175 protein-coding genes, 14 tRNA genes, 2 rRNA genes, 1 other RNA gene and 3 pseudogenes (2 of these 195 running past the window's edge) are annotated in these 230,686 nt (G+C 29.5%); 104 read left to right on the plus strand and 91 right to left on the minus strand.

The window, feature by feature from the left end:
• The 9 genes from secG to rplU all read right to left on the minus strand — a co-directional run.
• Positions 1–180 carry the 5' portion of a preprotein translocase subunit SecG gene (secG, locus tag M9396_RS01945; RefSeq protein WP_250241877.1) on the minus strand. It extends 102 nt beyond the left edge of the window, so 180 of the gene's 282 nt are visible here — the first part of the coding sequence; it begins with the start codon at positions 178–180; the stop codon falls past the left edge of the window.
• A 148-nt stretch (positions 181–328) separates the two neighbouring features.
• The gene (gene glmM, locus M9396_RS01950; protein ID WP_250256527.1) at positions 329–1,687 is read right to left on the minus strand and encodes a phosphoglucosamine mutase; all 1,359 of its coding nucleotides are present in this window, start codon (positions 1,685–1,687) and stop codon (positions 329–331) included.
• A gap of 14 nt (positions 1,688–1,701) precedes the next feature.
• A complete protein-coding gene (folP, locus tag M9396_RS01955) occupies positions 1,702–2,541 on the minus strand; it encodes a dihydropteroate synthase (RefSeq protein ID WP_250256528.1) in 840 nt (279 codons plus the stop codon).
• Between the two features lie 131 nt (positions 2,542–2,672).
• Entirely contained in the window at positions 2,673–4,601 is a 1,929-nt protein-coding gene (gene ftsH / locus M9396_RS01960) for an ATP-dependent zinc metalloprotease FtsH (protein ID WP_250256529.1), read from the minus strand.
• 72 nt (positions 4,602–4,673) lie between these two features.
• Positions 4,674–5,300: a 23S rRNA (uridine(2552)-2'-O)-methyltransferase RlmE gene (gene rlmE, locus M9396_RS01965; RefSeq protein WP_250256530.1), complete on the minus strand. Its 627-nt coding sequence runs from the start codon at positions 5,298–5,300 to the stop codon at positions 4,674–4,676.
• Between the two features lie 378 nt (positions 5,301–5,678).
• Entirely contained in the window at positions 5,679–6,155 is a 477-nt protein-coding gene (greA, locus tag M9396_RS01970) for a transcription elongation factor GreA (RefSeq protein WP_250256531.1), read from the minus strand.
• A 295-nt stretch (positions 6,156–6,450) separates the two neighbouring features.
• On the minus strand, positions 6,451–7,506 hold the full coding sequence (gene obgE, locus M9396_RS01975) for a GTPase ObgE (RefSeq protein ID WP_250256532.1): 1,056 nt from the start codon (positions 7,504–7,506) through the stop codon (positions 6,451–6,453).
• A 352-nt stretch (positions 7,507–7,858) separates the two neighbouring features.
• Positions 7,859–8,119, minus strand: a complete 261-nt coding sequence (gene rpmA / locus M9396_RS01980; protein ID WP_250241859.1) for a 50S ribosomal protein L27 — start codon at positions 8,117–8,119, stop codon at positions 7,859–7,861.
• A gap of 16 nt (positions 8,120–8,135) precedes the next feature.
• Complete coding sequence (rplU, locus tag M9396_RS01985) at positions 8,136–8,468, minus strand: 50S ribosomal protein L21 (protein WP_250241857.1); 333 nt, start codon at positions 8,466–8,468, stop codon at positions 8,136–8,138.
• 194 nt (positions 8,469–8,662) lie between these two features.
• Between rplU and ispB the strand changes: the two genes are divergently transcribed.
• Positions 8,663–9,634: an octaprenyl diphosphate synthase gene (gene ispB / locus M9396_RS01990; protein ID WP_250256533.1), complete on the plus strand. Its 972-nt coding sequence runs from the start codon at positions 8,663–8,665 to the stop codon at positions 9,632–9,634.
• A 200-nt stretch (positions 9,635–9,834) separates the two neighbouring features.
• Positions 9,835–10,368, plus strand: a complete 534-nt coding sequence (gene ppa, locus M9396_RS01995; protein ID WP_250241853.1) for an inorganic diphosphatase — start codon at positions 9,835–9,837, stop codon at positions 10,366–10,368.
• A gap of 70 nt (positions 10,369–10,438) precedes the next feature.
• On the opposite strand, the gene tamB is transcribed toward ppa, so the two are convergent.
• From tamB to orn, 18 genes and pseudogenes are all read right to left on the minus strand, one after another.
• On the minus strand, positions 10,439–14,287 hold the full coding sequence (gene tamB, locus M9396_RS02000; RefSeq protein WP_250256534.1) for an autotransporter assembly complex protein TamB: 3,849 nt from the start codon (positions 14,285–14,287) through the stop codon (positions 10,439–10,441).
• On the minus strand, positions 14,284–15,798 hold the full coding sequence (locus M9396_RS02005) for an autotransporter assembly complex protein TamA (protein WP_250256535.1): 1,515 nt from the start codon (positions 15,796–15,798) through the stop codon (positions 14,284–14,286). Before M9396_RS02005 ends, tamB begins: the two co-directional genes overlap by 4 nt.
• A 50-nt stretch (positions 15,799–15,848) precedes the next feature.
• On the minus strand, positions 15,849–16,046 hold the full coding sequence (locus M9396_RS02010; RefSeq protein WP_250241846.1) for a hypothetical protein: 198 nt from the start codon (positions 16,044–16,046) through the stop codon (positions 15,849–15,851).
• Positions 16,047–16,300: 254 nt separating this feature from the next.
• The gene (cysQ, locus tag M9396_RS02015) at positions 16,301–17,056 is read right to left on the minus strand and encodes a 3'(2'),5'-bisphosphate nucleotidase CysQ (protein ID WP_250242403.1); all 756 of its coding nucleotides are present in this window, start codon (positions 17,054–17,056) and stop codon (positions 16,301–16,303) included.
• A gap of 282 nt (positions 17,057–17,338) precedes the next feature.
• The gene (rplI, locus tag M9396_RS02020; protein ID WP_250241845.1) at positions 17,339–17,809 is read right to left on the minus strand and encodes a 50S ribosomal protein L9; all 471 of its coding nucleotides are present in this window, start codon (positions 17,807–17,809) and stop codon (positions 17,339–17,341) included.
• Between the two features lie 54 nt (positions 17,810–17,863).
• Entirely contained in the window at positions 17,864–18,091 is a 228-nt protein-coding gene (gene rpsR / locus M9396_RS02025) for a 30S ribosomal protein S18 (RefSeq protein ID WP_015344384.1), read from the minus strand.
• A gap of 246 nt (positions 18,092–18,337) precedes the next feature.
• Positions 18,338–18,685: a 30S ribosomal protein S6 gene (rpsF, locus tag M9396_RS02030; RefSeq protein ID WP_250256536.1), complete on the minus strand. Its 348-nt coding sequence runs from the start codon at positions 18,683–18,685 to the stop codon at positions 18,338–18,340.
• Positions 18,686–18,857: 172 nt separating this feature from the next.
• Positions 18,858–19,601: a 23S rRNA (guanosine(2251)-2'-O)-methyltransferase RlmB gene (gene rlmB / locus M9396_RS02035; protein ID WP_250256537.1), complete on the minus strand. Its 744-nt coding sequence runs from the start codon at positions 19,599–19,601 to the stop codon at positions 18,858–18,860.
• A gap of 229 nt (positions 19,602–19,830) precedes the next feature.
• Positions 19,831–21,129, minus strand: coding sequence for an adenylosuccinate synthase (locus tag M9396_RS02040; RefSeq protein WP_250256538.1), 1,299 nt, complete (start codon positions 21,127–21,129; stop codon positions 19,831–19,833).
• Positions 21,130–21,282: 153 nt separating this feature from the next.
• Entirely contained in the window at positions 21,283–22,311 is a 1,029-nt protein-coding gene (hflC, locus tag M9396_RS02045; RefSeq protein WP_250256539.1) for a protease modulator HflC, read from the minus strand.
• Entirely contained in the window at positions 22,312–23,607 is a 1,296-nt protein-coding gene (gene hflK, locus M9396_RS02050; RefSeq protein WP_250256540.1) for an FtsH protease activity modulator HflK, read from the minus strand.
• A 56-nt stretch (positions 23,608–23,663) separates the two neighbouring features.
• Entirely contained in the window at positions 23,664–24,950 is a 1,287-nt protein-coding gene (hflX, locus tag M9396_RS02055) for a ribosome rescue GTPase HflX (protein WP_250256541.1), read from the minus strand.
• Positions 24,951–25,109: 159 nt separating this feature from the next.
• Positions 25,110–25,349 (minus strand): annotated as a pseudogene (gene hfq, locus M9396_RS02060) (RNA chaperone Hfq); the annotation flags it as partial.
• An 84-nt stretch (positions 25,350–25,433) separates the two neighbouring features.
• The gene (miaA, locus tag M9396_RS02065) at positions 25,434–26,354 is read right to left on the minus strand and encodes a tRNA (adenosine(37)-N6)-dimethylallyltransferase MiaA (protein WP_250256542.1); all 921 of its coding nucleotides are present in this window, start codon (positions 26,352–26,354) and stop codon (positions 25,434–25,436) included.
• A gap of 260 nt (positions 26,355–26,614) precedes the next feature.
• Positions 26,615–27,883: an N-acetylmuramoyl-L-alanine amidase gene (locus M9396_RS02070; RefSeq protein ID WP_250256543.1), complete on the minus strand. Its 1,269-nt coding sequence runs from the start codon at positions 27,881–27,883 to the stop codon at positions 26,615–26,617.
• Positions 27,880–28,368: a tRNA (adenosine(37)-N6)-threonylcarbamoyltransferase complex ATPase subunit type 1 TsaE gene (gene tsaE / locus M9396_RS02075; protein WP_250256544.1), complete on the minus strand. Its 489-nt coding sequence runs from the start codon at positions 28,366–28,368 to the stop codon at positions 27,880–27,882. Before tsaE ends, M9396_RS02070 begins: the two co-directional genes overlap by 4 nt.
• Before the next feature lie 582 nt (positions 28,369–28,950).
• Positions 28,951–29,026 (minus strand) — tRNA-Gly (locus M9396_RS02080).
• 159 nt (positions 29,027–29,185) lie between these two features.
• Positions 29,186–29,725, minus strand: a complete 540-nt coding sequence (orn, locus tag M9396_RS02085) for an oligoribonuclease (protein ID WP_250256545.1) — start codon at positions 29,723–29,725, stop codon at positions 29,186–29,188.
• 713 nt (positions 29,726–30,438) lie between these two features.
• Between orn and asd (M9396_RS02090) the strand changes: the two genes are divergently transcribed.
• Positions 30,439–31,320, plus strand: coding sequence for an archaetidylserine decarboxylase (gene asd, locus M9396_RS02090; protein WP_250256546.1), 882 nt, complete (start codon positions 30,439–30,441; stop codon positions 31,318–31,320).
• A 56-nt stretch (positions 31,321–31,376) separates the two neighbouring features.
• On the plus strand, positions 31,377–34,763 hold the full coding sequence (gene mscM, locus M9396_RS02095) for a miniconductance mechanosensitive channel MscM (protein WP_250256547.1): 3,387 nt from the start codon (positions 31,377–31,379) through the stop codon (positions 34,761–34,763).
• Positions 34,764–34,776: 13 nt separating this feature from the next.
• On the opposite strand, the gene efp is transcribed toward mscM, so the two are convergent.
• From efp to M9396_RS02110, 3 genes are all read right to left on the minus strand, one after another.
• Entirely contained in the window at positions 34,777–35,343 is a 567-nt protein-coding gene (efp, locus tag M9396_RS02100; RefSeq protein WP_250241815.1) for an elongation factor P, read from the minus strand.
• Between the two features lie 126 nt (positions 35,344–35,469).
• Positions 35,470–37,107, minus strand: coding sequence for a chaperonin GroEL (gene groL, locus M9396_RS02105; RefSeq protein ID WP_011282623.1), 1,638 nt, complete (start codon positions 37,105–37,107; stop codon positions 35,470–35,472).
• A gap of 49 nt (positions 37,108–37,156) precedes the next feature.
• Positions 37,157–37,450: a co-chaperone GroES gene (locus tag M9396_RS02110; protein WP_011282622.1), complete on the minus strand. Its 294-nt coding sequence runs from the start codon at positions 37,448–37,450 to the stop codon at positions 37,157–37,159.
• A gap of 412 nt (positions 37,451–37,862) precedes the next feature.
• Here M9396_RS02110 and cutA point away from each other — a divergent pair, with 412 nt between their 5' ends.
• From cutA to metC, 3 genes are all read left to right on the plus strand, one after another.
• Entirely contained in the window at positions 37,863–38,180 is a 318-nt protein-coding gene (cutA, locus tag M9396_RS02115; RefSeq protein WP_250256548.1) for a divalent-cation tolerance protein CutA, read from the plus strand.
• 361 nt (positions 38,181–38,541) lie between these two features.
• Positions 38,542–38,614, plus strand: a tRNA-Phe gene (locus tag M9396_RS02120).
• Positions 38,615–40,165: 1,551 nt separating this feature from the next.
• Positions 40,166–41,353: a cystathionine beta-lyase gene (metC, locus tag M9396_RS02125; RefSeq protein ID WP_250241808.1), complete on the plus strand. Its 1,188-nt coding sequence runs from the start codon at positions 40,166–40,168 to the stop codon at positions 41,351–41,353.
• Positions 41,354–41,524: 171 nt separating this feature from the next.
• Here the strand turns inward: metC and M9396_RS02130 are convergent, their stop codons facing one another.
• The 3 genes from M9396_RS02130 to hldE all read right to left on the minus strand — a co-directional run bounded on the left by M9396_RS02130 (position 41,525) and on the right by hldE (position 45,545).
• On the minus strand, positions 41,525–42,283 hold the full coding sequence (locus tag M9396_RS02130; protein ID WP_250256549.1) for a 1-acylglycerol-3-phosphate O-acyltransferase: 759 nt from the start codon (positions 42,281–42,283) through the stop codon (positions 41,525–41,527).
• Positions 42,284–42,617: 334 nt separating this feature from the next.
• Positions 42,618–43,262 (minus strand): 3,4-dihydroxy-2-butanone-4-phosphate synthase, encoded by a 645-nt coding sequence (ribB, locus tag M9396_RS02135; RefSeq protein WP_250242400.1) that lies wholly within the window; start codon positions 43,260–43,262, stop codon positions 42,618–42,620.
• Positions 43,263–44,111: 849 nt separating this feature from the next.
• Positions 44,112–45,545: a bifunctional D-glycero-beta-D-manno-heptose-7-phosphate kinase/D-glycero-beta-D-manno-heptose 1-phosphate adenylyltransferase HldE gene (hldE, locus tag M9396_RS02140; RefSeq protein WP_250256550.1), complete on the minus strand. Its 1,434-nt coding sequence runs from the start codon at positions 45,543–45,545 to the stop codon at positions 44,112–44,114.
• A 448-nt stretch (positions 45,546–45,993) separates the two neighbouring features.
• Between hldE and M9396_RS02145 the strand changes: the two genes are divergently transcribed.
• Positions 45,994–47,220 (plus strand): tRNA CCA-pyrophosphorylase, encoded by a 1,227-nt coding sequence (locus M9396_RS02145; RefSeq protein WP_250256551.1) that lies wholly within the window; start codon positions 45,994–45,996, stop codon positions 47,218–47,220.
• A gap of 266 nt (positions 47,221–47,486) precedes the next feature.
• Here the strand turns inward: M9396_RS02145 and M9396_RS02150 are convergent, their stop codons facing one another.
• Together M9396_RS02150 and folB are read right to left on the minus strand one after the other, a co-directional pair.
• Positions 47,487–48,377: an undecaprenyl-diphosphate phosphatase gene (locus M9396_RS02150; protein ID WP_250256552.1), complete on the minus strand. Its 891-nt coding sequence runs from the start codon at positions 48,375–48,377 to the stop codon at positions 47,487–47,489.
• 88 nt (positions 48,378–48,465) lie between these two features.
• Positions 48,466–48,858 (minus strand): dihydroneopterin aldolase, encoded by a 393-nt coding sequence (gene folB, locus M9396_RS02155; protein ID WP_250256553.1) that lies wholly within the window; start codon positions 48,856–48,858, stop codon positions 48,466–48,468.
• Positions 48,859–48,980: 122 nt separating this feature from the next.
• Between folB and plsY the strand changes: the two genes are divergently transcribed.
• Entirely contained in the window at positions 48,981–49,568 is a 588-nt protein-coding gene (gene plsY, locus M9396_RS02160) for a glycerol-3-phosphate 1-O-acyltransferase PlsY (RefSeq protein WP_250241796.1), read from the plus strand.
• Between the two features lie 25 nt (positions 49,569–49,593).
• On the opposite strand, the gene tsaD is transcribed toward plsY, so the two are convergent.
• Entirely contained in the window at positions 49,594–50,619 is a 1,026-nt protein-coding gene (tsaD, locus tag M9396_RS02165; protein WP_250256554.1) for a tRNA (adenosine(37)-N6)-threonylcarbamoyltransferase complex transferase subunit TsaD, read from the minus strand.
• 163 nt (positions 50,620–50,782) lie between these two features.
• On the opposite strand from tsaD, the gene rpsU reads away from it, so the two are divergent.
• From rpsU to M9396_RS02185, 4 genes are all read left to right on the plus strand, one after another.
• Positions 50,783–50,998, plus strand: a complete 216-nt coding sequence (gene rpsU, locus M9396_RS02170; RefSeq protein WP_011282611.1) for a 30S ribosomal protein S21 — start codon at positions 50,783–50,785, stop codon at positions 50,996–50,998.
• A 160-nt stretch (positions 50,999–51,158) separates the two neighbouring features.
• Positions 51,159–52,904: a DNA primase gene (gene dnaG, locus M9396_RS02175; RefSeq protein WP_250242397.1), complete on the plus strand. Its 1,746-nt coding sequence runs from the start codon at positions 51,159–51,161 to the stop codon at positions 52,902–52,904.
• 174 nt (positions 52,905–53,078) lie between these two features.
• A complete protein-coding gene (rpoD, locus tag M9396_RS02180; RefSeq protein WP_250256555.1) occupies positions 53,079–54,914 on the plus strand; it encodes an RNA polymerase sigma factor RpoD in 1,836 nt (611 codons plus the stop codon).
• Between the two features lie 318 nt (positions 54,915–55,232).
• Positions 55,233–55,307, plus strand: a tRNA-Ile gene (locus M9396_RS02185).
• A 167-nt stretch (positions 55,308–55,474) separates the two neighbouring features.
• On the opposite strand, the gene M9396_RS02190 is transcribed toward M9396_RS02185, so the two are convergent.
• The 3 genes from M9396_RS02190 to rsmI form a co-directional block, all read right to left on the minus strand.
• Positions 55,475–56,047 (minus strand): DedA family protein, encoded by a 573-nt coding sequence (locus tag M9396_RS02190; RefSeq protein ID WP_250241788.1) that lies wholly within the window; start codon positions 56,045–56,047, stop codon positions 55,475–55,477.
• 614 nt (positions 56,048–56,661) lie between these two features.
• An RNA gene (gene rnpB, locus M9396_RS02195) (RNase P RNA component class A) lies at positions 56,662–57,070 on the minus strand.
• A 25-nt stretch (positions 57,071–57,095) separates the two neighbouring features.
• The gene (gene rsmI, locus M9396_RS02200; RefSeq protein ID WP_250242505.1) at positions 57,096–57,992 is read right to left on the minus strand and encodes a 16S rRNA (cytidine(1402)-2'-O)-methyltransferase; all 897 of its coding nucleotides are present in this window, start codon (positions 57,990–57,992) and stop codon (positions 57,096–57,098) included.
• A 583-nt stretch (positions 57,993–58,575) separates the two neighbouring features.
• Here rsmI and dolP point away from each other — a divergent pair.
• Complete coding sequence (gene dolP, locus M9396_RS02205; protein ID WP_250256556.1) at positions 58,576–59,172, plus strand: division/outer membrane stress-associated lipid-binding lipoprotein; 597 nt, start codon at positions 58,576–58,578, stop codon at positions 59,170–59,172.
• A gap of 1,455 nt (positions 59,173–60,627) precedes the next feature.
• Here the strand turns inward: dolP and rpsI are convergent.
• Both rpsI and rplM read right to left on the minus strand, forming a co-directional pair.
• Positions 60,628–61,026: a 30S ribosomal protein S9 gene (gene rpsI, locus M9396_RS02210; RefSeq protein ID WP_250241782.1), complete on the minus strand. Its 399-nt coding sequence runs from the start codon at positions 61,024–61,026 to the stop codon at positions 60,628–60,630.
• A gap of 27 nt (positions 61,027–61,053) precedes the next feature.
• Positions 61,054–61,482: a 50S ribosomal protein L13 gene (gene rplM, locus M9396_RS02215; RefSeq protein ID WP_250256557.1), complete on the minus strand. Its 429-nt coding sequence runs from the start codon at positions 61,480–61,482 to the stop codon at positions 61,054–61,056.
• Between the two features lie 528 nt (positions 61,483–62,010).
• On the opposite strand from rplM, the gene M9396_RS02220 reads away from it, so the two are divergent.
• On the plus strand, positions 62,011–62,409 hold the full coding sequence (locus M9396_RS02220) for a Z-ring associated ZapG family protein (RefSeq protein ID WP_250256558.1): 399 nt from the start codon (positions 62,011–62,013) through the stop codon (positions 62,407–62,409).
• Between the two features lie 230 nt (positions 62,410–62,639).
• Positions 62,640–64,013 (plus strand): Do family serine endopeptidase, encoded by a 1,374-nt coding sequence (locus M9396_RS02225; protein ID WP_250256559.1) that lies wholly within the window; start codon positions 62,640–62,642, stop codon positions 64,011–64,013.
• Between the two features lie 284 nt (positions 64,014–64,297).
• Here the strand turns inward: M9396_RS02225 and murA are convergent, their stop codons facing one another.
• Positions 64,298–65,563 (minus strand): UDP-N-acetylglucosamine 1-carboxyvinyltransferase, encoded by a 1,266-nt coding sequence (gene murA, locus M9396_RS02230; RefSeq protein WP_420022209.1) that lies wholly within the window; start codon positions 65,561–65,563, stop codon positions 64,298–64,300.
• Between the two features lie 48 nt (positions 65,564–65,611).
• A complete protein-coding gene (locus M9396_RS02235; RefSeq protein WP_250241771.1) occupies positions 65,612–65,869 on the minus strand; it encodes a BolA family protein in 258 nt (85 codons plus the stop codon).
• A gap of 2,534 nt (positions 65,870–68,403) precedes the next feature.
• On the opposite strand from M9396_RS02235, the gene lptC reads away from it, so the two are divergent.
• The 3 genes from lptC to lptB are packed head-to-tail and all read left to right on the plus strand — an operon-like array spanning position 68,404 to position 70,263.
• Positions 68,404–69,006, plus strand: coding sequence for an LPS export ABC transporter periplasmic protein LptC (gene lptC, locus M9396_RS02240; RefSeq protein ID WP_250241769.1), 603 nt, complete (start codon positions 68,404–68,406; stop codon positions 69,004–69,006).
• Positions 68,984–69,493 carry a lipopolysaccharide transport periplasmic protein LptA gene (lptA, locus tag M9396_RS02245; protein ID WP_284308513.1) on the plus strand — a complete coding sequence of 170 codons (510 nt, stop codon included), beginning with the start codon at positions 68,984–68,986 and terminating at the stop codon, positions 69,491–69,493. Before lptC ends, lptA begins: the two co-directional genes overlap by 23 nt.
• 44 nt (positions 69,494–69,537) lie before the next feature.
• A complete protein-coding gene (gene lptB / locus M9396_RS02250; protein WP_250256561.1) occupies positions 69,538–70,263 on the plus strand; it encodes an LPS export ABC transporter ATP-binding protein in 726 nt (241 codons plus the stop codon).
• A gap of 716 nt (positions 70,264–70,979) precedes the next feature.
• Here the strand turns inward: lptB and M9396_RS02255 are convergent.
• The 3 genes from M9396_RS02255 to M9396_RS02265 form a co-directional block, all read right to left on the minus strand.
• Positions 70,980–71,840 (minus strand): metal ABC transporter permease, encoded by an 861-nt coding sequence (locus tag M9396_RS02255; protein WP_250241760.1) that lies wholly within the window; start codon positions 71,838–71,840, stop codon positions 70,980–70,982.
• 91 nt (positions 71,841–71,931) lie between these two features.
• Positions 71,932–72,576, minus strand: a complete 645-nt coding sequence (locus M9396_RS02260) for a metal ABC transporter ATP-binding protein (protein ID WP_250256562.1) — start codon at positions 72,574–72,576, stop codon at positions 71,932–71,934.
• Positions 72,577–73,059: 483 nt separating this feature from the next.
• Positions 73,060–73,142: transfer RNA gene (locus M9396_RS02265), tRNA-Leu, on the minus strand.
• Positions 73,143–73,610: 468 nt separating this feature from the next.
• On the opposite strand from M9396_RS02265, the gene M9396_RS02270 reads away from it, so the two are divergent.
• The gene (locus M9396_RS02270) at positions 73,611–74,510 is read left to right on the plus strand and encodes a LysR family transcriptional regulator (RefSeq protein WP_250256563.1); all 900 of its coding nucleotides are present in this window, start codon (positions 73,611–73,613) and stop codon (positions 74,508–74,510) included.
• 32 nt (positions 74,511–74,542) lie between these two features.
• Here the strand turns inward: M9396_RS02270 and lptG are convergent, their stop codons facing one another.
• Both lptG and M9396_RS02280 read right to left on the minus strand, forming a co-directional pair.
• On the minus strand, positions 74,543–75,616 hold the full coding sequence (gene lptG, locus M9396_RS02275) for an LPS export ABC transporter permease LptG (protein ID WP_250256564.1): 1,074 nt from the start codon (positions 75,614–75,616) through the stop codon (positions 74,543–74,545).
• 5 nt (positions 75,617–75,621) lie between these two features.
• Positions 75,622–76,743, minus strand: a complete 1,122-nt coding sequence (locus M9396_RS02280) for an LptF/LptG family permease (protein WP_250256565.1) — start codon at positions 76,741–76,743, stop codon at positions 75,622–75,624.
• Positions 76,744–76,992: 249 nt separating this feature from the next.
• On the opposite strand from M9396_RS02280, the gene M9396_RS02285 reads away from it, so the two are divergent.
• The 5 genes from M9396_RS02285 to M9396_RS02305 all read left to right on the plus strand — a co-directional run bounded on the left by M9396_RS02285 (position 76,993) and on the right by M9396_RS02305 (position 83,721).
• The gene (locus tag M9396_RS02285; protein WP_250256882.1) at positions 76,993–78,498 is read left to right on the plus strand and encodes a leucyl aminopeptidase; all 1,506 of its coding nucleotides are present in this window, start codon (positions 76,993–76,995) and stop codon (positions 78,496–78,498) included.
• A gap of 116 nt (positions 78,499–78,614) precedes the next feature.
• On the plus strand, positions 78,615–79,067 hold the full coding sequence (locus M9396_RS02290) for a DNA polymerase III subunit chi (RefSeq protein WP_250256566.1): 453 nt from the start codon (positions 78,615–78,617) through the stop codon (positions 79,065–79,067).
• A gap of 11 nt (positions 79,068–79,078) precedes the next feature.
• On the plus strand, positions 79,079–81,931 hold the full coding sequence (locus M9396_RS02295; RefSeq protein WP_250256567.1) for a valine--tRNA ligase: 2,853 nt from the start codon (positions 79,079–79,081) through the stop codon (positions 81,929–81,931).
• Positions 81,932–82,199: 268 nt separating this feature from the next.
• Positions 82,200–83,228, plus strand: coding sequence for an ornithine carbamoyltransferase (gene argF, locus M9396_RS02300; protein WP_250256568.1), 1,029 nt, complete (start codon positions 82,200–82,202; stop codon positions 83,226–83,228).
• 91 nt (positions 83,229–83,319) lie between these two features.
• On the plus strand, positions 83,320–83,721 hold the full coding sequence (locus M9396_RS02305) for a Rid family detoxifying hydrolase (protein ID WP_250256569.1): 402 nt from the start codon (positions 83,320–83,322) through the stop codon (positions 83,719–83,721).
• Positions 83,722–84,039: 318 nt separating this feature from the next.
• On the opposite strand, the gene gltP is transcribed toward M9396_RS02305, so the two are convergent.
• The 4 genes from gltP to dnaB form a co-directional block, all read right to left on the minus strand.
• Complete coding sequence (gltP, locus tag M9396_RS02310; RefSeq protein WP_420022185.1) at positions 84,040–85,332, minus strand: glutamate/aspartate:proton symporter GltP; 1,293 nt, start codon at positions 85,330–85,332, stop codon at positions 84,040–84,042.
• A 696-nt stretch (positions 85,333–86,028) separates the two neighbouring features.
• Positions 86,029–87,672: a Na+/H+ antiporter gene (locus M9396_RS02315; protein ID WP_250241735.1), complete on the minus strand. Its 1,644-nt coding sequence runs from the start codon at positions 87,670–87,672 to the stop codon at positions 86,029–86,031.
• 563 nt (positions 87,673–88,235) lie between these two features.
• Positions 88,236–88,709, minus strand: a complete 474-nt coding sequence (gene ssb, locus M9396_RS02320; RefSeq protein ID WP_250256570.1) for a single-stranded DNA-binding protein — start codon at positions 88,707–88,709, stop codon at positions 88,236–88,238.
• A 461-nt stretch (positions 88,710–89,170) separates the two neighbouring features.
• Positions 89,171–90,544 (minus strand): replicative DNA helicase, encoded by a 1,374-nt coding sequence (gene dnaB, locus M9396_RS02325; RefSeq protein ID WP_250256571.1) that lies wholly within the window; start codon positions 90,542–90,544, stop codon positions 89,171–89,173.
• Positions 90,545–91,088: 544 nt separating this feature from the next.
• On the opposite strand from dnaB, the gene zur reads away from it, so the two are divergent.
• Positions 91,089–91,541: a zinc uptake transcriptional repressor Zur gene (gene zur / locus M9396_RS02330; RefSeq protein ID WP_250241727.1), complete on the plus strand. Its 453-nt coding sequence runs from the start codon at positions 91,089–91,091 to the stop codon at positions 91,539–91,541.
• A gap of 302 nt (positions 91,542–91,843) precedes the next feature.
• Here the strand turns inward: zur and ubiA are convergent, their stop codons facing one another.
• On the minus strand, positions 91,844–92,716 hold the full coding sequence (gene ubiA, locus M9396_RS02335) for a 4-hydroxybenzoate octaprenyltransferase (protein ID WP_250241723.1): 873 nt from the start codon (positions 92,714–92,716) through the stop codon (positions 91,844–91,846).
• A gap of 352 nt (positions 92,717–93,068) precedes the next feature.
• On the opposite strand from ubiA, the gene M9396_RS02340 reads away from it, so the two are divergent.
• Positions 93,069–94,691, plus strand: a complete 1,623-nt coding sequence (locus M9396_RS02340) for an inorganic phosphate transporter (protein WP_250241721.1) — start codon at positions 93,069–93,071, stop codon at positions 94,689–94,691.
• 431 nt (positions 94,692–95,122) lie between these two features.
• Here M9396_RS02340 and M9396_RS02345 read toward each other — a convergent pair whose 3' ends face one another.
• Both M9396_RS02345 and M9396_RS02350 read right to left on the minus strand, forming a co-directional pair.
• The gene (locus M9396_RS02345) at positions 95,123–97,195 is read right to left on the minus strand and encodes a M3 family metallopeptidase (protein ID WP_250256572.1); all 2,073 of its coding nucleotides are present in this window, start codon (positions 97,193–97,195) and stop codon (positions 95,123–95,125) included.
• Between the two features lie 185 nt (positions 97,196–97,380).
• Positions 97,381–97,454 (minus strand) — tRNA-Pro (locus M9396_RS02350).
• 338 nt (positions 97,455–97,792) lie between these two features.
• Here M9396_RS02350 and M9396_RS02355 point away from each other — a divergent pair.
• Positions 97,793–98,410 carry a Fe-Mn family superoxide dismutase gene (locus tag M9396_RS02355; protein ID WP_250256573.1) on the plus strand — a complete coding sequence of 206 codons (618 nt, stop codon included), beginning with the start codon at positions 97,793–97,795 and terminating at the stop codon, positions 98,408–98,410.
• A 180-nt stretch (positions 98,411–98,590) separates the two neighbouring features.
• Here the strand turns inward: M9396_RS02355 and glyS are convergent, their stop codons facing one another.
• Positions 98,591–100,678 carry a glycine--tRNA ligase subunit beta gene (gene glyS, locus M9396_RS02360; RefSeq protein ID WP_250256574.1) on the minus strand — a complete coding sequence of 696 codons (2,088 nt, stop codon included), beginning with the start codon at positions 100,676–100,678 and terminating at the stop codon, positions 98,591–98,593.
• A gap of 23 nt (positions 100,679–100,701) precedes the next feature.
• Positions 100,702–101,616, minus strand: coding sequence for a glycine--tRNA ligase subunit alpha (gene glyQ / locus M9396_RS02365; protein WP_250256575.1), 915 nt, complete (start codon positions 101,614–101,616; stop codon positions 100,702–100,704).
• A 442-nt stretch (positions 101,617–102,058) separates the two neighbouring features.
• Here glyQ and M9396_RS02370 point away from each other — a divergent pair, with 442 nt between their 5' ends.
• Positions 102,059–103,069, plus strand: coding sequence for an AI-2E family transporter (locus M9396_RS02370; RefSeq protein WP_250256576.1), 1,011 nt, complete (start codon positions 102,059–102,061; stop codon positions 103,067–103,069).
• Positions 103,070–103,226: 157 nt separating this feature from the next.
• Here the strand turns inward: M9396_RS02370 and M9396_RS02375 are convergent, their stop codons facing one another.
• The 3 genes from M9396_RS02375 to dnaN all read right to left on the minus strand — a co-directional run bounded on the left by M9396_RS02375 (position 103,227) and on the right by dnaN (position 107,678).
• Entirely contained in the window at positions 103,227–103,637 is a 411-nt protein-coding gene (locus M9396_RS02375) for an Hsp20 family protein (protein ID WP_011282573.1), read from the minus strand.
• A 210-nt stretch (positions 103,638–103,847) separates the two neighbouring features.
• Positions 103,848–106,262 (minus strand): DNA topoisomerase (ATP-hydrolyzing) subunit B, encoded by a 2,415-nt coding sequence (gyrB, locus tag M9396_RS02380; protein ID WP_250241709.1) that lies wholly within the window; start codon positions 106,260–106,262, stop codon positions 103,848–103,850.
• Positions 106,263–106,574: 312 nt separating this feature from the next.
• Positions 106,575–107,678: a DNA polymerase III subunit beta gene (dnaN, locus tag M9396_RS02385; protein WP_250256577.1), complete on the minus strand. Its 1,104-nt coding sequence runs from the start codon at positions 107,676–107,678 to the stop codon at positions 106,575–106,577.
• A gap of 341 nt (positions 107,679–108,019) precedes the next feature.
• Here dnaN and rpmH point away from each other — a divergent pair, with 341 nt between their 5' ends.
• From rpmH to mnmE, 4 genes are all read left to right on the plus strand, one after another.
• On the plus strand, positions 108,020–108,172 hold the full coding sequence (gene rpmH / locus M9396_RS02390; protein ID WP_250256578.1) for a 50S ribosomal protein L34: 153 nt from the start codon (positions 108,020–108,022) through the stop codon (positions 108,170–108,172).
• A gap of 20 nt (positions 108,173–108,192) precedes the next feature.
• Positions 108,193–108,540, plus strand: a complete 348-nt coding sequence (gene rnpA / locus M9396_RS02395; protein WP_250241701.1) for a ribonuclease P protein component — start codon at positions 108,193–108,195, stop codon at positions 108,538–108,540.
• Positions 108,519–110,438 (plus strand): membrane protein insertase YidC, encoded by a 1,920-nt coding sequence (yidC, locus tag M9396_RS02400; protein ID WP_250256579.1) that lies wholly within the window; start codon positions 108,519–108,521, stop codon positions 110,436–110,438. The genes rnpA and yidC overlap by 22 nt, the downstream gene beginning before the upstream one ends.
• A 75-nt stretch (positions 110,439–110,513) precedes the next feature.
• A complete protein-coding gene (mnmE, locus tag M9396_RS02405; RefSeq protein ID WP_250256580.1) occupies positions 110,514–111,926 on the plus strand; it encodes a tRNA uridine-5-carboxymethylaminomethyl(34) synthesis GTPase MnmE in 1,413 nt (470 codons plus the stop codon).
• Positions 111,927–112,169: 243 nt separating this feature from the next.
• Here mnmE and glmU read toward each other — a convergent pair whose 3' ends face one another.
• The 10 genes from glmU to mnmG form a co-directional block, all read right to left on the minus strand.
• Positions 112,170–113,558: a bifunctional UDP-N-acetylglucosamine diphosphorylase/glucosamine-1-phosphate N-acetyltransferase GlmU gene (gene glmU / locus M9396_RS02410; RefSeq protein WP_250256581.1), complete on the minus strand. Its 1,389-nt coding sequence runs from the start codon at positions 113,556–113,558 to the stop codon at positions 112,170–112,172.
• Between the two features lie 125 nt (positions 113,559–113,683).
• Positions 113,684–114,118 carry a F0F1 ATP synthase subunit epsilon gene (locus tag M9396_RS02415; protein ID WP_250241690.1) on the minus strand — a complete coding sequence of 145 codons (435 nt, stop codon included), beginning with the start codon at positions 114,116–114,118 and terminating at the stop codon, positions 113,684–113,686.
• A gap of 38 nt (positions 114,119–114,156) precedes the next feature.
• Positions 114,157–115,545: a F0F1 ATP synthase subunit beta gene (gene atpD, locus M9396_RS02420; protein ID WP_250241687.1), complete on the minus strand. Its 1,389-nt coding sequence runs from the start codon at positions 115,543–115,545 to the stop codon at positions 114,157–114,159.
• Between the two features lie 30 nt (positions 115,546–115,575).
• Complete coding sequence (atpG, locus tag M9396_RS02425; RefSeq protein ID WP_250256582.1) at positions 115,576–116,442, minus strand: F0F1 ATP synthase subunit gamma; 867 nt, start codon at positions 116,440–116,442, stop codon at positions 115,576–115,578.
• 32 nt (positions 116,443–116,474) lie between these two features.
• A complete protein-coding gene (gene atpA, locus M9396_RS02430; RefSeq protein ID WP_250241681.1) occupies positions 116,475–118,016 on the minus strand; it encodes a F0F1 ATP synthase subunit alpha in 1,542 nt (513 codons plus the stop codon).
• Positions 118,017–118,051: 35 nt separating this feature from the next.
• Entirely contained in the window at positions 118,052–118,597 is a 546-nt protein-coding gene (locus M9396_RS02435) for a F0F1 ATP synthase subunit delta (protein WP_250256583.1), read from the minus strand.
• Positions 118,598–119,080, minus strand: a complete 483-nt coding sequence (gene atpF, locus M9396_RS02440; RefSeq protein ID WP_250241675.1) for a F0F1 ATP synthase subunit B — start codon at positions 119,078–119,080, stop codon at positions 118,598–118,600.
• Positions 119,081–119,139: 59 nt separating this feature from the next.
• Positions 119,140–119,379, minus strand: coding sequence for a F0F1 ATP synthase subunit C (gene atpE, locus M9396_RS02445; RefSeq protein ID WP_011282559.1), 240 nt, complete (start codon positions 119,377–119,379; stop codon positions 119,140–119,142).
• Between the two features lie 41 nt (positions 119,380–119,420).
• Positions 119,421–120,233 (minus strand): F0F1 ATP synthase subunit A, encoded by an 813-nt coding sequence (gene atpB / locus M9396_RS02450; protein ID WP_250256584.1) that lies wholly within the window; start codon positions 120,231–120,233, stop codon positions 119,421–119,423.
• A gap of 669 nt (positions 120,234–120,902) precedes the next feature.
• Positions 120,903–122,801, minus strand: coding sequence for a tRNA uridine-5-carboxymethylaminomethyl(34) synthesis enzyme MnmG (mnmG, locus tag M9396_RS02455; protein ID WP_250256585.1), 1,899 nt, complete (start codon positions 122,799–122,801; stop codon positions 120,903–120,905).
• Between the two features lie 623 nt (positions 122,802–123,424).
• On the opposite strand from mnmG, the gene M9396_RS02460 reads away from it, so the two are divergent.
• From M9396_RS02460 to pgi, 3 genes are all read left to right on the plus strand, one after another.
• Positions 123,425–123,498 (plus strand) — tRNA-Ile (locus M9396_RS02460).
• A 336-nt stretch (positions 123,499–123,834) separates the two neighbouring features.
• Positions 123,835–124,728, plus strand: coding sequence for a homoserine O-succinyltransferase (locus M9396_RS02465; RefSeq protein WP_250241663.1), 894 nt, complete (start codon positions 123,835–123,837; stop codon positions 124,726–124,728).
• A 494-nt stretch (positions 124,729–125,222) separates the two neighbouring features.
• Positions 125,223–126,878, plus strand: coding sequence for a glucose-6-phosphate isomerase (gene pgi, locus M9396_RS02470; RefSeq protein WP_250256586.1), 1,656 nt, complete (start codon positions 125,223–125,225; stop codon positions 126,876–126,878).
• A 91-nt stretch (positions 126,879–126,969) separates the two neighbouring features.
• On the opposite strand, the gene rsmD is transcribed toward pgi, so the two are convergent.
• Positions 126,970–127,557, minus strand: coding sequence for a 16S rRNA (guanine(966)-N(2))-methyltransferase RsmD (rsmD, locus tag M9396_RS02475; RefSeq protein ID WP_250256587.1), 588 nt, complete (start codon positions 127,555–127,557; stop codon positions 126,970–126,972).
• A gap of 395 nt (positions 127,558–127,952) precedes the next feature.
• Between rsmD and ftsY the strand changes: the two genes are divergently transcribed.
• The 10 genes from ftsY (at position 127,953) to polA (ending at position 144,803) form a co-directional block, all read left to right on the plus strand.
• Positions 127,953–128,879 carry a signal recognition particle-docking protein FtsY gene (gene ftsY / locus M9396_RS02480; protein WP_250241654.1) on the plus strand — a complete coding sequence of 309 codons (927 nt, stop codon included), beginning with the start codon at positions 127,953–127,955 and terminating at the stop codon, positions 128,877–128,879.
• 610 nt (positions 128,880–129,489) lie between these two features.
• The gene (gene rpoH, locus M9396_RS02485; protein ID WP_250256588.1) at positions 129,490–130,335 is read left to right on the plus strand and encodes an RNA polymerase sigma factor RpoH; all 846 of its coding nucleotides are present in this window, start codon (positions 129,490–129,492) and stop codon (positions 130,333–130,335) included.
• A gap of 300 nt (positions 130,336–130,635) precedes the next feature.
• Entirely contained in the window at positions 130,636–132,930 is a 2,295-nt protein-coding gene (gene metE / locus M9396_RS02490) for a 5-methyltetrahydropteroyltriglutamate--homocysteine S-methyltransferase (protein WP_250256589.1), read from the plus strand.
• Between the two features lie 233 nt (positions 132,931–133,163).
• Positions 133,164–133,958, plus strand: a complete 795-nt coding sequence (udp, locus tag M9396_RS02495; RefSeq protein ID WP_250256590.1) for a uridine phosphorylase — start codon at positions 133,164–133,166, stop codon at positions 133,956–133,958.
• Between the two features lie 273 nt (positions 133,959–134,231).
• Positions 134,232–135,773 carry a DNA recombination protein RmuC gene (gene rmuC / locus M9396_RS02500; protein ID WP_250241645.1) on the plus strand — a complete coding sequence of 514 codons (1,542 nt, stop codon included), beginning with the start codon at positions 134,232–134,234 and terminating at the stop codon, positions 135,771–135,773.
• A gap of 104 nt (positions 135,774–135,877) precedes the next feature.
• Complete coding sequence (ubiE, locus tag M9396_RS02505; RefSeq protein ID WP_250256885.1) at positions 135,878–136,642, plus strand: bifunctional demethylmenaquinone methyltransferase/2-methoxy-6-polyprenyl-1,4-benzoquinol methylase UbiE; 765 nt, start codon at positions 135,878–135,880, stop codon at positions 136,640–136,642.
• Between the two features lie 584 nt (positions 136,643–137,226).
• Positions 137,227–138,867, plus strand: a complete 1,641-nt coding sequence (gene ubiB / locus M9396_RS02510; protein WP_250256591.1) for a ubiquinone biosynthesis regulatory protein kinase UbiB — start codon at positions 137,227–137,229, stop codon at positions 138,865–138,867.
• Between the two features lie 208 nt (positions 138,868–139,075).
• Complete coding sequence (gene ubiD / locus M9396_RS02515) at positions 139,076–140,539, plus strand: 4-hydroxy-3-polyprenylbenzoate decarboxylase (protein ID WP_250256592.1); 1,464 nt, start codon at positions 139,076–139,078, stop codon at positions 140,537–140,539.
• A gap of 629 nt (positions 140,540–141,168) precedes the next feature.
• Positions 141,169–141,798 (plus strand): thiol:disulfide interchange protein DsbA, encoded by a 630-nt coding sequence (gene dsbA / locus M9396_RS02520; protein ID WP_250256193.1) that lies wholly within the window; start codon positions 141,169–141,171, stop codon positions 141,796–141,798.
• A gap of 194 nt (positions 141,799–141,992) precedes the next feature.
• Complete coding sequence (polA, locus tag M9396_RS02525; RefSeq protein WP_250256593.1) at positions 141,993–144,803, plus strand: DNA polymerase I; 2,811 nt, start codon at positions 141,993–141,995, stop codon at positions 144,801–144,803.
• Positions 144,804–144,941: 138 nt separating this feature from the next.
• Here the strand turns inward: polA and yihA are convergent, their stop codons facing one another.
• The 8 genes and pseudogenes from yihA to coaBC form a co-directional block, all read right to left on the minus strand.
• A complete protein-coding gene (gene yihA / locus M9396_RS02530) occupies positions 144,942–145,541 on the minus strand; it encodes a ribosome biogenesis GTP-binding protein YihA/YsxC (RefSeq protein ID WP_250256594.1) in 600 nt (199 codons plus the stop codon).
• Between the two features lie 191 nt (positions 145,542–145,732).
• Positions 145,733–147,160 carry a type I glutamate--ammonia ligase gene (gene glnA / locus M9396_RS02535; RefSeq protein WP_250241630.1) on the minus strand — a complete coding sequence of 476 codons (1,428 nt, stop codon included), beginning with the start codon at positions 147,158–147,160 and terminating at the stop codon, positions 145,733–145,735.
• A gap of 750 nt (positions 147,161–147,910) precedes the next feature.
• Positions 147,911–148,099: pseudogene (gene rpoZ / locus M9396_RS02540) on the minus strand (DNA-directed RNA polymerase subunit omega); the annotation flags it as partial.
• A 101-nt stretch (positions 148,100–148,200) separates the two neighbouring features.
• Entirely contained in the window at positions 148,201–148,842 is a 642-nt protein-coding gene (gene gmk / locus M9396_RS02545) for a guanylate kinase (RefSeq protein WP_250256595.1), read from the minus strand.
• A 269-nt stretch (positions 148,843–149,111) separates the two neighbouring features.
• Complete coding sequence (locus M9396_RS02550; RefSeq protein ID WP_250241624.1) at positions 149,112–149,552, minus strand: MarR family winged helix-turn-helix transcriptional regulator; 441 nt, start codon at positions 149,550–149,552, stop codon at positions 149,112–149,114.
• Positions 149,553–150,550: 998 nt separating this feature from the next.
• A complete protein-coding gene (locus M9396_RS02555) occupies positions 150,551–151,432 on the minus strand; it encodes a YicC/YloC family endoribonuclease (RefSeq protein ID WP_250256596.1) in 882 nt (293 codons plus the stop codon).
• Positions 151,433–152,174: 742 nt separating this feature from the next.
• Entirely contained in the window at positions 152,175–152,627 is a 453-nt protein-coding gene (gene dut / locus M9396_RS02560; protein ID WP_250242491.1) for a dUTP diphosphatase, read from the minus strand.
• On the minus strand, positions 152,611–153,819 hold the full coding sequence (gene coaBC / locus M9396_RS02565; protein WP_250256597.1) for a bifunctional phosphopantothenoylcysteine decarboxylase/phosphopantothenate--cysteine ligase CoaBC: 1,209 nt from the start codon (positions 153,817–153,819) through the stop codon (positions 152,611–152,613). The genes dut and coaBC overlap by 17 nt, the downstream gene beginning before the upstream one ends.
• Before the next feature lie 474 nt (positions 153,820–154,293).
• Here coaBC and rpmB point away from each other — a divergent pair, with 474 nt between their 5' ends.
• Positions 154,294–154,524, plus strand: coding sequence for a 50S ribosomal protein L28 (gene rpmB, locus M9396_RS02570; RefSeq protein ID WP_250256598.1), 231 nt, complete (start codon positions 154,294–154,296; stop codon positions 154,522–154,524).
• A 20-nt stretch (positions 154,525–154,544) separates the two neighbouring features.
• Positions 154,545–154,712 (plus strand): 50S ribosomal protein L33, encoded by a 168-nt coding sequence (rpmG, locus tag M9396_RS02575; protein ID WP_250241613.1) that lies wholly within the window; start codon positions 154,545–154,547, stop codon positions 154,710–154,712.
• A gap of 219 nt (positions 154,713–154,931) precedes the next feature.
• Here the strand turns inward: rpmG and coaD are convergent, their stop codons facing one another.
• The 5 genes from coaD to rfaD all read right to left on the minus strand — a co-directional run bounded on the left by coaD (position 154,932) and on the right by rfaD (position 162,268).
• Positions 154,932–155,447, minus strand: a complete 516-nt coding sequence (gene coaD / locus M9396_RS02580; RefSeq protein WP_250241610.1) for a pantetheine-phosphate adenylyltransferase — start codon at positions 155,445–155,447, stop codon at positions 154,932–154,934.
• 704 nt (positions 155,448–156,151) lie between these two features.
• The gene (gene waaA, locus M9396_RS02585; protein WP_250256599.1) at positions 156,152–157,435 is read right to left on the minus strand and encodes a lipid IV(A) 3-deoxy-D-manno-octulosonic acid transferase; all 1,284 of its coding nucleotides are present in this window, start codon (positions 157,433–157,435) and stop codon (positions 156,152–156,154) included.
• 1,814 nt (positions 157,436–159,249) lie between these two features.
• Complete coding sequence (gene waaC / locus M9396_RS02590) at positions 159,250–160,224, minus strand: lipopolysaccharide heptosyltransferase I (RefSeq protein ID WP_250241604.1); 975 nt, start codon at positions 160,222–160,224, stop codon at positions 159,250–159,252.
• A 22-nt stretch (positions 160,225–160,246) separates the two neighbouring features.
• Entirely contained in the window at positions 160,247–161,287 is a 1,041-nt protein-coding gene (gene waaF, locus M9396_RS02595) for a lipopolysaccharide heptosyltransferase II (protein WP_250256600.1), read from the minus strand.
• Between the two features lie 18 nt (positions 161,288–161,305).
• The gene (gene rfaD / locus M9396_RS02600; RefSeq protein WP_250256601.1) at positions 161,306–162,268 is read right to left on the minus strand and encodes an ADP-glyceromanno-heptose 6-epimerase; all 963 of its coding nucleotides are present in this window, start codon (positions 162,266–162,268) and stop codon (positions 161,306–161,308) included.
• A gap of 567 nt (positions 162,269–162,835) precedes the next feature.
• On the opposite strand from rfaD, the gene M9396_RS02605 reads away from it, so the two are divergent.
• From M9396_RS02605 to pfkA, 6 genes are all read left to right on the plus strand, one after another.
• Positions 162,836–163,273: a rhodanese-like domain-containing protein gene (locus M9396_RS02605; protein ID WP_250256602.1), complete on the plus strand. Its 438-nt coding sequence runs from the start codon at positions 162,836–162,838 to the stop codon at positions 163,271–163,273.
• A 25-nt stretch (positions 163,274–163,298) separates the two neighbouring features.
• Positions 163,299–163,574 carry a glutaredoxin 3 gene (gene grxC / locus M9396_RS02610; RefSeq protein WP_250256603.1) on the plus strand — a complete coding sequence of 92 codons (276 nt, stop codon included), beginning with the start codon at positions 163,299–163,301 and terminating at the stop codon, positions 163,572–163,574.
• 48 nt (positions 163,575–163,622) lie between these two features.
• Complete coding sequence (secB, locus tag M9396_RS02615; RefSeq protein ID WP_250241594.1) at positions 163,623–164,078, plus strand: protein-export chaperone SecB; 456 nt, start codon at positions 163,623–163,625, stop codon at positions 164,076–164,078.
• Positions 164,079–164,106: 28 nt separating this feature from the next.
• Positions 164,107–165,132 carry an NAD(P)H-dependent glycerol-3-phosphate dehydrogenase gene (gene gpsA, locus M9396_RS02620; protein ID WP_250256604.1) on the plus strand — a complete coding sequence of 342 codons (1,026 nt, stop codon included), beginning with the start codon at positions 164,107–164,109 and terminating at the stop codon, positions 165,130–165,132.
• A 50-nt stretch (positions 165,133–165,182) separates the two neighbouring features.
• On the plus strand, positions 165,183–165,932 hold the full coding sequence (gene cysE / locus M9396_RS02625) for a serine O-acetyltransferase (protein WP_250256605.1): 750 nt from the start codon (positions 165,183–165,185) through the stop codon (positions 165,930–165,932).
• Positions 165,933–166,664: 732 nt separating this feature from the next.
• Positions 166,665–167,627 (plus strand): 6-phosphofructokinase, encoded by a 963-nt coding sequence (gene pfkA / locus M9396_RS02630; protein ID WP_250256606.1) that lies wholly within the window; start codon positions 166,665–166,667, stop codon positions 167,625–167,627.
• Positions 167,628–167,788: 161 nt separating this feature from the next.
• Here the strand turns inward: pfkA and tpiA are convergent, their stop codons facing one another.
• Positions 167,789–168,565: a triose-phosphate isomerase gene (gene tpiA / locus M9396_RS02635; RefSeq protein ID WP_250241587.1), complete on the minus strand. Its 777-nt coding sequence runs from the start codon at positions 168,563–168,565 to the stop codon at positions 167,789–167,791.
• A gap of 226 nt (positions 168,566–168,791) precedes the next feature.
• Positions 168,792–169,541, minus strand: coding sequence for a ferredoxin--NADP(+) reductase (locus M9396_RS02640; protein ID WP_250241585.1), 750 nt, complete (start codon positions 169,539–169,541; stop codon positions 168,792–168,794).
• 1,482 nt (positions 169,542–171,023) lie between these two features.
• On the opposite strand from M9396_RS02640, the gene rpmE reads away from it, so the two are divergent.
• The 19 genes from rpmE (at position 171,024) to M9396_RS02735 (ending at position 188,550) form a co-directional block, all read left to right on the plus strand.
• Positions 171,024–171,272 carry a 50S ribosomal protein L31 gene (gene rpmE / locus M9396_RS02645; protein WP_250256607.1) on the plus strand — a complete coding sequence of 83 codons (249 nt, stop codon included), beginning with the start codon at positions 171,024–171,026 and terminating at the stop codon, positions 171,270–171,272.
• Between the two features lie 295 nt (positions 171,273–171,567).
• Positions 171,568–172,716 carry a cystathionine gamma-synthase gene (gene metB, locus M9396_RS02650; protein ID WP_250256608.1) on the plus strand — a complete coding sequence of 383 codons (1,149 nt, stop codon included), beginning with the start codon at positions 171,568–171,570 and terminating at the stop codon, positions 172,714–172,716.
• A gap of 406 nt (positions 172,717–173,122) precedes the next feature.
• Complete coding sequence (gene metF / locus M9396_RS02655; protein ID WP_250256609.1) at positions 173,123–174,016, plus strand: methylenetetrahydrofolate reductase; 894 nt, start codon at positions 173,123–173,125, stop codon at positions 174,014–174,016.
• Positions 174,017–174,463: 447 nt separating this feature from the next.
• On the plus strand, positions 174,464–175,297 hold the full coding sequence (gene murI / locus M9396_RS02660; protein ID WP_250256610.1) for a glutamate racemase: 834 nt from the start codon (positions 174,464–174,466) through the stop codon (positions 175,295–175,297).
• Between the two features lie 450 nt (positions 175,298–175,747).
• A tRNA-Ala gene (locus M9396_RS02665) sits at positions 175,748–175,820 on the plus strand.
• A 136-nt stretch (positions 175,821–175,956) separates the two neighbouring features.
• Positions 175,957–176,030: transfer RNA gene (locus M9396_RS02670), tRNA-Asp, on the plus strand.
• Between the two features lie 23 nt (positions 176,031–176,053).
• Positions 176,054–176,127 (plus strand) — tRNA-Trp (locus M9396_RS02675).
• Positions 176,128–177,340: 1,213 nt separating this feature from the next.
• Entirely contained in the window at positions 177,341–178,981 is a 1,641-nt protein-coding gene (gene ilvG / locus M9396_RS02680; protein ID WP_250256611.1) for an acetolactate synthase 2 catalytic subunit, read from the plus strand.
• 1 nt (position 178,982) lies between these two features.
• Positions 178,983–179,219, plus strand: coding sequence for an acetolactate synthase 2 small subunit (gene ilvM, locus M9396_RS02685; protein ID WP_250231737.1), 237 nt, complete (start codon positions 178,983–178,985; stop codon positions 179,217–179,219).
• 60 nt (positions 179,220–179,279) lie between these two features.
• Positions 179,280–180,200, plus strand: coding sequence for a branched-chain amino acid transaminase (locus M9396_RS02690; RefSeq protein ID WP_250241576.1), 921 nt, complete (start codon positions 179,280–179,282; stop codon positions 180,198–180,200).
• 80 nt (positions 180,201–180,280) lie between these two features.
• Positions 180,281–182,131 (plus strand): dihydroxy-acid dehydratase, encoded by a 1,851-nt coding sequence (ilvD, locus tag M9396_RS02695; RefSeq protein WP_250256612.1) that lies wholly within the window; start codon positions 180,281–180,283, stop codon positions 182,129–182,131.
• 8 nt (positions 182,132–182,139) lie between these two features.
• Positions 182,140–183,684, plus strand: a complete 1,545-nt coding sequence (gene ilvA / locus M9396_RS02700) for a threonine ammonia-lyase, biosynthetic (protein ID WP_250241571.1) — start codon at positions 182,140–182,142, stop codon at positions 183,682–183,684.
• Positions 183,685–183,745: 61 nt separating this feature from the next.
• Positions 183,746–185,221, plus strand: coding sequence for a ketol-acid reductoisomerase (gene ilvC, locus M9396_RS02705; protein ID WP_250241568.1), 1,476 nt, complete (start codon positions 183,746–183,748; stop codon positions 185,219–185,221).
• 231 nt (positions 185,222–185,452) lie between these two features.
• Positions 185,453–185,779 carry a thioredoxin gene (trxA, locus tag M9396_RS02710; protein ID WP_250256233.1) on the plus strand — a complete coding sequence of 109 codons (327 nt, stop codon included), beginning with the start codon at positions 185,453–185,455 and terminating at the stop codon, positions 185,777–185,779.
• A gap of 425 nt (positions 185,780–186,204) precedes the next feature.
• A complete protein-coding gene (rho, locus tag M9396_RS02715) occupies positions 186,205–187,464 on the plus strand; it encodes a transcription termination factor Rho (protein ID WP_011283119.1) in 1,260 nt (419 codons plus the stop codon).
• Positions 187,465–188,060: 596 nt separating this feature from the next.
• Positions 188,061–188,134: transfer RNA gene (locus tag M9396_RS02720), tRNA-Arg, on the plus strand.
• A gap of 44 nt (positions 188,135–188,178) precedes the next feature.
• Positions 188,179–188,251: transfer RNA gene (locus tag M9396_RS02725), tRNA-His, on the plus strand.
• Between the two features lie 22 nt (positions 188,252–188,273).
• Positions 188,274–188,359 (plus strand) — tRNA-Leu (locus M9396_RS02730).
• A gap of 117 nt (positions 188,360–188,476) precedes the next feature.
• A tRNA-Pro gene (locus M9396_RS02735) sits at positions 188,477–188,550 on the plus strand.
• 113 nt (positions 188,551–188,663) lie between these two features.
• Here the strand turns inward: M9396_RS02735 and hemD are convergent.
• Complete coding sequence (gene hemD, locus M9396_RS02740; RefSeq protein WP_250256613.1) at positions 188,664–189,413, minus strand: uroporphyrinogen-III synthase; 750 nt, start codon at positions 189,411–189,413, stop codon at positions 188,664–188,666.
• A 45-nt stretch (positions 189,414–189,458) separates the two neighbouring features.
• Entirely contained in the window at positions 189,459–190,361 is a 903-nt protein-coding gene (hemC, locus tag M9396_RS02745; protein ID WP_250256614.1) for a hydroxymethylbilane synthase, read from the minus strand.
• Between the two features lie 1,067 nt (positions 190,362–191,428).
• Here hemC and dapF point away from each other — a divergent pair.
• From dapF to yigL, 10 genes and pseudogenes are all read left to right on the plus strand, one after another.
• Positions 191,429–192,253, plus strand: coding sequence for a diaminopimelate epimerase (gene dapF / locus M9396_RS02750; RefSeq protein ID WP_250242483.1), 825 nt, complete (start codon positions 191,429–191,431; stop codon positions 192,251–192,253).
• Between the two features lie 172 nt (positions 192,254–192,425).
• Positions 192,426–193,142, plus strand: coding sequence for a 5-amino-6-(5-phospho-D-ribitylamino)uracil phosphatase YigB (gene yigB / locus M9396_RS02755; RefSeq protein ID WP_250241556.1), 717 nt, complete (start codon positions 192,426–192,428; stop codon positions 193,140–193,142).
• Between the two features lie 64 nt (positions 193,143–193,206).
• Positions 193,207–193,419: a UvrD-helicase domain-containing protein gene (locus tag M9396_RS03330; protein WP_284308563.1), complete on the plus strand. Its 213-nt coding sequence runs from the start codon at positions 193,207–193,209 to the stop codon at positions 193,417–193,419.
• Positions 193,420–193,441: 22 nt separating this feature from the next.
• Positions 193,442–193,684, plus strand: a complete 243-nt coding sequence (locus tag M9396_RS03335; RefSeq protein WP_284308564.1) for a UvrD-helicase domain-containing protein — start codon at positions 193,442–193,444, stop codon at positions 193,682–193,684.
• A pseudogene (locus tag M9396_RS02765) lies at positions 193,633–194,004 on the plus strand (UvrD-helicase domain-containing protein). The gene M9396_RS03335 and the pseudogene M9396_RS02765 overlap by 52 nt, the downstream one beginning before the upstream one ends.
• A gap of 90 nt (positions 194,005–194,094) precedes the next feature.
• Complete coding sequence (locus tag M9396_RS02770; RefSeq protein WP_250256886.1) at positions 194,095–194,250, plus strand: hypothetical protein; 156 nt, start codon at positions 194,095–194,097, stop codon at positions 194,248–194,250.
• Between the two features lie 185 nt (positions 194,251–194,435).
• Positions 194,436–194,699 carry a hypothetical protein gene (locus M9396_RS02775; RefSeq protein ID WP_250256615.1) on the plus strand — a complete coding sequence of 88 codons (264 nt, stop codon included), beginning with the start codon at positions 194,436–194,438 and terminating at the stop codon, positions 194,697–194,699.
• Between the two features lie 174 nt (positions 194,700–194,873).
• Positions 194,874–195,137 (plus strand): 3'-5' exonuclease, encoded by a 264-nt coding sequence (locus tag M9396_RS02780; RefSeq protein WP_250256616.1) that lies wholly within the window; start codon positions 194,874–194,876, stop codon positions 195,135–195,137.
• 459 nt (positions 195,138–195,596) lie between these two features.
• The gene (corA, locus tag M9396_RS02785; protein WP_250256617.1) at positions 195,597–196,541 is read left to right on the plus strand and encodes a magnesium/cobalt transporter CorA; all 945 of its coding nucleotides are present in this window, start codon (positions 195,597–195,599) and stop codon (positions 196,539–196,541) included.
• Positions 196,542–196,908: 367 nt separating this feature from the next.
• The gene (yigL, locus tag M9396_RS02790) at positions 196,909–197,748 is read left to right on the plus strand and encodes a sugar/pyridoxal phosphate phosphatase YigL (RefSeq protein ID WP_250256618.1); all 840 of its coding nucleotides are present in this window, start codon (positions 196,909–196,911) and stop codon (positions 197,746–197,748) included.
• Positions 197,749–198,185: 437 nt separating this feature from the next.
• On the opposite strand, the gene M9396_RS02795 is transcribed toward yigL, so the two are convergent.
• Complete coding sequence (locus tag M9396_RS02795; RefSeq protein WP_250241538.1) at positions 198,186–198,779, minus strand: YhgN family NAAT transporter; 594 nt, start codon at positions 198,777–198,779, stop codon at positions 198,186–198,188.
• A gap of 165 nt (positions 198,780–198,944) precedes the next feature.
• Between M9396_RS02795 and asd (M9396_RS02800) the strand changes: the two genes are divergently transcribed.
• Positions 198,945–200,051, plus strand: coding sequence for an aspartate-semialdehyde dehydrogenase (gene asd / locus M9396_RS02800; protein WP_250241535.1), 1,107 nt, complete (start codon positions 198,945–198,947; stop codon positions 200,049–200,051).
• Between the two features lie 160 nt (positions 200,052–200,211).
• Here asd (M9396_RS02800) and M9396_RS02805 read toward each other — a convergent pair whose 3' ends face one another.
• Entirely contained in the window at positions 200,212–200,802 is a 591-nt protein-coding gene (locus tag M9396_RS02805; RefSeq protein WP_250256619.1) for an NfuA family Fe-S biogenesis protein, read from the minus strand.
• 1,513 nt (positions 200,803–202,315) lie between these two features.
• On the opposite strand from M9396_RS02805, the gene aroK reads away from it, so the two are divergent.
• From aroK to rpoC, 17 genes are all read left to right on the plus strand, one after another.
• Positions 202,316–202,852: a shikimate kinase AroK gene (aroK, locus tag M9396_RS02810; RefSeq protein WP_250242480.1), complete on the plus strand. Its 537-nt coding sequence runs from the start codon at positions 202,316–202,318 to the stop codon at positions 202,850–202,852.
• A gap of 54 nt (positions 202,853–202,906) precedes the next feature.
• Positions 202,907–203,998, plus strand: coding sequence for a 3-dehydroquinate synthase (aroB, locus tag M9396_RS02815; protein ID WP_250256620.1), 1,092 nt, complete (start codon positions 202,907–202,909; stop codon positions 203,996–203,998).
• Between the two features lie 384 nt (positions 203,999–204,382).
• Positions 204,383–205,048: a ribulose-phosphate 3-epimerase gene (gene rpe, locus M9396_RS02820; protein WP_250256621.1), complete on the plus strand. Its 666-nt coding sequence runs from the start codon at positions 204,383–204,385 to the stop codon at positions 205,046–205,048.
• Positions 205,049–205,287: 239 nt separating this feature from the next.
• Positions 205,288–206,286 carry a tryptophan--tRNA ligase gene (trpS, locus tag M9396_RS02825; RefSeq protein WP_250256622.1) on the plus strand — a complete coding sequence of 333 codons (999 nt, stop codon included), beginning with the start codon at positions 205,288–205,290 and terminating at the stop codon, positions 206,284–206,286.
• A gap of 402 nt (positions 206,287–206,688) precedes the next feature.
• The gene (locus tag M9396_RS02830; RefSeq protein ID WP_250256623.1) at positions 206,689–207,276 is read left to right on the plus strand and encodes an anthranilate synthase component II; all 588 of its coding nucleotides are present in this window, start codon (positions 206,689–206,691) and stop codon (positions 207,274–207,276) included.
• A 1,678-nt stretch (positions 207,277–208,954) separates the two neighbouring features.
• Positions 208,955–209,326 (plus strand): 30S ribosomal protein S12, encoded by a 372-nt coding sequence (gene rpsL, locus M9396_RS02835; protein ID WP_250241520.1) that lies wholly within the window; start codon positions 208,955–208,957, stop codon positions 209,324–209,326.
• Positions 209,327–209,479: 153 nt separating this feature from the next.
• Positions 209,480–209,950: a 30S ribosomal protein S7 gene (gene rpsG, locus M9396_RS02840; protein ID WP_250241517.1), complete on the plus strand. Its 471-nt coding sequence runs from the start codon at positions 209,480–209,482 to the stop codon at positions 209,948–209,950.
• Positions 209,951–210,114: 164 nt separating this feature from the next.
• Positions 210,115–212,229: an elongation factor G gene (gene fusA / locus M9396_RS02845; RefSeq protein WP_250256624.1), complete on the plus strand. Its 2,115-nt coding sequence runs from the start codon at positions 210,115–210,117 to the stop codon at positions 212,227–212,229.
• Between the two features lie 61 nt (positions 212,230–212,290).
• A complete protein-coding gene (tuf, locus tag M9396_RS02850) occupies positions 212,291–213,475 on the plus strand; it encodes an elongation factor Tu (protein WP_250241513.1) in 1,185 nt (394 codons plus the stop codon).
• A 74-nt stretch (positions 213,476–213,549) separates the two neighbouring features.
• Positions 213,550–213,924 (plus strand): preprotein translocase subunit SecE, encoded by a 375-nt coding sequence (gene secE / locus M9396_RS02855; protein ID WP_284308573.1) that lies wholly within the window; start codon positions 213,550–213,552, stop codon positions 213,922–213,924.
• A gap of 1 nt (position 213,925) precedes the next feature.
• On the plus strand, positions 213,926–214,471 hold the full coding sequence (gene nusG / locus M9396_RS02860) for a transcription termination/antitermination protein NusG (RefSeq protein WP_250256625.1): 546 nt from the start codon (positions 213,926–213,928) through the stop codon (positions 214,469–214,471).
• Positions 214,472–214,605: 134 nt separating this feature from the next.
• Entirely contained in the window at positions 214,606–215,034 is a 429-nt protein-coding gene (gene rplK, locus M9396_RS02865) for a 50S ribosomal protein L11 (protein WP_420022191.1), read from the plus strand.
• A gap of 1 nt (position 215,035) precedes the next feature.
• Positions 215,036–215,743, plus strand: a complete 708-nt coding sequence (gene rplA / locus M9396_RS02870) for a 50S ribosomal protein L1 (protein WP_250241505.1) — start codon at positions 215,036–215,038, stop codon at positions 215,741–215,743.
• A 350-nt stretch (positions 215,744–216,093) separates the two neighbouring features.
• Positions 216,094–216,591: a 50S ribosomal protein L10 gene (gene rplJ / locus M9396_RS02875; protein WP_250256626.1), complete on the plus strand. Its 498-nt coding sequence runs from the start codon at positions 216,094–216,096 to the stop codon at positions 216,589–216,591.
• Between the two features lie 86 nt (positions 216,592–216,677).
• Complete coding sequence (gene rplL / locus M9396_RS02880; RefSeq protein WP_250241501.1) at positions 216,678–217,046, plus strand: 50S ribosomal protein L7/L12; 369 nt, start codon at positions 216,678–216,680, stop codon at positions 217,044–217,046.
• 256 nt (positions 217,047–217,302) lie between these two features.
• Positions 217,303–221,328, plus strand: coding sequence for a DNA-directed RNA polymerase subunit beta (gene rpoB / locus M9396_RS02885; RefSeq protein ID WP_250256627.1), 4,026 nt, complete (start codon positions 217,303–217,305; stop codon positions 221,326–221,328).
• An 89-nt stretch (positions 221,329–221,417) separates the two neighbouring features.
• Entirely contained in the window at positions 221,418–225,668 is a 4,251-nt protein-coding gene (rpoC, locus tag M9396_RS02890; protein ID WP_250256887.1) for a DNA-directed RNA polymerase subunit beta', read from the plus strand.
• Between the two features lie 541 nt (positions 225,669–226,209).
• Here rpoC and purH read toward each other — a convergent pair.
• A complete protein-coding gene (gene purH, locus M9396_RS02895; RefSeq protein WP_420022217.1) occupies positions 226,210–227,835 on the minus strand; it encodes a bifunctional phosphoribosylaminoimidazolecarboxamide formyltransferase/IMP cyclohydrolase in 1,626 nt (541 codons plus the stop codon).
• 432 nt (positions 227,836–228,267) lie between these two features.
• Between purH and M9396_RS02900 the strand changes: the two genes are divergently transcribed.
• From M9396_RS02900 to M9396_RS02910, 3 genes are all read left to right on the plus strand, one after another.
• A 16S ribosomal RNA gene (locus M9396_RS02900) occupies positions 228,268–229,834 on the plus strand.
• A gap of 116 nt (positions 229,835–229,950) precedes the next feature.
• Positions 229,951–230,023, plus strand: a tRNA-Glu gene (locus tag M9396_RS02905).
• 327 nt (positions 230,024–230,350) lie between these two features.
• Positions 230,351–230,686: ribosomal RNA gene (locus tag M9396_RS02910) — 23S ribosomal RNA — on the plus strand (it continues 2,644 nt past the right edge of the window).
• The 16S and 23S rRNA genes sit together here with 1 tRNA gene alongside, the layout of an rRNA operon.

Raw genomic sequence — 230,686 nt, forward strand, 5'->3', positions numbered from 1 at the left:
AGCTAAAATTACTATTAAACACGTTATACCATCATTGATACCTCCTGAACCTAACATATCTCCTAAAGAACGACTACTAAACATTCCTCCTGAATCATTATTTTTGTTTTGTTGTAACATAATCAATGTGATTAGAGATATTGCTATAATTAAAAATATAACCAAAAAAGCTTGATACATGACATTATATCGCCTTATATAAACATTTTACATTTAAAAAAAATAAATAATTTCTGCAACTACTAATATTTCTTTCTATATAAAAAATACTATATAACTCCTATATATTACAATTATTCGATATACGCATAATATTTGAAGTAAATTACTATTGTATTGATTTTATTTCCGATCTTATTACAGAAGCAATCCTATTTGCTAAATATAATATTTTACCATAACATTTTCCCTCTACCATAATACGAATATATGGTTCAGTACCAGACTGACGCAATAACACGCGTCCTTGTTCAGATAACTCCTGTTCTACTGCTTTAGTTTCTTTTCTAACCAAATCAGATTCTAAAGGGCTTTGAATACTAGAACAATATACATTAACTAAAATTTGAGGTAATAAAGACACATCATTACATAATTCATATAAACTTACGCAATTATTTACCATTGCGGACAATATTTGAAGAGCAACAATAATACCATCTCCCGTGGTAGTTTTATCTAAAAGTACAATATGCCCGGAATTTTCACCTCCAATATTCCAACCCTTTTTTTTTAACATTGCAAGTACACAGCGATCGCCGACATTAGAACGTATAAAAGGGATATTTAACTGTTTTAATGCCAATACAAGCCCCATATTACTCATAAGAGTCCCTACAATACCACCTGTTAATTGCTTGCAATGTAATTTTTCTCGAGCAATAATGTACAGCATTTGATCACCATCTACTTTATTTCCAAAATGATCAACCATAATGACCCTGTCTCCATCCCCATCATAAGCAATACCTAAATCTGCTTTTTTTGCTAATACATGAGCACGTAATTGCCGAATATCTGTAGTACCACTTTCTTTATTAATATTAACTCCATTTGGACGACACGCAATAGTAATCACATTAGCGCCCAATTCACGAAATACACTTGGAGCTATATGATAAGTAGCTCCATTAGCACAATCTACAATTATTTTTAATTTTCTTAAACTGAGATGAGCAGGGAAAGTTCCTTTGCAAAATTCTATATAACGACCAGCTGCATCAACAATACGACTAGCTTTTCCTAACTCTTTTGGGTCAACACACGTTAAACATTTATCTAATTCTATTTCTATAGAATGCTCTACTTCATCATCTAATTTAGTACCCTTAATAGAAAAAAACTTAATACCATTATCATAAAAAGGATTATGTGAAGCAGAAATTACAATGCCAGCTTCAGCTCTAAAAGCACGAGTTAAATACGCAATAGCTGGAGTAGGCATAGGACCAGTTAATGCAGCAGACAAACCAGCGGCAGCTAATCCTGACTCTAATGCCGATTCTAACATATACCCAGAAATGCGAGTATCTTTTCCAATAATAACGTAATTAGACCTACCCCCACTAAAACGACTTAATACTTTTCCTGCAGCCCAACCAAGCTTCAGAATAAAATCTGGAGTAATGGGAATGCTTCCAACTTTACCTCTAATTCCATCAGTACCAAAGTATTTGCGGCGCTTCATATTAATTTTTGTCCTTATTTTGATCGCTGTTTCAACATCATGCGCACCACTTTTAATGCTTCTGCTGTTTCCTTAACGTCATGCACGCGAATAATTTGTACGCCTTGTGTAGCTGCAATCACTGCGCAAGCAATGCTGCCTATTAATCTTTGTTTAGGATTATATGAATTAGAACTAAGACTAAGCATTGACTTGCGTGATATACCTACTAATAAAGGTAAACCAAAATGATGAAAATATTTCAAATTAGCTAATAGTTGATAATTATGTGATAAACTCTTCCCAAAACCAAAACCAGGATCAAGTAATAATTTATTTCTGCTAATACCCGCTAATTCAAAACGAGTGATTTGTTTAATAAAATACTCGTTTACTGCATGTGTAACATTAGAATACATAGGAGAATTTTGCATTGTATTAGGCTCTCCTTGCATATGTACTAAACACACCGGCAGTTTACAATACAATGCAGCTTTCAGCGCTCCTGTAGCAGTAAGAGAGCGGATATCATTAATCATATGAGCACCGATAGCTGCGCTCTCACGTATTATTAATGCTGATGATGTATTTATTGAAATATAAGTATCAAAACGCTGTGCTATAGCACGTACTACAGGTATAACCCGATCCGCTTCTTCTTCATCACTGACAATATCGGATCCAGGTCGTGTTGATTCTCCGCCGACATCAATCCAAGTAGCACCATAAGTAATCATATTAAACACATGATCAATTGCTTTAGGAAGGGTGCAATAATTACCTCCATCAAAAAAGGAATCAGGAGTAATATTTAAAATCCCCATAATTTGAATTTCAGAAAAATCTAAAATACGTTTATTTGTAATCAATGTCATAAATTTAAAGACATCTCCAAGCATTATTTAAAAAATTAATTTAGGTGATCTAATTCATATCAAAAACGTAAAATACTATTTAAAGCTAACAGTAAGTCAATTTTTTGTTTTTATATGAAAATTATTACATATTATTGTGATGCGGCATCAGGATTATCATTGTAAGATTCGCTGTCTACTGATTTTGGCCCTTTTATAGAAGAAACACAAGCCTCCTTACTACTATTGTTAGCGTCAGAGACGCTATTTTCCCATCCAGATGGAGGATTAATTGATTTTCGATCCATCAAATCATTTATCTGAGATGCATTAATCGTCTCGTATTTTATCAACGCATCTTTCATAGAATGAAGAATATCCACATTTTTTATCAAAAGCTCACGAGCACGTATATAATTTCTTTCAATCAAAAATTTAATTTCCTGATCAATAATACGAGCAGTTTCATCAGACATATGCTTTGCTTTCGCCACTGAACGACCAAGAAATATTTCTCCTTCTTCTTCTGCATACAATAACGGACCAAGTTTTTCAGAGAACCCCCATTGAGTTACCATATTTCGAGCAATAGAAGTAGCTACTTTAATATCGTTAGAGGCGCCAGTAGATACTTTATTAGGGCCATAAATTATTTCTTCAGCAAGTCTACCCCCATATAATGTAGAAATTTGACTCTCTAATTTCTGTCGACTAGTGCTAATTGCATCGCCTTCTGGTAAAAAAAACGTTACACCTAAAGCACGTCCCCTAGGGATTATGGTCACTTTATGAACCGGATCATGCTCCGGGACTAATCTACCAATTATAGCATGACCAGCTTCATGATAGGCTGTGGATTCTTTTTGAGCTTCTGTCATCACCATGGAACGACGCTCTGCACCCATTACAATCTTATCTTTAGCTTTTTCAAACTCTACCATCGATACCATATGTTTGCTGTCACGAGCAGCAAATAACGCCGCTTCATTCACGAGATTAGCTAAATCTGCTCCTGAGAATCCTGGTGTACCTCGAGCAATCACTAATATATCTACATCTGATGACAACGGTACATGACTGATGTGTACTTTTAATATTTGTTCTCTCCCCCGAATATCCGGTAATCCTACAACTACTTGACGGTCAAATCGTCCTGGTCTTAATAAAGCTGGATCCAACACATCTGGACGATTAGTAGCAGCTATGACAATGATACCTTCTTTCCCTTCAAACCCATCCATTTCTACTAACATCTGATTTAGAGTTTGTTCACGTTCATCGTGTCCCCCTCCTAAACCTGCGCCTCTCTGACGACCAACCGCATCAATTTCATCAATAAAAATAATACATGGGGCAGCTTTCTTAGCCTGTTCAAACATATCCCGAACACGAGATGCTCCGACACCGACAAACATCTCTACAAAGTCAGAGCCCGAAATAGTAAAAAATGGAACTTTTGCTTCTCCCGCAATAGCTTTGGCTAAAAGTGTTTTTCCAGTGCCAGGAGGTCCTACCATTAAGACTCCTTTTGGAATTTTTCCCCCTAATTTTTGAAATCTGCTGGGTTCACGTAAATAATCTACTAATTCTTTCACTTCTTCTTTTGCTTCATCACATCCTGCCACATCTGCAAAAGTAGTTTTTATTTGATCTTCAGTTAGCATACGTGCTTTACTTTTACCAAAAGACATGGCTCCCTTTCCACCTCCTTGCATTTGACGCATAAAGAAAACCCAAACCCCAATCAATAACAACATCGGAAACCAAGAAATAAAAATAGATGTAATTAAACTAGGTTCTTCTGGAGGCTCCCCAACAACTTTAACTTTTTTAGTTAAAAGAATGTCAAGTAATTTCGGGTCATTTACTGGAATATAAGTAATATAACGATTACTATCCTTTTTAATAACCACAATTTCACGGCCATTAATGCGAGCTTCTTTAACTTGATCCTGGTTTAAATCATACATAAAAGTGGAATAATCCAATTTGCGACTGTTTGAGTCGCTAGGCCCGAAATTCTGGAATAAAGACATCAAGACTACTGCAATGACTAACCAGATACCCAGATTTTTCGCCATGTCACTCAAAAGATTAACCTCGCATTACAACAAAATTTAAATAATTTTAACATATCTACATATAAATTATGTTTACTTACGTTCTTTCGCTACAATATAAACCTCACGAGAATGAGACCTAGAGGCATCTGGCTTACGGATCCTTACTATGTTAAATAAGGAATGCACATCACACAAGTATTTATCCAAACCCTTTCCCTGAAAAACTTTCACTAAAAAAGCGCCTCTACGCATTAATACACTACGACATATATTTAACGCCAAATTCCCAAGATATATAGACCGACTTACATCGATTATTGATATACCGGTTGTATTAGGAGACATATCAGATAAAACCACATTAACCTGTTTCTGTCCTAGCCATGTACATAATATTTTGAAAATATTAGGATTAGAACAATCTCCTTGCAAAAAATTCACTCCAGAAATATTACACATAGACAATATGTCGCACGCTACAATACGCCCTGTCCTTCCTATTTTATTTTTTACATAAAGCGTCCACCCACCAGGCGCTGATCCCAAATCTATTACTGTCATACCAGTAGAAAACAATGCATCCATGCGATTTATTGCATCAAGCTTAAACCAAGACCGTGACCGCAGTTTCTGTCTGTGTGCTGCTTTCACATACTGATCTTTGAAATGTTTTTGTAACCATCCTGAAGAACGCATAGAACGTTTTCTATTTACCATATCAGGTTACTTCTCAAATATTTTTTGAATAAATAACATTGATAAAATGACGACAACTTGTATTTCTTTCAATCTTACTTAAACAAAAAAATAAAAATTCCATAAAAATAAATAAATTTTTTGTGTATATCCAATTTTTATATATTTTTCCAACTATTACAAATAATGTACATAAAAAATATATCTAATTGTAAACAATAAATATTTCAAAACAGATGAAAGTAAAAATATAAACTTATTAGTAATAATGTTAATAGCATCATATATTTGTGTTATTAACATTAATTAATATAGCGACTACGAATACAATTTAATTTTCTACTTTCATAATTATCATTTCGTAAAAAATTTAAAATAAAAACTAAAATAAAAATATGTTTAACAATATTTAACCTGGAGTATTTTATATCTTACTTTCCCTTTTGGAGTATTAATTCGAACAATATCTCCTTCTTTATGACCAATCAAACCTCTAGCAATAGGAGAATTGATAGAAATCATATGTTCTTTAAGATTTGCCTCATCGTCCCCTACAATACTATACGTTTGTCTATGTGTTGTATCCAAGTTTTCAACACCAACCGTAGCACCAAAAACTATTTTATCGTCAGTAGTTAGTTTGGAAATATCTATAATATATGCATTAGAAAGCTTAGACTCTATTTCTTGAATACGACCCTCACAAAATCCTTGTTGTTCTCGAGCAGCATGATACTCAGCATTTTCTTTTAAGTCGCCATGCTCCCGCGCTTCGGAAATATTTTTTATAATTTCTGGGCGACGAACATTTTTTAAATAATCCAGTTCCTCTCTCAACTTTTCAGCTCCACGTAAAGTCATTGGTATGCGCTTCATGTTGTACCTTTATTATATTGCATACATTTAAACAATAAACAATCACACTACATACAAAAGCATGATTTAATTAAACATTATATATTTTTATCTTTTTAAAAAAAATTGTTATTACCTAGCTTTTAAGAACTTTATCAAAAAATATTTCTCTTAATATGTATGGAGTATTTTTTAAATAGCTATGTTTATAAAACATCATAAATTTTACGATATCATGATATTAAAATTTTTTAAACTTAACGGTATATTATGTGTATTGTTTTAAAATAACAATAGAATTAGCTAATCCTGATTCCTACTCATTGTCTTGTGTATCCATAAGATTTGATTCTTGACTTTGAGTATGATGAATAATAAATTTCATAATACTGTTACATAGCGTAAATACATTAGTATTATACATAGAAGATATGGAGTAATAGCGCCCTTTCCATTTTAAGGAACTAATAACACGGTTAATCCTTTTTTCCGCCACGTTTCGTTCCAACAAATCTATTTTATTGAATATTAACCAACAAGGTTTGCTAACTAAATTTTCATTATAATTACTTAATTCATGCTGAATAGTAATAATATTTTCTAATGGATCAGAATTATCCACAGGCGCAATATCAATAAAATGCAGTAAAATTTGACAGTGTTCTAGATGCTTCAAAAATTGCATTCCTAATCCTAAACCATGAGAAGCGCCTTTAATAATACCAGGAATATCTGCAATAATAAATCTGTCATAGTTATTAATTTGTACTACACCTAAATACGGTACTAATGTAGTAAATGGATAATCTGCCACTTTTGGTTTAGCTGATGATATTATACGAATAAAACTAGATTTTCCAGAATTAGGTAATCCAAATATTCCAACATTTGCTATTAGCAGCAATTCTAATAGCAAATGTTGGAATTCTCCTGTTGACCCATGTGTATTAAGTGCCTTACGATGCAAAGAAGATTTAAAATGTCCATTCCCTAAACCATGGCGACCTCCTTTAGCCACCATCAACTGCTTATGATGAATACCCATATCTCCCAATAATTTATTTGTTTTTTTATAGCTTACTCTAGTTCCCCACGGAACTTTCACAATAACATCTTTGCCTCTTTTACCAGTACAACCACGGCTACGCCCGCATTGTCCATGCCCGGCTCTAAAAACACAATTAGAATGAAAATAATTTAAAGTATTAATATTAGGATCTGCTAATAACCAAACATCCCCACCATTTCCTCCATTACTACCATTAGGTTTTTTCAAAAAAGAAGATCTTCTTCCTGATTTTTGAAAACTGATACATCCATTCCCTCCGTTACCAGCAATAACCGTAATATTGGTCATGTCGACAAATTTCATAATATATCTCTAATATATCGTCTATATTTATAGTATGTACATCTTATCACTTAATAAATTAGTGTAAATTTTGTAATAATTAAAATTTATGCCATATTGTTAAATAACGTTTTTAGTATTTTTGTTACTGATATCGTTATCAATATACATAATTATTTACCTTTCAAATCTGTATGAACACATGAACGTTTTTATGATTCTTGAACCTTATAAAAAACACATATGTCATTTTTAAAATACTAATACAATCATCGCTTATAACTATACAACTACCAAAATACCCGAGCGCAATTAATTTTTATTTATAAAATAAAAAATTTTAATTATTAAGTAACATTAACAAATTACATTTCTATTTCTGAGAAACGATACTAATAAACTTACGACGCAATGCTCCCCTTTTTTCAAATAAAACTTTCCCAGATTTTAAAGCAAAAAGAGTATAATCCCTTCCACAACCTACGTATTTTCCTGGATGAAATGTATTGCCTCGTTGGCGCACAATAATAGTGCCTGACGATACACATTCACCTCCAAAACATTTAACTCCTAAACGCTTACTATGTGAATCTCGACCGTTACGAGTAGAGCCTCCAGCTTTTTTATGTGCCATTTTTATTCCTTATTTCTTAATGATTTGGATTGCAATTGCTTATGTTTATGCTTATTATTTTTATTGTTGTAAAACACTGACGATGTCCTTGAAATTTACGAAAATGTTTACGACGTCTAAATTTAATAATCTTTATCTTCTGATTAAGACTCTGAGCTATAATTTCTGCTATAATCTGTCCATTTTTTATAAAAGGACTCCCTATATGAAGGCATTCATTAGACTCAATAAGCAATATTTGATTAAATTCAACGTGATTACCAATGTCAATATCAAGCCGTTCTATATGAATCACTTGACCTTCAACAACACGATACTGTTTACTACCAGTTTGAAAAACTGCATACATAAATAATAATCCATCTCTTGTTTATAATCTGATATTATTTCTATACATATTCTTATACATTAAAAAAAAATGTTTCTCAACACAATAATAAAATTTACTGCATACTCACAAGTGTAGTTTAACTTAATAAAAATCAAATTGCATACGTAAGTAACATATAAATACATCAACATTTCATATTTATAATAATATTAATGAATATTGATCAAATCTCCGAACTAACTGAACAAGATATGGAAGATGTGAATTCAGAAATTCGCACGCGATTAGCATCTGAAATTACTTTAATTAACAAACTTGTTCAATACATTGTAGATAGCGGGGGAAAACGAATTAGACCCATGATTACCTTGCTGACCGCAAGGGCGTTATGTTATAAAAAAACACAACATGTTACTATTGCTACATTAATAGAGTTTATTCATACTGCTACTTTGTTACATGATGACGTAGTAGATAAATCACACATGAGACGCGGTAGGAGAACTACTAATGCAATTTTTGGTAATGCTGCTAGTGTATTAGTAGGGGATTTTATATATACACGAGCTTTTCAAATGATGACTGAATTAGAATCCTTGCGAATATTATCTTTGATGGCAGATGCGGTCAATATAATTGCAGCAGGTGAGATATTGCAATTAACACATTGTAATGACCCCAGTATTACTATCGATAGTTACATGAAAATTATTTATAGTAAAACTGCTCGTTTATTTGAAGTAGCTTCTCAATCATCTGCTATTTTAGCTGGTGCCAATGCATGTCAAGAAAAAGCATTGCGTAATTACGGGCGATATATGGGAATTGCCTTTCAACTAGTTGATGATGTATTAGATTATTCTGCCTCAGAAACAATATTTGGGAAAAATGTCGGAAATGATTTAAATGAAGGAAAGCTTACTCTCCCTCTGCTACACGCTATTCATCATAGCACCTCAAAACAAGCATCACTTATAATCCAATCTATTAAAAAAGGTAACCATCGTCACTTGTTAAATATAATTTTAGATACAATGCATCAACATGGATCATTAGAATACACTCGACAATGCGCTGAAACAGAAATCAAAAAAGCTATTTCTTGTCTTGATATTTTACCTCCTTCTCCTTACCGACAAGCATTAGAAAGTTTAGCGGCTTATACGATTCAAAGAATTTATTAGATTTTCACTTTAAAATTACAAATACATTTGACACTAAAAATTATATATAAAATGTAAAATTGTGATGCTTATAAACATGAAATACTTTTATTAACTGTAATAAACGTAATTATGTTATGTTAACAAACATATTGATAATAAATCATATATAACATATGATTGTTTTTTAAGTTTATTATTTACATATATAGGCAATATAAATGTATTTCAATCAAGTACCAGCGGGAAAAAATATTCCAGAAGATATATATGTGATTATTGAAATTCCAGCTAATTCTGACCCAATTAAATATGAAATTGATAAAAAAACAGGAATAATATTCGTTGATCGTTTTTTATTAACACCTATGTTTTACCCTTGCAATTATGGCTATATTAATAATACTTTATCTCTGGACGGAGATCCAGTAGATGTCTTAGTGCCTACCCAATATCCTTTACAATCAGGTTGTGTAATACTTTGCCGACCTATAGGCATGCTTAATATGATAGATGAATCTGGAGAAGATGCAAAAATAATTGCAGTGCCCCATGAGAAAATATCAGAACAATACTCACTAGTAAAAGATATAAATGATTTTTCAATTTTATTGCGCAATCAAATTAGTCATTTTTTTAAAAACTACAAAGAATTAGATTCTAAGAAGTGGGTAAAAATAAAGGGCTGGAGCAATATTAACGCTGCTAAAACGGAAATTTTAAACTCTTTTGAACGTTTTAAAAAAAAAATATAATATCACACTTTCATTTTATATTAGATCTCACATATTTTAAATATGTTGGGTGTGTGTAAATATAAAGAAACTAAAAATCAAGCTTATATAATATATCAACCGCTTGTTGGTTGCTGCCGGACGTAACTTCTAAATACAGTTGCGAACACAAGCAATAACGTACCGTTATTGTTGTCAATAAATCAAAAATGCCAATTCCATATTTAATTTGCAGACCAGGAGCAATATATCCACTTAACGCAACCAACGGTGCGGTACCAATATCTTGAGTATTTAATGTTAAATCTTGAACACCAAATATCTTTCCTATTTTGTTAATAAACTTCTCGCTATTCCTAACAGTTGCTCCGATTAATAGCGATGTTACTATGTTCGTATCTGTATTCAAAGGAATTACATTTTTACTGCCGCCTAATAAATAAGATGTTATCTCTTGTGGGGAAAGAGATAATGAATCAGAGAAAATTTCTATTTTTGGTTGACTAAAGGTACCAGTAATTCGTATACCAACTATACTCCCTTCTTTTTCTTTAATACTAGAAGGATCACAAATTGCTTCAATATCGATATATGGTTGGTTTATCGCTCCAGAAAACAATAATTGTCCTTTTCGTATTATCAAATTTTGTCCATATGCTTGAAAACAACCAGAAGGTATGTCAATATGGCCTGTTAATGCTAAGTGATTTTTATTGTATTCAATTTCTAAATTACCTCTTAATTTTGTACGAAAACCCAATCCGTTAAAATTAACATCATTGCCAAGGCATACGTTAATATTAGCAGAAAAAGAAATAAATAAATTTTTAGAATTATTTAAAATCAGTTGGAAATTATCATCTAACAAAATTTCCTCTGAAGAAATATTTGTTATATTTTTTGAATACTCCTTCACTTCAATATGAGCCCAAGGGATTTCAACATTGCCTTCTATATGAATTTTTTCTGAAGTAATTGTACAAGTAAAATCAGGAGATATCTTCATTTTTATTTCTGGAGACATACAAAAATTAATTTGGTTGCCTCGTATTTTAAAAAATGCACGTATATTATTAATAGAATCAAAATTCATAATATTCCCATTTAAATGCAACCTGTATCCATAATCCGTATCTATTGTTCCATTTAATACAGCATGATCCCCAAAGAATTTTATAAAAAATTGACCATTTTTTACAAAAAATAGCGTATCAGGTTTATTAAAATTAAAATTTTTTAATTGTCCTGTACCATAAATTTTTATGTGATGTTTATATCCATCAAAATAAAGATTTAAATTTAATAATCCATTTATAGGTTCTTGTAACGAAATCAATGAATTAAAAAAAGATACTAACGAAACATTTTTAACGTATACATTTCCTACTAATTTAGATGTATTATGTAATTTAGTTATTTTAAACAATCCATGGATTTGATCATCATCTCCAATGTTCATGAACCACTTGCAATACGAAGTAGTTTGTGTCAATACGATTTTTGCAGTTATATTATTTATTGTAATCGGAAAAATTTCAGATTCTTCAATAGCAGATTTAATGTTACATTGATTTCCTGAAAATGAAATTATACCCTTGGGTAATAAGGTTCCTAATATCCAATAACAATCTGTACAATATATACGAACAGTATGCATGTTCATTAATCTTGGTAATAAAATTTTTAAAGAAACTACATTTAAATTTTTAAATGCATCATTCACTTTATTCAATATGTTCTCTTTTAAAACATGAGAAATAGGGATTGTGCAATCAACAACTTCCCAGTAATGTGAATTAAGGATAACTTTTCGAGTTAAATATTGATAAGTAAGAACAATATCTTGCATTAATTTCCATGTTCCTATTGAAGTAACAATGTTTGTTTTATTAATTTTACTATTCCAAGTTTTATGAAAAAGATCTAAATTTCCAAAAAGCTTTACTTGACCAGATAACATATCGCCATAAGCAACTAAATCCAAATAATGTTCTTTAATATTACCTTGTCCTTGCATAATTAATTTACGTAACGATAAAATTCCACACTTTATCTGATTTGCTTGAAAAAAAATTTTGCTTTGTATAACAGTATCATAACAAATATCCCCGTTTATCATTATTTTATCAAAATTAATGTTTTTATCGTGCCAATACAAGGAACATGCATCAATATTTAACAACAGTCTAGGAGAATATTTAACGGGACTATATAATTTAAATTTCCCATATACACTACCATTTAATCCAGGTATAAGCACGTTGCAATCTGGCGCCGCAAACACAATGTTAAAAATAGAATCTCTTTTCAAATCTTCTTGTATTTTTAACACATTAGGACCCCATTTAATTAGTAATGAGGGTATTTTCCATGTACCAGTTGAATTATTGTATAATATGCCTATGCATGAAATACTATTATTTTCTATACTCCCATTGAGATTTAAATCAGATATTGTTATGTCCCAAGCGTCAGAACATACATGTCCTTGCATATTGATGTTACCTGACAAATTTATAGGACATTTTAACCATTTTTGAAAAATATTTATTTTGTTTAACACACACATACTGTCCCAACTAATTATATCACCCACCCAATTAACCATTCCTTGTATATCAAGATATTCTTCTAATGCAGTCATTCTTAATTTAGAAATAGAACAACTATTAACATCTCCCTGAGCGCTCATAACTATATGTACTAATGATGAAAATTGAGCGCTACTTAATTTAGATGTTATCTGAATGGAATAATTTTTTATTTCACCATTGACAGATACATCAAGCTCTTCTATTAAATAATCATTCTTTCCTAAAAAAGAAAGTGGTATTTTTCTACCAACTATAGATATAGTTATGGGCGTACCAAATTGTATTATCTTAGTTTTTAATAATACATGTACTGTAGAAATAACACCTAAAAAATCACAATAAAGGCGTATCTCATTATATAATTCTCCTACGATAACTAATTTTATTTTACTTACGTCCTTTTTCTTTATATTGGTAGAATTACTACTAGTATTAAAATGATATTTCGTATAATTGAGGCTTATATTGATTGGGTAATACTCTTTAAATATTATGCTACCTATTGCATTAAGGTATCCATATGGACATTTAAGATTCAACTTAATATTTGCAGTCTGATTATATAAATATGTCTGTAAATAAAAATAATTAATAATATAAGAATTATTATTATCAAAAATATAAAAATTCTCTCCTGTTATATCCTTTAGAATTATATTTATAGGAAGATTAAAAGAAGGTAATATTATTAATAATTTACTAGACAATGATTTTAGTAAATACTTTATATTTCGTTGATTATTACTATACTTATATATATCTATCGCATTGGTTGTTATATTTAATGCATTTACATCGGGAATATTTAAAACTGCTCCTTTAATATTTACAGGTAAAATTGTCAATAAATTGTCTTGAAATGTTAATTCAGTATCTAATTTGGTTACTTCAAACGTAATGTTATTTAAATGAATACAAGTATTATTCAATACTATATTCTTTAATATTACTGGGAATGGGATAGAAAAAGTATTATCTATTTTTATCCCTTCGTATTTTTTATCTAATTTATTCGTCGCATCGTTTTTTTTTATTTTTATACAAACATCTTCCAAAAAAAGATGATTAATATATATTTTTTTATTCCATATATCTTTTAGATTTAAAAAAACATCACATTTATCAACGTTAATTACACCTATCGAGGTTTCATATACTAAATGAGTTATATTAAAATTACCCCAAGTTCCAGAAACAGAATCAAATTCTAAACCAGGAATACAATACGTAATTCCTGTAAAAGTTAAATATGCTCCTATATTAGTACCTAATAAAAACACAAAAAATCCACATACTATTGATATCCATAATAAAAAAATAACATAGATTTTTTTTATAAAAATCATAAATCTGGTCCTAAACTGACGTATAAATATAAAAAATGATGATTTATCTTGCCTTTATGAATCAATGGAGTTGCTACGTCCAATTTTATAGGACCTATTGGTAATTTCCAGCGCGCTCCAATACCTATACCAGATTTAAAACTATTCCATTTGATATCATTAGTAATCTCTCCTGCGTCTATAAAAATAGCTCCCCACCATTTATTAATTACATTATATTGATATTCAAATGTAGTAGTAATAAGTTTAGTAGCGACACCTACAAAAGATTCAGAATTATCATAAGGATACAAAGATTTATATTTATATCCACGGATACCATTGTTTACATTGGAAAAAAATCGCAACATTAAATCAACAGATGAAAAATTGTTGGTATTTATCCAACTTAAGTTTCCACGAGCCAAAATACGATGTTTTTTTAATAATGTCCGAACCCAAACATTTTGAACTTGCACAGCAATAAAATTAACATCCGATCTCCAACAATTATTAGATATATTGATTGAATAATTCTGACTATCTCCCCAATACGGTATTATTTCTCCACGTTTTCGAATACGAGACACATTTATCCCTGGATAAATCAACATTATATTTTTAATGATATAATTATTAGAACAATGATTAAAGTGCCAATGCACATTAATTGAACGTTGCCATTTATGGGAACAATTCCAATAACGAGCTATATTTATGGTCATAACACTAGACCGAACATTATGTGTATCTTCATGTATCAACCCTCCTTGTAATAAATAATATTCTTCTAATGGATTAGAAAACAATGGAATTTTATAACTTAAGTCAAAAACTTGTTCTGGCTTAGATAAACTAAAATTAGTTTCTAAACTATGTCCATGTGCGTTAATCCACGGTTTTTTCCAAATGATTTTAGTTCTAGGGCCTGTATCGATAGCATAACCAGATCCAGTTGCAAAATTATTTTTTGCACAAGGATAGAGAAAAATATCTAATATTATTTTTTTTTTTTGTTGAGGACGCATATAATCTGAAGAAATCGATATTGATTCAAACCAATTAGTGTAAGAAAATCGGCGATTTAATTCCATAACAGATGTAGCACTGTAATATTCTCCCGATCGTATATTAGATATTTTTTTTAAATAATCTTCCTTAATTTGACTACCATGAAACTTAATTTTTTCAAAAACATAACGCTGACCACTATAAAAATCTATGTTCCAAACGCTCTGACAACGAGAAGGCATGACAATAAGTTGACTATTTTGGAACTTGGCATCAAAATATCCTTTAAATAAAGCTAAGTTATATAGTTTATTTTTAAACTGTTCATAATCATTGTGATTCAATCTTTTCCCAATAAAAGATTTGCTATCTTTTATTATTTTCTGGTAATCAACGTCCTTTATACCATCTCCTCGTATAACGACATTTACTTCAGTAACTACAACTGGATCCCCAGGGTCAACTTTAATAACTAATAGATCGGAGTTTTTGTTCAAAGACTTAAGTGGAAAAAAAATCAATGTAGGGGCATAATAACCTAGTGGGCGTAGTCCAGTTCTAATTGCATTGTCTATTTTTTTTTTAAATCTGAATCTATATGCTTTACATTAGTATGTATATTCAATAATTTTTGGCGTACATTATAATCTAATTCACTATTTAATCCTTCTACTTTTAAATTGATGCTACTATTACATATTAGTGGTGTAAAAAAATACATTATTAAATACAACCGTATTGTCATATACTTTTTCAGATCCTTAAACATATACCGAATCCTTGACTATATCAAATATTTAAATAAAGTAATGTTCATACTCCATTAATACACTATATTATATATAACCCTTGTAAAAACATAGTATATAATTTACATGTATTAAATGTAATATACACATATTTTATAATTTTAAAACATAAAACCCATTTAAAAAAAACATATTAATAAATTAACAATCCAAACACTGATAGTAATTATTTATCTAACTAATATAAATAATTACTATCAGTGCATATAATCAATCAATGCGATGAAACTTGAAAACCAGGATTTAAAAAAGACTGATTGATATTTTTATAATGCAATGGATTACCATTCCAATCATTAACAACGGCGCCAGCTGCTCTAGCGATTACATGACCAGCAGCCGTGTCCCAAATTTTAGTACAAGAAAATCTTGGATAAAATTGAGCACTACCTTCTGCTATTAAACAAAATTTAAATGAAGATCCAATATTAACAATTTTATAGTTTTTCAACCTGTTTAAAAAATTATATAACTTATATTGATCGCAACAAAAATTACTACGACTCATCACTACAATTGGATAACGAGACATACGTACTGCAATATTTATACGTTCTCCTCTAGCATTAATCTTCCATACTTGTCCATTATCTGCAGCATATAACACATTATACACAGGAACATACACTACTCCCATAATAGGTTGACCGTACTCAACGAAAGCAATGTTAACAGTGAATTCGCCATTGCGTAATAAGAACTCTTTCGTTCCATCTAAAGGATCTATTAACCAAAAACAACTTCTATCTCTACATTCCCTCCATGTAGTAATATCTTCTTCAGATAAAATTGGAACTTCAGGTGTCAAATTTTTTAAACAGTACACGATCACCTTATGAGAGAACAAATCAGCATTAGTTACAGGAGATGTATCTAACTTTTTATACGCGTTTAACTTTAAACCTCCATTATAAATCCTCATAATTTCTATTCCAGCTTTACGAGCAATACAACTTATTTTTTCAACCATTTTATGATAAAAAATCATCATACATATCCTTAATAAATTTTTGCGCACTCCATAGCATAAATCCGAAAACACAATATAGTAACAGTAGATTTATAAAATGCATACTTAGTTTTAAGGAATCATATACTATAATTATTAATTGAAATAAAAGATACGCACACTCGTGTTTATATCTCTTTCCGCAAAACATATATACTTTAATATTCTTGTATTACAATAATTAAAAAATTTTAATAAATTTTTTACGATAAATAATGATAAAAATTATTGTATTAATTATAATTATTTACTCTTAAGTATTTCATCAAGAATAATGACGTTTATTTTAGAAAAAATATCATTATAAATATGAATATTTATGCTATATGTACCAATAGTTCTTAATACATCATGATTAGGTAATCTAATCTGAGATTTAGAAATATTAAAACCAGAAGCTGCTGTAATTGCAGTAGCTATATCACGAGAACCAATGGAACCAAACAATTTCCCTTCAACACCTGATTTAGCTTTAATAGTAATACTACCTAACTTATTAATGGTTTTTGCGCAAAATTCAGCCTGAGTTTGCGCCTCTATAGCTTTAGCTTGTAACTCAATCTGTTGTGCTTTAAATATTTCAATATTTTTTTTTGTAGCTGGCATTGCTTTAGATTTTGGTATTAAAAAATTACGGGCATAACCTGAACGCACAATAATTTCTGATCCCATATTTCCAAGTTTATCGATATTGTCCAGCAAAATAATCTTCATTGTTATTTCCATTATAAAATATACAAATCATATTCATTCACAAAGCATTACACTTTACTGATGATGATCAGTATATGGTAGTAAAGACAGATAACGCGCTCTCTTAATGGCACGTGCTAACTGCCGTTGATATCTTGCTCGCGTTCCAGTGATTCTACTTGGAATGATCTTTCCGCTTTCTATAATAGAATGCTGTATTGTGACAAGATCTTTATAATCAATATTAATGCATTTTTCCGCCGTAAACCTACAAAATTTGCGATGACGTACAAAACGTGCCATAATTAACTCCATACTTCATTATAAAAATACATATAAGTGAGTGTAATCAACTTTTTTACAATTAAAATTGTTATCTTTCTCCACATTAAAAATCTATCAATATATTTCTATGCTTGCAATTATTATTTTTACTACAAAAAATTTACAAAAATACACTAAACCAACACAATACTGAATATATTTAAATAAAACTGTCAACTTATTTACTTCGTACTTGAGCCCATATGTATTTCATTATACTATGTATTAGGTTGTATAATGCTCTTTGTTTTCTTCTCTTTTTTTCATCATAAGAGATGGTTCAACTACTGCATGTTTAGTTCGTACAATCATACTACGTATAATATTTTTATTAAAACGAAAATCATCATTTAATTCTTTGACAGTATCTTGAGATGCTTCTATATTCAATAAAACATAATAAGCTTTACAAAGCTTATTAACTGGATATGCTAATTGGCGACGTCCCCAATTTTCTATGCGATGAACTTTACCTTGAGCATTAGTAACAATTGTTGTATAGCGATTGATTATGCTAGATATTTCTTCGCTAAAATCAGGATGTACCATAAAAACTATTTCATAATAACGCATATATTATTTTCCTTTCATTGTCAATCTTCCACTTGTATTGAAAGTAACAACATTCTTAAAAAATTATAGATATTTATATTTTTACGTGTTTATCCTTAAATAATTTTTTATATAAATTCTCAAACTTCATCTTCTATGAAGCAGACCATACCATATATGATGTCAATCATCATTATTTATATTGCCAACGCTGTCTTAATGCTTCAAACAAACATATTCCTGTAGCTACTGAGACATTAAGCGATGTCGCAACTCCTAACATTGGGATAGTAACTAATTCATCGCATTTTTTCTGAGTCAGATAACGAATACCATTCCCCTCGGAACCCATTACAAAAGCTAACGGCCTAATTAATTTGCTGTTAAAAATTAGACGTTGTGATTGCATTACAGTGCCAATAATCCAGATATTATATTTTTTAAGTAATTGTAACGTTCTAATTAAATTAGTTACTTGCATAAAAGGTATATTATCTACAGATCCACTGGCCACTTTTCTAACCGTTCCATTTAAACATGCTGAACGATTACGTGGTGCAATGACTATGTGTGCCCCGGCTGCATCTGCAGATCTCAAACATGCACCCAAATTATGTGGATCAGTCACTCCATCTAATATCACTAATAATGGGGTAGTTTTACATTGCTTTAAGAAATCCGGTAAATCATTTTCTTTTATACAATCATTGGGAACTATTTTAACAACAATACCTTGATGCAACGCACCTTGCGTTTGAATATCTAACTGTCGACGACTACATTCTCGAATGCTAATTCGACGTTGTTTTATTTGATCAATTAACAATTTCAAACGCAAATCTTTAGATTTCTGCATAATACATACAGACAAAATTCGATGTGAATAATTATCTAAAACTGATTTTACTGCATGTATGCCGTATACTAATTCACTCATTTCATTTATTAAAATAATTACTTCAACATACAGTATTGCAATAAATTTTTAAAGTATTCCATATACTATTATTATGAGAGTCATCAATTTAAATATAACTAAGATGATTTATTTAAATATTTTATTTATCGTAACCGTATTTCTAATACAATTAGAAATATAACTTAATATTTATTTACCACACAAATAATCCTCTATTCAAAATAAGGTATCAATTTCTTCATATCAATCAAGAATTAAACGGATTACGTAATATTATTATTGCAGAGCGGTCTGAACCGGTAGAAACAATATGTATAGGAACCCCAATAAGTTCCTCTATACGTTTTACATAAAGCTGTGACTCCTTAGGAAGCTGATGAAATTCCGTGATACCTACGGTACTTATCATCCAGCCAGGTAATGTTTCGTATATAGGTACACAATTTTCCAGTTCTTCCAAAGAACATGGAAAATTGTGTATTACTTGTCCATTTTTCTTGCGATATGCAATACAAATTTTTAGCTCTTTTAAGCCATCCAAAACATCAAGCTTTGTTAAACAACACGAAAAAAAAGAATTAATTTTTACAGAATACCGCACTGATACCGCATCGAACCAACCAGTACGACGACGACGTCCAGTAGTAGAACCAAATTCATTTCCATTCATACATAACCAATTACCTATATCATTTGACAATTCTGTAGGAAAAGGACCAAATCCAACACGAGTAGAATACGCCTTTACAATACCTAAAACATAATCAATATAATTAAGACCAACTCCCGCACCAACACTTACACTCCCAGCAATAGTATGAGTGGAAGTAACATAAGGATATGTTCCATGATCAATATCTAATAAACTACCCTGTGCTCCCTCAAATATCACTGAATCACCCCGTTTTGCAGCATCATCTAATAACTCAGGCACATCAACAACCATATCTATCAGTATGTCAGATATCGACATAACTTCATCTAAAACAATCTGATAATTGATAGGCTGTGTTTTATAATAATGAATTAATTGAAAATTATAATAATCGACCACATCTTTCAACTTATTTTGAAAATTTTTTAGATTATACAAATCGCTGACTCGCAAAGCACGTCGTGCAACTTTATCCTCATATGATGGCCCAATACCGCACCCCGTGGTACCAATAGCTCTAGAGATATGATTATTTTCTCTAGCCAAATCCATTGCTACATGATAAGGTAGTAACAGAGGGCAGGATGCAGAAATAAATATGCGTTTACGCGTTGACACACCTAGTGTGTGTAACATTTTTATTTCTTTTATTAAAGAAACTGGCGATAATACAACACCGTTAGCAATAACAGTAGTAACATGATTATGCAAAATTCCAGAAGGAATTAAATGTAAAGTTATTTTTTTATGGTCTACTACAATAGTATGGCCAGCATTGTGCCCTCCTTGATAACGTACTACATATTGAGCTCGGGAAGTTAACCAATCAACTATTTTTCCTTTACCTTCATCACCCCATTGAGCTCCTAACACAACAATACTTCTAGCCATTTCTTAAAGTCGCCTATTAATTCAAATTAACTATTTGTGATAAAATTAAATATATAATTTCTATGGCATACACCATATATAATATACATTCTATACATCTACATATCAAACATAAGGAATAATAACTATCCAAGAATATACTTAACTACATCATTAATTATTAAGCCCGGTAATACTTTTTGGTGATTTCATAAAACGTAAAAAATCAGTTTCTGCGCTTAACACCATAAGATCATTATTGTTTTTCTTAAAACTATTCTCATATGCACGTAAGGTACGTACTAAAACATAAAATGAAGGATCTTCATTAAAAGTAGTAGCATATAGTTTAGCTGTTTCTGCGTCAGCTTCACCCCGAATGATCAATGACTGACGTTTAGCCTCAGCTAGAGTACGTGTTACTTCATAATCTGCTGTAGCACGTAATTTTTCTGCTTCTTCTCGTCCCTGTGATCTATGACGTCTAGCAACAGCATCACGTTCTGCACGCATACGTTGATAAATTGCATCAGACACTTCTGTTGGTAAATTAATTTGCTTAATTCGTACATCCACTATCTCAATACCCAATGCAGCCATACTGTTTGGATTAACCAAATCAGAAACACGATATTGTTCTTGCATTGACGAGTCATAATTTTTCGAATGAAAATTAAATTTTTTAATGTTATTATTAAAATGAGATCCTGATACTTCCTCTCCTGAAGTTCCATGATTTAACGATGCACGTACATCGGTCATTAATTTATTTCGAGAATCTGTCACAATACCTTGAACATTCAATCTCCCTAATTCTGAACGTAAACGATCGGAAAATTTTCTCTTTATCAGTACTTCTGCTTGACAAATATCACCCCCTCCTGTTGCTAAATAATATCGACTCAAATCGCTAATACGCCATTTTACATAAGAATCAATAATCAAATCCTTTTTTTCCATAGTAACAAAGCGATCTGCTTGATTGTCCATAGTCTGAATACGTGAATCTAAAATTTTTATTGTCTCAATAAATGGAATTTTTATATGCAATCCTGGATTGTAAATTAATGAATTGTTATCTGCATCGCGTAATACTTTTCCAAAACGCAATATAATACCCTTATGCCCTTCTTCTATTGTAAATAAAGAAAAAAATAATACTATTATTACACATATAAAAAATGAAAAAAAATTTCGTATCATCTACGACTCTCTCCCTTTGCGCGCAATATCAACACGTTGTATATTAGCCTGTCTTTGGTCTAATACTTTTTCTTTAGGTATAGAATTTGCATGACGAGACAGACGGCTACTTTTTGATATTAACTGCGCATTATTCATGTTAGCATCACTATTAGCACATATTTGATTTAAGTTTAAAGCGTCATCAGTATTATCAATACTATCAGAATATACAATATCATTGTTATCTTTAATCTGTTTTAATTGACCTGAAGGTAGTAATAGTACATTCTGTGTATCTTTTGAATTTACAAATATTTTTCTAGTATTGCTTAACACACGCTCCATGGAATTAATATATAATCGATCACGAGTAATTTCAGGAGCTGCTTTATATTCTGGCAAAATTTTAGTAAATCTTTGTACTTCACCTTGCGCTTCCAAGATAGTACGTGCTTTATACGCACGACCTTCCTCTAAAATACGTTGCGCGTGTCCATTGGCGCGTGGTTGTACTTCATTGGCATAAGCTTCAGCCTCTCGAATATATTGTTGTTCATTTTCTCGGGCGGCAATAGCATCATCAAACGCTGCTTTTACCTCTTCTGGGGGGCGAGCTGTTTGAAAGTTTACATCTAATAAAGTAATACCCATATTATAAGGGTGTATCGTTTTTTCTAACACTCTTCGAGTATCACTACGTACCACCGTACGTCCTTCTGTTAAAATACGATCCATATTATATTTCCCAATAACTCCACGCAAAGCACTATCAGTAGCTTGACGCAAACTATCGTCAGCATCAATAACGTTAAATAAATAGTTTTTTGGATCAGTTACACGGTACTGTACATTCATCTCTACTCGAACTACATTTTCATCTGAAGTCAACATCATACCAGAAGCTGCTAATTCACGTACTGATTCTACATTTACTGGAATTACAACATCAAAAAAAGTAGGCTTCCAATTTAAACCTGGTTGTACTAAATGATGATATTTTCCAAATCTTAAAACTACCCCGCGTTCTGCTTCTTTAATCGTGTACAAACCACTAATAATCCACGCAAAAACAACAATAATTAACATTAAAATTATAAAAATGCTTTTATTTTTAGGAAATTTTTCTGAATCTTTATTTTTCTTGCTAAATATATTTAATTTATTAGTTATTTTATCCAAATATTTATCCGAATCTAATATATTAAATTCAGATTTATTCTTATCTTCAATAGAAGAACGATCTACATCATTCTTATCATGATGTCCCCATGGATCATGAATATATTTATAGTTATTAAGATAATTACAAATCATATTTTCCTCACACATTATATGAGTGATCTATATATATTCCCTTTGTTTTAAAAATATTAAATAATATAATCTATCAATAATTTATTATTTTTTAATAAACGACCCCAATTTACAGAAGATAAATATATTTTTAACCTAATATAATTATGATCTTCAACCCAATATTGTTTAACAACTTGTAGTTTATATAACTTCTCACATAAACCGTTACTTATAGGCATTCGTAATTCATAAGAAATCATATAGTTTGATAGCAATTCATTAATAGCTTGTACCAATAAAGAAAGACCTAAACTATTTTGAGCTGATATCCAGACCCGTATTGGACAACCATGATTATCTCGGTCAATACGTGGCACTATTTTTTTTAATTGATCTATCTTATTCATCACCAAAATCCTTGGAACATTATGAACGCTCAAATTACTTAAAATACAATGTACCGTGTTAATATTTTGTTCAAATCTTTCATCAGCAACGTCTACAACGTGTAATAATAGAGTTGCTTGTACTGTTTCTTGTAAAGTCGCCTTAAAAGAAGATATTAAACCGCGTGGTAAATTTTGAATAAAACCTACCGTGTCTGTTAATATAACATCATGTACACCTTTGTATACAATACGTCTACTTGTAGGATCGAGAGTGGCAAACAGTTTCGATGATGTATACACATGTGATGCGGTCATTGTGTTAAATAAAGTAGATTTTCCAGCATTTGTATATCCTACTAAAGAAACAGTAGGTACCCCAATTCTAACACGATGTCGTCTACCCTGTTCCCGTTGATTTTCTATTTTTTTTAGACGCAATAAAATTTGGTTCATCTCCTTACGTAATAAACGGCGATCACTTTCTAATTGCATCTCTCCCGCTCCCCCTCGTAAACCAATACCTCCTTTTTGGCGCTCAAGATGACTCCATTCATGTACTAAACGAGAATTTAAATGCCTCAGTTGAGCTAATTTCACCTGTAACTTACCTTCGTACGTACGTGCACGTTGCGCAAAAATGTTGAGAATCAGTTGATTCCTATCAATTATCTTGCATTTCAATAAACACATAAGATTCCGTTCTTGATGAGGAGATAAAATACAATTGAACAACACAATAGATACAGAATGATTTCTAATCATTCGTTCAAGTTCTAATGTTTTTCCGATCCCGATAAAATATTTAGCGTTACAAGTTTTACAATTACTAGTAAGAATATTCAACACCTCCATACCTGCTGTAGATGCCAAAGATAAAAATTCCTGTAAATTGAAATTTTCATTTTGTTTTTTTGTAGCAAAAAAAGTATGGACTAAAATAGATTGATTATCCGAATAACCTGAATCACACAATAAAAGTTACTCCACAAATAAGTTATACATATATAATCACATACGATGAAGTTATCACACATTTTATAGTATATCATACTTAATAGTATTCGGTAATACTACATTTAATACATAATCATACTTTAAAAATTAAAAAGTCTCTGAAACAAACGATCAGAATGTAGTGTGATTGCCAGAACGACCAACATAATATGAAACAACACGGGAAGGAACAATAGTAGATATAGCATGCTTATAAATCATTTGATTCACTGTATTTCTTAACAAAATCACAAATTTATCAAAAGACTCAATTTCTCCTTGTAATTTAATACCGTTTACCAAATAAATAAAAACCGGAACGCGCTCACGACGCAATACGTTTAAAAATGGATCTTGTAATGATTGAACTTTGTGCATTTTCAATTTCCTTAAAAATTAATTTTATATTATTCTAAACGGTCCAAATAAAGCAGATAACTTCAAATTTAATTTTTTAAAATTTTATATATTAGATGAATTTTCAATTAATATCTTCGATATACTATCAGTTGCATCAGATAAATTATCACTATCTAACCAACATAAATTCGGCCATCTACGCAGCCAGGTTAATTGTCGTTTCGCAAGTTGACGAGTAGCACAAATTCCTTTAATTATCATCTGATTATAGTTAATATCACCAGACAAATACTCCCACATTTGACGATAACCTACACAAGAAATGGACGATTTTACTTTTTTTGTATGCAAATCAGATCGATTAAATAATCTGATAACTTCATCTTCAAATCCGATATCTAACATTCTATGGAAACGTTTCTCAATTCGTTTATGCAATAAATCACGACTTGATGGAACAATAGCAAATTGATGAAATCGATATTTCAGTTTTTGACTATTAATTAGTTTTAATTCTGTCCATGTTTTGCCAGAAATAAAAAAAATTTCTAATGCTCGGATTATTCTCTTGTGATCATTTAAATGAATTTTGTTGGCCGAAATCGGATCAATATGTTTTAATAAATTGTGTATATTTATCCATCCCGTTCTTTTTGCTTCATATTCCAGATCATCACGAATTTTTTGGTTAGTTGCTGGTAAAAAAAACAACCCTTCTAGCAGAGTTTTAAAATATAACATTGTTCCACCCACCAACAAAGGTGTATGTTCAGACTGTATAATGTTTTCCATTTCATTATCCGCATCACGATAAAAATCTGCCGCTGAATAACATTCAACTGGATCGAGAATATCTATCAATTTATGCGGAGCTAGTTTTAATTCTTCAGGAATAGGTTTAGCTGTACCGATATCCATATCACGATATATCGAAGCCGAATCAACGCTGATAATGTCTATTTTTTCTTTTCTTTTTTTTAAAGCTATAGCTAAACTTGTTTTTCCAGAAGCTGTAGGACCCATTAAAAATATAGCTAATGGCTGATGTTTAATAAAATTCTCCCTTAATTATATAAAATCAAAAATGTTATTACCTGAAATCATTTCTATAATTTATCAAAAATTCAATTATTTCGAGACACATATTCACTCTTATATATATAAATATATGCAATAAATATTAATAATTATTGCTGAAAAAGACTGAATGTATAATAACTTATTTAATATAATAATTGTTGCTTTTTTATTTATTAATTTACAGTAAATACATTTTTTTAAGATTATGAATGATCTAATAATTTTTGTTGTGACATTATGAAATAAGAACGTAAGCCTTTGTACAAAGCATTAGCTATTTTTTCTTGATATCCACTACTAACCAACAGAAATTCGTCTTTTACATTACTAATAAATCCAGTCTCTACTAAAATAGACGGAATATCAGGAGATCGTAATATACCAAAACTAGAATACTCAGGTATATCCTTATGTAAAGGAGTAATATTTTTTAATTGACGTAAAACATGTGCTGCAATATCATACCCTGCTCGTTGAGCGTAACCAAATTGCAAATCTAAAACTAAATGATTAAAATACGGATCACTATGATCACTGGTCAGTATATCTCCCAATCCTCCCAATAACTCTGCGTGTTTCTCACTACGTTGTAGCCAATGTATCATTTCACTTTTAGCACGACGATTCGATAACACCCAAATTGACGCCCCTCTAACATTAGTATTTAAAGCAGAATCTGCATGAATAGACACTAATACATTTGCTTCTCTTTTTCGAGCCAAATTAGAGCGTTCCATGACCGATAGAAAATAGTCCCCATCCCGAATCATAACAGCTTTAAAACTCGGGTCTAAATCCAATAATATTTTTAGTTTTTTAGCTATGTTAATTGTAATATTTTTTTCATATATTCCATGGAGACCTGTAGCTCCTGGATCCTGCCCTCCATGTCCAGCATCTATAGCTACAATAATAGGAGATAATATCTTATTGTGATTCTGATTTTTTCTAAATTGCGTATCTATTACTTTCTTTTGATTATTTATCACTTGACCTGAATTAACACGAATTTTACTATGTATAACGGGTGATGTTTTGCGAGTATTTACCTCAGGAATAGTAAATTTTTTTTTCAAAATTGTTAATATAATACAATAATGTTCTTTTATTTGTTTTTGTGTTACTGTTCCTATGTCTGAAGGAGAAGTTAGATCTAATACTATGCGTATACTTTGGTGATTCAGAGATGTATTTGTTCGAATGCACTTAACTAAATTAGTACCATTAAAATTTATTGGAAATATATTTTTTTGAACTTTAGATGTTTTTAAAAGATCTATTACAATTCTTTCCGGGTTATGTAAGGAAAATATCATATACACAGGAACAACAACGCTATCTAATGTTACTATAGCTTGGTTTGCATTATTGGTAACAGAAATTGAACTAAGAGTTGATGCTATAACTGGTTCAACACATAAATATCTTGAAAATATTGTCATTACGAAAATTATTTCGTATTTTAACTTCATGTGTCTAACTTCCAACATTCTAACAAAGCATCTAACATTTTGTGACCTAAATTACTAAAAGATTCTATAATGACTTGCCTAGATTCTTTACGATCATGATAATTTATCGTAACTGAAATATCTTCTTGCGGTAAAATTCCCATTCCTTGTTTTGGCCACTCTATTAAGCATACAGTACGACCATCAAAATAATCTCTAATTCCCATGTACTCCAGTTCTTCTGAAGAAATTAACCGATAAAAATCAAAATGACACACACGCCAATGTGTCAAAACATAAGATTCAATTAAAGTGTAAGTAGGACTATGTATATGGCCATTATGTCCTAATGCATGTAAAAATCCCTTACAAAAAACAGACTTTCCTGATCCTACATGGCCATTTAAATAAATCACACAACCTTGAACACAAACAGAAGCCAAAGTCGCACCTAATGACAGAGTTTTTAATTCATCAGATAACGCCAATACATATTTCTTCATCATTATATAAATTTAAGATCTTATACACCAAAATGTTTTTATAAGTAAAATAATATAAGAAATCTTAACATAATCAGTTATTATTCGATTAATTTTTGTAGATACATAACAATATATATAAAACTTATATAACAAATACAAAATTACAAAAAACACTAATTACATCTCTCTACATTAAATAAAATTTTTTAATTTTAATTAAAAATAATAATCTATACACATTTAAAACTAATTTATATTACTATAGATTATACCAGAAAATGATTTACTCTTTATATCAATGTTCTAATTTGAAACAAAGAGTAAGAGCAAATAAATGTCTAATCAAATGTATTGAAAAAATCGTAGACTATACATACTCATAAGACCGAAAATAATTTTGTTATATTCGCTATCTATCAATTTGCCAAATTCATTACCGTATCAATAAATATACATGCTCAATTTATTTTTAAATAACAAACAATTCCTGATTTATATATAATTACCCACTCTAAAATATATTAATATTATGCTTATTTTAAACTTCATTTGGAATTAAAATATATAATGGTAATCAATAATATAAAAGCTAAATACTAAAAATGGAGCGGGAAACGAGATTTGAACTCGCGACCCCAACCTTGGCAAGGTTGTGCTCTCCCAGCTGAGCTATTCCCGCTTACTTTAAATAAACAAATAAAAATATTATAGTTATTTATTTCAATGACCCTACATCACATATTTAGCAACAGTTACGAACTACACCAATTAACTATTTTATTAATTGATTTTTCTTACGCTTTCAAATAATAATCTATATTATTAATTTTATGACGCCTTATAATTGTATAAAATACTTGCGATAATACATTAATTCTGAAACAGATTCACGAATATCATCCAATGCACAATGAGTTTTCTGTAACCGTAATCCAGATATCAAATCTGGTCTCCAACGAATCATTAATTCTTTAATCGTGCTCACATCTAAATAACGATGGTTAAAATATGATTCTAATTCTGGCATATATCGGAATAAAAATAGACGATCCTGAGCTATACTATTTCCGCATATCGGTGATTTTTTAAAACCGACCCAATTTCTTAAAAATTTTATTATCAAATTAGATGCGCTAATCTCATCCAATGTACTATATCTCACCTTTTCTATTAATCCGGTAGCACTATGAACACGTGTGTTCCAATCATCCATTAATAACAACTGAGATTCAGATTGATGTATTGATATAACAGGACCCTCTGATAAAATATTCAATTTACTGTCGGTAACTAAAGTAGCTATTTCCAAAATACGATCCCATTCTGGATTTAGTCCAGTCATCTCTAGATCAATCCATATCAAATTATCATCACGCATATAACCCCGCTTACACTCATATACTGAATACTTACTTCAATAAATGACAGTACTACAATACTAAATTATTTTATTTATATTACTCACATTATTCTTAATCTATATTAAATATTCATGAAATTTATCTAGTATTGTTTGTATATAACGCTAACAAATATCAATCTGCAATTTTAAAATTTTTAGATTAATACTAACATATTCTGTAAACACACATCAAATATTAAAAAATAAATCATCACATTATTTAAATAAAATTACAGATTTATTATTTACAAATTTCATTTGTACAATATTTCAGAAGTAATAAAATTAATTACTAACAAATTGCAAACAATTTCAGCTATAAATTTTAATAATACTACAAACGAATAATTACTTTTTATCTCAAATTTAAAATGAATTCATAATCTATAAAGATTTCACGTAACTACATTTATAAACGTGTATAACTGCATATACTCTTAAAAAATCAACAAAAACTATATCATTAATGATCACTATGACTTCATCGATTTTTATCGACAATAAAATTAACTTTATTTCTGCAATGAAACTGTAGACAACTTTTACAACTTTTGTGCGATTAATAACATATTATATGGTATACTCATTTTTAGAAGAAATATGAATTTCCAACGCGATCTAACAGCGAAATACATAATCTAATCACTATCTCGTAATTACAAATTAATCATCCAAATTAGGTATACATTATGTTAGAAAAAATACAGATTTTATTGCAATATTTACTACCAAAGTACTGGATTACTTATTTGGTAGGACTTGGAGCTTCATGGAAAGGTGGATGGATAACACGTTATGCTATTTTGTTATTCATCCATATTTATAAAATAGACATAAAAGAATCCGATAAACCTAATTTAACCGATTATGCAACATTTAATGCATTTTTTACTCGAAAGCTACATAAAAATGCCCGACCTATCGATACCAACCCATCTACGTTAATTATCCCAGCAGATGGGATCATCACTCAAATAGGAAAAATAAGCCAAACAAATATCTTTCAGGTAAAAAATACCCCTTATCATTTGGATGGGTTACTAGCAGGTCATGACAATATCATTGACTATTTTATTAATGGAAGTTTCGTTATTATTTATATACCTCCACAAAACTGCCATCGTATCTACATGCCTTGTACAGGCACACTCCGTGAAGTGCTATATATACCCGGTAATTTATTTTCAGTACATCCAAAAATTACTAAAAACATGCCTAATATATTTTCTCGTAATGAAAGAGTCATTTGTTTATTTGAAACAAATTTTGGCTATATGGCTCAAATTTTAATTGGTGCTATAATAGTAGGAAGTATTGAAACTACATGGCTAGGCACAATTACCCCTCCACGCGAAGGTATTGTCAGACATTGGCGTTACTCATCAAATAATACAAATACTGATGATTCAATAACATTACAAAAAGGACATGAAATGGGTTTATTCAAGTTAGGATCTACTGTTATTAATTTGTTCGGTGATAAAAAAGTTATTTTAAACAATCTACTACAACCGTATGATATTGCTCGTATTGGCATGCCTTTAGCGCAAGGATATAGTCAAAGAAAATAATTACACGTAGTTTACGTTATATATTTTTCAGGATCATGCAATAATATTGTGTATATATGGTTACTATTCACAAGAAAACTATATTTTTTAAATATTTTTTTTTATTGACATACATAATAACATGGTTACTTCCATTAGTAACATTTTCTTATAATTTTTCAAATGAACAAGAAATAAAAAAATATTTACAATATGCGCAGCAAAAAAAACATATAAATGCTCATCAAAAAGCCATTATAGATAATCTGCAATCTGCGTTGCACTTTATTTCTGAACAAAAATATTCTAATATTAAAATTCAAGAATACCAAAAAATCATAAACGACTTTTCATACATAACTCTTCAATTATGTGAAGAGTATAATAATACATCCAATACCATTATTAATATTGATAAAAATCTTTCTGAAAATGAACTAAAACAAAAATTATTTCGCATTGATAATCAATTAACAGATTTGTCAGAGCAATTAAAACAAGAACACGATCACGTACGTTCTATCAATGAATTATTGATATTATTACCGCAACAACAAGTTGCAGCTCAAAATATATTAAATAATTTAGAGCAACGACAAATATTATATACAAATGCAAATACTTTAATAGAACAAGCTAAATTTACTGTGCTACAATCAGAACAAGCAGCTAGACAACTAAAAGTGGCCGAACTTAAGCTTGCTGAACTAAGCATCAACAATCGTAAAGAATTATCTCGGCTACGCATAGAATTACTTAAAAAAAAATACAATTATATAAACAATGAAGCACGCATACTAAGACACCAGTTAAATTATTTGTGTCAAAAAGAAAAAAACCAATCCATTGAATATATCAAAAAAACATTAGCAGAACATAATAACACATTACCAAAATCCATCGAAAAACAATTACAAATCAATCGTGATCTTTCAATTATTCTAAATCAACAAACACATCGCATGAACAATATCGAATCGAGTAAGCAAGAAGTTGCGTCATGTATATTACAAGTACGCCAAACCTTCAACAAATTAATTGAACAAGCACAGTGGTTAGATACATCTTCAGTTCTTAAAGAAACGCTGCGTTCTCAAGTCTCTAAATTACCAGAAATACCTAAATACCGACAACTAGATCATGATATGACGCAACTAAGAACTAAACGTTTACAATATGAAAATCAATTGAATAAAATAATACCACTATCATCACAAATTAAACAAGACGACGGAACACCACTAACAGCCCCCCACAAACATATTCTGGAGACACAACTCACCATACAACGTAACCTTATCACTTCATTATTGAATAGTTTTGACGCACAAATCTTAGAATTAACAAAATTAAAAGTTGCTCATAAACAGCTTAAAGAAGCACTACAAGATATACAAAAAGCTGCACATCGCCATTTATTTTGGACCGCTGATTTTTACCCAATTACTATATCTTATCCTTTAAACGTTTATCGAGATTTATACAAACTATTAGCTTCAGATGAGTTTAATTACCAAATAATATCTTCGTTAAATAAGATCTGTACTATTCGCAAAACACTGATACTAATAATATTGTGTATTATAATATTGACTGGATTGTATTGTGCTATACATCATCATTATCAAACATTTTTAGAACAATCTAGTAAAAAAATAGGCAAAGTAAATCAAGATAGTTTCTTACTCACTTTTTATAATATATGGTACTCAATGTTGATAGCTTTACCAATCCCGATATTATGGGCGTTCGTAGGGTATAATTTGAATCATGATTGGTTATATCCTATTTCTGTTGCAATTAATGATGGAATTAAGGTTACAACTTTCATATTATGGATATCTATAGTAGGCGCTTATTTTTCGTCTTCAAAAGGATTATTTATCGTTCATTTTGGTTGGTCTAAAAAAAGAGTTCAACAAGTTTTTTCGCATCATTATACATGGGCTGTTGGAACAATTGTTTTTTTAATAATGATGCTAACTATATTTAATAATTATAACGATAGAGAGTTTTCCAATACTTTGGGTCGTTTGTGTTTTATTCTATTATGTATTTATTTAACTTTTATTACCAATAACCTAAAACACTCTGGATTGCCTTTGTATTTAAACAAATATGATTCTTCTGACAATATTATTAATCATGGTTTATGGAATATAATAATATGCGCACCAATAGTAGCAGCAATTTCTTGTATATTAGGCTATTTATTTATCGCACAAGAACTATTAACACGACTGGAAATATCGTTATTCATTTGGATTATATCATTAATCATATACCATATAATTCGTAGATGGACATCGATCCAACGCCGTCGTATTGCTTTTGAACGCGCCAAACAAAAACGAATTCTACAATTAACTCTAAGAACACATAATGAATCTAATTTTTCTCAACTACTACAAACTAATAAATTGGTATCTAATAATGAAAAAAATAGCAAGATTTTAGATTTAGATACCATTAGTACGCAATCATTGCAATTGATACGATCTATTATTACTATTATTGCCTTATTATTAATGACTTTATTATGGTCTGAATTACATTCTTCATTTTCTTTTTTAGAAAACATTACATTATGGGATGTCACTTCTACTATAAAAGGGGTAAACAATATTCAACCTATAACATTAAATTCATTTCTTATTGCTATCCTAGTAATTGTTATTACCACAAAAACAGTGAAAAACTTACCAGCATTTTTAGAGCTTACCGTTTTACAACATTTAGACCTCACACCAGGTACAGGATATGCTATTACCACACTAATTAAGTACATATTAATGTTCCTGGGTGGAATAATAGGATGTTCTTTGATAGGCATAGAATGGACTAAAATACAATGGTTAATAGCAGCATTAGGTGTGGGATTAGGTTTTGGATTACAAGAAATATTTGCTAATCTCATATCTGGTTTAATGATACTTTTTGAAAAACCAATTCGTATTGGTGACACCGTAACTATTAACAAACTCACCGGTAATATTACTCGAATTAACACTCGCGCAACTATTATTACTGATTGGAATCATAAAGAAATCATTATTCCAAATAAAGAATTTATTACAAAACAATTCATTAATTGGTCTTTATCGGATACATTAACACGAGTAGTACTACGTGTACCTGCTCCTTTTCAAACAGATATGAAAAAAATAGTAAAAGTTTTATTACAAATAGCAAAAGATTCTTCTTTTTCCTTAAATACCCCGCCTCCAGAAGTATATTTAGTAGATTTACAACAAGGACTACCTATGTTTGAAATACGAATACATATATCAGATATAAAACTGCGTATGCCTCTATGTCATCAAATGCATATGTTAATTATAGAATATTATCAAAGTAATGGAATAAAATTACCATACATACCTAATTATCTTTATAATAATCAACTGTCTGTTAATAATTTTGATTCTAACTACCCGAACACAAATTATGACACAATAACATAAGTATTATCATGATTTACTTTGCTCGGGATATATATGTGCTTAAACGAGTATTAATTTTAATTAATTCTCCCAATTGAATAAAAAAAGGGACTTTAACTACAGCGCCAGTGCTGACAGTAGCTAATTTAACGCCAGACGAGCTAGTACTATTCTTTTTTATCGGAGTAATTTTTATAATTTTTAATTCTATATAATCAGGAGGAGTTACAAGAATTGGTACTTTATTCCATAGAGTTACTATGTAATGTAATTGAGTTGTAATCCATTTTATGTTCGTTCCTATTATTTTTTCAGTAACTGCTATTTCTTCAAAATTTTTTTCATCCATGAAATACCAAAATTCATTATCATGATAGACATAAACCAATTTGATCTCCATGATATTAGCTGATTCTAAAAAATCTCCAGACTTAAAAGTCTTCTCTAAGATTTTACCAGAAATTATTTGTCTAAACCTCACACGACTAAAAGCTTGGCCTTTTCCAGGTTTTATGGATTCGTGACTAATGATAACACATGGTTCTCTGTTTTGAATGATCTTAAGTCCAGTTCTAAATTCATTAATGCTGTACAATACCATAAAAATTATTCTGAATAAAATCTGTAAAAATTAATTAACATTTTACGATAATCACTGAAATAAACAACCCTGATTTAATTAAATCAGGGTTGTTTATTTCAGTGATTATCGTAAAATTGATCTCAACTACATCATACCCCCCATGTTACCGCCAGCTCCTGCATTTCCTAGGTCTGGTTTATCTTCCTTAGGTAACTCAGTAACCATACACTCAGTAGTAATCATTAAGCCTGCAATAGATGCTGCGTATTGCAAAGCAGAACGAGTCACTTTAGTAGGATCTAAAATCCCCAACTCGATCATATTACCATATTTTTCAGTAGCAGCATTATAACCAGTATTACCTTCTCCTGATCTGACATTATTAGCGATTACTGATGGCTCTTCTCCAGCATTCGCCATAATTTGACGCAAAGGAGCTTCCATTGCACGGCGAGCTACCTTAATTCCAACATTTTGATCTTCATTGTCACCACATAGATTTCTAATAGCATTAGCTACACGAATTAAAGCAACACCACCACCCGCAACTACACCTTCTTCAACAGCGGCGCGAGTTGCATGTAACGCATCTTCTACACGCGCTTTCTTTTCTTTCATTTCTACTTCAGTAGCTGCTCCAACTTTAATTACTGCAACTCCACCAGCTAATTTAGCAACACGTTCTTGCAGCTTCTCACGATCATAATCAGAAGTAGCTTCATCACGTTGTTGATTAATCTGTGCTACACGACTATTTATAGCAGATTTATTACCTACTCCGTCAATAATAGTAGTAGCATCTTTGGTAATAACTACACGTTTAGCTTGCCCCATATCTTCTAACGTTGCTTTTTCCAATTCCAATCCAATTTCTTCAGAAATCACAGTTCCTGCAGTCAATACAGCTATATCTTGTAACATAGCTTTACGTCGATCACCAAAACCTGGTGCTTTTACGGCAGTTACTTTTACTATACCACGCATATTATTTACAACTAAAGTCGCTAAAGCTTCACCTTCTACATCTTCAGCAATAATAAGCAATGGTTTTCCTGCTTTTGCAACAGATTCTAATATAGGTAACATTTCCCTAATGTTAGAAATCTTTTTATCTGCTAATAAAATAAAAGGATGTTCTAGCTCCACTGTACCGCTTTCAGGTTTATTAACAAAATAAGGAGAAAGATAACCACGGTCAAATTGCATACCTTCAACTACATCTAATTCATCCTGTAAACCCGACCCTTCTTCTACAGTGATAACTCCCTCTTTTCCTACCTTATCCATTGCTTGCGCAATAAGTTTACCAACAGTTTCATCAGAATTTGCAGAAATAGTGCCTACTTGAGCAATAGCTTTAGGATCTGAACAAGGCACAGATAGTTTTTTCAATTCTTCCACTGCTGCAACTACTGCCTTATCAATTCCACGTTTTAAATCCATGGGATTCATTCCAGCAGCTACAGCTTTTAGTCCTTCATTAACTATGGATTGAGCTAATACGGTAGCAGTAGTGGTTCCATCACCCGCAGAATCATTTGCTTTAGAAGCAACCTCCTTCACCATTTGAGCGCCCATATTTTCAAATTTGTCTTCTAATTCAATTTCTCGTGCCACAGATACTCCATCTTTAGTTATAACTGGCGCCCCAAAAGATTTATCTAATACCACATTTCTACCTTTAGGACCAAGAGTAACTTTCACTGCGTCAGCCAACACATTCACTCCGCGCAGCATTTTGACACGCGCATCATTACCAAATTTCACATCTTTAGCTGCCATTTCATTTTCCTTAAAAATTTCCAAGTTCAATTAATAAGTTAGTAGCGAATTATTTCTCAACGATAGCAAGGATATCGCTTTCTGACATAATTAATACTTCTTCATTATCAATTTTCTCCACTTTTACACCATACCCGTCATTGAAAATTACGGTATCACCAATACGCACATCTAAAGCTTTTACCCCCCCGTTTTCCAAAACGCGGCCATGACCAACAGCCAATACTTCTCCACGAGTAGATTTTCCTGCTGCAGATCCAGTCAACACAATACCTCCAGCAGATTTCGATTCAACCTCTTTACGTTTAACAATTACACGATCATGCAATGGACGAATTTTCATTTAATGCTCCCTAATTATGTTATCTAACTATTCGCATCCTACATTAATAAATTATGACATTAAACATCATATGCAAATTTTATTAATATTCACCACTTCAGGACAATACCTAAAATGGGGGCATTCAAGATTGCTTCAAGGGGGGATAAGAAAATTTTTTATATATGTACATATTCGTATCTTCATAAGTACATCTTCTTTTAATTAATAAAAGTTAATATTTATTTACTTAGTACTTCACACACAATCATTATCTAGTATAATAAACAAATAATAATACAAACATCATCTCATTATTAAAATGAATATACAATTAAAATAATCGGTAAAACATTTCTTTTCTGTTGTTTAGAAAATTTCACCATAGTAATATACCCTAACAGATGCTCAACCACATTGTTTACAGAGAAAAATGATAATAATTTTGTGTACCACACCTAACGATATGTCCATTGCTTTGAATTTAACGAAAACTTTATTGCATCATAAATTAGCGGCATGCATAACTTTATTACATGAAGTTCGCTCGTTTTATTATTGGGGCAACGCTTTAAAAGAAAAGGATGAATTACAATTATTAATCAAGACACAGAGTTCTTTAAAAGAAGCAGTGTTGAACACAATTCAAAAATTACACCCCTATAAAGTTCCAGAATTTTTAGTGCTCCCCATTATAGATGGGGAGCCAAATTATTTATCATGGATGCAATCTGTATTACGGAAGCACTAATATTCTATGAATACAAAAAACAGCACAATCATTGATAACGCAACATCAATAATACTATCATCACCTAATATACTGTAAAAAATAAACTTTATTTTTAAATTTTGTTACAATCATAATATTTAAAAATTAGAAAAAGAAAATACCATCTTATATTAAAATTTCTCCAAATCTTCCTATACAAATAGGAACATATAAAAACTTTCTTTTAATGAAGTATCTTATCTGAAACTATTTTCTATTTAAAAATAATTTTAGATAGAAATGTACCATCAAATAATAAAATATATTGACGAATTCAAAAGAATAAAGATAATACAATTAGATTTCTTTCGTATGCATGCGCAATAAATACAACTAGTAAGCCCGGATAGCTCAGTCGGTAGAGCAGAGGACTGAAGATCCTCGTGTCCTTGGTTCAATTCCAAGTCCGGGCACATCTTAAAGACCCCCGTCCAATTGATTTGACGTTTAAATAAATTAATAATTATTCTTATTGCATGCCTATCCATGCAATTTACCATAAAGCTGAAAGCAACTCCAGACATCTTTTGTTGCTCATTATAATGAGCTTCTATAATAAAATAAAAAATCAATAAAAACTCAACAATCATGAAATATTAGTAGAAAATCATCGTTTGTATAAATAAACAAAAATTAAAATTAATAAAAATCATAAAAAAATCAAATAAAAACTATTACTTTAATGATAAGACTGAAAATAAACAGCACATATAGTGCAAAATATCTAAAAATTCTAAAAAGACAAATTTTAAATTGTTGCAACCTCATTTATTAATCCATGTTACTGAGGTTATTAGTCTTCTAATAACCAATAATATTTTAATAGGTAGTTTTGTATCAACTGATTAAAATTGCTCAAAATATGAATACTAAGAAATTACAATGATACATTCGAATAACCGCATACTTTAAATAAATATTACTAAAATTATCTCTACTTAATAAGTATGTAATTAAAAAATTAATAACTAACATTTAAATGTTAAAAATTAACACATTAAAAATATAATTTGTAATTATACTCAATAACAATTAAGTAACAAATTAACATTAATGTCCTAAATTTCATTAAAAAACTAATATTATTTAAATATCACAATCATTGTTGTAATTATTTTAAAAAATATTATTTTCATAAATAAAATTTGCTCTTTATAAGTATTCAATTGAGATCATTTCATTTTTTTCTATACAGCCACATCGTGGATTATCATAAAAACGATCATATTAATTTCTTCATTGAAAACATAATAACCTATTGCTATTAGCCAATACTTACTAGTCTGGTTTATTAAATCTCGTATGTCGTGTAACCATCTATATATATAATGATTCAATTCCGATACATACTCATAATAACTCTCATTGCTTACACAACTAATATAGTCAATGCCCATTAAATTTAATGTACGTTATACAGGACTATAATAAATAAAATTAGTGTAACAGCGATCTAAGCAAATTTAGAGATTATATATAATGTATTGCATAACATTTAACAACCGCTAATGTTAAACAAATAATTTTATTTAAAAAATAACTTTTCTATAATACAAAAAATTATACTCCATGCTTACCATTTTAAATCCTTTTAATTTCTTTTAGAAAAATTACCATACCTCTAATATCAATTAGAGGTATGGTAATTAAATAATTTCAGAAAAAACAACACTCATTCACATCATGTATTCAAAGATCTTCAAGCATAAGCCTCTATCTATAAATTATCATTATTATAAAATTAAAAATTGAAATTAACATATGCTATAAGGCACTAAATACTAGACATCGCCATGTAGATCTATTAAAATTGATGAAAATATGAAGTTATTATTATATTCAATTTTGATTCAACAAAATCCATATAAACATATTAAAATAATACTAAGAAAAATATAATATTTATTATATAACATAATCAAATAAATTTAGTTTTTATTATTAGTCCATTCAATACAATAATCATGAGAAAATTTGAAACTACATTAATTACTTCTGGAAGGGATCAAAAATATACATACGGCGCAATTAATCCTATTATCCAACGAACATCTTCAGTAGTATTCAATTCTATTCAGCAAAAACAGCAAGCCGTGAACAATCATAGTACGACTGATAAATTATTCTATGGTCGATATGGAACTATTACCCATTTTTCCCTACGCCAATCAATGACTGAATTAGAAAATGGTGTTGGTTGCATACTATATCCATGCGGTACAGCAGCAATTACTCATACGATCCTTTCTTTTGTCCAACCGGGAGACCATATATTAATGACAGGATCTGCATATGAACCAACTCAGAAATTCTGTCGATATGCTTTAAAAAGAATGAATATAGACACTACCTGGTTTGATCCATTAATTGGAAATAATATTTCTAATTTAATTCAGCATAATACTCGTTTAATTATATTAGAATCACCAGGGTCAATAACGATGGAGGTACAAAATGTTCCTAGCATCGTGAAAACAGTACGTAAAAAAAAATCAGATATTATCATATTATTAGACAATACTTGGTCAGCAGGGGTTTTTTTTAAAGCATTAGATATTGGAGTAGATGTTTCGATACAATCAGGTACTAAATACATCATAGGCCATTCTGATGGAATGATAGGAACTGCAGTTTCTAATGCACGTTGTTGGGATCAATTACAAGAACAATCTTACTTAATGGGGCAAATGGTTGATGCTGACACCGCTTACATGGCGTCACGTGGATTACGAACTTTATATGTTAGATTAAAACAACATGAAGAGAATGGACTACATGTTGCTCATTGGTTAGCTCAACACCCAGCAATAGAACGAGTCAATCATCCCGCTTTATCTACATGCAAAGGACATAAATATTTTATAAGAGATTTTAGTGGATCTAGCGGATTATTTTCATTTATTCTAAAGAAACGTTTAAATAATTTACAATTATCTAATTTTATTGATCATTTTAAATACTTTAAAATTGCATATTCCTGGGGCGGATTTGAATCTTTGATTTTAGTTAATCAAGTAGAAGAACTACGCCCTATACGTCCCTCCGGTACATTAGATTTTACAGGAACATTAGTTCGAATTCATGTGGGATTAGAACACCCTAGCGATTTGATCCATGATTTATCAGATGCTCTTAACCGCATAAATGCATAGTGACATGACATAAATAATTTTAACATTTAAAAATATTTTTATCTTCATACATTAACTACAAGAGTATCTAATCAATGATATTTGTACATGTACTCGTAATTTTTAGTTTTAGATATTCAAACTAACAAACGATTAAAAATTCTATCCACTCCAACACAGCTAAAAATTATTTTATACATGTGTTTTTAATGATCGAGATATCTGTGTTTCGTATTCAATTACTTCTTTATTTAATGAATCAATTTTCACTTTCATAATCTCATAACAATATTTAGTCATGTCACGTACTTTATTAGGTTCGTATTTTTGAGTTTCTATAGGAGGCATAACTTCAATAATCACTAAACCATTAGACCAACGATTTAATTTTATTTTTTTATTAGAAATATTAGAAACACAAACAGGTACAATTGGTATTTGAGCTGCAATTGCAGCATGAAACGCACCAATTTTAAACGGTAATAATCCCCTACCGGCACTACGTGTGCCTTCTGGAAAAACCCAAATAGAAATATCGCGCGTTTTAACAGATTTAGCCTTTTGTATTAAAATATTATGAGACCGAGTATTTTGACTACGATTAATTAATATATTTCCACATAACCAATATAGTTGCCCAAAAAATGGAATCCACAGTAAATTTTTTTTACCTACTATTATTGTACGGGGTTTCACAGCACAAGATACTGTGATCATATCGTAATTATTTTGATGATTCGCAATATATATACAATGCCTCGGTAATTGATTACTTGATAAATTTCGTATTTTAAGTTGAATACCAAAAATAGGAGCCATACTTCCGAACAATCGACCAAAAAGAGCAGTGTGATATGACTGTCGCGGTCTTAATAAACAATAAATAATACCAAATATACAAATATTAATTGACAATATCAAGACTAAAATAATACGTATAATGGCAAGCATATTTTCTCCTTGAACATATCGCTAAGAACTTGTTATTAAAAAAAATTATATAATCATTGTATTTATGTTTAATAAGACAACATCATTTCTTATAGCTAATATTTTCAGAACAATTATTAAATTATAATAATTTCAGTCAAAAACACTATCCTGATTAGAATATATAAATTTTATTCACATAAAATGTTGTCATATAAATATGTTATTGAAATATATTCAAAAACTACAGAATAAAACACAATCATTATTGATGATATTTAATTATATAATTTTCTTCATGCAATATATTTAAAATATTCTTAAAACTTTATTACTTAATGGACAATGATTTTCATTAAGTCATATGAATACGATAAGTTATTAAATCTGAAATAGTTAAAACTGGCATTCTGTGTCTACGTGCAAACGCAATTATTTCTAATATACGCGCCATACTTCCATCTTCATTTGTTACTTCGCATAATACCCCAAATGGTCTTAATCCAGCTAATGAGGTTAAATCAATAGCTGCTTCTGTATGACCAAAACGAGCTAATACTCCCCCATTTTGAGCACGTAAGGGAAACACATGTCCAGGACGATTTAAATCAGAAGGCTTTGCACTATCTTCTATAGAAGCTCTAATAGTAGTTAATCGATCTGCAGCTGAAACTCCAGTAGTTATACCGTTTGCTGCTTCTATACTAACAGTAAAAGCAGTTCTATAACGATTACTATTATTCTTCACCATCATTGTTAAATTTAATTGTTTGCATCGATCCTCTGTCAAGCACAAACAAACTATCCCACTGCCATAACGAATAGCTAATGCCATTTGTTCAACTGTCATATTTTCTGCAGCAAATATCATATCACCTTCATTCTCACGATTTTCATCATCCATTACTAAAATGCCCCGTCCATTGCGTAACGCTTTTAACGCATTTTGGACACGCTCTACAGGCGATCCAAATTCAGACAAAGCATTCCTCCGGTGCATGATAATTAAATCCTCACTAAATACCATAATTTATTGCAATAAGAATACGATTCAAACTACAAAATAAAAGTACAATTTTAATAAATCGAATATATATTCGATTTAAATCTATATCTCCATCCCTCATTTAGACTATCGCCCGCTAGTATTTAGATTATATCAAATCATCTTCATAAAATCGTACTGATAATACTGTCAAATTCATATTTTTATGATTAAATGTAACTTGTATGCACTAAACCATTTTTACTCTGTATACATAGACACTATGTATACAAAACTTGTCACATCTGATATGTTTCAATAAATCAAAATTTATATTAAAACACTATTTATTATGAGTAATACTACATATATTAAAATAATTAATAACATTGATATATTAATTTTGAAAATCAAAAAATTTGATTTCATTCATATGAATTTATTCTAAACATTATTTAAAATATTACATATAATTTAAATAGAAGTATCTCGAAATTATTATAATATTAGATGAGTAAATACGAATTATAGAGAATCAAAATAATTTTATGTACCTACATAATATTATTGCAAACCATAATAAAAACGAAACAATTATAAAAATTATAAAATATTACAAACCAATATAAACACAAATTAAAACCGTCAAATATATTAATAAAAAGGATAAAACAACTCTCTTTTAACTACATTGTCATAAATAGAATAATTATATTAACTTCCGTATCATATCAACAATACATTTATGCCTTACTCATATCCGAGGATTGCCCACTCACGCGCGCATCTCATGACCTAAATATTCTTTATATTTTAAGATCATACTAAAAATACATATTTAAGATAAATTACCGTACATTCTTTTCAATTTTTACGTTTAATAGCATTAATAATATTGCTGCTAGAACAACCAGTTTGAAAATTTAACACACGAACTGTTCCTCCACTATTCAGCACTCCTTGACTTCCCTCGATATCACATACATGATAATCACCGCCTTTTACCAAAAAATCTGGAGACAAGTATGCAACTAATCTTGAGGGTGTATCCTCATAAAAAGGCACCACCCAATCTACAACTGCTAGAGCAGCTAATATAAACATACGTTGTTCTAAAGTATTTATAGGTCTTGTTTTACCTTTTAAACGTCTCGTTGAGCCATCACTGTTTACGGCCACAATTAATCTGTCTCCAAGTTTTTTAGCATTAGTCAAATAACTTACATGACCAGAATGCAATATATCGAAGACACCATTAGTCATAACTATTTTTTCACCTCTATTACGAACTACAGATATTGTCTGTTTTAACGTTTTCTCATCTAATATACCGACAGGCAAAGTAGTACATATATGACTATTCATGATATTTTTCATTTCAGTTACATTGCTAGTAGAAGTCCCAGATTTTTTTATTACCGCGCTGGCGGCCAAATTAGCTAAAAAACATGCTTTTTCCAAACTTTTACCAGAAGACAATGCTGCTGACAACACACCAACTACTGTGTCCCCAGCACCAGTTACATTGTATACTTCCTTTGTCTGCGTTGAAAAATATAACGGAGCTGCATATCGTGTGCATAAAGTCATACCCATTTCAGAGCGTGTAATCAATAAGGCTGATAAATTATAATCAATTATAATTTCTTGAGCTCGATTTATCAAAATTTTTTCATTACGACAAGATCCTACTATCGATTCAAATTCTGATATATTAGGAGTTAATAAAGTAGCGCCTTTATAACGGGAAAATTGTATACCTTTAGGGTCTACGATAACCGGTACATTCATATAACGTGCCAATTTAATAATCTCTTCTATGCAGTTTAAAGAACCCTTGGCATAATCAGACAACACCAATACCTTATATTTTGGTAAATACAATTCCACTTGTTCAAGTAATTTCGTGGTATCAACATTATTAAAATATTGTTCAAAATCTAATCTAATAAGTTGTTGATTACGTGACATTACTCGTAATTTAATTATAGTAGGACATGTTCTAACTGAGATAAAATTCCATTTTATATTTGATTCGTTAAGTTGCTTTTTTAAAATTTTGGCTGCTTCATCAACTCCAGTTAATCCTAATAATCTTGATCGAGCACCTAAAGAAGCAATATTCATTGCAACATTGGCAGCTCCACCTGGTCGATCTATAACTTTATTGATCTTAACAATTGGAACAGGTGCTTCTGGGGAAATCTTATCGGTAGACCCATACCAATATCGGTCTAACATAACATCCCCTACAATTAATACACTCGATTTAGAAAAATTTGGAAAAATAACAGTCATAATTTACCCAATAAACACCTTGAACAAATAAAAACATAGTTGATTATACATTAATAACAATTAAAATTATTAATAAATTAAATTATTTTGTAAGCAATAAAAATCATAATACAAACAACTCTAATGCATTTATTAACGCTGTTTAAAATACAACTTAATTTATATTTTCAAAAAATTAAGAATAATATTCTGTCTTAGACTACAATCCATATTGATGCTTTATGTATGAAATTATCTGTACTATATGTAACTTGATGTATCAATTAATTAATTGAATTGATTAATTACTACCAAAATAATTGTTTAAAAATTTTTATTTAATATAATTAATAAAAACAAAAAAATCACTATATTTTATTTTTAAAATTATATTCTATATGAAATAGTTTTCATTTTTAATTAATCAATAGCATTTTAATATGCAAATCATTTGATTGAGAATTGCTCAATGGAAAAATATTTAGTGGGTGGCGCTGTACGAGACACATTATTAAAACTACCAATTCAAGAAAAAGATTGGGTAATAGTAGGATCTAGTCCTCAAGAAATGTTAAATATAGGCTATGAACAAGTCGGAAAAGATTTTCCGGTATTCTTACACCCAGAAAGCCATGAAGAATATGCATTGGCACGCACTGAACGAAAATCTGGTCGAGGATATACTGGATTTACTTGTTATACAGCCCCTTCAATTACTATTGAAGAAGATCTATATCGTAGAGATTTAACTATTAATGCTATGGCTTATGACTCACACGGAAATCTTGTTGATCCATATCACGGACAACGAGATATAAAATTACGACTGTTACGGCATGTTTCTCATACATTTCATGAGGATCCCCTACGAGTATTAAGAGTCGCTCGCTTTGCTGCACGATTCGCACATATAAATTTTACTATAGCTCCAGAAACACTAATATTAATGAAACAAATGATTCATGAATTACTATCGTTATCTCCAGAACGTATATGGACAGAAACAAAAAAAGCTTTGATGACAGATAATCCACAAGTATATTTTACGGTCTTACGGCATTGCGGAGCCTTAAAGATTTTATTTCCTGAATTAGATGCATTATTTGATATACCTACTCCAACCCAATATTGCACAAAAATTAACACTGGTTGTTATGCCATGACAACGCTTTCAAAAGCTGCTTACTTAACAGATGATATCAATGTACGTTTTTCTGTTCTATGTCGTGATTTAGGAAAAGGAATCCCTCTTAATAAAAAAAACAAAGATATCAAACATCATGATCACAGAAAATTAGGGATTACTTTAATTCACGATTTATGCAATAGATTCAAAATACCACATGAAATTCGTAATTTTTCAAAAATTACCTCAGAATATCACGACTATTTATATAACGTAAAAATATTGGAACCTAAAATGCTAATGACCTTATTTCATGTTTTTGATTGTTGGCGCCGCCCAAGCAGAATAGATCAAATTATTTTGGTTAGTCAATCCAATACAATAAGATGGGAGAATTATAACAATTATTCACTTAATCAAGAAAATTTACTACGCACAGCCTTTACCATTACTAAAAAAATTTCCACTGCAGACATTATTAAAGATGGATTCACCGGATCAAACATAAATAAGGAATTATACGCCAGACGTTTACATGCTTTAAATTCATGGAAAAATAAACAAATATAAAAATATGTATATACAAAATTTAAAAGCACTATAAATAATCAAATAACTTAAAACAAACATGCATAACTAAAAACAAACTACAAACACATATAATAGCTACTTTTAATGGTATTAAATTTATATACAAAAAAATAATGTTTTTATATGAATCACAACAATAATTACTATTATGACAGTAATTCTATTATTTAATACTCAACACAAAGCACATTAATCAATACGGATATCTAATAATTTTAAATTTTAATCAAACACATCAACATAAATCATGTCATTAACCCCCAATAAATACCCCCTGCTAATAAAAATCGATATATAGCAAAAGGAATTAAAGAAACATTTTGAACTATTTTCAAAAAATATCTTACAGTAAATAATGCTATAAAAAATGCTATGGCACTACCCACTATCAACAACAAAGCATCCATGAGACCAATACAAGATCTATAATGATATAAGGTTAATACCGCAGAACCAAATATAATAGGCACCGCTAAAAAAAATGAAAACTCTGATGATATACGCCGATTCAGCCCAACTACTAATCCGCCTCCGATAGTAGCACCAGCACGAGAAAATCCCGGCCAAAAAGATAAACATTGAAAACACCCAATTAAAAAAGCTTGCAAATAAGTTATATTATTGATATGTGATACACGTGGTTCTTTAGTAGATACACATAATTCTCCAACTAATAAAAAAATTCCTCCAATTATCAATCCATACATAATATATGTTAACTCAAAAATCAATCCAATTTTTTCGTAAAAAATCATACCTAGCATTATTCCGGGAAACGTCCCTAAAAATATATGCCGAATACATAAATGATTACTATCATCATCATGTTGTTTAAAAAATATTTTTTTTGTACAAATCATACTCATACCATATAATTGATTCCAAAAAATTTTTGTTATAGACAAAATAGCACCTAATTGAATAATCACAGTAAAAGCTATGACCGAATCATCCATGCAATTTAAAATATTTTCTACTAATATCATATGCCCTGTTGAAGAAATAGGAAGAAATTCTGTTAAACCTTCTACTATCCCCAAAATCAGTGAAACAGCTAATCTACGTACATCTAATATTAATGATCCAAAATCAATAACATAAACTATAATATTTAACGTAATATAAATCATTGACATATGCACTGCCACGTTATTACATTGATATGTAAGAATAATTATACTTATTTAAAAATTTTCTTATTTTACAGATACATCCATATACTTCTCAACAAACTAACTCTTTTTTTAAAGACTTGAGAAGCGTTTTATTCTTTCGTTCAACACATATACCAACATTACAAGCATTATGAATTGCACCAGGTTTATTCACTTTTACACGAACCCAGTAAATACAAAATTTTTTTATTAATGTGTTTGCTATTAAATTAGCAACATCTTCTATTAAGTAAAAATGTTTCTGGCTCACTAAACTAAGTATGACTTGATTTACATGAGTATAATCGATATAAGACACTATACTTTGATGATCTGCAAAAAATTCAGTATCACATGACAATTGCAAATCGAAAATTAATTTTTGCAAACAATTTTTTTCCCAATCATTTATACCGATATACGCCATTACTGTTAGTCGCTCGATAAATAAGATATCCATCATATATTATATTTTTAATTACATAAAAAATTATTTATTTAAATGATATTGACTGTTTAATATACACACATATACATATAAAATATATGTAATAATTGCTATTTAATCTCAATAAATTAATTATTATGATTTTTTTTTCTATTCTAATAACGATATTTGCTTATTTTTTAGGGTCAATATCTAGCGCTATTTTAATATGCAAAATATTGCGTTTTCCAGACCCAAGAAATTTTGGCTCTAAAAATCCCGGTGCTACCAATATTTTACGTATCGCAGGGCTTAAAATTGCAATTAGTGTGATTTTGTTTGATATATTAAAAGGAGCAATTCCAATGTGGTTAGGATATCATTTGAAAATTTCACCTATTTTTTTAGGAACTACGGCTATTTTTTCCTGTATGGGACACATGTATCCCATATTTTTTAAATTTTATGGAGGAAAAGGTGTAGCTACCGCATTTGGAGTACTTACAACCATAGACCTTAATCTTTCTATAGTCATGATCAGTTCCTGGGCATTGACTGTGCTATCTTTTGGATATTCCTCACTGGGAGCCATCGTTACTGCGTTCATTATACCTTGTTATGCTTGGTATTTTCAATCTCAATATTTACTCCCAATAATCATAATATCTTCTTTAGTTGTAATAAAGCATGCATCTAATATTAAACGATTATGGCATCACAAAGAAACCCGTATTTGGCGTAATTAACATAAAAATATTACTAATACGTAAATTATAATAATTGCTTTATTCGTGGAAGATCTTCTAATGACCAGCGTGGTCTTACTAAAATTGATAAATCACTAAATAATCCAGCCTTTAATCTAATTAATCCAGCGTAAGCCACCATTGCGCCATTATCTGTACAAAACTCCGGTCTAGGATAAAACAAGCTTCCTTGTAAGGTATACATCATCTTCAAAAGATACGATCTTAACGCGTGGTTAGCGCTAACACCTCCAGATATCACTAAACATTTTAATCCGGTTTGATTCAAGGCACGGCGACATTTGATTGCTAATGTTTCAATAATTGCATCTTCAAACGCACGTGCAATATCAGCACAAGTTTGAGCATCATGAGAATTTGACATAATAGTATTTACAGTAAAAGTTTTTAAACCAGAAAAACTAAAATTCAAACCGGGGCGATCAGTCATAGGACGAGGAAATACATAACGCTTCGAAATACCCTGTTGAGCCATTTTTGATAATAAAGCTCCTCCAGGATATTTTAATCCTAATAATATAGCAATCTTATCAAACACTTCTCCAACAGCATCATCAATAGATTCTCCTAATATTTTATATTCCCCTATATTGCTTGCAGACACAAGTTGAGTGTGTCCGCCGGATACTAATAATGCTATAAATGGAAAAGTAGGAACTTTTTTTTCTAACATTGGCGCTAATAAATGAGCTTCCATATGATGAATATCGATAGCGGGTATTTTCCAAGCATACGCAAGTGTTCTCCCAACAGTTGCTCCGACCAATAAGGCACCCATCAATCCAGGTCCAGCAGTGTATGCTATTCCATCGATATTTTTTGGCTCTAAACGAGCTCGATCTAGTGTACATAAAATTAAAGGAACTATTTTTCGTACATGATCACGAGCAGCTAATTCAGGAACAACCCCGCCATAATTAGCATGCAATTCATTTTGACTATATACTTCATTAACTAATAATCCCTTATGTTGATCATAAATTGCTACACCTGTTTCATCACATGAAGTTTCAATACCTAAAACACGCATATAATACCCCATATTTGATTAACAATTACAAAATACTCACACTATTTATATTTCATGTCATAATATTTAATGTTATATTACAAAATAGCGGAAATATAGTTATTTATATAAAATAAGTAACAATAATCCTTAAATCAAAATATTAAATAATAGAGACAGATATATGCCAATAATTAAAGTGCGTGAAAATGAATCATTTGATGTAGCGTTGCGTCGTTTTAAAAGATCTTGTGAAAAATCAGGAATTTTATCTGAAGTACGTCGTAGAGAATTTTATGAAAAACCAACTACAGAACGTAAACGAGCCAAAGCATCGGCTATCAAACGTCATATAAAAAAACTATCTCGAGAAAATTTAAGACGTATTCGCTTGTATTAAATAAGATTGTGGTTTTTCATGTGCAGAAATTAAACAATAAAAACTTATTTTTCTAATTATAAAATACTAAAGCGCATTTAGTGATATACATGACATTCAATCATCCATGATGATAATAATCATATTGTCTGTTCTCAATAACATGAGCTAAGGAGAGACAATTACCCGAATCCCAAATACAGTAATTAATGAATTAATATCGCGTACTAATATTGTTGATTTAATTAGTCAACGCGTTCCTTTAAAAAGACAAGGAAAGAATTTTTTAGCCTGTTGTCCATTTCATACTGAAAAAAATCCATCATTTACTGTTAATATCGAAAAACAGTTCTATTATTGCTTCAGCTGTGGATCACATGGAAATGTAATAGATTTTTTGATGTATTATGATCGACTTACATTTATTGAAGCTATCAAAGAACTATCGATCATGCACGGAATCTCAATAGAAAAAAATCCAAACGTTTGTCAACAAAATAACTATCTAAAAAATAACTTATATCAGTTAATGAATAAATTATGCGCATACTATAAAAATATCTTAACCCAAAAAAAATATTTATACGCCTACAAATATTTGAAAAATCGTGGATTAAATACCAAAACTATTGATGATTTCAATATTGGATTTGCTCCGCCCAGATGGAATAATATAATACAAAAATTTAGTCTTACATTGTACGATCAAAAACTACTTGACCAATCAGGCATGTTAATTAGTAATAATACAAAAAAATATAAATATGACCGCTTTCGTGACCGATTGATGTTTCCTATACGAGATATAGCCGGAAGAATTGTGGCATTCGGAGGTCGTGTTATTACTCAAAAAAAAATACCCAAATATTTAAATTCACCAGATACCGAAATTTTTAAAAAAAGTCAACATTTATATGGCTTATACGAAGCGCGTATGAAACACAAAAATCTCTCTTGCATACTTTTAGTAGAAGGTTATATTGATGTTATTACGTTAACGCAATTTGGCATTAATTATGCAGTTGCTGCTTTAGGAACTTCTACTACTGATAATCATATTCGATTGTTGTATAGTATTACTGATCAAATCATTTGTTGTTACGATGGCGATTATGCTGGTAAAAAAGCTGCTTGGCGTACATTAAATACTGCCCTACCGTATCTTACTGATGAACGTCAAATACATTTCGCATTTTTGCCTCATGGAGAAGATCCAGATACATTAATACGTAAAATAGGAAAGGACAACTTTTTAAAAAAATTAACTCAAACACAAGATTTATCAAATTTTTTATTTGAAACATTATCAAAAAAAACAAATTTACAAACATTATCGGGTCGAGTTAAATTAAGTAGTTTAATATTACCTATACTTAAAAAAATTCCAGGGAAAACACTGAAATTATGTTTACTGCAACAATTAGGCAACAAAATAGGGATTCTAGATGATAATAAATTAAATCAATTGCTCACAAGCAAACCTATTACATATGCTAATAAAATAAACAGATGTTATATAAATAACAGAATAGAGCGCGTATTGGTAGGATTATTAATACAAAATCCACGACTTTCTAAATTAGTACCAAGTGTACAAGGATTGGAACAATTGAAACAGGATGATATTGTAATGTTTATTGATTTAATCCAACTGTGCAAAATATATCCAATATCAACTTCTGCACAATTATTAGAGCATTATCGTGGAAATAAATTTTTTTCAAAACTTGAATCACTAGCATATTGGAATCATTTAATTACAAATGATATGATAGAGACTACATTTATTGATGCTTTGACCAAATTATATAATCTAACTCTTGAAAAACGCCAAGAGCTACTTATTACTCGTGATCGTACATCTGGTCTAACAACACAAGAACGTCAAGAATTATGGTTATTAAATCAAACATTATCGAAACATTAATATAAAAATTACAAACTCTTTGGATTTAATGTCACTAATGAAAACAATCATGAAGATACCTCCTGAATGAAATTATTTTTTGTAATAATTTACTACGTATCATCGATAGATGGGGCATTACACCTCTATTAAACTTTTAAATATAAATATTATTTTGAAACGTGGGAGTATTTTATGGAACATAACCCACAATCACAACTTAAGTTACTCGTCACACTCGGCAAAGAACAAGGATACTTAACTTTTTCCGAAGTTAATGATCATTTGCCAGAAGAAATCGTAGATCCTGGTCAAATCGAAAATATAATCCAAATGATGAATGATATGGGTATTCAAGTCATGGAAGAAGCCCCTAATTCTGACGAGTTTTTATTAATCGAACACACTAATTCTACTAATGATGAGGAAGATGCAACAGAAGCAGCTGTACAAGCATTGACCAACGCTGACTCAGAGTTAGGTAGAACAACTGATCCAGTACGAATGTATATGCGAGAAATGGGTACTGTAGAATTATTAACACGAGAAGGTGAAATAGATATTGCTAAAAGAATTGAAGACGGAATAAATCAAGTACAATGTTCAGTTTCTGAATATCCAGAAGCAATTACTTATCTTTTAGAACAATATAAACGCGTAGAAACTGGTGAAACACGCCTTTCAGATTTAATTACAGGTTTTGTAGATCCTGATATAAATGAAAATATATCAATACACACAAATATCAATCACATAACTGCTGAAGTTACGACTGAATCAATACCTGATGACGATGAAGAAGAAAATAATGATGAAAATAACATTGATCCAGAAATAGCCTATGTAAAATTTACAGCACTACGTAATCAGTATGAAATAACACGTAAAACGATTAAATATAATGGAAGAAATCACATTAAATCATCAAAAGAAATTTTGAAACTCTCTGAAATATTTAAACAATTTAGATTAGTTCCAAAGCAATTTGATTATTTAGTTAACAATATGCGCTCTATGATGGAAAGAGTACGTAAACAAGAACGATTAATTATGAAATTATGTGTTGAAATTAGTAAAATGCCAAAAAAAAATTTCATAGCGTTATTTTCAGGAAACCAAACTAATAAAAAATGGTTTAATACAGCTTTGTCTATGCACACATCATGGTCAGAAAAATTATATAAAGTTGATGAAGATGTACAGAATAGTTTATCAAAATTACATCAAATTGAAAAAGAAACAGGACTAACAATAGAACAAGTGAAAGATATTAATCGTCGTATGTCTATTGGAGAAGCTAAAGCTCGAAGAGCTAAAAAAGAAATGGTTGAAGCTAATCTTCGTTTAGTTATATCTATTGCCAAAAAATATACAAATAGAGGATTACAATTTTTAGATTTAATACAAGAAGGTAATATTGGTTTAATGAAAGCCGTAGATAAATTTGAGTATCGTCGTGGTTATAAATTTTCTACTTACGCTACTTGGTGGATTCGTCAAGCAATTACTAGATCGATAGCCGATCAAGCACGTACTATCCGAATCCCAGTCCATATGATAGAAACTATTAATAAACTTAACCGAGTTTCTCGACAAATGCTACAAGAAATAGGACATGAACCAACTCCAGAAGAACTGGCAGAGCGTATGCTTATGTCAGAAGATAAAATTAGAAAAGTGTTAAAAATTGCTAAAGAACCTATTTCTATGGAAACTCCTATAGGAGATGATGAAGATTCTCATCTTGGAGATTTTATTGAAGATACTAATCATGATTTACCTTTAGATTCAGCAACTTCAGATAACTTACGTACTGCTACTCATGATATACTTTCCGGATTGACTCCAAGAGAAGCTAAAGTATTGCGTATGCGGTTTGGTATTGATATGAATACTGATCATACTCTAGAAGAAGTAGGTAAACAATTTGATGTAACTCGTGAACGGATTCGTCAAATAGAGGCAAAAGCTTTAAGAAAGCTACGTCATCCTAGTCGATCTGAAATATTGCGAAGCTTTTTGGATGATTAAGTAAATATAATCTAGAAAACATGACTAATCGTTTCTATATGAGCATGATGTCAATATAGTTTTATATATACATTATTCAATGTATAACATAAAAAATAAAAAGAATTTTTATTGTAAAAAATGATATACATTATGATAATCAAACACATCAATAAATAAAAAACCAAATAATGTAGCAAAGATTAAAATTAATAAAAAATATTATATTATGTACGATACATAATATTTTATTTAATAAATGAAACAAGTTATTATGTACATGAGGTGAGATTATTAATATAATGTGAATGCTCTTTATGTCATCATGATAGTCATCAAGGCCCCTTAGCTCAGATTGGTTAGAGCAGGCGACTCATAATCGCTTGGTCGCTGGTTCAAATCCAGCAGGGGCCATTCCTTATATTTTAAAGTATTTTAAAAAATCAGTTGTTCTTCAATCAAAAATATGATGTTTTATTCTTAATAAAAAACGTACCAGAATGGTACACATGACCATTCCTGTTATCAAAAAATATAAAATCTATATTTCTCCTTATTATTGATATATAATTAATTTTTTACTACATATTATAATTATAATATGTAGTAAAAAATTCTAGTCGTTCTAAAAAGAACCCTAACACAATAAATACAAACACCCACAAAAACGAACTGATCCAATTGAATAATTGAAAACGAAAAGAACTTAATCCAGATATTCCTGCAATAATAGGTAAAACTGTTCGCACGAACGCTATAAAGCGACCAATAAAAAGAGCAGACAATCCATGTCTCTGGATCATATAATTCGCTCTTTGATAAAATGTATTAGGTAAAAGAGATAGCCAACGTTTTAAAATTTTGTTATTCTCCAAAAATTTACCTTGTAAATAACTAATCCAACTGCCTAAGCTTACAGCTATTGTTAAAATTCCTAAAGTAATAGTAAAGTTTAAAACACCTTGTGCAACCAATACCCCTAATATCACTAACAAACTATCCCCAGGCAAAAAAACAGCTGGAATAATAGCATTCTCCAAAAAAAGAATAAGAAATGCTAACGAATAAATAGCTAATGCTAATCTCACATTAGGAAAAAACACAATATTGTTTTGCCATAAAACTACATTTAGTAATTCTTTTAAAATATTCATTACTTACTAAATTCCATAGCGCACAAAATATCTAATTATTTAAACAAATGTAATTTATATTAATAATATTTACTCCAATTCAATGAATTTTCCTTTAATAGTTTAAATATACTATCCCATTAAAATCTAAAATAACACTCTGATTCCATTTCAGAATGAATAATTTCTAATTAATTACTATAATTCTCAATTTTTTTTTCGGAAAAATCGTTATAAAAACAACCAATCTATAATTTTTATAGCGCATATCAATATTATATGTTGATATCTATTTATATCTTCTTACATCATAATGTATTTCGATAAATACTACTATTATTTTATTCTTATTAAATGTAGTTTAAAAAAATATGTATTCCAATTATTAATTCAATCTTTAAAAATTGACTTACACTATGCACAAAACATATCCATTCTAAAAACAACAACCATTTCTCATAAAATATATTATGATCAACAACTTATGAATTATTACATGTAATTTTGATTACCATCTAAATATAATTTTCAATAATCTTCCCTGAAGAAGCATTATTTAGATATGCAATGCTAAAAATATCCTTTATTATGAAATACAACAACAGCATACACGATGATTATATTTAAAATTTTTTAAAAGGAGTTAACCGATAAGCCGGGTTCTGTCTCGGACAATCATTCATCTAAACTAACATTCACACGCTAGTTTCAGCAGCTTACCCAAGTTCAGTACGGGCCATACTGTTGAACTTCTATTTAGCCTTGCTCCGAGTGGAGTTTACATAACGCGAACTGTTACCAATTCGGATGGTGTGCTCTTACCACGCCTTTTCACCCTTACCCATATTATTTTCTATAACAACATATTGTAAAAATAATTATCGGCGGTTTTCTTTCTGTTGCACTTGTCGTAGATTGGTATCCCCCAGGTGTTACCTGGCACTCTGCCCTATGGAGCCCGGACTTTCCTCCCCTTCATTTGTAATTACAGCAACTATATAATTACTGTAAACACAAAGAAGCAGCGATTGTCTAGCTAACTCCTCGAGGTATATTATAACCATTCTTTCTATGCTATGTCATCAATCAATGACATCTGATCGTTAATCTTATTTAATTTTTCATCTAGATATTTCTTATAAAGCATATTCTTTTTTACACCATATATATATCCTGCTAAAATTGCAGCTCTTTTTACAGGTAATTCAGATGCTAATAATCGCATGACCTGAAGTATTTTTGGGGACAATTCATTCTTTTTCAAACAATTTCCTGCTACAACTAAAACTATTTCTCCTTGAATCCGGGAATGATCTTTTTGTACCCAAGATAATAATTGACCAACAGGAGCTCCATAAATAGATTCCCATATTTTAGTTAATTCTCGAGCTAACACAACATGACGATCTAACCCAAAAACGCTAACCATATCTTTTAAAGTATCTATTATACGATGTTTTACATCATAAAAAATTAACGTACGTGATTCTTCTGATAAATCTCGCAAACGATCTATGCGTAATTTATGTTTATGTGGTAAAAATCCTTCAAAACAAAAACGATCCGATGGTAAACCAGATCCACACAATGCAGTAATAGCAGCACATGGTCCAGGCAAAGGAATAACTCGAATTTTTAATTTCTGACAAGATTGCACTAAACAATATCCTGGATCATTAATCAATGGAGTACCTGCATCAGAAACCAAAGCGATACTTAATCCTCCTTGTAGTTTTGAAATCAACATTGGTATTCTTTTGTATTCATTGTATTGATGTAATATATATAAAGACGTATGAATAGAAAAAAAATCCAATAATATACGAGTACGACGTGTATTCTCTGCTGCAATACAGTCTACTTGACGTAATACTGATAAAGCCCGACACGTAATGTCTTGTAAATTTCCAATAGGAGTCGGCACTATATACAACGCAGATACAAAATTGGGTATTGATGGTAGCATATTCTTCACATATCAACATCTACTACAATGGATCTCATACTTATAAAATAAACAAAAAATATTTGCACATTCTTTACTAAAATCTTCAACATACTAATTAATCATTCTAATACGGAATTTTTATAAAAAAACAAATAACTCAACTCCATTATCTGTTGTAACTAAATTACACTACAAATATTCCAGATAAATAATATTAAATTTTATGAATTAATCTTATTATTGTTAAAAAATTCTAATATATTTCTAGTTTGCAGCTCTCAAAACATATTTTTGATATGTTTGACAACATTAAATGACAACAACCTTCGATTGTAACATCATTTTTCAATGAAATCCCCTATTAATATGGTATACTCTAAAAACAAATTGTAAATATCATTAAATATTAAAAATAATTTTACAAATATATTATAACTTTTACATATACTTTAATGATTATATTATACTATGTCTATGACATAATTACTATTACTAGCTCTTTATCTCAAAACAGAGTATTTAAAATAAGTCTATTCATAAATCTGATAAAAACTAACATTAGTATTATATTTTTCGGTTTTGAATGCGTGAATGCGTGCACATGAATATTTCATGTCATATACATATATCACATATATTATTAATTTTATTCGCTATATTGACGTTGCAATCTTGTTGTTCAGGTATGTTAGCTATTGGAACTGCTGCATTTATAACTACAACATGGAATGATCCTCGTACTATAGGCACTCAATTAGATGATAATATCTTAGAAAATCATATTGCTCATGCTCTTAAAAAAAACAAACATATTAAAAAATCAACAAGAATAAAAACCACTGTATACCAAGGCAATGTGTTATTGACTGGACAAACTCCTTCTATGTCTTACGCTAAAGAAGCTATAAAAATAGTAATAAAAATTAATGGGACAAAAAATATTTATAATGCAATTCGTCAAGATAAACCAATATGCATACAATCTATTCTTACAGATGCTTGGATTAGCGCTCAAATACACTTAATTTTTTTTATAAAAAACGATATACATGCTTCCAATATTAAAATAATTACAGAAAACAAAGAAGTATTTCTTTTGGGACAAGTTACTCATGAAGAAAGTAAATACGCTGAAAAAATAGCACATGCAATAGACGGAGTAAAAAATGTATTTACCGCTTTTTCCTATACTACTTAAAATTTAGCGTAATTATAAGATCGTACATTATGCTATCTACTATCACATCCTTTAAAACTTTTTACATAAGTCTACATGTAAACAATGCCTACAAATATTATATAAAAATATTTACTCTTATGATATTTATTATTAGGAATTAATTTTAATACCTAATTTTTTAGCCATCTTTTAATTTATTCCCATTCAATACTACATATAAAAATAACATTTTAATTTCTACTATATTTAATAACGGCTATTGTTCGCTAAGACTCAGAGGTAAAACTATAAAACAACTGTAATTGAAGAACATACTACACACAAAAAAATTAAATAACACACTTAATTTACATATTTATAAGTTTGCTTTATTTTAAATACACTTACAAATATACAACACAACGATACTCTTATCGATAAACTTCAAATTTTTTGAATTTTATATTATGTTTTCATTTACACCCATAATCAATTCTTGAGAATCCATTTCACAAATCCAATAAAATATCTAATCTACAAAAATAATGTCCTTGTGGAATAAGAATACACTTATTAAATTTATTAAACTAATGATAGTTAAAATGATACACCATGAATAAACTCTCACTGACTAAATACCAATTAATACAACAATTACATACAACTACTATTATATATAATCAACGGTAACAAATACATAAATTCATATTAAATGAATAAAATTCGTCTAATTAATTAAATAAAAATTAACAATAACATTAAAAATTTTAATAATCTCACCCTATGCATCAATTCAAATAATATATAAACGATATTGTTGGGACTTCTCCATAAATTATGTAAATCACATCGTTTGTGATAAGAATGTGTTTTCTCCTTGCATTTAAATTAAACTAATTCTAATTTTCACTAAAAAATATCGTATATTGTCATATCAAAAATAATTTTCATCTATATGAACAGAACAATAGTGACTTCTTGTTGTATCAAGTAAAATTACATGATTACCATGTAACCACTATTAAAACGAAATCCATTGTAAATTACAATAATATACCCAAATAACAAAAATCTCATATAAAACAACAATTATAATCATAATAAAGGATTGTATTCTCCTGTGATAAACATATCCTTATTACTAATCATTTAACATTATTCTCAAATAAACATCAAAAAATATAATATCCGAGATTGAATATTATGCCTATCTTTAAATTTGACTTACAATATTGAAAATAATGAATAAAAAATAAAATTAGATTGCTAATCTTCTCTAAGAAATACATATCTACCAATTGTAATCAATACTTGTTCAATACACTTAAATTTTGATATAACGCAATAAAAATATAATGTCTTCAATTGAATCATCAACCGCACTTGTAGATTAATTATATCTAATGTTCATTAAAATTTTTTATTCTTGATAATAATTTTATACATAATTATTGATCTAATACCAACTAATACATATGTTATATAAAAAAAATATTAACGCTTAGAAAACTGAGGACGCCTTCGTGCTTTACGTAAACCCACCTTTTTTCTTTCTACTTCTCTAGAGTCCCTAGTAACTAACCCAACTGATCGCAATACACCCCGTAATTTCTCATCGTACTGCAATAATGCACGTGTCATTCCATGACATATCGCGCCAGCCTGACCAGATATACCTCCTCCTTTTACAGTAATATATATATCTAATTTATCTAATAAATTAGTAATTTGCAAAGGCCTAATAATGGTTGCCTGTGTATTGTTTCTAGGAAAATATTGATCTAATGTACGTTTATTTATAATAACTCTTCCATTGCTTATCCCAAATTTAATAAACACTCGAGCAGAAGAAGTTTTTCTGCGTCCAGTACCATAATATTGATTTAAATTCATACTTTATTTTCCATCTTTTTTTCTTCATTAACAATCTATAAATTGAGGTTCTTGAGCAGCATGCGCATGTACATTTCCTGAATACACTCTAAGTCTACAATACATCATCCGACCTAAGGGACCTTTAGGTAACATACCCTTTACTGCAATTTCAATCACCTTTTCAGGATATCTATTTATCATACTTTTAAAATTTAATTGCTTAATACCTCCAATATATCCAGTATGATGATAATATATTTTATCATCACGTTTATGACCACTTACAGATACCTCTTTTGCATTTAAAACAATAACATAATCTCCAATGTCGACATGAGGAGTATATTCTATTTTATGCTTACCAATTAAATATCTAGAAATCGCGGTAGATAAACGACCAAGTATTTTATTCTTAGCATCAATAATATGCCATGCTCTCCTAATTACATGTGATTTTGCCATAAAAGTTTTCATAAAGATAAATCCAACTCAATATAAAAATTCAATCATATCAACTAAATATGAAGTAATTAATAAATATAAAAATAAGATACCTGATTGATATAGGGCTCGCGTACTGCTATTAAAACCAAATTTCTCTAACATCTTCGAATCTAAAATAAGTATACGTTAGTATTTACTTCATACAATATTCTTAGTCTATAGTACATATATATCAATTAAAACAAATAATTGATATAGTTAAGCAACAGTTTAACATTATTTCATTTTTAAAATTATTCAAATATTTATTTTAAAAAATATTACTAAAACCTCTATCTATTTACTTATCTCATAGCATTCTATACGAATACTTATTGATAAAGAAAATTAAGTAGAATAAAATTATACTGAACAATGTACATATTAGCTAATCAAGGATTGGATACTTACTACTTGAATTATTATAGTATAACATATGAACATATGCAAAAAATTATATATCAATCAGTTAACATACAAAAATGAACACATAAATAAAATAAATTTAGGAGTATTATCATGATATGGATATGTATATTCGCAAGCTTAATAATTGGAATTATTATAGGAGCATTTATAATGTATTATAAAGCACGCTATTTATTACATGATCAAAAAAAATTATATAACGAATTACAAGATAAAAAAGTTAAACTAAATGAATACCAAAAAGAATTAAGTAATCACTTTATTTACACTATAAAATTATTAAATAAAATAGAAGATGATTACCGTCAATTATATCATAATGTCAAAAGAAGCGCTAATTTTTTTTTACCAAATACACATATACAAGATAACATACACGAATTTAATACAAAAAAAACAATCATAAAACACGAACAATTACCAATAGAAGCACCGTTAGATTATTCCAGTAATACGGAAAATACAATAAAAAATCATGATAATGAATAATAATATAAGGAAACTTTTATTAATTTATATAAATTATTCGACGTCTTATTATACTATGCATAGTATAATGATGTGTAATATAGGCAATTTATCTGCCTAAATCTGTTGTGGACATTAAAAGTTACCAAAAAATAAAATAGAAATTTGAATTTTAGTCATTAAGACTTTATGAACAATTTTTAAAACAATATTATTCTTGATTACAATATAACTAATTAAATTAATTACCTATGAAGATAACACATTTCCTAAAAATATTAAGTATATTATTCACATTGGGAATCTCATATGCTGAATCTTCTATAAATCATACAACATTTTCTACAGAAATGTCGGGACTCTTACCGAGTTTAGCGCCCATGTTGGATACAGTACTGCCAGCAGTAGTAAGTGTGCATGTTGAAGGTATTCAACCTGCGAGAAGACTTACATTGCCTAAAGAATTTAAATATTTTTTTGGACCAGATATCCCTGGAGGAAATTTTGGATCTAGACCATTCGAAGGACTAGGATCAGGAGTGATTATTAACGCTAACAAAGGCTACATTATTACCAACAACCATGTTGTCAATGGTGCAGATAAAATTAAAATACAACTTAACGATGGTCGCGAATTTAACGCTAAACTGGTAGGACATGATGAACAAACTGACTTAGCATTACTTCAATTATTAAAATTTAAAAATCTCTCTGAAATAAAAATGGCTGATTCTGATATTTTAAAAGTTGGTGATTTTGCTGTTGCGATTGGCAATCCTTTTGGATTAGGTCAAACAGCAACTTCTGGTATTATATCAGCATTAGGAAGAAGTGGTTTAAACCTTGAAGGATTAGAAAATTTCATACAAACTGATGCCTCCATAAATAGAGGAAATTCTGGAGGGGCTCTAGTAAACTTACATGGAGAATTAATTGGGATTAATACTGCTATTTTAGCGCCTGGAGGAGGAAATATTGGCATCGGTTTTGCTATTCCTAGCAACATTGTGAAAAATTTAAGCCAACAATTAATTGAATTTGGAGAAGTAAAACGAGGTCAATTAGGAATAAAAGGCACAGAATTAACCGCTGATATCGCTAAAGCACTCAATATCGATGCGCAGCGCGGTGCATTTGTTAGCGAGGTGCTACCGGGTACCGCAGCCGCTAAAGCAAATATTAAAGCGGGGGATATTATCGTATCCATAGAAGGAAAACCAATAAAAAATTTTGCAGAATTAAGGGTGAAAATTGGTACTACTACTCCAGGTAAAAGTATAAAACTAGGATTATTACGAGATGGGAAAATACAAACAGTATCAGTTCTATTAGATGATAGCACCTCTGTGAGTACCAGTGAAGAAATGTTAACCCCAGCATTACAAGGAGCTTCTCTAAGTAATGGATATTTAAAAGATGGAACAAAAGGAGTGCAGGTTGAAGACGTAGTAAAAGATTCTCCAGCTTACTCTATTGGCCTACAAAAAGGCGATATAATTGTCGGGCTAAATCGTACGAAAGTGCACAATTTATCTCAATTACGTAAAATTTTAAACGAAAAACCATCAGTTATAGCACTTAATATTATGCGTGGAGATACAAACATATTCTTACTACTTCGTTGATTTTTACTCTGTTTTAAACAACGACACAGCTAAAAAATGGTATTAAACTCATACTTCATAAAATCATATCAATTACAATTGATATTTCAACGCATTAAAAATTAAATATCATAAATATATGAATAATTTTAATTAATATTTTAAAAACTATCATAAATCATGTTTTTAATACATATTAAAATAAATTGTGATTATTCGGTACACTTAATTAACTCAGAAATATATCTTCTAAGAATATCACTGAAAATCATCGAAATAAAAATTGTTACAGACTGATAACAATATTATTTATTAGTAACTCGTTTTATATGAGCTCCCATATTTTTTAACTTTTTCTCAATATGATCATATCCTCGATCAATATGATATACACAATCCACTATCGTCAATCCTTCAGCAATACAACCAGCTAATACTAAACTTGCAGAAGCCCGCAAGTCCGTTGCCATGACTTGAGTACCAACTAATGAGTCAACACCATGACAAACAATCATATTATTTAATATTTTAATACGAGCTCCCATACGAACAAGCTCTGGTACGTGCATAAACCTATTTTCAAATATAGTTTCTATAATTTTTCCCGTTCCTTTGGAGACTATATTTAATAAAGTAAACTGTGCTTGCATATCAGTAGGAAACCCTGGATATGGCTTAGTACATACAGTAACAGCTTTAGGTCTTTTCCCATGCATGTTCAAACCGATCCAATCTTTACCCATATTAATATCAGCTCCAGATTCCCGTAATTTTTTTATCACAAAACGTAACGTATCCGGACGAGATCCCAAACATACTACATTTGTACGTGAAACAGCGGCAGCAACTAAAAAGGTACCAGTTTCAATGCGATCTGGCATAATTGAATACTTTCCTCCTCCTAATTTTTGAGCCCCTTCGATAGTAATTCTATTGCTTCCAGCTCCGTTAATGTTAGTTCCTAACATAATAAGAAAATTAGCAGTATCAACAATCTCTGGTTCACGAGCAGCATTATCAATTATAGTAACTCCCTCTGCTAATGCAGCGGCACTCATGATAGTAACCGTAGCTCCAACACTGATTTTATCCATAATAATATGAGCACCATGCAATCGTCCATTCACAGAAGCTGTAACATACTCTTCTTCTAAGATAATTGTTGCTCCCAACTGCTCTAAACCGTTAACATGTAAATCTACTGATCTTTTTCCAATTGAACATCCTCCAGGTAGCCAAATTTTACCTTCTCCAAACCGTGCTACTAATGGTCCTAATGCCCAAATGGAAGCACGCATTGATTTAACTAGATCATAAGATGCACAGCACGTGTTAACACTGCTCGTATCTACAAAAACTACATCGCAATGATCCACTTTTGCTCCAAGTTGTGTTAATAATTTTATAGTAACATCAATATCCTTTAATTTAGGCACATTAAAAATTTCTACAGGTTCTTCAGTTAATAACGTAGCAAACAAAATTGGTAATGCAGAATTTTTAGCACCTGATATACTCACTTCGCCACTTAAAGGAGTAGGACCATGAATATAAAATCTATCCACTGTCATGACCTAATATCAATTATTATAATTAATTCATATTAATTAAAAACTACTTCATACATCGCATAATCCACGCTTTTTATTCCATTCTTTAGGATTAAATGCTTGAATAGATATTGAATGAATTTCATTATTTAATATATACTTCATAAGAGGAGCATATATAATTTTATGCCGTTCTAATTCAGTCATACCATCAGAAAAAATATGACTTACAGCAATAATTTGATAATTATCCTCATACAAAGAGACATATGCTTCATTTAATGATAAATCTTTTAATAAAATACTTTTAATCTCATCCACGTTCATAATTTTCACCATTTGAATAATTATAATAACAGAGAAACGCAGAATTATGTTCTCATATCTTTATGCCATACAATTATTATTTTACTGTTATTTTTATTTCAAAATATCAATCATTTATATTGCATTATGCATTTAAACAATGAATTATTTAAACTAAAATAACTAATATAACTTAATTAATTGTTGTTTTCATTTTTCTAAGAAATAAATTACAATATAAAATATTCAAAAAATAACCAAAAAATATCAATAATTTCCGTTATTAAATAGAATATTTTCTATATAATTATTATATATATCATAAATATGAAAAACTCTATATTTCTAAAAAATAGAAATATACGATAATATCCTTCCAACTATAAATAAAAAAGATTATATATCTCATTCCTGAAATATCAGTATTTGATGCTACAATATTTATCTAAATATGAAAAATAAATAAGATCTAATTTTTTATTTTTTAGCATAAATACTATAAATAACCATTCTTTTTAAGATATATATATATTATTATATCTATCGGCTATAATGTTCTATACTGAAAAGATTTTATTTTAATTGTTAATTCAAGCATAATAACATACCTCAAAAAACATATACTTAAATATATCAAAATTAATTGTAATCTTTTTTAATCAGTACAATTATATTCATGTACAATAAAAATAAAAATTGATTAATTATATAATCTATTATATAATTAGTTAGTGTAGAAGTATCAACCCTCTTAAATAGAGAAACATTAATAATCAGCAGCATCTATACAAACTTAAGAAATTATTTTTTATTTATTATAAAAATATGAGGTCTATTCTATTTGTAACTGCCTAATATAAATACACGTATTCTTATGATTTCAATACTAAAACTTAAAAAATAATAAAAAATAATAATTGATATTATTTACTATTGTAATGCATATAACTTTAATGTATATATCAATTATAATTTAATGCACACTAACATCAGGGGTCACTAATTTAAACTTAATGTCAACTATATCTTATCACTTTTAACAATACAACAATATTCATATATTAATGCTAAAATCACAAATCAATTCACTAAACATCAAATAAATAGCACTTTGCTTATATTTTTAAATACACTACATACGATCAATCAACAACTATAATTAATAATTTTCCACACTATCTATCATGGATAGATAATATCTTTACCCATTTTAGAGTATGCATATTTTTAATTATTAATATCATCAAAAATAATAATAATTTAACAAAAATTTTAATAATTCTTAATCATCACTATCGATCAACAAATAATATTAGATAATCTAATTACTAACATAAAGGTAATTTTTATACTATAGTTAAATATCCTTAAATGAAAATTTTCTTAAAAAATTCAAATACCTTCCAATTTTCAATTTTTAACTTATTAAAGATCAAATTCTTTTTTAATTTTTAAAAATAAAAAAATAATAATTTTTATTTAAATACACTTTAAAATAAATACTTATTTTCAACAAATCACATCACGCTTACATCTCTATTTATAATGCACCTGTCAATCATTCCATCTATTATTAACAATCCATTATTTTTATTATTTATACTCTACATTCTAACTATACAATCATCATAAATAATAATTTAATTTTAAAAATAATATTTTTTATAAAAACAAAAATTAAAATATACACATCCACTTAATGTAATAAGTTATAATATATAACTTATTTAATATTTTTACTGAAATGTCAAAAATTTATTAAGTGATCATAGGTACTCATCTACCACATTAATGAATAAATAACAACAAACCTTTCGATATAAATAATCATTAAGAATGATAATAAATATATCTTATATAAAGATTATATATTCGTATGTTTTTAATGGGATAATACTCTTGATTAATCCATATTTTCACCTAAAAATAATTATTATTATGACACAAGTTATTTTTCTATTATATGCATAATACTTCATTAAAAATATGTATCAAAAAATTGAAATCTATTTTCTATGTATAAATAATATATGATATGAATTATGACTTTCATTAATAAATCTATTTAAAAATAAATTTATAGTAATGTGTGTTATTTACATTAAAATTCATTAATTGACTAGCAATGGTTTACATTGAATATATTCATACATAATGAATATATTTGCACAACTTAGCAATGATACTTAACATGCGCGATCTTGTTATAGATGAAGACTTGAAAATACACAATGTCCCTCAGATATGCATATCACGGAAAAAATTATACAATGCTATATGCCGGCAATATTAATACGCAGTATTAACAACTGTATTTATAATTTATATCTTAATACAATTTTCTTATGCATTATCTTGTAAAAGATAATCTAAAAATATTTAATATTATATATCTTAAATATCTGGTTATTTTAATATGTATTTCATGCAAAAAAAAGTTAAAACTAACAATCGTAACAATAATATTAAATCATAACCATCTCTTCAAAAATATCTTTTGTCGTCTAAAAATAAAAAATATTACATTACAATCATTAAATATGAAATCTCACATAATGTTTTATGTCTCAAAATCACTGAAAAAAAATAAAAAATACACTTTTATTTCAATTTTATTAATATTGATAATAATCTTTCTATCTTTTATTATAAAAAAATCATTAATCATGTTTAATACATCATCACACCCATTAATTCAGCATGATATATGCACTCATCGAGGTAACGATGTAACAATTAACGTATACAGTAAAACTGGACAACTTAAATTTAAATTGACAGCGCACTGCATTCAACATTTTTCAAATCAAAAAATTACTTGGTTTATATGTCCTAGCATTACAGCTTTTGACAACAAAAACATCCCAAAGTGGAAAATTATAGCAAATCAAGCCAAACTAAGTTACGAAAAAATACTGCACCTATACGGATATGTATATATCAATCATTTAATACATGATGGATACTTTCAATCCATTATTACAAACCAAGCGACAATTAACTTAATAACTCAAGATATTATTTCGAACGAAAAAGTAATTATACATGGTCATTATTTTTATTCTGTTGGGATGAAAATGCATGCCAATTTACATACACAAACAGCAAAATTAATTGATAGCGTACAAACTTGTTATGAAATCCAACACATACGGTAAATACAAAATAATACTTACTTACATTAGTATATTTTTAATATTTCCATGCTCTCATGCTTTAACACATAAAAAATCACAAATACTTCAAGTATATTCTGAATGTCAATCAATTAATATGTTGACTAATACAATAACTTTTACAGATCGAGTTATACTTAAATATAAAAATATTGATCTTTATGCAGATAAGATATTAATCTCTCATACAGAAGATACACATCATCTTTCCATGATAGAAGCACACGGAAATCCTGTTACTTTAAATCAAACACAAAAAATGGGGAATGTGATGTTTGCTCAATCATCGATAATACATTACAATACCAGCGATGACACTATTACTCTGATTGGTAATGCTTATATAAAACAATCAGGAAATTCTATACACAGTGATAAGATCATATATTCAATAAAAAACAAACAAATAAAAGCCATTGCCAACCAAGGAAATAAAGTTATAACAATTTTATCAGAAAAATCCATCTAAAATATATTTAACACACACTATATAATTAGTTATAGTTTAATTTCATGACAACACTGACTATAAAAAATCTATCTAAAATTTATAAGGGACGGTATGTAGTTAAAAATATAAGCTTATACATAACTTCTGGAGAAATTGTTGGATTATTAGGCCCAAATGGATCGGGAAAAACCACAACATTTTATATGATATTAGGAATTGTTCAACACAATTCTGGTAGTATTTCAATTGATGAAAAAGATATTAGCATGTTACCAATCTACCGTAGAGCTCGATTAGGAATAGGCTATTTACCTCAAGAAAGCTCGATTTTTCGTCGATTAACTGTATTTGACAATTTAATGGCTATATTGCAAACTCAACGTAATCTTAATACAAAAAAACGTAATAAACTTATTATAGAATTGATGAATAATTTTCATATCAGTCATTTAAAAAATAATATTGGACAGACGTTGTCTGGAGGAGAACGAAAACGTGTAGAAATTGCACGAGCATTGGCTGCTAATCCTAAATTTATATTGCTTGACGAGCCATTTTCTGGAGTAGATCCAATTTCAATAACAGATATACAAAAAATTATTAAACAACTTAAAGCCCGAAAACTTGGAATACTAATAACCGATCATAATGTAAGAGAAACATTGCGTATATGTGAGCGAGCATATATAGTTAACCAAGGAAAATCAATTGCACATGGATCTCCTAATGAAATATTGAATAATAAGCACGTACAACAAGTATACTTAGGAGATATATTTAAGCCATAACACACGATATGATTATATTTATATATATAATATATTCAAATAAACAATTTTAACAATTTAAAACTCAAAAATCATTACGAATAATCTAAAAAATGATTTGTAATATGTATATTACAAATATCATGTAAATTAATCTATAAATAATCAAATTTAACACTCTGCATCAAAGTGAATATAAAATTACTAATAACGGATACTTTATATGTCGTATAATAAAATATGGGTATCATCAACTAGATAATTAGAACCCAAAAACAACTTTTAAACAGAAATATTATACTAATTTATAGCAATCAGGCAAAACAGTTATAAATTGATAATATTTTAAATATGAAATACATTTATATTTTTAATAGATTAATATTACTTTAACTAGAATAGCTATTCTTGCTTATAAATATAAAAAGAAACAAGATATGAAGAATATTATCAGCTATATTTCTAATGTCACTCAAAACTAATTATTATTAATATTACCCTGAACCTTATTGAATCAATATTTAAATTGCTTTAGACTTTCCCGATACCTATTTAAATGGCAATCAAGATATATTGCTGTTATTAACATAGTATCTACAGATTAATGTGAATATATATTCTACGCGAATATATTATATATAACCCAATCATTTATATCTAAAACTATATTTTTAAAGCACACCGAATGCCTCGTTAGATATAAGAAAGAATTTAATTAAATACACAAGAAAAAAATTTTATTTTTTGTTATATACAGAAAATAAAATACCTTTATTCCTACCAAACAACACTGAAATTAAAAAAATTATACTACCACATAACACTATAGTCGGTCCTGCAGGCAAAAACATATAAAATGACCCAATCAACCCTATCCACGAGCAAAAAAAAGCAATAAATACCGATAACAATAACATATGTATTAAACTCTTAACCCAATACCGAGCTGATAACCCAGGTAACATCATTAAACCAACAGACATTAAAGTACCAGTCACTTGAAAACTTGCTACTAAATTTAACATAACAATTGATAAAAAAAATATTTGAATACATCTCGACGCTTCAATATTATTGTCTCTTAAAAAATCTGGATCAAACGTTTCAATAATTAAAGCTCTGTAAAATAATGCGATAGTAAGTAAAGTTATAGTACTAATGATCCCGATACATTCTAAATTTAACAAATTTACAGATAAAATAGATCCAAATAACAAATCCAACAAATCCACATTAGGACCATGTAACGACATTAATACAACTCCAAATGCCAAAGATCCAAGATAGAATCCAGCAAAACTAGCATCTTGTTGCAACAATGTTTTTTCGCTAATCCAAGTAGATAATATCGCGACCATTAAACCGGAAATAAATCCCCCTATACTCATTATCAGAAATGACATTCCTGAAAAAAAATACCCTATCGCTACGCCCGGTAATATAGCATGAGATAACACATCTCCCACTAAACTCATACGCCTCAACATTAAAAAACTACCTATTGGCGTTATACTGATAGATAACACACAACAAGCAACTATAGCTCTTCGCATATATCCAAAGTTAATAAAAGGATCAAATAACATATGAATCATCATAAAAACCTTTTCTTTCTCCAAAATAAATATTTACATACACATGGGATGTATATAATCAATTCACAATATCATAAAATTAAATTTTTCGCATTTATTTGGATGGATTCCAAATACTACAAGAACAAGTTAACAACAATGTATTAGGAAAATATTCAGTTACGAATTCATTATTATGTAACGCAGCAATCACAGTACATCCACGTCTACACAAAAGATTTACAGCACGTATCATGATTTTACAAGTATTTATATCAATTCCTTGAAATGGCTCATCAAGTAAAATTAATGATGCTTGCTGAGCCAATATTCTAGCAAATAACATACGTTGCACTTGTCCTCCTGACAAAGTTTCTATATATTGATTTAATACATCTAACAATTTTACCTGATCTAAAGAACGCCAAATTACTGTTCTTTGGTGTTGATTCAGTCTTTTTAATAAATTTATTCTCGGCCAACAACCCATAGATACTACGTCGAATACAGTTAATGGAAAATGGGGATCTATAGTTTTATTCTGAGGTAAATAACCCATACGAGGTCTGCCTTTTTTTCCAAATTCCAATCGACCGGAAACTGGAGGCAACAACCCAGCTAATGTTTTTAATAAAGTAGATTTTCCTATTCCGTTGGGTCCTATGATAGCAATCATGCTGCCATACTTAATCCGACCACTCACGGATGGACTAACATTGCGACCACAGTAACCCGCTATTAAGTTATATAATGTCATCATAGTTTTAGATTGTATTATTCATGGCAAAAAAGAGGACCAAAAAATGGCAGCCCATGAACATAACAATACAACCAGTACTATGAGCATGCGAACCAAACCTGAAGCAAGAAACAATTTCATGCCAATAGACAAACGTTGTTTAGAGTGATACGACAATGATAAATTTCCTTAATAATTTAGTTATGTTATAACATAACATTCATGAAGAAAAACACCAACTACTCTTCTTTCATTGCAAAAAGAAAAATTAAAATATAATCCTTTTAGCTTTAATGAATTCATATAAACATTCTAGATTTTTCATGCTAACATTTACATTATTACTAAAATCATTAGATTATAATTAATATAAAACTTACTTTATAAATATATGAAATTTTTTTCACAACGCGACATTATTATTATAATATTTTAAAAAATAAAAAATTAAAATTCAATACTTGTTCATCTAAAATTATTTTTTATAATTACTTGATACAAGACTGCCGAAGGCCGGACTCGAACCGGCACGCCATTAAGGTGATTGATTTTGAGTCAATTGCGTCTACCTATTTCGCCACTTCGGCAAAACACGAACATATCTAACATATCTATCTGATATAAAACTATACGGTCACTAAAATTTATCAAATTTTTCAAGAGAATTCAATATACAGCATCAATTTCTTCACAATCATTCAATTTAAGCATTAAATTTGTAAACATAACATAATTTTTTTTAATAAAGTATCATTTTAAAAATATTAAAAAATTCACAAAACCATCCATAAATAAGTCATTATAGCAACATAAACATGTCTAGATACACATTTAATATTCTACATTATAATAATAGTAATAATTTTTTTACTTATATCAACCATACCCTTCTCTTACACTGCTTATACTTACAAAAATACAATCATATTGTGTGCTCGATTATATCTGTGATTGAAGAGCATATTATGCTTGAATACATTTAATATATTTTACTCTTGTATATTTATACATTATAATACAGGGTAAAATAAATATTATATGAAAAAATTTATTATATGAATAATTTTGATTTCAATTTACTAATAATTCTCAATGCACTGCTCGAAGATAATAGCGTAAACTTAGCAGCAAAAAAATTAAATGTCACTGCTCCAGCTATTAGTAAATCCCTCAATAAAATACGCATTCTATTTAATGATCAAATTTTAGTGCGCAGTGGAACTAAATTAATCCCTACTCCTAAAGCAATCTCTCTAAAAGAAAATATTAAAGAATTAGTGAATCGTATTGAATCAATATTCAACAGTAACATAGTATTTGAACCTAAAATTACTGCTATATCATTTACTATTGCATCGAACAATGCTATTCTCTTTATCCTTAATACTATGTTATTTCAAGAAATGAAAGATAAAGCTCCCAACGCATTTATTCATTTAGTAAATGATTCAGATTACGATGATAATTTTTTAAGAAACCATACCATCGATTTATATATAGGAGAAATACGCGCACTTAACCCAGAAATAACTATTCGAACTATCTACGTATCCAAATGTTGTATAATATCTCGGAATCATCATCCTATTTTATCTCAAACTAAAAATATGGACAATTTATTAAAATATCAATTCATTAAAACCAAATATGAGCATTTAACCAATTCCGATGAACATAGTAAATATTTTTGGTCGGAGCGTAACTTAATTGGTATTACTCCAGAATATATCACTACTGTAAACGCTATAATTCATTCAGATGCATTAGCGATAATACCAGAATTTATATTAACAACGATAAAAAAATTAAATATATCAATAACACATTTTAATACTGATTTTAACTTAGGAAAAAAAAGCATCATTCAAGCATGGCATTCTAAACACAACCGCTCTTCCGCTCATAAATGGCTGAGAGAATTTACTAAAAAAATATTTTTAACTAGTATAACATAAAAATTTTATTAAAAATTTTTATGTTCACAAAATTATGAATATATCCTCATAATAATAATGCTAATTACTAAAAATATTATACTGGGTGATATCGATCCAATTATTGGAGAAACACTGTGTATAGTACTTAATATTCCAAATATTTGATTTAAAATATAAAATAAAAACCCTGCTATACTTCCTACGAATAATCTAATGCCTATCTTTTTTTTGTATAATGGTCCAAAAGTAAACGCTAATGCCATTATAGTCATAACGGATCCAGATATAGGGGATAATATTTTCTTCCAAAAAATCACTTGATAATATTTAGAATTTTGCCCAATCCTATGAAAATATTTAACGCAATGATATAACTTAGAGATAGATAAAAAATTTGGATGAGTAATCATCATGGATAATTTATATGGAGTTAATTCAGCATTCCATTCAGAATTTGGTATTTTTTTATTAGCAACGGATATTTCTTGAGAAATATCCAATTCATTTACATTAATCAAATGCCATACTTTATTAACAAATACTGCCCGTTCGACATAACATATCTTTTTTAGCTTTCTTTCTTCGTTAAAATTATATAATTTTACTCCTAGCAATTCATTATAGGCTATTACATTTTCAACACAAACAAAATCATTGTTATCTATGAACCATAGATTTTTAATCTTTATAGAAAGTAAAGAAGCATTATGTTGCGATTGATTACGATACATGCACATTATTTTTTCGCTATTAGGCACTACCCATTCATTAGAAATGATACTGCATAATAATACAGGAATAGAAGCTTTTATGACTGATAAAGTGATCTGTAACCTGCTAAATCCAGAGACTTGCATTGCTATAAATTCATTATGTATTTCAAGCATGCATAAACTTAAAAGACCACCTAATAAAGTCGCTATAGGAAAAAATAATTCAAAATCTTTTGGCAAACTTAAAATCATGTAAATAATAACGTCAAAAACAAAATGGTTTCCTTCTCCTATCTTACGCAATTCATCAATCAGTTTAATCACACTAGATAAAGATAATAATACTAAAAAGACCGTCGTTGTATTTGATATTACCGTTTTTATAATGTAATAATTCAAAATGCTGTACATGTACACTATGTTTTTATATGATGACTATAACACATTGTTAAAACTAATTTTTTGATATGAGAAGTATCCCATGAATTAAGCAATAAAACTATCGATAGATAAATACTATTAATAATCCACATCCATACTATGGGATTTATGTTATCCAAAAGAACACAGGAACGTAATAAAATATGAAAAATAAAAAAAATTATATATAAAAAAACTGTTACCAATAAATTTATTAAATAATTATACGAAACAACAGTAATTAATAATGTTGTGATCATTGGCATAAGAAAAACAGATACTAATAAAGTTAAACGCCAATGTAACTCTACACGCATCTCTGATTTATTAGAACACCATAACTGATGCATAAACATATGATTAACGGGCTCATTTTCTTCATACATTGTTTTAATAGTACTATTGATTAGCATTTGATACTGAGAAAAATCAGTAATAAGCACATCCTTGCACAATTCGCATTTATTATAAATTTCATAATATGTGCCTTTTTCTAAAATAATTAATCGGGAGCCATCAGGATTTCTACAAACACTTCCTTGATCTGAAGTAATAATTATAAACATACTGTTATCTTTATCTGGATTTGTTTTTGATAAAAACACGTTTTTTAATTTATTTCCCTGAATGCTATCCGAAAATAAAATTAAATATTTGGTAGCTAATGGTTGGAATTTTTTTTCTGGAAAAACAACTAAATTAATGTTTTCCTTAATTTTATGCAATAATCTACTTTGGTAACTTGAGCAATAAGGAGATAACCACGATATATTAATCATAGTGAATGATGCAACGATCCCACTAAAAAAAAATATATTTCTTATAAAAATATATTTATCTACGGCACAAGAATACATAGCTATAATTTCATTATGAGCATGTAATCGATAAAAAGTTACCAGTACGCTCAAAAACGCGCTAAAGGGAATAAGTAATTTTCCTGATTCTGGCATATTTAATCCAAGACATAGAAAAATCAAATATATTGAAATATCGCTATCTATCACTAAACTCAACATTTTGATCAATTTTTGACAAAAACACACTAAAAATAATAATGTTAGAATGATTAACTGATTTCTAAATATTTCTTTCAATATATATTTGGTAAATATCATTATTTTACCTAAAAAACTTGTTTTTAAATAAAAAATAAGTATCGTAATAGTAGCAGATTGTAATGTTAAAAAATGATACATATTCGGTTTTTTATAATGTAAAAAATTGTCCATTACGTTATAAACCCAATACAATCTCACCGGGGATATATTTCAATGTTTTATATAAAAGATAAAAATTGTGAATATTGTAACTGATTTATTTTTCGAATACGTCGTTTGACGTATTTATATACAGGAAATATTATGATAAAATTTAGCGTTACTAACGGACATCTAGAATTATATCCTGATAGTTGCATCATTACTGGTATATTTGAAGAATTAAATTTATTTCCGTCAACAAAAAAAATTGATGACGTAAGCAAAGGATATATCAGTTCATTGTTGCGTCGTGGCGCGTTGCACGGAAAAGTCATGCAAACGCTCTTATTATATGATGTTCCTCATTTACATAATAGACAAATTTTATTAGTTGGGTGCGGTAAGAAATCTGATTTTGATGAAAATTGTTATAGAAAATTAATTCGAAAAATAATAATCTTATGTAAAGAGATACCTATAATTAGAATATTACTTTTTTTAAGTGAATTAAATATAAAAGGATACGATAATTATTGGAAAATAAGACAAACAATGGAAATCGTTAATGAAGAGTTATATGTTTTTAATAAATTTAAAAATAATGAGACTACACTAAATAAATCACTAAATGAAATAATATTACATATACCTAATGAAAATGAATTAGAATGTTGTAAAAAATCTATTAGAGATGGATTATCTATCGTTCACGGAATAAAAATAGCTAAAGACTTAGGAAATATGCCCCCTAATTTTTGTACTCCTGATTACTTTGTAAATCAAGTAAATGAATTATCTAATTGTGATAACGTCACAATAAATATAATCAATGCTTTAGAAATGAAACAATTGGGTATGAATGCTTATTTAGCGGTAGGAAAAGGATCTAATTACCCTCCCACAATGCCTATAATTACATACAAAGGGCATCCTGCAGGGTCTAATGTTCCCCCCATTGTACTTATAGGAAAAGGTTTAACCTTTGATTCTGGTGGGATTTCTATTAAAGAATCAAATAAAATGGATGAAATGAAATATGATATGTGCGGAGCTGCTGCAGTATATGCAATTATGCATATAGCCATAGAACTAGATTTACCATTAAATATTATCGGAATACTTGCTATTTGTGAAAATATGATAAGTCATACTTCATTTCGTCCAGGTGATATCCTGACTACTTTATCTGGAAAAACAGTAGAGGTATTAAATACTGATGCTGAGGGTCGTTTGGTTCTATGTGATGCATTGACATACGCAGAACGTTACAAACCGGATGTTGTAATAGATATAGCTACATTAACTGGAGCTTGTGTTATTGCTTTAGGACATCATTTTAGCGGTTTAATGTCTAATAACCAAAACTTAGCCGACGAATTAATTCTAGCTGGGCAACAATCCAAAGATTATGTTTGGAAATTACCATTAGACGAAGTGTTCCAAAAACAATTAAAATCTACATGTGCGGATATTACAAATGTTGGGGGTAGACCTGGTGGCGCTATTACAGCCGGATGCTTTCTTCAGCAGTTTGCTTATAAATATCGTTGGGCACATTTAGATATTGCTGGAACAGCATGGATATCTAATTATTGTGATAAAAGCGCAACGGGTCGCCCTGTTGCGCTTTTATCACAATATCTGATCAATAGATCATCCCATAAAATTTAAATTATTTTTACTAAAAAATATTAATTTTATACCAAAATTACACCAAAATAAATTTATGTTTTATTTAAAATAGTCAATTATAATTGACTATAAAGACAATAAAAAATTAATAACATATGAAACGCAGTACTTTTTACTTACTATCTCAAGAATTTGAACAAAAAAATAGACCTAATTACATAGAACAGCTTGCTTGTAAGTTAATAAGCACGCAATGGAGATCTGGAAAAACCATCTTAGTAACTTGCGAAAATAAACATCAAGCTACAAAAATAGACGAAATATTATGGACATTTGATCAAAATTCATTTTTGCCACATAATCTATTTGGAAGAACCATCCATCATGCTCCAATAGTCATATACTGGAGTCAATGTTGCTATGATAATCAACCAAAGGATCTATTAATAAACCTTATGCCAAAAAATATGCACTTTTTTTTTAATTTTAACGAAATAATAGATTTCGTTCCCATACCTGACATTTTAAAAAAATGGGCAAGATACAGATACCGATCTTATAAAAGAAATGGATTTCAGATAAACGTTGTTAACACACCAACTGAATGAGTAATTATATCGTGGAAAAAATATATAATCCTAAAAATATAGAAGAACCAATTTATAAATTTTGGGAAAATGGAGGCTACTTTAGTCCCCATGGAAATACATCTCAGGAAAGTTATTGCATTATGATGCCTCCGCCTAATATTACAGGACAATTACATCTAGGGCATGCATTTCAACAAACTATTATGGATGTTTTGATTCGTTATCAAAGAATGCAAGGTAAGAATACTTTATGGCAAACAGGAACAGATCATGCTGGAATTGCCGCGCAAATGCTAGTGGAACATAAAATTTATAATAATACAGGTAAAACTAGAAATGATTACACAAAAGATGAATTAATAAAAAATATTTGGGCATGGAAAAGTCAATCTGAACAGTTTATTACTTACCAAATGAAACGATTAGGAAACTCAGTAGATTGGAAACGACAGCGTTTCACCATGGATACAGAAATGTCTTATGCAGTAACAGAAGCTTTTATTCGTTTATATCAAAATAATTTAATTTATAGAGGAAAAAGATTAGTAAACTGGGATTATAAATTACAAACCGCAATTTCTGATCTAGAAGTTATAAATAAAAAAACAAAAGGTTCTATATGGTATATATATTATAAATTAGATAATTCTACTATCAGTTCGAATTCTAATCATTTAATTGTCGCAACAACACGACCAGAAACTATATTAGGAGATACTGCCGTTGCAGTGCATCCAGAAGATACTCGCTATAAAAATTTAATCGGACAATACGTTATCGCGCCCATAACTAATAGACGTATTCCTATTATTTCTGATAAAAATGTAGACATGTTTAAAGGAACTGGTTGTCTTAAGATCACTCCTGCTCATGATTTTAATGATTATATTATAGGAAAAAGACACGGCTTGCCTATGATAAACATTTTTTCACTTGATGGTAAAATTCTTAAAAAAATAGAAGTATTTAACAGTTATGGACAACTTACCGATCAATTATACTGCAACATTCCCCAAATATTCCATAATCTTGACAGTGATAATGCACGAAAAAAAATAATTTCCGAATGCAATGCACTTAAATTGTTACATAATACAGAACCTCACGATTTAACAATTCCATATAGTGATCGCACTGGCACTATAATTGAACCCATGTTAACTGATCAGTGGTACATACGCGTTAAAAATTTAACACAACACGCGATAAACGCGGTAAATTTAAATATAATTAATTTTGTTCCGAAACAATATAAAAATATGTATTTCAGTTGGATGAACAACCTTCAAGATTGGTGCATCTCTCGTCAAATCTGGTGGGGACATAAAATCCCTGCTTGGTATGATGATAACAACACAATATACGTAGGATACTGCGAACAAGATATCAGAATAAAAAATAAATTAAATAATGATGTAATATTACATAGAGAGAAAGATGTATTAGATACATGGTTTTCTTCAAGTCTTTGGACATTTGCTGCTTTAGGTTGGCCTAAAAATACCAATTTATTAAATGTATTTCATCCTACTGATATTATAATCAGTGGATTTGACATCATATTTTTTTGGATCGCACGAATGATTATGTTAACTATGCATTTCATTAAAAATGATAACGGATCAGCACAAATTCCTTTTAAAACTGTATATATTACTGGCCTTATACGAGACGAATTAGGTCAAAAAATGTCTAAATCTAAGGGGAATATTATTGATCCAATAGACATAATAGATGGTATTTCAATAGAAAATTTATTAAAAAAACGCACAAAAAACATGTTACAACCACAATTATCTCAACATATTATAAAATATACTAAAAAACAATTTCCTAATGGAATTAAACCTCACGGAACTGATGCTTTACGATTTACATTAGTGGCATTAGCATCATCTGGACGTGATATACATTGGGATATGCAACGACTAACAGGTTATCGTAATTTTTGCAATAAATTATGGCATGCTAGTCGCTTTGTTCTCATGCATACTAAAAATCAAGATTGTGGCATATCTGCCAATGAGAAATCGTTTTCCTTGGCAGATCGTTGGATCATTACAAAATTTCATCAAACAGTACAAATTTTTCATAAAAAAATAGAAATTTATCGTTTTGATGAAATAGCCAATATTTTACATGAATTTATTTGGCATCAGTTTTGTGATTGGTATGTAGAATTAACAAAACCAATACTTTATCATGGGAATGCATTAGAAGTAAGAGGTACACGTTACACATTAATCACATTACTAGAATCATTACTGCGATTAGCACACCCAATTATTCCTTTTATTACAGAAAAAATTTGGCAAGAAGTTAAAACAGTTACTGAGAATAATGGAACAACTATCATGTTGCAACCATTTCCAAAATATGATGAATCTGTAATTGACATAAAATCCGTAATAGATATTGAATGGATTAAAAACGCCATTATAGCAATACGTACCACTCGCGCAAACATGAATATATCATACAACATACCCCTACAAATAGTATTTAGGGATACTTCATTAGAAGTTAAAAAACGCATTACAGAAAATTCCAATATTTTATGTCATATTGCTCAATTAAAAAGTATCCATTTCATATCAAAAGACATGATCTATCCAAAATCAGTGACAATACTCTTAGATTCATCAGAACTATTAATACGTATACCAGACACGTTTAACAAAGAAAACGAAATAAATAGATTAAAAAAAGAATCAGAATTAATAAATCGTAAAATTGAAACAATACGCAAACTACTAGATGGTAATAATTTTATGAAGCACGCGCCAAAATCTGTCATCAAAAACAAACAAGCACTATTAAATTATTATGAACGAATTAAAAATAAATTGATTGATCAATGTGCTATCATGAGGAAACTGTGATCATTTTACATAATAATATCCAAAATAAAATAACTTGGAAAATAAAGTTTTTATTCGTATTTTAAGCATTAAAAAATTTAATAATAAATTTATTTCTTTATTTTTAATTAATTGTTAAATAATTATCACACTATGTTTCATCAAAATTAATTTCCACACATTTAAAAAATTTAAGTATCATATAATAAATTTTTTTAAATGACATTTTTCATTGAAATATAAATAACCACGTTATCTATATAAATATCAACAGATAGGTAAATGTCATATGAATCAATTATATAAACGGTCTTTTTTACGATTAATAGATTTCACTATAAATGAAATTAATTATCTATTACAATTATCCAGTTATTTAAAATACAAAAAAAATACACATACTGAAATTAAAAAATTAAACGGAAAAAACATTGTACTCATCTTTGAAAACCATTCAACTAGAACAAGATGTGCTTTTGAAGTAGCAGCATTTGATCAAGGCGCGTGTGTAACCTGCTTGACTCCAAATATTAGTCAAATTGGGCATAAAGAATCTATTAAAGATACTGCTAAAATATTAGGAAGGATGTATCATGGGATTCAATATCGTGGTTACAGTCAAGATACAGTTACTACATTTGCACAATATTCTGGAGTACCAGTATGGAATGGACTTACTGTAAAATTTCATCCAACACAATTACTTGCCGATCTTATGACCATGAAAGAACAACTACCACATAAAATGTTTCATCAAATGAAATTAGCCTATATAGGAGATGCAAAAAACAACATCAGTAATTCTTTGTTAGAAGCTGCCGCAATAATGGGATTTGATTTAAGATTAGTGTCACCTAAAATATTTTGGCCAGCACAAGAACTATTTCTAAATTGTCAAAATATTGCACAAAATAATAATGGAAATATCACACTTACTGAAGATATCCCTACCGGAATAAAGGACGTAGATTTTCTATACACTGATGTATGGGTATCTATGGGAGAAAATGAAAAAGTATGGAAAGAACGTATTTCTTTATTATCTCCGTATCAAGTAAATCATCGTATGATCCAAAACACCAATAATCCAAATGTAAAATTTTTACATTGTTTACCGGCATTACACAACAATGAAACCACTATTGGTAAAAAAATAGCACGACAATATAATTTAAAAAATGGAATAGAAGTAACAAATGACATATTCGAATCTCCGTATAGTGTAGTGTTTGATCAAGCCGAAAACCGTTTGCATACTGTCAAAGCTCTGATTCTGGCAACATTACTTCCTCCTGATTCCGCTAATTTTAATCAATAGTAATAGAATAGGAATAGGCTTTATTATATTTTTATATAAATACTAAAATTTAATACCTTATTTTTTAACGCAATTCATTAGGATAAATTATATGCTTCACGTTATCAGTACAAAAAAATCCCCCATGCCTCTTGGACCTTATGTACAGGCGATAGACATAGGAGGCATAACATTTGTATCTGGGCAAATAGGAATGCTCCCAGATACAAATGTTATGCCTGACAACATTTACGATCAAACGTATCAATCACTAGAAAATATCAAAAACATCATAGAAACAGCTGGTCTACAAATCAATAATATTATTAAAACTACATTATTCATTATTGATATCAATGATTTACCTACTATAAATGTTAGCTATATGAAATTTTTTCATTCATCTTCTTTGTATAAAGATATAATTTTACCAACACGTTCCTGTGTAGAGGTTTCTAGATTACCAAAAAATGCTAAAATAGAAATCGAAGCTATTGCTACACGTATTTTATAAATTTAATAATAATCGTGAAAATAAAACACTAATACACAACAAACGAAAAATTATTTCGAATAATCCATATATAAACATGATCCCACTGTTATTTATTAAAATAGAAAGTATATGAATAAATAAAATACACGCAAAAAAAACCATATCGTGTCTCTATTTATTTATATAAAACAATAACATCATAATCCTAATATGACTAAAATTTTTTCATCATTATTGCATACATACTTTTTCTCTTTCAAAAAGAAATGTCTAATAATACCAAATGCTGTAAATCTTATTTTTGCAATAATTACGAATAATGAACATATAATTTTATTATTTATTAGATAACATCTCTGATTCATATATCAAAGCTTGTTCTGTATCATATTGATTCTCCCACTTTGCAATTACTAATACCGCTAAAGCATTGCCTATAACATTTAACGCTGTACGACCCATGTCTAAAACCCTATCCACCCCTGCTATAAACGCTAACCCCTCCAATGGAATACCTACACTACCTAATGTAGCTAACAACACTACAAAGGAAACTCCTGGAACGCCAGCGATACCTTTAGAAGTAATCATTAAAGTCAATACTAAAATAATTTCCTGACTTAAAGATAATTCAATACCATATAATTGCGCAATGAAAATAGCAGCAATACTTTGATATAAAGTTGATCCATCTAAATTAAAAGAATAACCAGTAGGTACTACGAATCCAGTGATAGTTGACGGAGCTCCATAAGCTTCCATTTTTTCTATAATACGTGGCAATACAGTCTCTGAACTAGCAGTAGAAAAAGATAAAATCAATTCTTCTTTTAAAATACAAATTAATTTCCAAATTCTAAGATTGCATATACGTGCCACTATACCTAATACCACTAATGCAAAAAAAACAATAGCACCATAAACTAATAATACAAGTTTAGTAAGAGGCAACAAAGAACTAAATCCAAAAGTCGCAACTGTAACTGAAATTAAAGCAAACACCCCAATAGGAGCATAACGCATCACTATATGTGTTACTTCGAACATAGTATCCGCTACAGAATTAAAAATGTCCAATAATGGAGTTTTAGTTTTTTCTGGTAATGTAGCTAATCCAAGCCCAAAAATTACCGAGAAAAAAATAACTGGTAACATATCTCCTTTAGCCATAGAATTAATAATATTCGAAGGAATCAACGATAACATAGTATTTACTAAGTTTGACTGTATTTCAGATGTAGTTTGCTCGTACATTGAAATATCCGTTTTCGAAAGAAGAGACATGTCAATTCCATAACCAGGATGTAACAAATTAGCAAAAGCTACACCGAGTACTATAGCAAGTGTTGTAATAATTTCGAAATAAATAATAGTCTTCAAACCAATACTTCCCAATTTTCTTGCATCTCCAATACCAGCGATTCCAACCACCAATGTAGCCATTACAATGGGAACCACGATCATTTTTATCATACGAATAAAAATTTCTCCAGCTGGAGAAAGAAATGTCGTGATCATCCAATCTTTTAATTCTATTTGATTATGTAATACAATTCCTAAAACAATACCCAAGTTTAAAGCAAAAAAAATTTTCCAAGCAAGGGTAATTTTAAACTTTCTAATCATCATAGTTACCCCTTAAATTAAAACGAGTTATTTTTTATTTCACATCAATCCGGAATCAATTATATCAACTGATTTAAACAATTTTCTTCTAAAAAATCCCTATTAAATAACACAAACGCACTCTAAGAAACTACTAATTAAAATATAAATTAATTTGTAGAAAATTTCTTAACCTTCATATCAAAAAAGTCGCATAATCCATAAATTATTTATTAAACACAATCACTTGAAAAAACAAAAACTCAACGCAACATCTTTTTATGTGCATTGAGTAATATATACACTTAACACCTAAAATTACATACTAATTATTTACAAAAACTTGTAACTAGAAGCAAGAATACTAACATTAATATCCATAACTTCCAAAATAGAGACATACCCTTAACGATTCTTAAACGACCTTCTCAAAGGATAAGGTTATCCGTCATTTAAGTCAACTGTTTGCATAATTAAATATTCATAAAAAATTTAATTTTTATTAACAAATCATACCTTGTGTCAATACATAACAGCCATAATAACAATGATGTATTTATATAATATATGTGATCGCGCTTTACTTTTACTATATCAAAAACTATGACAATAGAATATACGTGATCTTTATATCAATTCTTGTTAATTCTGTAAAATTTCTCAACATTAATGATATAAATATTTATAAAATTGCAATCACCCTTATTAAATAAGGTAATATTATTCATTCTCGGCTAATAAAGCTTCTAAAAAATCTAAATCGCGTAATAATTTAGTTAACGTTTCATTACTAATCTTTTGTTGCGCACGTAAATGATAATATTCTCCTCGTTCAGCACGTAATGCGTTTAACCTCATCCGTCTCTCTAACTCTTCAGTTAACATAGAATTTACGTCATTATTTCCGTCTATACGACGACGTAAATTGCCTATAACACGCGCGCTTACCTCATTAATAATTTGACTATCAATATTTTCTTCTTGGCTATGCATTAACCGTTCTTCCAGTTTATATAAACTTTCAATAGCTACTTCTGCTGCTATAGCCCGTGCCATACGCTCTTCTTTTCGTTGTAATAATTTATCAGATACTATAATTCCTTGCAACAGCCACGGAAGAACAATTACACCACATAATAAAGAGAATAAAATAACACCAGTAGCAATAAAAACTAATTGGTAACGAAACGGAAAAGCTGATCCATCTCTTAAAAAAAGCGGTATTGAAAGTACTCCTGCTAATGTAATAGCACCACGTACTCCAGCAAAAGAAGCAATTAAAATTTCTCGTACACTATATTCGCTAAATACCATTGGACGTTTAGTCATACAATATAAACTTATATTTTTCATTAACCACAACCATCCAAATCTAAGTATCATTAACGCGAAATAAATAAGAATTACGTATACAAATAACATCCATGTTTTAGTAGTTGGATCCATTGCTGCTTGTGAAATAGAGGTCGATAAAATATCTGGTAATTGCAATCCCAGCATAATAAACACCATACCATTAAACACAAACTCTAACATTGTCCAAACACTATTCCCCCTCAAACGCATAGCTAACGGGGCATTGCGGATTATTCCTGATTGGCCAATAGTCATGCCCGAAGCAACTGACGATAATATCCCAGATACTCCAATATGCTCAGCAACTAAATATGCCGCAAAAGGTAACAATAAGAGAAGTATTGTTTGAGTAGCAGGATCACCACCACTCCAATGAGTGATAAACCTTAATGATTTACTATATCCCCAAGTAACAGCTATCCCTATCAATAAACCACCCATAGATACTTTGATAAATTCTATAGAGGCTCCGCTCACACTGAAAACCATAGTGCCCATAGCTACTGAAATAGCAAATTTAAGAGATACTAATCCTGACGCATCATTCATCAAAGCTTCTCCTTGAAGGATGTCCATAAGCTTTTTAGAAATACGTCCCTCTCCTACAATACCTGAAAGCGCTACTGCGTCAGTTGGGGATAAAACCGCTGCCAATGCTAATGCTGCTACAAGAGGCATGTCTGGTATCATCCAATGAATTAAATATCCAATACCAACCACAGTAATAATCACCAACACCAATGCTAATATAACAATTTCGCCTCCATGACGTAAAAACTCACGCATTGGAGTTTTCCAACCATCAGAAAATAATAACGGGGGGATAAAAAGCAACAAAAATAGCTCAGGATTAAAATCTACATGTAATCCAAATCTAGGCCAAGCTAATAAAGCCCCTAATACAATTTGCATTAGAGGCAATGGCATTTGAAATGGCAAAATTCGTGTTATAACTCCTGAAACAGAGACAGCTAAAGTAAGAATAAGAATCGTAAAAAAAATCTCCATACTTTAAATCTCAATCGTATCCAAAAATAAATATTTTTCTACAAATATAGTACTTAGTTTTTATATTTACTTCATATTGTGTATATGCATGGAATACTACACAAAGTAGTAAACAAGTGATAAAATTTTTATATACATATATGAATATGTGCGAGCTTTAATTATACACTACTTATAAGAAATGAAATATTTTTATATTTACTCTAAACAATATAAATTTTATGATTTGTTATTGAAGTATAATCGGTATAGTACACACGTCTGAATCATGCGCATACTATACCGATTACAATACCTTAAGCGTGCATGTTGCAAATAGGTTTAGGAAAACATTTAACAAGCTTTAATATGATTACATGATTAAATAGCAACAAGAACATAGACACATATTTGATTAGATTTTATGTTTAAAAACATAACAACAATATCAAATTTTTAGTATACTATGCATGTTGTGTTTATAGGTGTATATGAACGTAAAAAATAATTATTGAAAATCCAACCTATATACGCCTATGCAATAATAAAAAATGACTCATTAATTGTTAATACATCCAAACCGTCTAAAAAGGAATATCCTCGTCATCGAAATTAACATCAGATGAGTCACCCGATACATCATTCGATGTAGTTTTATCGCCGCTATTCATTACATTCTGATTATCTAACGATACATTTTCTCCTGAATGACGACTACCCAGCATTTGCATTGCGCCCCCGATGTTAACAATAATTTCAGTAATATACCGATCTTGTCCATTTTGATTTTGCCACTTTCTAGTTTTTAACGATCCTTCAATATATACCTGAGAACCTTTATGCAAATATTCTGATGCAATTTCTGCTAATTTCCCAAATAATACCACACGATGCCACTCAGTTTTTTCTTTAAATTCATTAGTTTGTTTATCTTTCCAGGATTCAGTAGTAGCTACTGAAATATTAGTAACCATACTGCCACTAGACATATAACGAACCTCTGGTTCTTGACCGAGATACCCTATTAAAATAACTTTATTAATTCCCCTATTAGCCACAACTCCTCCATTAATTACATCGTATGATATTTTTTTTAATATTTTATTAACGTAACCATTCTATTTCCGTGTAATAAACCCGCATATTTAATATACTTAAATAAAGATCAATATTATTAACTAACATTTTTATAAAAAACCCATGCAATAAAATATATTATATTAAAAATCAGTATTCTTCGCTTAACGCCACACTATTTTAGTAAAAATAATTTAAAATTATTTGATGTATTTTATGAATAAATATAAATTACATTTACACTAAATATATAATAGTAAATTTCAAATAACAATTCACTCCATTTTTTATACTCATTGCAGTATAAAACGTAATAAAAATAATATATATACAGTATGCTTCATTTTTTATAAAACAGATACCAAAATTTTATCATAGAATAAAATACATAAATTATTTCATATGAAAATATCTATAACTGATCCACATCATTAATAAAATATTAATGTTGACCAGATTCAATATAGTTATCAAATCGAGAACATTGTCCGTTAAACATCAATCGTATGGTGCCAATGGGACCATTCCGTTGTTTCCCTAAGATAATTTCAGCGATCCCTTTCATTTCACTATTTTCATGATACACTTCATCACGATAAATAAATAAAATAAGATCAGCATCTTGTTCAATTGCTCCGGATTCACGCAAATCTGAATTAACAGGATGCTTGTCAGTGCGTTGTTCTAAACCTCTGTTTAACTGAGAAATCGCTATGACTGGTACTTTCAATTCTTTAGCTAAAGCTTTTAACGATCGAGAAATTTCTGAAATTTCTAACGTGCGATTATTAGATAAAGACGGTACTCTCATTAATTGTAAATAATCAATCATAATTAAACTCAAACCATCATGTTCACGGAACAACCTGCGAGCCCGTCCACGCACTTCAGAAGGTGTCAAACACGAGGAATCGTCAATATATATATTACGTTTTTCCAAAAGAAGTTCCATAGCACTAGTAATTCTTTCTCGATCTTCATTATTTAGTCGTCCCGTGCGAATACGTACTTGATCAACTCGAGATAATGAAGCTAACATACGTATCATAATTTGATCACCAGGCATTTCTAAACTAAATATCAATACTGGTTTTTTTTCAGTCATTGCGGCATGTTCGCATAAATTCATAGCAAAAGCAGTTTTTCCCATAGAAGGTCGCGCGGCAATAATTATAAGATCAGATTTTTGTAAACCATCAGTTTTTTTATCCAGGTCTTTATATCCGCTAGAAACACCAGTAACACCGTATTTTGGTCTATTACATACCTGCTCAATATGAGCGACTGTTTTTTCTAAAATATGATCTATTCCTTTTGGATTAAGATTATGATTGCTTTTACTATGTGAAATTTGAAAAATGAGAGATTCAGCTAAATCTAATAGCTCATCACTGCTTCGACCTTGAGGATTATATCCAGCGTCAGCAATTTTATTTGCTATAGAAATCATTGCGCGGATTACCGAGCGTTCGCGTACTATATCTGCATATGCAACTACATTAGCAGCACTGGGAACATTCTTTGATAATTCTGCTAAATACGCAAATCCTCCTACTAATTCCAATTTTCCTTGAATCTCTAAAGATTCTGACAGTGTTATTAAGTCAATAGGTTTATTTGTTTCCAATAAACGTTTCATTTCATTAAAAATAATTCGATGAGCATAATTAAAAAAATCATCAGAATTTACTTGTACTGATATATATTCCCATTGAGTATTATCTAACATTAAACCACCCAACACTGATTGTTCAGCTTCTAATGAATACGGTGGTATTTTCATATTATTTACTTGCTGATCATGAGAAACATGCATTTTTAATATTTTCCCCGCATAAATTTCTATTTTCCTTAACAAGAAATATCTAAATTTTAAACACGAAAAATCATATTTCCACTATTACAATACCATATAAAACACCCAAAACAATTACACTGATATAAATCATAAGACCGTATGTACAAACATCATGCGTACATACATTAGTTATTTAAAATATTATAAATGAAATTAAAAAATACACTGTTGTATTAAACAATCTCAGCATTTTTATTAACGTAATTTGAAAATACTTACAGTTTATTAATGAATCAAAGACATACAACACATAAACATCTATTATAGACAAAAAATAACATCGCTTATGTGTAATTATCCTGTAATATTATTCATATTCATTTACTGTAAACTGTATACTTATAGATGTAAAAGATATAATTAATTTATAAATCCATAATTTTTTATATACTATAAAATTAAGTTTTGAGCATCATCTTTTTCAGTACATACCTAATAATTTTTATTTATACCTCCTATACTGATAGTAATATACACATATCATTAATAATTAAGGAACAGTATGAATACTAATATCCAAAAAATATTAACCCAAATTAAAAAACTATGCGCACAACGATGTGTGCGTTTGACACCACAACGCTTAGAAGTATTACGATTGATATCCCAATATAACGGAGCTATAAGCGCTTATGATTTACTACATTTACTGCGACAATCTTCACTACCTCATGCAAAACCTTCCACGATTTATCGTGCTTTAAACTTTCTGTTAGCACAAGGATTTATTCATCGTATTGAATCTACCAATAGTTTTATGTTATGCCGCTATTTTTTTGAATTATCACATAATTTTGCTTTCTTTATTTGTAAGAGTTGCAAACAAGTTACCGAACAAACGACAAAAGGAATCGAAGAAATTTTACAAAATACGGCTAAAATTACAGGATTTACTATGTTTAATAACATTGTTGAAGCACACGGATTATGTCCGAAATGTATTAACCTTGAATGACGACCACATTTTAAATCCTAATTATTTTAATATGTGTAATGACATTAATAAAATCTTAATATATACGTCATCAATTAACGCAATAACACACATCAATTTAACTAAAAATTGATGTTGCAACTATGTCCGTGTATTAGTACTAACTTAAACTAAAAATTATTAATGTTCATAATCTATAAAACTGCATAAAAATTAACCACAAACTTGTTATTAGTATTTGCTTACACACAGCAATCGTATTCATTTAAATACGTTTATCCCGCATACTCTTATTGTTTAAAGTGAAATTGATTATATTTAAATTAATAGAAATGCGACGCAATACCTATGAAAATTAACATACCTACATAATTATTACTCAAAAAAGCCTGAAAACATCTTATTCGTTCTCTTTTGTTAATTAATATTTGTTGCCACATAAATAATATGATGACGCCAAATAATGAGAAAAAATAAAATACTACAGTAAATCGCTCCTTCCATCCAATAATTCCCAATATAAATACAATACATAACTGTAATATTCCTATTAAAAATTTATCCATTTCACCAAACAATACAGCAGATGACTTTATTCCAACATATATATCATCTTCTCTATCTATCATAGCATATTGCGTATCATATACTATTGTCCATACAGTATTCATTAGAAATAATAACCAAGCAGTACTATTTATAGGATTATTAATTGCAGTAAACGCCATTAAAATGGGCCAACTAAACAATATTCCTAACATTACTTGGGGAAAATAAGTATATCTTTTAAGATATGGATATATCCAAGATAATATCAGAGCCACTACAGATAAAAAGATAGTAATAAAATTAAAATTTAAAACCAATATGAATGCGATAAAAAGGAGCATCGCTAACACCACTAATGCCTCTTTTTTCCTAATCATTCCAGCTGGTAAAGGACGTGCTTTAGTACGTTGAACATGGCTATCGATATCATAATCAATATAATCATTGATTATACAACCTGCAGAGCGCATACACAGCGCTCCGATAATAAACACTATCAAAACAACTTTTTCAGGAATACCTTTGTATGATAACCACAGCCCCCATAAAGTAGGCCATAGTAATAGAAAAAACCCAATAGGTTGATTAATACGCATTAACTGTGCTAGATTATAGCACTTTTTAATAAAAAAAAGCCTGTTTGACATAAAATTAGTAAATAATATAATCGTTATAACTTTTACCAATAATACTATCAATGATAGATATCATTATCATAGTATATAGAATGGCATTGCGGATATTTATTTCACTTGTACTTCATGAAATAACTACGTATTACTGTAATTGTATCCATTGCCAATTTGTTAAACCAATAAATATTGTGTCGTATACAATAGGAAGCAGACATGAAATATTTTTATAAAAAACATGATCATACGATAGCAAAATATATCATGTATACATATGATCATCATAAAAAAATATAATTTTCTTTTTCTCTACATAGATTCTCTTAGATAATACGAATTTTATCATTTTAATAATGGCGTATTTCTTATGTCACATTTTCTCTTTAACTTAGAAATACACATCAGCATTATGTTGATTCTGGCATTGATTCTCGTATTTATTTATGAAGCTATTAATGGTTTTCATGATACTGCTAATTCTGTAGTCACTGTAATTTATACCTGTGCGTTACGTTCTCATAGCGCAGTGTTAATGTCGGGAATATTTAATTTTTTAGGTGTAACACTGAGCGGTTTAAGTGTTGCATATACAATTATCCATTTACTTCCCACGCATTTTTTTATGAATGCCAATGCTAACCATATTTTAGCTATGATTTTTTCCACATTATTTGCAGCAATACTATGGAATCTTGGAACGTGGTATTTCAGGTTACCTACTTCTAGTTCTCATACTTTAATTGGAACATTAATTGGGATCGGATTAGTGCACGCAATTATTACACATTGCCCAATGATGCAAGGATTGAATATTCCAAAATTAATTAATATTTTTTTATCACTAATAATATCACCAATAATAGGTTTGACACTAGCTAGAATAATAATGTTAATATTATGTAGATACTGGAATAATAACAAAAAACATAAAAACATTCATATTACTCCAACTCAACAAACACAAAAATATGGAAGACCTCAACCATCATTATGGACTCGTATTATATTAATTTTATCTGCAGCTGGAGTTAGTTTTTCTCATGGAGCAAACGATGGGCAAAAAGGAATTGGGCTCATTATGTTACTGTTAATAGGAGTAGCTCCGGCAAACTTTACGCTAAATATGCATGCTAGCAGTCATGAAATATCCCGTACTCGAAATGCCGTTAACAATTTTTATGAATATTACATTCAAAACTATAACAATTTTAAAACTATCATGCCATCAGAAATAACATCTATGCCTATATCATTAGCATTAAATCAACTACAAGTCATCGTTCCTTCCATTAAAGATTCTACGCAAATTTTTATAAATAACGATAACGTAACATATTTTAATAAATATTTATCTACCTCAGAAACAGAGATACAACTAAGAAAAATTTTTCATGATTTGTCACTAACTCTTACTATTATTAACAACGCTTTATTATTACTTGAAAATTTAGATAGTTATGCGCAATTAAATATAGATCAACGCTTCCAAATGAGACAATTACTCATATATATAGTAGATATTTTAGATCAAATCATAGTGCTTCCAGAAACCTCATATAAAAATAAAAATTTTCTAAAACATTTAAAAGAACATTTGCTGCACACAATTGAATACGCACCGACTTGGATTATTTTAGCTGTTGCATTGTCATTATCTCTGGGAACAATCATTGGCTGGAAACGAGTTGCTACTACTATTGGTGAAAAAATAGGAAAAAAAGAAATGACTTACGCACAAGGTTTATCAGCCCAATTAACTACAGCTATTTCCATAGGTACAGCAAGTTATGCTGGTATGCCTGTTTCCACGACTCATGTGTTATCCTCATCCATTACGGGAAGTATGCTAATTCGTGGATGGGGGGTGCAAGGAAAAACAATAAAAAATATATTAATAACTTGGTCATTAACTGTGCCTGTTTCTATCGTACTAAGTGGGAGTTTTTATTGGGTTACATTACGATTATTACATAAATATATTCAAATATAAAACAAATAAAACATAAATAAAAAATTAAATAAACAAACTTTTAATATTGTTCTATATTTTTATTCAAAAGAAAATTCTTCATTTCAAATGATATTTTTAAAATAAAGAATTTTGTAAGTATTAAAAATAAATAATACTTATTGCCATTCCGATTTATTAATTAACATTTTTATTGATAGATAACACGATTATCCAAATTTCTTTACACATGACTATCGAAATATCTGGTATGAAAACTAATATGAAACAATCTTCGACATCAGTATATCGATAATTCTTTTAATAAATAATTCAAAAAATACACATATTATTTTAAAAAATAAAAACCTCACATTCTTTATCTATAATAAGCATTAACAAACCTCAAGCTATCATTCTTAATTTAAGAACAATTCACACATAAAAATAATATTCTTAATAATTTATGCATATTATATTGACATGGAATGGTCAACAGAAACAGTAACCCCATAATATCTTAGCATAGGTTCTACTGTCATAGTTTGTGTACAAAATTTTACAAGACATTTTTCCAAATCGATAGTACCCCCCAACGAAAGGATGTCATTAAGAAATAATTTCCCTATTTTTGAATTAAAAATACCTAATTCTTGAAAACGACACCAAACGTTAGATGCCAACATATCTGCCCATAAATAACTATAATACCCCGCAGAATAATCATCAGAAAAAGCATGTAGAAAAGAGTTAGGAAAACGATCCCAATCCATTGAAAGAGGACGCGTTGATACTTGTTTTATTACTTCGTTAAATATTTTTAATGCACTCCTCTTTTCCCCTGGCATATATTCATGATGTATTCGTAAATCAAATAACCCATATATCACTTGACGTAAAAGATAAGATGATGATTGATATGTTTTTGTTTTTAATAAACTATTTATTATATAATCAGGTAGCGGTTCTTTTGTTTGATAATGCATAGAAATTAATTGTAATACACCAGGGTCCCAACAAAATTTTTCCATAAGTTGACTAGGTAATTCTACTGCATCCCAAGGTACTCCATTAACTCCAGATATTTCCGGAATATCAATACGTGTCATGATATGATGTAGTACATGACCAAATTCATGAAACAAAGTCATCACATCCTGATGTGTTAACAAACATGGTGATTTTTGATTCTCTGAACGATTAAAGTTACAAGTTAAGTATGCGATAGGTTTTTGACCAATAGTATTATTTCGATACATCTTACCTACTAACTCATCCATCCAAGCACCCTCACGTTTATCATCTCTGAGATATATATCTAAATAAAATCCTCCCATCCATCTATCTTCTTCATCAAAAATATCAAAAAATCGTACATCAGAATGCCATGTTTCTACATTAGAATGTTCTTTAATAGTAATTCCGTAAATACGGTTCACTACTGAAAACATTCCATGAAGTACTGTTTTTTCAGGAAAATAACAACATAGTTCTTCATTTTTAATAGAAAAAAGATAGTGTTTCTGTTTCTCTCTATAATATGCAATATCCCATGGATTTAAAGACACACAAGAACATTTTTTTTTAGCAAAATTTTGTATTTCTAAAAATTCCTTATATTCATAAGAACGTATCTGGATAGATAAATTCATAAGAAAATTAAATACTTGTTTTGGACTCTGTACCATTCTTTTTGATAAAGATTTTTCAAGATAAGTGCTAAATCCTAATATTTTTGCTAACTCATAACGTAATGTAAGAATTTCATCCATTACTAAAGTATTATCCCATTTTCCACTATTAGGTCCTTGATCAGAAGCACGAGTATTAAAAGCCCAATATAGCTCTTCTCTAAGTTCTTGGGTATCGCAATACAAAAGAACTGCAGAATAACTAGGGTATTGCAGTGTAAATAACCACCCTTTTTCTCCACGAACTTGTGCTGCTAAACGAGCAAGTTTCAATGTATGTTCTGGTATCCCAGATAACAATTTTTTTTCAGTAATTAATTTGTTCCAACCTAGCGTTGCGTCAAATACATTATTAGCATAATTTGAACTTAATCGGGACAATCTAGAAGTTATATATGCATATATTTTTTTTTTCTGTGGAGATAAATAAATCCCCGATAATTTAAAATTATGTAAAATATTATTTAATACTTTTTTCTGTATTACGCTCAACTTTTGATAAGAATCTCCGTGTTGTAATGATTGATAAGATTTATACAATCCATCATGTTGATTAATCCAGTTTCTATATTCAGAAATAAATGACAAACTTTCTTCATAAACCTTACGTAATTCTAAATTATGTTGTACAGAATTTAAATGTGTTATCGGAGACCAAATGCGTTGCAATTCATTTTCTGCAATCATCAACGGATAATATAACGTATCCCAAGTTACACGTTTTTCAGATACAATCTGATCTACCGTATTATAACAATTAGTCAAAACCTTTTGTACAGCTTCTTTTACATGATTTATCTTAATAGAAGAAAATGGAGGGAATATAGAATAATGTAATAATGGGTTATTATCCATACAATAAAACCTAAAAATTAGTAACTATTATGTAGCCAATTTTGAAATCTTCCGTTGTATCGAATTTATATATGTAAACGGTACCTCGTACATCTGATAGTATACACTTATTTATCTATTACATGATCTTGATCGCAGTATCATTTCACATAAAAATTTAAATGAAAGTATATTATTGCTTTACATCGGTGAGGAAGGATTTGAACCTTCGACCTATACGTCCCGAACGTATTGCGCTACCAAACTACGCTACTCACCGTACGTACTATAAATATAATTATACATAACTCTGCGATTTAAATACGAATATTTTTTGCTTTCATTAATACAATTAATAACAATAAAATCTAAAAATTACCAATTCATCTTATCAATAAAATAAGTCCTGAACGTATATTCGAATTATATTATTTATTATATCAAGTTTCATTAAAAATTGATATATACATAAATACCATTTCAATAACGCAATTATTTTTATACATTTATTAATAAAAAATTTACTTGTATACATTATTTATTAATAAATGTATAATTTGAATTGTTCTTAGAATTATTATTCTTTAATATTTACATAATTATGGAGAAATTTTTATTATGAGTTTTATATTACCTTCTTTAACTTATTCATATGATGCTTTAGAGCCATTTCTCGATGAGAAAACTATGAAGATTCATCATACAAAACACCATCAAGCATATATTGATAACGCCAATGCAGCACTAATTGATTTACCTGAATTTTCCAATCTACCTGTCATAGAATTAATAAAAAAATTAAATCATTTACCTAATCACAAAAAAACTATATTACGTAACAATGCCGGAGGACATATCAATCATAGCCTTTTTTGGAAGTATCTTAAAAAGAATACTACACTTCAAGGATCATTAAAAGATGCAATAGAATATAACTTTTCAAGTATCTCTTCTTTTAAAGATCATTTTGAAAAAACTGCTATCAGTCGTTTTGGATCTGGTTGGGTATGGCTCATAAAACAAAATGATATTTTATCTATAGTATCTACTGCCAATCAAGATAACCCATTAATGGGAACAGATATCTCCGGAACAAATGGATATCCAATTCTTGGATTAGATGTGTGGGAACACGCTTATTATTTAAAATATCAAAATCGGCGTTTAGACTATATTAGATCATTTTGGAATATAGTCAACTGGGATGAAGTATGCACACAATTTAATCAAGTATAAAAACGGTTATTAATTAACTAAGGTGGTCATAAGTTTTACATAAATATTAAAAACATCTGACCACTTTCTAGACTTCAATCAGTGTGTTGAGGTGAATGACCATTGATCATTACTACTTCAGTAGCTAATAGAGAACGATCCATTAGCTACTGAAGTAGTAATGGATATACAGATGTACATTTAAATCTGTAATAAAGAAATATCTGCTACCTTTAAAAATAAATTTTTAACCTTATTTAGCAAAGTTAATCGATTAATTCTTACATTTTCATTTTCATCCATAATTATAACATTATCAAAAAATGCATTTACTGCACTTATTATTGTTATAACAACAGTTAGTGCATCATAATAACGATGGTGCATACACAGTACCTGTAGCCTCTTTTCTATCGAAATCACCTCCATGGCTAAACATATTTCTTCTGGCATTTTTAATAAAAAATATTGCACATCCTCATTATAAGATATTTTCTTTTTTAATAGTATATTAGATATGCGTTTATAAATTAAATTTAATTTAATATTTTCCTCTTTTTGTAATCCAAAAAAATCAGTAACTGCTTGTATTCGGGCATCGATATCTACTACGCTATCAGATTTAACACTTAAAACTGCTTTAATAACATCTAGTTTATAACCTCTTGAGAGATACCAGGAAAACAAGCGATTATACATAAAATTATGAATATCATTAATAACTGTCGCATTAATTAATTGTGAACCATATAATTTCACTGACTTTTGTATTAGATCAAATAAATTTATTGGTAATTTTTTATACATAAGAATACGCAAAATTCCAATTGCAGATCTTTTTAAAGCAAACGGATCTCTATTACCTTTCGGTAATTCTTTAACACCAAATATACCTGATATAGTATCCATTTTATCTGCGATAGATACAGCACAAGAAATATGAGTAGTAGGAAGTTTATCCTTAGAAAAACGTGGTTGATAATGTTCCTTTTGTGCTAATGCTATTTCTTCTGACTCACCATCACGGAGAGCATAATGCATACCAATAGTTCCTTGAGTTGAAGGAAACTCAAATACCATATTGCTCATTAAATCACACTTACACAAATACCCAGCGCGTCTCGTTTGTTCTATATCTATACCTATTTTCTCAGCAATCCATCCAGATAATTCTTCTATACGCCAACTTTTATCACGCAAAGTACCAAGCCTGCTATGAAATAGCACAGAATTTAATTTAGGTATATAATCTTCTAAACGACATTTATTATCTTGCATTAAAAAAAACTCTGCATCCATTAAACGTGGCATTATCACATTTTCATGTCCATCAATAATTTTCTTATAGTTATCTGAAATCGTATTCGATACGAAAATAAAATACGGTAATAAAACTCCATCTATAACATTATATACCGGAAAATACTTTTGATCATATCTCATAATATGAAGTATTACTTCACGTGGTAATACCAAAAATTTATTATTAAATTGACCAGAAAGAATTACAGGCCATTCTACTAGCGAAGTAACTTCTTCTAGTAAACTTTTTTCATCCTGAACATCTACAAATCCCCCAAGTTTTCTAGCTTCTTTTTCTATCTCTACACATATGGTATTTTTACGTGTATCGTAATCTGCTATTACCCAACCATTTTTAATCAAAACATCTGGATAATGATCTGCATGTTCAAGAGTAATTTTATCGTCTTCCATACATCTATTACCATGCAATACACGATCTGTTTTTATACCAAAAAAATAACCCGGAATAAGATATGTATCTAACAATATAGTCACAGTACGAACAGGGCGAACAAATGGAATATCTATATCGCTCCAACGCATCATTTCATAATTATTTAATTTCTCTAAAGCGGAACTAATAATCTTACACAATAAATATTTTAAATTTTTATGTATTGCTACATTTTTATCGCATTCCAATATTCTTTGAAAATTATTAACGCATACACCACTTCTAATCTTTATATTATTAACTATATGATTGATTTGAGTATCTGCATTATTAATATATTTATCATATGTATCACCAGTATCTGATTGATCAACACATTCAATATTAGTATTAAAATCACTTTTTATTATTAAATTAGCCTTGACTGCTAAACGAAATGAAGATGCAAACCAATTAACCTTATCGTAAACAAAATTATTTTTTTTAAACCCATTAATAATTTGATAAAAAAAGTCTTTTCCTAATTTTTTTAAAATTTTAGATGGTAACGATTCAGTACCAATCTCTACTAAAAAAGTACATACTTTCATTATAAAATTATCCTTGCATTATATTATAATTTCCTCATACACATAGGAAATCCTAATTTTCTACGAGATGCATAGTAAGCTTCTGCTATCATTTTTGATAATTTGCGAATACGTAAAATATAATTTTTTCTTTCTGTAATGGAAATTACTTTCCTAGCATTTAATAAATTAAAAATATGTATTGCTTTTAAAACTCGTTCATATGCTGGCATAAGTAATGGTTGTGTCATAGTAATTAAATATTTTATCTCATTTTCATATTGACTAAAAATTTTAAATAAAAATTCAATATCCGTATGCTCGCAATTATAAATTGATTGTTCCAATTCATTTTGACGGAATAAATCTCCATACGTAACAGGCCCTAATGAACTATAACTCCAAACCAAATCATAAACATGATTTACTTCTTGTAAGAATAAAGATAAACGTTCTAAACCATAGGTTATTTCTCCAGTAACAGGTCTGCATTCTAATCCACCTATTTGCTGAAAATAAGTAAGTTGTGTTATCTCCATGCCATTCAACCAAACTTCCCAACCTAATCCCCATGCTCCAAGAGTAGGGTTTTCCCAATTATCTTCAACAAAAAAAATATCATTTTTTATGTGATTTAATCCAATTCTTTTTAAAGAATTTAAATATAATTGCAGCATATTTTTTGGAGAAGGTTTTATAATTACTTGAAACTGATAATATTGTTGTAATCTATTTGGATTGTGACCATATCGACTATCCATCGGTCGGCGAGATACTTGAACATAAGAGGCAGCAACAGGTTCTGGGCCAATAGCATTAAAAAAAGTCATAGGATGTGAAGTAGCTGCTCCAACTTCTATATCTAATGGTTGAGCTATAATACAACCGCAGCCTTCCCAATAACTTTCTAATGCCCGTATTAGCCCTTGAAAAGTTTTTGTATCATTGTTATCGTACATTTTATTTTATCTATTTTAAAAAATCATTGTGGTTCCACATCTATCTATAATAATAATTATTCATGAATTATTATTAACAACATTTATAATGTAATGAAAACTGAATCTATATTTACAGAAAATAATTGCTATCATGTAACTAAAAATATTTTAAACTAAAAAATCAGTATGTATTATACATGTATAGAGGATCATAAAATACCAATACTTATATTTTTATATCTATCAGTATTAGGTATTATTTTTTTTACACATATATATAATTATAAAATATGTTTAAAACAAATTATTTAAAACACATTGATTCTACATCGGATTTATAAATACGCTATATAAACAAAATAAATAATCCATATACATATGTAATGAACACCATGGTTTTGTCCTTAATATTGATAAGAAATTGCATATTGCAGAAATCTACATACACTAGGATATAAAAATGATTTCCCAAGAAACACCAACCATAATAATTTCTTATCTAATAATGTTTATTTTTATAATGATCGTGATACCATTAGGTTTATTTCCTTGTTTTTTTTCTGGATTTTTAACTTACGAAATTATAGTATCTTTTGCGTCTTACTTTGAACGATTTATTGGAATAAATCGTGCTCGAGGGGTTGCAGTAGCATTCATTATTACAAGTATATCTATTGTTATAACTATAGGAATTATTAATTGTACTAATTTCTTCACAGAAGATATTAATAAAGTTACTATTTCTATTGAAATTAATAGAATTTTTTCTGATTTTAAAAAAAGACTTCCTGATTTTTTACCCTCTTTTTTACCAAATACTACTGAAGAACTAAAAGATCAAATATTTACTTGGATTGAGTCAAACTTAATTCTTATTCGAAATATGGGACATACTTTCCTACACGGATTGATTACTTTACTAGTAGGGGTAGTAGTTGGTGTTTTAGTATCTTGCTCTAAATCTACAAAACAACAACACACTCATGATACATTTTTTATTACTCAATTATCAGAACGTGTATATAATCTTTCTAGGGCGTTTCGTAACATTGTTTTTGCTCAAATTAAAATTTCTTCAGTGAATACATTATTAACATCTATTATAATTTTTGTTTTATTACCATTAATTGGGCAGTCTTTACCATTAGGAAAGACCTTAATTGTCATTACTTTTATTTTGGGTATGTTACCAATTATTGGTAATCTTATTTCCAATATCATGATTACTATTGCGGCTTTATCCATCTCATTAAGTGTCGGAGTAATGATGCTCATTTATTTAATATTAATTCATAAGTTAGAATATTTTCTTAATGCCGAAATTATTGGAAATAAAATCAATGCTAACCCTTGGGAATTAATACTTTCAATGCTTTTACTAGAATCAATATTTGGATTAGAAGGCTTGATAGCAGCCCCAATTTTTTATGCTTATCTAAAAAATGAACTACGTTCAAAAAAATTAATCTAATATTTTGGTATAAAACTTATACATATAAGTAACTAATGACTAATTGAACATCGAAAAACTACAAAAACAAACCGAGCTCCGTATATACAATTAATAAAGCCCGGCTTAACTATCACACACATTAACAACAAATAAATATAACAACAATAAGTTCATCCTATTTAATTTCTATACGCCTTGGTTTTAATGTATCTGGCAAAATTCTCTCTAAATGTATATAAAGAATTCCATATTCCAAATTTGCACCTGTTATTTGAATGTGTTCAGATAATTGAAATTTTCTTTCAAAATTATGCTCAGTAATACCTTGATACAAATAATTTTTAGAATTTTGATGAGAATCAATATGTATTCCTTTTACTACTAACATATTATCATGCATTGTAATATCCAACTCACTATTTGTAAAACCGGCTACTACAATAGAAATACAATATTTATGTTCACTAACTAACTCAACATTATAAGGTGGATAATTTCCATTATTTTGTCCAATCTCCAAAAAATTCACTAATCTATCAAATCCAATGACAGATCCATACAACGGGGAAAAATCGAAATTATGCATACATAATACTCCTAATCAAGTGTTTACTAATTTTTATATACAAAAGTAAATAAAGTTTAATTACTGTATCTTTTACTCTAATATCACCCACCTGTATTATAGTACTATTTGTGCCTATAATATCAATACATAATTACATAATAACAATCGATTGACTCACAAAACCATTTTTCTATATAAAATTCATATAAAAAAAATTATCTTTATAATTTAGTAATCTACATTTGTTGCTCTTAACGCATTCTTTTCAATAAATGCACGTCTTGGTTCAACTAAATCACCCATGAGCGTGGTAAATAAATGATCAGCTTCTATCGCATCTTTTATTGTGACACGTAACATACATCTGTTTTTGGGGTTCATAGTTGTTTCCCATAATTGATCTGGATTCATTTCACCTAGTCCTTTATAACGTTGTATTACTAATCCTTTTCTAGATTCTTGCATAAGCCATTCCATTGCTTGATCAAAAGAATGTACCTGTTTACGATATATTCCATATTCTATATATGCGCCTGAAAGAAACAATTCGTTCATTTGCATTCCAAAAGATACGAGTTTTTTATATTCATGACTTTTAATAAAATCAATACTTAATACATAATCTACGTTGATACCGTATGTTCGTATACGTAATATCGGTTCAAAATATTCATTCTCATGATTTTTTAAAATAATAAAATCATAACTACTTCCATATTCTTCAAAACTACTCAAAGAATCAACTAAAGATCTCATCCATATTTTAACACTTTCATAACAATAACACTGTTCCTCAGATAAAACTGAATGATAAATTAATCTATTCAATAATATCTTTGGAAATTGATGTTCCATACGAACAATAATTTTTTGTATTAAATAATATTCAAAAACTAATTGTTCCAATATTTTTCCTTTCAAAGGAGGTGTATCAGGATTAATGTAAAAACGAGAACTTCCTACTGCTATTGATATTTGATATTTACTCATTGCCTCTTCATCTTTAAGATATCGCTCTTGGCGTCCTTTCTGAACTTTATATAAAGGAGGCTGTGCGATAAATATATGTCCTCTTTCAATAATTTCTGGCATCTGGCGATAAAAAAAAGTCAATAACAAAGTCCGAATATGCGCGCCGTCAACATCTGCATCCGTCATAACTATAATATTGTGGTATCTCAATTTATCTGGATTATATTCATTTGGACCAATTCCACATCCAAGAGCAGTAATTAATGTCATTACTTCTTGAGAAGCCAACATTTTATCGAAACGTGCTTTTTCTACATTCAAGATTTTCCCTTTAAGTGGTAATATTGCTTGATTTTTACGATTTCTACCTTGTTTTGCAGAACCACCAGCAGAATCTCCTTCTACCAAATATAATTCAGAATAAACTGGATTTTTTTCTTGACAATCAGCTAACTTACCTGGAAGTGTCGAAAACTCTGACAAACCCTTACGACGTGTTAAATCTCTAATTTTTCTCGCTGCTTCTCGAGCACGGGCAGCCCCTATAACTTTATTTATTATATTCTTAGAATCTATTGGGTTTTCTAAAAAAAATTCTATTAGCTTTTCATAAATTAATGACTCAACGGCAGTTTTCACCTCTGATGACACCAATTTATCTTTAGTTTGAGAAGAAAATTTCGGATCCGGTATTTTAATAGATAATATAGCAACAAGTCCTTCTCTAGCATCATCTCCTATGGTTACAACCTTAACTTTTCTATTATATCCTTCTTTATCCATATAAAAATGCATTGCTCTTGTAATAGCAGCTCTTAATCCCGCTAAATGAGTCCCTCCATCCCGTTGAGGGATATTGTTAGTAAAAGAATATATCTTTTCTTGAAAGTTATCGTTCCATTGTAAAGCGACCTCTATATTAATTTCCCCCTTATTACCTAAGCAATAAAATATATTAGGATGAATTGGTGTTTTATTGATACTCAAATACTTTACAAAAGCTTTCACTCCACCTGCACAATGAAAATTTTCTTCTTTATTGTTGCGACAATCACGCAAAATAATTACGATTCCAGAATTTAAAAATGATAACTCTCGAAAACGTCTAGCTAAAATATCATATTGAAATTCAGTCTTACCCGTAAACGTTTTAAGACTTGGCCAAAACCGTACTATGGTGCCACTATGCTCGCTGTCGCCTATAATTTCTAAAGGTGACAACGGTTTTCCTTCACAATAAACCTGTTTGTAGGTTTTAAAATTTCTTTTTATTACTAACTCTAATCTCTCCGACAATGCGTTTACTACTGACACTCCAACACCATGTAATCCTCCTGACACTTTGTAATTACTATTGTCAAATTTACCTCCAGCATGCAATATAGTCATAATAACTTCAGCAGCAGATACTCCTTCTTCTTCATGTATATCCGTGGGAATACCGCGTCCATCATCCTGAACCGATACTGAATTATCCTGATGAATTATTACTACTATTTTTTTACAATACCCAGAAATAGCTTCATCAATAGCATTATCCACTACCTCAAATACCATGTGGTGCAATCCTGTTCCATCGTCAGTATCTCCAATATACATCCCAGGACGTTTTCGTACTGCATCCAACCCTTTTAAGATCTTAATACTTGAAGAATCATAAGCACTCAACATGATCTTATTCCTGTATAAATACACATATAATATGAACTAATTTTTTCAAAAATACATATAACCAAAGATAACTCCAATCGAACTATTATATTTACCAAATATACACGCATACATGCATACATAATTATTTCTCATGACGCAAAGATTTGTTTTTCATAAGAAAAGTACATTGATTTACATTTTTTAATTTTTAAATATCTAATCACGCAGATAATTTATATATTCTAGTATTATTGTTACTGTGTGCTATCAATCTAATCACAGTTAATAGCATTTTAAAATACATGTTAGGTTACAATCTGTAAATCATTATTATACCCGAATTGGCATGACGATATATGTTGCTCCATAACATTTCTCGGTGCCCTCAATTTGCACACTGGATATTTCATTTGTTAAATAAAACCGTAAAAACTGAGTATCCATTACCTGTAGAACATCGATCAAGTAATCTACATTAAAAGATATTTTCATACTCTGTCCTGAATATAAAACATCTAAAATTTCTTCCGATGCTTCATGTTCAAAATTATGCGCGGTTATTTTTAATTGATTAGTAATTAATGTAAATCGAACGATACGAAGTTTTTCATTTGCAAGAATAGCTGCGCGTTTTAAAGACTGCCTCAAAATATCGCATTCTACTTCCAAAACATTTTTTGAACACTTTACAAAAACATCATGACAATTTGGAAACACAGCATCAATCAATTTAGAAGTAAAAGTATAATTCTCTGTCTCCATACGGAGATTATTATTATTTGTTTGAATATTAACTAATTTTTCTTTAACGTTTAACAAACGTAATATTTCGATAACTCCTTTACGAGGTATAATCGATGATTGATTGGGTAACAATAAATCCATAGTTATTTCACAACTTGCTAACCGATGCCCATCTGTTGCAACAATACGCAAAACATGTTCTTTAGTTTCAAACAATATACCATTTAAGCAATAACGTACATCTTGATGGCCCATAGCAAATTGGGTTAATTCAATCATTTTTTTAAAAGTAGCCTGGGATATAACTAATTTTAGATTATTATCCCATTTTTCTAATTTAGGAAAATCTAACGAAGAAAACGTAGATAAATAAAATTTACTATATCCAGAACAAATAATCAGTTTTTTGTCTTTTGATACTATAGAAATTTTTGATGATTCAGACAAACTACGACAAATTTCAAAAAACTTACGCCCTGGTACTGTCACAGATTCAATGGAATATTTATTTTGTAATATAACGCGAACTGTTATCTCTATTTCTAAGTCTGTAGCAGTAATACATAAGCAATTATCATTAACTTCTAATAACACATGAGTTAATATAGGCATTCTTGGGCGTCCGCTAAGAATTCCCACGACTTTTTGCAAAGGTTGATATAATAATTTCCTATCTATTACAAAATTCATAACTAAACTTAGTAAAACACAACATTTCAAATAATCACATGACGATGTCATATCACTGTACAAATCTCAAACACATATCGCAACAGTATAATATATAAAATTGAAACATAAACACATTGACGCATTAAAAACTGAATAACACATTCATGCAACTAATTACCTCCATTAGTACTATTCTTAACAAAATAATTATTATCGAACATGATAAAACAAACTTTAAATATTTTGACTTTATATACTATATCCTATAATATGGGTGTTAATTGTCAGCATATAATAATTAGATAACAACAATTAAAAATTTTATTATCATTATCAAATAAATATACAAGAATGTAAATATGAAACGCACCTTTCAGCCTTCCATATTAAAACGTAATAGAACGCACGGGTTTAGAGTAAGAATGTCAAGAAGACAAGGCCGTAAAATATTATCAAGGCGTAGGTCTAAAAGGCGCGTTCGATTGGTTGTATCTGTTTTAAACATTCACTAAAATTTTATTAGTACAACCAAATGAATAGAAAATTTTTACCTAAACGGGCACGCTTGTTAAATTTAAACGAATTTGTTTTTGTATTTCAAAAGCCAGAACGCATTAAAACAACTGGAATTACTTTGTTCAGTCGATCCAATCGATTAGGATATCCTCGCATTGGGCTAGCTATCTCAAAAAAATATGTTAAGTACGCTCATGAACGCAATAGAATAAAGAGGCATATTCGTGAAACTTTTCGTACATATCAACATAACTTATTAGCCAAAGACTTTGTTCTAACTATTCACTCAAAAGAGATTATTCATTACAAAAATAAAACGTTGATACAAGAGCTCGAAAAATTATGGTATCACCATTTGTGTTAATAGAAAAAAGCATAATATGGCTGATATATGGATACCAAATCAGTATTAGTCCTATATTGGGTCATCATTGTCGTTTTCAAAAAACATGTTCTCAATACGGGGTGGAATCAATACGTAAATTCGGAGTATTACGAGGTATCTGGATGACATGTATTCGTATATTGCAATGCCATCCTTTAACTGTAAATAACAATGAAAATTTTAAATATTATTCACATTCACATATTCAGGACATAATCAACATGGATTCGCAACGTAATTTCTTTGTGATAGCTTTTTTAATTATGTCGTTTATACTATGGCAAATATGGCAAACAGAGTATCATCAAAGCACTAATATCCCAAAAATAAATATACATGAAAATACATATCCACTAATTCGTTCTGAAGATAATGATGAAATAAAATATATACATCATAAAAGTCATGTGATTACAGTAAAAACAGATGTGTTGTTACTCAAAATAAATACTTATGGAGGAGATATCGAAGAAGCATATCTCGTGAATTATTTAGAGAATTTACATTCTACAGAACCTTTTCATCTATTAAGTACATCACAAGCATTTACATATCAAACAAACATCGGACTAATAAACGAAAATATACCGGGTCAATCATATAATAATAAAAAATTTATATACACTACCGCAACTGATAAAAGTATGTACACCATACCAAAAAATGAAGATAAATTACAATTAACTTTAACACATTACGCTTCCGATGGGATTACATATACTAAGAATTATATTTTTAACAGAAATGACTACTCCATATATGTATTCTATACCGTAAATAATATGAGCACTTATCCATTAAAAATTAAGTTGTTTGGTAATATAGTACAATCCGAACATTATCCCAAATTACATAATAACAGCGATAACGGAGATAATTTTCCTTTATACTCTTATCGAGGACCAGCATATTCTACTGATAAAAAAAAATATCAAAAATACAGCTTTAAAGATATAAAAAATATGAATTTAAACATTAATACCTCTAAAGGTTGGATAGCAATGTCACAAAAATATTTTGCGACAGCTTGGATACCCCTTACTCAAGGAAATAATACATTTTATACTACCTACCATGATAATAATAGTGCTTCTATAGGTTTTCAATCTGATTCAATATATCTCCCGATAGGAGAAACAGGTAAATTTCAATCTATATTATGGATAGGCCCAAAAATTCAAGAAAAGATGAAAGCAATAGCTCCAAATTTAGATCTATTAGTTGACTACGGATGGTTGTGGTTTATTTCTCAACCATTGTTTCAATTATTGAGTTTTATTTACAGTTACATAGAAAATTGGGGTATATCTATTATTATTATAACATTAATTATACGTCTAACCATGTATCCTTTAACTAAAGCACAATATACTTCTATGGCAAAAATACGCATGCTACAACCTAAATTATCTATAATACAAGAAGAATATAAACACGATAAATATCAATACCATCAAAAAACTATAGAATTATATAAGTTAGAAAAAGTGAATCCATTGGGGGGATGCCTACCTTTATTAATCCAAATGCCAATATTCTTAGCTTTATATTATATGTTATCAGGTTCTGTAGAATTAAGGCATGCTGAATTTGCTTTCTGGATTCATGATTTATCTGCTCAGGATCCTTATTACATACTACCGATATTAATGGGAATTACTATGTTTTTTATACAAAAAATGTCGCCTACTACAATTACTGATGCGATACAGAAAAAAATGATGACTATCATGTTAATCATTTTTACTATATTTTTTTTATGGTTCCCATCTGGTTTAGTATTATATTATATAGTAAGCAATATAATCACCATTATTCAACAATACATGATTTATCGAGAACTAGAAAAACAAGGATTACACAATAAAAATAACTAATAAAAATATTCAAAAAAAATTTATAACTCAAGTATATCTTCACATTGTAATATGTTTTAAAGTAAAATAAAAATTATGAGCTATACAATAGATACAGTAGTTGCTATTTCCACACCTCCAGGCCGTGGAGGTATTGGAATCATACGAATATCTGGAAAATCAGTTCCTGAAATTGCTCATAAATTGTTAGGAAAAATACCAAATCCCAGAAAAGCAGAGTATTTGCCTTTTTTAGACACGGATGGATCCATATTAGAACAAGTAATAGCCTTGTTTTTTCCTGAACCAAATTCTTTTACCGGGGAAAACATACTAGAAATCCATGGACATGGAGGCCAAATAATCCTAGATATATTATTAGAACGTATTTTAAAAACATCCTCTGATATTCGAATAGCACATCCAGGAGAATTTACTAAACGAGCATTCTTAAATAACAAAATAGATCTTGTCCAAGCAGAAGCAATAGCTGATATTATCGATGCTACTTCATATCAAGCTGCAAAATCAGCATCAAATTCTTTACAAGGAATTTTCTCTCGTAAAATACATATAATATCAGAACAACTTACTAATCTACGCATGTACGCAGAATCATCTATTGACTTTTCAGAAGACGAAATTAGTATCATACCATATGAAGATATAAAAAAAAAATTGAGAAACATTATAAACGATGTACAAAAAATGTATAAATCAACCTATCACGGCGTTTTACTCCGTGAAGGAATAAAAATAGTAATTGCTGGAAAACCAAATGCTGGAAAATCTAGTTTATTTAATGCATTAGTTGGTATTGATAGAGCAATTATAAGTACGATATCTGGAACCACACGAGATACATTGCATGAATGTGTTCAATTGAATGGAATAGCATTCCATATTACTGACACTGCTGGGCTACAAAAAAAAAGCGATAATGAAATAGAACAAATTGGGATGAAACGTACATGGGAAGAATTAAGTAACTCAGATCATATATTATGGGTAATTGATCCTAACGACAAAACAGATAAGGAACATGACATCACATTAGAACACGTAGAAAAAGTACTGTTTTGCAAAAATAAAAAACCTTCTATCACAATTATACATAATAAATCTGATTTAACCAAAAATAAAATCGGAATCAGTATAATAAATAATTATACAATTATCACGTTATCGGCTTTATTTGATGATGGAACAGACTTATTAAAAGAATATTTAAGTAATAATATCAAATTTCAAATACAGGAAGATTACGCTTACAATCTTTCTGAAAATCAAGGAAATTTCATTGCGCGTAGACGTCACTTAGATGCACTTGAAAAATCTTCTAAATACCTTTTGTCTGCTCAAACCCAACTATTATCTGCTATGTCGATCAATGAACTTTTTGCTGAAGATCTTGGATTAGCACATAAGGAATTAAGCAAAATTTTTGGAAAATGTACTCCTGATGATTTATTAACAAGAATATTCTCTACATTTTGTATTGGAAAATGATGACTCATAAACTCACAAGTAATTTTCATAATATTTTATAAATATAAAATAAATTGCAAGGATTAAATCGTTTCTTTGCTATGTATGATTACATATAAGTTATAGATTAATAAATACTAGATAGACTATACATGCAAACCAACATATACACTTCGAAAAAGATATAGAAATAATTTCTTAATAAAATAAACTATGTTTATATAATGTTTGCTTGGCGAATAATTCTTAAATAAAAAATACAAATTATTTTTTATTTTTTAATCGCTTCCAATTTAAAATAGAAAATTGTCGTATTCTACTAATAATAGTTTCATTAGCTGGCACATCTCGAGTTACTGTAGTTCCGGCTCCAATAGTTGCATTTTTTCCAATAGTAATTGGAGCTATCAGATGACTATCAGCTCCAATAAAAACATCATCACCAATAATAGTTTTATGTTTCTTGATGCCATCATAATTGCAAATAATAGTGCCGGCTCCGATATTTACTTGATTACCAATTTCTGCATCACCTAAATAACTAAGGTGTTTAACCTTGGATTTCTCACCCAATCGAGTATTTTTTATTTCTACAAAATTTCCCACATGACTTTTTTCTTTTAATTCAGTTCCTGGTCTCAACCGTGCAAATGGCCCAACTTTGCTTTGGAAACTTACTGTTGTATTTTCAATTATTGAAAATGGGTATATCTCTACATCATCTTCAACTATCGTATCTTTCAATATACAACTTGCTCCTATTTTAACTCTATTCCCCAAAGAAACATGCCCCTCAATGATCACATTGATATCAATGTACACATCCTTCCCATGTACTAATGTTCCTCTTAAATCAAACCTATTTGGATCAATAATCATCAATCCTGATGATAATAAACATCGTACTTTTCTTTGTTGATATTGTTTGTCTAAATAAACGAAATCTGATTTACTATTTACTCCCATTATTTCAAATGTATCATCAGGACACATGGTATGTATAATGTAACCTGATTGATGAGCTATCTGAATTATATCTGTTAAATAAAATTCATTTTTTGACTTATGAGTTGTTAATGTGCTTAACCAACGCTTTAAATGATCAGAAATAGCAATAAAAATACCAGTACTGACTTCTTTAATTTTTTTTTGATCATCATTAATGATATCATCATGTTCTATGATGCTAACAACGCTCCCTTCTTGGTTTCGAACAATACGCCCATATCCTTTTGGATTAGGTAGTGTAGCAGTTAACATACTTATATCACATTGGGATTTAATGACATGCAATCGTTGTAATGTTTTATGAGAAACAAAAGGAACATCGCCATATAAAATAAGAACTTCTTCGTTATCACTGATGATAGGTAACACTCTCCGAACAGCATCTCCAGTCCCAATAAGATCATGTTGCAATATCCAATGTACAGGAATTTTGTATTGATCCGTATTAATTTTTTTTATTATTATTTCTCCTTTATATCCATGTACCACATATATGGAGCTAACACCTACTTGTATTACAGAATCAATCAAATGTTGTAACATAAACTTACCACCAATTTGGTACAACACTTTTGGTGTATCAGACAACATTCTATTACCTCTACCGGCAGCAAGGATAATCGCGCTGAAATTAATATACGACATAATCTTGATATACTTTCTGTGATTCTTATTTTTAGTGATAAACTATTCTTATTACATTAAACATATAACTACATATACATAAACAAAAAACTTATTTATACAATAAATAAAGATATCATTACTAGTTACATATGCTTATTCTTTTTAGTTAATTCCATTAATCTAAGTTTTGCAATAGCTTTAGATATATCTGAAGTTATTTTAATATAATCTATATCAGAAGTATGGCGATAATTTTTAATATGTTTTTCAGCTGCATATTTAGCTTCTCTGGCTTTTTTTTCATCTAATTCTTCCGCTCGGATGGCTGTATCCGCCAATATCGTCACTATATTTCTCTGAACCTCAAGTATACCCCCAGATATATATACGTATTCTTCATTATCATATGATTTTACTATGCGCAATACTCCTGGCTTAATCGACGTAAGTAACGGAGTATGACCTGGAAAAATACCCATTTCACCTTCAATACCTGTTACTTGAATTTTACAAACTACGCCAGAGAATATTTCTCTTTCAACAGAAACAACAGTTAAGTAATAAGTACATTCAGACATTCTGATATCTAGACCTTTTATCAATAAAATAAAAAAATTTAAAGCATTTTATTTTTTTTTATAACTTCTTCGATAGTGCCTACCATATAAAATGCTTGCTCTGGAATATGATCATATTTTCCTTCTATGATTTCTTTAAATCCTTGAATAGTATCTCTTAAAGAAACATACGCACCAGAAAATCCAGTAAATACTTCAGCAACAAAAAAGGGTTGCGATAAAAACCGTTGAATTTTTCTCGAACGTAATACTATTAATTTATCTTCTTCTGATAATTCATCCATACCTAAAATCGCAATGATATCTTTAAGCTCTTGATAACGTTGAAGGATAGACTTCACATCACGAGCCACATTGTAATGTTCTTGCCCTACAATCAGTGGATTTAATTGTTGACTATTAGAATCTAATGGATCTACCGAAGGATAGATCCCAAGAGCAGCAATTTGACGGCTTAAAACTATAGTTGCATCTAAATGTGAAAAAGTAGTAGCAGGAGATGGATCTGTAAGGTCGTCTGCAGGAACATACACCGCTTGTACAGAAGTAATTGATCCTAAATTTGTAGAAGTAATACGTTCTTGTAAAATACCCATTTCTTCTGACAATGTAGATTGATATCCTACCGCCGATGGAATACGCCCTAATAATGCAGAAACTTCAGTCCCAGCAAGAGTATAACGATATATATTATCTATAAATAACAATACATCATGTCCTTCATCTCTAAATTTTTCCGCCATAGTAAGACCAGTTAAAGCCACACGTAATCTATTGCCAGGCGGTTCATTCATTTGACCATATACTAAAGCAACTTTATTAATAACATCAGAGTTTACCATTTCATTATAAAAATCATTACCTTCACGAGTGCGCTCCCCTACACCAACAAATACCGAGTAACCAGAATGTTCTACAGCAATATTACGAATAAGTTCCATCATATTTACGGTCTTTCCAACTCCTGCTCCTCCGAAAAGACCTATTTTTCCTCCTTTAGAAAACGGGCACATTAAATCAATTACTTTAATACCAGTAACTAAAAGATCTTGGTTAGTAGATAATTCGGAATAAAGTGGCGCAGACCTATGAATAGACCACTTTTCTTTTTCTTTAATTGGTCCTTTCATATCAATTGGTTCACCTAATACATTCATTACACGACCTAAAGTTTCTTTTCCTACCGGAACTTCAATAGAGTGTTTTAAATTAATTGCTACTAACCCACGACGTAATCCATCTGTATTACCCATTGCAATGCAACGTACTACACCTCCACCTAATTGTTGCGCTACTTCTAATATTAACTTTTTATTAAAATTATCAATATGCACTTCAAGCGCATGGTATACAGTCGGTACTACATCTTGATTGAACGCAACATCAACCACCGCTCCAATAACCTGGACAATTTTTCCAGAACTCATATTAATTATACCTCTAACTATCTTTTAAGTTTATATTACAGAAGCTCCTGAAACAATTTCAGTAAGTTCTTCCGTAATTTTAGTTTGTCTAGCTTTATTATAAAACAACTTTAAATCATTAATAATAACTTCTCCATTATCCGAAGCTGTCTTCATCGCCATCATTCGAGCAGATTGTTCACTAGCTAAATTTTCTACTACTCCCTGGTAAACTTGTGATTCAATATATCTTTGTAATAAACTGTTTAACAAAACTTTAGAATCAGGTTCATATAAATAATCCCAATATTTAGTTTTTAATATAGAGTTTTTTGAGGAAATGATTGGTAGAATCTGTAAAATCTGAGGACTCTGAGTTAAGGTATTAACAAATTTATTATACGCTAAATATAGCCTATCTATCTGATTATTATCATACAACTGCAACATTACTCTCACAGACCCAATTAGCGCTGACATTTTAGGAGCATCTCCAATCCCACAAACACAACTGACTATCTTTGTTTGTTTTATGGAACGTAAAAAAGAAGCGCCCTTTGACCCAATAATAGCTAATCTAATCGTTATTCCCTCCTGACTCCATTTGTTAAAATCACACAATAATGTTTTAAGTAAGTTAATATTCAACCCTCCTGTTAATCCTCTATCCGTAGAGACTACCCAGTAACCAACAGATTGAATTTTTCGTTCTAAAAAATAAGAATGTTTATATTCTAACGTCCCTGAAGAAATATGATCAATTACTTTACGAATAGTTTCCGCGTACGGTTTACTTATTAACATACGCCTCTGAGTTTGATAAATCTTAGCAGCAGAAATCATTTCCATAGCCTTGGCAATTTTTTGTATATTGCGAATGCTATCTATTTTCCCGCGTATTTCTTTTAAACCAGACATATTTCTATTCCGCAACGATAACACATTTGAGTTTACCAAGATTGATTTGATTTAAAAGTCTCAAGAATACTTTTAAATTTATTTTCAATATTCATATTATATACACCATCATAATCAATTATTTTAATCAGCTCCTTTTCCGTATAAGTCATATACAATATTAATGCAGACTCAAAATCACTTATTTTTGAAACCTCAACATCTTCTAAATAACCATGCACTGCTGCAAACAAAATAATAGATTGGCACGAAACAGACATAGGTGCATATTGTTTCTGTTTTAATAATTCAGTTACCTTTTGACCATGCTGCAATTGCTTTTGAGTAACCTCATCTAGTTCCGAAGCAAATTGAGAAAAAGCAGCTAATTCACGATATTGAGCTAAAGCTGTGCGAATTCCTCCAGATAACACCTTCATGATGTTAGTTTGAGCAGATCCTCCAACTCGCGATACCGAAATACCTGGATTTACCGCGGGACGAATTCCTGAATTAAATAAATGAGATTCTAAAAAAATCTGACCGTCAGTAATAGAAATAACATTAGTTGGAATAAACGAAGAAACATCTCCGGCTTGAGTTTCAACAATAGGTATTGCAGTTAACGAACCAGTTCTTCCTATTATCTTGCCGTGAGTACGCCGCTCTACATAGTCAGAGCTAACTCTAGAAGCTCGTTCTAACAAACGAGAATGTAAATAAAATATATCCCCTGGATATGCTTCACGCCCAGGAGGACGTCGTAGTAATAAAGAAATTTGACGATAAGCGATCGCTTGTTTAGAAAGATCATCGTATACAATTAATGCATCTTCCCCGAGATCTCTAAAATATTCTCCCATAGCACATCCAGAATAAGGAGCTAAATATTGTAATACAGCTGATTCAGAAGCAGATGCAATAACCACAATAGTATTGGACAACGCACGATGTTCTTCTAGTTTTTTTACAACATTAGCTACAGTTGTTGCCTTCTGACCAATAGCAACATAAATACATTTAACCCCGCTATAACGTTGATTAATAATAGCATCAATTGCTAATGCAGATTTTCCAGTTTGACGATCTCCTATAATTAATTCACGTTGACCACGTCCAATAGGTATCATAGAGTCGACAGACTTATACCCTGTTTGAATAGGTTCGTCTATCGATTTACGATCGATTACACTAGGCGCAACGGCTTCTACCGGCAAATAACAAGAACATTGTATGACTCCTTTATTATCTACAGGGACCCCTAATGCATTTACTACTCTTCCCAACAACGCTGTTCCAACAGGAACTCTTAATATATTTCCTGTGCATTTTGCCACCATTCCTTCAGACAAATTTAAATATGAACCCATAACTACAGCACCGACAGAATCACGTTCTAAATTCAATGCTACAGCAAACTGATCTGATGGCAAAGCAATCATTTCACCTTGCATGACATTAGTTAATCCATGTATATGGATGACTCCATCGCCTACAGCAGTAATAGTACCTTCATTACGAATCTCACACGTTATATCAAATTGGGCAATACGTCGCTTAATTAATTTGCTAATTTCATTTGAATTTAATTGCATAATCTTGTTTATACCTTTTAAATAATGCTAAAATATTAAGATTGTAGTACATGATTTAAGCGAAAAATACGTCCACGTATACTTCCATCAATCACAGTATCTCCAATACGAATAATTACACCAGCCAGTATATCTTTATCTACTTTATGTATTGGATTTACTGTTTTAGATAAACGTTTAGCCATCATATCAGTAATTTTTTTCAGCTGATTATACTTCAAAGGCCAAGCAGAGATAATTTCTATCTCTACAGTATGTCCATATATAGAACATAAATAAGTAAACTCTTGAAACACAATTGGTAATAATAATAAACGATTATTTTCCGCCATAATATAGATTATATTTTTACTGAAGATATCAACTTGTTTCTTTTGATAATCTTCACAAATAGCAATAAATATATCTGACAATCTTTTTGGTTCTAAACATCTAAAAAATAAAGATTTTACTAATCTATTTAGACTAATCTTAGAAAATAAATCAAGAACGGATTTCCACTTGTTTATATTTTTCTGTTCTACAGCTATATCAAATATAGCTTGAGCGTATGTACGTGCAACCACAAGCATATTAGACATCTAATCCTCATATGACAACGTATTAATAATATTATTTAAAAGATCTATATCAATCATTTCATTTATAGAATGTTCTATAATTTTCTCTGTACCTTCAATTACAAGTTTACTAATTTGCTTTCGTAATTCGTCAGTAACACGTTTTCTTTCATAAATAATCTGTTCTCGCGCTTGAGATAAAATTCTACTTTGCTCTTTTTCAGCTTCATGTTTAGCTTCATTAATTATTTGCATTCTACATATATTTGCTTGTTTTATAATTTCTTGAGCTTTGACCCGAGCTTGTCTCAAACAAAGCAAAGCTTCAGCATTGGCACGCTCAGATTCTGTTTTAGCATGAGTAGCAGAAACTAAATTATCAGAAATTTCTTTTTGACGTTTCTCAATAATAGATATAAATGGATACCACACATACTTCATACAAAACCAAACAAACAAGATAAATGAAATAGTTTGACCTAATATTGTTGCATTAAGATTCACAGCACAAATCCTGATATTTAATAATCAATATAATAAATACATTCAATTAATTTTCATTGTTAAACCGCCGAAAACATCACATACAAACCAAGACCCACAGTAATCATTGGTATTGCATCAACTAATCCCATGACAATAAAAAACTGAGTGCGAAGGATCGGAATGAGATCTGGTTGACGTGCAGCCCCCTCTAAAAATTTACTACCTAATATGCCAATACCAATAGCCGCTCCAATTGCTGCTAATCCCATCATTATTGCTGCAGCAATGTACAACATATCAAAATTTAAATGTTCCATAATAACCCCTCTGCAATTTTCTCTGTATTACATTATTCATTTCAACAGGAATCATGGGCTGTAGATAAATAAATCACTGTTAAAACCATAAAAATAAAAGCCTGTAATGCAACGATTAAAATATGAAAAATAGCCCATGGTAAATTTAAAACCCATTGCCCCCACCATGGTAATAAACCAGATATCAAAACAAAAATCAACTCACCAGAGTACATGTTGCCAAATAATCTAAGACTAAGTGATATTGGTTTAGATAACAAACTAACAACTTCAATAATAAAATTAATAGGAATACACGTTGGATGATTAAATGGATGATACGTCAGTCCCTTAATAAAACCACGAACACCATTAACGTAAATATTGTAGTACATAACAAGTACAAATACACTTAAAGCTAACGAAGAAGTGATATTCACATCAGCAGACGGCACAACACGCAAAGCAGGCAACCCTAACATATATTTAGCTATAGCAGGAAATAAGTCTATGGGAAATAAATCCATGGCATTCATTAAAAAAATCCAAACAAAAACCGTCATAGATAACGGAGCAATTAGTTTATTTTTACCATGGAACATATCTTTTACATTACTATCAATAAATAATATTATTAACTCAATAAACACTTGCAGTTTTGTAGGAACCGAATAAGTTGCCAGTGTAGCCAAACGACCGAAAATTAATAAAAATAAAATAGCTAATAATATTGAAAAAAACATTGAATCTACATTTAATACCCAGAATGAAGAAGTATTCTCTGAGCTCACTAACGAAAAAGTACTTAAATCAAATTGCAGATGACATAAATGATGTCCAATATATTCTTGGGAAGTGCCTTTAATTCCTGACATAATCCACCTTTCAAAAATATTGGCTGCAATATATTATAAATATTTTACAATGTTCCTGTGTAATGTACATTACAGCCTCGATATACAACTTGTCGCTAACGTGTCAAATAAGTCCAAAATCATTATTATGCATAACTTACAATGATGTTGTATTCGAGAAGAATAACAGTGCCTGCATCAACTTTAAAAAGTTAGTACTAATAGAAAATAATAAGAACACTCCCTCTTTTCACACAATCATATACTAATGCAATAAAAGAGAATTAAAAAATGGCACTATGAATTAATTAGTAAATTTCACATAATATATTACAACTACAGAAACAAACATACGACTGAACTATAGTTTAATGTAGGAAAATAATTTATCTTATAATTAATAACCACTAATGCAACTAAAAACTCAGTATAATCCTTTTTTCAAAAAATTCAAAGCGTAAAATTTAGATACATATCAACAACCGTATAATATTAAAACAAATACCATACATAACAAACCATTAAAATAGTACAATTACTATTATTATCTCTATATAAAACTGTTATTGGAAAAAACATAAATATACCACAATTTACACGTCCAACTCTCTCCATATAGTAGCGATCACAAACACCCCATATAGGGATCAAATAATCTTGATTAAATAGAAAAATCCATTATTCTCTAGATTAGAATGTATTGTATCCTAATAAACCTTGTTTTTTTAACCAAACCAATAAATTAGAAATAGCTGCAGGAGTTATACCGGAAATGCGAGAAGCCTGTCCAATAGAATAAGGTTTATAATTATTAAGTTTATCGATAACCTCCTTAGATAATCCAGAAACAATATTGAAATCTATATCAGTCGGTAACAATGTATTTTCATTGTAAATATGTCTTTTTATTTCTTCTTGTTGATGACGAATATAACCTTCATATTTTATTTGAATTTCAATTTGCTCGAATACTTGACGATCCAATACAGATGGACTAAAAGTACTTAGTTGAGATAACTTTGTGTAATTAATTTCTGGCCTTCTCAACAGATCTTCACCATTTGCTTCATGTGTTAACGGTGTTTTAAGAAAATTATTTAACTGTGCAACATCTGCACTATACGGGGAAATATAAGTGTTACGTAATCTCTGACGTTCTTTTTCAATATTTTCTTTTTTGCAACAAAAAGCTTTCCACCGTGATTCATCTATCAAACCTAACTGCCGCGCGGTTTCGGTTAATCTTAAATCAGCATTATCCTCACGTAAAGACAGACGATATTCAGCACGCGAAGTAAACATACGATAAGGTTCTTCTGTTCCATGCGTACAAAGATCATCTACAAGCACCCCTAAATATGCCTGATCTCTTCTAGGATACCATCCTTCTTTATTTTTGGAAAATCTAGCTGCATTAATTCCGGCTAATAATCCTTGGGCAGCTGCTTCTTCATAACCAGTAGTACCATTAATTTGACCAGAAAAAAACAATCCAGAAATAATTTTACTCTCTAATGTTAACTTTAAATCACGAGGATCAAAAAAATCGTATTCAATAGCATAACCCGGCCTAACTATATCAGCATTCTCTAATCCCTGGATTGATTTAATCATTTGCATTTGCACACAAAAAGGTAAACTAGTAGAAATACCATTAAGATATACTTCAGGTGTTGTCAAACCTTCAGGTTCTAAAAAAATTTGATGAGCATTACGATCTGAGAAACGAGTTATTTTGTCTTCTATAGATGGACAATATCGAGGTGCTATTCCTTTTATTAAACCTGTATACATAGGGCTCTGATGTAAATTTGATCTAATTATTTCGTGGGTTTTATTATTAGTATGGGTAATATAACAAGGCATCTGCGTAGGATGTAGTTTTGTAGATCCTATAAATGAAAACACAGGAATGGGATCATCACTATATTGTGCGCATAAAGAATCAAAATTTATCCCTTTGGTATGCACACGAGGAGAAGTACCCGTTTTTAACCGACTAACTTGCAAAGATAACTCTTTCAATCGTTCTGATAACAATGACGATGACTCCGAATCTCCAGATCGACCTCCTCTAAAGTTATTCATCCCAATATGAATCTTGCCATTGAGAAAAGTTCCGGTTGTCAACACTACAGACGTACCACTAAATTTCATTCCTAATTTTGGAGTAATTACTCCAACAATCCTGTTCCTCCTAACTATTAAATCTTCTACTGATGCCTGAATAACCAACAAAAATTTTTGATATTCAAGAACATTACGTATTGCCCGTCGATATAATATTTTGTCTGCCTGAGCACGTGTTGCTCTAACAGCAGCTCCTTTGCTACTATTAAGTACTCTAAATTGAATTCCCGATTGATCGATAGCATAAGCCATCGATCCACCCATCGCATCAATTTCTTTCACTAAATGTCCTTTTCCTATACCACCAACGGCCGGATTACAAGACATCTGTCCAAGAGTATCAATATTATGAGTAATCAAAAGCGTATTGCATTGCATTCTAGCAGAAGCCAAAGCTGCTTCTGTCCCAGAATGGCCTCCTCCAACAACAATAACATCAAAATGAGTGGGATAGAACATACATCAACCTCATCACATGACCAACACAACTCCAACAAGAACGATCCCTAAAATAAAAATAGAAAGAAACTTTTTTGTTTCAATTTAATTCCACACCGCAACTACCAAACGAGAACCCGTCCACGCTGCGCAGCCGCGTTCGAAACAAGAACGCCTCGCCAACAACTCTTATGTACTTTGCTACACATATACGTGTATGGTCATGGCCGTTGGCCGAACATTTTAACAATTATATTTAAAAAAGTCGAAAAATTCAATGAAAAGAATAGATTAAATTATCTGTTTGTTAAAAATAATTTGAAAATAATATTGATTACTGTATGTGATTAGGATTGTATTATTGAGGATCGTTGTAGTAGTATGTAAAATTTAAAATAAAAATTTGGAAACAAGTTATTATTGTTTATTAATTTTTCTTAATAACTAAACCGATGGAAACACTTGAATTAACATTTTAAGTTGTGTTACTATAGAAGATGGGTTCATTTTATTTAGATAGTAAATGCATGTGCGTTTACTATACCATTCCATATTAAATAAACAAGTAGTTTTATGATCGGGATTAATATACAGTCATATGTTGTAGTTAAAGATTATGAAAAATTAATAATATTTTATATTACAGGCTTGTAGCTCAGGCGGTTAGAGCGCACCCCTGATAAGGGTGAGGACGGTGGTTCAATTCCACTCAGGCCTATCATGAATTGTGATGTATGTAATTAATAGATCATGAGAAATGTTCACTAGAATTTATATTCTATTTATGTTTGTATCTGCGTATATTTGATAAATCACTATAAACTATGCGTTAACTATGTTAAATATATGATTTATAAATTATCCGTGATACTTGGATAGTGATTTTTATTTTTTGTATTTTACTAAATACGTGTTGAAAAAAAATTAATTTTATAATTATGGATTCCATCTTCATGAAGGATAGTGGGAATTTGTGATATGTATATAGGTAAAATAAACAATCTGAAACTAAATAGATTTAGAAGATACGTATACATATTAAGGTCACGACATTATGCCAATTCGGGTATTAAACAAATTGCCTGCGATAAAAATTTTACAGAATGAAGATGTTTTTGTTATGCAAAAATCACGCAATACTTTTAAAGAACAAAGTTCTTTAAAAGTATTGATTCTTAATTTAATGCCAAAAAAAATTGAAACGGAAAATCAATTATTACGTTTGTTATCAAATTCTCCCTTACAAATTGATATTCAATTATTGCGCATAGATGGTCATGTTCCTAAAAACACACCTGTTGAGCATTTAAACAACTTTTATTGTAGTTTTTTAGATATCCAATATAAAAACTTCGATGGTTTGATCGTAACTGGTGCTCCTTTGGGATTAATTAATTTTGAAAATATAACCTTTTGGCCTCAAATTAAGCAATTATTTTTATGGGCACAAGAGCATATTAATTCGATATTATTTATTTGTTGGGCGGTACAGGCAGCTTTAAAAGTACTATACAATCTTCCTAAATTTACCCGGAAGCATAAATTAGTAGGAATTTACCAACATAATACTATAAGTTCACATGCACTTTTAACAAAAGGATTTGATGAAAAATTTTTAGCGCCTCACTCTCGTTATTCGGATTTTCCTAAAGATGTAATTTATCGGAACACAGATTTAGAAATTTTAGCAGAATCTGATGAAGCAGGTGCATATTTGCTTATTAGTCAAGACAAGCGTTTAATATTTATAACTGGACATCCAGAATATGACGCGATGACTTTATCTCAGGAGTATTATAGAGATTTAAAATTAGGATTAAATCCGATGCTACCAGATCATTATTTTCCTCAAGACAATCCTAATTTAGTTCCTAAGATCAGTTGGAGAAGTCATGCGTATTTATTGTTTGCCAATTGGCTGAATCATTATGTACAAAAAATGTCATAAAACATTTAAGTTCTTTCTGAACAGATTGAGTGAAATGACAATAAACTATTATATTTATTTTGTAAAATTAATTTATGAAATATAAATCCAAAAAGTTATAAATGTTTTAAAATTATATAATTTTCTCAAAACTACAGTTTTGTGTTTATTGTCATTGCGCATACAAAAGATTATGTATTTTTTGGTGTCTAGTTGAGATCGATGATATTGATTGGTGTATAAAAATATATTTATACATAATCAAGAATTTTTTAATTTTCATAAATATGTGTAGATGTATACAATATTTCTAGAAAAATAAATAGTAATTTCGTATATTTAGTTGTTTGTATAAATTTTCACCATATTTATATACGTGAGGTACGATAATTATACATATAAACCATCTACTACATCTATGTCGTAACTTGAACGAGTTATGGCGAGTTGAATAGTTTGTTTTAAATTTAATTCTGATTCACTTACTTTTGTGATAAAATATAAGAAGATGAATTGTGAAAAATATAAATCCCATTAGTACACAAGCTTGGCAACACCTCAAACAACATTTTAACGATATGAAGAGCATATCAATTAACGATTTGTTCAATCAAGATAAATATAGGTTTGCTCATTTCTCTAAAACATTTAATAATGAAATTTTAGTGGATTATTCAAAAAACTTAATCACGAACGAAACTATTATTAAACTAATATCTTTAGCTATTGAATGTGATCTGATAGAAGCCATTTCAGATATGTTTCATGGTGAAAAAATTAATCGCAGTGAAGATCGTGCTGCATTGCATATAGCTTTAAGAAATATAAAAAATACACCAATTTTAGTAGATGGATCCAACGTAATGCCACAAATAAATGCAGTACTAAATAAAATGAAACAATTTTGTAATCGGGTTATTCAAGGTAATTGGACAGGTTACACGGATAAAATAATTACAGATATCGTTAATATAGGTATTGGAGGTTCCAATCTTGGGCCTTATATGGTAACTGAAGCATTAAAACCATATCGAAATCATTTAAATATGCATTTTGTTTCTAATATAGACGGCACGCATATTTTCGAGACATTAAAAAATTTAAATCCAGAAAATACACTATTTGTAATAGCGTCAAAAACTTTTACTACGCAAGAAACTATGACCAATGCGTTTAGTGCACGTAACTGGTTTTGTAAAGCTACTTCTAATGCACAACATGTGTCGAAGCATTTTATAGCATTATCCACAAATACCATAGAAGTGCGTAAATTTGGCATTGATCCATCAGAAAATATGTTTAAATTTTGGGATTGGGTAGGAGGGCGTTATTCATTGTGGTCATCAATTGGTTTACCGATAATGCTATCGGTGGGAGTAAGCAATTTTGAACTATTGCTAACTGGAGCTCATGACATGGATATGCATTTTCATAATACACCGTTACATGAAAATCTACCAGTAATTCTAGCGCTGATTGGCATTTGGTACAATAATTTCTTTCAAGTAGAAACTGAAGCCATTTTTCCTTATGATCAATATATGCACCGTTTTACAGCATATTTACAACAAGTAAATATGGAATCTAACGGAAAATGTGTAGATCGCAATGGATGCCCTATTATATATCAGACTGGTCCTATTATATGGGGAGAACCTGGAACTAATGGACAACATTCATTTTATCAATTGCTTCATCAAGGTACTAAAATGGTCCCATGTGATTTTATCGCACCAGCAATTAGTCATAATCCTATGTCTGATCATCATGAAAAATTAATATCAAATTTTTTTGCTCAAACTAAAGCCTTGGCTTTTGGAAATACACGTTCAACAGAAATGCAAAAATATGTAAAATTTAAAAAAAATTACAAATATGAACAATGTGTGGTTCCTTTTAAGTTATGTAAAGGAAATAATCCTAGTAATTCTATTTTAGTCAAAAAAATTACTCCTTATACTTTAGGGGCTTTGATTGCTTTATATGAACATAAAATATTTACGCAAGGTATTATTTTCAATATTTATACTTTTGATCAATGGGGGGTGGAATTAGGAAAACAATTGGCTGACAGTATTTTACCAGAATTAAAATATGAAAATATGATTTCTAAAAATCATGACAGTTCAACTTATGGTTTAATAGATTGTTACAAATCTTGGCGTAGTTAATGCGATTCTTTGATGTATAAAACCACATCTAATTGTGGTAGACGTGTGAAATAATATGTTTTAAGTAGTGTTTTTATTATATTCAAATATTCTATGATCTTCTCAAAAAAAGATAATACATGACATTCCGAGTAATTTTTTTGTGATATAAAACCCAATAATTCGGAATGATACTAGTATTAAGAATATTTATTTTTTTTGAAGTTTCTATATAAATCCAAGATTCTTTTTGCAATAGATTATGTCTTTCTAATAAAAAAATAACTTCAGGTATAATATTGTCTTGAAAAGGAGGATCAAGAAAGATGACATTATAAGTCGTAGTTGATTGTTGTAACCAAGAACGACAATCAGTATATATTATCTCACTGTTATATGCTGAAAAAGACTGCATTACTTTCATCAATGCGATAATACAAATATGATTATTATCTAAAAAAGTTACTTTGCTAGCTCCTCTAGACAATGATTCTAGACCTAATGCACCGCTTCCAGCAAAACAATCTAAACACGCCGCTTTAGAAATAATAGGATCAAGCCAACTAAATAATATTTCACGCATGCGATTAGTAGTTGGACGTATCTTAGAATGCCGAGTAATTGGTATGTTTCTTCCCTTCCATTTACCGCCGATAATCTTAATTTTTCTGGATACACCTAAATGTAGTTTATTTTTCATACATCCATTATATTTCTATATATGAAAATAATAATTCACAGGATATTTTTGTCTTTTGATATGAAAAGATTTTTATTATAAGCCATGAATCATCAATTTGTTTTATGTTGTATAAATCTAATTACTTGTACATAAACTATAGAAGTGTAAGAATTATAGTTTCTAATATTTCATATATCTACAACCCATTTATTTTTTGTTATACTTTTCATTAGTTGTATTTGCGTCATGCAATTATGTGTAGTGTATTACATATAAATATTTTGTATTTTTGAAAAAAATACAAAATAAACAATATCAATGAAAATTGATTAATAAAGTACGTAATAAAGAACATAAAAATAAATAAAAAATAACATCGTATATGTTAATGATAATTATGAGGTTAAATATATATGAATCGTGCATATAATTTATTTAATAAGCTGAAACAAAGTTTGTTGAATACTCGAAAAAAATTGGGTGATAACATAATAGAGTTAATTCGCGATAAAAGAATTGATACTGTTATATTAGATAAAATTAAGAATCAATTATTAATCGCAGACATAAACATACATACTACCCAAAAAATCATTAATAATTTGAGAAATTATATTAGTTTTAATACTAACTGTAATGAACAATCTTTTCACGATGCATTACGTAACGAAATGTTAAAAATAGTCACACGTATCGACAAACCATTATTTTTACAAGAAAAAAAACCATTTATTATATTAATGGTAGGGGTTAATGGTGTTGGAAAGACTACTACTATTGGAAAATTAGCACATTATTACCGATTAAAGAATAAAACTGTAATGCTAGCAGCAGGGGATACTTGTAGAGCCGCAGCTGCAGATCAGTTAGAAATTTTGGGAAAACGTAGTGGTTGCACCGCAGTCATCACAAAAAATACCACCTCCGATTCTGCTTCAATAGTTTTTGATGCTGTTAAAATAGCTAAAATAAAATCTGTTGATTTACTTATTATAGACACCGCAGGTAGATTACAAAATAAAATATATGCTATGGAAGAACTAAAAAAAATTATTAGAGTAATAACAAAAATTGATGCAGAGGCGCCTCATGAAACCATGTTAGTTCTTGATGCCAATATCGGACAAAATTCTATAAATCAAGTACGCATGTTCAATGAAGCTATTAAAATTACAGGAATAGTTATGACCAAATTAGACGGTAGTGCTAAAGGAGGAACTCTTTTATCTATTGCTGATCATTTTTCAATACCAATACGATATATTGGAATAGGGCAAAATATTGATGATTTACAATCATTTAAATCACACAATTTTGTTGAAGCTATTTTAAAAGAGTAAATTCAATAAAAAACACTACTTATAATTTATATGGGTGTTTTGTAAAAATAAGATTATTAGTCTGAATAGCAAAAAAAAATATTTTTATAAATAATTATTGAAAATAATGTTATTAATCTTTATGATGCCTTCGGAGGATTTTAATTAAAAGAGATTAAAGTTTAAATAATTAAAATAGTATTTATGATTTATTGAAGTAAAAAATTCATAAAACAAAAAATATTAATTAAAAAATAAAATTTACAAATAGTATATAGATTGACAACAACAAGCAAATCGACCGAATCTGTCGGTATCTGTATATTCTAGATATAATCCACGCATCATTAATGTTCACTTGATATTCAGATTGTACCAAAATTATCTATGAAGTATTTGATGTTATTAAGGATAATGATTAGTTATAATAGGTAATTTATGATATATTATATATAATTAGAATTAGCAATAAAATCAATGATGATTATGTTAATAATAAACACTATATAAGTGTTATACATTATTCTATTGTTGATACAAAATTTTTTACAATGGTTCTGATGCAATTGCATGCAGACACAATGATGTACCCATAATTATCTGCGTATACATGGTTATTTTAGGAGAATAAATGCCTAAATATATACAAAAAAATGTAACCTTAATTCCTCCAGGGAACTTAGAAGCTTATATAAGAGTAGCCAATGCTTATGCTATGTTAACAGCAGAAGAAGAAAAAAGGTTAGCTAAACGCTTATACTATAATGGTGATTTAGATGCTGCAAAAAAACTCATTGTATCACATTTAAGATTTGTTGTTCATGTTTCTCGTAATTATTCTGGTTATGGATTACCTCAGGCCGATTTAATACAAGAAGGTAATATTGGTTTAATGAAGGCTGTTCGTCGATTTAATCCAGAATTAGATGTTCGTTTAGTATCATTTGCTGTACACTGGATTAAATCCGAAATTCATGAATATGTTTTAAAAAATTGGCGCATTGTAAAAATAGCTACTACTAAAGCACAGCGTAAATTATTTTTTAATCTACGTAAAACTAAACAACGTTTAGGTTGGTTTAATGCGGGAGAAATAGAAATAGTCGCAAAGGCGCTAAATGTGACTAGCAAAGATGTGCGCGAAATGGAATCCAGAATGTCAGCACAAGATATGACTTTTGAACAATCTTCAGATGAAGATAACCGAGGAATATCAATAGCACCTATTTTATATTTACAAGACAAAATTGTTTCCTCTAATGAAGAAGAATGGATCGATCAAGTTAGTGATAAATTAAATGCAGCTATAAAGACTTTAGACAAACGCAGTCAACATATTATTCGTGCCCGATGGTTAAATGTAGATAATAAAAGTACGTTACAAGAATTAGCCAATCAATACGGTGTGTCTGCTGAACGAGTACGTCAATTAGAAAAAAATGCTATGAAAAAAATGAAACTAATTATACAAAATTAATTAAAATTTTTTAAATTTTATTGGTGAAACCAAATAATATAAAAATTATTAAAATGTATATATAAATTATTAATTATTAACCGTTTGATTGTAGTATATATATTTGATATAATTCACGTTTATTAATAATTTTTGATGTCACATATTTTTAATTTAAAAAAAGTTATATAGCTATAGAATTAGTTGTAAAGTTATTTTGCAATAACCAGATTGACTATTGGGCCATAATACTTTTTTAAATTTTTTACTATAAATTTTTATGAGTACTTCATCTAATCAAAATAGCTCATGGAGTAAATTATGACAATTGTCAGTCATATATTAGGATTTCCTCGTATTGGATTACATAGAGAACTAAAGTATGCTTTAGAATATTATTGGGATGGAAAAATTACAGAAGATAAATTATTAGAAATAGGCCGTACATTACGCATACGGCATTGGAAACAACAGAAAGATTGCGGTATCGACTGGACCCCAGTAGGTGATTTCGCATGGTATGATCATGTTTTAACTACCAGCTTGATGCTAAATAATATTCCAGATAGGCATCGTATTGGTCAAGAAAATATTAATTTAAATACATTGTTTAGAATAAGTCGAGGGTATTCTTTAAACAAAAAAATGATACCACCTTCAGAAATGAAAAAATGGTTTAATACAAATTATCACTATATAGTACCCGAATTTGTTCCCAATCAGGAATTTAAGTTAAATTGGACTCAATTATTTGATGAAATAGATGAAGCTTTGTCTCTAAAATATACAGTAAAACCAATACTACTTGGTCCAATTAGTTATCTGTGGTTAGGAAAAGTAAAAGGAAAAGAATTTGATCGTTTGTCATTATTGCCTCATTTATTATCAATATATCAAGAAATATTAGATATTTTATTATCAAAAAATATTGATTGGATACAAATTGATGAGCCCATACTAGTTTTGGAGCTACCGTTACAATGGCTAAATGCATATTTAAGCGCGTATGAACAACTTCATGGTAAAGTTAAATTACTATTAACCACTTACTTCGACAGCATATATCATCAATTGGATATTATTACACAATTAAAAATAGATGGTCTACATGTGGATCTGGTTTCCAATCCTGATAATATACCTTTACTGCATTCCCGATTACCAAAACATTGGATATTATCAGCAGGAGTAATCAACGGACGTAATGTATGGAAAACTAATTTACATGATTGGTTTAAAAAACTATATCCCTTAGTAGACGAGCGCAGATTATGGATAGGTTCTTCTTGTTCCTTATTACATAGTCCTATTGATCTAAATACGGAGATAAAATTAGATAAACACATTAAAGAATGGTTTGCTTTTGCGCTGCAAAAATGTTACGAAATAAAAATGTTATGCGATGCGTTGAATGCTAAAAACACAAGTGACACGACATATGAAGATACACTTAGTGAATATTATGTTTCTAATAACTTACGATCGTATTCTAGTACAATTCATAATATACAAGTTAAAAAACGTCTCGAACACATCAATGAGATTTCTTATTCTAGATCTTCTCCGTACACAACACGAGTTACATTACAGCATAAGAAGCTGAATTTACCATTATTTCCAACAACTACTATCGGTTCATTTCCTCAAACTGAAGAAATTCGTAAACTTCGTTCGCGCTTCAAAAATAACCAAATCAACAAAGAAGATTATCATCTTAGTATTAAGAATTACATTAAAAAAATTATTATGGAACAAGAAAAATTAGATCTAGATATTCTAGTGCATGGAGAACCAGAACGAAATGACATGGTAGAATATTTTGGAGAGCATTTAAATGGATTTATATTTACTCAAAATGGGTGGGTACAAAGTTATGGTTCACGTTGTGTAAAACCTCCAGTAATTATTGGGGATATTAGTCGTTCAAAACCCATTACTATAGAATGGATAAGTTATGCTCAGTCATTAACTAATAAACCGATAAAAGGTATATTAACTGGACCTGTCACCATAATGTCTTGGTCGTTCCCACGAGAGGATATACCACGAAAAACAATAGCATTGCAATTAGCATTGTCGATACGCGATGAAGTAATAGACTTGGAAAAATCTGGAATTGGAATCATACAAATTGATGAGCCAGCTTTGCGAGAAGGATTACCTTTAAAACGTTCTGATCAAAAACAATATTTAGAATGGGCAATTAATGTCTTTAGGATCACTGTATCATCAGTGAAAGATGATACTCAGATTCATACTCATATGTGTTATTCTGAATTTAATGATATCATTTATGCTATTCTAGCATTAGATGCGGATGTCATCAGTATAGAAGCAGCTAGGTCAGATGAAAAAATATTAAAATCTATACGACATGTAATAAAGGATTTAAATGAAATTGGACCAGGAATATACGATATTCATTCGCCAAATGAACCAACCCAAAATAATCTTATCAGAAGAATTAATCAATTGTTAAAATATATCCCAAAACGACGTTTATGGATTAATCCTGATTGTGGATTAAAAACAAGATCATGGCCTGAAATTAAACATTCATTGAATAATATGGTATCTGCAGCTAAATTATTGCGTAAACAATTTTATTCATCGTGAATCATGGCTAATAATTTTTGTTAATTAATTGTATAGCAATCAATATCAAAATAGAATTACCAGATTTATTGATAATATCATGGGTTGATTACGAGATTATCTATTTAAGGAACGATCATTGAATGAGTTAAAATTGATATTTTTTATTCATAAAAAAAATAAAGAATTTGGAAAAGTTTCCCACTAATTTTAAACATTCTCAATAACTTTTAAAAACACGCGATAGTTTTATTATGACTATAACTCATGCATTTCATTTAGGTTTAAAGATCGGGGACCTTCAAGGAGCAACTTTAGCTATTCTTCCAGGAGATCCTAATAGAGTAAAAAAAATAGCTTCTCTGATGGATGGGGCAGAATACATTTTTAGTAATCGAGAATTTACAACTTGGTCCGCAAAAATCAATAAAGAGACAGTAATTGTTTGTTCTACAGGTATAGGCGGTCCATCTACTTCTATTGTGGTAGAAGAATTATCTCAATTAGGCATACGTACATTCTTACGTGTAGGCACTGCAGGAGCTATCCAAAAATATATAAAAACAGGCGATGTGTTGATTATCACTGCTGCTGTTCGTTGTGATGGAGCAAGTCAACACTTTGCTCCATTAGAATTTCCAGCAGTAGCAGATTTATCATGTACTATAGCTTTAATTCAAGCAGCTAAAAACATTGGTATTAAATCACATTTTGGTGTAACCGTATCTTCAGATACATTTTATCCTGGACAAGAAAGACAGGATACATATTCTGGGCGAGTTATTCAAAAGTTGCGCGGCTCCATGGAAGAATGGAAAAACCTGGGAGTTATGAGTTACGAAATGGAATCTGCAACACTACTAACTATGTGTTTAACTCAAGGATTACAAGCAGGAGTTGTTACAGGTGTTATTGTAAATCGCACACAAAAAGAAATTCCAAACGTTACTTTAATACATCATACTGAATATATGGCAATGAAAGTTGCAATAGAAGGCGCTCATATTCTTCTGAATAAAAGAAACACTTTATATCGTTATGCGGAATAATATTGATCATTATTCTTTAAGTCTTTCTGTTCATTTTAATATATTCAGCCACTAACAAAAAATTTTTGAATAACATATTATTATTTTTTAAAATAAAAGAATCTAGAATGGAATTTAGTATGTTGTATTATATAAGTAACATGTTATTCATCAACATGATACACAGCCTACGTTTATTTGTATTTCTAAAGTATTGATACAATATATATAATGATTAATAATAAGTAATTATTATCAAGATTATTTATGAATATATTTTATGACAGAGAATATATGCCAATTACCTTATTTTATTTATATAGCATAATTAGCATATTTGCAGGTTTCTTAATATCTGGAATATTTTTTAAGATTATAAGAAAACGATATATTACAAAATATAATCATGCTTATGCATCTCATGAGAATGCTTTATGTGTAATTACACAAAATTTAAAAAATGAATCTGACTTACGTTATAATATTGAACAGAAATTGCAAAAAAAATCACAAGTGATATATGAACTACATGGTAAATTATCCACTGCCGAAGAGCGTTTAAAATTATTAAATCATTATCATCAAAAATGTGAAAAACTAAATAATGAATTACATGTACAATTAAATTTAAATCATTCTCAAGAATTAAAAATACAAGAATTAAATATTCGTTTAGAAGAATATAAATTAGCAACAGAAGAAAAACAGAAGTTGTTTATCAATAGTGAAAACCGATTAACTATGCAATTTGAAAATTTGGCAAATCGTATTTTTGAGCAAAACGGACGCAAGATAGATCAACAAAATCGAATAACTCTTGAGAGAACGTTATATCCATTAAAAGAACAGTTAGAAGGATTTAAAAGTCAAATCCAAAACAATTTCTCAAAAGAAGAGCAATCGAGACATACCCTGACATATGAAATTCGTAATTTACATCAATTGAATGCAAAAATCACTCAAGAAACTATTAATTTAACACAAGCATTAAAAGGAAACAATAAAACACAAGGCAGTTGGGGAGAAATAATTTTAACTCGTGCATTAGAAGCTTCTGGTATGCGTGAAGGTCATGAATTTCATGTACAAGTCAGCATAAAACAAACTGATGGAAATAGATTGCAACCTGATGTAATTATACATTTACCTCATGGTAAAGATGTAATAATTGATTCTAAAGTATCTCTAGTGGCTTATGAACGTTATTTCAATAGCGATAGCGAAGAAGATCAACGGTTAGCTGTCATTGATCACGTACATTCATTGCGTGCTCATATAAAATCATTAAGCAAAAAAGATTATCAAAAATTATTTGGATTAAACACATTAGATTATATTTTAATGTTTGTCCCTATTGAATCAGCTTTTATGTTAGCCATTAAAAAAGAAGCATCATTATTAACAGATGCTATGCGGTGTAATATTATGTTAATTAGCCCTACAACACTGTTAATAGCTTTGCGCACTATTAATAACTTATGGCGTTATGAATATCAAAATTGCCATGCTAAAAAAATTGCTGATAAAGCAGGAAGATTGTATGACAAACTACGGTTGTTTATGGATGACTTAAATAAAATTGGCCTTTATCTAAATAAAGCAGAAGTTATTTATAATGCAGCAAAGAATAAATTTTCTGAAGGAAAAGGTAATATTATAAGTCAAGCGGAAGGTTTTCGAGCACTTGGAGTGCAAATAAAACAACCAATTGTTACTAATGTGATTCCACCGAATTCTATATTTTTATGTGATACAAAAAAAAATTCTTCTGATGTATCTAATTTTGAAGATAACATCACTGAAAATATATGTCATAAATCTTTATCAAATTCTTGATTTGGTACATTAAAGTATGTGACTTGATAAAATCATATAGTACTATTTTAGTAAAATTAGTATTTTTGATAAATAGAAATTTAATGATAAAGATTACGGTAATGATGAATATGAAGAATAAATCTAAAAAAGAAATGACTCATTTTGGTTTTCAAAATGTTTACAAGGATAAGAAAACATCATTAGTGTCTAATATATTCCATTCTGTAGCATCACAATATGATTTAATGAATGATTTAATGTCATTTGGAATACATAGAATGTGGAAACAATTTATGATTTATCGCAGCGAAGTATACGTCGGATGCACTGTATTGGATCTAGCCGGAGGTACTGGAGATTTAAGTATTCAATTTTCCCGGTTAGTAGGTAATACAGGGATCGTAGTACTAGCAGATATCAATGATTCCATGCTACATATAGGACAAAAAAAATTACGCAATTTAGGTATATTAAATAATGTAATATATATACAAGCTGATGCTGAAGCTTTACCTTTCTCTGAAAATACTTTTGATTGCGTTGCTGTTTCTTTTGGATTACGCAATTTTACAAATAAAGAACAAGCATTATTTTCAATGCATAGAGTATTAAAACCTAGAGGAAAATTATTAATCTTAGATTTCGGGGTGCCTACTTTTAAAGTATTGCATAAGATATATGATTTATATTCATTTCATATTTTACCTAAAATAGGTAAATGTATAACTCAAGATATTAATAGTTATCGTTATCTTGTAGAATCTATTCGTATGCATCCAGATCAAGAAACTTTAAAAAACATGATAATACGAACAGGATTCAACAATGTTGAATATTTCAATATGACTTTTGGGATTGCTGTATTACATTGCGCTTATAAATGTTAAAAAATATTGATATTCAGTGAGTTATTAAAATCGATAGTATCATTATTTTGTTAACATTGCCAAGAACGTGAATATTTATTAAATCCTGTAAAGGTATTTTATTTCGAGTGCACAAAACTATGATATCTAACTATTTTATATCTTAGTAAGAAACAATTATTTATTTTTATATTTATAAAAATAAGTTAGATGAAAATAGAATATACAGTGATACTGTATTATTATGTGAATAAACAACCGATAATACAGTAGATGAATATATCTATTTTAAGATTAGCGAGGATATTTCATTAACTTAAAATTTAATTAAATAGCGTAAACTCATATCTAGTTTCAACATTATTAGTATTTAATACACTTACAATCAAACTTATATTTTATTAAACGGATGAAATTTTATTGAATATTTATAGACTTTTATTAGAAAAGTGCATTTTAATTAAAAATGTTTACATGTAACTATGCTTGATAGTAAGAACACGGTATAAGTTTAATGAACTAAAAGTAATCTTTATAAAGATACATTATTTAAATATAACACTGAATATTTGCTTAATCATTTTAAATCAATTATAGGAAATCTGATGCTTGTTGATGAGTTATGTCGACTGTATTCTATAATTAAAACAATCTTAAATTATGGATTAAGTGATTTTGTTCCTACTCATCGATTAATTTTTCCATTAAGAATAGGTAGTAGATTTCTTTTACGCGTTTTAAATAAGCATTCTCAACTAACTTTAGGGGAACGATTTCGTTTAGCATTACAGGAGTTAGGTCCAATATGGATTAAATTTGGGCAAATGCTTTCCACTCGACGCGATATCTTTCCAGATTCTGTTGCAGATCAATTATCAATACTACAAGATCGTGTGGCGCCTTTCGATGGAATTATTGCTAAAATGTGTATAGAACGAGCTATTGGGAATTCATTAGAAACATGGTTTAAAGATTTTCAAGAAATACCATTGGCATCTGCATCTATTTCGCAGGTACATTCTGCTAGATTAAAAAAAAACAATAAAGATATAGTAATTAAAATTATTCGGCCCGGTCTTTTACCTATTATTAAAATAGATATATGTTTAATGTATAGATTAGCCAAATGGATTTGTAAATTTTTACCAGAAGGACGGAAATTTAAGTTTTCAGAAGTTGTTTCAGAATATGAAAAAACTCTTTTTAATGAGCTTAATTTGCTAAAAGAAACAGCGAATACTATTCAATTGAGAAGAAATTTCAAAAAAAGTCAAATATTATACATACCCAAAGTATATGTAGATTTTTGTAGCGAAAACGTTATGGTTATGGAGCGTATCTATGGAATACCAGTATATGATTTAGTTGCGCTCAAAAAACAAAAAATTAATATGAAATTATTAGCAGAACGTGGAATAGAAATATTTTTTACTCAAGTATTTCGAGATAGTTTTTTTCACGGAGATATGCATCCTGGTAACATTTTTATTAGCTATAAACACCCAGGAAATCCAAAATATATTAGTGTTGATTGCGGCATTGTCGGATCTTTAAATAAAAAAGATAAATACTATTTAGCAGCAAATTTCATAGCATTTTTCAATCATGATTATCGTAAAATAGCTGAATTGCATCTTGATTCAGGCTGGATACCCTTTGATACCAACATTGAAGATTTTGAATGCGCTATGAGAACAGTATTTGAACCAATTTTTGAACAACCGTTAGAAAAAATTCCTTTCAGTAAAATATTATTGTACTTATTTAATACCGCACGATATTTTAATATGGAAATACAACCCCAATTAATTTTATTACAAAAAACTTTATTGTACATCGAAGGAATAGTTAGACAATTATATCCAAATCTAAATATTTGGAAATCTGCTCAACCTTTTTTAGAAGGATGGATGCGGGACCAATTAAAGTTATCAACAACAATATGTACTTTAAAAGACAAGATACCTCATTGGATAGATAAAATACCAGAATTACCTACTTTGTTATCTAATGAATTTAAACGTTCTTGTATGCTACAAAGAAAAATAGAAATATTAATAAGAGAATTAAGAACTCAGCGAACTAATCACGGTCAAGCGTTATTTTTATTCGGTATTGGCGCAACATTAGTTACCAGCAGTATTTTCTTATACATACAGGATAAATATTTAAAAATTTTTTCTATTTTTTTATTTGTAATTGGAATTTTTATTTGGACAATAGGTTGGAAACGTATCATACAATAATAATATGTTATTACTGTCCAATTGAATTTTATTTCATAACACAAGTTTATTTGAGCAATTCCATGAAACATTTTATATTAAATGAATTCTGAAATATGATAATGTTAATTAATTCAATTATAACTTTAAAACTGTACTTCATGACAATTATACGATATTTTGTAACATATATTGAATTATAACAACATTTAATGATTATTAACAGGATATGAAATATAAAGATTTACGTGATTTTATAAAAATCTTAGAACATAGGGGAGACTTAAAAAGAATTAAATTTCCCATTAATCCTGATTTGGAAATAACAGAAATTGCTGATCGCACTATTAAATCTGGAGGTCCAGCGCTTTTTTTTGAAAATCCTACAGGATATACAATACCTGTCCTTTGTAATTTATTTGGTACCCCGAATAGAATAGCTTTAGGAATGGGAAAAGAAAACATTTTATCTTTGCGTGATGTTGGAAAATTACTTGCATTTTTAAGAGAACCGGAATTACCGACAGGAGTGCATGATTTTTTTTCTAAAATACCTCATTTTCGTCATATCTTACATATGCCGATTAAGCGTGTCAGTACAGCTCCGTGCCAAGAAAATGTTTGGTGTAATCAAGATGTAGATATCACACATATGCCAATAATGCGTTGCTGGCCTCAAGACGTATCTCCTATAATTACTTGGGGTATTACGATAACGCGCGGTCTAAAAAGTAAACGACAAAATCTTGGAATTTATCGTCAACAAGTGCTATCTAAAAATAAAATCATTATGAGATGGTTATCTCATCGTGGTGGCGCATTAGATTTTCAAGAATGGCATAAAAATACTTCAGAGAGAAGATTTCCAATTACTGTAGCATTAGGCGCTGATCCAGCTACTTTAATAGGAGCGGTAGTTCCCATTCCTGATACACTATCCGAATATGCCTTTTCTGGTTTACTAAGAGGTTGTAGAACTGAAGTAATTAAATGCATTTCATGCGACTTAGACGTTCCAGCTAATTCTGAAATTGTATTGGAAGGATATTTAGAACGAGATGAAACAGCAATAGAAGGACCCTTTGGAGACCATACAGGATATTACAATACTACCGCTAAATTTCCAGTATGCACTATTACCCATATTACCCAACGGAACAATCCAATTTATCATTCTACGTATACTGGTCGTCCACCAGATGAGCCTGCGATTCTTGGAATGGCAATGAATGAAATGTTCATCCCTATCATACAAAAGCAATTCCCAGAAATTACAGATTTTTATTTACCTCCTGAAGGTTGCTCATATAGATTGGCTGTTGTAACTATAAAAAAACAATATATTGGACACGCTAAACGTATAATTTTTGGAATATGGTCTTTTTTGAAACAATTTATGTATACTAAATTTATTATCGTATGTGACGACGATATTAATGCTCGGGATTGGAATGATGTAGTATGGGCGATAACTACACGCCTGGACCCTGATCGAGATATCATAATCGTAAAAAATACCCCAATTGATTATCTTGATTTCTCTAGCCCTATTTCTGGTTTAGGCTCTAAAATAGGTATGGATGCAACAAACAAATGGCCCGGGGAAACTGAAAGAGAATGGGGTATTCCAATTAAAATGCACGACACAGTACGACATTATATTGATAGTATTTGGGAAAAACTAGACATATAGACATAATATTTTACAATAAAAAAAATAATACAATTAAGTAAGATACACAAAATTAAACACATAGTAATATGATGGATTTTTTACAATAAAAACAAAGGGATACACTGCAATTTATTATAAATAAATCACCGCATACATTATTTCTATATTAAAAAATAAATTTATATAAGATCTCTATTAATAACAACATACAATCATTCACAAACGTTTTAAGTATAACGTTATAAACATGTCTGTAATGACATATTGTAACCACGAAAAATATCTATCTATATTTTACATATAGATAGATATTTTTAATGTAAATTTTTGTAGAAAATAAGCATATTCAATAATACTATATGTTATATAAAAAATATTTTATGACTAACAATGATACTAAATAGATAAAAATATTTTTTTATTTAATTATTATCTATACCTACTTGATATATCAATCATACACTCTATTAACTTGTAACAATCACACAAGCTCACATGTATATTACACAATGTAATATATTACAACTAAAACGAACATCAATAATTAAATTAATTTTAATATTAACTAATTTAGAATAGTATTCTATCATAATATTACAATATTTATATTTTTATATGAAATATTTATGTACTTATTAGGAGGGGGTATGAAAAAATTGCATCTTATTTGGATAGTAATTTATTTGATATTTTCATGTAAAAGCATTTCATCTTCAATTATAGAAGGAAGGCAATACATTCGACTAAATAAACCTATTCATAATGCACCTCAATTACTGGAATTTTTTTCTTTTTATTGTCCACATTGCTATCAATTTGAAGAAATTTATCATATTTCTAATAATATAGAACAAACATTGCCTAAAAATGTAAATTTTTATAAATATCATGTGAATTTTCTAGGTAATTTAGGAAAACAATTGACACATGCTTGGGCTGTAGCAATAGCATTAAGAATAGAAGATAGAATCAGTCCTATATTATTTACAGCGATACAAAAACAACAATCTATTCACACTGTGGAAGATATTCGTGAAATATTCATTAAATCTGGTGTCAATGCAGAAGAATTTGATATTACTTGGGATAGCGTATTAGTGAAATCTTTAATTTTAGATCAGGAACAAGCAGCAATAAATTTTCGTTTGAGAGGAGTACCATCAATATTTATCAATGGGAAATATATGATAAAAAACGAGAAGTTAGATATATCATCAGTTAACGCTTATATAAAACAATTTTGTGAGTTGCTAAATTTACTTATAGATAAAACGTAATCTTTACATATTCATTATATCATCATACTGGCATATACAAGTATTTTATTTTTTATTGAAATTATTTTACGAAATGACTTCATTGATTTTATTATTTTGTTGTTTATAATAGCCTTATAGTTAATAGTTTTACTAAGCAATAGTCTAATATTCTCTTGTCTTTTCTGTAAGATTAGTCATATATAAATGTCATTATGATTACAATTATAAATAATCCGATAATTTTAGTGGATGGATCTTGTTATATACACCGTGCGTATCATGCGTTTCCAGAATTAATCACTAGCGACGGAAAACCGGTGTGGGTAATATATGGAGTAATCAATATGATTAAAAGTCTATTGATACGATATCAACCTACTCACATGGTGGTTGTTTTTGATGCAATGGGAAAAACCTTTCGTAACAATTTATTTGAAAAATATAAAGCTAATCGCATGAAAACCCCCAAGAATTTATATACTCAAATTGATCCATTATGTGAAATAATACAAGCCATGGGGTTACCAATTCTTAAGGTGCCTGACGTAGAAGCAGATGATGTGATAGGTACATTAGCTATATCTTGTGCGCGATCAGGAAATTCTGTGTTAATTAGTACGGGAGATAAGGATATGGCTCAAATAGTATCATCTCAAATAACTCTTATTAATACTATGTCGAATATTATTTTTACTCCTAAAGAAGTAGAAAAACAGTTTGGAGTACCACCAACTCTAATAGCTGATTATTTAGCATTAATAGGAGATCGTTCTGATAACATTCCTGGAGTGCCTGGAATAGGAAAAAAAACTGCTCAGATTTTATTAAATAAAATAGGTAATTTAAAAGCATTATATGATCATTTAGATAAAATTAGTCTATTAAATTTAGATTTACGCGGCGCTAGAGCAATACAAAACACATTACAAGCCAACAAAGAAGTAGCATTTCTTTCTTATAAACTGACGACTATTAAAACAGATGTATCTTTAAATATATCCGATTATCAACTGTTAATACAACAGATAAATATTAACACTTTGCAATTGTTATTTACACAGTATGAATTTAAAAATTGGTTAACAGATTTACAGTCAGGAACATGGCTGGATAAATATCACCATTTGAAACATGTACCATCACACCGACGGTTAAATAATACGCTTTTGTTTCAAAAAAATAATTTATTATCAGATTATTCCAAAGAAAAAAAAATTATCAAAATAATACATAATGTTGAAATGCTTTGTCATTGGATTGAAAAAATTGACGAATCCAAATTTTTTATATTTAGTATATATACAGATGTATTTAATGTTTCTACAGCCAATATCATAAGTATATGTTTATCTATAGATGCTAAAGAAAGTGCGTATATTCCTATAAAAACTGATTCAGTTAATAATCATCAGAATTTTTTATATCTTGAAGAGATATTATCAATTTTGCAACCAACTTTAGAAAATGAAAAAATAAAAAAAGTAGGCCAAAATTTAAAATTTAGTTATTCTGTCTTAAAGCGTTATAATATAAACTTAGCTGGCATGGCCTGTGATGTTATATTAGAATTATATGTACTGTATGGTACCGCTAATTATCATGATATTAAAAATTTTTTAGATAAAGACACATTTAACGCTGTTACGAATTTTAAAAAAAATTATGATAATTATAATGAAAATAATATAATTTCAGACCTACAAAATATACAATTACAATCTCTACATGCTGCTCAATTTATTAAATCCCTGTTCAATCTGCATCATACTTTATGGCCAAAGATAGAAGCAAATAATAAACTAAAAAAAATATTTGAAGAAGTAGAAATGCCTCTAATATCTATCCTATCACGCATTGAAAGCTATGGCGTATTAATTGATAAAAAACTACTTAATACACATGCGGTAGAATTAGATTATCGGCTTCATGCATTAGAGCTAGAAGCGTATCAATTAGTAGGCACTCCTTTTAATCTTGCTTCAACTAAACAATTACAAGAAATATTATATAATCAGCAAAAATTGCCAATTTTAAAAAAAACTCCTAAAGGGGCTCCTTCAACTAATGAAGAGGTATTGAAAAAATTGTCAAAAAAATATTCAATGCCAAAAATCATTTTGCAGTATCGTGCTTTATCTAAATTACAATCTACTTATATCAACAAATTAATCGCTATGATTAATAAAAAATCAAATAGGGTGCACACCTCATATAATCAAACTAGAACTTCTACAGGACGTCTTTCTTCTACTAGTCCTAATTTGCAAAATATTCCAAATAGAAATTACGATGGAAGGAAAATACGTCAGGCTTTTATTGCTCCCAAAAATTTTTTAATTGTAGCGGCTGATTATTCCCAAATAGAATTAAGAATTATGGCGCATCTTTCTCAAGATATCGAATTAATCAATGATTTTCTTTCTGAAAAAGATATTCATACTGCAACAGCTTCTGAAATCTTTGTTACTGCACTACACTCGGTTACTGATGAACAAAGACAACGAGCTAAAACTATTAATTTTGGATTAATTTATGGAATGAGCGCATTTGGATTAGCGCGTCAATTATCAGTAACATGTAAGGAAGCTCAAAAATATGTAGATCGTTATTTTAATCGTTATCCTGGTGTTATGAAATATATGCAACATATTCGAGAGCATGCTAATAAATATGGTTATGTATCTACACTAGACGGACGAAAGTTATATTTACCAGATATTTACTCTGCTAATATTCTTCAAAAAAAAGGCGCTGAAAGAGCAGCGATTAATGCTCCTATGCAAGGGAGCGCTGCTGACATTATTAAGAAAGCAATGATATCTATTGATAATTGGTTACAAAAAGATGAAATTCCAGCGCGTATCATTATGCAAGTACATGACGAATTAGTATTTGAAGTACACAATGATATTGTAGACCCTGTTGTAAAAAAAATTAAAAAATTAATGGAAGAATGTTTTATTATGGATGTACCACTAAAAGTAGATGTTGGTATTGGAAAGAATTGGGAGCAAGCACACTAATATATCAATCTATATTAGGTCAATATATTAAATATAATAAATACATGATTAATAACAATTGATTAGAATAATGCATTTATATAAATCATATGTTTTGAGATATGATACAGAGAGGACATGATAAATCGTAAAAATATATTATCTTAACCAATTATCAAGGACTCTTTTTAATGAGTGTATTCCATATTTTTTGACAACAGAAAAAGGTTCGGCTTGTATATGTGTTTCAAACATCATCTGCATATCGTGCATTATTTTTTTAGATGTAACTTGCAAAATATTTCTAGAAATTTTATCTGATTTGCTCAATAAAGTAAAAATAGGAACATCTACGGAAAGCGCACTTTCAATTGTTTTTTGATCTAAATCCTTTATTGGATGCCTAATATCCATCATTAATATCAATCCTTTTAAATTTTCTCTTTTTTTTAAATATTCACATATCACGTCATGCCAGTAGTTTTTTCTTTTTTTTGTCTTTTTAGCATAACCATAGCCAGGAAAATCAATCAGACGAATACCCGGACTGACCTCAAATAAATTAATAAGTTGTGTACATCCTGGTGTTTTACTTACTTTAGTTAATTTTTTTTGATAAGTTAACGCATTAATAGCACTAGATTTGCCACTATTAGAATAACCAACAAAAGCTACTTCCATACCTATTTTTTCATTAGGTAAACAGTAAACTGCAGGTACGCTTATTAAAAAATAAGTAACATGATAATCATGTATCATAAAATGGTAAATATGAAAATAAGTTTCTAAATTTATATAATTTATTTATTTAAATATTAAATCCTACAATAACTAGTTTTATATGAATAAAAAACAAATTGTTTTTATTCCTAATAAAAATTTTTGAATTACTATAATCAACAATAATATTGTTATATACGTATTTTTACATATTTTACAAAAAATTATTTTTAAACACTATAATATAGATCAAATTCTACAGGATGTGGCGTAGTAGATACTAATCTACTGTCTTCTTGACACAATAAAATATATGTATTAATATATTCCTGGGTAAAGACGTTGCCTCGAGTTAAAAATTCATGATCCTCATATAAAGATTTTAATGCTTCGTCAAGAGATTTAGCCATATGCGGTATGGATAATGCTTCTTTTTCAGAAATAGCATATAAGTTTTTATCAACCGGATCTCCGGGATGAATTTTATTGATAATGCCGTCTAATCCAGCCATAAGCAATGCAGAAAACGCTAGATAAGGATTAGCAGAAGGATCAGGAAAACGAACTTCAACGCGACATGCTACGTCGCCTTTTTGTGATTTTCCTAGAGATGATGGAATGCGAATCGCACTAGAACGATTACAAGCAGAATAAGTCAACATTACTGGAGCTTCATAATTTGGAACTAAACGTTTATACGAATTAGTAGTTGGATTGGTTATAGCATTTAATGCTTTAGCGTGACGCAAAATACCACCAATATAAAATAAAGCGATATCAGAAAGATTGCCATATTGAAGACCTGAAAATAAATTAGTATCTTTTTTATGTAAGGATATATGGCAATGCATGCCTGACCCATTATCATTCATAATGGGTTTCGGCATAAAAGTTGCAGTTTTCCCAGCATTATGAGCAACATTGTGTACTACATATTTATATATTTGTATTTCATCAGCTTTTTTAGTAAGAGTATTAAATCGAGTTGCTATTTCATTTTGACCCGATGTTGCAACTTCATGATGATGAGCCTCTACGATCAATCCCATTTTTTCCATTGTTAAAGACATAGTAGATCGCAAGTCCTGAGAAGAATCTATTGGAGGCACTGGGGCATATCCACTCTTTATTCTAGGACGATGACCTTTATTTCCGTCTTTATAAATTTTACCACTGTTCCATGATGATTCTCGATCGTCAAGGATTACATAAGATCCTGATATTGTTGTTGCAAAATGAATACTGTCAAATAAAAAAAATTCTGGTTCAGGACCAAACATAACAATATCGGCAATACCAGAATTATACAAAAATATTTCTGATCGTTTAGCTATAGACCGTGGATCTCTATCATAATTTTTCATAGTACTAGGATCAATGATATCGCAACGAATAATGATTGTAGCATCTTCATAAAATGGATCTATCACAAAGCTAGTAAGATCAGGCATTAATATCATGTCTGATTTGCTAACATCTTTCCACCCTTTAATGGAAGACCCATCAAAAATTTTTCCATGATTAAATAAATGATCATTAACCTGTGTTTTAGGGATAGTAATGTGTTGTTCTTTTCCTTTTGTATCAGTAAAACGTAAATCAACAAATTTTATTTGATTTTCGTTTATAATAGAAAAAATTTTTTCAATATTTGTCATATTTATACTCTCAGCTATTATATATCATATGATGATAATATTACTAAATAATGCGCTACAAAATACCATCTACTAAGGCTCTTGTGATTAACATTTTTCAAAACTTTATTTAATCAACATATTTGCATTGACATAATTACCAATGTTACATATGCATGTAATGCATTGAATCAGATCTATTGATCTTTTATTAAAATTTAATTTTTAAAAATAACACTCATATCTTATATTACTATTATTTTAATAAATAATCTAATGTAATAAAAATAAAAAATACTTGTATGTATAACTATTATTAATCATTTTTTAATTATTTTTAATTCAACATAGAAAAAATGTCAGAAATTTAATTGTGCTAATATTTTTGTATTATATACATCATGAATACCATGAGGTGTAATCGCACATACACATTTTTGTATAAATTTAAAAAATTAATAATCTTATACGAGTTATTATTTTGTTGATGTATATCATGCAAAATGAACTTACATTACAAGTATCATTAGCCACATTAAAAATAGTTTGAGGACTTATACAATACATTATTTGTGGTAGGCTGTTACTTCTATAAACAAGAAATTATACACATTATATCAATACTACAGATTTACATCAAAAGATGCAACAATCTTCAATTTTAATAAATTTTTTAATTTTTATTATTTTAAAGAGACTGTTGCTCCTGAATATCAATTTCATGGATCAAGCAATACTAATTTTTTTGATTGCATATGTAGTTGGTATTTATTTTTTAGTAATTAAGTCTTCTTCTATTTCTCTGAGAGCAAGTACGGTATATTTATCATTATTATTTTTTGTAATCAACGTTTCTTTTCCACCAATTTGCATTTGCCGTGCACGTCGCGCGGCAACTAATATTAAATCAAATATATTACCAACTTTTTCTACAGCATCCTGTACAGTTATACGTGCCATTTTTATTTACCGTGTATGTAGACTGTATTTATTAGTTTAATTAAATTTATATTGATCGCAAACACACATACATATTTATGTATTTATATTTAATTTATTATTTATATATCTGGCAATAATAAATGATCGATTAATGTTGCGTAGCGTATTTTTTGATGCGCTATTCGCAATTGCTCGGATAACATAATTGACTGTAAATGTATCAAAGCAATATTAAAATTATCATTTATGATAACATAATCATATTCTTTAAAATGGCTAATTTCGTCCATCGCTTGGTCCATGCGTGCGGCGATCACTGTTTCTGTATCTTCTCCTCTCAGATACAATCGATGTGCTAATTCTTTCTTTGATGGAGGCAAAATAAAAATAGTATAGATATTTTTTGATATTTTACTGCGAATTTGTTGCGCTCCTTTCCAGTCAATATTCAACACAATATGTATGCCAGCGTTTAACATCATTTCAATATTACTTTTTGCGGTACCATAATAATGATTAAAAATAATAGCATATTCAAAAAACATATTTTTATCGATCATATATTTAAATGCTTTTTCTGAAATAAAATAATAATCTTTTCCGTGTATTTCTCCAGGTCTTTTAGTACGTGTGGTATAAGAAATAGATAGTTTAGTTGGATAAACAAAGCGATCATATTGTATTACAGTTTGAATTAACGTAGATTTTCCTGTCCCACTAGGAGCGGATATAATACACAATATTCCTGAATATTTCATCATAAAATAATCATATACATATTTGATTGCATAAATGACTAAGATTTATTACGTATGTTTTGAATAACTATATATTTGTCTCTAATTCATGTTAAACATTATTATTATATATTAAGATTGTTTTAATAGAAGATCCTCAATAAAACATTTTGTAATTTGATTACACTAAAGTATACATTGTTACTATCAAATTACTAAAATTGTTAGTTCCACCGAGGACCTTATTTATGTTAATGAAAATCTATAGTGTAGTATGCGTGTATGTCGTATTGTTATCTTGCCATATTATTTTTTTGTTGTATTTCAAGTAAATTGCATACTTCTCTAAAGCTTTTAAGTTGTACATCAGACAAAAGGGAAAATATGCGATCTAAAATGATGTTATGTGTATCTTCAGCAATACGTAATTTATCACGTCCTTTTTCTGTAATATAAACGTATTTTACTCTACGATCTGTCAGACTTTGTTGTCGACGTAACATTTCATCTTTTTCTAATGCATCAAGAACTGTTACAACGGTTCTTGATGAAAACCCCATGTAATTTTTAATGTCTGTTGCGCTGGTTTTTCCGGTAGTAATAAGATGCAAGATTTTCATTTTAGACATTGAAAGACCTTCATTAATTAATTGGCCATTTATTTCCTTGCGTAAACGATGATAAATACGAGATAAGGATTCTACCATGTTTGAAATATCTGTTAATCTATTCATAATTATTTGTCTCTATATTGAATCAATAACGATAATAAGACTGTATTTGGCAGTATCAGTTAATAATAGTCTAAAAATAGTAATTATTATTTTTTGAAGTATTGTTTATTAAGAATAATAACTTTTCAGACAATTGTTTATATCTGATAATTAATTATTTTTTTTAATTAACTATTGCAGCGTATACCTCCTAATTTATTGTAATTTTACTAAATTAATATTTTGGTTTTATTAAAAAATAGCAGACATTATTAATTCAGAATATATATATTTTAATATTTAATTTGTGTTGTTTTACTATTTATATTTTATCGGAGTTTTTTTAAATTTGAAATATGACTATCGGAAAAATAAAACTTCTTATAGTTTTGTTAAAAAATAATTTTTTTATATTTTATGATTTATTTTTAATATTAAAATTCTATATATCTGCAAATAAACAGATCCAAATCAAAAATACAACAATTTTATTATAAAATATAAAATAATATTTTATATTTTTATGAAAATAAAAATAAAAAATTATATATTTATATTAAAATAATATTTTTTGTTGAATCATATATTCTCGTATACATTCACATTTATTTATAAAAAATAATAATATTAAAGGATATATATCAGTTAATTTATAGTAAAATATTAACTATATAAATTTATATAACACTTAAATAAAACGGATTTGAGTACAAAAATTATATTAAAAACTTTTTATTAAAAATAATAATATTAAAACCTAATTTTTTAATAAATGAATCTACTTCATATATATGCATGTATATAATAGTTATTGTTTATATATGCATATGTCTCTGTAGTTAAAGTTTAAGTGCATTAAATTTCAGTATTCAATATTACGTTTAATTAGATTAGTTGATTAAATGAAACATTATTTGATAAGATTATAATATAATTAAGAATTGCAAAAATTATCAGATTATATGACCAATACAGATTTTAAATATGAAAAGATTTTATAGGTGGGTACTCTGATTATATCACTCAATATTTTGAGTTTGCTCACGTATCTGTTCAATAAGTATTTTTAAGGAAATTGCTAATTGAGTAATATAAGAATTTATAGATTTAGAAGTTAATGTATTAGCTTCTCTATGTAGTTCTTGTATTACAAAATCTAGTTTCCTACCAACAGCTCCGTTCCCATCGAGAATACGATGCATCTCTTTGATATGAATAATTAGACGATCTACTTCTTCTGAAATATCAATTTTTTGAGCTACTATTAATAATTCTTGTTCCAATCGTATTGGGTCAGAATAAATGCAAACATCTTTCATTTGTTCCAAGAGTGTTTTTCGTCTGCGCTCCAATATATTAGGGATATGTTGATGAATTTTGTTCACTTCAGCATACATTAGATGTAATCGTTCTATAATTTTATTTTTTAAAAAAATACCTTCTCTTTCTCTATCTTGTATCAAATTATGTAATGTTTCTTTAAAACATATTAATAATTCGGCATGAATATTATTCATATTATTTAAATTATTTTGTTTATACGTTATTACTCCTGGCCAAGATAAAATATCTATCGGATTAATTTCACCTTCATTAGTTAATGTTTTTACCCATTTTGCGTATAACACAAGATCATGCACCAATTGTTTATTAACAGTAAATGACTCTGTATTATTGTCGCAATTATTATTTATTTTGATATGTAAAGTGCATTCTATCTTCCCCCTAATAATAGAATCTTTAATATTTTTACGAATTACCCATGACAAATTACACAGATATTTAGGTAAATCGATATGAATATCTAAATAACGTTGATTTAAAGAACAAATTTCCCAGATAACATTACCCCATGTATATTTCACTTCATGCCTTGAGAAAGCGGTCATGCTATGAATCATAACAATCACCTAAATTTTGTTAATATGTACAAAAATAAACTTTAAAGTTGCAATAATTTTATTTTGTCACGCATTCTTTAATTGAAATTGTTATTTCATATATTTATATACATCAATTTAATTTTTAAAAAAAATTCAGATTTTTTTAATGCCTATAAAATTTTATTAATTAAATACATAGTAGTATGCACTATACTACTATTGATGATTTTTTATCAAAATTATTGTTTATATTGAAAATATAAATCACTACAATAACACGTTCAATTTTATCTATAAAATAATTAATTTATTATTATTTAGTAAAATAGCATAATAAAATATACTAAACATAATACGTTTGAAGTGTATAAAATAAAAGTTTTGTATACGACATATACAAATTTTAAACAATTTTTATTGTATTTATTTTTAAGATAATTTTTCATTATAAAATAATTTATGAATTTATAGTAGATTTATATTCCTCATATATATCTTATATAACTTATTTGTTAATAATTAAATATAATAAAATATTAAAAAATTATTTTAAAAATAAATAATCATTTGAAATTTAAATCAATCAAATTTATAGACCAATGGTCGTTACCATATAGCGATTAATAATTATTAATATATATACAAACATTAATATATTTAATTTGATCTTATTATCTTAATGAGATATTTATAATAAAATTATATGTATTGATAAATTTAAAATACACATTACACATTATTATGTGTAATTAACAATATTTTACATCGAATGCCCAAAACCATGTGACCCACGTTTGGTAGGTATAAATGATTTAACTACAGAAAACTTAACTTGAATTATTGGCATAAAAACTAATTGTGCTATTCGTTTCCCAGGATATACAATATACTTTTTTGGCCCACGATTCCATAAAGATACTATCAATTCTCCTTGATAATCTGAATCAATTAATCCCACCAAATTTCCTAAAACAATACCATATTTGTGTCCTAAACCTGATCGAGGCAAAATAACACCTGCTATTTTTTTATCAGAAATATGTATCGCAATACCGGTAGAAATTAAATGAGTTTTTCCAGGATAAATAGTCAAAGGTTTATCCAAACAAGCTGATAAATCTAATCCAGCAGATCCTAACGTAGCGTATTTTGGCAAATAAAAATGCTTATAAATACGATTATTAATAATTTTAACATTAATTATTTTCATTATAACGATTAATAATTTCATTAATAAGTTGTTGTGCTAACAATTTTTTTTTTCTTAAAGGCAATATAACACTTCCTTTATTCCAAAATAGATATAAAGCATTATTATCACTATTAAATCCTTGGTTCATACGAGAAATATTATTAGCACAAATTAAATCTAAATGTTTACTAATACGTTTATCTTGAGCATATTTTTTTATATTATTAGTTTCAGCGGCAAATCCAACGACATAAGGACGATTTTCAATTAACGACCCTACTTCCGCTACGATATCGGGGTTTTTAATCATAATTATTTTTAAAGTATTTTTATTCTTTTTAATCTTTTCAAGAGAAACATGACAAATACGATAATCTGATACTGCTGCACAACCGATAAAAATTTGTTGATCACTAATGTCTCTCATAACTGCTTCTTGCATGTCTAACGCGGAAATAACATTAATACGTTGCACTCGAATAGGAGTACGTAAATTTACTGGACCTGCAATTAATGTAACTTTTGCTCCTTTATCTGCAGCGGCTTGGGCGATAGCAAATCCCATTTTTCCTGAACTATAATTAGTGAAAAAACGAACGGGATCTAAGGCTTCGTGCGTCGGACCGGCAGTAATCATGATATTAAGATGACTTAAAGAACTATCATGAGAAAAGTAATGTTTTACGTATTCAGCAAGTACTTTGGGATCCGTCATGCGTCCATAACCAATATCATTACAAGCTTGACATCCATAATCTGGTCCCCATATTAAAACCCCTCTTTTTCGTAGAATATCTAAATTTGTTTGAGTTGCAATAGCTTTATACATTTGTTGATTCATGGATGGAGCTACAGCAATAGGAGCTGTTGTAGCTAAACATAAACTACATAATAAATCATTAGCTAATCCCACAGATAATCTAGCTAATAAATTGGCTGTAGCCGGAGCAAGTAAAACTAAATCAGCCCATTTAGCTAACTTTATATGAGGCATTGTAGTTTCTATTTGAGGGGTAAGAAAATTGTCCAAAACTGGATGACATGATATTGTTTGCAAACTTAAGGGGGTAACGAATTTTTTTGCAGATTTTGTCATGATCACTCTTACTTCTGAACCTTGTTCTTTTAAACATCGTACAAGATCTATAGTTTTATATGCCGCGATACCACCGCTTACTCCTAATATGATATGTTTATTAATTAATCCCGTCATATTATATTTCACATGATATTGAAGATGATTTAATTTTATTTATACTAACAAAAACTAACAGTTTTTGTTAGTATAAATAAAATTAAATCATCTTCAATATCATTGAATTTCAGAAAATCTGCAATTACATTGTGCGCAGCATAAAAATCTTATATAATATACCTTAGCCCATTATATATAAAGTAAAAATATATGGGAACATATATAAATAATAATAAAAACAAAAATTTAACAACTTAAATCTATTATATTTAGACATATTTGGTGCTATATGAATGTTTAAAATTGTTAATTTTCTTGCGTTTAATAGTGAAAAATAAAACAACAAATAACAATTATAATATTTTTGGAAATCTTATATTAGGTATTTTAAATAATGTCAAATCTCATAGATTAAAAATCGGAATAAACAAAAAATTGTTTTTATTGTTTTGATTATAAATAATTATTCAAACAAAAATTAGAGGAGAACATATGGCGCGAGTGTGTCAAGTTACCGGAAAACGTCCTATGAACGGAAACAAACGTTCTCACGCAATGAACGCAACGAAGCGTTGGTTTTCACCTAATATTCATTCTCATCGTTTCTGGGTAGCAAGTAAGAAACGCTTCGTTGCGTTACGATTATCTACTAAGGGGATAAAATTAATTGATAAGTTTGGAATTGAATATTTTTTCACAAAAATATATCCTAAAAATAAATAATACTCATCGAGAATAATGTAATGGCTAAAGAAAAACGAGAAATAATCCGTTTATTTTCTTCTTCTAAGAATGGACATTTTTATAGTACCACAAAAAACAAACGTATTGGCTCTGAAAAAATGACATTAAAAAAATTTGATCCGTTTGCACGAAAACATGTAATATATACAGAAAGTAAGAATAGTTAAATAAAGAAAAGATGCAAATTCAACGGCATACTACATAAGCCCCACAGCTCAATATGCATTGAGCTGTGGGGCTTATGTAGTATAAATATCTAAAATACTATGCTACTAAGTCTACATTTAGCAGTTTATGTTCATATGTTTTTATATAGTGTCAACATAAAAAAATTAAGTCTACACGTATAATATAACTCTTCAAATTTTCGAGTTTTGATTTTTTAGTTAGAGAAACGAAATGTTTTTGCTTTTTTTCTCAGTATTGCGCAGTTTTTCAATAACCTTCTCAGCGATAAAATTAGGTATAAAACGATCTATTCTCCCCCCATATTGAGCAATTTCTTTCACTAATTTAGAAGAAAGGCATGCCCATATATCTGTAGATATCATAAATATAGTCTCTACTTCATTAGAGAAGTAATTATTAATTTTTGCAAGTTGTATTTCATATTCAAAGTCTGATCTAGTTCTGAGGCCACGAATTAAAATATTCACTTGTTTTTTTTTCATCACGTTTATAGTGAGGTCATTAAACCCAAACACTGTTACATGATCTAACGTTGCAGTTGCTTGCTTTGCAAATATTACGCGTTCTTCAAGACTAAACAAAGGATGTTTTTGCGAATTTTCAGCTACCGCTAAAAATATTTTATCAAAAATTTTATGTGCTCTAATAATTATATCCAAATGCCCATAAGTTAATGGATCAAAAGTCCCTGGATACATAGCCTGAATTGTCATGATATTTTTATAAATTTATGTTTTTGTGAAAATAAAAAGACTATAAAATATGTATATATATTTCAAATATGCTAAACTACATTTTGTTTATATGAAGATATAATTTTCAGTGAAAATATAGAATGCCAACTTATTAAATAAATCGTATTAGAAAGATTGACGCGAACATAAATAAACTATCAAAACGTTTTATAAATTAAATTATTTCATACTTATATTTCCATACATAAAAATATTTTTCGTTAACATTTAATACAATATTTATATTAATAATAAAAATACGACGATTAGTTGCTACAATGCTACTTAAGTAAGCTAAATAACCATTTCCAGTAATACCTATATCTGCAGCATCATAATAAAAATTTTAAGCATTTCGACTATCTTCTACATTAATTCAACATTTTTGTAATTATACATCTCTCCCAAAAAATATAAATAACCTTAATGTTAAATATTTGTTTATATATACATTTACAAGAATCACGATAAACATTGTTTTGATTATATGAAAAAATTATATTTTCATTAAAATCATTCTGGGATAACAGCCATGTCTCATTCAACATGTTATAATATATTGTAGTTTTTAGTCTAATTTTAGGTTATAGTTAATTTAATAAAAAGTTATTTATAAATATTTTAATATTTAATAACAACTGTTATATTAATTTCATAACCATTATAAAACATCGTATGACAAGTTATTTTTGAACTAATAAATAATTATCTAACAAACCCAATAATTGCTTTAGTGCTCCTTGATTATGCTGCAGCACTTTGATGGCTCTATGACCATAGTTTATACGACACTGTTGATTTAGCAGCAACATAGCAACAGCCTTGACTAAGGATTCCGTATCAGTTACTGTAATTAATCCATTTGAATTACATAATTTAACACAAATATCATTAAAATTAAAAGTATACGGCCCCATAATCAATGGAATAGAATGCGCAGCTGGCTCCAACGGATTATGTCCTCCATGTTTTACTAAACTACCCCCAACAAATGCTATATCTGAAACACCATACAGTAACATTAATTCTCCTATAGTATCATTAATGATTACTTGCGTTTCTTTAGATGGAGCAACCCCGTTACTTTTCATGATATAAGAAAATCCAGCTTGTTCGGTAATTTTTTTTACATTAATAAAACGTTCTGGGTGACGTGGAGCCAGAATCATCAGTAAATTAGGAAACCTTTTCAAGAGACGTTTATGTGCTTGTAGTAATAATATCTCTTCTCCTGCATGAGTACTGCTAGCTATCCATACCTGTCGTTTTTTAATCCAAGTTTTTTTTAAAAATGAAATTTTATTTAATAAATCCTGGTTCATTTCAATATCACATTTTAAATTACCTGTAATAAATAATTGATTTTTTTTTAATCCTAACTTAATAAATCGAGAAGCGTCTTCTTTATTTTGAGCAGCAATTAAAGTAATACGTTTCATAATTAACGAAATAAAATAACTAAATCTCTTATATCCAGTAAAAGAATGACATGACAACCGAGCGTTAGCAATAATGAAAGGAATCTCGCGTTGATATAATATATTTATGAGATTTGGCCATACTTCAGTTTCCATAACAATAACTAATCGTGGCTTAAATTGATTAATAAATCGTTTCATAGCACCAGGTAAATCGTAAGGTAAATAATTGCAGTGCGTACTATGACTAAATTTAGATCGCGCCAACTCTATGCCTGTGGGAGTCATCGCAGTTAATGTGATTGTTATTTTTGGATAACGCTTCTGTAAAGCACGTATCAGGGGGATAGCTGCTAATGTTTCTCCTAAGGAAACAGCATGTAAAATGATCCCATCAGATTGGATAGATTTTCTATAAAATCCGTAGCGTTCCAACCAACATTTACGATATGATGGCGATTGTCTGCTGCGCCATAATAATCGTATCCATATTATAGGTTGAGCAATATACATTATAATATTATATATTGTAATATATAGTATAAACATATAATATCCCAAAATAATCAGTTATTACATTCATAATGATTAATTTAATCATTTTACATGCATTTAACTATATATCAATATCGCTATGTTTTATATAATATATTTTAATAGTCGATATTTATATAAATTTTAAAAAATAATTTATCTGAAAAATTATCTATGTTTCTGCTATTTTTAACAATTATGCTTATAGAGTATTTTTTTATTTTAAATTAAAAAATAATGAATTCTCATAAATATCCTTTAAAAATTAAACATTGTATTGTATACGATAAAACCATTAATTACTGATTTAACATTTTTTGAATAATTTAAATAAATTGTTAATTATGACAATAATTAATGATTAGACAATACTTATAAAAACGATATTTATAACAAATAAATTATAAAAACTATAAAATCTGATTAATTTTTATATAACTAAAAACTTAAATTAATCATCCAAACAAACACACATAATATAAGCATATTATTTTTTACATTAATAATTTATATTAAAATTAATTATATTACAATATTCACAAATGTGAAAATCTTATAATTTTGTTGGTATAAATAAAATTTATTTATTCAAACTTATAAAAATATATAAAAATTTATTTTACAAATATATACATGCATCATGTATATAATTATTTTTAATATTAAATAATAATTTAGATGCACAACATAAATAATATTTTTAAAAATCAAATAATAAGATTAAATTGGAGTATGTACTGTATTCTTTTAGTTTTATCATAATTTATCTATTTCCACCGTAACGTAATGATAGACAACCGGACTACTCATTCAGAATTAAATTATGTTAAAAACGATTTTTATTTCTGTAGCTTTAAATATTTTGAAGAATTTATTTTTTCTATGTTAAATATATTTACATTTCGATTTTAAATTATAAGAAATAATCTATATTAATATCATATAACTATGTATAATGAAATACATATTTCCAATATTGTTTACTGCATTATATTATACATAGATCTTTTCTGATGCAGTATAAAAGTATGATTACTACGTGTATAATATTTTTTAGTATTGCTGCATAATTACCAGTTACTATATTAATTTTTTTAGATATTATATATAAATTACGTGTAAAATAAATGTTAATTACTTTATCGGATTTGATTGCAAATTCATGTTATTATATTTCTAATTATATCTTATTATTTTGTTTATGCTGATAAAATTTTATCAGCATAATAAAACAGTCAATTTATTCGTAAAAAATGAATTTTTAGTAAAATTTCAACAATAAAATTAACAGTATCATGTATTTTAATTGTAATTTTTTCAAAAAAATAATAAAAATATATTTTTATTTAATCGAAAAATTAATATTTATTATTATTTGAAAGTTTTAATTTTCCTTAAATAATATTAAATAGTTAAAATAACAAATACGCACAATGAAAATGTTCAAAAATTTAATATTTGAGAATTATATTCAAGTTTTATACCGATATAATTGTAAGAATATGCTAATACTAACATGATGAAGAAATTTTGGTGTTGTTTGTAAAACAAGCATTCATTCATTAATTAGATCTAATAATTTGAAGTAGTTTATAATTGAATGTTAAATGATATTAATTTAAAAATATTGATATTCATCAATAAACAATATAATTTTTTTAGATATTATTCCTTTTATAAGAATACAATTATTTACTTTTAAACCATATAAACACTATCGTTCCTAACGGGTAGATATCTTTTTATTTATCAAAAAAAAATATCAATTTATAATTAAAGAATTAAAATTAATATAAGGTTTATATGAACAAGTTTAAGAAAAATGTTTTTTAAATATGTTTTAAATTTAAAATTTTTTGTAATGATTCCCAGACGTGTATAGGAGTTAAGTGTTGCATTTTTTTAGTTGAAGATCGTAAACCAATTTGGTTTTTTCCATATGTTCCAATTAATTTAGGATTAGTTGGTCCATATAATGTTATATTAGGACAACCGAGCGCTGCTGTCAAATGACTAAGTCCAGTATCAACAGAGATTACTGCTGTTGCTCCAGATATTTGGATAGCAATTTCTTGTAGCGTTAATTTTGGTAATATTATTATTTGGTTGCAATGCAATCTCCTCTCTAACCGATTGGTACGTAATTCTTCACTTTTTGTCCAAAAAGGTAATTTAATACGATATCCTGCATATATAGCATATTGAGCAATAATACTCCAATTCAATTCCGTCCAAAGTTTTTCAAATTTAGTAGTAGAATGGAAAAATATTAAATAAGGAGCATGATTTTTTTGAGGTGGAAATAAATGTTTGATATTATACTTTCCTATATAAGATGGTACAGGATATTTTAAGCTGAGAGAAAAAAGCTGTCGAATGCGTTCTACAGCGTGTTGATTTTTATTAGAATGATGTCGTTCATGATAAAAAAAAGAACTCATAGGTTCCCGTACACTTATATAGTCCATACCATGTTTTTTCCCACATGTCATACATGTTACTAACAATGATGTCTTCAATAAACCCTGAGCGTCAATAATCACGTCATATTTTTTTTTTAATTGTATGCAACATTCACGATATTTCTTCCATGAAGACAATTTATACCAATTTTTTATCCAAGATCTAAGGTTTATAGGGATAATTTGACGTATTCCCGGATGCCATCTAAGAATATCAGAAAAAGTTTCTTCTACAATCCAATCAAATAATATATTTGGTACAATATTTGATGCATCAGTAACTGCAGGTAAAGTATGTATAATATCTCCCATAGAAGAAATTTTTATAATTAAAACTTTCATGACAATTACCTTGTTTGATTGATCAATGTAATAATGTTTTTAATGCTTTTAAAACTTGATCTGGAGTAATATCCATTAAACTGTTATGATAGCCATATAAGCTATCGCCGTGTCGCATGGTATAATATCCTTCCATACGACGAATCACAACAGATTGAGAAAACAAAGGCGGAGTAAACTTAGGATTACTAGGTCCATACAATCCTATTACAGGACGTTTCAATGCGCAAGCTACATGCATTAAACCAGAATCATTACTAACAATGCCTGTGCAGGCTGCTATAATTGCAATAGCTTCTCCTAGGGATGTGGTTCCTATAAGATTATTACAATGTTGTTTCATATTTTTGAGAATGCTATGTTGAATAAATCTATTAATTAGTTGATCTTTAGGGGATCCTAATATTACTATATGATATCCGTGACGAATTAACCGAATAGCTAGTGTTATGTAATGATAATGAGGCCAACTTTTAGCTAATCCAAATTCCGCGCCCGGGCATAAACCAATCAGTGATTTTTTGTGACAATACAAATTAAATTTATATAATACATCTTCAATTTCTTTTTCATTTACACGTAACCGGGGTAACGGCAGCGGACAGGGTAAATTATAAGAATTTTTTGTAACATTATAATCACATGCCAAAGCGGCATAACGTTGCACCATTAACGGGAATAATTTTTTGTTAAGTATTCTCAAATCATTCAATATACCATACCTCATTTCCCCACGCCATCCGGTCCGAATCGGAATACCCGCAAAAAATGGTATTAAAGCAGATTTAAATGAATTAGGTAATATTATCGCTTGTTGATATTTCTCATTTTTTAAAAATTTTCCGAGATGGTAACATTTTGATAACTCTAAAACCCCATGTCCGTAAGGAATAAATAATGTTTGATTAATTTCAGGCATATGATTGAACAGATCTTTGCACCACATAGGAGTAAGGACGTCAATCTTAATGTTGAAACAATATTTCTTAATCAACAATCGATACATACTATGTGATATCACGGTATCACCAATCCATGAAGGACTAATAACTAATATTTTCACAATGAAAATTTTATTTACTTAATTATTATAATGATCAACGTTGTTGCATGACAACCAATTTAAATAGCGACATATACCTTGATTAAGGTCAATGAATTCCTTACAATAACCTGCCGTTCTTAACTGAGAGATATTTGCCTGAGTAAATATTTGATAATGATTACGGATTTTTTTTGGCATAGAAACATATTTAATGGTTATATTTTGATTAAAAAAACTTAATACGATATTAGCAACGAACTCAAACGATTCAGATTTACCTGTTCCACAATCAAAAATTCCAGATATTTTATTATTCCAGGCCCAAAGATTTATATCAACTATATCTTCAATATATATAAAATCTCGTTTTAACTGTTTACTTCCAATAAATAGTGTTGGGTGTTTTTTACTGATAATTTGTCGATATAATTGAAATATTATACTAGCCATACTACCTTTATGTGTTTCACAGGGACCATAAACATTAAAATATCTTAATCCACAAACCTGAGATGCAACTTTTGGTAATATAGCGCGCACATATTGATCAAATAAAAATTTGGAATAACTGTATACATTCATGGGTTGTTCATATGCCTGGGAATGCAGAAGCATGCTGGTATCTCTACCATACACTGATGCAGAAGAAGCGTATATAAAAGGAATTTTGTTTTTAACACAATAAAATAATAGATCTTTAGAATATTGATAATTATTCTCCATCATATACTTACCATCCCATTCAGTAGTGGAAGAGCAAGCTCCTTCATGAAACACTACATCTATATCCTTAACATAAGAATTAACAGAATTATTCAGTATATTATTGATAAAGCAATTTTTATCTATATAGTCTGAAATATACAAATTTTTTAGATTGTTATATTTTTTTCCATTTTTTAAATTATCCACTACTAAAATATTTTTGTATGCAATTTTATTTAAAGCCTTAATAATATTGCAACCTATAAACCCTGCTCCACCAGTAACCACAATCATACGTTCTCACATAATTATATGTATACCCAAATACAATTAATACAATAATTTGAATTATTTTATATAACACAACACCATGAAATATAGCGTTTTAATATTTAATAAAAAAGTATATTACTTTAAATTATTTACTATATGCAGTATGCATATAGTAAATCCACAATTTTCGATTATATTATTTCTAGAATCATTACAGAAAACACAATTTAAAAATTATTTGTTATTGTCTGATGTATAAATTACTCAGGATGAAATATATCATAAATAACATTTAATTTATTGATATTATTCACAAAAATGTACTAGTTTTCTATTTCAACATAGAATATAATGATCTTATGATGTGTTTGTGATATATAATCATACATATGTGTATTTATACTCATTCATGATGTTTATATTTTAATTTGATACTATATCATCAAGTATAAAATATATTTATTATAACGGTGATATCGTAATGATTCATAATTTTTCCATCTTTATTAAAAAACTATATGATACTCCATGATATAAATAAATTTTAGTATATTATATAGAGTTGTTTTTCAAATAAGTTTACAATCTATGTATATTCAGGAGATAATAGCATTTTTACAACGCCATATAATACTGAGTATTATATGGGTACTTTTGTTAATTGCAGTGTTGTACACTACAATTAACAGTTGGTTATTCGGGTCTTCTGAAATATTACGTGATCAAGCAATTTATCTAATAAATAAAAAAAATGCAATAGTAATAGATATTCGTAGTCAAGATGATTATCACGCAGGACACATAACAAATAGCATTAATGTTTCAATAGAAGAAATTAAAAACAATAATATTTGTAAATTAAAAAGGTTTAAACAGTATCCATTGATTATTGTACACGATAATAATGTGCTGGCGCATTCAATTAAACGACATTTATACAAATTAAAATTTGAAGAAATATATGTACTATATGGCGGGATAGTTGGCTGGAAATCTGATAATTTTCCTCTTCTATTAAAAAAATAAAGTATGAAATAATGAGAACAAAAAAATGGCTTATATTGAAATTTATACAAAAAAAAATTGTCCTTACTGTGAGCGAGCTAAAGCATTATTGACAAAAAAATCTTTAGATTTTAGAGAAATTTCTGTAGATTGTAACAACCTATCAGATTCTATAAGTATAGAAATGAGACAACGCTCTGGTGGTCGCACTACATTTCCGCAGATTTTTATAGATGGTCTACATATTGGGGGATCAGATGATTTAGTACTTTTAAATGCCCAGGGAAAATTAGATCTAATCTTAATAAATACAAACAGTTAATAAATTATGATTACTTATTAAATTTTATGATGTACTAGGGGTGTTTTTGTGTTAGGAAGCAACAATAATAATGTTTTATTTCGTATACAAAGAATCTATATCAAAGATATTTCATTTGAAGCTCCGAACACTCCTGGAGTGTTTCAAATAAATTGGAATCCAAAAATTAAGGTAGATTTAAATAGTGATGTTAAGAATATTCACATTGATATATACGAAGTGGTGTTACGTGTTACTGTTACTGCAAAAATTGAGGAAGATACAGCTTTTTTATGTCAAGTAAAACAAGCTGGAATTTTTAATGTTTCAGGACTAAACAAAACACAAATGATGCGTTGTCTTAACGCGCATTGCCCGAGTATTTTATTCCCCTATGCTAGCGAATGCATCAGCAACCAAGTGTCTAGAGGCACTTTCCCTCAACTTAACTTAGATCCAATTAATTTCGATATTTTATTTATTCAATCTTTACAAAAGAAATATAATGATACACTTAAAATTTAATATTTTAAAATAGTTAGTTTAAATTATTGTGTCTATTAAATATCCTAATATAACCATCATTGGAGCAGGTTCCTATGGAACAGCCATAGCTATTGCGTTATCTAGAAATGGTCATTCCGTATTGTTATGGGGACATAATGCAAATCATGTTCAAAAGCTCCAAATTAATCGATGCAATCAAGCCTATTTACCCGGCATCTCTTTTCCGCCATCATTGTATTTAGAGAAATCGTTGTCTATAGCTTTATCTACTTGTCGAAATTTATTGATTGCGGTTCCAAGTCGTGTATTTGGTCATGTTTTGACGCGATTGAAACTAAATTTAAGGAGTAATACTCGTATTATCATAGCATCTAAAGGTTTAGAAGCAAAAACTGGACGTTTATTACAAGATGTAGCATATGATATTTTAGGAAAAAATATTCCTATTGCGATTATATCTGGCCCAACTTTCGCTAGAGAACTCGCTATGGGATTACCCACGGCAATAACTCTAGCTTCTAATGATACTATATTAAGTTGTGATCTACAGAATACATTACATTGTAGTAAAAATTTCAGAATATACAGCAACACAGATACTATTGGTATTCAAATAGCTGGAGTAGTAAAAAACATTATTGCTATTGGAGCAGGTATTTCTGATGGAATAGGGTTTGGATCCAATGCACGGACCGCATTAATTACGCGGGGTTTAGTAGAAATGTCTCGACTCGGTATAGCAATTGGAGCGATACCAGACACTTTTATGGGATTAGCTGGATTAGGAGATTTGATATTAACTTGCACTGACAATCAATCACGTAATCGTCGTTTTGGAATATTATTGGGACAGGGTTTCGAGATACATCATGCTCAAAGAAATGTTGGGAAAATAATAGAAGGATTCTATAACATAAAAGAAGTATATATGTTATCCATTAAACATAAAGTAGATATGCCCATTACCGAACAAATATATCAGATACTATATCAAAATAAAAATGTTCATGATGCAGCTCACTCTTTATTGGAACGTACGCAAAAAGAAGAAAAAATTAACAGTTTAAAATAATTAATAATAGATTTGAATTATCATTCATACTATGACGATCAGGTAAATGTATGACTTTAAATATATTAGAAATAGTTTGGAGTAACATTAAAATTGAAGCAAGATTGCTAATTGATTCTGAACCTATATTGACTAGTTTCATATATACGACCCTATTAATGCACACAAACTTTAAAGATGCATTAATTTACATATTATCTAAAAAATTAACTAATACAGATATACCTACAATTGCTGTCATTAAAATATTAGAAGATATATGCGGAGCCGATGACAATATCATTACTTCTGCTGCACAAGATATTTATGCAATACGTTTTAACGATCCATCTGTCACTAAGTATTTTACTCCTTTTTTATATTCAAAAGGATTCCATGCATTACAAGCGCATCGTATTTCTCATTGGTTATGGAAGCATAACCGTAAAGAATTAGCTATGTATTTTTATAATCATATTTCTACTATTTTTAATGTGGACATTCATCCTGCGGCAAGTATCGGATATGGTGTTATGATAGATCATGCAACTGGCGTAGTGATCGGAGAGACATCAGTTATAGAAAATAATGTATCTATAATGCAATCCGTGACCTTAGGTGGAACTGGCAAAATAAGTGGTGATCGTCATCCTAAAATTAGGCAAAAAGTAATGATTGGAGCTGGTTCTATTATTTTAGGTAATATTGAAGTAGGATATGGGGCTAAAATTGGAGCTGGTTCTGTTGTACTACACTCTGTACCGCCTCATGCTACAGTCGCAGGAAAACCCGCTAGACTTATAAGACAAATCAATAAATAACAATAACTTAATAAGCCTTACTATATATAAAATATACATATAGTATTTATGTACACTACTGCTAATAAACATAATCTAAAATACCGCCACACATATCAAGTATTTAAAAGTTAGTATATTTATGTAATAATTAATATATGAAAAATATTCAATATTTTTTATTAAAAAAATTGATAATGTACCTGGAGAACGCAGATGTATTATGCTTAATATGTAATTTTAATTGCACATAATATATCAATATAATTTATGCATTGTATATAAAGTTAAAAATAATCGTATATTCGATATATCAATTATATTGATTAAATATGTTTTCTTTTCATATTTCAATACCTTGTAAGATAATCCTCGTGATATAATTCATATAATTGAAATCGTTTGCTAATATGATCGTATATTAATATCAGTATTATATCATAAATGTACAAAATTAATATACTTCACTACAAGTAAATACATGCATATTGTTATCATAATAAATAATTAAAATAAATAATACTTCCAATATTCAATATTTAGAAAACATATAAGATAAATTTTTTAATTTAATTAAAATACTAATAAATTAAAAATTAACAATAATTTCACATATAATTGTTATATATGTATTTGATACAGCCTTTTATTTTTGTATATTCATATAATAATTATATTTTTATTGTCATTTATTTTGTATAACAACATGATTATAGTCTGCTGCGCATAACAACATAATAGAGTTCTGTGTTTATGATAAAAAGAATAGGAGTATTAACAAGCGGCGGGGATTCTCCAGGAATGAATGCTGCCATTCGAGGCGTAGTACGGGCAGGTCTTTCTGAAGGACTAGAAGTATATGGAATACATGACGGTTATTTAGGATTATTTCAAGATCGAATGATACAATTGAGTCGTCGTAGTGTTTCAGATATAATAAATCGTGGAGGAACTTTTCTTGGTTCTGCCCGTTTTCCTGAATTTAAAGAAGATGCTACTAGAACAATAGTTATCAATAATATTAATCAACGTAGTCTCGATGCTCTCATAATAATTGGAGGAGATGGATCTTATTTAGGTGCTAAGAGATTGAGTGATATAGGATTTCCTTGCATCGGATTGCCTGGGACGATTGATAACGATGTTGCTGGAACTGATTACACCATCGGTTATTTTACAGCTTTAGAAACAATTGTTGATGCAATTGATAGGTTGCGCGACACATCTTCTTCGCATCAACGTATTTCTATTGTAGAGGTAATGGGACGTTGTTGCGGTGATTTGACTATGGCAGCAGCGATAGCTGGAGGTTGTGAATTTATTGTAGTCCCTGAAGTAGAATTTAACCCACAAGATCTAGTACACGAGATTAAATCTGGCATTTCTAAAGGAAAAAAACATGCAATAGTAGCTATTACAGAACGTATTTGTAATGTATTCTATTTAGCGCGATACATTGAAGAAAAAACCGGTAGAGAGACTCGCGCTACCGTTTTAGGATACATCCAACGCGGAGGTAAGCCTGTTGCATATGATCGTATTCTAGCGTCTCGGATGGGAGCATATTCTATTGATTTGCTATTAAAGGGTTATGTAGGACGCTGTATTGGTGTACAAAATGAAAAATTGGTACATCATGATATTAACGATGCTATACAACATATGCAACGTCCATTCCGTCGAGATTTATTGAAAACAGCCAAAAAACTATTTTAAGTTGTTTAAAATCATCATAAATAACTTGTTTTTTAAATAATATTATCGTTTACATAATCTGATTATGTATGGCTTATACAAATATCACGTATCTAGCATTTTAAACTGTTAATATCGTTACATCAATAATATACTATATTATTGCATATTCCTGCATATTATTAATCAGGATGTGATTTGTTATGTTTTTCAGCAGTTTGTACAATCATAGAAAAACTATTCGCGTTTAAAGAAGCGGCTCCTACTAATACACCATCAATATCTTTTTGATCAAACAATTGAGTAACATTTTCTGGTGTGACAGAACCTCCATACTGAATTGTTATTTTATCAGCTATAGATGTATCATAACTTGCAATATAATCCCGGATTGATTTATGAACTAATTGCACATTTTCTGGAGATGCGCTAGCACCACTTCCTATAGCCCATATAGGCTCATAAGCAATAACTGAATTCTTAAATGCTTCTATACCAAGTAATTTAATGACTGTATTAATTTGATTAATACATACTGACTGTGTGTATCCAGAATCGTATTCTCTTTTATTTTCCCCTATACATAAAATAGGAATTAATCCAACTTTTTTTAAGATAAAAAATTTTTTAGCAATATATGCATCATTTTCTTTATGATGTATTCTCCGTTCAGAATGACCTATCAGAACATATCGTACGTTAAGATCCTGTAACATTTCTGCTGAAATATCGCCGGTAAACGCTCCAGATAAATGAATATCAACATTTTGAGCACATAACTGAATATGACTGTTCAATAAATAACGCTTAATTATATCTAAATACATCACAGGAGGAGCTATAGCTACACTACATTTAGAAATATTATGAAATGTATTAACTAACGCAATAATTAGATTAGTTATGGTATTTTTATTGCCATTTAATTTCCAGTTTCCTATTATCAATAGACGCCTCACATCATCTCTCCCACAGAAATTATTTCATAACAATAATTGTGATACAGCAATCAATGCTAATTAATATTAAGCAAAATAATGCTATGTATTACACGATTAGAATGTATGTACTTAAAAGATACGCAATTGTGCATTGCAACATGCTGATATTATAAAGATGTACAATAATAAATAATTTTGTAAAACACTGTCAGTTATAGTTAACCGTACATTATAGCCATTTATGTTACCAATAACGTTCTTGAGTAACATGACCTGGTTTACATCGCAAATGATCTTGCATTCCGTATTTTTTATTCAATATTTCCTTAGTATCTTGTATCATTTGCGGATTTCCACATAACATCACGTGACTATTGTTAATATCCAATTGTAATCCTATTTTTTTTTCTAAAGAGTCATTTTCTATCAAATTAGGTATACGCCCAAAAAGTGAACCAGAAGATTCTTCTTGACTTATAATTGTTTGCACATGTAATTTACCATTATAAAATTTTTGTAATTTTCTTATTTGAGATAAATAATTTAAATTTTTAGAAAACCTCACCGCATGTACTAATACAATATTTGAAAATTGACACAATCTTTTATCATGATCTTCAAGTATTGATAAATATGGACCAATCCCTGTCCCGCTAGCCAACATCCATAAATTTTTACAATTTGGAATTTCATTGAGTATAAAACGTCCGTATGCTTTTTTAGTAAGCATAAGAGGATCACCGGGACGTAAGGTACATAATAATGGGGTACATTTCCCTTCTAGTACAGTAGCTATGTAAAATTCTAGATTTGGATTATGCGGAGCATTAAGATATGAATAAGCACGTTGCACGATTATATTATTTATTTTTATCCTTATTTTAGTAAATTGACCAGCAATAAATGTATTTACTGGAGCTCGTACAATAAGACTAAACAACTGATCTGTCCAATTTTTTATATTAATAATTTTTCCGGTGACCCATGTAGACATAAAATTTACCCGTATTCAGTTATATTCAAATATTTCATCTTATTAAGTAACTTCATTGGTATGATCAGAATCAATATTGAAATTTGTACTTATTATTATCTACCCCTTAAAATTTAACACAATATTCCGGTATAAAAATTTTTATCTAAAAAAATCAACATAAAATACTGTAATTATTGCCTATTCGATTGAACGTAATTTTATGATATTAAAACAATAGTACATTTAATCAGATATTTTAATATTATAATTTTTTCATGAAATCGTTCTATGTAAAAGATCTTTTATTTATAAAATCAAACACTACAAATAATGTAGTGACTACTTTAGCGCCCTACTTATATAGTAGTAATATTTTGTGATTACATTCGTACACAACATGTATGAACTGATCTATAGTAATTTAAAATTTAAATTATCCAAATCAATGTTACTTTAATGATTCGATTATTTTTAGAAAATATATTTTCATTATATATATAATTTTTAATTATAATTTTTGTAAGTTTTACCGTCGTAAAGATCGTACATTACTATTTTATAGTAATAAATACACAACATTTATGTTAGTGTTAATGAAACTTACGGTCATAAATAAAAATACGCACTCTGGCCACCTTAAACACAAGTATGTTGCATACTTGTTATAAATTTAGTTATATTAAATATAATAATTTATTTTCAGTGGTTATAAATACTTTGAATACCTCATACAACTCATTGCTGTAATTATATAATCAACTATATGCTTCTCGAAAACACGTAAGTCTGTGTATTGATTGGATAAAAATATCTACTATTATACAATTGCATATGTTGTGTTTATGAAAAAGAATGCAATTGCAAGTGTTGTATATTTTATTTAGTACATTTATTTATGCGTATAAATGGTTATTTGTTGGTATCCTATATTCAATCTTAAAAATTAAATAATTATCATTTTATCAAAAATTATTACATAAAGTAAATATTTATATTATTTGATGGAATTAGGGTGTTGAACGTTTGTGAGTATAAGTATATCCACTCATGTGGTTGCATATATTAATATCAATAGATTATTATGTAGTTATAAACATTATAAAAATAGTTTGAATTGTTATCAGAATCAATGTCGATGCATAAGATATAGAAACATTTTTTATTTCAACTATACATAAGTAAGAATTTTATTAGTTATTGCTAATATATAGCAACAATAAATCATAAATTACTTTTTGTCATTAATATTATCTGCACATACTTTTTTAAATATATGCAATAAATATTATGAATTTTGTATAAAATTTGTCATGAACTATGTATTTAAATAGGTTATATACACAATATTAATTTTAATGAATAGAAATATTTGGTTGTGCATGAACGTATAAATATTTTATGCCATTAAGCGCTATAAAATAAATTTATTAATTTATTGTTATTATGATATTATATCAGTTTATTGGAAACATGACTGTTTAGATGATATTAAAATACATTATGAAGAAAAATGTGCATCCAAAATACAATGAAATATCTGCATATTGCTCGTGTGGAAATGTTATTAATACTAAATCTACTTTAAATCGAAACTTAAATATAGATGTGTGTAATTTGTGTCATCCATTTTATACAGGTACACAACGTATTCTAGATACACGTGGGCGTGTAAATATTTTTAATAAACGCTTTAATCTTTCTATTCATGCTGATTTTTTGCCGATTGACAAAAAAATAAATAAAAAATAAATATAGATATTATTTATATAAAGGACGCTATGATGTCACATAGTTATCCATACTATGCTTTAATATAGAAAAAATAAATATGAGTTCATTAAATTTTATGGGTATGGATTGATTGATATTGATGTACATATAGATTTTAGTTGTTTCCAGAAAATCTATATGCAATATAACTGTGATCGAGTAAAATTGTATTAAATCTAATCAATAGAAGTATTTTCGTACACATAAAAATTTCTATACTTATTTATAAAGTATCGGTGTTTTTAGGAATATAGGTCAGTTTTTAGTTATTATTATGAATATAAAAAAATCTACAATCAGCGTTAGAAGTGGTTTAAATAGCGATGAGCAACATGGATGCGTCGTACCTCCTATTACTCTTTCAACTACTTATAATTTTTTTGGATTAAATCAGCCTCGTCCTTATGATTATTCACGGCGCAAAAATCCTACGCGTGATGTAGCTCAACAAACTTTATCAGATTTAGAATATGGAAAAAGTGCGATTATGACAAGTAGCGGAATGGCTGCTATTTATTTAATATGCTCTGCTTTGCTTGAACCAAACGATTTATTAATAGCACCTTATGATTGCTATGGAGGTACTTATCGATTATTGGATGCGTTAAACAAAAAAGGTGCATGCAAAGTACTATTTATTGATCAAAATGATACACAGATTTTATTAAAATCGTTAACATACAAACCTAAATTAATTTTCATAGAAACCCCAAGTAATCCTATGCTCCGAATAGTAGATATTCATAGTCTTTGCAACTTCCAGAAAGGTATCTTATATGTTGTAGATAACACATTTATGACTCCAGTATTTCAAAATCCATTAAATTTAGGTGCAGATTTAGTAGTACATTCTTGTAGTAAGTATTTGAATGGACATTCGGATTTAATAGCAGGAGTAGTAATATCTAAAGATACATATATTTCTGAAAAATTAATTTGGTGGGGCAATACGCTTGGCATTACTGGAAGTGCCTTTGATAGTTATCAGTTGTTGCGTGGTATGCGTACTTTAATACCGCGTGTTTACCAACAGCAAAATAATACCAAAAACATTATTGCTTTTTGTCAAAAACAACCCCAGATCAATGCATTATATTATCCCGGATTACCCAATCATCCTGGATATAACATTGTTTGTAAACAACAAAGCGGATTCGGATCAATATTTAGTTTCGAACTTAAGGGTACTAAAAATATTTTACTGCAATTTTTACGATCATTAAAATTATTTACGTTAGCAGAATCGTTTGGGGGTGTAGAAAGTTTAATTGCTCATCCAGCCACTATGACGCATGCTGCTATGCCAGAAAATGCTAGAAAACGTGCCGGAATCAGTGATATGTTGCTTCGTGTTTCAGTAGGGCTAGAAGATAGCGACGATCTTATTACTGATTTAGAACAGGCATTTGCATCAATACAATGAGGTTTCGCCATACTATTATGCACATTATTAATATTAACTAGTCTTATTATTAACAAACATTAACGGACACTTTATTATAAAGTTTGTTAATTAATTGAGCGCTCACAAAATTCATATATATAGTTGATATTTTAAACAGTCATTTATATTTAATTAATGAAACGTTAGCTATTTAAATCTTATCTACGATACAAATTAAAATAATAATTTGTTGCACTAATGTAATATATAAACGAAATATTCTATCAATGAGTGACATTCATTAAAATACCCATAATACAGCTTTTTAGATTATTAATCTCAATGATTATTTATGTAATGATGATTTTTATTTAAAACTAGCATATGGTCTATATAATAGATATAGGTCTATAAGCATCTATTTTATAGCTTCAAGAGAGAAAACATGAGTATGTTCCATGCTGCCCAACAAGCAATACTAAATCAATATTTAGCTGAATTACAAGGAAATATTAATATTTCATTTGAATTTTTTCCTCCACGTACCGCTGAAATGGAAAAAATATTATGGAAAACTATAAGCAAGTTAAGCAAATTAAATCCTATTTTTGTTTCTGTAACATATAGCGCTCATTCTGGAACACGAAATTATACTGATAAAACAATTAAAGACATAAAAAAACGTACTGGATTAATAGTAGCTCCTCATTTGACATGTATTAACGAAACCCCTCAAGCCTTACAAACTATTGCTCAAGAATATTGGAATAATGGTATTCATAATATAGTTGCATTAAGAGGCGATCAAATAGAAAAAACCTATCAATCGTCTATGTATGCTTCAGATTTAGTATATTTATTAAAAAAAATTGGAAATTTTGATATCGCAGTCGCCGCTTATCCAGAAGTACATCCAGAAGCAAAAAGCGCGCAGTCAGATTTAATTAATTTAAAGAAAAAAATAGATGCCGGTGCGAATCGTGCAATCACTCAATTTTTTTTTGATGTAGAACAATATTTAAGATTTAGAGATCTTTGTGTGTCTGTTGGGATTGATATAGAAATTATTCCTGGAATATTGCCTATTTTTAATTTTCGTCAATTACAGCATTTTATCACTTTTACTAAAGTGAAGATACCGCATTGGATATATGTAATTTTTCATGGATTAGATCATGACTTAGAAACACAGAAAATGCTTGGAACATTTGTAGCAATAGATATGATCAGAGTCCTTCTTAAGGAAGGAGTAAGAAATTTTCATTTCTATACTCTTAATAGATCAGATTTAACATATGCAATATGTCATACTTTGGGAATAAAAAATAATAAAATATAATATATGAATAATATTTCAAAACTAATTAAATGATTATGTCCACCACAGATCATAATTTAAACATGATAAATTTACTTCTTAGATTCTTTTAAATATATGTATATCGAAGAGCTGAATTTTTAAACAAATAATAAATATCGTATTAGATTCATTATCAGTCAAATATATTACATATATTTTATGTGTATTGTATAATAAATTCTATATACAACATTTTTCACTTGTAAATAGAACTTTAAAGAATATATAGTTATAAATGTTATCATTACATACGAAGGATAACACTCAACATAGTATTTATAAGAATGAAAATATTTTTGAACAAAAAATACACACTCTATATTAAAAGATAAAATTAACAAAAATTATAGCTTACGTTACGTATATATTCAATTTATGTTAATTTTATATATGGTGTATTATAAATTAAATAATTAATAAAAATATATGACTTATTTTAAAAATACACATAAGCAACCAACAATATTGATATTAGACTCTGGGGTAGGCGGTTTATCTATTTATACTGCAATACGAAAGTTATTACCACATGTACGTTATTTATATTTTTTTGATAATCAAGCTTTTCCTTATGGTGAACACTCAGAATTCTTCATTATAAATCGTGTCACCTCTATAATTGAAGCTGTGCAAGAACAACATCAATTAGATCTTGTAATCATCGGTTGTAACACTGCCAGTGTAGTCTCATTAAAAATATTACAAAATAATTTCCTATGTCCCATTGTTGGGGTGATACCCGCAATTAAATTAGCGTCTAAATTAACTAAAAATGGCGTTATCGGTGTCCTAGCAACACGTCGCACTGTCAATCATGACTATACTTGGAGTCTTATAAAACGTTTCGCCAATAAATATAAGGTCATGTTACTAGGCACGTCTGAATTAGTAAACTTAGCTGAATCTAAAATATATGGCGAAAAAATACCAATATCAATTCTTCGTAATATTCTCACCCCCTGGTTAAACATGAAACAACCTCCTGACACTATAGTGCTTGGATGTACTCATTTTTCTTTATTAAAAACAGAATTAATTACGGCATTGTCTTCAAATAGCTATTTAATAGATTCGAGACATTCAGTCGCTAAATATAGCTTACGTTTGCTACGCAAAAACGCAAATAGTCTCACAAACAACTTTTGTTTTTACAAACCAAACAAAATCTATTGTTCTATGAACACAGAAAAAGCTATCAAATTAAAATCTATCTTATTATCCTATTATAATTTTTTTTCTTTAGAAATATTATCAATATAAATTGAACACATTATCTTATTTCAATAAAAAATACGCTGTTTGTTAGTGTAATTAGTAATCGAAAAAAATAATTATTACACTCATGAATAATAAATATATATTTACATTAATAGCAATTTATAGCTTCTTTGTCGAATTATTGCATGGAGTTTTATGTTTAGCATACAATATTGTATTCTAAACATCTATATAATATGTACCGTATGGATGTACTTATCAAGTTTGAATTAATACTACATGGGGATGTATAACAAATTCAAAATAAACTGCAAAATAAACTTTTTAGAAAGCATGTTTTTATTCAATTATATTAATAATATAAAATCAATTATATTATATATATGTAAATCTTATTTTAAACCTATTTAATTATGGAAAAATCAAATTTATAATTATATTATTTTATTTGCATGTTTCTGTAAAACTTGTTACAGTATAATTGATTGATGTGGGGCTATAGCTCAACTGGGAGAGCGTCTGTTTTGCACGCAGAAGGTTAGCGGTTCGATTCCGCTTAGCTCCATTATAACGTATATACAGAGTATTATATAGATTGTTATGCAATATAAATGAATATATAAGTGCATATGTACAATATTTTCTAATAAACTTAATCTATATTAGTATATGACTGTAAAAGTCATCATATAAATTATAATGGTGCGGTAGTTCAGATGGTTAGAACATCGGCCTGTCACGCCGAGGGTCACGGGTTCAAGTCCCGTCCGCACCGTGTGCTTATCACACAAAATAAAAAGGGGTGTAGTTCAAATAGGTAGAACGTCGGTCTCCAAAACCGGGTGTTAGGAGTTCAAGTCTCTTCACCCCTGTAAAAAATATAACGAATACCAAAGTTTATTTTTTTATATAAGAATGTTTATATTTGTTTTCTTTTTTTAATATTTTCCGTTAAATATGATTTTTTTATATAAAACTGGAGAAGTATGTTGTCTAGTTAACACACGTCGCATAAGTAATACGACGTGTGTTAACTAGATTTACTCATGTATTTACGTTATAATTCTATTTTTTTTAACTGTATAAAACCAATAAATAATTTAATAAACTGCAATTTTTTTTACATTCTATAATCTTTGTTAGTTATTATTACTCACAATTCCTCATAACAAACTAATTTGATAATTTAAAATTTTAAATATTAGAAATATATGTAGTATAATAGTAAAATTCACATGTTATTCTACTTGAAATAGACAGATTTTATTAAACAAATTTAAAAAATAGAGCTTCGATTTTCTTTATACATTAAATAATAACTATTATCACAATAATAGAAAACAAATAATGACAAAAATTGGATGATAATTATAATCAGTGATTACACAGAAATAATATTATTTTAAAAACATTATTGCCAAATCCAATTATATGTGATACATAAAAATATAACGAAGTTATATTATATAATTAAATAAAATGTATACCATATGATAGTTTATTATTTACTAAAAACATTAGGAATAAAACAAGGTTCGATATTTTTTTAAATGTTAAGAAAATTAAAAATTTTTACTTTTAACGTCATTAGGATCGTTTTTAGTATAAAACAAACGCAGAAGCCCAACAAATAATATTAATAATAACATATTTGAATTCGTATACTCATAAAAACTCGGAAATTACTGGTTTAAAATATTATTGTTAGTTTTTAATACAATATATAATTAAATGGTTATTTCAAAAGTTAACTATCAACAATTATACGATATATAGCCATTTAAAAGAAATTCTATACAAGCAAACAATATTTCACCTGAAACCAGAAAAATTATTATATTATTTAATTTTAAAAATAAAAATATTTTTCATGCAGTTAGCACGCAATATATAGTCATTTTGAAAAAATAAAATTATTTTAAACATTTTTGCGTACAAATATTTACTGATATTCCAAATCTACTTGAATCTAACAAACAATATGTAATTTCCATACACTTTGTAATTGATTCAAAATCGGTTTATTTACATCAGAGACCTGATTAGATTATTATTTCATTCATAAAATCATACGAGGAAAGAAACATGAACGGAGCTCAGTGGACCATAAAAGCGCTGAGAAAAAAAGGTGTGGAAATTATTTTTGGTTATCCGGGTGGGGCAATTATGCCGATATATGATGCACTGTTTGACTCTGAAGTAGAGCATTTATTATGTAGGCATGAGCAAGGTGCAATTATGTCTGCTATAGGATACGCTCGAGCTACTGGAAAAATTGGTGTATGTTTTGCGACCTCTGGTCCAGGAGCTACTAACCTCATCACTGGATTAGCTGATGCATTATTAGATTCCATCCCTATAGTAGCTATTACTGGACAAGTGGGATTAGAATTTATTGGTACTGATGCATTTCAAGAAATAGATGTATTAGGTTTATCTTTAGCTTGCACTAAACATAGCTTTTTAGTGCATTCATTAAACATGCTACCTAATATTATTGATGAAGCATTTTTTATTGCTTCTGAAGGCAGACCAGGTCCAGTGTTAATAGATATACCAAAAGACATTCAATTATCTACTGGCAAATTAATCTCAAACTACTATATTAATAAAAAAGATATTTGTAGTATTGAAAGTGATATAGAAAAAGCTCGAGTGCTAATGCTGCAAGCATGTCAACCGATACTTTATGTAGGCGGAGGTGTAGGTATGGCTGGAGCAGTAACTTCATTACGTACATTTATTTCTAAAACCAAAATACCTACTGTAGTCACATTAAAAGGACTAGGTGCACCAGATTATACAGAAGATTGTTATCTAGGAATGTTAGGCATGCATGGAAATCAAGCAGCTAATTTAGCAGTACAAAAATCTGATTTATTAATTGCGATAGGAGCTCGATTTGACGATAGAGTAACTGGACGATTACATACTTTTGCTCCACAAGCAAAAGTAATTCATGTGGATATTGATCCTTCAGAATTTAGTAAACTGCGCTTAGCAAATGTTTCTTTATCTGGCAATTTAAATGATTTGTTATCTGCGCTAACACAATCTTTGTCTATTGATCCATGGAGAAAAAAAGTAAAATCTTTAAAATTAAAGTATCGCTGGTCTTATCAATCATCTGATGATAAGATTTATGCTCCAACTTTATTACGAACAATCAGCGAAAATGCCCCTTACGATACTGTGGTTACTACAGATGTTGGGCAACATCAAATGTGGGCTGCTCAACATATGCAATTCAGTCGTCCAGAGAATTTTATTACTTCTGGAGGCCTGGGAACCATGGGGTTTGGCACGCCCGCAGCTATTGGGGCTCAAATTGGCCGACCCAATCATATGGTGATATGTATTTCTGGTGATGGTTCATTTATGATGAACGTACAAGAGCTCGCCACTATTAAACGTAAAAATTTGCCTATTAAAATTGTTTTGTTAGATAATCAACGTTTAGGAATGGTGCGTCAATGGCAACAATTATTTTTCAATAAACGTTACAGTGAAACTACATTAACAGATAATCCCAACTTTCTTGTTTTGGCTAAAGCGTTTGATATTCATGGAGTACGTATTACTTATACATCTCAAATTTTAGACGCAATTAATATGTTATTTACACACACAGGACCTTTTTTGCTACATGCGCTGATTAATGAACATGAAAACGTTTGGCCATTGGTTCCACCTGGTTCTTCAAATGATGCTATGTTGGAGCAGTAATATGACACATTATTCGTTGTTTATAAAAGCCAGGTTTTGCCCAGAGGTACTTGAACGTATTCTCCGGGTTATTCGTCATCGTGGATTTGAGTTACATACATTAAATATGTTGTCATATAGTAAGTTCAACAAGAAGAAAATAAACATTTTATTAACTGTTTCTAGCAATAGAGCAATATATTTATTATCTGCACAATTAAATAAATTAATGGATATACATTATATTAAAATTGAATAAATTAAAAAATAACAATTACATTCATACTTTCTTCGACTATATTACCGAGGAAGATATCAGATGAATATATCACACTTTATTTGGTTTAATGGGGAAATCGTACCATGGCAGGAAGCTAAAGTACATGTAATGTCTCACGCTTTGCATTATGGATCATCAGTATTTGAAGGTATGAGATGTTATAATTCACATAAAGGTCCCGTTATATTTCGTCATCGTGAACACATACAAAGATTATATAATTCCGCAAAAATTTATCGTATGCCTATTTCTTGGAGTATTGATGATTTAATGGAAGCTTGTAGAACTATTATTCGAAAGAATAATTTAATTAATGCATATATCCGTCCTCTCGTATTTATTGGAAATGTAGGTATGAAAATTAATCCGACTCCCGGATACGCCACCGACATTGCTATAGCAGCTTTTTCTTGGTTGCCTTATCTGGGAGAAAATTCTTTGAAACAAGGGATTGATGTTATGGTATCTTCCTGGAATAGAGTTCCAGCAAATACCCTTCCAAGCACAGCGAAGGCTGGCGGAAATTACCTATCATCTATGTTAATTAGTAATGAAGCGCACCGAAATGGTTATCAAGAAGGAATAGGTTTAGATATATATGGTTATATTTCAGAAGGTGCTGGTGAAAATTTATTTGAAGTTAAAAATAATGTTCTTTTAACGCCACCATGTGCTTCTTCTATTTTACCTGGAGTCACACGTGATGCTATTATTAAGTTAGCAGTAAATATTGGTTTAGAAGTACAAGAACAAGTATTGTCCCGTGAATCTCTATACATAGCTGATGAAATATTTATGTCTGGTACTGCTGCCGAAATAACTCCAGTACGTAGTGTAGATGGAATTAAGGTAGGTGCTGGTACATGCGGACCTATTACTAAAAAATTACAGCACTTATTTTTTAACTTATTTACCGGAATTACTGAAGATCAATGGAATTGGTTAGATCCAGTGCACTAGCAATACTAAATTGATACAAATATTAATTCTTAAGATAATCAATATTCAATAATATAGAGGATACTGGAGTTTTAACTATTATGCCTAAATATCGCTCTACTACTACTACGCACGGTCGTAATATGACTGGTGCTCGAGCATTATGGCGTGCTACAGGTATGACCACTGAAGATTTTGATAAAATGATTATTGCTGTGGTTAATTCATTTACCCAATTTGTTCCTGGGCACATACATTTACGAAACGTAGGAGAATTAGTGTCTGAACAAATTAATATTACCGGAGGAGTTGCAAAAGAATTTAATACTATTGCAATAGACGATGGAATTGCCATGGGTCATAGCGGCATGCTATATTCTTTGCCATCTAGAGATCTTATTGCTGATTCTGTGGAATATATGATTAATGCTCATTGCGTTGATGCTATGGTATGCATTTCTAATTGCGATAAAATAACACCTGGAATGTTAATGGCGGCATTACGCTTAAATATTCCAGCTATCTTTGTATCAGGTGGACCAATGGAATCTGGTACAATAGCTTTTTCTAATCAAAACGTTAAGTTAAATTTAATTGACGCGATCACTTGTTCCGTAGATCCTAATATTTCTGATGTTGATCAACAACGCATTGAATCAGCGGCGTGTCCTACATGCGGATCTTGTTCAGGGATGTTTACGGCGAACTCCATGAATTGCTTAACAGAAGCATTGGGATTAGCACAACCGGGTAATGGATCGTTGTTGGCTACTCATTCCGATCGCAAAAAATTATTTTTAAATGCTGGTAAATATATTGTTCATTTAGCTAAATCTTATTATGAAGAGAATAATTATTCTGTTCTACCGCGTAATATAGCTAACAAGTCTTCCTTTGAAAATGCAATGATGTTAGACATTGCAATGGGTGGCTCTACTAATACTGTATTACACTTACTTGCGGCCGCTCAAGAAGGAGAGATAGATTTCACTATGGCAGATATTGATAAGCTATCTCGAAAAGTACCGCATTTATGCAAAGTAGCTCCAAATACTCAACGATATCACATGGAAGATTTTCATCGAGCCGGAGGAGTAATGGGTGTGCTTGGTGAATTACATCGTTGTGGCTTGTTACATGAAGACACACGTAATATATTGAATAAATCTTTATTAGAAACGTTATTAAGTTATGATATTGTTTCATGTGATAATTTCGAATCAAAAAATATGTATGCTGCAGCGCCAGCAGGAATACGTAGCATACAAGCTTTTATGCAAAAAAACAGATGGACTTCGTTAGATACGGATCGTTGCTCGGGATGTATTCGTTCACGTGAACATGCTTATAGCCAAGATGGAGGTTTAGCAGTATTGTACGGCAATCTTGCTGTAGATGGATGTCTTGTAAAAACAGCTGGAGTTCATATAAACCTTCAAAAATTTAGTGGACCAGCTAAGGTGTATGAGAGTCAAGAGGAATCTGTTCAAGCAATTTTAACAGGAAATGTACATTCTGGCGATATTATTGTAATTCGATATGAAGGACCAAAAGGTGGACCAGGTATGCAAGAAATGTTATATCCAACATCTTTTCTTAAATCCATGGGGTTGGATTTGTGTTGCGCTTTGATTACAGATGGTAGATTTTCAGGAGGAACATCAGGACTATCTATTGGTCATATATCTCCGGAAGCAGCTAATAAAGGATTAATTGGACTAGTACATGACGGGGACATAATTAATATCGATATTAGCATGCGTAGTATTACTTTAGAAGTTTCTGAGCATATATTAAAAATACGACATGCAGCAGAAATTGCTCGAGGAAATAAAGCGTGGACTCCAACAAACAGAAATAGAAACATATCTATTTCTTTAAAAGCATACGCCCACTTAGTAACAAGCGCAGACAAAGGCGCGGTTCGTGATAAATCTAAATTATTAGGATAACATCCTAAATGAAAAAAATTTATTCTTTTTCTCATGCTCCATGTCCTGCAGAGTATCTACGTACTGCTTTGCGCTCTCATGTGTATGAAGTAGCGCAAATAACTCCATTACAAATTATGAACAAATTATCAGAACGTCTTGAAAATACAGTATTAGTTAAACGAGAAGATAGACAGCCGGTACATAGCTTTAAACTACGTGGAGCTTATGCTATGATCTCAAGTCTTAATGAAACACAAAAATCTTCTGGAGTTATTACCGCTTCAGCAGGTAATCACGCTCAGGGGGTAGCTTTTTCTGCTACTCGTCTAGGTATTACATCTTTGATTGTGATGCCTATAAATACCGCTGACATAAAAATAGATGCAGTACGTGATTTTGGAGGAAAACCGTTATTATGTGGAGCTAATTTTGATGAGGCTAAAATTAAAGCTATGTATTTAGCTGATAAACATCAATTAACTTTTATTCCTCCATTTGATCATCCAACGGTAATCGCGGGACAAGGAACATTAGCTATGGAATTATTGCAGCAAGATGCTCATTTAGATCGCATTTTTGTTCCAGTAGGAGGAGGTGGTTTAGCTGCAGGTGTTTCTGTATTAATTAAACATCTTATGCCACAAATAAAAGTTATAGGAGTTGAATCAGCAGAATCGGCTTCTTTGTGTGCCGCCTTATCGGCCGGTATGCCAGTATGGTTACATAAAGTAGGTCTATTTGCTGAAGGAGTAGCTGTACGATGTGTTGGCAATGAAACATTTCGTCTATGTCAAGAATACCTAGATGATGTAATTACAGTGGATAATGATGCAATTTGCGCTGCAATAAAAGATTTATTCGAAGACGTACGTGCTATTGCTGAACCCTCAGGTGCGTTAGCATTAGCTGGAATGAAGAAGTATATTCAAAAATATGCAATTCGAGGTGAAAGATTAGCTCATGTTCTTTCAGGTGCCAATATAAATTTTCATGAACTACGTTATATTTCAGAACGTTGCGAACTAGGAGAACAACGAGAAGCGTTAATGGCGATTACTATTCCAGAAAAAAAAGGTAGTTTTTTAGAATTCTATAAAATATTAGGAAACAGATCAGTAACAGAATTTAATTATCGCTTCAATGGATCTAAAAACGTTTGTATTTTTATTGGTATACGTTTGAAGCACGGACTTTCCGAAAGAAAAACAATAGTTCAAGAAATACTCGCTAATGGTTTTCACGTTGTAGATTTATCTGACGACGAGATGGCTAAATTGCATGTTAGATACATGGTAGGAGCACGTTTATTCCAGCCTTTACAGGAGCGAATTTTTAGTTTTGAGTTCCCAGAAGCTCCAGGAGCATTATTGAAATTTCTTCATACTTTAGGTGCTAATTGGAATATCTCTTTATTTCATTATAGAAATCATGGTACTGATTACGGACGTGTTCTAGCCGGGTTTGAACTATCTAATCAAAAAGAATCAGAATTTAAAGAATATCTATCTAAATTAGGATACGAATGGCACGATGTTACAACTAATCCAGTGTTTGAAGTATTTTTAAATTAATAAAACATTGTGATGGAAAGTTATTAAATTATTTTTTAACATTATTTTAAAGAGATATTTTATGACTAATTATTTTAATACATTAACTTTCATAGAAAAATTAAAACATTTGGGAAAATGTCGATTTATGAGTAACAATGAATTTTCTGATGGAATTCAGGCATTATTATCTAAAAAAGTAGCTATAATAGGCTGTGGGTCTCAAGGTTTGAATCAAGGTTTAAATATGAGAGATTCTGGGGTAAATATTACATACGCTTTACGTCGTGAATCTATTCTTAATAAACAAGAATCTTGGAAAAGAGCAACACAGAACGGATTTCCTGTAGGAACTTATGACGAAATTATTCCTAAATCAGATGTAGTTATTAATTTAACTCCAGATAAATGTCACACATCAGTGATACGACAAATAGAACCTTTAATGAAACATGGATCCACATTGGGGTATTCACATGGATTTCATATTGTAGAAGTTGGAGAAAAAATTCGTCAAGATATTACTGTCATCATGGTTGCTCCAAAATGTCCCGGTACAGAAGTTCGTCAAGAATATCAACGAGGATTTGGGGTACCTGCTTTAATCGCCGTACACGAAGAAAACGATACATATGATATGGGCATGACATTAGCAAAATCCTGGGCATTTGCACTTGGTAGTCATCGTGCTGGGGTATTAGAATCTTCATTTGTAGCAGAAGTTAAATCAGATCTTATGGGAGAACAAACTATTTTATGTGGAATGTTACAAGCCGGATCCATTCTTTGTTTTGATTATATGATTAGCAATGGTGTTAATGCTGCATACGCAGGAAAATTCATTCAATGTGGCTGGGAAGTCATAACTGAAGCATTAAAACAAGGAGGTATTACATTAATGATGGATCGATTATCTAACGCTTCTAAGATACGTGCTTTTATATTATCTGAAAAACTAAAAAATATATTAAAACCAGTTTTTGAAAAACATATGGAAAATATACTTAATGGAATATTTTCTAAAGAAATGATGTTGGATTGGGAAAATAATGATGCTAAATTACTTAATTGGAGAGAAAAAACCAGTCAACTTCCATTAGAACAAGCTCCACATTATCAACAAGAAATTTTGGAACAAACATATTTTGATTATGGGATATTAATGGTAGCTATAATCAAATCAGGTATAGAATTATCCTTTGACACGATGATAAAATCTGGAATAGCACCAGAATCAGCATATTATGAATCATTACACGAGTTACCTTTGATTGCAAATACTATAGCTCGTAAAAAATTATATGAAATGAATATGGTAATTTCTGACACCGCAGAATACGGTAATTATTTATTTTGTGATACGGTAGTACCTTTGTTAAAAACGACTATAATACCTAATTTAAGAACAGGAGATTTAGGTATGTCATCCAAGAATGTTAACGTTGATAACATTGTTTTGCGTAATACTAATGACATGATTCGAAATCATACAATAGAAAAAGTTGGAATTCAACTAAGAAGTTATATGCAAAACATGAAAAGTCTATCATTTAATTAATGATTAAAACAGGACTAAATTTTTGTAATTACCCGCGACATTATTACAATGAAAGATCATTGAGTTGATTCCCAAATAAGAATGAATTTATTTTGAATAAAAACAATAAAAAATCATGTTACATAATCAGTTATATAAATAACTTTATATATTCAACAATATACATAAAATAAATAAATTAATAATAATGATATATAATGATTAGAAGAAAATAAATTATAAGGAGGATAAATGAATCAAATTATCATGCACCTAACAGATTCTAATTTTAAAGAAACGGTGTCAAACTCTACCAATCTTTTTTTAGTTGATTTTTGGGCTGAATGGTGCAATCCCTGTAAAGCAATGATACCTATTTTAGAAGATATCGCTGTTGAGTTTAATGACACATTAAAAGTAGCAAAATTAAACATAGATGAAAACCCAATAACTACAAAAAACTATGGGATTAAGAGTATCCCAACTTTATTATTGATTCGTCATGGAACGGTGTTATCTACTAAAGTAGGGTTGCTGTCCAAACAAAAATTACAAGAATTTTTAAAGATACATATATAAATGAGCACTTATTTGAAACATTTATAATTTTTAAAATTATTTTATATGTTAGTAGACGTTTCTTTAGGATTACAGTAGAATGACAACATGTCGTATATGATTAATTATAAATGTTTAATTTATAATGGAATATAAATATATTGCCACTATGTAATAGTGGCAATAACAGGTAATACAATTAAATTAATTATAGACTATATTTCCAATATGGTTGTAAAGATTACCGATGGATTTTTTATAAATCTATTTTCTGTGATAATCCGATAGTAAGTAAACACTTTAACGTTTATTCATGCTAGAAATTGTAGGCATGGGATAAACAATTAAATATGTGTTGTAAGGGAAATTATTCCATTATGTTACATGTATACTTTATCTTTGTAATACCGACAGTGTATATAACTCCAATTTAAGAATCCATAATTATGAATCTTACAAAATTAAAAAACATACCAGTTTCTGAATTAGTACATCTCGGAGAAAGTATGGGTCTGGAAAATTTAGCACGTATGCGCAAGCAAGATATTATCTTTGCTATTTTTAAACAACATGCTAAAACTGGAGAAGATATTTTTGGGGATGGTGTATTAGAAATATTACAAGACGGTTTTGGGTTTCTTAGATCTAGTGATAGCTCTTATCTTGCTGGACCAGATGATATTTATGTGTCTCCAAGCCAGATTCGTCGTTTTAATTTACGTACTGGAGATACTATTTCTGGGAAAATTAGACCTCCAAAAGAAGGTGAACGTTATTTTGCATTGCTTAAAGTAAATGATGTAAATTATGATAAACCGGAAAATGCTCGTAATAAAATTTTGTTTGAAAATCTTACTCCATTACATGCCAATTCACGATTACGCATGGAAAGAGGAAATGGTTCTACGGAAGATTTAACCGCGAGAGTATTGGACCTAGCATCACCTATTGGGCGCGGACAGCGCGGTTTAATTGTAGCGCCTCCTAAAGCCGGAAAAACTATACTTCTTCAAAATATTGCACAAAGCATTAGTCATAATCATCCAGACTGCGTATCAATAGTACTTTTAATAGATGAACGTCCAGAAGAAGTTACTGAAATGCAACGCTTAGTGCACGGAGAAGTCATTGCATCTACTTTTGATGAGCCAGCATCTCGTCATGTTCAAGTATCTGAAATGGTAATTGAGAAAGCTAAGCGATTAGTAGAACACAAAAAAGATGTTATTATTTTGTTAGATTCCATTACTCGATTAGCAAGAGCCTATAATACTATAGTACCTTCATCCGGAAAAGTGTTGACAGGAGGGGTTGATGCTAATGCTTTACATCGTCCAAAACGCTTTTTCGGAGCGGCTCGTAATATGGAAGAAGGAGGAAGCTTAACTATTATAGCTACTGCTTTAATAGATACTGGATCAAAAATGGATGAAGTAATTTATGAAGAATTTAAAGGAACTGGCAATATGGAACTACATTTATCAAGGAAAATAGCTGAAAAGCGTGTTTTCCCGGCTATTGATTACAATCGTTCTGGAACTAGGAAAGAAGAACTGTTAACTACTCAAGATGAACTGCAAAAAATATGGATTTTACGAAAAATTATTCATCCAATGAGTGAAATTGATGCAATGGAATTCATGATGAATAAATTATCTATGACTAAAACCAATGATGAATTCTTTGATATGATGAAGCGCTGCTAATTTATTGCAATAGTTATCGTTTACTGTATTAACACATATTTTAAAAAAAAGACTATTTGCTATTTTCTATGGCGACAATTTTTCAGATTTTTATATAAAAATTTATTTAATAAATTATCTATATACAATTTTTAATTGTTGTCCTCGCATATTTTTCATAATGGTTTATTTTTATGAATTAAGTATTATGGCGGTATTTAGAATACTTACATACCCATATATTTCTAATATCTTCATGTATAAGTAATAAATTTTTAATTAATTATTTCTGTAATATGTATATGATACAAATATCAGATATATGATAAAATATGTAGATGTAGATGTAGATGTAGATGTAGATGTTGAAGATGTGTCCACATTATTTCTCTCATCTACTATATAGTTTTATGGGTATATCAATATTTATAAATATTTTTTATGTAAGATACACAATAAACTATAAAATATTCTTTGATTTCATAAAAATTTTTTCAGCAGTTGTTTTTAATGAAATTCAGTGAACAATATATATGTACCAAAAAAAATTATTAATGCAAATTGATTAAACTATATTTTGTTGATATAAATTTGCATTAAATATATATGTTAATTCAGCGTTCGTAGCTCAACTGGACAGAGCATCGCCCTCCGGAGGCGAAGGTTTCAGGTTCAAATCCTGTCGGACGCGTTGATTTATTTAAATTTTTATGAAAAAATTGAAGCTGATCGATGGTGATTGTAGCTCAGTTGGTAGAGCTCTGGATTGTGGTTCCAGAAGTCGTGGGTTCGAATCCCATCAATCACCCATTCAAAATAAATGACATAAAGCGAAGGTGGCGGAATAGGAAGACGCACTAACTTCAGGAGTTAGTGTCTTGATCAAGACGTGAGGGTTCAAATCCCTTCCTTCGCAGAAAAATAATTATTATTGTATCGCAAATAAAATGATTGATTATTAGCATTTCAATATTCTTCAATGGAAGATATATATAATATAATACGAAAAAATTATATGCAAATCAGAAAGCATCGGCGAGTGGCGCAGCTTGGTAGCGCTCCTGGTTTGGGACCAGGAGGTCGGAGGTTCAAATCCTCTCTCGCCGATTCCTATAAACTATATTGAGAGAGATTAAGTATTTTTGTTATTGCATTTTTTAAAACTTTTATATGTGTTTATAGAAGTAATTATTTGCATATGAATTTAGAATGTTCATAAATTATGAATTCTTAATCAAAATATGAGTTAGTACCTCATTGTTTGCTGACCGCGCTATAATAATATCTGTCCAACCTAAACGTCTAGCTAATTTAGCTAGACGCACACTTACCACGATTAATTTACATCGTATTAACCAAGATGTACGATAAGATTCAGGAATTAAATAATATAGGTGTTGCAATATTTCCCCAGAAGTAACTACTACTATTTTAATATTCAATTCTAATAGCTTAGATGATTGTTCTTCTCTATCATACCGCAACGGTTGTCTAGTATAACATTCGCAGGACGCAACAAACACTCCTCTTCTTTGGAGAGTGTTGTCTAAAATAGTACGTCCATTATTTCCTCTCAGAATAAGAGCGCGCTTTCCATAACTATACATTAGTTCAGGTAATTGTAATAAATTTTCACTAGTTTCCTGGATTGTAGGATATTTCACTAATATTCCTGATAACTTGTACATCATTACACTAGTTGCATAACCAATGGAATAATATGCTAATTTGGTAGGCCAAGATATTCCTATGTCAAGTAATTGATTATGAGCATATTTAATTGCATGCTGCGATATAATGCACAAAAAATCTCCTTCAGAAAGTAGATTTAATTTCTGTTCTAATGCACATAATTCTTTTCCTGTAGAAAAGTAAATCAATGGCAAATGATATGCAAATTTACCAAAAGAAAGTAATTTATTTACCAATTGCTCTCCATATGGAGAAGGACGAGTAATTAAAATATTCATAATTGTTAATTCGATACATGATTAAATTAACCAAATAAAAACATGTTATCGTTTAAACTTAATTAATAAATCTTCAGCAAGGATAAAACCTAATTTTTCTGCTTGATCTAAAGGCGCTCTTCCTTCAGTACGAGTAATCTTGCTACCATCAGGTAATCCAATAAGCGCTCGTAGCCATATTTGATCCTCTTCAATTTCAGCATAACTAGCAATTGGTAAGTGACAATAACTTTCCAAATAAGTAGTAACAGCGCGCTCTGCCCTGACACGAAATGAGGTTTCTTGATGATATAATGGCGATAATAAGGATAAAATATCAGCATTATCCGAACGGCATTCAATGGCTATAACACCTTGTCCCATTGCTGGTAATAGATCGGACGGATCAATATAAACACGAATGTACTCATGTAACTGTAATCGTTGTAATCCAGCTACAGCTAAAACTATTGCATCATATTGTCCATATTGTAATTTTTTTAATCTAGTATCTATATTACCTCGTAAGTTACTGACTACTAGATCTGGGCGCTGCGCTCGTATTTGACATTGTCTACGTAAACTTGATGTACCTATTGTACTACCAATAGGTAACGTATCTATGTTAGGGTATTTTAAACTAACAAAAGCATCACGTGGATCATTGCGTTTACATAAAACTGGAAGAGTTAATTCATGCGGTAAAGGTACTGTAATATCTTTCATAGAATGCACAGCAATATCGGCACGAAAGTTTATTAATGCATGTTCTAATTCTTTAATAAATGCACCTTTTTTGATTTTATTTTTTGCATTAATATTTAAAAATTTATCTCCTGTTGTTACAATAGGTATTAACTCTATGCTTAATGTTGGATGATAACGTTTTAATTCATCATAAACATATTGAGCTTGACAAATAGCAAGTTGACTTTTTCGTGTAGCAATTTTTAAAATTTTAGTTTTCATCAGTATAATTATGCCAAGACAATATGATTGTAATCTTTAATTAATTTAAATGTTTTTATATAACTATATTGTAAGAGACCTTTGTTAAAAAATTTGTAAGATAAATAAATGTTTATTGCTTTAATTAATTTTAATTATTTTTTATAATTAAGTAATAAAAGTAATATGTTGCGTTCAGATTCTTAATCTTTATACAATTAAAACGTTTTAAGTAAATCATCAGCAGTTTTGTGGCGATATTGTATATCGTATACAATTATAGTATTTTGATATTTAAAAAATTAATACTTAAATAAATATTATCTTCGATAAGTTATAGAAAAAGTTTTTTTGTATATTATCGCTTATAGTATTTCAATACTATCACATTTAAAATTTTAATTTTTTATTATGTTTTTATAAATATTGAAAATAAAAAATTTTGTATAAAATGATTTGATTATTATTAATTACAAAATCTGTCTCATTTATTTACATATGATACTTTAATGATTGATGAAAATAAAGAAGGTAACAGGTATTAATAATTCTGTGCATATAGATTATTCAGTATTTTTAGTTATTTAAAGTATTATCATTTTTGTTGTAATAGTTTAAAAGGATACTTTTTATAAAAAAGTGTACTGCTATAAACAATGATATTTTTATTTTAAATAAGAATATACCTTTATTGATCATTGCAATGATAATCATCATTATGATTATTAAAAATTAATTTCAATAGATATATCAATTGTTATATAAAATTTATAAAATCTAAATAAATAATTAAAAAGATAAACATTATAAAGTGTTTTTTTGTAAAGATGTTATGATGATCAAATAGATGTAAATCATTTTTAATTTGTTATTATCCAAAAGATATTTTCTAAACAGTATGAGCTATGTTCTTTTTTTCTATAATATAAGCAATGTTTTTATGTATTCTATTTTACAATGTAATCAAAAGTATTTGTATTTCTTTCAGATGCTGCAATAAATATAATAAAATCAATAATAGTTGAGCGTAATACAATATTAAAACCATTTCCAAAGATCAGTGATGTGTGATGCTATGTGAGGAAGGTATGCGATTTACCAAAATGAATGGGTTGGGCAATGACTTTGTCATCATAGATGCTATCACTCAAAATATACATCTTACTTCTGAAAATATCAGATATTTATCAAATCGATGTTATGGGGTTGGCTTTGATCAATTGTTAATAGTAGAACCTCCTTATGATCCAACAATAGATTTTCATTGTCGAATTTATAATGCGGACGGAACGGAAGTAAATCAATGTGGTAATGGTATACGTTGTGTTGCGCAATTTGTCTGTTTAAAAAAATTAACTAATAAACAAAACATTCATATTAGTACCCGCACTAATCGTATAATATTATCTATTATGAATGGCAATCGTGTATCTGTTAATATGGGGTCACCTATTTTTGATCCAAAACTTATTCCGTTTTATACATCACAATATCAAAAAACTTATATTTTATTTTTGCCTACACAAGTAATACTATGTGGTGTAGTATCTATGGGTAATCCTCATTGTATTATTTTATCAGAAAAAATAGAAAACATCCAAGTTACTGCATTAGGGTCGGCATTAGAAGATCATCATTGTTTTCCAGAACGAGTCAATGTAAGTTTTATGCAAATTATTAACTGTAGTAATATTCGATTACGAGTATATGAGCGCGGCGTAGGGGAAACGCAAGCTTGTGGAACTGCCGCTTGTGCGGCAGTTGCCGTAGGTATTCAACAGGGGTTATTATATGAATCAGTAAACGTAATCTTACCTGGAGGTACTATATCAGTAAATTGGAAAGGGGCAAGTAATGCATTGTACATGACTGGATCAACGTCTTATGTATATGATGGATACATCAATTTATAAACATACAATAAATCCACCAAAAATGTTTTACTGTTTTTAACTCACGCGTTTTATATTGAAACTTTATTTAGTATTTAATTTTTATGCATTATATCCATATAATGCAGTGAGTATATACATGTTTCATTGAAAAAACAACGATTGTAATTTCATGACATTAAAGGTATAAATTATGCATGTTTACCGTACATTACAGCCTTTTCATGCTATAACTTTAGATTTAGATAACACATTATATGATAATTATCCAGTAATAAATCGTGCCGAAGAAAAGTCAATATTGTTTTTGCAACAATATCATCCCGCATTATCTAAAATACAAAACAGGGATTATTATCAATCGCGTAAAATGCTTCAATGTATAGAACCAAATATTTGTCATGATGTAAATTATTGGCGTTGGAAATCTTTAAAGATAATTTTATTACAATCAGGATTAACTAAAAATGAAGCACAATTAGGCGCTGATTACGCTATGGAAATTATTATACATTGGCGCAACAAAATCGATATTTCTCTTAGTACACATAATGTATTATCAGCATTAAGTTCTAAATGGCCATTAATTGCAATTACTAATGGTAATGCGAATCCTATTTCTTGTGGATTACAACAATATTTTCAAGATGTACTACGTGCTGGAATTAATGGTCGTGCTAAACCTTATAAAGATATGTATTATTTAGCTTCGAAGCGTTTTGGAATATCTTGTAAAAATATTCTACATGTGGGAGATGATTTGCATACAGATATAAAAGGAGCAATACATGCTGGGATGCAGGCTTGTTGGATTAGTCAATATAACTTAAATCAATTTTTTTCAGTTGATGCAACACTGTTACCACATTTGAAAATTTCAAAATTAATGTCATTAACATATTTATTATAAATGTTAATATTGTGTTGAATTTATATATCTATAGACAATTATTTACTATGTGTTGTAATATTTTATGAATGTTTATAACATTCTTGATCAATTAAATGATAAACAACAAGAAGCGGTAACTTCTAATGATCAAAATATATTGGTGTTATCTGGAGCTGGTAGCGGAAAAACTCGAGCATTAGTTAATCGCATTCTCTGGCTACAATTAGTAAAAAAATATACACCATGGTCAATAATGGCTATTACTTTTACGAATAAAGCTACTTCAGTAATGTGAAATCGTATACAATTCTTAATTGGTGTTTAAAAAAAGTGATTTATGGATTAGTACTTTTCACGGATTAGCAAATCGGTTACTATGCGTTCATTACGTAGATGCAAATTTACCAAAAAATTTTCAAATCTTCGATAACAACGATCAAATTCAACTTTTGCAACAATTAATACGCTCACTAAACTTAAATGAAAACAAGTATAGCGTATACAAGCTATGCATTATATCAATAGTGAGAAAAATAAGATTCCAGATATTCCAAATATAAATATTAATAGCAATTCAATAAAAATGACATGGTTCCGAATTTATCAGTCTTATCAAGACATATGTAATCGTTCTGGATTAATAGATTTTAATGAATTATTGAAACGCGCATATATGTTATGTTTAAATTATCCGAATATTTTACATTATTATCAAAAACGATTTGTTAATATTTTAGTGGATGAATTTCAAGATACTAATACGGTGTAATATGCTTGGTTACGTCTTTTATCAGGAGAAAATAATAATTTAATGATTGTTGGCGATGATGATCAATCTATTTATGGTTGGAGAGGAGCGCAAATAAAAAATTTTCAATGATTTTTAGAAGATTTTACACGTGTACGGATTATTACATTAGAACAGAATTATCGCTCTACTAATAATATTTTAAGAGCTGCCAATACTCTCATTTGTAAAAACGACACACGTTTCAAGAAAAATTTATGGACATGTAAAAATAAAGGAGATGCTATTTTTCTTTATTGTGTTCCTAATGTAATAGGTAAAGGCTATGTTTGTGAAAAATCATCTAATAGATTGAAAAAAAACGACATGGTTTGCTAAATGAGTACGCTATTTTATATCGAAATAATTTTCAATCTCATTTATTAGAAGAAATTTTATTAAAAAAAATATACCTTATTACATACATGGAGGAATAGGATTTTTTTTGAACGCAAAGAAATTAGAGATATTATATCATAGCTTATTTAAAATTTATTGTTAATCAGAATAATGACACTGCTTATATGCAAATCATCAACACACTTAATAGAGGAATTGGTCAACGTACTTTAGAAGTTATTAAAAAATACGCTAATTTAAATCACTTGAGCTTCCGGGAAAGTAGCTTATTTATTTCAAAAAAAATTATTAAAGAAAGATCTGCTATTGCTCTAAAACAATTTATTATATTGATAGATTCTTTAAAAAATTACATGCCCATCATATTGCCCTTGTATGAACAAATTTTTTATATTATTAGGAAGGTCGGATTATGGAATATGTATTAAAAATATATCAGCACCAACATATTGTGAACGCATACAAAATATTGAAGAGTTTATAGCAATGAGTAAGCAATATAGTATGCTATCAGCATCAACGGTAAATACATATCCATTACAACAATTTTTATCGTATATTTTTTTTAGAATTTGAAGAAAATTTATCTAGAACTTATTTAGATGCAAGTACAACTCATGACGCTACATGCTTCAAAAGGATTAGAATTTTCCAAAGTAGGGATTTGTTCAAATTATGTTTCTTTAACTAATAAAGAATTATTAGAAGAAGAACGTAGATTAATTTATGTCGGCATCACACATGCTATGCATACATTAATAATTAGTTATTCAGAAACTCGTTATATTTACGGAAAAGAGATGATCATGCAATCACCATCTAGATTTGTTAATGAATTACCGATAGATTGTTTAAAAGTATGTTGATGTCACTCATCAAGAGTGAAGCCCTTTTATTCGTATAAACTTATATTGCTATTTTATTGAATTTTCAGAGAGTTATTAATCTAATCCTCATTAGAATTATTATATAATACAAATGTATCTATATTATTATTAAAAATATTTATAAATATTGACAATCTTTTTATTCTAGGCGTAACATGCCCGCTCTAATCTGCAGATTGTACTTATAATGTCTCAGTGAATAACATCTAACCGAGTATTTAAATAACTATCATAATTGAATTATATTTATTACCAAATAAATAAAAACTTTACGAATTATTTGTACGTCATAAATATTTGATACGCAATGACGATCGTTTATAGCTATTTTGTCATGTTGTCGAAATTACATGGCATGAAAATGGCTATTTATTATCTAATTTTATTTATTGTGATCTAATGTAGATTAATTTGTATTTTTTGAGGAAGCAATGATATATGTATAATATATTTCAATTAAAAAATAATCATTTATTTCGTATTAATGAAAAAGATAAAATATCATTTTTAAGTAATATTATTTGGATTGATATAATAGATTCACGTGGCGATGGGCATAATTATATACCAAACATTTTGCTTCACCAAAAAATAAAATTTTTTGAACTGAAAGACATTAACAAGACTACACGTTTTTTTAAAGATAAAAATGGATTACATATTCATTCTTTTTTCTTTTCATATAATAGCCAAGAAAAAATAGATAACTCTAGTGTATTCTTTACCATCCATAATGGATGTCTATATACTTCGCGTAAAAAAGAATTTCCAGTATTTTGTATGTATCAAAAATATTTGCATAACCATTTGTTAATTAATGGAAATGCCTATGAATTATTATTAAATTTATTTGAGGTAAAACTTGATGACCTATCAAATAAAATAGAACATATTTATTCTACTTTAGAAACATTGAGTTCTGTTATTATGAACGGACAACAAATCGATGAATACGATCATGCGCTTTCTGATTTAGCTATATTGGAGAATATAGGGTGGAAAATTCGTGTTAATTTATTAGATACTGAAAGAGCAATAAAATTTTTAATACGTAAAGTAAAATTACCTGTATCACAACAACAATATGCTAACGATATTTTAAGTGAAATCACATTGTTATTACCTCATAATGAATATGTATTTCATCAAATAAGTTCTTTAACCCAATCAGCAATGGGATTTATTAATATTGAACAAAATAGAATTATAAAAATTTTCTCAGTTATTTTTTTACCTCCAACTTTAATTGCATCTAGCTATGGAATGAATTTTAAATTTATGCCAGAATTACAATGGTCATTTGGTTATCCTAGTGCCATTATTTTAATGATTCTATCAGGACTTGCTCCATACATCTATTTCAAATATAAAAATTGGCTATAAATATCATAAATATAATTACAGTACATATATAATTTTCTAAAAAAATACTAATTTAATTAATATTAAATGTTTTGAAATTATATTTTCATATATATTTCAGCGCAAAGATACGATAAAAACTCAGTACATTTGAAAATTATTTATATTCATTTTCATATAATAAACTTATAAAATATTTGTAATAATAATTAAATTTTATGCTTAAAAATTTTATTATATTTAATATACTGAAAAATTCATTCAATAAATTATTATTTAATAATAATGTCTATGATATATCAATTTTTGTTGATATTATGTCGTAATATATTGATATAATAACGGTTATTTTTGCTACATTTTAACAAAAAACAAAGCGAGGTAATAAATGTTTCGCATCGTTGCGTCTGATTTAGATGGTACCCTGCTAACACCGGACCACCGATTAACGTCTTTTACTAAAAAGATTCTAAAATTATTAACTACTCGTAATATTCATTTTGTTTTTGCTACTGGCCGGCATCATACAAACGTTATGCAAATACGTGATAATTTGAAAATTAATTCTTATATGATTACTTCTAATGGAGCTAGAATACATAATACTCACGGGAAATTAATTGCTTCTTACGATTTAGCTACAGAAATTGTAGATGATTTATTACGAGTAGTACATCATGATTCTCAAATTATTACCAATATTTTTTATAATGATAAGTGGCTCATCAACCGATCAATATCAAAACAAAATTGTTTTTATAACGGATATGAATCTAATTATCATATATATCAGAAAGATACATTGCCCTTGGATGGTATCTGTAAAGTATATTTCACTAGTAATAATTACACACGACTGTTGTCTTTAGAAAAGAAATTACATGCGCGTTGGAATAATCGAATCAATATTAGTTTTTCGCTCCCTACATGTCTTGAAGTGATGCCAGAAGGAGTTTCAAAGGGACATGCTTTAGAGCAAGTAGTTAAATTATTAGGTTGTCAACTAAAAGATTGTATTTCATTTGGGGATGGAATGAATGATCAAGAAATGTTAAAAATGGCAGGAAAAGGCTGTATAATGAGCAATGCACAGCAAAGACTCAAAGATACCCTTCCATTCTTAGAAATTATTGGCAGCAATAAAGATGATGCAGTGCCTCATTATTTACAATGTATTTATCATAATAAATGGTCTGATTCGTCATTAACAAGTGGTGTTTTAAACTAATATTTTTTATTAAAAATATTGTGGTTTTTTAATATTTTTTCGTTATTTGTCGAATAGTTTTATGAATTTACTACATGAGCTTTCGTGTTTGTATTGATGACTTTTATATATAATGAAAGCTCATAATATTGTTTTGAATACTTAATAAAATATGATTTTGCCTAATTAACAAAATTTTTAAAAAGTTATATTTCAAACAAAATACTGTATAAAAATAATTATTAATATATATTTTTTTAAAAAATTATAATTTTTGTAATTTCACTATAGTAAAATTAGCTTGTTGCACTTTAAGTGAAATAATAAATAAATGTATAAATTTTTTTATACTTAATTTTTAAAAAATTATTTATGCTAATTAATTTAAGAGGATCTACTAAAAATTAAATTTAAAACATCCAAATATATTTATATAATAAAATAACTTTTCAATTAAATCATACACATAAATAACTATGTATCCCATCAAGTAACATTTGAGTAGAAATCATTACTAATAGTAAACCCATTAACCTCTCCAATGCCCCGATACCTTTACTACCTAATAAACGAGAGAATACATTAGATAACATCAAAATTAACATAGATAATCCCCACGCAACAATTAATGCTAAAATTAAAAAATTGATTTTCTGAGGATATTGATGAGACAATAACAACAACGTTGCTAAAATTGAAGGACCAGCGACTAAAGGGATAGCAAGTGGCACTAAAAAAGGTTCTTCTCCATCTGAAAACCCAGTATTATTCCCTTCTTCTGAAGGAAATATCATTTTTATGGCAATTAAAAACAACACAATACCTCCAGAAATTGAAACGGTTTCCGTGTGTAAATTAAGAAATATTAAAATATGTTCACCAACAAATAAAAATCCTAACATTAATAATAAAGCGATTATCATCTCTCTAATTATTATAATTTGACGTCGTTTTGGTTCTAGATCTTTTAATATCGACATAAAAATTGGTAAATTTCCGATAGGATCCATAATTAAAAACAATAGAACTGTAGCTGATATCATTTCATTCATTATTATTTTCCTAAAAGTTATTTGTGTTTTATATACACTACGCTTTTTATAAAGTAAATTACAAAATATTATTACAAACGTATTACATCATATTACTTATAATACACGTGTGCCACATAAGATTACATATATTCTTGATACTTAATAATGACTGCGAGATTGATAATGAAAAATATTGGATTTGTTGGTTGGAGAGGAATGGTAGGTTCAGTATTAATGAATCGCATGAAAGAAGAAAATGATTTTAGCCATTTTCACTCAATATTTCTCTCTACATCACAAATAGGAGAACATGCTCCAAACATTCAAGGATCACAAGAATTATTTTTACAAGACGCTTGTAATACCGATCTGCTTAATTCTTTAGATATTATTATTACATGTCAAGGTAGTGCATATAGTAAAATTATTTATCCAAAATTGAGAAAAATCGGATGGACAGGATATTGGATTGATAGTGCCTCATTTTTACGAATGAATGATGATGCGATTATTGTTTTGGACCCTGTTAATCAAGTATTGATAAAACAAGGTATAAATAACGGCATTAAAACATTTGTAGGAGGCAATTGCACTGTAAGTTTAATGTTAATGTCTTTAGGTGGATTATTTGCTCATAATTTAATCGAATGGGTTTTTGCCTCCACGTATCAGGCAGCTTCTGGATGTGGAGCGCGTGCCATGCGTGAGCTGTTAATACAAATGGGCCAAGTGTACAATATAGTAACTGATTTGTTAACCTCCCCTTCAATGGCTATTCTAGATATTGAACATATAATTACTAAATTTAGTAAAACTGATTCCTTATTAGTAGATTGCTTCAAAGTTCCTTTGATAGGCAATGTCATTCCGTGGATTGGTGATTATATGTATAATGGCCAAACTCAAGAAGAATGGAAAGGTCAAGCAGAAACTAATAAAATCCTCAATACTTCTAACATTATAACAGTAGACAGTTTATGCGTACGTGTGGGCTCATTACGTTGTCATAGCCAAGCATTTGTTTTAAAACTTAAAAAAGACATTTGTTTAACAGAAATAGAAGAATTACTCCAATCTCATAATAAATGGGTAGAAGTTATCTCAAATGATGTTACGCAATCATTAAACAAATTAACTCCTGTTATGGTATCCGGAACACTCAAAATACCCATCGGTCGGTTACGCAAATTGCACGCAGGTAACAAATATATTTCAGCTTTTAGCGTGGGCGACCAGTTACTTTGGGGAGCTGCTGAGCCATTACGCAGGATATTACGTCAATTACTATAAATTGTATTTATTCTACAAAAAAATAGATTTACAAATATATAATTTAGGGATAATACAAATAGAAATGCAATTCTGAAAATTTTAAACAAATCAACTCAATTATACAATAAAGTTATGGTTACTTTACTAAAAAAATTTTTCAAAATAAAAAATAAAATTGTTAATAAAAAGAATGCGTCCCGTGTTGATGTTGAGTCATATCTAGTACCCCTTTTAATTCTGGAAAAAGATTCTTTAAGGTAGTTTCAATTCCTTCTTTTATGGTATAGCTAGCCATTGCGCAGCCATTGCATCCTCCATAAAATTTAATAACAGCTAACAGATCTTCAGTAATACGTATTAAAGACACACTGCCTCCATGTAGTTCTAATTGAGGATTAATCTGAAATTGTAATACATGTCTCACCCGATCTTCCAACGAATCATTGTTCATCTTGTTTCTTATATTATTGCATTCTTTAGTAGCATTAGGAGCTTTAATAGTAAGTTGAGAATCTAATTCATTAATCATCATGTCAATTTTTGTGTCTTTAAGGAAAGATATATATACTGGATCTACGTGTACAGAAAAAAGATCAAACTCAATTATCATATCACTGGGTTTAAATTCTTCTGGTGGACAAAAACAAACACCACATTCTGCATGAACTGTACCTGGATTAACCACAAACACTCGTATCTGAGTACCTGGTTTCTTATCCACTAACAGTTTAGCAAAATGTTTTTGTGCAACTGGGGTTATATAAATCATACGATATGATACCTAATCATTTTTTAAAAATGCAAATAGTTCATAGTTTTATCACGTATATGTTGTATATCCTATTTGGGATAACTTATATATATTTTTATATACTTTCAATATATATTATTTATTTCTTTATATTTTTGACAAATAGCCTATGTTATACAGTTACACGTAATTAGCACGCTCTATATATGTAACTTAAAAAGTTATTAATTACATTAATGACTATTTTAACTTATTATAGCAAATTTATTTCAATGTATAAATAATATTTAAAACAATAAAATGCATATAACATTAACCGTATATACCTAGTACTTAAAAATTTGGTATCTATTAACGAGAGAACTAATTACTACATTTTAATTTTCAAACGAATTAAAAAATAGTTAAAAAAATAAAAATATATAACACCAAAAGGACGAAAAAATAATATCTGTTATTACACAATTATTAATTCACACGAATCTCAAATTCTGATAACCGTAATATTTACGAATAGTTAAATTCACTAATAAGCAGCTATGATATCTACGTATAGGCACATTTTTATCATACAAGGAAACACAGTGTAAATATTAAATATGCAATCATTTATTTTTCTAAGAGAAATAATTAATTTCAATAACATATTTAAAGTACTACCAATCAGATATTAACACAAGTTTAAATATACTTAATATTAAATTTTAATTTTTATCAAAAACCTAACGCATCTCTCTTTCGTTGTCAGAGAGACTAATATTATTTATGACAAAGAAACTATAGTTTTAATATTTATCAAAATGCTTTTTAATCATAATAATTAACATATCAATTCATCATGAATTACATATACGTATGTTAAATTTTTCAACACACTACATTATTTATTATAAAATGCAAATAACTTATTATTTTATATATTTAATGAAAGAAATGTATATCTCTTGATTGTATGAATATGTATCAATACAGATTGATAATGAACATTGAAAATTTATGTCACTTTGATCTACTCATATGAGTATAAATAACAATAACTTAATTATTATAATAAATATCAATATAAAAATATGGAAAAGTCATACAACACCAGTGTTTTTAAAATCAATTCTTTATCTCTTATAAAGAGATAACATTCCATATTTTAAACCATAAGATGCTTAAGTCCCTAATTAAAAATAAACTTATATTTTCAAACAATCATGTTATCTGTATGGAACTAAATTAACCTTGTATCTGTATTTGATCATATTTATTTACCCATTTTCAAATTTGTTCTCCACTATGAGAATAAATAAGTTTCTACGTTGTATCTGAACAAAGATTTGTATTACAATGATAGCATGTTGTTACATGTTAACAATTAATAGTATTATCGCAATTATTATATTATCATATATTAGATGTACATTTATAAAAATAAGATGATTTTAACGTTTCATATTTTTGTATCTGTGCGTTTATCGATCAGTTGGGTCTTCATATAAAGTGATGAAACGATAAAATGAAGAAATCATTTTCATATCATAATATGTTAAAAAAAAATAATATTTTTTTAATTGGCCCCATGGGGGCTGGAAAAAGTACTATTGGGCGTCAATTAGCAAATCAATTAAATATGGAGTTTTTTGATTCTGATCAAGAAATTGAGACTCGTACCGGAGCAAATATTAGCTGGGTTTTCGACGTAGAAGGAGAAGCTAGATTCCGTGATCGTGAAGAAAAAATTATCGATGAATTAACGAAAAAACAGGGAATCATATTAGCTACCGGAGGTGGTTCTGTCAAATCTCATATAACACGGAATAATCTTTCCGATCGTGGATTCGTGGTATACTTAGAAACGGCTATTGAAAAACAATTAATTCGAACACAACATGATAAAAGACGTCCATTGCTGAGATCCCCATCAGCATCAGGAAATACTCGCGAATTACTAGAAGTATTAGCAAAAGAACGTAATCCGTTGTACGAAGAAATTGCAGATATAAGAATTTCTACGGACGAACAAAATGTCAGGATTGTCGTTAATAAAATTATTATTCTTCGTAAACAAAGCAGTGTATGACGCTCGTTATTATAAATTCATCGTTTTAATATTAAAAGTTTTTATAATTTTGCTATGGAAAAAATTATCATAAAATTACAAAAAAGAAGCTATCCAATTATTATTGCAGACAAATTGTTTAATGATTTCTCACCCTGTTGGCCATTAAATATTGGTGACAAAGTAGTATTAATTACCAATGATCGAGTGGCGCCGATTTATTTAAATATATTACGTAATTTATTGACTAGATCAGGCATTGTTACTGATCAACTAATTTTACCAGATGGTGAACAGAACAAATCTCTAATTACATTAAATACAATATTTACTAAATTACTGAAAAAAAATTATGATCGTAGTACAATACTTATTGCCCTTGGCGGAGGTATCATCGGAGATATAACCGGATTTGCAGCTGCTACATACCAACGTGGAATACGTTTTATTCAAGTCCCAACAACACTGCTTGCACAGGTAGATGCGTCCATTGGAGGAAAAACTGGAATTAACCATATACTTGGTAAAAACATGATTGGTGCTTTTCATCAACCTATTGCTGTTGTTATCAATTTAGATGTCTTGCGTACGTTGAGTATGAAAGAGTTTTCTTCTGGATTAGCTGAAATCATTAAGTACGCTATAGCTCTTGACTCTAGTTTTTTTAGATGGTTGGAATCCCATTTGGATGATTTATTAATTTTGCATCCGCCATCCTTAATGTACTGTATTCGTCGTTGTTGTGAATTAAAAGCATCTATAATTACAATTGATGAACGTGATCACGGTATTAGGAGTGTATTAAATCTTGGACATACTTATGGCCATGCCATCGAATCATACCTAGGCTATTCACAATGGTCTCACGGTGAATCTATAGCAGCAGGTATCATGATGGCAGTAAATACTGCATTACGTTTAAATCAGTTTAATTGCAGTGATGCAAAACGCATAAAATTATTATTAACACGCGCAGGTTTACCTGTGCGAGGTCCAAAAGAAATGACATCAAAAAACTATTTAGAATATATGAAACGCGATAAAAAGTCAATATCAGGGCAACTTAACTTAGTTTTGCCCATTTCTATAGGAAACGTAAAAACTGTTTTTAACGTAAACCATGAGTTAGTGTCATCTTCCATTGAAGACACTAATAACTATATTTAGTGATTAATAAGTATTAACATTTAATATAGTTAGTGCATGTATAATATACATGAGAGGGTTATTTTTTAAAGTAAAGCATAATTTAATAAAATTAAAACTCAATAGTATTGAATTAGATTCTTTATTCTAATTATGTTGGGATTTATTTTTGCATTATACGATATAAAAAATATAAACAATCTAAACTTATAGATAATTACTCCAATATACAAATCATATAAAATATAAATTCTTGTTTGAAACAATTCTGTTTTTATAAATTTATGAAAATAAAATATTTTATGTAAAAAATAATAATATAATCCTCTAAATTTATATTATTATTTGATTTAATTAAATTAAAATGAACTATTTTATAGTATATTAATCTTTAATGGAAATTGCATGAAACGGTTCTTAATAGCTCCATCTATTTTGTCAGCTAATTTTGCTAAATTAGGAGAAGATGTTACTAATGTTATATCTGCTGGCGCAGATATTTTACATTTTGATGTTATGGACAATCATTATGTTCCTAATTTAAGCGTAGGATCTATGGTGTTACAGTCACTACGTAGTTACGGAGTTAATATTCCTATTGATGTACATTTAATGGCAAAACCAATAGATCGATTAATTTCAGATTTCGCTGCTGTTGGAGCAAATTATATTAGTTTTCATCCAGAAGCAACAGAACATATTGATCGATCATTACAATTGATTAAAGAATACGGATGTAAAGCAGGATTAGTTTTTAACCCTAGCACTACTCTTAATTATTTGGAATATGTAATGGATAAAATTGATCTAATTGTATTAATGTCAGTAAATCCTGGTTTTAGCGGACAATTGTTTATTCCCATGATTTTAAATAAAATACGTCAAACACGTAAATTAATAGACAATACTAATTATAATATTGATTTAGCAGTGGATGGAGGTATTAATATAAAAAATATACATTCAATTTTAAAAGCTGGTGCAACCACGTTTATTATAGGATCAGCTATCTTTGGATCTGAAAATTATTACGAGGTTATGCATAATTTTCGATCTGTTTTATCAAATTAATAACGAAAGATATTTAGCATTTTATTTTTAAATAAATAATTAGAGAAATATTATATTGATTACCATAATTATTTTATTTGAAACAAATATTATTTGATATATTATTTATTTTTTATAAAATAATTTTATTTATAGGTTGTATAGATTGATATCATGAAAACTATATGTTTTTCTGTGTAAATTTGAAAGTAATAACATTTTAATTTGTTTTATCATAAACACTATGGATATATATCTGTATGAATAAACCAATTTTATTTAGCGGAGCGCAACCATCAGGTGAACTTACTATTGGTAATTATATCGGAGCGATACGTCAGTGGGTTAAAATGCAACAAGATTATCAATGTATATATTGTATAGTAGATTTACATGCAATTGCAAATCAGAATAATTTACATCGATTATACGAAACATCATTAGATACATTAGCTTTATATTTAGCATGTGGTATTGATCCTAATGATAGTACAATATTTATTCAGTCCCATGTTCCAGAGCATAGTCAATTAAATTGGTTGTTAAATTGTTATACGTATTTTGGAGAGCTAAATCGTATGACCCAATTTAAGGAAAAATTAATACAACAAAAGGAAAATGTTAATATCGGGTTATTTAACTATCCAGTATTAATGGCATCAGATATTTTATTATATCAAACTAATTTAGTTCCGGTAGGTTCTGATCAGAAACAACATTTAGAATTAACACGTAATATTGCTGAACGTTTTAATCATACATACGGAACAATTTTCGTTGTTCCAGAAGTATTTATTCCTACATATGGTTCTCGTATTATGTCCTTGTTAGAACCAAATAAAAAAATGTCTAAATCAGATCGTAGATCTGGTAATATGATTACTCTTTTAGATGATATTAATATGGTATCAAAAAAAATTAAACGTGCTGTTACTGATACCGATCAGCCTCCAATAATTAAATACGATCCTATTAACAAACCCGGTATTTCTAATTTATTAGAAATTCTTTCTGGAATAAGTGATCAACCTATTACGTATTTAGAAGAAATTTTTAAAGAAAAAACATATTCCCAGTTAAAAAATGAAATTATTAAATCAATATCGTCGGTGTTGATAAAATTTCAAAATCGTTATTATACTGAACGTGCTAATGAAAATAAATTACGTTATATATTATGTGTAGGCGCAAAAAAAGCGCAAAAAAAAGCTAATGTCACTTTGAAAAAAGTGCATAAAGCAATGGGATTGAGTGATTAATTAAAAATAATTAATTTTTAATATCATTATGTCAATAATGTTAATGTATAGTAGGCGCATAAGTAAAAATAAAATGTTATTTAAATTTAAAAAACGCACATGTAATAATGACAGTGTCTTTATAGGATATTAATTATTAAATTAATTATACTTATTACAGCATAACAAATTAATCATCCGTACTAATTTATGATATTAAAATACATAAAAAATGTAACGTGTAAATTACAACTGTGTTTAATTAATATTATTTATATGTAAAATAAATTATATTTTTATATATTTATGTTCTTTCCTTTAATACAATTGATTAATAATCAGCTTAATCTGAAACTATGTTCCATAAAACTTTTGAGTACATGAATAAATTAATTTATTATTATATCTAATTACAAAACTATAATGAACAAAATCCTTATTATCGATAATTATGATTCCTTCACTTGGAATCTTTATCAATACTTTAGAGAAATGGGTGGTATCGTGGAAGTTAGAAGAAACGATGCTTTAAATATTATAGATATTGAGCAATTATCTCCTGAACGTTTAGTAATTTCCCCTGGACCTGGTACACCAGACAATGCAGGTATTTCTTTAGATGCAATTTATTATTTTCATAAAAGAATACCTATTCTTGGAGTATGTCTTGGACATCAAGCTATAGCTCAGTTTTTTGGAGCTAAATTAAAATATGCACAAAAAGTAATGCATGGTAAAATTTCTCTAATTCATCACAATGGAAGCGGAATATTTCATGAAGTAATACAGCCTTTAAATGTGGTTCGATATCATTCTTTAGTAATAGATTCAAATACTATGCCATCATGTTTAGAAATCACTTCATGGAGTACATGTACATGTAGTGATAAATATATCGAAATCATGGGTATTCGTCATCGTAACCTGCTTGTAGAAGGCGTGCAATTTCACCCAGAAAGTATATTAAGTGAACAAGGACATCAAATTCTAGGCAATTTTATGAAGTACTAATTTAAAATTTATCAAATCTGTTGAGATTCTAACACTTAAAAGTGATTGTTTCTTATTTCTAGTAATTATTAAATTATGATTTTAATACTCCAAAAAAATATATCTGGGGATGTATCCTAATGAACTGAATGTATAACTCAAATGTTAAAATTTAGTGTAATTCACTTACATGAAATATGTAGAAATTTTTCTTCATTTTAAATGAAATTTAATTATGTATTGTTGTATATTTTTTATAATTAGTTTATTTATGAAATTTAAAATTAGTTATACATACCTTCATGAATAGCAAATATAAAACTAAATTATCATTCCTAATGTAGGGATAACAGTAATTTTATTGGTAACATTAAATATTTTTAAAAATATGTTCAAATTTATGGTTGCATTGATCTTGAAATATATTTTATTTTCATAAAAACTTATAATTCAATTTTTAAGAACTACGTTGATTACAGAAATTATATAAAATGCAATATCTAAATTAAAAACTGTAAACAGCCAAGTTATAAATTCTCTAATTCTTAGTAATATAATTGTCCGTTCAATACTTAATGATAAACTGATGCTAAAATAGTATGCGATTTTTAATATCAAAATACTATAGAATATAATTAAATGATCAAAATTAAAAAATTTCTAATGATTCTTCATGTGTAATGTGTATACAAATATTTATAATTAATAAATTTTTTAATATGTATTTTAAAAATTTCAATCTCAAAATTATAAAGTATTTAAATTATATACATTTATTAATATATGAACATCATATATTAATGTGATCAAATCTAAAAACCTTTCAATTTTTCATTGATTCCCGTTATAAACTAAAAACTTTTTGATAAATCTAAGTTTATTAAAATCATCGATGCGAGATGTTTACATCAGTTTATATAATTTATTACATAAACATTATTCAGATATGTAAAATTATGTGTTTGGGCATATATATATTTTTATTATAAATGTATATACTCAAAAAAAATTAATGGTTATACAGCATATCGTAATTATATGCAATAAAAAGTTATCTTATACAAAGGTGTAAAATATGAAAGCATTTTTTGTTAAATTCATTTTATTCATTTCTATTATTTCTCTTGCCCTTACTGGTATTATCTGTTAAACTGTTAAAGTTGAAGAAGAGAAATAATAGAAACATTTATACTAAAAGCTTTCCGGTTTTTATATTAAAAATGTATTTTCGACTTTATACATTTCAATTGTGTTGTCTAAAAATTAAACTAACCGCGAGTCTATAATATCATAAAAAGTTTATAGAAATATAATTTATTACAAATAAATTGTTGCTACGATAAATGACAATTATTGCATGGCATAGCAAAATAAAAAAATTAAACATAAAATAATATTTGATCCTGACTACCTTTGAAAGAATAGGATACAACATTGTAATGAAAATGTATTAAAACACTTTATTATATTAAGAATTCACTTAAAAGAAGAAAAGTGTATAAAATTGTTTTCACTTAATAAGGTGTGTGTTTTACGTCGAATTTAGTGGATAAATATACCGCTTTTGTTATAATTTTTATTGATCTTGCAATTTAATAATAACATAAGATCATTATCTGTTATTAGAGTTGAGAAAGATAACAACAAATAGTATATATGTTTTGATATGGTCTTATCAGAAAAAATGGAGATTTTAATAGTGACAACAGTCAATCAACTTGTTCGTAATGCACGTCCAACAAAAACTTTTAAAAGTAATGTACCAGCATTAGAAGCCTGCCCACAAAAAAGAGGGGTGTGCGTGCGTGTATACACTACTACTCCAAAGAAACCGAATTCTGCATTACGAAAAGTATGTCGTGTTCGTTTAACTAATGGATTGGAAGTAACTTCTTATATCGGAGGAGAAGGTCATAATTTACAGGAACATGCTTCAATTCTGATTCGAGGGGGACGGGTTAAAGATCTTCCGGGTGTTCGGTATCATGTTATTCGTGGCGCTCTCGATTGTGCAGGGGTGAATTCGCGTAAAAAAGGTCGCTCCAAATATGGAACAAAACAGTCGAAATAATAGATCAAAATATCAGGTCTCTTTTTTATTTTTTAATTTGAGATAAATTTTAAAAAAGGCAATCAATGTTTAGCTAATTGAAAATATAATAGTTTTTTTGTTAATGATTTTCCTTTAAAAAAATATCTATTAGTCAAATAGGAATTATAATTAATGCCACGTCGTCGCATCGTTACGAAACGCAATATTCTTCCAGATCCAAAATTTGGATCTGATCTTTTGGCAAAGTTTATCAATATTTTGATGTTAAATGGGAAAAAATCTACTGCAGAGTCAATAGTGTATTCTGCCCTAGATAGTTTATTTAGGCGATCTAATAAAGATTGTTTAGAAGCATTCGAAATAGCTCTAAATAATGTGCGCCCAGTCGTAGAAGTAAAATCCAGACGGGTTGGCGGATCTACTTATCAGGTACCAGTAGAAGTGCGTCTCGTACGTAGAAATACTTTAGCGATGAGATGGATTATTGAGGCTGCTCGTAAAAGACATGATAAATCTATGGAATTACGTTTAGCGAGTGAACTTTTAGATGCTATAGAGGGTAAGGGACATGCTGTTAAAAAACGTGAAGAAATACATCGTGTTGCAGAATCTAATAAAGCTTTTGCCCATTATCGTTGGTAATAAAATTTTCTGAATGAACATCATCTGATTTTTTCAAACTCTAATAATGATTGAGCTATTAAGTGTTATTTATTCAAACATATTTGGATGTTGCTTAAAACAAGCAATTTATCAAACACAACAATATTTTTCGTTAAATTATAACAATATTATTGAGGATATTAATGACTCGTGTAACACCGATCGTACGGTACCGTAACATTGGTATAAGCGCGCATATTGATGCTGGAAAAACTACTACCACTGAACGAATTTTGTTTTATACAGGTGTAAATCATAAAATTGGAGAAGTTCATACTGGTTCTGCGACTATGGATTGGATGGAGCAAGAACAAGAACGGGGAATCACAATTACTTCTGCAGCTACTACCTGTTTTTGGTCAGGAATGGCTAATCAATTTGATTCACACCGTATTAATATTATAGATACTCCTGGGCATGTGGATTTCACTATTGAAGTAGAACGTTCTATGCGTATACTTGACGGGGTAGTAATGATCTATTGTGCTGTAGGAGGCGTGCAACCTCAATCTGAGACAGTATGGCGCCAAGCAAATAAGTATAAAGTACCACGTATTGCATTTATAAATAAAATGGATCGAGTAGGCGCAGATTATCTACGAGTTGTAGAACAGTTAAAAACCAGATTATTTGCTAATCCTGTACCTATTCAATTAGCTGTAGGCTCAGAAGATAAATTTACCGGAATTATCGATTTGATCAAGATGAAAGCTATTCACTGGAACGAATCGGATCAAGGCGTTACTTTTAATTATAGTGAAATACCTGACAATTTAACGGAATTGTCAAGTATTTGGCGCAAACATTTAGTAGAGTCTGCTGTTGAAGCATCTGAAGAATTAATGGATAGATATTTATCTAATAGTGATCAGTTGACAGAACAAGACATTAAACAAGCGTTGCGTCAAAGAGTATTAAGTAATGAAATAGTATTGGTAACGTGCGGATCCGCTTTTAAAAATAAAGGGGTGCAAGCTATGCTGGATGCTGTTGTGGAGTATTTACCATCTCCAAGTGATGTAACATCCATCACAGGCGTTCTGAAAGATGGATCTACGAAAGTTAATCGTCATGCTAATGACAACGAGCCGTTTTCAGCGTTAGCATTTAAAATAGCTACTGATCCATTTGTAGGAAACTTAACTTTTTTTCGAGTTTATTCAGGCGTTGTAAGCTCCGGAGATAGTGTTTTAAATCCTATAAAAGAAAAACGTGAGCGATTCGGTCGAATAGTGCAAATGCATGCAAATAAACGGGAAGAAATAAAATCTGTTCATGCGGGTGATATTGCTGCAGCTATTGGTTTAAAAGATGTGGATACTGGAGATACTTTATGTGCCCCATCTTCCCCAATTATACTAGAACGTATGGAATTTCCAGAACCCGTGATTTCTGTGATGGTTGAAGCTAAAACTAAATCAGATCAAGAAAAAATGAGTTTTGCTTTAAATCGTCTAGCTCAAGAAGATCCATCGTTTCGTGTATGGATTGATAAAGACTCTGGACAAACTATCATTGCCGGGATGGGTGAATTGCATTTAGAAATCCTTGTAGAACGTATGAAAAGAGAGTTCAATGTTGAAGCTAATGTAGGTAAACCTCAAGTTGCTTATCGCGAAACTATTCGTACTAGCGTAAAACAAGAGGGTAAATTTATTCGTCAATCAGGGGGACGAGGTCAATTCGGACACGTTTGGTTACGCATTGAACCTATGCATGCATGTGAAGAAGGTTATAAATTTTTAAATGAAATTGTAGGAGGAGCTGTACCTAAGGAATATATACCTGCTGTAGATAAAGGTGTACGGGAACAAATAAGTAATGGTATTCTTGCTGGATATCCAATTGTAGATGTTTGTGTAGCTATTTTTGATGGTTCTTATCACGAGGTTGATTCTTCAGAAATAGCATTTAAAATAGCAGGATCTATAGCATTTAAAGAAGGATTCATGAAAGCTCATCCTGTATTATTAGAACCTATTATGAATGTAGAAATTGAAACACCTGAAGATTATATGGGAGATGTTATTGCAGATTTAAATCGTCGAAGAGGCATAATCAGTGGATTAGAAAATTCTACAATTAGTGGAAAGATAATTTGTGCTCAAGTTCCTTTATCTGAAATGTTTGGTTATGCTACTGGTTTACGCTCACAAACTCAAGGACGCGCTTCTTATTCTATGGAGTTTTTAAAATATAACGAAGTACCTAACAATATAGCACAAATTATCATAAATTCTCGTCAAATTAAGCAATAATAGATAATATTTAGGTTCAATTATTTTTGAAAAACCATAAAAAGACCTAAGGAGTTTAGAGGTGTCCAAAGAAAAATTTAAACGCATAAAGCCACATATTAATGTAGGCACTATTGGCCATGTAGATCACGGGAAAACTACTTTAACTGCCGCTATAACCACTGTTTTATCTAAAAAATATGGTGGCTATGCACGTGCTTTTGATCAAATTGACAATGCTCCAGAAGAAAAAGCGCGAGGAATTACTATAAATACTTCTCATGTTGAATACGATACTGCATATCGGCATTATGCGCATGTTGACTGTCCTGGACATGCCGATTATATAAAAAACATGATAACTGGAGCTGCACAAATGGATGGCGCAATTTTAGTAGTAGCCGCCACTGATGGACCTATGCCGCAAACCCGTGAACATATTTTATTAGCTAGACAGGTAGGAGTACCTCACATCATTGTATTCATGAATAAATGCGACATGGTAAATGATGAAGAATTATTAGAATTGGTTGAAATGGAAATGCGAGAATTACTATCTCAATATGATTTTCCAGGAGACAATACGCCAATCATTCGCGGATCTGCTTTAAAAGCATTAGAAAATGATGAAATATGGTCTAATAAAATTTTAGAACTATCGGATGTACTGGATAATTATATCCCAGAACCTAAACGTGTTGTAGACCAACCATTTTTACTACCCATTGAAGATGTATTTTCTATTTCTGGACGAGGTACAGTTGTAACAGGTCGTATTGAACGTGGTGTTATCAGAGTAGGAGAAGAAATAGAAATTGTCGGTATAAAAGATACAATAAAAACCACATGTACCGGAGTAGAAATGTTTAGGAAATTATTAGACGAAGGACGTGCTGGAGAAAATGTTGGTGTTTTATTACGTGGCACTAAACGAGATGAAGTAGAGCGTGGTCAAGTGTTATCTAAACCTGGATATATCAAGCCGCATTCTCACTTCGAATCAGAAGTGTACATTTTAAATAAAGATGAAGGAGGAAGACATACGCCTTTTTTCAAAGGGTATCGTCCTCAATTTTATTTTCGTACTACAGATATCACTGGCACCATTGAATTACCAGAAGGAGTGGACATGGTGATGCCTGGCGATAATATTAGAATGATCGTTCATTTAATTGCTCCAATAGCTATGGATGACGGTCTTAGATTTGCTATTAGAGAGGGTGGTCGTACTATAGGCGCTGGTATTGTATCTAAAATTATATCCTAATTATATAAATCAATAAATATAATTCTGTAATTATATAATAGGTATGTTATATAATAATATAGTAGTGTGTTGATATGTATGTAAAGAATAAAAGTAAAAAAATGTATGTATTAGAAATAATTAAATGGATTAGCATTATAGGATTGATCGCAACATCTATTGTTGGAAATTACTTATGTCGCAATTATAGCGCTTTAGAGAGAAGTATGGTGATCCTCATTATTGTGATCATTGTCGTGTACATTGCATCAACTACTAAAATAGGAAAACTAATAATTATATTTGGAAATGAATCACGTACTGAGTGCCGAAAAGTAGTGTGGCCTACTTATCAAGATGGGCTCAACACTACTCTAATCGTGACAGGAGTAACAATAATTATGTCGTTGTTATTATGGGGATTAGATACTATTTTAGTTCATGTGATATCATTTGGGCTAAGGTTGTAATATGACTGTCACATTAAAGAAACGTTGGTATGTTATTCAAGCATTTTCTGGATTTGAGAATCGTGTAGCTCATTCTTTGCGTGAGCATATTAAACTGCACAATATGGATACGATGTTCGGTGAAATCATGGTTCCAACAGAAGAAGTAGTCGAAATGCGAGCTGGACAACGCAGAAAAAGCGAGCGTAAATTTTTTCCTGGCTATGTATTGGTGCAGATGATAATGAATGATTCTAGTTGGCATTTAGTAAAAAGTGTTCCACGTGTTATGGGTTTTGTTGGAGGAACATGCGATAAACCTGCTCCTATTGGGGATAAAGAGGTTGATAATATTATGCATCGATTGCAGCAAATAGGCGATAAACCTCGTCCTAAAACATTATTTGAACCTGGTGAGCTTATTCGAGTTAGTGATGGGCCTTTTTCTGACTTTAATGCTGTAGTAGAAGAAGTAGATTATGAAAAAAATCGTCTAAAAGTATCAGTTTCTATTTTTGGGCGAGCCACTCCAGTAGAATTAGATTTTTCACAAGTTGAAAAATCTTAATGTAAAATTAGTATATAAAAATATATATTTAACTTGCACGGAAAAAGGTAATCATTATTTTGTGGGTATTGTTAGTGTGTAACCAATCAAAATAAAAATCAGAAATATTATTGGCTAGGACAATGGATATGGTAATGAAAAAAGTAAAAGCGTATATTAAACTTCAAATTTCTGCTGGAGCTGCTAATCCCAGTCCTCCCATTGGACCTGCTTTGGGACAACAGGGCGTTAATATCATAGAATTTTGTAAAGCATTTAATGAAAATACCGCGCAACTTGAAACAGGATTACCCATCCCGGTTGTCATTACTGTTTATAGTGATCGTTCTTTTTCATTTATTACTAAAACTCCTCCTGCTTCAATATTATTGAAAAGAGCAGCAAATATTCAATCTGGATCTGAAAAACCAAATATAATAAATGTTGGTAAAATATCAAGCGCTCAAATTTATGAGATCGCAAAAATTAAAGCTGTTGATATGACAGGAGCTAATATAGAATCAATATCACGTTCTATCATAGGTACAGCTCGTTCTATAGGACTCGAAGTGGAAGATAATTAATATGACGGGTAAATTAAGCAAAAGAATGCGTATGATGCGAAATTGCGCAGATACATCTATACAATATTCCATATTAGATGGATTAGAATTATTAAAAAAAATGGCAAGAGTTAAATTTGTTGAAAGTGTTGATACCGCTATTAATTTAGGCATTGATGCGCGTAAATCCGATCAAAATATACGTAGTAATGTGATTCTACCTCATGGTATTGGTCGTGATATTCATGTTGCTGTTTTTGCTCAAGGCGACAATATAGTGTTAGCTAAAAATGCGGGAGCTGATCTAGTTGGATTAGAAGATTTATATGATCAAATAAAAAATAAGAATTATCGACCAGATGTGGTGATTGCATCTCCTGATGTTATGAATATAGTAAGTAAATTAGGTCCTATTTTGGGGCCAAGAGGATTAATGCCTAATCTTAAAATGGGTACTGTATCTCATGATATAGCAGAATCAGTTAAAAATGTTAAATTAGGGCAAATACGTTATAAAAATGATAAGAACGGTATTATTCATTCTACTATTGGAAAAATTAATTTTGATCTCATACAACTTAAAGAAAATTTAGAAACGTTAATAGTATCTTTAAAACAAGCTAAACCGATTCTATATAAAGGAACATACATTAAAAAAGTAACTATTTCCACTACTATGGGTAGATCTATATCTATTGATCGAAATAGTTTATGTGTTGCAATTAATTAATATTGATTATTTTTATTAATAAGATTCTTTACATGATCTTCAAATTGATCTAGAATCTTCTTGGAATGGTGTGTTCGTTGTATTTATATAAATGCATATCGACATAAATTTGTGATTTTTGAGTAAAATAAAAATAATAACCGCATTTATACACATGTATGCAGTTGTTAATTATAACGAATTTAAATTAATTTATGTTTGTTGTCTATCTAATGAATACAGGCGGTTAAAAATTAATTAAAACTTTTAATATATTTAACATGACTGAATTAATTTATGATTATGTATAGAAGTTTATGATTGATGCATTCGTGTATCAATATATATTGGGTTATAGCACGGTGTTATTAATGGCATTAAACCTTCAAAAAAAAGAAGAGATTATCTGTAAAATTCATGAAACGGCTAAAAAAGCTTTATCTGTTGTGGTAGCGGATTTAGACGGTATTGCTGTTAATGAAGTAACTAAGTTGAGAAAGGAAGCACGTGATATTGGTGTATGCGTACATGTCATTCGCAATACACTCATGCGAAAAGTGATTGAAAACACATCTTTAGCGTGTTTACGAGAGATTTTAACAGGACAAAATATTATTGCATTTTCTATGAATCAACCTCGTGATTCTGCGCGAATTTTTGTAAAATTTACTAAAAACCATGAGCATTTTAAAATAAAAGGTGCAGTTTTTGAAGGAAAATTTATTCCTGCGTCTAAAATAAATCTCTTGTCTGATTTACCTAATCATAAAGAAGCTATTTTTAGATTAATAACGATTATGAAAACAAGTAGCATCGGCAGTTTAATACACATTTTACATATATTATCTAATCAAAAAAATAAATTATAGTTTAGTAAACATGTTGTAGATGTTTTGAATAAATAGTCATTTGATTATGTAATATTTTTTAATATTTTATATTTTTGGAAATTTTTATGTCTCTTACAAAAGAACAAATTTTAGATGCTATTTCCAATATGTCTGTTATGGATATAGTTCGGTTAACTTCTATGATGGAAGAAAAATTTGGAGTTTCCGCTGCTTCACTGACTACTGTTGAACCTGATACATCAGAGGCAATCGTAGAAGAGCAAACTGAATTTAATGTTTTTTTAACTGCTATTGGTAATAACAAAATTCCTGTCATTAAAACTGTGCGCAGTATCACTGGTCTAGGGTTAAAAGAAGCTAAAGAATTAGTGGAGTCTGCTCCTGTCATTTTGAAAGAATCAATAAACAAAGATGATGCTGAAACCTTAAAAAAAACTCTAGAAACAGTAGGCGCATCTGTCGAAATTAAATGAAGACAAATCAAACGATTTATTATTGATTCGTTGGCTGTAGGATTTTATACCATTTATATGGAAGTGATATTTAATATTTAATAAGTAATAGAATTATGGTACTTATAAATTCTATATGTATAAAAAAAATAAAAGCATATAAATACTATATGTGTTTAAGTCTAAAAATAAATATAGAAATTTATAACTATATTATATAGCAGCTAACTTATTTCTTTGGAAAAACAATCGCCCATATTAACTATCGAGGAACTTTATGGTGTATTCTTATACTGAAAAGAAACGTATTCGTAAAGACTTTGGAAAACGCCCTCAAGTTTTGGATATTCCATATCTTCTTTCTATTCAGATTGATTCTTTTCAAAAATTTATTAAACAAGATCCAGAAGGACAATGTGGATTGGAATCAGCTTTTAGGTCTGTTTTTCCAATTAAAAGCTATAATGGAAATGCTGAACTACAATATATCAAATATCAATTAGGAGAACCAACGTTTGATGTGAAAGAATGTCAAACACGTGGCGCTACTTTTTCTGCGCCGTTACGCGTACGTCTATGTTTAATTATTTATGAACGAGAGGGATTAAATAACATAATAAAAAATACTAAAGAACAAGAAGTATATATGGGTGAGATTCCTCTCATGACTAATAACGGTACTTTTATTATCAATGGTATTGAACGGGTTATTGTATCTCAATTGCATAGAAGTCCCGGTGTGTTTTTTGATAGCGATAAAGGTAAAACACATTCATCTGGAAAAGTATTATATAATGCACGTATTATTCCATATCGTGGATCTTGGTTAGATTTTGAATTCGATTTAAAAGATAATTTATTTGTTCGAATTGATCGGAGACGTAAGTTACCAGTAACAGTAATATTACGTGCTTTAAATTATACTACCGATCAAATTTTAAATATATTTTTTAACAAAGTAATATACGAAATTCAGAATAATATATTATATATGCATTTAATCCCTGAAAGATTACGCGGTGAAACCGCATCTTTTGATATTGCTATTAATGGTGTGATATACGTAAAAAAGGGACGTCGTATTGCAGCTAAACACATCCGTCAATTAAAAAAGGATAAAATTTCAAAAATTGAAGTACCCATGGATTATATAATTGGTAAAGTTGTTATAAAAGACTATTTCGATAAGAGTACAAATATACCTATTGTTGCAGCTAATACAGAAATATCTTCTGACATATTGCATAATTTAATTCGATCAGGATATGAATCCATAGAAACATTATTCAGTAACGATTTAGATTACGGTAATTATATCTCCGAAACTTTGCGTATTGATTCAACTACAAATAAATTTGATGCATTAGTAGAAATTTATCGTGTAATGCGTCCAGGGGAACCCCCGACTAAAGAAGCTGCCGAATATTTGTTTGAAAACTTATTTTTTTCAGAAGAACGTTATGACTTATCTTCTGTAGGAAGAATGAAATTCAATCGTTCATTACAACGAGTACAAATAGAAGATTTAGGGACATTAAAAAAGGATGATATTGTTGATGTAATAAAAAAATTGATTGATATTAGAAACGGTAAAGGAGAAGTAGATGATATCGATCATTTGGGGAATCGACGTATTCGTTCTGTAGGTGAAATGGCAGAAAATCAATTTAGAATTGGATTAGTTAGAGTAGAACGCGCTGTGAAAGAACGCTTATCTTTAGGTGATTTAGACGTGTTAACCCCTCAGGACCTAATTAATGCTAAACCAATCTCAGCTGCAGTAAGAGAATTTTTTACTTCTAGCCAATTATCTCAATTTATGGATCAAAATAATCCATTATCAGAAATTACTCATAAACGTCGCATATCTGCTTTAGGACCAGGAGGTTTAACTAGAGAACGCGCGGGATTTGAAGTACGTGATGTCCATCCTACACATTATGGTCGAGTCTGCCCAATCGAAACTCCAGAAGGACCAAATATAGGTTTAATTAATTCATTATCTGTATATGCTCGAGCTAATAAGTACGGATTTTTAGAAACTCCATATCGAAAAGTCCAAAATGGCGTTGTTAGTAATGATATTCACTACTTATCTGCAATTGAAGAGGGTGATTTCGTTATTGCTCAAGCGAATACAAACTTAAATTCAACAGGAGAATTTATTGATGATCTGGTAACTTGCAGAAATAAAGGTGAATCTGGTCTTTTTAAAAAAGACCAAGTTGATTACATGGATGTATCTACACAACAAATAGTTTCAGTTGCTGCTTCATTAATCCCTTTTCTTGAACACGATGATGCTAATCGTGCTCTTATGGGTGCAAACATGCAACGCCAAGCCGTTCCTGTTTTATGTAGTGAAAAACCATTAGTAGGTACTGGAATGGAACGCGCAGTAGCTATAGATTCTGGTGTTGCCGTAGTAGCTAAACGCGGTGGTGTCGTTAAATATGTGGATGCATCACGTATTGTAATACATGTTAACGAGAATGAAACACATACTGAAGAATCAGGAATTGATATCTATCAATTAACAAAATATATTCGATCTAACCAAAATACTTGCATTAATCAACGTCCTTGTGTGTCTTTAGGAGAACTAGTAGAACATGGAGATGTTATAGCAGATGGTCCATCTACTGATTTAGGAGAATTAGCTTTAGGTCAAAATATGCGAATTGCATTTATGCCTTGGAATGGATATAATTTTGAAGATTCGATGTTGGTCTCGGAACGTGTAGTACAAGAAGATAAATTTACAAGTATACATATTCAAGAGTTAACTTGTGTATCTCGTGATACTAAATTAGGACCTGAAGAAATCACGGCCGATATTCCAAATGTAGGAGAGACAGCTTTATCTAAATTAGATGAATCTGGAATTATCTATATCGGCGCAGAAGTAATAGGAGGAGATATCCTCGTCGGAAAAGTTACACCCAAAGGAGAAACTCAGTTAACACCGGAAGAAAAATTATTGCGTGCTATTTTTGGTGAAAAAGCATCCGATGTAAAAGATTCATCTTTACGTGTTCCCAATGGGGTTTGTGGTACTGTAATTGATGTACAAATATTTACTAGAGACGGTATTAATAAAGATAAACGTTCATTAATAATTGAATCCGAAAAATTAAAACAGGTTAAAAAAGATTTAAGTGAAGAATTACAAATTTTTGAATCAGCTTTATTTGACCGTGTCTACGATGTATTAATGGCCAGTGGAATTGATAAAAAGAAATTGTTTGAAACTAGTCGCAATGCTTGGTTAGATCTGGTGTTATCAGATCCAGAAAAACAATATCAATTATCTCAATTAACTAAACAATATTTTGATTTAAAACGCATGTTTGAAAAAAAATTAGAAGTTCAACATCGTAAAATCACTCAAGGAGATGAATTAGCCCCCGGTATTTTAAAAATAGTTAAAGTATATTTAGCTGTAAAACGTCAGATACAACCTGGCGACAAAATGGCAGGAAGACATGGCAATAAAGGGGTAATCTCTAAAATTAACCCTATTGAAGATATGCCATATGATCAGCATGGAATACCGGTAGATATCGTACTCAATCCTCTTGGAGTACCATCTCGAATGAATATTGGTCAAATTTTAGAAACACATCTTGGTATGGCGGCAAAAGGTATTGGAGATAAAATAAACTTTATGTTGCAACAACATAAAGAAGCAAATCAATTAAGAAGATTTATGCAGCAAGCGTATAATTTAGGAGAAGGATCGCGTCAACACGTCAATCTTAATTTATTTTCAGATCTAGAAATATTAAAATTAGCTAAAAATTTAAAAAAAGGAATGCCTATTGCTACTCCAGTATTCGATGGGGCTACAGAAAAAGAAATTAAAGATCTTTTAAAATTATCTGGATTACCTAGTTCTGGTCAGATTACATTATTCGATGGGTGCACAGGAGAAGCATTCGAGAGACAAGTTACTGTGGGCTATATGTACATGTTAAAACTAAATCATTTGGTAGACGATAAAATGCATGCACGTTCTACTGGTTCTTATAGTTTAGTAACCCAACAACCACTGGGCGGGAAAGCTCAGTTTGGGGGTCAACGTTTCGGTGAAATGGAAGTATGGGCATTAGAAGCTTATGGTGCATCGTATACTTTACAAGAAATGTTAACTGTAAAATCAGATGATGTAAATGGACGTACTAAAATGTATAAAAATATTGTTGATGGCAATCATACGATGGAACCGGGAATGCCTGAGTCTTTTAATGTTTTGTTAAAAGAAATTCGTTCTTTAGCAATTAATATTGAACTAGAAGATTAATATTTTAATTAATTTCTATATAGAAATATTTTGTAAAGCATATAGTACTTATGCGTTCAAAAAGTATAACTTTTAATAAAGGCTCATCTGTGAAAGATTTACTTAGATTTTTTAAGATACAACATACTCAAGTAGAAGAATTTAATGCAATTAAAATTGCACTTGCTTCTCCAGATATGATTAGATCCTGGTCTTTTGGTGAAGTAAAAAAACCAGAGACTATTAATTACCGTACTTTTAAACCTGAACGAGATGGTTTATTTTGTGCACGCATTTTTGGGCCTATTAAAGATTATGAGTGCTTATGCGGTAAATATAAGCGTCTAAAACATCGTGGGGTAGTTTGCGAAAAATGTGGAGTAGAAGTAACACAAAGCAAAGTACGACGTGAACGTATGGGACATATCGAATTGGCTTCTCCTACTGCTCATATTTGGTTTTTAAAATCATTACCCTCACGTATTGGTTTGTTGTTAGATATGCCATTACGTGATATAGAACGCGTTTTATATTTCGAATCCTATGTGGTAGTTGAAAGCGGCATGACTAGTCTCGAATGTCGTCAGGTCTTAACTGAAGAGGAATATTTAGATGCATTAGAAGAGTTTGGAGATGAATTTGAAGCTAAAATGGGAGCTGAAGCTATTCAAATTTTATTAAGAAATACAAATTTAAAAAATGAATGTGAATACTTACGAGAAATATTAGAAGATAGTAATTCTGAAACTAAACGTAAAAAAATAACAAAACGTATAAAATTAATTGAAGCATTTATATATTCTGAAAATAAACCTGAATGGATGGTTTTAAATGTATTACCAGTATTACCTCCGGATTTAAGACCATTGGTTCCATTAGATGGGGGACGTTTTGCTACTTCTGATTTAAATGATTTATACCGTCGTGTTATTAATAGAAATAATAGATTAAAGCGATTATTAGATTTAGCTGCTCCAGAAATCATAGTACGTAATGAAAAAAGAATGTTACAAGAAGCAGTAGATGCATTGCTGGATAACGGACGTAGAGGGCGTGCTATTACTGGTTCTAACAAACGTCCTTTGAAATCTTTAGCTGACATGATTAAAGGTAAACAAGGTAGATTTCGTCAGAATCTTTTAGGGAAACGTGTTGATTATTCTGGTCGTTCAGTAATCACTGTTGGACCCTATCTAAAATTACATCAGTGTGGATTACCAAAAAAAATGGCTTTAGAATTATTTAAACCATTTATTTATGGAAAATTAGAATTACAAGGTTTTGCTAGTACTATTAAAGCGGCTAAAAAAATGGTAGATCGAGAAGAAGCTGTAGTATGGGATATTCTCGATAACGTAATTCGAGAACATCCAGTAATGTTAAACCGTGCTCCTACATTACATAGGTTAGGAATTCAAGCTTTTGAACCAGTATTAATAGAAGGAAAAGCTATTCAATTACATCCATTAGTCTGTGCTGCCTATAACGCGGATTTTGACGGTGATCAAATGGCAGTACACGTTCCATTAACACTAGAAGCTCAATTAGAAGCTAGAGCTTTAATGATGTCTACTAATAATATTTTATCTCCTGCTAATGGGGAACCTATTATTGTTCCATCACAGGACGTAGTATTAGGTTTGTATTATATGACTCGCGAACGTTCAAATGCTAAAGGTGAAGGAATGGTATTAACTGGCCCAAAAGAAGCAGAATGTCTTTATCGTTTAGGTTTGGCCGATCTACATGCTCGTATTAAGATACGTATTACCGAGCATGAATATGATAAAAATGGAGAATGGTCAAAAAAAACAAATCTTGTCAATAGCACAATAGGTCGTTCTATATTGTGGATGATTGTTCCTAAGGGATTACCATTTATATTAGTCAATCAAGTATTAGGAAAGAAAGCTATATCCACAATGTTAAATAATTGTTATCGCTTGCTAGGTCTGAAAGCTACTGTTATCTTAGCCGATCAAATTATGTATACTGGGTTTGCATATGCTGCTCGTTCTGGAGCTTCTGTCGGTATTGATGATATGATGATTCCTTCGAAAAAAGCGGATATAATCGATGAAGCAGAATCTGAAGTGGTAGAAATACAAGAACAATTTCAAACTGGATTGGTGACAGCAGGAGAACGTTATAACAAGGTCATTGATATTTGGGCTGCGGCTAATGAACGTGTCGCACAAGCAATGATGGATAATTTAGCTACTGAGACTGTGATGAATCGTAATGGACAACTAGAAACTCAAGCTTCATTTAATAATATTTTTATGATGGCAGATTCTGGGGCTCGCGGATCAGCGGCACAAATTCGCCAACTTGCTGGAATGCGTGGTTTAATGGCAAAACCGGATGGATCAATTATTGAAACACCTATCACTGCAAATTTTCGGGAAGGATTAAATGTATTACAGTATTTTATTTCTACACATGGAGCTCGTAAAGGATTAGCTGATACTGCTTTAAAAACAGCTAATTCTGGTTATTTAACTCGTCGTTTAGTAGATGTTGCACAAGACTTAGTAATAACTCAAGACGATTGCAATACATTTTCTGGTATCGTAATGAGCCCTGTTATTGAAGGAGGAGATATAAAAGAACCGCTACGAGAACGTGTATTAGGTCGAGTTTTAGCAGAAGATGTTCTAGAATCCAATGTGGATGCAGATGATAAAGTATTGATTGTACGTAATACTTTATTAGACGAATATTGGTGTGATATTTTAGATGAACATTCCATTGATACTGTCAAAGTGCGATCTGTTGTGACTTGTGATACTGATTTTGGAGTTTGTTCAAAATGTTATGGTCGAGATTTAGCTCGTGGTCAAATTGTAAATAAAGGAGAAGCAATTGGCGTCATTGCTGCTCAATCTATCGGTGAGCCAGGCACTCAGTTAACTATGCGTACCTTTCATATTGGGGGAGCTGCCTCTCGATCTGCTTTAGAGTCGAGCATTCAAATTAAAAACACAGGTACTGTCCGTTTAAAAAATATCAAATCCGTAATAAATGGAGAAGGAAAATTAGTGGTCATATCACGTAACACCGAGCTTAAAATTATTGATCAATTTTCTCGTACCAAAGAGAGCTATAAAGTACCGTATGGATCTATAATAACTAAAAAAAATGAAGAAAAAGTCATACATGGAGAAATAGTAGCTTATTGGGATCCGCATACTATGCCGGTGATTGCTGAAGTAAGTGGATTTATCCAATTTATTGATTTGATAGATGGTCAGAGTATTGTTAAACAAACGGATGAATTAACAGGATTAACCTCCATTGTAGTATTAGATACCTCTGAACGTGTGAGTAGCGCTAAAGATTTAAGACCTACATTAAAAATAGTAGATATTAATGGTTATGATATCTTTATTCCAGGTACAGATGTACCTGTTCAATATTTTTTACCCGGTAGAAGTGTAATTCAATTAGTTGATGGATCCAGAATTATTTGTGGAGATATATTAGCAAGATTACCGTATGAGAGCAGTGGTACCAAAGATATTACCGGAGGATTACCACGTGTTGCCGATCTCTTTGAAGCACGTCGTCCAAAAGAATCGGCAATTTTAGCAGAAATTAGCGGGACCATTTCTTTTGGAAAAGAAACCAAAGGAAAACGTCGTTTAATGATATCTCCTATTGAAGACGGTGATGTGTATGAAGAAATGATTCCCAAATGGCGTCATCTTAATGTTTTTGAAGGTGAATATGTAGATCGTGGAGATATCATTTCTGATGGACCGGAATCTCCACACGATATTCTGAGATTACGTGGAGTCCACGCCGTAACTCGTTATATTGTAAATGAAGTGCAAGATGTTTATCGATTACAAGGAGTAAAGATCAACGATAAACATATAGAAGTTATTGTGCGTCAGATGTTGCGTAAAGCCACTGTGATTCGATCAGGCAGTTCTGATTTTTTAGTAGGTGAACAGGTAGAATATTCACGTATTAAAATTGCTAATCGAAAATTAGAAAATGAAGGAAAAGTAAAAATAAGCTTTATACGTAATTTATTAGGCATAACCAAAGCTTCATTAGCGACAGAATCATTTATTTCTGCAGCATCTTTTCAAGAAACAACACGTGTACTGACAGAATCATCAGTAGCTGGAAAGCGAGATGAACTACGTGGTCTTAAAGAGAACGTTATTGTTGGTAGATTGATCCCGGCTGGAACGGGCTACTCTTATCATCAGGAGCGTGTACATCATCGTTATTCCAGTAATAAAAAAGAAACAGAAAAATCTGTAATAACAAATATTTCTTCCCAAATTACAGCAGATGAAGCATCGGCGAATTTAACTGAACTATTAAATGCAACTTCTCCTAAATAAATAGGATTTCAAAAATATGATAAATAACAAACAAGAGTAAGAGCTATATTGTCAAATCACGTTATAGGCATAAATAATAATATTATTTGAGTTGATATTATTTAATTTAATACTGTAATTTTTGCACATATAGTTTGATATGTTTATCAACTAAATATGGGTGTACAATTTTTATTGTTTTAACGATAACCTGTTTGTTCGATGTAAAATTAACAATTGACGATTATACTGCCACATAATTTTGTTTATAAAATAAGCTATATATTAAAATATAAACGCTTATTTATAATTTTTTTATAAACAACCTAATAAAATCAACAATGTTGATAACACATTTTACATTTTTTATATAAAAAGTTAGCCCCTTCTCTAATTTTTATAGATAAAATGAATTCTATTCAACATGTCTTTAAGAAAATTAAAGTATACAATTTTTAAATGGTAAAAATCTATTATTTTGATACATAATCACTTTTTTATCAAAAAAAATGTCTAAGATTCTCGTATGTACTCAAGAGAAATACAATAATTTTTTAAACAATTAATGCCTAAAATGACGAATATGTGTAAAAATCATAGCAATACCATACCGATCAGCAGTTTTAATAATTTCTTGGTCTCGAATAGATCCTCCTGGTTGGATAATACATTTGATACCTATTTCGGACGCAATATGCACCACGTCAGAAAAAGGAAAAAAAGCATCAGAAGCCATCACTGACCCTTTAGTATTCAATGCACCCTTCCGTTCTTGGAAGGAAGTAGCTATTTTTGCCGCATACACTCGATTCATTTGGCCGGTTCCAATTCCGATAGTTTGACAATTTTTACCACAAACAATGGCATTAGATTTGACAAATTTAACTACTTTCCAACAGAATAACGCATCTTTCATTTCTTCTTTTGTTGGTTGCCGAATAGTAACTATCTCTAAATGCTCTAAATTTGTCATTACATCATAATCTTGTATTAATAATCCTCCGTTAATTCGTTTGAAATCTATATCTGATGTTCGTGGAGTCCACATGCCACACCTCAATATTCGTACATGTTTTTTATTAGATACAATACTAATACAATCTCGATTAATATTTGGAGCGACGATTGCTTCGACAAATTGTTGACTAATAATAGATTGAGCCGTTTTTTTATCTAAAGATCTATTAAAAGCAATAATTCCTCCGAACGCAGAAATGGGATCTGCTTGATAAGCTTTAGCATACGCAGTGAAAATAGTATCAGATGTCGCTACACCACATGGATTAGTATGTTTAACAATCACACAAGTTGGTTCATTGAACATTTTCGCGCATTCTAACGCCGTATCCATGTCTACTATATTATTGTAAGATAATGGTTTTCCTTGTAATTGCTGAGCATCAGAAATGGATCCTGTGTGTTTCTTAGATATATCCATATAAAATGCTGCGCGTTGATGTGGATTTTCTCCGTAACGCATATCTTGTTTTTTTATAAATTTAAGATTCATAAAAGTTAAATTTTTAGGAAAATAAGAATAGGATTGATCGTAATGATGATCATTAGTCATAGATGTATGATGGTGGCTTCGTAATTGATGATTAAAATAATCAGAAATTGTATTATCATATTCAGTAACATATTTAAATGCTTTTACCGCCAAATGAAAACGAGTGTCTAAACTGAGTAATCCATCACAACGATTGATTTCATCTAAAATTTTTTTATAACTATCGTTATTGACTACAATAGCTACGTTTTTATAATTTTTTGCTGCTGCCCTCACCATACTTGGGCCACTGATATCAATACGATCTAACATTTCTTCTTGAGAATATTTTTTATTTTTTGCAAGCAAGGAATTAAATGAATAAAAATTAACTACTACCATATCAATTGGTGGAATATTATATTGACGCATGATAGCATCATCTAATCCTCGTCTACCAAGAATTCCGGCATATACTTTATAGTGTAATGTTTTAACGCGTCCGTCCATAATTTCAGGTAATTTAGTATAGTCAGAAATTTTGATTACTGGCAATCCAGCATCAGATAATATTTGAGCCGTACCTCCAGTAGATAATAATTGAATACCCCGTTGAATTAATGACTGAGCAAATTCTAAAATATTGGATTTATCAAATACACTAATTAATACACGACGAATTAACAATGATGATTGTATCATAATATCCTCGCAACAATAATCAAACTACGGTATCAATGTATCTTAATAAATATTACACAATAGTAACATAATTATAGTATTATTATATATTATTGTCTAAGACACAAAATAATTTAAATAATTTTTATAATCATAAAAATGTAGTTTAAATATTTTAAATAAAAACTATCAAATTATAAAATAGTATTAAATACTATTGACATCGGTTAAAATCAATGATAATGATGTATTTGTTTTATTTTTAAAATAGTACGAAATATATATGATTAGAAATATAGTTCTTTAACAATCTGATTTTAGATAATTGATGTGGGCACTTGAGCAAATATGAGATATAGTATTATCCGTTTTAAAACATAGAAAAGCTAATTAATTAATATTTACTGATTAAAATTAACGAACTTGTTTTATAAATGGAAATTAATTTTTAAATTGAAGAGTTTGATCATGGCTCAGATTGAACGCTGACGGTAAGCTTAACACATGCAAGTCGAGCGGCAACAGAGAGTTGCAGATTTATGCAGCTTTGCTGGCAAGCGGCGAACGGGTGAGTAAAGTCTGGGGATCTGCCCGATGGAGGGGGACAACTATTGGAAACGATAGCTAATACCGCATGAAGTCGTTGTGACCAAAGTAGGGGACTTTTTTATTAATTAACAAAAAAGCCTTATGCCGTCGGATGAACCCAGATAGGATTAGCTAGTAGGCGGGGTAATAGCCCACCTAGGCCACGATCCTTAGCTGGTCTGAGAGGATGATCAGCCACACTGGAACTGAGACACGGTCCAGACTCCTACGGGAGGCAGCAGTGGGGAATATTGCACAATGGGGGAAACCCTGATGCAGCTATACCGTGTGTGTGAAGAAGGCCTTCGGGTTGTAAAGCACTTTCAATGGGGAAGAACTTAATATTGCTAATATCAATATTAATTGACGTTACCCATATAAGAAGCACCGGCTAACTCCGTGCCAGCAGCCGCGGTAATACGGAGGGTGCGAGCGTTAATCGGAATTACTGGGCGTAAAGAGTACGTAGGTGGTTTGTTAAGTCAGATGTGAAATCCCTGAGCTCAACTTAGGAACTGCATTTGAAACTGGCAAGCTAGAGTTTCGTAGAGGGGGGTAGAATTCCAGGTGTAGCGGTGAAATGCGTAGAGATCTGGAGGAATACCAGTGGCGAAGGCGGCCCCCTGGACGAAAACTGACACTCAGGTACGAAAGCATGGGGAGCAAACAGGATTAGATACCCTGGTAGTCCATGCCGTAAACGATGTCGATTTGAAGGTTGTAGACTTTGATCTGTGACTTTCGGAGCTAACGCGTTAAATCGACCGCCTGGGGAGTACGACCGCAAGGTTAAAACTCAAATGAATTGACGGGGGCCCGCACAAGCGGTGGAGCATGTGGTTTAATTCGATGCAACACGAAGAACCTTACCTACTCTTGACATCCAAAGAATCTTATAGAAATATGAGAGTGCCTTCGGGAACTTTGAGACAGGTGCTGCATGGCTGTCGTCAGCTCGTGTTGTGAAATGTTGGGTTAAGTCCCGCAACGAGCGCAACCCTTATCCTTTGTTGCCAACGAGTCAAGTCGGGAACTCAAAGGAGACTGCCGGTGATAAACCGGAGGAAGGCGAGGATGACGTCAAGTCATCATGGCCCTTATGAGTAGGGCTACAAACGTGCTACAATGGCGTATACAAAGAGAAGCAAACTCGTGAGAGCAAGCAAACCTCACAAAGTACGTCTTAGTTCGGATTGGAGTCTGCAACTCGACTCCATGAAGTCGGAATCGCTAGTAATCGTGGATCAGAATGTCACGGTGAATACGTTCCCGGGCCTTGTACACACCGCCCGTCACACCATGGAAGTGGGTTGCAAAAGAAGTAAGTAGCTTAACCTTAGGGAGGGCGCTTACCACTTTGTGATTCATGACTGGGGTGAAGTCGTAACAAGGTAACCGTAGGGGAACCTGCGGTTGGATCACCTCCTTACTTTATCAAAATAATATGAGCAAAAGCGCCCACATCAATTATCTAACATTATTTTATGATAATTGAAATATTTATAAAATTCCAAGATTAATTTTTTGTGTTGTTACTAGAACTCAGTCCCCTTCGTCTAGAGGTCTAGGACACTGCCCTTTCACGGCGGCAACAGGGGTTCGAAGCCCCTAGGGGACATAGGGGACATTATAGGTTTTCATAATAAGTGAGGGTTTTTATAAATAAAAAATTTAGTATTTTTGTTCTTTAACAATAAGGGAAAAGCTTAAAATTAAAAAATATTAGTATAAATAATAATTACTATTTCCGATTATTTATAAATGTAGGTTACATTATTTTTTTATTTATTTAAAAGTCGGATGCGATAGTAATTGCTGTAATTATTGCATTACAAAGCGATATATATATATTGTACTAATTAAACTCTAAAAGTATAATTAAAGTATTTATATATCAAGTATGTTTAGTGTCTTAATAAGATTTATAGAAATTTCAGGATTGCGAAGTTAAGTAATTTAAGCGTACACGGTGGATGCCTTGGCAGTCAAAGGCGATGAAGGACGTGCTGATCTGCGAAAAGCATCGGTAAGCTGATTTGAAGCGTTTTAACCGGTGATTTCCGAATGGGGAAACCCAATGCAATTTAAATTGTGCATTATTATTCAGTAAATTCATAGCTGAATAAGGCAAACCAGAGGAACTGAAACATCTTAGTACTCTGAGGAATAGAAATCAATTTGAGATTCCCTTAGTAGTGGCGAGCGAACGGGGAGCAGCCCAGAGTTATATAGTGTATTAATATATTAAGAGAATAATTTGGAAAAATTAGCAATATAGAGT

Source organism: Blochmannia endosymbiont of Camponotus modoc, assembly GCF_023585785.1.
In the GTDB taxonomy this organism is placed as follows: domain Bacteria; phylum Pseudomonadota; class Gammaproteobacteria; order Enterobacterales; family Enterobacteriaceae; genus Blochmanniella.

Bases quoted from the DNA above. Each gene is read 5' to 3' on its own strand.
- glmM (WP_250256527.1), bottom strand. From the start codon at position 1,687: ATGAAGCGCCGCAAATACTTTGGTACTGATGGAATTAGAGGTAAAGTT.
- folP (WP_250256528.1), bottom strand. From the start codon at position 2,541: ATGACATTGATTACAAATAAACGTATTTTAGATTTTTCTGAAATTCAA.
- ftsH (WP_250256529.1), bottom strand. From the start codon at position 4,601: ATGGCGAAAAATCTGGGTATCTGGTTAGTCATTGCAGTAGTCTTGATG.
- rlmE (WP_250256530.1), bottom strand. From the start codon at position 5,300: ATGGTAAATAGAAAACGTTCTATGCGTTCTTCAGGATGGTTACAAAAA.
- greA (WP_250256531.1), bottom strand. From the start codon at position 6,155: ATGAAGCGCATACCAATGACTTTACGTGGAGCTGAAAAGTTGAGAGAG.
- obgE (WP_250256532.1), bottom strand. From the start codon at position 7,506: ATGAAATTTGTCGACATGACCAATATTACGGTTATTGCTGGTAACGGA.
- rpmA (WP_250241859.1), bottom strand. From the start codon at position 8,119: ATGGCACATAAAAAAGCTGGAGGCTCTACTCGTAACGGTCGAGATTCA.
- rplU (WP_250241857.1), bottom strand. From the start codon at position 8,468: ATGTATGCAGTTTTTCAAACTGGTAGTAAACAGTATCGTGTTGTTGAA.
- ispB (WP_250256533.1), top strand. From the start codon at position 8,663: ATGAATATTGATCAAATCTCCGAACTAACTGAACAAGATATGGAAGAT.
- ppa (WP_250241853.1), top strand. From the start codon at position 9,835: ATGTATTTCAATCAAGTACCAGCGGGAAAAAATATTCCAGAAGATATA.
- tamB (WP_250256534.1), bottom strand. From the start codon at position 14,287: ATGATTTTTATAAAAAAAATCTATGTTATTTTTTTATTATGGATATCA.
- M9396_RS02010 (WP_250241846.1), bottom strand. From the start codon at position 16,046: ATGTTTAAGGATCTGAAAAAGTATATGACAATACGGTTGTATTTAATA.
- cysQ (WP_250242403.1), bottom strand. From the start codon at position 17,056: ATGGTTGAAAAAATAAGTTGTATTGCTCGTAAAGCTGGAATAGAAATT.
- rplI (WP_250241845.1), bottom strand. From the start codon at position 17,809: ATGAAGATTATTTTGCTGGACAATATCGATAAACTTGGAAATATGGGA.
- rpsR (WP_015344384.1), bottom strand. From the start codon at position 18,091: ATGGCACGTTTTGTACGTCATCGCAAATTTTGTAGGTTTACGGCGGAA.
- rpsF (WP_250256536.1), bottom strand. From the start codon at position 18,685: ATGCGTTATTATGAAATAGTTTTTATGGTACATCCTGATTTTAGCGAA.
- rlmB (WP_250256537.1), bottom strand. From the start codon at position 19,601: ATGAGTGAATTAGTATACGGCATACATGCAGTAAAATCAGTTTTAGAT.
- M9396_RS02040 (WP_250256538.1), bottom strand. From the start codon at position 21,129: ATGGCTAGAAGTATTGTTGTGTTAGGAGCTCAATGGGGTGATGAAGGT.
- hflC (WP_250256539.1), bottom strand. From the start codon at position 22,311: ATGATACGAAATTTTTTTTCATTTTTTATATGTGTAATAATAGTATTA.
- hflK (WP_250256540.1), bottom strand. From the start codon at position 23,607: ATGATTTGTAATTATCTTAATAACTATAAATATATTCATGATCCATGG.
- miaA (WP_250256542.1), bottom strand. From the start codon at position 26,354: ATGGGTCCTACAGCTTCTGGAAAAACAAGTTTAGCTATAGCTTTAAAA.
- M9396_RS02070 (WP_250256543.1), bottom strand. From the start codon at position 27,883: ATGAAGTTAAAATACGAAATAATTTTCGTAATGACAATATTTTCAAGA.
- tsaE (WP_250256544.1), bottom strand. From the start codon at position 28,368: ATGATGAAGAAATATGTATTGGCGTTATCTGATGAATTAAAAACTCTG.
- orn (WP_250256545.1), bottom strand. From the start codon at position 29,725: ATGCGTGATGATAATTTGATATGGATTGATCTAGAGATGACTGGACTA.
- asd (WP_250256546.1), top strand. From the start codon at position 30,439: ATGTTAGAAAAAATACAGATTTTATTGCAATATTTACTACCAAAGTAC.
- mscM (WP_250256547.1), top strand. From the start codon at position 31,377: ATGGTTACTATTCACAAGAAAACTATATTTTTTAAATATTTTTTTTTA.
- efp (WP_250241815.1), bottom strand. From the start codon at position 35,343: ATGGTATTGTACAGCATTAATGAATTTAGAACTGGACTTAAGATCATT.
- groL (WP_011282623.1), bottom strand. From the start codon at position 37,107: ATGGCAGCTAAAGATGTGAAATTTGGTAATGATGCGCGTGTCAAAATG.
- M9396_RS02110 (WP_011282622.1), bottom strand. From the start codon at position 37,450: ATGAAAATTCGTCCATTGCATGATCGTGTAATTGTTAAACGTAAAGAG.
- cutA (WP_250256548.1), top strand. From the start codon at position 37,863: ATGATAATAATTTTGTGTACCACACCTAACGATATGTCCATTGCTTTG.
- metC (WP_250241808.1), top strand. From the start codon at position 40,166: ATGAGAAAATTTGAAACTACATTAATTACTTCTGGAAGGGATCAAAAA.
- M9396_RS02130 (WP_250256549.1), bottom strand. From the start codon at position 42,283: ATGCTTGCCATTATACGTATTATTTTAGTCTTGATATTGTCAATTAAT.
- ribB (WP_250242400.1), bottom strand. From the start codon at position 43,262: ATGCACCGGAGGAATGCTTTGTCTGAATTTGGATCGCCTGTAGAGCGT.
- hldE (WP_250256550.1), bottom strand. From the start codon at position 45,545: ATGACTGTTATTTTTCCAAATTTTTCTAAATCGAGTGTATTAATTGTA.
- M9396_RS02145 (WP_250256551.1), top strand. From the start codon at position 45,994: ATGGAAAAATATTTAGTGGGTGGCGCTGTACGAGACACATTATTAAAA.
- M9396_RS02150 (WP_250256552.1), bottom strand. From the start codon at position 48,377: ATGTCAATGATTTATATTACGTTAAATATTATAGTTTATGTTATTGAT.
- folB (WP_250256553.1), bottom strand. From the start codon at position 48,858: ATGATGGATATCTTATTTATCGAGCGACTAACAGTAATGGCGTATATC.
- plsY (WP_250241796.1), top strand. From the start codon at position 48,981: ATGATTTTTTTTTCTATTCTAATAACGATATTTGCTTATTTTTTAGGG.
- tsaD (WP_250256554.1), bottom strand. From the start codon at position 50,619: ATGCGTGTTTTAGGTATTGAAACTTCATGTGATGAAACAGGTGTAGCA.
- rpsU (WP_011282611.1), top strand. From the start codon at position 50,783: ATGCCAATAATTAAAGTGCGTGAAAATGAATCATTTGATGTAGCGTTG.
- rpoD (WP_250256555.1), top strand. From the start codon at position 53,079: ATGGAACATAACCCACAATCACAACTTAAGTTACTCGTCACACTCGGC.
- M9396_RS02190 (WP_250241788.1), bottom strand. From the start codon at position 56,047: ATGAATATTTTAAAAGAATTACTAAATGTAGTTTTATGGCAAAACAAT.
- rsmI (WP_250242505.1), bottom strand. From the start codon at position 57,992: ATGCTACCATCAATACCCAATTTTGTATCTGCGTTGTATATAGTGCCG.
- dolP (WP_250256556.1), top strand. From the start codon at position 58,576: ATGAATATTTCATGTCATATACATATATCACATATATTATTAATTTTA.
- rpsI (WP_250241782.1), bottom strand. From the start codon at position 61,026: ATGAATTTAAATCAATATTATGGTACTGGACGCAGAAAAACTTCTTCT.
- rplM (WP_250256557.1), bottom strand. From the start codon at position 61,482: ATGAAAACTTTTATGGCAAAATCACATGTAATTAGGAGAGCATGGCAT.
- M9396_RS02220 (WP_250256558.1), top strand. From the start codon at position 62,011: ATGATATGGATATGTATATTCGCAAGCTTAATAATTGGAATTATTATA.
- M9396_RS02225 (WP_250256559.1), top strand. From the start codon at position 62,640: ATGAAGATAACACATTTCCTAAAAATATTAAGTATATTATTCACATTG.
- murA (WP_420022209.1), bottom strand. From the start codon at position 65,563: ATGACAGTGGATAGATTTTATATTCATGGTCCTACTCCTTTAAGTGGC.
- M9396_RS02235 (WP_250241771.1), bottom strand. From the start codon at position 65,869: ATGAACGTGGATGAGATTAAAAGTATTTTATTAAAAGATTTATCATTA.
- lptC (WP_250241769.1), top strand. From the start codon at position 68,404: ATGTTTTATGTCTCAAAATCACTGAAAAAAAATAAAAAATACACTTTT.
- lptA (WP_284308513.1), top strand. From the start codon at position 68,984: ATGAAATCCAACACATACGGTAAATACAAAATAATACTTACTTACATT.
- lptB (WP_250256561.1), top strand. From the start codon at position 69,538: ATGACAACACTGACTATAAAAAATCTATCTAAAATTTATAAGGGACGG.
- M9396_RS02255 (WP_250241760.1), bottom strand. From the start codon at position 71,840: ATGATGATTCATATGTTATTTGATCCTTTTATTAACTTTGGATATATG.
- M9396_RS02260 (WP_250256562.1), bottom strand. From the start codon at position 72,576: ATGATGACATTATATAACTTAATAGCGGGTTACTGTGGTCGCAATGTT.
- M9396_RS02270 (WP_250256563.1), top strand. From the start codon at position 73,611: ATGAATAATTTTGATTTCAATTTACTAATAATTCTCAATGCACTGCTC.
- lptG (WP_250256564.1), bottom strand. From the start codon at position 75,616: ATGTACAGCATTTTGAATTATTACATTATAAAAACGGTAATATCAAAT.
- M9396_RS02280 (WP_250256565.1), bottom strand. From the start codon at position 76,743: ATGATATTTACCAAATATATATTGAAAGAAATATTTAGAAATCAGTTA.
- M9396_RS02290 (WP_250256566.1), top strand. From the start codon at position 78,615: ATGAAACGCAGTACTTTTTACTTACTATCTCAAGAATTTGAACAAAAA.
- argF (WP_250256568.1), top strand. From the start codon at position 82,200: ATGAATCAATTATATAAACGGTCTTTTTTACGATTAATAGATTTCACT.
- M9396_RS02305 (WP_250256569.1), top strand. From the start codon at position 83,320: ATGCTTCACGTTATCAGTACAAAAAAATCCCCCATGCCTCTTGGACCT.
- gltP (WP_420022185.1), bottom strand. From the start codon at position 85,332: ATGATGATTAGAAAGTTTAAAATTACCCTTGCTTGGAAAATTTTTTTT.
- M9396_RS02315 (WP_250241735.1), bottom strand. From the start codon at position 87,672: ATGGAGATTTTTTTTACGATTCTTATTCTTACTTTAGCTGTCTCTGTT.
- dnaB (WP_250256571.1), bottom strand. From the start codon at position 90,544: ATGCATGTTTCTCATGATCAGCAAGTAAATAATATGAAAATACCACCG.
- zur (WP_250241727.1), top strand. From the start codon at position 91,089: ATGAATACTAATATCCAAAAAATATTAACCCAAATTAAAAAACTATGC.
- ubiA (WP_250241723.1), bottom strand. From the start codon at position 92,716: ATGTCAAACAGGCTTTTTTTTATTAAAAAGTGCTATAATCTAGCACAG.
- M9396_RS02340 (WP_250241721.1), top strand. From the start codon at position 93,069: ATGTCACATTTTCTCTTTAACTTAGAAATACACATCAGCATTATGTTG.
- M9396_RS02345 (WP_250256572.1), bottom strand. From the start codon at position 97,195: ATGGATAATAACCCATTATTACATTATTCTATATTCCCTCCATTTTCT.
- M9396_RS02355 (WP_250256573.1), top strand. From the start codon at position 97,793: ATGAGTTTTATATTACCTTCTTTAACTTATTCATATGATGCTTTAGAG.
- glyS (WP_250256574.1), bottom strand. From the start codon at position 100,678: ATGAAAGTATGTACTTTTTTAGTAGAGATTGGTACTGAATCGTTACCA.
- glyQ (WP_250256575.1), bottom strand. From the start codon at position 101,616: ATGTACGATAACAATGATACAAAAACTTTTCAAGGGCTAATACGGGCA.
- M9396_RS02370 (WP_250256576.1), top strand. From the start codon at position 102,059: ATGATTTCCCAAGAAACACCAACCATAATAATTTCTTATCTAATAATG.
- M9396_RS02375 (WP_011282573.1), bottom strand. From the start codon at position 103,637: ATGCATAATTTCGATTTTTCCCCGTTGTATGGATCTGTCATTGGATTT.
- gyrB (WP_250241709.1), bottom strand. From the start codon at position 106,262: ATGTTGAGTGCTTATGATTCTTCAAGTATTAAGATCTTAAAAGGGTTG.
- dnaN (WP_250256577.1), bottom strand. From the start codon at position 107,678: ATGAATTTTGTAATAGATAGGAAATTATTATATCAACCTTTGCAAAAA.
- rpmH (WP_250256578.1), top strand. From the start codon at position 108,020: ATGAAACGCACCTTTCAGCCTTCCATATTAAAACGTAATAGAACGCAC.
- rnpA (WP_250241701.1), top strand. From the start codon at position 108,193: ATGAATAGAAAATTTTTACCTAAACGGGCACGCTTGTTAAATTTAAAC.
- yidC (WP_250256579.1), top strand. From the start codon at position 108,519: ATGGTATCACCATTTGTGTTAATAGAAAAAAGCATAATATGGCTGATA.
- mnmE (WP_250256580.1), top strand. From the start codon at position 110,514: ATGAGCTATACAATAGATACAGTAGTTGCTATTTCCACACCTCCAGGC.
- glmU (WP_250256581.1), bottom strand. From the start codon at position 113,558: ATGTCGTATATTAATTTCAGCGCGATTATCCTTGCTGCCGGTAGAGGT.
- M9396_RS02415 (WP_250241690.1), bottom strand. From the start codon at position 114,118: ATGTCTGAATGTACTTATTACTTAACTGTTGTTTCTGTTGAAAGAGAA.
- atpD (WP_250241687.1), bottom strand. From the start codon at position 115,545: ATGAGTTCTGGAAAAATTGTCCAGGTTATTGGAGCGGTGGTTGATGTT.
- atpG (WP_250256582.1), bottom strand. From the start codon at position 116,442: ATGTCTGGTTTAAAAGAAATACGCGGGAAAATAGATAGCATTCGCAAT.
- atpA (WP_250241681.1), bottom strand. From the start codon at position 118,016: ATGCAATTAAATTCAAATGAAATTAGCAAATTAATTAAGCGACGTATT.
- M9396_RS02435 (WP_250256583.1), bottom strand. From the start codon at position 118,597: ATGTCTAATATGCTTGTGGTTGCACGTACATACGCTCAAGCTATATTT.
- atpE (WP_011282559.1), bottom strand. From the start codon at position 119,379: ATGGAACATTTAAATTTTGATATGTTGTACATTGCTGCAGCAATAATG.
- atpB (WP_250256584.1), bottom strand. From the start codon at position 120,233: ATGTCAGGAATTAAAGGCACTTCCCAAGAATATATTGGACATCATTTA.
- mnmG (WP_250256585.1), bottom strand. From the start codon at position 122,801: ATGTTCTATCCCACTCATTTTGATGTTATTGTTGTTGGAGGAGGCCAT.
- M9396_RS02465 (WP_250241663.1), top strand. From the start codon at position 123,835: ATGCCAATTCGGGTATTAAACAAATTGCCTGCGATAAAAATTTTACAG.
- rsmD (WP_250256587.1), bottom strand. From the start codon at position 127,557: ATGAAAAATAAACTACATTTAGGTGTATCCAGAAAAATTAAGATTATC.
- ftsY (WP_250241654.1), top strand. From the start codon at position 127,953: ATGAATCGTGCATATAATTTATTTAATAAGCTGAAACAAAGTTTGTTG.
- rpoH (WP_250256588.1), top strand. From the start codon at position 129,490: ATGCCTAAATATATACAAAAAAATGTAACCTTAATTCCTCCAGGGAAC.
- metE (WP_250256589.1), top strand. From the start codon at position 130,636: ATGACAATTGTCAGTCATATATTAGGATTTCCTCGTATTGGATTACAT.
- udp (WP_250256590.1), top strand. From the start codon at position 133,164: ATGACTATAACTCATGCATTTCATTTAGGTTTAAAGATCGGGGACCTT.
- rmuC (WP_250241645.1), top strand. From the start codon at position 134,232: ATGCCAATTACCTTATTTTATTTATATAGCATAATTAGCATATTTGCA.
- ubiE (WP_250256885.1), top strand. From the start codon at position 135,878: ATGAATATGAAGAATAAATCTAAAAAAGAAATGACTCATTTTGGTTTT.
- ubiB (WP_250256591.1), top strand. From the start codon at position 137,227: ATGCTTGTTGATGAGTTATGTCGACTGTATTCTATAATTAAAACAATC.
- ubiD (WP_250256592.1), top strand. From the start codon at position 139,076: ATGAAATATAAAGATTTACGTGATTTTATAAAAATCTTAGAACATAGG.
- dsbA (WP_250256193.1), top strand. From the start codon at position 141,169: ATGAAAAAATTGCATCTTATTTGGATAGTAATTTATTTGATATTTTCA.
- polA (WP_250256593.1), top strand. From the start codon at position 141,993: ATGATTACAATTATAAATAATCCGATAATTTTAGTGGATGGATCTTGT.
- yihA (WP_250256594.1), bottom strand. From the start codon at position 145,541: ATGATACATGATTATCATGTTACTTATTTTTTAATAAGCGTACCTGCA.
- glnA (WP_250241630.1), bottom strand. From the start codon at position 147,160: ATGACAAATATTGAAAAAATTTTTTCTATTATAAACGAAAATCAAATA.
- gmk (WP_250256595.1), bottom strand. From the start codon at position 148,842: ATGATGAAATATTCAGGAATATTGTGTATTATATCCGCTCCTAGTGGG.
- M9396_RS02550 (WP_250241624.1), bottom strand. From the start codon at position 149,552: ATGAATAGATTAACAGATATTTCAAACATGGTAGAATCCTTATCTCGT.
- M9396_RS02555 (WP_250256596.1), bottom strand. From the start codon at position 151,432: ATGATTCATAGCATGACCGCTTTCTCAAGGCATGAAGTGAAATATACA.
- coaBC (WP_250256597.1), bottom strand. From the start codon at position 153,819: ATGACGGGATTAATTAATAAACATATCATATTAGGAGTAAGCGGTGGT.
- rpmB (WP_250256598.1), top strand. From the start codon at position 154,294: ATGGCGCGAGTGTGTCAAGTTACCGGAAAACGTCCTATGAACGGAAAC.
- rpmG (WP_250241613.1), top strand. From the start codon at position 154,545: ATGGCTAAAGAAAAACGAGAAATAATCCGTTTATTTTCTTCTTCTAAG.
- coaD (WP_250241610.1), bottom strand. From the start codon at position 155,447: ATGACAATTCAGGCTATGTATCCAGGGACTTTTGATCCATTAACTTAT.
- waaA (WP_250256599.1), bottom strand. From the start codon at position 157,435: ATGTTTATACTATATATTACAATATATAATATTATAATGTATATTGCT.
- waaC (WP_250241604.1), bottom strand. From the start codon at position 160,224: ATGAAAGTTTTAATTATAAAAATTTCTTCTATGGGAGATATTATACAT.
- rfaD (WP_250256601.1), bottom strand. From the start codon at position 162,268: ATGATTGTGGTTACTGGTGGAGCAGGGTTTATAGGTTGCAATATTATT.
- M9396_RS02605 (WP_250256602.1), top strand. From the start codon at position 162,836: ATGTATATTCAGGAGATAATAGCATTTTTACAACGCCATATAATACTG.
- grxC (WP_250256603.1), top strand. From the start codon at position 163,299: ATGGCTTATATTGAAATTTATACAAAAAAAAATTGTCCTTACTGTGAG.
- cysE (WP_250256605.1), top strand. From the start codon at position 165,183: ATGACTTTAAATATATTAGAAATAGTTTGGAGTAACATTAAAATTGAA.
- pfkA (WP_250256606.1), top strand. From the start codon at position 166,665: ATGATAAAAAGAATAGGAGTATTAACAAGCGGCGGGGATTCTCCAGGA.
- M9396_RS02640 (WP_250241585.1), bottom strand. From the start codon at position 169,541: ATGTCTACATGGGTCACCGGAAAAATTATTAATATAAAAAATTGGACA.
- rpmE (WP_250256607.1), top strand. From the start codon at position 171,024: ATGAAGAAAAATGTGCATCCAAAATACAATGAAATATCTGCATATTGC.
- metB (WP_250256608.1), top strand. From the start codon at position 171,568: ATGAATATAAAAAAATCTACAATCAGCGTTAGAAGTGGTTTAAATAGC.
- metF (WP_250256609.1), top strand. From the start codon at position 173,123: ATGAGTATGTTCCATGCTGCCCAACAAGCAATACTAAATCAATATTTA.
- murI (WP_250256610.1), top strand. From the start codon at position 174,464: ATGACTTATTTTAAAAATACACATAAGCAACCAACAATATTGATATTA.
- ilvG (WP_250256611.1), top strand. From the start codon at position 177,341: ATGAACGGAGCTCAGTGGACCATAAAAGCGCTGAGAAAAAAAGGTGTG.
- ilvM (WP_250231737.1), top strand. From the start codon at position 178,983: ATGACACATTATTCGTTGTTTATAAAAGCCAGGTTTTGCCCAGAGGTA.
- M9396_RS02690 (WP_250241576.1), top strand. From the start codon at position 179,280: ATGAATATATCACACTTTATTTGGTTTAATGGGGAAATCGTACCATGG.
- ilvD (WP_250256612.1), top strand. From the start codon at position 180,281: ATGCCTAAATATCGCTCTACTACTACTACGCACGGTCGTAATATGACT.
- ilvA (WP_250241571.1), top strand. From the start codon at position 182,140: ATGAAAAAAATTTATTCTTTTTCTCATGCTCCATGTCCTGCAGAGTAT.
- ilvC (WP_250241568.1), top strand. From the start codon at position 183,746: ATGACTAATTATTTTAATACATTAACTTTCATAGAAAAATTAAAACAT.
- trxA (WP_250256233.1), top strand. From the start codon at position 185,453: ATGAATCAAATTATCATGCACCTAACAGATTCTAATTTTAAAGAAACG.
- rho (WP_011283119.1), top strand. From the start codon at position 186,205: ATGAATCTTACAAAATTAAAAAACATACCAGTTTCTGAATTAGTACAT.
- hemD (WP_250256613.1), bottom strand. From the start codon at position 189,413: ATGAATATTTTAATTACTCGTCCTTCTCCATATGGAGAGCAATTGGTA.
- hemC (WP_250256614.1), bottom strand. From the start codon at position 190,361: ATGAAAACTAAAATTTTAAAAATTGCTACACGAAAAAGTCAACTTGCT.
- dapF (WP_250242483.1), top strand. From the start codon at position 191,429: ATGCGATTTACCAAAATGAATGGGTTGGGCAATGACTTTGTCATCATA.
- yigB (WP_250241556.1), top strand. From the start codon at position 192,426: ATGCATGTTTACCGTACATTACAGCCTTTTCATGCTATAACTTTAGAT.
- M9396_RS03330 (WP_284308563.1), top strand. From the start codon at position 193,207: ATGAATGTTTATAACATTCTTGATCAATTAAATGATAAACAACAAGAA.
- M9396_RS02775 (WP_250256615.1), top strand. From the start codon at position 194,436: ATGCAAATCATCAACACACTTAATAGAGGAATTGGTCAACGTACTTTA.
- M9396_RS02780 (WP_250256616.1), top strand. From the start codon at position 194,874: ATGCAAGTACAACTCATGACGCTACATGCTTCAAAAGGATTAGAATTT.
- corA (WP_250256617.1), top strand. From the start codon at position 195,597: ATGTATAATATATTTCAATTAAAAAATAATCATTTATTTCGTATTAAT.
- yigL (WP_250256618.1), top strand. From the start codon at position 196,909: ATGTTTCGCATCGTTGCGTCTGATTTAGATGGTACCCTGCTAACACCG.
- M9396_RS02795 (WP_250241538.1), bottom strand. From the start codon at position 198,779: ATGAATGAAATGATATCAGCTACAGTTCTATTGTTTTTAATTATGGAT.
- asd (WP_250241535.1), top strand. From the start codon at position 198,945: ATGAAAAATATTGGATTTGTTGGTTGGAGAGGAATGGTAGGTTCAGTA.
- M9396_RS02805 (WP_250256619.1), bottom strand. From the start codon at position 200,802: ATGATTTATATAACCCCAGTTGCACAAAAACATTTTGCTAAACTGTTA.
- aroK (WP_250242480.1), top strand. From the start codon at position 202,316: ATGTTAAAAAAAAATAATATTTTTTTAATTGGCCCCATGGGGGCTGGA.
- aroB (WP_250256620.1), top strand. From the start codon at position 202,907: ATGGAAAAAATTATCATAAAATTACAAAAAAGAAGCTATCCAATTATT.
- rpe (WP_250256621.1), top strand. From the start codon at position 204,383: ATGAAACGGTTCTTAATAGCTCCATCTATTTTGTCAGCTAATTTTGCT.
- trpS (WP_250256622.1), top strand. From the start codon at position 205,288: ATGAATAAACCAATTTTATTTAGCGGAGCGCAACCATCAGGTGAACTT.
- M9396_RS02830 (WP_250256623.1), top strand. From the start codon at position 206,689: ATGAACAAAATCCTTATTATCGATAATTATGATTCCTTCACTTGGAAT.
- rpsG (WP_250241517.1), top strand. From the start codon at position 209,480: ATGCCACGTCGTCGCATCGTTACGAAACGCAATATTCTTCCAGATCCA.
- fusA (WP_250256624.1), top strand. From the start codon at position 210,115: ATGACTCGTGTAACACCGATCGTACGGTACCGTAACATTGGTATAAGC.
- secE (WP_284308573.1), top strand. From the start codon at position 213,550: ATGTATGTAAAGAATAAAAGTAAAAAAATGTATGTATTAGAAATAATT.
- nusG (WP_250256625.1), top strand. From the start codon at position 213,926: ATGACTGTCACATTAAAGAAACGTTGGTATGTTATTCAAGCATTTTCT.
- rplK (WP_420022191.1), top strand. From the start codon at position 214,606: ATGAAAAAAGTAAAAGCGTATATTAAACTTCAAATTTCTGCTGGAGCT.
- rplA (WP_250241505.1), top strand. From the start codon at position 215,036: ATGACGGGTAAATTAAGCAAAAGAATGCGTATGATGCGAAATTGCGCA.
- rplJ (WP_250256626.1), top strand. From the start codon at position 216,094: ATGGCATTAAACCTTCAAAAAAAAGAAGAGATTATCTGTAAAATTCAT.
- rplL (WP_250241501.1), top strand. From the start codon at position 216,678: ATGTCTCTTACAAAAGAACAAATTTTAGATGCTATTTCCAATATGTCT.
- rpoB (WP_250256627.1), top strand. From the start codon at position 217,303: ATGGTGTATTCTTATACTGAAAAGAAACGTATTCGTAAAGACTTTGGA.